Origin of the sequence: Streptomyces sp. NBC_01334 (genome assembly GCF_035983595.1) — a bacterium.
In the GTDB taxonomy this organism is placed as follows: domain Bacteria; phylum Actinomycetota; class Actinomycetes; order Streptomycetales; family Streptomycetaceae; genus Streptomyces; species Streptomyces coriariae.
On record NZ_CP130718.1, the window covers coordinates 8,353,801 to 8,583,170 of the forward strand.

At 71.3% G+C, this 229,370-nt stretch carries 195 protein-coding genes and 13 pseudogenes (1 of these 208 running past the window's edge); 109 read left to right on the plus strand and 99 right to left on the minus strand.

Annotated elements, in window-relative coordinates:
* Positions 1-6: 6 nt before the first annotated feature.
* From OG736_RS37235 to OG736_RS37245, 3 genes are all read right to left on the minus strand, one after another.
* The gene (locus OG736_RS37235; protein ID WP_327186334.1) at positions 7-1,104 is read right to left on the minus strand and encodes a mechanosensitive ion channel family protein; all 1,098 of its coding nucleotides are present in this window, start codon (positions 1,102-1,104) and stop codon (positions 7-9) included.
* A gap of 201 nt (positions 1,105-1,305) precedes the next feature.
* The gene (locus OG736_RS37240; RefSeq protein WP_327186335.1) at positions 1,306-2,856 is read right to left on the minus strand and encodes an amino acid permease; all 1,551 of its coding nucleotides are present in this window, start codon (positions 2,854-2,856) and stop codon (positions 1,306-1,308) included.
* Between the two features lie 113 nt (positions 2,857-2,969).
* Positions 2,970-3,965 (minus strand): hypothetical protein, encoded by a 996-nt coding sequence (locus OG736_RS37245; protein ID WP_327186336.1) that lies wholly within the window; start codon positions 3,963-3,965, stop codon positions 2,970-2,972.
* 308 nt (positions 3,966-4,273) lie between these two features.
* On the opposite strand from OG736_RS37245, the gene OG736_RS37250 reads away from it, so the two are divergent.
* Genes OG736_RS37250 through OG736_RS37260 form a run of 3 tightly spaced genes read left to right on the plus strand, consistent with a single transcriptional unit; the run spans position 4,274 to position 8,354 of the window.
* Positions 4,274-5,713 (plus strand): FGGY family carbohydrate kinase, encoded by a 1,440-nt coding sequence (locus OG736_RS37250; RefSeq protein WP_327186337.1) that lies wholly within the window; start codon positions 4,274-4,276, stop codon positions 5,711-5,713.
* A complete protein-coding gene (locus tag OG736_RS37255; RefSeq protein ID WP_327186338.1) occupies positions 5,710-7,074 on the plus strand; it encodes an FAD-dependent oxidoreductase in 1,365 nt (454 codons plus the stop codon). The genes OG736_RS37250 and OG736_RS37255 overlap by 4 nt, the downstream gene beginning before the upstream one ends.
* 11 nt (positions 7,075-7,085) lie before the next feature.
* On the plus strand, positions 7,086-8,354 hold the full coding sequence (locus tag OG736_RS37260; RefSeq protein ID WP_327187818.1) for an NAD(P)/FAD-dependent oxidoreductase: 1,269 nt from the start codon (positions 7,086-7,088) through the stop codon (positions 8,352-8,354).
* A gap of 24 nt (positions 8,355-8,378) precedes the next feature.
* Here the strand turns inward: OG736_RS37260 and OG736_RS37265 are convergent, their stop codons facing one another.
* Positions 8,379-9,302, minus strand: coding sequence for a lysylphosphatidylglycerol synthase transmembrane domain-containing protein (locus OG736_RS37265; protein WP_327186339.1), 924 nt, complete (start codon positions 9,300-9,302; stop codon positions 8,379-8,381).
* Between the two features lie 264 nt (positions 9,303-9,566).
* On the opposite strand from OG736_RS37265, the gene OG736_RS37270 reads away from it, so the two are divergent.
* Positions 9,567-11,453: an ABC transporter ATP-binding protein gene (locus OG736_RS37270; protein ID WP_327186340.1), complete on the plus strand. Its 1,887-nt coding sequence runs from the start codon at positions 9,567-9,569 to the stop codon at positions 11,451-11,453.
* Positions 11,454-11,511: 58 nt separating this feature from the next.
* Here the strand turns inward: OG736_RS37270 and OG736_RS37275 are convergent, their stop codons facing one another.
* The 3 genes from OG736_RS37275 to OG736_RS37285 form a co-directional block, all read right to left on the minus strand.
* Positions 11,512-12,381 (minus strand): SCO6745 family protein, encoded by an 870-nt coding sequence (locus OG736_RS37275; RefSeq protein ID WP_327186341.1) that lies wholly within the window; start codon positions 12,379-12,381, stop codon positions 11,512-11,514.
* 215 nt (positions 12,382-12,596) lie between these two features.
* The gene (locus tag OG736_RS37280; RefSeq protein WP_327186342.1) at positions 12,597-13,505 is read right to left on the minus strand and encodes a YihY/virulence factor BrkB family protein; all 909 of its coding nucleotides are present in this window, start codon (positions 13,503-13,505) and stop codon (positions 12,597-12,599) included.
* A gap of 209 nt (positions 13,506-13,714) precedes the next feature.
* Positions 13,715-15,136 (minus strand): RICIN domain-containing protein, encoded by a 1,422-nt coding sequence (locus OG736_RS37285; RefSeq protein WP_327186343.1) that lies wholly within the window; start codon positions 15,134-15,136, stop codon positions 13,715-13,717.
* 319 nt (positions 15,137-15,455) lie between these two features.
* On the opposite strand from OG736_RS37285, the gene OG736_RS37290 reads away from it, so the two are divergent.
* The 3 genes from OG736_RS37290 to OG736_RS37300 are packed head-to-tail and all read left to right on the plus strand — an operon-like array spanning position 15,456 to position 18,334.
* Positions 15,456-17,360 (plus strand): SMI1/KNR4 family protein, encoded by a 1,905-nt coding sequence (locus OG736_RS37290; protein WP_327186344.1) that lies wholly within the window; start codon positions 15,456-15,458, stop codon positions 17,358-17,360.
* A 21-nt stretch (positions 17,361-17,381) separates the two neighbouring features.
* Positions 17,382-17,738, plus strand: a complete 357-nt coding sequence (locus tag OG736_RS37295; protein ID WP_327186345.1) for an RraA family protein — start codon at positions 17,382-17,384, stop codon at positions 17,736-17,738.
* Between the two features lie 8 nt (positions 17,739-17,746).
* Entirely contained in the window at positions 17,747-18,334 is a 588-nt protein-coding gene (locus tag OG736_RS37300; RefSeq protein ID WP_327186346.1) for an aminotransferase class I/II-fold pyridoxal phosphate-dependent enzyme, read from the plus strand.
* 5 nt (positions 18,335-18,339) lie between these two features.
* Here OG736_RS37300 and OG736_RS37305 read toward each other — a convergent pair whose 3' ends face one another.
* Together OG736_RS37305 and OG736_RS37310 are read right to left on the minus strand one after the other, a co-directional pair.
* Positions 18,340-20,517: an FUSC family protein gene (locus OG736_RS37305; RefSeq protein ID WP_327186347.1), complete on the minus strand. Its 2,178-nt coding sequence runs from the start codon at positions 20,515-20,517 to the stop codon at positions 18,340-18,342.
* A gap of 188 nt (positions 20,518-20,705) precedes the next feature.
* Complete coding sequence (locus OG736_RS37310; RefSeq protein WP_442817119.1) at positions 20,706-21,827, minus strand: hypothetical protein; 1,122 nt, start codon at positions 21,825-21,827, stop codon at positions 20,706-20,708.
* A 190-nt stretch (positions 21,828-22,017) separates the two neighbouring features.
* On the opposite strand from OG736_RS37310, the gene uvrA reads away from it, so the two are divergent.
* Positions 22,018-24,486: an excinuclease ABC subunit UvrA gene (gene uvrA, locus OG736_RS37315; RefSeq protein WP_327186349.1), complete on the plus strand. Its 2,469-nt coding sequence runs from the start codon at positions 22,018-22,020 to the stop codon at positions 24,484-24,486.
* A gap of 207 nt (positions 24,487-24,693) precedes the next feature.
* On the opposite strand, the gene OG736_RS37320 is transcribed toward uvrA, so the two are convergent.
* The 3 genes from OG736_RS37320 to OG736_RS37330 form a co-directional block, all read right to left on the minus strand.
* Positions 24,694-25,143, minus strand: a complete 450-nt coding sequence (locus OG736_RS37320; RefSeq protein WP_327186350.1) for a DUF1931 family protein — start codon at positions 25,141-25,143, stop codon at positions 24,694-24,696.
* A gap of 477 nt (positions 25,144-25,620) precedes the next feature.
* Complete coding sequence (locus OG736_RS37325) at positions 25,621-25,776, minus strand: hypothetical protein (RefSeq protein WP_327186351.1); 156 nt, start codon at positions 25,774-25,776, stop codon at positions 25,621-25,623.
* Positions 25,777-25,932: 156 nt separating this feature from the next.
* Positions 25,933-27,714 carry a PucR family transcriptional regulator gene (locus OG736_RS37330; RefSeq protein WP_327186352.1) on the minus strand — a complete coding sequence of 594 codons (1,782 nt, stop codon included), beginning with the start codon at positions 27,712-27,714 and terminating at the stop codon, positions 25,933-25,935.
* A 291-nt stretch (positions 27,715-28,005) separates the two neighbouring features.
* On the opposite strand from OG736_RS37330, the gene dnaK reads away from it, so the two are divergent.
* The 10 genes from dnaK (at position 28,006) to OG736_RS37380 (ending at position 38,024) form a co-directional block, all read left to right on the plus strand.
* Positions 28,006-29,907 (plus strand): molecular chaperone DnaK, encoded by a 1,902-nt coding sequence (gene dnaK, locus OG736_RS37335; protein ID WP_327186353.1) that lies wholly within the window; start codon positions 28,006-28,008, stop codon positions 29,905-29,907.
* A gap of 8 nt (positions 29,908-29,915) precedes the next feature.
* Complete coding sequence (gene grpE / locus OG736_RS37340) at positions 29,916-30,524, plus strand: nucleotide exchange factor GrpE (protein WP_327186354.1); 609 nt, start codon at positions 29,916-29,918, stop codon at positions 30,522-30,524.
* A 6-nt stretch (positions 30,525-30,530) separates the two neighbouring features.
* On the plus strand, positions 30,531-31,481 hold the full coding sequence (locus OG736_RS37345) for a DnaJ C-terminal domain-containing protein (RefSeq protein WP_327186355.1): 951 nt from the start codon (positions 30,531-30,533) through the stop codon (positions 31,479-31,481).
* A complete protein-coding gene (locus tag OG736_RS37350; RefSeq protein WP_327186356.1) occupies positions 31,481-31,888 on the plus strand; it encodes a chaperone modulator CbpM in 408 nt (135 codons plus the stop codon). Before OG736_RS37345 ends, OG736_RS37350 begins: the two co-directional genes overlap by 1 nt.
* A complete protein-coding gene (clpB, locus tag OG736_RS37355; protein ID WP_327186357.1) occupies positions 31,879-34,518 on the plus strand; it encodes an ATP-dependent chaperone ClpB in 2,640 nt (879 codons plus the stop codon). Before OG736_RS37350 ends, clpB begins: the two co-directional genes overlap by 10 nt.
* Positions 34,515-34,961, plus strand: a complete 447-nt coding sequence (gene trxA / locus OG736_RS37360; protein WP_327186358.1) for a thioredoxin — start codon at positions 34,515-34,517, stop codon at positions 34,959-34,961. The genes clpB and trxA overlap by 4 nt, the downstream gene beginning before the upstream one ends.
* A 5-nt stretch (positions 34,962-34,966) precedes the next feature.
* Entirely contained in the window at positions 34,967-35,230 is a 264-nt protein-coding gene (locus OG736_RS37365) for a UBP-type zinc finger domain-containing protein (protein ID WP_168499985.1), read from the plus strand.
* Positions 35,230-37,038 (plus strand): FAD-dependent oxidoreductase, encoded by a 1,809-nt coding sequence (locus OG736_RS37370; protein WP_327186359.1) that lies wholly within the window; start codon positions 35,230-35,232, stop codon positions 37,036-37,038. Before OG736_RS37365 ends, OG736_RS37370 begins: the two co-directional genes overlap by 1 nt.
* Before the next feature lie 180 nt (positions 37,039-37,218).
* Positions 37,219-37,638, plus strand: a complete 420-nt coding sequence (panD, locus tag OG736_RS37375) for an aspartate 1-decarboxylase (RefSeq protein ID WP_020127501.1) — start codon at positions 37,219-37,221, stop codon at positions 37,636-37,638.
* A gap of 38 nt (positions 37,639-37,676) precedes the next feature.
* Positions 37,677-38,024, plus strand: coding sequence for a GNAT family N-acetyltransferase (locus OG736_RS37380; protein WP_327186360.1), 348 nt, complete (start codon positions 37,677-37,679; stop codon positions 38,022-38,024).
* Between the two features lie 455 nt (positions 38,025-38,479).
* Here OG736_RS37380 and gndA read toward each other — a convergent pair whose 3' ends face one another.
* Positions 38,480-39,919 (minus strand): NADP-dependent phosphogluconate dehydrogenase, encoded by a 1,440-nt coding sequence (gene gndA / locus OG736_RS37385; protein WP_327186361.1) that lies wholly within the window; start codon positions 39,917-39,919, stop codon positions 38,480-38,482.
* 197 nt (positions 39,920-40,116) lie between these two features.
* Here gndA and OG736_RS37390 point away from each other — a divergent pair, with 197 nt between their 5' ends.
* Positions 40,117-41,349, plus strand: coding sequence for a transglycosylase family protein (locus tag OG736_RS37390; protein WP_327186362.1), 1,233 nt, complete (start codon positions 40,117-40,119; stop codon positions 41,347-41,349).
* On the opposite strand, the gene OG736_RS37395 is transcribed toward OG736_RS37390, so the two are convergent.
* On the minus strand, positions 41,339-42,610 hold the full coding sequence (locus OG736_RS37395) for a DMT family transporter (RefSeq protein WP_327186363.1): 1,272 nt from the start codon (positions 42,608-42,610) through the stop codon (positions 41,339-41,341). The two genes, OG736_RS37390 and OG736_RS37395, sit on opposite strands and share 11 nt — an antisense overlap.
* A gap of 209 nt (positions 42,611-42,819) precedes the next feature.
* Here OG736_RS37395 and OG736_RS37400 point away from each other — a divergent pair, with 209 nt between their 5' ends.
* The 5 genes from OG736_RS37400 (at position 42,820) to OG736_RS37420 (ending at position 49,172) form a co-directional block, all read left to right on the plus strand.
* Positions 42,820-43,635, plus strand: a complete 816-nt coding sequence (locus OG736_RS37400; RefSeq protein WP_327186364.1) for a (2Fe-2S)-binding protein — start codon at positions 42,820-42,822, stop codon at positions 43,633-43,635.
* Between the two features lie 39 nt (positions 43,636-43,674).
* A complete protein-coding gene (gene glgA, locus OG736_RS37405; protein WP_327186365.1) occupies positions 43,675-44,826 on the plus strand; it encodes a glycogen synthase in 1,152 nt (383 codons plus the stop codon).
* Between the two features lie 50 nt (positions 44,827-44,876).
* The gene (glgC, locus tag OG736_RS37410) at positions 44,877-46,097 is read left to right on the plus strand and encodes a glucose-1-phosphate adenylyltransferase (protein ID WP_327186366.1); all 1,221 of its coding nucleotides are present in this window, start codon (positions 44,877-44,879) and stop codon (positions 46,095-46,097) included.
* Positions 46,098-46,201: 104 nt separating this feature from the next.
* Positions 46,202-47,560: a wax ester/triacylglycerol synthase family O-acyltransferase gene (locus tag OG736_RS37415; protein ID WP_327186367.1), complete on the plus strand. Its 1,359-nt coding sequence runs from the start codon at positions 46,202-46,204 to the stop codon at positions 47,558-47,560.
* Positions 47,561-47,663: 103 nt separating this feature from the next.
* Positions 47,664-49,172, plus strand: a complete 1,509-nt coding sequence (locus tag OG736_RS37420; RefSeq protein ID WP_327186368.1) for an SDR family NAD(P)-dependent oxidoreductase — start codon at positions 47,664-47,666, stop codon at positions 49,170-49,172.
* 7 nt (positions 49,173-49,179) lie between these two features.
* On the opposite strand, the gene OG736_RS37425 is transcribed toward OG736_RS37420, so the two are convergent.
* Together OG736_RS37425 and OG736_RS37430 are read right to left on the minus strand one after the other, a co-directional pair.
* Positions 49,180-49,995 (minus strand): SDR family oxidoreductase, encoded by an 816-nt coding sequence (locus OG736_RS37425; protein ID WP_327186369.1) that lies wholly within the window; start codon positions 49,993-49,995, stop codon positions 49,180-49,182.
* A 25-nt stretch (positions 49,996-50,020) separates the two neighbouring features.
* On the minus strand, positions 50,021-50,470 hold the full coding sequence (locus OG736_RS37430; protein WP_327186370.1) for a hypothetical protein: 450 nt from the start codon (positions 50,468-50,470) through the stop codon (positions 50,021-50,023).
* Positions 50,471-50,954: 484 nt separating this feature from the next.
* Here OG736_RS37430 and OG736_RS37435 point away from each other — a divergent pair, with 484 nt between their 5' ends.
* Positions 50,955-51,128 (plus strand): hypothetical protein, encoded by a 174-nt coding sequence (locus tag OG736_RS37435; protein WP_020127513.1) that lies wholly within the window; start codon positions 50,955-50,957, stop codon positions 51,126-51,128.
* A 64-nt stretch (positions 51,129-51,192) separates the two neighbouring features.
* On the opposite strand, the gene OG736_RS37440 is transcribed toward OG736_RS37435, so the two are convergent.
* Together OG736_RS37440 and OG736_RS37445 are read right to left on the minus strand one after the other, a co-directional pair.
* Complete coding sequence (locus OG736_RS37440) at positions 51,193-52,536, minus strand: amidase (protein WP_327186371.1); 1,344 nt, start codon at positions 52,534-52,536, stop codon at positions 51,193-51,195.
* Between the two features lie 90 nt (positions 52,537-52,626).
* Positions 52,627-53,343: a FadR/GntR family transcriptional regulator gene (locus tag OG736_RS37445; protein WP_327186372.1), complete on the minus strand. Its 717-nt coding sequence runs from the start codon at positions 53,341-53,343 to the stop codon at positions 52,627-52,629.
* Positions 53,344-53,528: 185 nt separating this feature from the next.
* Between OG736_RS37445 and OG736_RS37450 the strand changes: the two genes are divergently transcribed.
* Genes OG736_RS37450 through OG736_RS37465 form a run of 4 tightly spaced genes read left to right on the plus strand, consistent with a single transcriptional unit; the run spans position 53,529 to position 56,381 of the window.
* Positions 53,529-54,284 (plus strand): SDR family NAD(P)-dependent oxidoreductase, encoded by a 756-nt coding sequence (locus OG736_RS37450; RefSeq protein WP_327186373.1) that lies wholly within the window; start codon positions 53,529-53,531, stop codon positions 54,282-54,284.
* Positions 54,281-55,249: an aldo/keto reductase gene (locus OG736_RS37455; RefSeq protein WP_327186374.1), complete on the plus strand. Its 969-nt coding sequence runs from the start codon at positions 54,281-54,283 to the stop codon at positions 55,247-55,249. The genes OG736_RS37450 and OG736_RS37455 overlap by 4 nt, the downstream gene beginning before the upstream one ends.
* The gene (locus OG736_RS37460; RefSeq protein WP_327186375.1) at positions 55,246-55,560 is read left to right on the plus strand and encodes an L-rhamnose mutarotase; all 315 of its coding nucleotides are present in this window, start codon (positions 55,246-55,248) and stop codon (positions 55,558-55,560) included. Before OG736_RS37455 ends, OG736_RS37460 begins: the two co-directional genes overlap by 4 nt.
* A complete protein-coding gene (locus OG736_RS37465) occupies positions 55,557-56,381 on the plus strand; it encodes an amidohydrolase family protein (protein ID WP_327186376.1) in 825 nt (274 codons plus the stop codon). Before OG736_RS37460 ends, OG736_RS37465 begins: the two co-directional genes overlap by 4 nt.
* A gap of 85 nt (positions 56,382-56,466) precedes the next feature.
* Here the strand turns inward: OG736_RS37465 and OG736_RS37470 are convergent, their stop codons facing one another.
* From OG736_RS37470 to OG736_RS37480, 3 genes are all read right to left on the minus strand, one after another.
* Positions 56,467-57,750 carry an MFS transporter gene (locus OG736_RS37470; protein WP_327186377.1) on the minus strand — a complete coding sequence of 428 codons (1,284 nt, stop codon included), beginning with the start codon at positions 57,748-57,750 and terminating at the stop codon, positions 56,467-56,469.
* Positions 57,747-58,286 carry an ArsR/SmtB family transcription factor gene (locus OG736_RS37475; RefSeq protein WP_327186378.1) on the minus strand — a complete coding sequence of 180 codons (540 nt, stop codon included), beginning with the start codon at positions 58,284-58,286 and terminating at the stop codon, positions 57,747-57,749. The genes OG736_RS37470 and OG736_RS37475 overlap by 4 nt, the downstream gene beginning before the upstream one ends.
* Before the next feature lie 178 nt (positions 58,287-58,464).
* Positions 58,465-59,871 (minus strand): lipase maturation factor family protein, encoded by a 1,407-nt coding sequence (locus OG736_RS37480; RefSeq protein ID WP_327186379.1) that lies wholly within the window; start codon positions 59,869-59,871, stop codon positions 58,465-58,467.
* A 126-nt stretch (positions 59,872-59,997) separates the two neighbouring features.
* On the opposite strand from OG736_RS37480, the gene OG736_RS37485 reads away from it, so the two are divergent.
* The 3 genes from OG736_RS37485 to OG736_RS37495 all read left to right on the plus strand — a co-directional run bounded on the left by OG736_RS37485 (position 59,998) and on the right by OG736_RS37495 (position 63,522).
* Positions 59,998-60,477: a hypothetical protein gene (locus tag OG736_RS37485; protein WP_327186380.1), complete on the plus strand. Its 480-nt coding sequence runs from the start codon at positions 59,998-60,000 to the stop codon at positions 60,475-60,477.
* Between the two features lie 62 nt (positions 60,478-60,539).
* Positions 60,540-62,627, plus strand: coding sequence for a SpoIIE family protein phosphatase (locus OG736_RS37490; RefSeq protein WP_327186381.1), 2,088 nt, complete (start codon positions 60,540-60,542; stop codon positions 62,625-62,627).
* Between the two features lie 31 nt (positions 62,628-62,658).
* Positions 62,659-63,522, plus strand: a complete 864-nt coding sequence (locus OG736_RS37495) for an Fpg/Nei family DNA glycosylase (RefSeq protein WP_327186382.1) — start codon at positions 62,659-62,661, stop codon at positions 63,520-63,522.
* Between the two features lie 120 nt (positions 63,523-63,642).
* On the opposite strand, the gene OG736_RS37500 is transcribed toward OG736_RS37495, so the two are convergent.
* The 3 genes from OG736_RS37500 to OG736_RS37510 form a co-directional block, all read right to left on the minus strand.
* On the minus strand, positions 63,643-64,305 hold the full coding sequence (locus OG736_RS37500; protein WP_327186383.1) for a zf-HC2 domain-containing protein: 663 nt from the start codon (positions 64,303-64,305) through the stop codon (positions 63,643-63,645).
* A gap of 141 nt (positions 64,306-64,446) precedes the next feature.
* Positions 64,447-64,962 (minus strand): hypothetical protein, encoded by a 516-nt coding sequence (locus OG736_RS37505; RefSeq protein WP_327186384.1) that lies wholly within the window; start codon positions 64,960-64,962, stop codon positions 64,447-64,449.
* A 156-nt stretch (positions 64,963-65,118) separates the two neighbouring features.
* Positions 65,119-65,670 (minus strand): sigma-70 family RNA polymerase sigma factor, encoded by a 552-nt coding sequence (locus OG736_RS37510; protein WP_327186385.1) that lies wholly within the window; start codon positions 65,668-65,670, stop codon positions 65,119-65,121.
* Positions 65,671-65,892: 222 nt separating this feature from the next.
* Here OG736_RS37510 and OG736_RS37515 point away from each other — a divergent pair, with 222 nt between their 5' ends.
* Positions 65,893-67,044: a CapA family protein gene (locus tag OG736_RS37515; RefSeq protein WP_327186386.1), complete on the plus strand. Its 1,152-nt coding sequence runs from the start codon at positions 65,893-65,895 to the stop codon at positions 67,042-67,044.
* A gap of 33 nt (positions 67,045-67,077) precedes the next feature.
* On the opposite strand, the gene OG736_RS37520 is transcribed toward OG736_RS37515, so the two are convergent.
* On the minus strand, positions 67,078-67,551 hold the full coding sequence (locus tag OG736_RS37520) for a universal stress protein (protein WP_327186387.1): 474 nt from the start codon (positions 67,549-67,551) through the stop codon (positions 67,078-67,080).
* 88 nt (positions 67,552-67,639) lie between these two features.
* On the opposite strand from OG736_RS37520, the gene lysX reads away from it, so the two are divergent.
* Both lysX and OG736_RS37530 read left to right on the plus strand, forming a co-directional pair.
* Entirely contained in the window at positions 67,640-70,906 is a 3,267-nt protein-coding gene (gene lysX, locus OG736_RS37525; RefSeq protein ID WP_327186388.1) for a bifunctional lysylphosphatidylglycerol synthetase/lysine--tRNA ligase LysX, read from the plus strand.
* A gap of 115 nt (positions 70,907-71,021) precedes the next feature.
* Positions 71,022-71,861 carry a polysaccharide deacetylase family protein gene (locus OG736_RS37530; protein WP_327186389.1) on the plus strand — a complete coding sequence of 280 codons (840 nt, stop codon included), beginning with the start codon at positions 71,022-71,024 and terminating at the stop codon, positions 71,859-71,861.
* A 33-nt stretch (positions 71,862-71,894) separates the two neighbouring features.
* Here the strand turns inward: OG736_RS37530 and OG736_RS37535 are convergent, their stop codons facing one another.
* On the minus strand, positions 71,895-72,563 hold the full coding sequence (locus tag OG736_RS37535) for a class F sortase (protein ID WP_327186390.1): 669 nt from the start codon (positions 72,561-72,563) through the stop codon (positions 71,895-71,897).
* 332 nt (positions 72,564-72,895) lie between these two features.
* Here OG736_RS37535 and OG736_RS37540 point away from each other — a divergent pair, with 332 nt between their 5' ends.
* Positions 72,896-73,402 (plus strand): hypothetical protein, encoded by a 507-nt coding sequence (locus OG736_RS37540; protein WP_327186391.1) that lies wholly within the window; start codon positions 72,896-72,898, stop codon positions 73,400-73,402.
* A 117-nt stretch (positions 73,403-73,519) separates the two neighbouring features.
* Here OG736_RS37540 and OG736_RS37545 read toward each other — a convergent pair whose 3' ends face one another.
* The 3 genes from OG736_RS37545 to OG736_RS37555 all read right to left on the minus strand — a co-directional run bounded on the left by OG736_RS37545 (position 73,520) and on the right by OG736_RS37555 (position 75,209).
* Positions 73,520-74,056 carry a hypothetical protein gene (locus OG736_RS37545; protein WP_327186392.1) on the minus strand — a complete coding sequence of 179 codons (537 nt, stop codon included), beginning with the start codon at positions 74,054-74,056 and terminating at the stop codon, positions 73,520-73,522.
* A gap of 238 nt (positions 74,057-74,294) precedes the next feature.
* Positions 74,295-75,059 carry a bestrophin-like domain gene (locus tag OG736_RS37550; RefSeq protein ID WP_327186393.1) on the minus strand — a complete coding sequence of 255 codons (765 nt, stop codon included), beginning with the start codon at positions 75,057-75,059 and terminating at the stop codon, positions 74,295-74,297.
* A gap of 21 nt (positions 75,060-75,080) precedes the next feature.
* Positions 75,081-75,209, minus strand: a complete 129-nt coding sequence (locus OG736_RS37555; RefSeq protein ID WP_020127535.1) for a hypothetical protein — start codon at positions 75,207-75,209, stop codon at positions 75,081-75,083.
* Positions 75,210-75,231: 22 nt separating this feature from the next.
* Between OG736_RS37555 and OG736_RS37560 the strand changes: the two genes are divergently transcribed.
* The 5 genes and pseudogenes from OG736_RS37560 to OG736_RS37580 form a co-directional block, all read left to right on the plus strand.
* Positions 75,232-75,555 carry a hypothetical protein gene (locus OG736_RS37560; protein ID WP_327186394.1) on the plus strand — a complete coding sequence of 108 codons (324 nt, stop codon included), beginning with the start codon at positions 75,232-75,234 and terminating at the stop codon, positions 75,553-75,555.
* Positions 75,556-76,006: 451 nt separating this feature from the next.
* A complete protein-coding gene (locus tag OG736_RS37565) occupies positions 76,007-76,984 on the plus strand; it encodes an SCO0930 family lipoprotein (RefSeq protein ID WP_327186395.1) in 978 nt (325 codons plus the stop codon).
* A gap of 361 nt (positions 76,985-77,345) precedes the next feature.
* A complete protein-coding gene (locus OG736_RS37570; protein ID WP_327186396.1) occupies positions 77,346-78,158 on the plus strand; it encodes an SAM-dependent methyltransferase in 813 nt (270 codons plus the stop codon).
* Entirely contained in the window at positions 78,155-80,290 is a 2,136-nt protein-coding gene (locus tag OG736_RS37575) for a putative bifunctional diguanylate cyclase/phosphodiesterase (protein WP_327186397.1), read from the plus strand. Before OG736_RS37570 ends, OG736_RS37575 begins: the two co-directional genes overlap by 4 nt.
* Before the next feature lie 140 nt (positions 80,291-80,430).
* Positions 80,431-80,754 (plus strand): annotated as a pseudogene (locus OG736_RS37580) (nuclear transport factor 2 family protein); the annotation flags it as partial.
* A gap of 11 nt (positions 80,755-80,765) precedes the next feature.
* Here OG736_RS37580 and OG736_RS37585 read toward each other — a convergent pair.
* A complete protein-coding gene (locus OG736_RS37585; RefSeq protein WP_327186398.1) occupies positions 80,766-81,617 on the minus strand; it encodes a LysR family transcriptional regulator in 852 nt (283 codons plus the stop codon).
* 122 nt (positions 81,618-81,739) lie between these two features.
* Here OG736_RS37585 and OG736_RS37590 point away from each other — a divergent pair, with 122 nt between their 5' ends.
* Entirely contained in the window at positions 81,740-82,630 is an 891-nt protein-coding gene (locus tag OG736_RS37590; protein ID WP_327186399.1) for an NAD(P)H-binding protein, read from the plus strand.
* A 70-nt stretch (positions 82,631-82,700) separates the two neighbouring features.
* Here OG736_RS37590 and OG736_RS37595 read toward each other — a convergent pair whose 3' ends face one another.
* Complete coding sequence (locus tag OG736_RS37595) at positions 82,701-83,585, minus strand: LysR family transcriptional regulator (protein WP_327186400.1); 885 nt, start codon at positions 83,583-83,585, stop codon at positions 82,701-82,703.
* Positions 83,586-83,716: 131 nt separating this feature from the next.
* Here OG736_RS37595 and OG736_RS37600 point away from each other — a divergent pair, with 131 nt between their 5' ends.
* From OG736_RS37600 to OG736_RS37625, 6 genes are all read left to right on the plus strand, one after another.
* Positions 83,717-84,388, plus strand: coding sequence for a succinate dehydrogenase (locus OG736_RS37600; protein WP_267023458.1), 672 nt, complete (start codon positions 83,717-83,719; stop codon positions 84,386-84,388).
* 2 nt (positions 84,389-84,390) lie between these two features.
* Positions 84,391-86,349 carry a fumarate reductase/succinate dehydrogenase flavoprotein subunit gene (locus OG736_RS37605; protein WP_327186401.1) on the plus strand — a complete coding sequence of 653 codons (1,959 nt, stop codon included), beginning with the start codon at positions 84,391-84,393 and terminating at the stop codon, positions 86,347-86,349.
* Positions 86,346-87,095 carry a succinate dehydrogenase/fumarate reductase iron-sulfur subunit gene (locus tag OG736_RS37610; protein WP_327186402.1) on the plus strand — a complete coding sequence of 250 codons (750 nt, stop codon included), beginning with the start codon at positions 86,346-86,348 and terminating at the stop codon, positions 87,093-87,095. The genes OG736_RS37605 and OG736_RS37610 overlap by 4 nt, the downstream gene beginning before the upstream one ends.
* 250 nt (positions 87,096-87,345) lie before the next feature.
* Entirely contained in the window at positions 87,346-88,119 is a 774-nt protein-coding gene (locus tag OG736_RS37615) for a GNAT family N-acetyltransferase (protein ID WP_442817120.1), read from the plus strand.
* Positions 88,119-89,210, plus strand: a complete 1,092-nt coding sequence (locus OG736_RS37620) for a lysophospholipid acyltransferase family protein (RefSeq protein ID WP_327186403.1) — start codon at positions 88,119-88,121, stop codon at positions 89,208-89,210. The genes OG736_RS37615 and OG736_RS37620 overlap by 1 nt, the downstream gene beginning before the upstream one ends.
* Positions 89,211-89,302: 92 nt before the next feature.
* Positions 89,303-90,358, plus strand: coding sequence for an NAD-dependent epimerase/dehydratase family protein (locus tag OG736_RS37625; RefSeq protein ID WP_327186404.1), 1,056 nt, complete (start codon positions 89,303-89,305; stop codon positions 90,356-90,358).
* Here OG736_RS37625 and OG736_RS37630 read toward each other — a convergent pair.
* From OG736_RS37630 to rpmF, 3 genes are all read right to left on the minus strand, one after another.
* The gene (locus tag OG736_RS37630; protein WP_327186405.1) at positions 90,355-92,724 is read right to left on the minus strand and encodes an ATP-binding cassette domain-containing protein; all 2,370 of its coding nucleotides are present in this window, start codon (positions 92,722-92,724) and stop codon (positions 90,355-90,357) included. The two genes, OG736_RS37625 and OG736_RS37630, sit on opposite strands and share 4 nt — an antisense overlap.
* 112 nt (positions 92,725-92,836) lie before the next feature.
* On the minus strand, positions 92,837-93,850 hold the full coding sequence (locus tag OG736_RS37635) for an LLM class flavin-dependent oxidoreductase (protein WP_327186406.1): 1,014 nt from the start codon (positions 93,848-93,850) through the stop codon (positions 92,837-92,839).
* Between the two features lie 82 nt (positions 93,851-93,932).
* Positions 93,933-94,103 carry a 50S ribosomal protein L32 gene (gene rpmF / locus OG736_RS37640; RefSeq protein WP_327186407.1) on the minus strand — a complete coding sequence of 57 codons (171 nt, stop codon included), beginning with the start codon at positions 94,101-94,103 and terminating at the stop codon, positions 93,933-93,935.
* 134 nt (positions 94,104-94,237) lie between these two features.
* Here rpmF and OG736_RS37645 point away from each other — a divergent pair, with 134 nt between their 5' ends.
* Positions 94,238-94,729: a phosphatase domain-containing protein gene (locus OG736_RS37645; RefSeq protein ID WP_327186408.1), complete on the plus strand. Its 492-nt coding sequence runs from the start codon at positions 94,238-94,240 to the stop codon at positions 94,727-94,729.
* Positions 94,730-94,795: 66 nt separating this feature from the next.
* Here OG736_RS37645 and OG736_RS37650 read toward each other — a convergent pair whose 3' ends face one another.
* Positions 94,796-95,011 (minus strand): dodecin, encoded by a 216-nt coding sequence (locus OG736_RS37650; RefSeq protein ID WP_020127554.1) that lies wholly within the window; start codon positions 95,009-95,011, stop codon positions 94,796-94,798.
* A 230-nt stretch (positions 95,012-95,241) separates the two neighbouring features.
* On the opposite strand from OG736_RS37650, the gene OG736_RS37655 reads away from it, so the two are divergent.
* Positions 95,242-96,498, plus strand: coding sequence for an extracellular solute-binding protein (locus OG736_RS37655; protein ID WP_327186409.1), 1,257 nt, complete (start codon positions 95,242-95,244; stop codon positions 96,496-96,498).
* A gap of 128 nt (positions 96,499-96,626) precedes the next feature.
* A pseudogene (locus OG736_RS37660) lies at positions 96,627-97,169 on the plus strand (aldo/keto reductase); the annotation flags it as partial.
* 266 nt (positions 97,170-97,435) lie between these two features.
* Here OG736_RS37660 and OG736_RS37665 read toward each other — a convergent pair.
* From OG736_RS37665 to OG736_RS37675, 3 genes and pseudogenes are all read right to left on the minus strand, one after another.
* Positions 97,436-98,113, minus strand: coding sequence for a hypothetical protein (locus OG736_RS37665; protein ID WP_327186410.1), 678 nt, complete (start codon positions 98,111-98,113; stop codon positions 97,436-97,438).
* An 89-nt stretch (positions 98,114-98,202) separates the two neighbouring features.
* Positions 98,203-98,325 (minus strand): annotated as a pseudogene (locus OG736_RS37670) (cupin domain-containing protein); the annotation flags it as partial.
* Positions 98,326-98,430: 105 nt separating this feature from the next.
* The gene (locus OG736_RS37675; RefSeq protein WP_327186411.1) at positions 98,431-99,504 is read right to left on the minus strand and encodes an NAD(+)/NADH kinase; all 1,074 of its coding nucleotides are present in this window, start codon (positions 99,502-99,504) and stop codon (positions 98,431-98,433) included.
* A gap of 320 nt (positions 99,505-99,824) precedes the next feature.
* On the opposite strand from OG736_RS37675, the pseudogene OG736_RS37680 reads away from it, so the two are divergent.
* The 4 genes and pseudogenes from OG736_RS37680 to OG736_RS37695 form a co-directional block, all read left to right on the plus strand.
* Positions 99,825-99,944 (plus strand): annotated as a pseudogene (locus OG736_RS37680) (NAD(P)H-binding protein); the annotation flags it as partial.
* Between the two features lie 104 nt (positions 99,945-100,048).
* The gene (locus OG736_RS37685; RefSeq protein ID WP_327186412.1) at positions 100,049-102,034 is read left to right on the plus strand and encodes an AAA family ATPase; all 1,986 of its coding nucleotides are present in this window, start codon (positions 100,049-100,051) and stop codon (positions 102,032-102,034) included.
* Complete coding sequence (locus OG736_RS37690) at positions 102,031-102,231, plus strand: hypothetical protein (protein ID WP_327186413.1); 201 nt, start codon at positions 102,031-102,033, stop codon at positions 102,229-102,231. The genes OG736_RS37685 and OG736_RS37690 overlap by 4 nt, the downstream gene beginning before the upstream one ends.
* 45 nt (positions 102,232-102,276) lie before the next feature.
* Entirely contained in the window at positions 102,277-103,341 is a 1,065-nt protein-coding gene (locus OG736_RS37695; protein WP_327186414.1) for a DEAD/DEAH box helicase family protein, read from the plus strand.
* A 458-nt stretch (positions 103,342-103,799) separates the two neighbouring features.
* On the opposite strand, the gene OG736_RS37700 is transcribed toward OG736_RS37695, so the two are convergent.
* From OG736_RS37700 to OG736_RS37720, 5 genes are all read right to left on the minus strand, one after another.
* Positions 103,800-104,204, minus strand: a complete 405-nt coding sequence (locus OG736_RS37700) for a DUF302 domain-containing protein (protein WP_327186415.1) — start codon at positions 104,202-104,204, stop codon at positions 103,800-103,802.
* A gap of 126 nt (positions 104,205-104,330) precedes the next feature.
* On the minus strand, positions 104,331-105,209 hold the full coding sequence (locus tag OG736_RS37705) for a potassium channel family protein (protein WP_327186416.1): 879 nt from the start codon (positions 105,207-105,209) through the stop codon (positions 104,331-104,333).
* A gap of 107 nt (positions 105,210-105,316) precedes the next feature.
* Positions 105,317-107,728 (minus strand): glycoside hydrolase family 65 protein, encoded by a 2,412-nt coding sequence (locus tag OG736_RS37710; RefSeq protein ID WP_327186417.1) that lies wholly within the window; start codon positions 107,726-107,728, stop codon positions 105,317-105,319.
* A 52-nt stretch (positions 107,729-107,780) separates the two neighbouring features.
* Complete coding sequence (locus OG736_RS37715) at positions 107,781-108,680, minus strand: universal stress protein (protein ID WP_327186418.1); 900 nt, start codon at positions 108,678-108,680, stop codon at positions 107,781-107,783.
* A 386-nt stretch (positions 108,681-109,066) separates the two neighbouring features.
* A complete protein-coding gene (locus tag OG736_RS37720; protein WP_327186419.1) occupies positions 109,067-109,795 on the minus strand; it encodes a TetR/AcrR family transcriptional regulator in 729 nt (242 codons plus the stop codon).
* 90 nt (positions 109,796-109,885) lie between these two features.
* Here OG736_RS37720 and OG736_RS37725 point away from each other — a divergent pair, with 90 nt between their 5' ends.
* Positions 109,886-110,746: an SDR family oxidoreductase gene (locus OG736_RS37725; protein ID WP_327186420.1), complete on the plus strand. Its 861-nt coding sequence runs from the start codon at positions 109,886-109,888 to the stop codon at positions 110,744-110,746.
* Positions 110,747-110,882: 136 nt separating this feature from the next.
* Positions 110,883-111,719: pseudogene (locus OG736_RS37730) on the plus strand (IS481 family transposase).
* Between the two features lie 257 nt (positions 111,720-111,976).
* Here OG736_RS37730 and OG736_RS37735 read toward each other — a convergent pair.
* From OG736_RS37735 to OG736_RS37760, 6 genes and pseudogenes are all read right to left on the minus strand, one after another.
* On the minus strand, positions 111,977-112,618 hold the full coding sequence (locus OG736_RS37735) for a nitroreductase family protein (RefSeq protein ID WP_327186421.1): 642 nt from the start codon (positions 112,616-112,618) through the stop codon (positions 111,977-111,979).
* Between the two features lie 68 nt (positions 112,619-112,686).
* The gene (locus OG736_RS37740; RefSeq protein ID WP_327186422.1) at positions 112,687-113,595 is read right to left on the minus strand and encodes a pyridoxamine 5'-phosphate oxidase family protein; all 909 of its coding nucleotides are present in this window, start codon (positions 113,593-113,595) and stop codon (positions 112,687-112,689) included.
* A gap of 199 nt (positions 113,596-113,794) precedes the next feature.
* The gene (locus OG736_RS37745) at positions 113,795-114,082 is read right to left on the minus strand and encodes a DUF1876 domain-containing protein (RefSeq protein WP_171395365.1); all 288 of its coding nucleotides are present in this window, start codon (positions 114,080-114,082) and stop codon (positions 113,795-113,797) included.
* Between the two features lie 11 nt (positions 114,083-114,093).
* Positions 114,094-115,494, minus strand: coding sequence for a nicotinate phosphoribosyltransferase (locus OG736_RS37750; protein ID WP_327186423.1), 1,401 nt, complete (start codon positions 115,492-115,494; stop codon positions 114,094-114,096).
* 30 nt (positions 115,495-115,524) lie between these two features.
* Complete coding sequence (locus OG736_RS37755; RefSeq protein ID WP_327186424.1) at positions 115,525-116,124, minus strand: Rv1733c family protein; 600 nt, start codon at positions 116,122-116,124, stop codon at positions 115,525-115,527.
* Positions 116,125-116,264: 140 nt separating this feature from the next.
* A pseudogene (locus OG736_RS37760) lies at positions 116,265-116,411 on the minus strand (universal stress protein); the annotation flags it as partial.
* Positions 116,412-116,460: 49 nt separating this feature from the next.
* Here OG736_RS37760 and OG736_RS37765 point away from each other — a divergent pair.
* A pseudogene (locus tag OG736_RS37765) lies at positions 116,461-118,401 on the plus strand (Tn3 family transposase); the annotation flags it as partial.
* Between the two features lie 85 nt (positions 118,402-118,486).
* Positions 118,487-118,609 (plus strand): hypothetical protein, encoded by a 123-nt coding sequence (locus tag OG736_RS37770; RefSeq protein WP_327186426.1) that lies wholly within the window; start codon positions 118,487-118,489, stop codon positions 118,607-118,609.
* 144 nt (positions 118,610-118,753) lie between these two features.
* Here the strand turns inward: OG736_RS37770 and OG736_RS37775 are convergent, their stop codons facing one another.
* The 4 genes from OG736_RS37775 to OG736_RS37790 form a co-directional block, all read right to left on the minus strand.
* Positions 118,754-119,272: a hemerythrin domain-containing protein gene (locus OG736_RS37775; RefSeq protein ID WP_327186427.1), complete on the minus strand. Its 519-nt coding sequence runs from the start codon at positions 119,270-119,272 to the stop codon at positions 118,754-118,756.
* Between the two features lie 367 nt (positions 119,273-119,639).
* A complete protein-coding gene (locus OG736_RS37780; RefSeq protein WP_327186428.1) occupies positions 119,640-120,293 on the minus strand; it encodes an FMN-dependent NADH-azoreductase in 654 nt (217 codons plus the stop codon).
* A gap of 137 nt (positions 120,294-120,430) precedes the next feature.
* A complete protein-coding gene (locus tag OG736_RS37785; RefSeq protein ID WP_327186429.1) occupies positions 120,431-120,802 on the minus strand; it encodes a DoxX family protein in 372 nt (123 codons plus the stop codon).
* Positions 120,803-121,066: 264 nt separating this feature from the next.
* The gene (locus OG736_RS37790) at positions 121,067-121,678 is read right to left on the minus strand and encodes an NADPH-dependent F420 reductase (RefSeq protein WP_327186430.1); all 612 of its coding nucleotides are present in this window, start codon (positions 121,676-121,678) and stop codon (positions 121,067-121,069) included.
* Positions 121,679-121,862: 184 nt separating this feature from the next.
* On the opposite strand from OG736_RS37790, the gene OG736_RS37795 reads away from it, so the two are divergent.
* From OG736_RS37795 to OG736_RS37815, 5 genes are all read left to right on the plus strand, one after another.
* Positions 121,863-122,336 (plus strand): MarR family winged helix-turn-helix transcriptional regulator, encoded by a 474-nt coding sequence (locus OG736_RS37795; protein WP_057582258.1) that lies wholly within the window; start codon positions 121,863-121,865, stop codon positions 122,334-122,336.
* A 277-nt stretch (positions 122,337-122,613) separates the two neighbouring features.
* Complete coding sequence (locus OG736_RS37800) at positions 122,614-123,285, plus strand: recombinase family protein (protein WP_143606564.1); 672 nt, start codon at positions 122,614-122,616, stop codon at positions 123,283-123,285.
* 646 nt (positions 123,286-123,931) lie between these two features.
* On the plus strand, positions 123,932-125,050 hold the full coding sequence (locus OG736_RS37805; protein WP_327186431.1) for a tyrosine-type recombinase/integrase: 1,119 nt from the start codon (positions 123,932-123,934) through the stop codon (positions 125,048-125,050).
* Positions 125,050-125,376, plus strand: coding sequence for a helix-turn-helix domain-containing protein (locus OG736_RS37810; RefSeq protein WP_327186432.1), 327 nt, complete (start codon positions 125,050-125,052; stop codon positions 125,374-125,376). The genes OG736_RS37805 and OG736_RS37810 overlap by 1 nt, the downstream gene beginning before the upstream one ends.
* A 123-nt stretch (positions 125,377-125,499) precedes the next feature.
* On the plus strand, positions 125,500-126,846 hold the full coding sequence (locus OG736_RS37815) for a site-specific integrase (protein WP_327186433.1): 1,347 nt from the start codon (positions 125,500-125,502) through the stop codon (positions 126,844-126,846).
* 42 nt (positions 126,847-126,888) lie between these two features.
* On the opposite strand, the gene OG736_RS37820 is transcribed toward OG736_RS37815, so the two are convergent.
* Both OG736_RS37820 and OG736_RS37825 read right to left on the minus strand, forming a co-directional pair.
* The gene (locus OG736_RS37820) at positions 126,889-127,275 is read right to left on the minus strand and encodes a hypothetical protein (RefSeq protein ID WP_327187889.1); all 387 of its coding nucleotides are present in this window, start codon (positions 127,273-127,275) and stop codon (positions 126,889-126,891) included.
* Between the two features lie 125 nt (positions 127,276-127,400).
* Positions 127,401-128,072, minus strand: a pseudogene (locus OG736_RS37825) (universal stress protein); the annotation flags it as partial.
* 208 nt (positions 128,073-128,280) lie between these two features.
* Between OG736_RS37825 and OG736_RS37830 the strand changes: the two are divergent.
* The 4 genes and pseudogenes from OG736_RS37830 to OG736_RS37845 form a co-directional block, all read left to right on the plus strand.
* Positions 128,281-129,150 (plus strand): universal stress protein, encoded by an 870-nt coding sequence (locus OG736_RS37830; protein WP_327186434.1) that lies wholly within the window; start codon positions 128,281-128,283, stop codon positions 129,148-129,150.
* A complete protein-coding gene (locus OG736_RS37835) occupies positions 129,143-130,663 on the plus strand; it encodes a bifunctional aminoglycoside phosphotransferase/ATP-binding protein (RefSeq protein ID WP_327186435.1) in 1,521 nt (506 codons plus the stop codon). The genes OG736_RS37830 and OG736_RS37835 overlap by 8 nt, the downstream gene beginning before the upstream one ends.
* Positions 130,664-130,751: 88 nt before the next feature.
* Positions 130,752-130,955 (plus strand): annotated as a pseudogene (locus OG736_RS37840) (alcohol dehydrogenase catalytic domain-containing protein); the annotation flags it as partial.
* Positions 130,956-131,064: 109 nt separating this feature from the next.
* A pseudogene (locus OG736_RS37845) lies at positions 131,065-131,328 on the plus strand (AMP-binding protein); the annotation flags it as partial.
* 84 nt (positions 131,329-131,412) lie between these two features.
* On the opposite strand, the gene OG736_RS37850 reads toward OG736_RS37845, so the two are convergent.
* Both OG736_RS37850 and OG736_RS37855 read right to left on the minus strand, forming a co-directional pair.
* Complete coding sequence (locus tag OG736_RS37850) at positions 131,413-132,984, minus strand: oleate hydratase (RefSeq protein ID WP_327186436.1); 1,572 nt, start codon at positions 132,982-132,984, stop codon at positions 131,413-131,415.
* Between the two features lie 369 nt (positions 132,985-133,353).
* Positions 133,354-133,935, minus strand: a complete 582-nt coding sequence (locus tag OG736_RS37855; RefSeq protein ID WP_327186437.1) for an Rv1733c family protein — start codon at positions 133,933-133,935, stop codon at positions 133,354-133,356.
* 592 nt (positions 133,936-134,527) lie between these two features.
* Between OG736_RS37855 and OG736_RS37860 the strand changes: the two genes are divergently transcribed.
* Entirely contained in the window at positions 134,528-134,659 is a 132-nt protein-coding gene (locus OG736_RS37860; protein WP_442817121.1) for a universal stress protein, read from the plus strand.
* A gap of 537 nt (positions 134,660-135,196) precedes the next feature.
* Here the strand turns inward: OG736_RS37860 and adhE are convergent.
* Both adhE and OG736_RS37870 read right to left on the minus strand, forming a co-directional pair.
* Complete coding sequence (adhE, locus tag OG736_RS37865; RefSeq protein ID WP_327186438.1) at positions 135,197-137,857, minus strand: bifunctional acetaldehyde-CoA/alcohol dehydrogenase; 2,661 nt, start codon at positions 137,855-137,857, stop codon at positions 135,197-135,199.
* A 217-nt stretch (positions 137,858-138,074) separates the two neighbouring features.
* Positions 138,075-138,785: a CBS domain-containing protein gene (locus OG736_RS37870; protein WP_327186439.1), complete on the minus strand. Its 711-nt coding sequence runs from the start codon at positions 138,783-138,785 to the stop codon at positions 138,075-138,077.
* Positions 138,786-139,344: 559 nt separating this feature from the next.
* Between OG736_RS37870 and OG736_RS37875 the strand changes: the two genes are divergently transcribed.
* The 3 genes from OG736_RS37875 to OG736_RS37885 all read left to right on the plus strand — a co-directional run bounded on the left by OG736_RS37875 (position 139,345) and on the right by OG736_RS37885 (position 142,441).
* Positions 139,345-140,037 carry a response regulator gene (locus tag OG736_RS37875; RefSeq protein ID WP_142267582.1) on the plus strand — a complete coding sequence of 231 codons (693 nt, stop codon included), beginning with the start codon at positions 139,345-139,347 and terminating at the stop codon, positions 140,035-140,037.
* A 141-nt stretch (positions 140,038-140,178) separates the two neighbouring features.
* Positions 140,179-141,207, plus strand: a complete 1,029-nt coding sequence (gene gap / locus OG736_RS37880; protein WP_327186440.1) for a type I glyceraldehyde-3-phosphate dehydrogenase — start codon at positions 140,179-140,181, stop codon at positions 141,205-141,207.
* A 244-nt stretch (positions 141,208-141,451) separates the two neighbouring features.
* Complete coding sequence (locus OG736_RS37885) at positions 141,452-142,441, plus strand: Acg family FMN-binding oxidoreductase (RefSeq protein ID WP_327186441.1); 990 nt, start codon at positions 141,452-141,454, stop codon at positions 142,439-142,441.
* Positions 142,442-142,693: 252 nt separating this feature from the next.
* Here OG736_RS37885 and OG736_RS37890 read toward each other — a convergent pair whose 3' ends face one another.
* Complete coding sequence (locus OG736_RS37890; RefSeq protein ID WP_327186442.1) at positions 142,694-143,377, minus strand: CBS domain-containing protein; 684 nt, start codon at positions 143,375-143,377, stop codon at positions 142,694-142,696.
* Between the two features lie 37 nt (positions 143,378-143,414).
* Complete coding sequence (locus OG736_RS37895; protein WP_327186443.1) at positions 143,415-143,879, minus strand: cyclic nucleotide-binding domain-containing protein; 465 nt, start codon at positions 143,877-143,879, stop codon at positions 143,415-143,417.
* Between the two features lie 244 nt (positions 143,880-144,123).
* On the opposite strand from OG736_RS37895, the gene OG736_RS37900 reads away from it, so the two are divergent.
* The 15 genes from OG736_RS37900 (at position 144,124) to OG736_RS37970 (ending at position 163,577) form a co-directional block, all read left to right on the plus strand.
* A complete protein-coding gene (locus OG736_RS37900) occupies positions 144,124-145,605 on the plus strand; it encodes an APC family permease (RefSeq protein WP_327186444.1) in 1,482 nt (493 codons plus the stop codon).
* Between the two features lie 51 nt (positions 145,606-145,656).
* Positions 145,657-146,871 (plus strand): arginine deiminase, encoded by a 1,215-nt coding sequence (locus OG736_RS37905; RefSeq protein WP_327186445.1) that lies wholly within the window; start codon positions 145,657-145,659, stop codon positions 146,869-146,871.
* A gap of 34 nt (positions 146,872-146,905) precedes the next feature.
* On the plus strand, positions 146,906-147,907 hold the full coding sequence (argF, locus tag OG736_RS37910; protein ID WP_327186446.1) for an ornithine carbamoyltransferase: 1,002 nt from the start codon (positions 146,906-146,908) through the stop codon (positions 147,905-147,907).
* 4 nt (positions 147,908-147,911) lie between these two features.
* Positions 147,912-148,835 (plus strand): carbamate kinase, encoded by a 924-nt coding sequence (locus tag OG736_RS37915; RefSeq protein ID WP_171395354.1) that lies wholly within the window; start codon positions 147,912-147,914, stop codon positions 148,833-148,835.
* A gap of 139 nt (positions 148,836-148,974) precedes the next feature.
* Positions 148,975-151,233, plus strand: coding sequence for a formate C-acetyltransferase (gene pflB / locus OG736_RS37920; RefSeq protein ID WP_327186447.1), 2,259 nt, complete (start codon positions 148,975-148,977; stop codon positions 151,231-151,233).
* A 5-nt stretch (positions 151,234-151,238) separates the two neighbouring features.
* Complete coding sequence (gene pflA / locus OG736_RS37925; protein WP_327187820.1) at positions 151,239-151,967, plus strand: pyruvate formate-lyase-activating protein; 729 nt, start codon at positions 151,239-151,241, stop codon at positions 151,965-151,967.
* A 162-nt stretch (positions 151,968-152,129) separates the two neighbouring features.
* On the plus strand, positions 152,130-153,041 hold the full coding sequence (locus OG736_RS37930; protein WP_327186448.1) for a universal stress protein: 912 nt from the start codon (positions 152,130-152,132) through the stop codon (positions 153,039-153,041).
* Between the two features lie 389 nt (positions 153,042-153,430).
* Positions 153,431-154,069, plus strand: coding sequence for a DoxX family membrane protein (locus tag OG736_RS37935; RefSeq protein ID WP_327186449.1), 639 nt, complete (start codon positions 153,431-153,433; stop codon positions 154,067-154,069).
* A gap of 152 nt (positions 154,070-154,221) precedes the next feature.
* The gene (locus OG736_RS37940) at positions 154,222-155,127 is read left to right on the plus strand and encodes a universal stress protein (RefSeq protein WP_327186450.1); all 906 of its coding nucleotides are present in this window, start codon (positions 154,222-154,224) and stop codon (positions 155,125-155,127) included.
* A 23-nt stretch (positions 155,128-155,150) separates the two neighbouring features.
* Positions 155,151-156,173, plus strand: a complete 1,023-nt coding sequence (locus OG736_RS37945) for a zinc-dependent alcohol dehydrogenase (RefSeq protein ID WP_327186451.1) — start codon at positions 155,151-155,153, stop codon at positions 156,171-156,173.
* Complete coding sequence (locus tag OG736_RS37950) at positions 156,170-157,051, plus strand: universal stress protein (RefSeq protein WP_327186452.1); 882 nt, start codon at positions 156,170-156,172, stop codon at positions 157,049-157,051. Before OG736_RS37945 ends, OG736_RS37950 begins: the two co-directional genes overlap by 4 nt.
* 44 nt (positions 157,052-157,095) lie before the next feature.
* Entirely contained in the window at positions 157,096-159,480 is a 2,385-nt protein-coding gene (locus OG736_RS37955; protein ID WP_327186453.1) for a phosphoketolase family protein, read from the plus strand.
* A 144-nt stretch (positions 159,481-159,624) separates the two neighbouring features.
* Entirely contained in the window at positions 159,625-162,318 is a 2,694-nt protein-coding gene (locus OG736_RS37960) for a bifunctional acetate--CoA ligase family protein/GNAT family N-acetyltransferase (RefSeq protein WP_327186454.1), read from the plus strand.
* A 13-nt stretch (positions 162,319-162,331) separates the two neighbouring features.
* Positions 162,332-163,063 carry a CBS domain-containing protein gene (locus tag OG736_RS37965; RefSeq protein WP_327186455.1) on the plus strand — a complete coding sequence of 244 codons (732 nt, stop codon included), beginning with the start codon at positions 162,332-162,334 and terminating at the stop codon, positions 163,061-163,063.
* Positions 163,064-163,079: 16 nt separating this feature from the next.
* Positions 163,080-163,577: a flavodoxin domain-containing protein gene (locus tag OG736_RS37970; protein ID WP_327186456.1), complete on the plus strand. Its 498-nt coding sequence runs from the start codon at positions 163,080-163,082 to the stop codon at positions 163,575-163,577.
* A 379-nt stretch (positions 163,578-163,956) separates the two neighbouring features.
* Here OG736_RS37970 and OG736_RS47355 read toward each other — a convergent pair.
* Both OG736_RS47355 and OG736_RS37975 read right to left on the minus strand, forming a co-directional pair.
* A pseudogene (locus tag OG736_RS47355) lies at positions 163,957-164,262 on the minus strand (hypothetical protein); the annotation flags it as partial.
* A gap of 117 nt (positions 164,263-164,379) precedes the next feature.
* Positions 164,380-164,754: an STAS domain-containing protein gene (locus OG736_RS37975; protein WP_327186457.1), complete on the minus strand. Its 375-nt coding sequence runs from the start codon at positions 164,752-164,754 to the stop codon at positions 164,380-164,382.
* Positions 164,755-165,032: 278 nt separating this feature from the next.
* On the opposite strand from OG736_RS37975, the gene OG736_RS37980 reads away from it, so the two are divergent.
* From OG736_RS37980 to OG736_RS37990, 3 genes are all read left to right on the plus strand, one after another.
* Positions 165,033-166,103, plus strand: a complete 1,071-nt coding sequence (locus OG736_RS37980; RefSeq protein ID WP_327186458.1) for a zinc-dependent alcohol dehydrogenase family protein — start codon at positions 165,033-165,035, stop codon at positions 166,101-166,103.
* A gap of 19 nt (positions 166,104-166,122) precedes the next feature.
* Positions 166,123-166,797 carry a pyridoxamine 5'-phosphate oxidase family protein gene (locus OG736_RS37985; RefSeq protein WP_327186459.1) on the plus strand — a complete coding sequence of 225 codons (675 nt, stop codon included), beginning with the start codon at positions 166,123-166,125 and terminating at the stop codon, positions 166,795-166,797.
* 131 nt (positions 166,798-166,928) lie between these two features.
* Complete coding sequence (locus OG736_RS37990) at positions 166,929-167,369, plus strand: pyridoxamine 5'-phosphate oxidase family protein (RefSeq protein WP_327186460.1); 441 nt, start codon at positions 166,929-166,931, stop codon at positions 167,367-167,369.
* Between the two features lie 40 nt (positions 167,370-167,409).
* Here the strand turns inward: OG736_RS37990 and OG736_RS37995 are convergent.
* A pseudogene (locus OG736_RS37995) lies at positions 167,410-168,143 on the minus strand (glycoside hydrolase family 65 protein); the annotation flags it as partial.
* Positions 168,144-168,755: 612 nt separating this feature from the next.
* Between OG736_RS37995 and OG736_RS38000 the strand changes: the two are divergent.
* Positions 168,756-169,760: a TIGR03885 family FMN-dependent LLM class oxidoreductase gene (locus OG736_RS38000; protein ID WP_327186461.1), complete on the plus strand. Its 1,005-nt coding sequence runs from the start codon at positions 168,756-168,758 to the stop codon at positions 169,758-169,760.
* Positions 169,751-171,469: an alpha-amylase family protein gene (locus OG736_RS38005; protein ID WP_327186462.1), complete on the plus strand. Its 1,719-nt coding sequence runs from the start codon at positions 169,751-169,753 to the stop codon at positions 171,467-171,469. The genes OG736_RS38000 and OG736_RS38005 overlap by 10 nt, the downstream gene beginning before the upstream one ends.
* A gap of 199 nt (positions 171,470-171,668) precedes the next feature.
* Here OG736_RS38005 and OG736_RS38010 read toward each other — a convergent pair whose 3' ends face one another.
* Entirely contained in the window at positions 171,669-171,872 is a 204-nt protein-coding gene (locus OG736_RS38010; protein WP_327186463.1) for a hypothetical protein, read from the minus strand.
* 537 nt (positions 171,873-172,409) lie between these two features.
* Between OG736_RS38010 and OG736_RS38015 the strand changes: the two genes are divergently transcribed.
* Positions 172,410-173,066, plus strand: a complete 657-nt coding sequence (locus tag OG736_RS38015) for a CBS domain-containing protein (RefSeq protein ID WP_327186464.1) — start codon at positions 172,410-172,412, stop codon at positions 173,064-173,066.
* A gap of 71 nt (positions 173,067-173,137) precedes the next feature.
* Here OG736_RS38015 and OG736_RS38020 read toward each other — a convergent pair whose 3' ends face one another.
* Positions 173,138-174,856, minus strand: coding sequence for a sensor histidine kinase (locus tag OG736_RS38020; RefSeq protein ID WP_327186465.1), 1,719 nt, complete (start codon positions 174,854-174,856; stop codon positions 173,138-173,140).
* 260 nt (positions 174,857-175,116) lie between these two features.
* Here OG736_RS38020 and ppdK point away from each other — a divergent pair, with 260 nt between their 5' ends.
* Positions 175,117-177,804, plus strand: a complete 2,688-nt coding sequence (ppdK, locus tag OG736_RS38025) for a pyruvate, phosphate dikinase (protein ID WP_327186466.1) — start codon at positions 175,117-175,119, stop codon at positions 177,802-177,804.
* A 726-nt stretch (positions 177,805-178,530) separates the two neighbouring features.
* On the opposite strand, the gene OG736_RS38030 is transcribed toward ppdK, so the two are convergent.
* A complete protein-coding gene (locus OG736_RS38030; RefSeq protein WP_327186467.1) occupies positions 178,531-179,415 on the minus strand; it encodes a universal stress protein in 885 nt (294 codons plus the stop codon).
* A 311-nt stretch (positions 179,416-179,726) separates the two neighbouring features.
* Here OG736_RS38030 and OG736_RS38035 point away from each other — a divergent pair, with 311 nt between their 5' ends.
* On the plus strand, positions 179,727-180,545 hold the full coding sequence (locus OG736_RS38035; protein WP_327186468.1) for a universal stress protein: 819 nt from the start codon (positions 179,727-179,729) through the stop codon (positions 180,543-180,545).
* 113 nt (positions 180,546-180,658) lie between these two features.
* On the opposite strand, the gene OG736_RS38040 is transcribed toward OG736_RS38035, so the two are convergent.
* Both OG736_RS38040 and OG736_RS38045 read right to left on the minus strand, forming a co-directional pair.
* Positions 180,659-181,336: a CBS domain-containing protein gene (locus OG736_RS38040; RefSeq protein ID WP_327186469.1), complete on the minus strand. Its 678-nt coding sequence runs from the start codon at positions 181,334-181,336 to the stop codon at positions 180,659-180,661.
* Between the two features lie 24 nt (positions 181,337-181,360).
* A complete protein-coding gene (locus OG736_RS38045) occupies positions 181,361-181,789 on the minus strand; it encodes a Crp/Fnr family transcriptional regulator (RefSeq protein WP_327186470.1) in 429 nt (142 codons plus the stop codon).
* Between the two features lie 306 nt (positions 181,790-182,095).
* On the opposite strand from OG736_RS38045, the gene OG736_RS38050 reads away from it, so the two are divergent.
* The 3 genes from OG736_RS38050 to OG736_RS38060 all read left to right on the plus strand — a co-directional run bounded on the left by OG736_RS38050 (position 182,096) and on the right by OG736_RS38060 (position 183,715).
* Complete coding sequence (locus OG736_RS38050) at positions 182,096-182,422, plus strand: universal stress protein (protein ID WP_442817122.1); 327 nt, start codon at positions 182,096-182,098, stop codon at positions 182,420-182,422.
* A 28-nt stretch (positions 182,423-182,450) separates the two neighbouring features.
* Positions 182,451-182,684 (plus strand): cation transporting ATPase C-terminal domain-containing protein, encoded by a 234-nt coding sequence (locus tag OG736_RS38055; protein ID WP_327186471.1) that lies wholly within the window; start codon positions 182,451-182,453, stop codon positions 182,682-182,684.
* A 305-nt stretch (positions 182,685-182,989) separates the two neighbouring features.
* Entirely contained in the window at positions 182,990-183,715 is a 726-nt protein-coding gene (locus tag OG736_RS38060; protein ID WP_327186472.1) for a hypothetical protein, read from the plus strand.
* A gap of 131 nt (positions 183,716-183,846) precedes the next feature.
* Here the strand turns inward: OG736_RS38060 and OG736_RS38065 are convergent, their stop codons facing one another.
* From OG736_RS38065 to OG736_RS38090, 6 genes are all read right to left on the minus strand, one after another.
* Positions 183,847-184,317 (minus strand): ATP-binding protein, encoded by a 471-nt coding sequence (locus tag OG736_RS38065; RefSeq protein ID WP_327186473.1) that lies wholly within the window; start codon positions 184,315-184,317, stop codon positions 183,847-183,849.
* A gap of 99 nt (positions 184,318-184,416) precedes the next feature.
* Positions 184,417-184,890 (minus strand): hypothetical protein, encoded by a 474-nt coding sequence (locus OG736_RS38070; protein WP_327186474.1) that lies wholly within the window; start codon positions 184,888-184,890, stop codon positions 184,417-184,419.
* The gene (gene nhaA, locus OG736_RS38075) at positions 184,881-186,200 is read right to left on the minus strand and encodes a Na+/H+ antiporter NhaA (RefSeq protein ID WP_327186475.1); all 1,320 of its coding nucleotides are present in this window, start codon (positions 186,198-186,200) and stop codon (positions 184,881-184,883) included. The genes OG736_RS38070 and nhaA overlap by 10 nt, the downstream gene beginning before the upstream one ends.
* A gap of 264 nt (positions 186,201-186,464) precedes the next feature.
* Positions 186,465-187,097: a hypothetical protein gene (locus tag OG736_RS38080; RefSeq protein ID WP_327186476.1), complete on the minus strand. Its 633-nt coding sequence runs from the start codon at positions 187,095-187,097 to the stop codon at positions 186,465-186,467.
* A gap of 23 nt (positions 187,098-187,120) precedes the next feature.
* Positions 187,121-190,468, minus strand: a complete 3,348-nt coding sequence (locus tag OG736_RS38085; RefSeq protein WP_327186477.1) for an NACHT domain-containing protein — start codon at positions 190,466-190,468, stop codon at positions 187,121-187,123.
* Positions 190,455-190,901 carry a DUF6375 family protein gene (locus tag OG736_RS38090; RefSeq protein ID WP_327186478.1) on the minus strand — a complete coding sequence of 149 codons (447 nt, stop codon included), beginning with the start codon at positions 190,899-190,901 and terminating at the stop codon, positions 190,455-190,457. The genes OG736_RS38085 and OG736_RS38090 overlap by 14 nt, the downstream gene beginning before the upstream one ends.
* Positions 190,902-191,247: 346 nt before the next feature.
* Between OG736_RS38090 and OG736_RS38095 the strand changes: the two genes are divergently transcribed.
* On the plus strand, positions 191,248-191,604 hold the full coding sequence (locus OG736_RS38095) for a hypothetical protein (RefSeq protein WP_327186479.1): 357 nt from the start codon (positions 191,248-191,250) through the stop codon (positions 191,602-191,604).
* A 933-nt stretch (positions 191,605-192,537) separates the two neighbouring features.
* Here OG736_RS38095 and OG736_RS38100 read toward each other — a convergent pair.
* From OG736_RS38100 to egtA, 6 genes and pseudogenes are all read right to left on the minus strand, one after another.
* Positions 192,538-193,248 (minus strand): hypothetical protein, encoded by a 711-nt coding sequence (locus tag OG736_RS38100; RefSeq protein ID WP_327186480.1) that lies wholly within the window; start codon positions 193,246-193,248, stop codon positions 192,538-192,540.
* An 849-nt stretch (positions 193,249-194,097) separates the two neighbouring features.
* On the minus strand, positions 194,098-195,078 hold the full coding sequence (gene egtD / locus OG736_RS38105) for an L-histidine N(alpha)-methyltransferase (protein WP_327186481.1): 981 nt from the start codon (positions 195,076-195,078) through the stop codon (positions 194,098-194,100).
* A gap of 245 nt (positions 195,079-195,323) precedes the next feature.
* Positions 195,324-195,989, minus strand: a pseudogene (locus OG736_RS38110) (L-histidine N(alpha)-methyltransferase); the annotation flags it as partial.
* Entirely contained in the window at positions 195,959-196,750 is a 792-nt protein-coding gene (egtC, locus tag OG736_RS38115) for an ergothioneine biosynthesis protein EgtC (RefSeq protein WP_327186482.1), read from the minus strand. The gene egtC and the pseudogene OG736_RS38110, both read right to left, overlap by 31 nt.
* Complete coding sequence (gene egtB, locus OG736_RS38120) at positions 196,750-198,120, minus strand: ergothioneine biosynthesis protein EgtB (RefSeq protein WP_327186483.1); 1,371 nt, start codon at positions 198,118-198,120, stop codon at positions 196,750-196,752. The genes egtC and egtB overlap by 1 nt, the downstream gene beginning before the upstream one ends.
* Positions 198,117-199,418, minus strand: a complete 1,302-nt coding sequence (gene egtA, locus OG736_RS38125; RefSeq protein ID WP_327186484.1) for an ergothioneine biosynthesis glutamate--cysteine ligase EgtA — start codon at positions 199,416-199,418, stop codon at positions 198,117-198,119. The genes egtB and egtA overlap by 4 nt, the downstream gene beginning before the upstream one ends.
* A 308-nt stretch (positions 199,419-199,726) precedes the next feature.
* Here egtA and OG736_RS38130 point away from each other — a divergent pair, with 308 nt between their 5' ends.
* Entirely contained in the window at positions 199,727-200,593 is an 867-nt protein-coding gene (locus OG736_RS38130) for a TIGR02452 family protein (protein WP_327186485.1), read from the plus strand.
* On the opposite strand, the gene OG736_RS38135 is transcribed toward OG736_RS38130, so the two are convergent.
* The 4 genes from OG736_RS38135 to OG736_RS38150 form a co-directional block, all read right to left on the minus strand.
* Positions 200,578-201,024, minus strand: coding sequence for a type II toxin-antitoxin system PemK/MazF family toxin (locus tag OG736_RS38135; protein WP_327186486.1), 447 nt, complete (start codon positions 201,022-201,024; stop codon positions 200,578-200,580). The two genes, OG736_RS38130 and OG736_RS38135, sit on opposite strands and share 16 nt — an antisense overlap.
* A 44-nt stretch (positions 201,025-201,068) precedes the next feature.
* Positions 201,069-202,550: an SPFH domain-containing protein gene (locus OG736_RS38140; protein WP_327186487.1), complete on the minus strand. Its 1,482-nt coding sequence runs from the start codon at positions 202,548-202,550 to the stop codon at positions 201,069-201,071.
* A gap of 154 nt (positions 202,551-202,704) precedes the next feature.
* Positions 202,705-202,923 (minus strand): NfeD C-terminal domain-containing protein, encoded by a 219-nt coding sequence (locus OG736_RS38145; protein WP_314219917.1) that lies wholly within the window; start codon positions 202,921-202,923, stop codon positions 202,705-202,707.
* 26 nt (positions 202,924-202,949) lie between these two features.
* On the minus strand, positions 202,950-204,371 hold the full coding sequence (locus tag OG736_RS38150; RefSeq protein ID WP_327186488.1) for an amidase: 1,422 nt from the start codon (positions 204,369-204,371) through the stop codon (positions 202,950-202,952).
* Between the two features lie 248 nt (positions 204,372-204,619).
* On the opposite strand from OG736_RS38150, the gene OG736_RS38155 reads away from it, so the two are divergent.
* Positions 204,620-206,008 carry a glycoside hydrolase family 43 protein gene (locus tag OG736_RS38155; RefSeq protein ID WP_327186489.1) on the plus strand — a complete coding sequence of 463 codons (1,389 nt, stop codon included), beginning with the start codon at positions 204,620-204,622 and terminating at the stop codon, positions 206,006-206,008.
* A gap of 54 nt (positions 206,009-206,062) precedes the next feature.
* Here the strand turns inward: OG736_RS38155 and OG736_RS38160 are convergent, their stop codons facing one another.
* The 4 genes from OG736_RS38160 to OG736_RS38175 form a co-directional block, all read right to left on the minus strand.
* Positions 206,063-207,397 carry a DUF3500 domain-containing protein gene (locus tag OG736_RS38160; protein WP_327186490.1) on the minus strand — a complete coding sequence of 445 codons (1,335 nt, stop codon included), beginning with the start codon at positions 207,395-207,397 and terminating at the stop codon, positions 206,063-206,065.
* A 166-nt stretch (positions 207,398-207,563) separates the two neighbouring features.
* Positions 207,564-209,078 (minus strand): sensor histidine kinase, encoded by a 1,515-nt coding sequence (locus OG736_RS38165; protein WP_327186491.1) that lies wholly within the window; start codon positions 209,076-209,078, stop codon positions 207,564-207,566.
* On the minus strand, positions 209,075-209,800 hold the full coding sequence (locus OG736_RS38170) for a response regulator transcription factor (protein ID WP_327186492.1): 726 nt from the start codon (positions 209,798-209,800) through the stop codon (positions 209,075-209,077). Before OG736_RS38170 ends, OG736_RS38165 begins: the two co-directional genes overlap by 4 nt.
* 95 nt (positions 209,801-209,895) lie before the next feature.
* Positions 209,896-211,017: a PP2C family protein-serine/threonine phosphatase gene (locus OG736_RS38175; RefSeq protein WP_327186493.1), complete on the minus strand. Its 1,122-nt coding sequence runs from the start codon at positions 211,015-211,017 to the stop codon at positions 209,896-209,898.
* A gap of 282 nt (positions 211,018-211,299) precedes the next feature.
* On the opposite strand from OG736_RS38175, the gene OG736_RS38180 reads away from it, so the two are divergent.
* Positions 211,300-211,779 (plus strand): hypothetical protein, encoded by a 480-nt coding sequence (locus OG736_RS38180; protein WP_327186494.1) that lies wholly within the window; start codon positions 211,300-211,302, stop codon positions 211,777-211,779.
* 73 nt (positions 211,780-211,852) lie between these two features.
* Here the strand turns inward: OG736_RS38180 and OG736_RS38185 are convergent, their stop codons facing one another.
* The gene (locus tag OG736_RS38185; RefSeq protein ID WP_020127572.1) at positions 211,853-212,308 is read right to left on the minus strand and encodes a MarR family winged helix-turn-helix transcriptional regulator; all 456 of its coding nucleotides are present in this window, start codon (positions 212,306-212,308) and stop codon (positions 211,853-211,855) included.
* 167 nt (positions 212,309-212,475) lie between these two features.
* Between OG736_RS38185 and OG736_RS38190 the strand changes: the two genes are divergently transcribed.
* Positions 212,476-213,933 carry an MFS transporter gene (locus tag OG736_RS38190; RefSeq protein ID WP_327186495.1) on the plus strand — a complete coding sequence of 486 codons (1,458 nt, stop codon included), beginning with the start codon at positions 212,476-212,478 and terminating at the stop codon, positions 213,931-213,933.
* A gap of 65 nt (positions 213,934-213,998) precedes the next feature.
* Here the strand turns inward: OG736_RS38190 and OG736_RS38195 are convergent, their stop codons facing one another.
* The 5 genes from OG736_RS38195 to OG736_RS38215 form a co-directional block, all read right to left on the minus strand.
* Complete coding sequence (locus OG736_RS38195) at positions 213,999-214,643, minus strand: response regulator transcription factor (RefSeq protein ID WP_327186496.1); 645 nt, start codon at positions 214,641-214,643, stop codon at positions 213,999-214,001.
* A complete protein-coding gene (locus OG736_RS38200; protein WP_327186497.1) occupies positions 214,640-215,890 on the minus strand; it encodes a sensor histidine kinase in 1,251 nt (416 codons plus the stop codon). The genes OG736_RS38195 and OG736_RS38200 overlap by 4 nt, the downstream gene beginning before the upstream one ends.
* Before the next feature lie 90 nt (positions 215,891-215,980).
* Entirely contained in the window at positions 215,981-217,126 is a 1,146-nt protein-coding gene (locus tag OG736_RS38205) for an ABC transporter substrate-binding protein (RefSeq protein WP_327186498.1), read from the minus strand.
* 191 nt (positions 217,127-217,317) lie between these two features.
* Positions 217,318-218,307: a helix-turn-helix domain-containing protein gene (locus tag OG736_RS38210; protein WP_327186499.1), complete on the minus strand. Its 990-nt coding sequence runs from the start codon at positions 218,305-218,307 to the stop codon at positions 217,318-217,320.
* A 164-nt stretch (positions 218,308-218,471) separates the two neighbouring features.
* Positions 218,472-219,446 (minus strand): alpha/beta hydrolase, encoded by a 975-nt coding sequence (locus OG736_RS38215; protein ID WP_327186500.1) that lies wholly within the window; start codon positions 219,444-219,446, stop codon positions 218,472-218,474.
* A 239-nt stretch (positions 219,447-219,685) separates the two neighbouring features.
* Here OG736_RS38215 and OG736_RS38220 point away from each other — a divergent pair, with 239 nt between their 5' ends.
* On the plus strand, positions 219,686-220,720 hold the full coding sequence (locus OG736_RS38220; protein ID WP_327187821.1) for a TerC family protein: 1,035 nt from the start codon (positions 219,686-219,688) through the stop codon (positions 220,718-220,720).
* On the opposite strand, the gene OG736_RS38225 is transcribed toward OG736_RS38220, so the two are convergent.
* Positions 220,710-221,657: an FkbM family methyltransferase gene (locus tag OG736_RS38225; RefSeq protein WP_327186501.1), complete on the minus strand. Its 948-nt coding sequence runs from the start codon at positions 221,655-221,657 to the stop codon at positions 220,710-220,712. The genes OG736_RS38220 and OG736_RS38225 overlap by 11 nt on opposite strands.
* A gap of 192 nt (positions 221,658-221,849) precedes the next feature.
* Here OG736_RS38225 and OG736_RS38230 point away from each other — a divergent pair, with 192 nt between their 5' ends.
* The gene (locus OG736_RS38230) at positions 221,850-222,731 is read left to right on the plus strand and encodes an LLM class F420-dependent oxidoreductase (protein ID WP_327186502.1); all 882 of its coding nucleotides are present in this window, start codon (positions 221,850-221,852) and stop codon (positions 222,729-222,731) included.
* 136 nt (positions 222,732-222,867) lie between these two features.
* Here the strand turns inward: OG736_RS38230 and OG736_RS38235 are convergent, their stop codons facing one another.
* Positions 222,868-223,431, minus strand: coding sequence for an NAD(P)H-dependent oxidoreductase (locus OG736_RS38235; protein WP_327186503.1), 564 nt, complete (start codon positions 223,429-223,431; stop codon positions 222,868-222,870).
* A 100-nt stretch (positions 223,432-223,531) separates the two neighbouring features.
* Here OG736_RS38235 and OG736_RS38240 point away from each other — a divergent pair, with 100 nt between their 5' ends.
* Positions 223,532-224,233 (plus strand): TetR/AcrR family transcriptional regulator, encoded by a 702-nt coding sequence (locus OG736_RS38240; protein ID WP_327186504.1) that lies wholly within the window; start codon positions 223,532-223,534, stop codon positions 224,231-224,233.
* On the opposite strand, the gene OG736_RS38245 is transcribed toward OG736_RS38240, so the two are convergent.
* Both OG736_RS38245 and OG736_RS38250 read right to left on the minus strand, forming a co-directional pair.
* Complete coding sequence (locus tag OG736_RS38245) at positions 224,217-225,344, minus strand: FAD-dependent oxidoreductase (protein ID WP_327186505.1); 1,128 nt, start codon at positions 225,342-225,344, stop codon at positions 224,217-224,219. The two genes, OG736_RS38240 and OG736_RS38245, sit on opposite strands and share 17 nt — an antisense overlap.
* 28 nt (positions 225,345-225,372) lie before the next feature.
* Positions 225,373-226,047 (minus strand): TetR/AcrR family transcriptional regulator, encoded by a 675-nt coding sequence (locus OG736_RS38250; RefSeq protein ID WP_327186506.1) that lies wholly within the window; start codon positions 226,045-226,047, stop codon positions 225,373-225,375.
* A gap of 116 nt (positions 226,048-226,163) precedes the next feature.
* Here OG736_RS38250 and OG736_RS38255 point away from each other — a divergent pair, with 116 nt between their 5' ends.
* The 3 genes in view from OG736_RS38255 to OG736_RS38265 are tightly spaced (at most 39 nt apart) and all read left to right on the plus strand, a layout consistent with a single transcriptional unit that may run on beyond the window.
* Positions 226,164-227,213, plus strand: coding sequence for a LacI family DNA-binding transcriptional regulator (locus OG736_RS38255; RefSeq protein WP_327186507.1), 1,050 nt, complete (start codon positions 226,164-226,166; stop codon positions 227,211-227,213).
* Between the two features lie 25 nt (positions 227,214-227,238).
* Positions 227,239-228,417, plus strand: coding sequence for a 4-hydroxybenzoate 3-monooxygenase (locus OG736_RS38260; protein WP_327186508.1), 1,179 nt, complete (start codon positions 227,239-227,241; stop codon positions 228,415-228,417).
* Positions 228,418-228,456: 39 nt separating this feature from the next.
* Positions 228,457-229,370 carry the 5' portion of an aldehyde dehydrogenase family protein gene (locus OG736_RS38265; RefSeq protein ID WP_327186509.1) on the plus strand. 523 nt of this gene lie beyond the right edge of the window, so 914 of the gene's 1,437 nt are visible here — the first part of the coding sequence; the start codon lies at positions 228,457-228,459; the stop codon falls past the right edge of the window.

Genomic DNA, 229,370 nt, shown 5'->3' on the forward strand with positions numbered 1-229,370 from the left:
CCGCCGTCAGTCGTGCAGGGCGGTCATCCCGCCCTGCACGAAGTCGTCGCCGGTCCGCTGCTGCGGGATGACGACCGTGCCCGACTGCAACGCCACCGTGCGGGCCGGCGCCGGGATCCGGATGCCCTCCTCGCGGTAGCGGCGGTGCAGCCGCTTGATGAACTCGTGCTTGATCCGGTACTGGTCGCTGAACTCGCCGACGCCCAGGATCACCGTGAAGCCGATCCGCGAGTCGCCGAAGGTGTGGAAGCGGATGGCGGGTTCGTGGTCCGGGAGGGCGCCGTCGACGCCCGTCATGACCTCCGCGATGACCTCCGAGGTCACCCGTTCCACCTGCTCCAGGTCACTGTCGTAGGCCACGCCCACCTGCACCAGGATCGTCAACTGCTGCTCGGGACGCATGTAGTTGGTCATGTTCGTCTTGGCGAGCTGCCCGTTGGGGATGACGACGAGGTTGTTGGAGAGGGCGCGGACGGTCGTCTGACGCCAGTTGATGTCCTCGACGTAGCCCTCCTCACCGCTGCTCAGCTTGATGTAGTCACCGCGCTGGACGGTCTTGGAGGCCAGGATGTGGATGCCCGCGAACAGGTTCGCGAGGGTGTCCTGGAGGGCCAGCGCGACGGCCAGACCGCCGACGCCCAGGGCGGTGAGCAGCGGGGCTATGGAGATGCCCAGCGTCTGGAGCACCACCAGGAAGCCGATCGCCAGGACCAGGATCCGGGTGATGTTCACGAAGATCGTGGCCGACCCGGCGACTCCGGAGCGCGAGGAGGTCACCGACTGCACGAGCCCGGCGACGACCCGCGCCGCGGACACGGTCACCACGAAGATCAGCAGCACCGTCAGACACTGGTTGACGGTGTGCTGGACGGCCTTCGTCAGCGGCAGCACCGCGGCCGCGGCCGCCGCGCCACCGGCGATCATGGACCACGGCACCACCGTGCGCAGCGCGTCCACGACGACGTCGTCGCCGCTCCACCTCGTGCGCTTGGCGTGCTTCGCCAGCCAGCGCAGCAGCGTGCGTGACAGGAAGGCGGCCAACAGGCCGGTGGCCAGGGCGATTCCGGCGATGACTGCGTCGTCCAGGGTCAGGGCGCGGTTCACCGGTCACCTCCGGGAAGTCGATCCGCGGCACGGGGGGTCGCCGACGGCCGGATGTGAAGTCTCGTCACGATGTCACCTGTTCGGTTCCGGGATGTGCGGTCGCGCCCGCCGTTCGCGGAGCGGGCGCGACCGCTCATCCTGCCGTATCCGGCACGGGAGTTCGTACCCGAGGATCCGGTCGCGGTGGCGGGATCCCGCAGCTCAGACGATTCCCTCGGCCAGTTCGGCCTGCTCGCGGTCCGATCCGTAGGCCGCTGTGGTGGGCGTCCCGTACGAACGGCGGGCCACGAACCACCACACCGTGGCGAGGAGCAGTACGACGGCCAGCGCCACGGACGCGTAGTTCATCGTGTCCACCGTCACCGGCGACGACTGGGGCAGGCAGAACAGCACCGTCACACAGGCCACCCACACCACGGCGACCCATCCGACCGGACGGCTCCAGCGGCCCAGATGCCATGGACCCGGCCGGAAACGGTCCCCGGCGCGCAGCCGCAGCAGCACCGGGATGGCGTACGCGGGCGTGATGCCGATGACGTTGATGGCGGTGACCGCGCCGTACGCCGTCGCCGAGTACAGGGACGGCAGGGCGAGCACACCCGCGACCGCCACCGACAGCCACACGGCGGCGACCGGCGTCTGGGTACGGCTGCTGACCTTGCGCCACAGATCCGAGCCGGGCAGGGCCCGGTCCCGGCTGAACGCGAAGACCATCCGGCTGGCGGCGGCGACCTCGGCGTTCCCGCAGAACAGCTGGGCGGTGATCACCACGACCAGCAGCGCGCTCGCGCCGTCCGTGCCCAGCCCGTCGAGGAGGATCTGCGCGGGCGGCACGCCGGTGGCGGTGGCGCGGGTGGCGGCGTAGTCCTGGACGGCGAAGGTCAGCCCCGCCAGCAGCGCGAAGCCCGCGAGCCACGACACCCAGATGGAGCGCACGATGCCCTTGGCGGCCGCCACCGAGGCGTTGGAGGTCTCCTCGGAGAGGTGGGCCGAGGCGTCGTAGCCGGAGAACGTGTACTGGGCCAGCAGCAGCCCGATCGCGGCCACGTACACCGGGTTGTGCCAGCCGGTGTCGTTCACGAACTCGGTGAACACGAACGACGGCGACCGGTGGTGGTCCGGGACGATCCACAGCGCGCCGACGATCAGTCCCACACCCGCCAGGTGCCACCAGACGGAGACGGAGTTGAGGACGCTGACCAGGCGGACGCCGAACAGGTTCAGCACGGCGTGCAGCAGCAGGATCGCCACGAAGATCAGCATCGTCTTCTCCGGCGTCGGCTCGAAACCCCAGCGGAGATTGGCGAACGCGCCCACGAAGAGCGCGGCGCCGTAGTCGATGCCGGCGATCGCGCCGAGCAGGCCGAGCAGGTTCAGCCAGCCGGTGTACCAGCCCCAGCGCCGGCCGCCGAGCCGGTCGGCCATGTAGTACAGGGCGCCGGAGGTCGGGTAGGCGCTGGTGACCTCGGCCAGCGCGAGCCCGACGCAGAGCACGAACAGGCCGACGCCCGCCCAGCCCCAGAGCATCACCGCGGGGCCGCCCGCGCCCATGCCGAAGCCGTACAGGGTCATGCAGCCGGACAGGATCGAGATCACGGAGAAGCTGATCGCGAAGTTGCCGAAGCCGCCCATCCGGCGGGCCAGCACCGGCCGGTATCCGAGTTCGCGCAGCCGCTGCTCCTCGTCGGGACCGGGTGCGGCGGGTGCGGCGGGTAAGGCGGGCCGGGCCGCGGGGTCGGGGATGCTGGACATGACAAACCTCCGGAGACGGATGGGCCGCAACTGAGCGCGGGGCAGAAGGGGAGGGAGTGGGGGGAGCGGAAGGTGGGGGAGTGGAAGGTGATGAGCAGGGGACGCGGACGGCGTCAGGAACCAGGCCCCCGCGCCGGAGGCCGACTGCGCGTACGGGCCTGGAGGAACACCTGCACGGCCTCCGCGTGATCCCCCGGGGCCGGGGCGCGGTACGCCCAGGGAAGCGGCGTGCAGTACGGGCCGATCGCGTCGAACACCTCGGCCGCTTCGGCGAAGCGGAGCGCTCCCCACAGGGCGTGCGCCAGGTGGTTGAGGTCGAGCGGCGAGCGTTCGGCGGGACCGGCGCGGTCGAACCACCCCTCCCGTGCCCGCAGCGCCTCCCGGGTCGCGTCTTCCGCCACCCAGTGCAGGTCCAGGGCGGCGCCGCGCCCGCCGCCGCGCCGGTAGCGCTCGGCCCGCACGTAGAGGGGCAGGACGTGCAGCGCGGAACCCGGCGGTGCGGTGTCCGCGACCCGGTGCGCGAAGCCCGCCGCCCCGGCCAGCCGCCCGGAACCCGCCTGCGTGTACAGGAACTGGAGCATGCGGTGGTGCGCCTCGCGGTTGTGCGGGTCACGTCGGACGGCCTCGTCCAGCAGCCCCCACGGGCCCGGCGGAAGGCCCGGCTCGGGCGGCTCCGCCCGGTGCTCCGCCCACAGCAGCTTGCGGTCCAGCTGGGCCAGCGCCAGCAGACACACCCACGGCACCGGGTCCGGCGGCGCCGTCCGGGCCGCCGACTGGCTCAGGTCCCAGGCCTCGATCCACAGTTCGTGCGTACGCAGATGGCGTTCACGATGCGCCCGCAGCGCCCGCTCGACGGCGACCCGGGCCTGCATCACCGTGGCCGGCACACTGTGCGGCTCCTCGGCCAGCCAGGCCCGCACCACGTCCGTCCCGGCCGCCGCGGCGGCCAGCACCTGGGTGCGCCGCGTCCACTGGCACCACGCCGTGGTGCGCTCCAGAAGGACGCGCATCGACAGCCAGCGCCCGGTGCGGACCTCCTGGAGCGCGGCACGCAGATCGGCGTCGTGCCCGGCTGGGTCGTAGGCCGGGCGTGCTCCGTCTCTCGCCATCAGCCACCCGCCCGCGGGCGTGGTACCGGCACGACGGCAGGGTGGAGTAACAACAGCCCTCCTCGGGGCGGCGGATGGAGCGGCGGGTGAGGAGATCGCGTCGGTCGGCGTCACTATAGAGGCGCGGGAAACGCGTCACATGCGTTTCCCGCTGGATCCAACTCTCCTTTTGCACACCGCATTTGACTGGCCATCAGCCAGCGAACGACGGCCGGGTCGCCGCTGGTCGGGGGCCTCTTGACGGGACCCGTGGCCCGACGGCAGGCTGTCGCCCCGTGATCACCCGACGATCACCGAGGGAGGGCACGATGACGGGTCCGGTACTCGCCGTCGACCAGGGCACCTCCGGCACCAAGGCCCTGGTGATCTGCCCCGAACGCGGCGTGATCGGCACCGGGTTCGCCGCCGTGCAGCCCCGCCACACAGCCGGCGGACTGGCCGAGGTCGACCCCGGCGCGCTGTACGACTCGGTCGTCGCCGCGGGCCGCCACGCGCTGGCCGAGGCTCGCGAACCCGTCGTGGCGCTCGGCCTCGCCAACCAGGGGGAGACCGTCCTCGCCTGGGCCCCGGCCACCGGCCGCCCGCTCACCGACGCCCTCGTCTGGCAGGACCGCCGGGCCGCTTCCGTCTGCGCTGAACTGGAGTCGCACGCCGAGGAGTTGCGCCAACTCACCGGCCTGCCCCTGGACCCGTACTTCGCCGCCCCCAAGATGGCCTGGATTCGACGTCACCTCACCGCCGAGGGAGTCGTCACCACCAGCGACGCCTGGCTCGTCCACCGCCTCACCGGCGCCTACGTCACCGACGCCGCCACCGCGGGCCGCACCCAACTGCTCGACCTGGACCGCACGCGGTGGTCGCCGCGCGCCCTCGACCTCTACGGCCTGTCCGGCGAACGGCTCCCGGACATCGTCGACAACGCGCGGCCGGTCGGCACGACCCGCGCGTTCGGCCCGGAGATCCCGCTCACCGGCCTCGCCGTCGACCAGCAGGCCGCTCTGCTCGCCCAACGCGTCACCACACCCGGCGTCGTCAAATGCACCTACGGCACAGGGGCGTTCCTCCTCGCCCCCACCGGCGACACGGCCCTCCGCAGCGCCTCCGGACTGGTCGGCTGCGTCGCCTGGCGGCTCGGCGGACGCACCGCCTACTGTCTCGACGGCCAGGTGTACACCGCCGCCTCCGCCGTGCGCTGGCTCACCGGCCTCGGTGTCATCCAGGGCGCCGCCGACCTCGACACCGTCGGCGCCACCGCGCCCGACAGCGGCGGCGTCACCTTCGTCCCCGCCCTCGCAGGACTCGCCGCCCCCTGGTGGCGCGGCGACCTGCGCGGCTCCCTCACCGGACTCGGCCTGGACACCACCCCGGGGCACCTGGTGCGCGCCCTGTGCGAGGGCCTGGCCGCACAGATCGTGGAGCTGGCCGAGGCCGCGGCGGCCGACCTCGGCGCGCCCGTGTCCACCCTGCGGGTCGACGGCGGCCTGACCCGCTCGGCCCTGCTCATGCAGACCCAGGCCGACCTGGCGCAGTGCCGCGTCGAGGTGTCCCCGCTGCCCGACGCGACCGCCCTCGGCGCGGGCGCCCTGGCCCGCCTCGGCGTCACCCCCGGTCTGAGCATCGCCGACGCGCTGCCCGACAGCAGGCCCTCGGCCGTGTACGAGCCGCGCGTCCCGGCGGCGGAGGCGGCTCGGAGACTGGGCGAATTCCGCGCCGCCGTGGGTGTGTTGCTGGAAAGGGAGCCGGCATGACGGTGACCTACGAGGGGCCGCTGCCCACGGCGCCGTACGACGTCGCGATCGTCGGCGCCGGGGTCGTCGGCTGCGCCGTCGCCCGCGAACTCGCCCGCCGGCCCCGCCTGAAGGTCGCCCTCGTCGAGGCCCAGGACGACATCGGCCAGGGCACGTCCAAGGCCAACACCGCGATCCTGCACACCGGTTTCGACGCGGTCCCCGGCTCGCTGGAGGCCCGCCTGGTCCGCGAGGGCGCCGCCCTGCTCGCCGCGTACGCCGCCGAGTCCGGCATCCCTGTCGAGCCGGTCGGCGCGCTGCTCGTGGCCTGGGACGAGGAGCAGCTCGCCGTCCTGCCCCACCTGGCGGAGAAGGCCGAGCGCAACGAGTACAAGGACGCGCGCCTGATCGGGTCCGCCGAACTGTACGCGCGCGAACCGCACTTGGGACCCGGCGCGCTCGGCGCCCTGCACGTGCCCGGCGAGAGCGTCATCTGCCCCTGGACGACCCCGCTTGCGTACGCCACCCAGGCCGTGCGGCACGGCGTGGACCTGCACCTCGACTCTCCTGTCCGACAGGTGGACCGGCAGGGCGACACGCATGTGATCGACACCGGCCGGGGCACCCTGCGCGCCCGCTTCCTCGTCAACGCGGCCGGTCTGCACGCCGATGCGCTCGACCGGCTGCTCGGCCACGACGACTTCACCGTCACCCCGCGCCGCGGCCAGCTCATCGTCTTCGACACCTTCGCCCGCGATCTCGTCCACCATATCCTGCTGCCCGTTCCCACGGCCCTCGGCAAGGGCGTCCTGGTCGCCCCCACCGTGTACGGCAACGTCCTGCTCGGCCCCACCGCCGAGGACCTGGACGACAAACGGGCCACGCACTCCACGGCCGACGGCCTCGCGGGGCTGCGCGCGCAGGGCCGCCGCATCCTGCCCGGGCTCCTCGACGAGGAGGTCACCGCCGTCTACGCCGGACTGCGCGCCGCCACCGAGCACGACGACTACCGCATCACCGCCCACCCCGGTCGGGCCGTTGTCACCGTCGGCGGGATCCGCTCCACCGGTCTGACCGCGTCCCTCGCCATCGCCGCCCATGTCGTCGGCCTGCTCGAGACCGGGACCGGCCTCGACCCGGGACCGGTGCGCGCCCTGCGACCGATCCGGATGGACCGGCAGCGGACCGGCCCCGAGCACGGCATCCTCGTCTGCCACTGCGAACGCGTCTCCCGGGGCGAGATCCGCGACGCCCTCGCCGACACGATCCCGCCGCGCACCCTCGACGGACTGCGCCGCCGCACCCGGGCCCGCGCGGGCCGCTGCCAGGGCTTCCACTGCGGGGCGGCCGTGCGGGCCCTGCTGGAGGAGGCCCGGACATGACCGGCCCGGATATGACCGGAGCACGCCGGGTCGACGTCCTGGTCGTCGGCGCGGGCCCCGCGGGCCTCGCGACCGCCGCCCGGCTCGCCGCCGCCGGAGCGGGACGCGTCGAGATCGTGGACCGGGAGACACGGGCCGGGGGAGCGCCGCGGCACTGCGCGCACGGCGGCTACGGCACCCTCCTGCATCCCCTCACCGGCCCCGCGTACGCCCGGCTGCTGGTCACCGGCTCCCGGCAGGCCGGGGCGACCGTCCGCACCGGTGTGACGGCCCTCGACTGGGCCGGCCCTCTCACCCTGCACACCCTCGGCGCCGAGGGGCCCGGGACGATCACCGCACGGGCGGTCGTCCTGGCCACCGGCGCCCGCGAACGCCCCCGAGCGGCCCGGCTGGTGCCCGGCACCCGCCCGGCCGGTGTCTACACCACCGGCGAACTCCAGCAGGCCGTACACCTCTACGGGCAGCGGATCGGTACCCGCGCGGTGGTGGTCGGCGCGGAGGACGTCTCGTACGCCGCCGCCGACACCGTACGGGCCGCCGGCGCCACGGTCGTGGCGATGCTCACCGACCTGCCCGGACCGCAGACCACCCGGTCCCGGGCCGCCGACTCCCGGCTGCGCCACGGCACTCCGCTGCTCACCGGCACCACGGTCGCCGAACTGCTGGGCCAGGGCCGCCTGTCGGGCGTGCGGGTACGGCACCGCGACGGCCGTACGGCCGTACTGCCCTGCGACACCGTCGTGTTCACCGGCGACTTCGTCCCCGACCACGAACTGGCCCGGCGCGGTGGCCTCATCCTGGACCCCGGCACCCGTGGCCCGGCCGTCGACGGCGCCCTGCGCACCTCACGCCCCGGCGTCTTCGCCGTCGGCAGCGTGCTGCACGCCGTCGAGAGCGCGGCGACCGCGGTCCGGGAGGGCTCCCACGCCGCCGGTGCCGTCCTCGACCACCTCGCGGCCACCGATCGTCTCGCGGCCACCGGTCGGCCTTCGGGCGCCGACCGCGCCGACCGCGTCGACGCCGTGCCGCTCCTCGTCGACCCGCCCCTGCGCTGGATCGCCCCGAACCGCGTCACTCCGGCCGACCGCCTCCCCTACGTCCTGCGCACCGCGACCCGACTGACCCGCCCCGTCCTGCGCGTCACCCAGAACGGGCGCGTGCTGCACAGGGAACGGCTGTGGACGGCCGCCCTGCCGAACCGCACCCTGCGCCTGCCGGCCGGCTGGACGCACCGGGTCGACCCGCGGGGCGGTGCTGTCCGGGTGAGTGTCCGGCCGTGAGGCGGCCGAGACCTCGCGGGTGCTTCAGATGACCTTCATCCGTACCAGCGCACCGAGCGTCAGCGCCCCCGGCACCAGCGGCAGCCACACCGTGATGATCCGGTAGCCGAGCACCACGGCCGTGGCCGGCGCCACCGGACCGCCCGCCGCCACCAGCGCCACGATCAGCGCCGCCTCCACCGAACCGATCCCGCCCGGCGTGGGGACCAGCGCGACCGCCACCGTCGCCGCCAGGTACGCGACCGCCATGTGCGCCACCGGCACCGGCAGCCCCAACGCCTGCCCCACCGCGGCCAGTCCGGCCGCCTGGAGCACCGGGAACGCCAGCGAGCCGCCCCACAGGGCCAGCGCCCGCACCGGGCGGGAGTGCACCGAGCGCGCCTCGCCCAGCGCGGTGCGCAGGAAGGAGCACACCGCCGACCGCAGCCGCCGTACGAGGGCGAGCGCGCCCGCCGCCACCAGCACGGCCGCCCCGAGGACGCCCAGCAGCGGGCCGAGCGCCCCGCCGGGCAGGAGGGAGCCGAGCCGCAGCGCGTCGGGGAAGACGAGCAGCAGCACGGCCAGCAGGCCCACCCGGGCCACGCCCTCCGCCATCAGATACAGCGCGAGGGCCGCGGAGGAGCGGGCCAGGGGCACTCCGCACACGGTCATGAACCGCAGGTTGACCGCGCTCGCGCCCAGCCCTGTCGGCAGCAGGTGGTTGGCCGCGCCGGCCGCGAACTGCGCGGCCAGCAGCCGCCGTCCGGGCAGCCGCTCCACCACCGCGCCCTGCCGGGTGACGGCCGCCGCCACCCACGTCAGGCAGGTCGCTCCGAGCGCGGCCAGCAGCCAGGGCCACTGCGCGCTCCGCAACTGTGCGAAGCCCTCGACGAGAACGGACCGGTGCCGCACCGCGACCACGGTGACGAGCAGGAGCGGAAGCAGACACAGGATCTGGCGCACCGGCACGCGCCGGGCCGGCCTGCCTGGGGGAAGGGGAACGGGAACCGCTGTCACACTCGGAGAGGTTCTCGGCACGGCGCCAACGGCGGGTTGCGGAAGCGGGGACGGAACATTACGTACGGTCATCGGGTCCTTCGTCTGATCCTGTGCCTGATCCTGTGGCTGATCCGCTGTCCGACCCCTCGGCTGATCCTTTGCCTGATCCCTTGCCGTCGAGGATGCGGGGAGAAGGTTGACCTCAAGGTTGCTTGAGGTCCTACGGTCACTCCCATGAGCATGGAGAGCACCGCCTGGACGCAGCTTTACAGCGTCATGAACGCCCAGCAGGAACGCCGCCCCTTCGACCGGGTGACATTGCGCCGCATCGGCGCATTCGCCCGCCCGCACCGCCGCCGGATCGCGCAGTTCGTCCTGCTGGGGGTGCTGACCGCGCTGCTGGCCGTCGCCACCCCCGTCCTCGCCGGACGGGTCGTCGACGCGATCGTGTCGCACGGCGACCCGGGCACGGTCGTCCGCCTGGCGCTGCTCATCGCGGTCATCGCGGTGCTGGAGGCGGCGCTCGGCATCCTGGGCAGGAGGCTCTCGGCGACGCTGGGAGAGGGGCTCATCCTCGATCTGCGCACGGCCGTGTTCGATCATGTGCAGCGGATGCCGGTCGCGTTCTTCACACGTACCCGTACGGGAGCGCTCGTCTCCCGACTCAACAACGACGTGATCGGCGCCCAGCGCGCCTTCAGCAACACCCTCTCCGGAGTGGTCTCCAACCTGGTCACCCTGGTGCTGACCCTCGTCGTCATGCTCACCCTGTCCTGGCAGATCACCCTGCTCGCGCTGGCCCTGCTGCCGGTCTTCGTGCTCCCGGCCCGGCGGATGGGCAGCCGGATGGCGGGCATGCAGCGCGAGGCGGCCACGCTCAACGCGGCGATGGGCACCCGGATGACCGAGCGCTTCTCCGCGCCAGGCGCCACGCTGATCAAGCTGTTCGGCCGGCCCGAGGAGGAGTCGGCCCAGTTCGCGGCCCGGGCCGCCCACGTCCGGGACATCGGCGTCCGTACGGCCACCGCCCAGTCGGTCTTCATCACCGCCCTGACCCTCGTCTCCGCGCTGGCCCTCGCCCTCGTCTACGGCCTCGGCGGGCATCTCGCGCTGAACGGCACCCTCGAACCCGGCGCCGTCGTCGCCCTCGCCCTGCTCCTGACCCGTCTGTACGCCCCGCTGACCTCCCTCGCCGGGGCCCGGGTGGAGGTGATGAGCGCGCTGGTCAGCTTCGAGCGGGTCTTCGAGGTGCTCGACCTGAAGCCGCTCATCGAGGAGAAGCCCGACGCCCGCGAGGTGCCGCCGGGCCCGGTCTCCGTCGAGTTCGACGAGGTCCGCTTCGGCTACCCGTCCGCCGACAAGGTCTCCCTGGCCTCGCTGGAGGAGGTCGCCTCACTCGACTCCCGCGGCGGCGCCGAGGTCCTGCACGGCGTGTCCTTCCGCGCCGCTCCCGGGCAGACCGTCGCCCTCGTCGGCTCCTCGGGCGCCGGCAAGTCGACCATCGCCCAACTCCTGCCGCGCCTGTACGACGTCGACGCGGGCGCCGTCCGGATCGGCGGGGTCGACGTCCGTGACCTGAGCGCGGGCTCCCTGCGGGCCACTCTCGGCATGGTCACCCAGGACGGCCACCTCTTCCACGACAGCGTCCGCGCGAACCTCCTGCTGGCCCGCCCCGGGGCCACCGAGGACGAGCTGTGGGACGCCCTGCGCCGCTCCCGCCTCGACGACCTCGTCCGCTCCCTTCCCGACGGCCTCGACACGGTCGTCGGGGAACGCGGCTACCGTCTCTCCGGCGGTGAGCGCCAGCGCATGACCATCGCCCGGCTGCTGCTGGCCCGCCAGCGCGTCGTCATCCTCGACGAGGCCACCGCGCACCTCGACAACACGTCCGAGGCGGCCGTCCAGGAAGCCCTCGCCGAGGCCCTCGCGGACCGTACGGCGATCGTCATCGCCCACCGGCTGTCGACCGTGCGCGCCGCCGACCTGATCCTCGTCGTCGAGTCCGGCCGGGTCGTGGAACGCGGCACCCACGACGAACTCCTCGCGACCGGCGGACGGTACGCGGAGCTGCACCGGACGCAGTTCGACCAGCCGGGGATGACGGAGGCGGCCGTGCGCTGAGGCGGTGTGAGCGCGGCGCGCCGACGGGCCGCCCGCTCTCCGCGGCGCGTCCGGAAGGTCAGCGCTTGGCGAGCAGATCCGCCGGGAAGGCGCCGGCGGCGAGCGCGGTGCGTACGAAGCCCGTGCCGAGCTCGGTCAGCCGGGCCACGCCCTCCGCGCCCAGGTGCGCGTACGGGGCGCGGTCCAGCCGGTCCGTCTCCCGCTCGATCTCCTGGCGCAGCGCGCGGCCCTGCTCGGTCAGCTCCCCGTCCTCGTCCAGCAGGCCGCGCTCCCGCAGCCGGCCGGCCGCCGCGTCCCAGTCCTCCCGGCTCCAGCCGCGGGTGTCGCGCACCCACTTCGGCGACATGCCCTTGCCGGTCGCCGTGTGGGTCACCATGGCCTCCAGACCGTCGAGTCCCGCGGCCATCAGCACGGCGAGGTGCCCGTCGCCCCGGTGCTCGCGCAGCAGCGTGGCCGCGTGCCAGTACGCCAGGTGCGGCTCCTCGGGGACTGGCAGGTCGGCGTGGGCCGAGTACAGGGGCCGGGCGCTGCGCGAACAGGCCTCGGTGGCGCGCAGGGCGAGCCGGGCCGCCTCCGCCATCTCCGCGGACGCGACCACGTCCGCGCCCAGCTGGCGGCGCAGCGTCGTGTCGACGGCGCGCGTGCGCGCCGCCAGGACCTGTGCGGGCGTGGCCGACTCCCACACCGCGGGCACGTGCCGGGCGACGAGCGTGTGCTTGTAGTTGTAGAACGTCGCCGTCACCGCGCCGGCTCCCACCGGCCCCAACGCGGCCGCCCGCACGGCGAAGTTGACGGCCCGCGGGTGGCTGACGCCGAGCGCGCCCAGCTCCCGGCCCACGTCGGGGGAGAAGTAGTGCGTCGCGTGCAGCGAGTTGAGTGTGCTGTGACAGTGGCGGCCCGCGCGCGGGTCCGGAGCGACGGTGGTCATGACGGGCACGATACCGACCGGTCGGTAACATTTCCAGGCCGGTGACGCACGCCGCCGGCCTGCCGAGCAGATCGACCCTGGAGCTGCTGCCGGCCGTCGTGGACGGCCCGGGTGCGTCTGCTGCGCTCGTCGCCGCCGGGACGGCCTCGGCGCTGGCGCCGGCCGCGCCGGACGGCTCCTACCCGGCTCCGTCCCCACCCGCCGCGTGCGCAGTGCTACGGCACGCGCGACGGCTTGCCCGTGTCCTGACCGCGCGGCGCGGAGAGCTCCGCGGCGAACTGCGCCCCGGTCAGCAGGGCGAGGTTGGACAACCACAGCCAGACGAGGAAGACGACGACGCCCGCGAGCGAGCCGTAGAGCCTGCTGTACGCGCTCAGGCCGGAGGCGTACCAGGCGAAGCCCGCGGAGACCACGAGCCACAGCGCGGCTGCCAGGACGCCGCCGGGCAGACTGCGCCCGCGCAGACGGGCCGGGGCCGGACCGGTGTGGAAGACGACCACGACCAGGAGGGCGACCAGGCACAGCAACAGCGGCCAGCGCAGCACGCTCCAGGCCCAGGTCGCGGTGGCGTCCACACCGACGACCCGGCCCGCCGCCTCGGCCAGCGGACCGGTGAGCAGCAGGACGAGGGAACCGGCGAGGAGCAGTCCCAGCAGGGCGAGGGCGGTGAGCAGGATGCGGGGCGCCTTGCGCCAGGGTGAGCGCCGGTCCTCGACCCGGTGCATGTGGTTCAGGGCGCGGCGGAAGACGGCGAGATAGCTGGAGGCCGACCACAGCGCACTCGTCGCTCCGGCCACGAGCAGCGGCCAGGCCCCCCGGTCGGCGCCCAGCGCACGGGACAGCACGGCGTGCAGGTCGGCGCCGGACTCCGCCGGGGCGTACATCGTGACGTGGGTGACGAATTCCTCCGCCGTGTCCGGGCTGATCAGCCCGAACGCGAGGACGGTGACCATCATCGCGGGGAGCACGGCCAGGATCGCGTAGTACGTCAGCGCCGCCGCGTAGTCCGTGATGTCGTCGTTCCACAGGGACACCGGTGTACGCCGCAGCGCCGGCCACCAGGCGGCGGGCACCCGGGGCCGGAAGGGGCGGCGCACCTCGCCGGCGTACGGGTCAGCGGACATGGCACCTCCGGTGCGTGCGGGTACTGCGGCGCAGGCGGGTGTGCGCGGTGCACGGCACGGCCGTGTCCTCGGCCATGCCGTCGATCATCCCTGCGAACGGTGTGCTCATGTCCATCCACCTCTCCCCCGGATCCACCCCCGCACACCCCCCGCCGAGCCGCTTGTCGCTCGGCGTCGTCGACGGTGACAGGACCGGGGCGGGCGGTGTCTCAGGAATCCGAGGGACGGATGATCTGCCACTCCTGGTCGTCGGTGTTGGAGCAGGTGAAGAGCGTGAGGTGTTCTCCGTTGCCGCCGGTGCTGTATCCGGCGACGTCCAGACAGGCGTTGTTGCTGGCGTAGTTACGGATCCAGTAGTTGCCGTCGTCCTGTTTGTCGAGCCACCACAGCTGGTTGTCGGCGGTCGTTCCGGCGCAGGCGTACTCCAGGATCGGCGACCTGATGGGCTTGGCGCCGTAGTCCGGCAGATCCACGCACAGCTGGTCCTCGACGTTGCGGATCTGGAAGAGAGCCGAGCCGCCGGGGCCCAGCTTCGGGTACTTCACCTCCAGGTTCCACCGCTGGCTGCCGACGCTCTTCTCGTCGCAGGTGGCCTGCACCACCCGGCCCGCCGAGTCGGCGTCGTCGCCGGCGGGGAGGTCGGCGCACATCTTGGTGGTCGGGTTGCGCAGCATGATGTCCGACGCTGGCAGCACGCTCGGGGTCTTCTTCTTGGCCGGCGGGGACGCCGCGCCTCCGCCTCCGCCGTTCTGCGCCGAGGCCGACGCGGCAGGTGTGTCCGCCGCGGCGGGCGGGGCCGACACGGCAGGTGCCGAGGGCGGCGCCTGAGGCGCCGAAGGGGAGGGCGCCAGTGTGCTCACGGCGGCCTCCTGCAACTCGCGGGCGGTGCTGGTGACCTTGGGCTTGTAGGCGATCCACAGCATCACGAAGGCGATCGTGAGCGCCAGGAGGATCCCGAACAGCCTGGTGAGCCAGCCGGGCAGGAAACTCCGCTGCACATAGGTGCCCTCGACGCTGAGCGGCGTCACCCCCGACCGCTTCACCGCGAGGGTGTACGGCCGCTCCGTCCTGGACCCGAACCAGATGATCTGGCGAGGCTTCAGCGTGGCCTTCACGAACGCGGCACGTCCGGGCTCGATCTGGAAGTTGCTCGGGTGGATCTCGTACGACAGCTGGTCACCGTTGTCGCTGCCGCTCAGCGACCCGGTCACTTTCGTGTTGCCCAGGTTGTCGACAGCCAGCTTCGGCCGTCCCCGGAAACGGCCCTTCACCGTCGGCGGGACGAGCTCGGCCCGCACCTCCGTGAAGGGCGCGATCGTCAGATTTCCCTCGGGAACGGTCGTCGACTCCGGATGTTCGGTCGGGGTGATCCGGATCGCGTACGGGTTCGGGCCGGCCGTCGCGTCGGACGTGCGCGGCGGGGCGAAGGTCAGCTCCACCGTCCCCGTCGTCCCCGGGTACAGCCGCAGGGAAGCAGGCTCCACCGTGGTCCAGGGCGCGAGGTCACCGACGGGCTCGAAGCGGTACTCGTCGACCACGTCACCGGTGTTGCGCAGTCGCAGCCGCACGGTCGTGCTGTCACCGGGATCCACCGTGGCCGAGGAAGGTTCGAGGGAAGTCCAAATACTCACTGCTCGACGCTACGGGGGCGGACGGCATCCGTCAGGAGCCGTCGGGGCAAGCCGAGTTGCCCCGACGGGCACCGACGGTCCCGGAAGTACCCAGGTGAGAGACGTGTTCGAGGTCTGGATGCGTCGGCACGACCTCCTTCCGTCGGCACCTTCTCCTTCCGCCGGCACGCCTGGCACGGGCCGCACCCTCGGGCCGCACCCTCGGGCGGCGGACGCAGGGTGGCGCGGCGCCTGCCGCAGGCCGTGTGCCGTCCGCATGCGAACGGAAGGCCGGGCGCTTCGGGGCGCTGTTGTCAGTGCCGGATGACACCATCCGGCCATGAGCGGAGAGTCTTTCAACTGGCACGATTTCCTCGGGCGTTGGCAGGAGGAGTGGGTCCCGCGCGCGGACGAGGACGAGGAGGACGACGAGGGCGGCGGCGGGCGGACCGCTGTCCACCTGGGCAGGCCCGGGGCACAGGAATCGGCGATCGCCGCGGCCGAGGAGCGGCTGGGGCGGCGGCTGCCGACCTCGTACCGGGAGTTCCTGGCCGTGAGCGACGGGTGGCACGTGGAACAGACGGCCGGGGTCTACCAGCTCGGCGGTGTCGCGGACATCGGCTGGTTCCAGGACCCGCACGGCATGACCCCGCTGTACGAGGAGAGTCTGGGCGACAACCCGCGCGAGGAGGACGTCCTGCTGGCCGGGATGTGGCAACGGGCCCTACGGCTGGAGACCGACTCCGACATGTCGTACGCCCTGCTCGACCCGGGCGACAGCGACCAGGACGGCGAGTGGGCGCTCTACGTCTACAAAGGCTGGAGCGGTGAATTCCCGGACCGCTACCCGTCGTTCCGCGCGTACATGGAGGCCATGTACCGCGGCTTCCACGCCGACCGGGCGGCGAGCCCCGGCTTCGTCAACGCGACCACGCGCGCCCAGGACGCCCGGGTGGAGGACGCCCGCCTGCTGGCCCTGCGCGGACGGTACGAGGAGGCCCTGCCCCTGGTCGAGGAGGCAGGGTCCTTCGGACGGCCGCACAGCGCCGTCCTGCTCAACCAGCTCCGGCATCTGTCGGCGCCGCGCAGCTCCCGGGACTACGGCTTCCTGGTGGCCGACCCGCGCTACCTGCCCGAGATCCTGCCTGTGGCGGCCATGACGCCGGCACGCGGCGAATGGCGGCTGGGCGGGGACGACCACTGGCTCGGGATGATGGCCGCCCGCGGGGTCCCCCGGGAGACCGCCGAGGCCCTGCTGGGCACGATGCGGGACGGCACCCATCGCTACGCGCCTCCCGGCCCGTGGGGCAGGGCCGTCTCCGAGGCCCGGGAGGCGGCCCGCTGGGGGGCGACCGACGCCGCGTGGCGGATCCTGCGGAACGCGCTCCCGCGATGGGAGGCGCCCGGGCCCTCGCTGATCGCCCCGGTCGGCCTGCTCGCCGATCCGGTTCTGGGTCCGCTGATCACCCCGGAGCGCGGACGGGAAATCCTTGCGACGCCGCGGGCCGGGCAAGCGGGACCCGCTCCCGAGCCGGTGCCCGATCTCGACCCGCCGGGCCTCGCCTGGCTGACGGAGCCCGCGGAGACCCGGCAGCCGTCCGACGGCTACCGCTGTGTCTGGGCCGAGGGGATCGACCCCGCCCGCCTGCCCGCTGTGATAGGCGAGGCAGGCGCCGAACTGGGCGCGCCCGCAGATCCGCGCGAGGCGTCCTGGCACGCGCCCAAGCCCCACGAGCGGGAGGGCGTGGAACTCTGGGAGGACCGGGCCGTGGTTGCCGTCGGCCGCACCGCCGAAGCGTGGGCCTTCGCCTTCGACGGCTACTGCCACCACCTCGGCAACCTGTTCTCCTCCCCCGCTCGGGCCGCCTCCTCGTCCGGCCGCGCGGTGGTGGTGTGGCGCGACCCGAGGCACTCGCACCCGGGCGACCGCCCGGCCGCGTTCCACCTGTCCGTGGCCGAACAGGGCGAGGAGCTCTACGCGTTCACCGTTCGCGGTACGGAGATCCGGCGCTCCGGCGCGATTCCCGAGGCCCTGGACCCCGCACGGCTGTTCCGCCCGGAGGACGGTGAACCGGACCGCGAGCTCCGTGTATTGCAGGCCCTGCACACCGAACTCGGGCTGTCGCTTCCCCGCTTCGCGCTGACCCAGGGCAGGCTCCACACCTTCACCACCCGGTCCTGGACCCGGGCGCCACGCGAGGGGGAGGGGTTCGCCTACGTCAGCCTCGGGGGGCGCCGGTCCTGAACCGGGCTGCGGCGAGCCGCCGTGGCTCTTCGGTCCCCTGACGCGGGCCTGCTCATCGACGGCGGCGTCCGCGACACGGCGGAGACCGAGGCGCTCGGCTTCCCGGTCTTCTCGCGCGGCACCTCCATCCTCGGCACCCGCAAGGACTTCCGCGGCGTTCTCGGGCGTCCCGTCGACGTCGGTGGCGCCACGGTCCACACCGGCGACCTCGTCGTCGGGGACGTCGACGGGGTCGTGGCGCTCCCCGCCTCCGGCACCGAGCGGATCCTCGACCGGGCCGACGCGCGCGTGGCGCACGAGAGAGATCTGATGAAGCAGCTCCGGGAAGGCCGCGGCACCCTCGACCTGTACGACGACTTCCAAGCTGCCGGACGGTGACGACACCCATGACGGACAATCCGATCTCCGCCGTGGCCGTCCGGGCCGAAGCGCTGCGTGCGCAGGGCGCGGACGTCATCACGCTCGCCGCCGGTGAACCCCAGGCGGCCAGCAGCGCCGCGGTGGTGGAGGCCGTCGTGGCCGCGGTCCGCGACCCCGCCACCCACCACTACGGGACGGCCCAGGGCGACCCCGCTCTGCGCGCGCTCGTAGCCACCACCGTCGCCGTTGACACCGGGCTCGCCTGGAGCGCGGACGAGGTGCAGATCGCCCTCGGCGCGAAGCACGCCCTCTTCCTCGCCGTCCAGGCTCTGACCGACGCCGGTGGCGAGGTCCTGGTCGCCGCGCCCGGCTGGCCAGGTCACGCCGAAGTGGTCACCGCCGCCGACGGTGTCGCCGTACCGGTCGCCACCGACGAGGAGTTCCGGCTCTCGGCCGAGGCGCTCGACCGCTGTCGTGGCCCACGCACACGGGCGGTGATTCTTTCCAGCCCCGGCAATCCCACCGGCGCCGTCCACCCCGAGGCTCGGCAGAGGGAGATCGCCGACTGGGCGCAGCAGCACGGCCCGTGGGTCATCAGCGACGACGTCTACTGAAGTCGTCACCCACCCTGGTGCGCGGTGCCTGATCCGTCACCTTCCGCCGCCACGGCAGCCCGCACCCGCTGGTCCTCGCGAGCAGAGCCGACGTCCCGTTCCAGGGGTGTGCGGCTCACGGCCGTCGCAAGGTCTTCCAAGGCCCGCTTCTGCAGTTCCGCCTCCCACCGCACGACCGGGCTCCGGTTGCCGGCGGCAGGGTCCTCCCACGCGTGGAGCGCCTCCTCCACGCGCCCCCAGTCCGGATTCCTGTGCTCGCGCACGTCGACTGCCGCCTGCGCGGTGTCCGCCTCCAGAGCCTCGGCGAACCGCTCCGCCTCGGGGACGGAACGGCTGTCGGCCCGCGGGACGTGGCTCTCCATGAGCATCGCCGCCCGGCCGAACCCCTGGAGCGCCTCCTGCGCCTCCTGCGCCTCGCGCGCGGTCAGCCCCCTGGGGCGGACCGGTTCCTGCCTTGCCTGGTCGTATGCCTCCTGCCAGGCGGCCCGTGCCTCCCTGCTTGCCAGGAGTGCCCTGCGCAGGTCGGCGTGATGCTCCCGGGTCGGTTCGGCGTAGTTGCGGAGCACCGCGGCCGCGTAGTGGCCGTTGGCGGCGAGCCAGTCAGCAAGCCGGCCCGCCAGCTTGGGCGTCTCCCATGCGGGGAACAGCACGTACGCCAGCATTGCCAGGGCCCCGCCGAGCAGGGTGAGCACCACGCGCTCCGGGACCGTCTGCTCCCATGCCTGGCCGCCCATGCCGAGCAGGAAGACGACGTACGCGGCAGTGAAGCACTGGGAGTAGGCGTAGCCGGTACGGATCAGCGTGTACGACAGGCCTGCCGAGACCACCGCCAGCGCGCCGAACACATGGGCGTCCGGGCCCAGGGCCCGCACCATCCCGGTGGCAAGCGCGACCCCCGCCAGGGTCCCGGCGAGACGGGCCACCGCCCGCGCGTACGTCCGGTGGAAGTCCGGCCGCATCACCATCACCGAGGCGATGGGCGCCCAGTAGCCGTGGCCCAGGGGGAGCCGGGCGGCGATCAGGTAGCCGAGCGTGGCCACCGCCGCCACGCGGACGGCGTGCCGGAACACGGGCGAGTCCCGCCGGAGCTCACGGCGGACCGCCCGGGCGACGACCGGGACCAGCCGGAACATTGTCGGGCGCACCAGGAACTGGGTGCCCGCGGATCCGGGCGGCGTGGGCGTCCTCCCGCGCGCGCCGCCGCAGCAGGCGATCTCCAACGCCTCGCCGAGCAGTTCCACGAGCCGCTCGGCGGCCTGCCGCGCGGGTCCCTCCAGTACCTCGTGCTCCTCGTCGACGCGCAGGACGTCCGTGCTCCCGGGCCGCACCTCGGCGGGAGTGCCGCGGCGGATCGAACGGGCGGCCGCATCGAGGACGTCGGCGGCCGCGTCGAGCAACTCCCGCGCGCGGTCCCGCCCGGGTCCCTCCGCCGGGGCGCCCACGTCCGGGTCGGCGAGCGCGGCGACGACCGGCCGAATGCGCTCGGCGAGGCCCCGGGGGCCGTGGAGGACGGAGGGACGGGTGCGAGCCTGTGACGGCGTCACTGCGGCCGCGTCCCGGGCCGTCATCAACGGCTCGGGGTCGAACGGGGCGGTCGGGTCGTGCCGCAACCGGCGGGCGTAGTCCGCCACGGCGGCCAGGGCGTCGGCGAGCGCGTCACGATGCGCTCCCCAACGCCGGATCGGGAACAGCAGGATCAGCACGGCCTGCGTCACGCCCCCGAGTGCGATGACCCCGGCGTGCTCCAGGGCTCGCCCGACGCTCGTGGGCAGGGTGATGGTCACCAGCATGCTGCCCACGGTCGTCGCTGCGACGATCCCAGCGGTCGATCCGACGGCCCACGCCATTCCCGCGGCAAAGGCCCATACGGCCAGCAGCGGGAGGAACGTCACGAGTCGCCCCGCCGCCAGGTAGCCCACGAAGGTGCTGAGCGCCAGACCCGCGCCCGCGCCGAGCGCGATCACCTTGCGTGGGCGCCAGGTGCGCTGGAAGGTGGCACCACCGGCGGAGTAGGCGCCGAGGGCGGCGGACGCGGCATACGCAGGGGAGACCAGCCACAGCGCCGGCCCGACGACGATCGCCACCCCAGCGGCCGTGCGCAACGCGAGCAGGGGCTCCAGCCGCGTCTCCTCGATCGTCAGCCCGGATCGCACGACCTCCCCGAAGGCCCGCAGCCACCTCACCCGTGTGAGCCTAGCCGGAACGCCCTGCCGGGGCGCGTCGGCCTGGTTGAGGTGCGGCAGCCGTCGGGCAGGAAAGCCTCCCGCACGGCCCGGGAACATGACGGCGGACGCACGCACCGACCGGTCAGCGGAATCTTCGTACGCGGACGACCACCGACCCCCAACGCATCTCCGGCGCGGGTCACCAGCTAGTCGCCGTCGTCGTCCTGGAGCATGTGGCGGCGTTCCTGTTCGCGCTTGGAGTAGGCGGCTGCCCGGATCGCGTCGTCGCTCTCCAAGCCTGATCCCAGCGCCCCGCCCACCGTGGCGACCGAAGCGACGAACCAGGACAACGTCCAGTATTCCGCGGCGTGAAGCGGGGTTCCTGTCGTGGAGGCGAACACCTGGCCGTTGAGGATGAACAGGGCCCACACCAAGTTGATGACGATCAAACCCACGTAGCAGACGAGCACCCCGATACCCACGGTCATGACCGTCGAGACGTTGTAGAGCCTCGCCCTTTGCCTCGCCTCAGGCGAGTGCTCTGCCGTTCGATGCCACAGCTGCGCGTCCACGATCAGCCAACCGATCATGAGCGCGACCGACCCGACCGTGGCGATCACGAGGCGCGGCGCGCTCAGGGACTCGGCCAGGTTCCAGATGGTGGAGTTCACGGTGGCGACTGCTCCCGTGGCGAGTGCGGCCGCCAGGGCTTTCGACAAGCCCGGCACCAAGCGCCACGGCCGGTTGGCGCGGACCATACCGACGAGTACCCGCAGGTAACCGCGCGGCCCGCTGACGACGTACCGCAGGTCAGCGGTCTCCTCCGCACCGACCTGGCCCGGGTGGATAGGCGCGAAACGACCGACGAACGGAGCCAGCAACGGCTGGCTCTGCGGAGGTCCCTCCACCCCGGTGGCCCGCCGACCCGCCAAACTGAGCACGGCCTCTTCCACGGCCCGCCGGGCCCTCGTCTGCAGCCGCAAGCCCCCCAGCGTGGGAAGAGACAGCAGTGCCAAGCCGTGTTCGTGACTCAGATCCACCACGAGCTTGAGCCCGTGTGAGTGCAGCGGAAGGTCGGTGAGGGCCACGACGATGTCCCAATTCTGCGCACTTCCACGGTCCATGATCCGGTGCATCAAGGTGGGCAGGTCCTCGGTCCCTGCGGTGAAGGGCTCACTGACCACCTCGACGTCGAACCGTCGCCCCTGGCCAGACTTGTCGGCGAGCCGAGCAGGAAGTATCCGGGCCATGCGCTGCGCGATCTCCGTGGGCGCGTCCGGATCCGCCAGGAGAGCCACGACCGTAACGCCCTGAGACGACATCCGCATGGCTCCTTCTCTCGTCGGCTGCCCCCGCGATCGCCCGTGCCCACAGGATGCCCCCGGAGTATCGGCGACGCCGAGTGACACGCTGGCCCCTCCCGGCAGGGGATCCGGGACACTCCCGACGCTCGTGTGAGCGGGGCCCGGTGACGGCGCATGTCGCGCGTTCCCCGGCGCGATCAGGTAATCAGGAACGGTGAACAAGGACGCGACCGACCCCTTCGTGCATGTCCGGGGCGCCAGTGAGAACAACCTGCGGAACATCGATGTCGACGTTCCGCGGGACGCGATGGTCGCCTTCACCGGCGTCTCCGGTTCGGGGAAGTCCTCGCTCGCGTTCGGCACGCTCTACGCGGAGGCCCAGCGGCGCTACTTCGAGTCCGTAGCACCGTACGCCCGAAGGCTGTTGCAGCAGGTCGGCGCGCCGCACGTGCGGGAAATCACCGGACTGCCACCGGCCGTGGCCCTGCAGCAGCGACGCGGGTCGCCCAGCTCGCGCTCGACGGTCGGCACCATCACCACGCTGTCCAATCTGCTGCGCATGCTGTACTCCCGCGCCGGTACCTATCCGCCCCGGTCCGCACGGCTGGAAGCCGAGTCGTTCTCACCCAACACCGCGGCCGGCGCCTGCCCGGAGTGCCACGGACTGGGCGTCGTGCACGACGTCGCCGAGGACCTGCTCGTCCCGGACCCCTCGCTGAGCATCCGCGAGGGGGCGATCGCCGCCTGGCCGGGCGCCTGGCAGGGCGCCAACCTGCGCAGCGTCGTGAACGGCCTGGGGATCGACATCGACCGACCGTGGCGCAGGCTCAGGAAGAAGGACCGGGACTGGCTGCTGTACACGGACGAGCAGCCCTCCGTGTACATCGAGCCGGAGGAGGACCGCGTCGACTACGGCTACCAGGGCAAGTTCTGGAGCGCCCGCAAGCACGTCATGCACGTCCTCGCCGACTCCAAGAGCGAGAGGATGCGAGAACGGGCGCTCCGGTTCGTCAGGAGTGTGCCCTGCCCCGAGTGTCACGGCAGCGGACTGCGGCCCGAGGCGCTCGCCGTGACCTTCGCCGGACGTTCCATCGCCGAGATCAACGCGATGCCGCTCACCGAGGTCGTGGCGCTGCTGCGGCCCGTCGCGGAGCGGTCCGCGGCCGACGCCACCACGTCGACCGCCCGATCCGGGGAGTCGACCGAGGTCGCGGTCAGGATCTGCGGCGATCTGGTCGCGCGGGTCGACGTACTGCTCGACCTGGGCCTCGGATATCTCAGCCTCGGGCGCCGCTCGACGACCCTGTCGCCCGGCGAGGCGCAGCGCCTGCGGATCGCCACCCAGCTGCGCTCGGGGCTGTTCGGCGTCGTCTACGTCCTCGACGAACCCTCCGCGGGCCTGCACCCGGCTGACGCGGAACCGCTGCTGGACGTGCTGGACCGCCTCAAGGCGGCGGGCAACTCGCTGTTCGTCGTGGAGCACGACATGGACGTCGTACGGCGGGCGGACTGGGTGGTCGACATCGGCCCCGGCGCGGGCGAGGGCGGCGGGCGCGTGCTGTACAGCGGCCCGGTCGCCGGCCTTGAGCGGGTCGGGGAGTCGGCCACGAGCCAGTACCTGTTCGGGCGCGCCCAGCCGCTCGATCACCGCCCGCGCACACCGCACGGCTGGCTGCACCTGAGCGGCGTCTCCCGCCACAATCTGCATGACGTGTCCGTCGACGTACCGCTCTGCGTACTGACGGCGGTGACGGGCGTGTCCGGTTCCGGAAAGTCCACGCTGGTGACGCAGGTGCTCGCCGAGGTCGTCCGCGGCCACCTCGGACTCGCACCCGAGGAGCCCGACGAGGCGCAGCTGGAGGTCGACGTCCAGGACGCGTCGGGGGTCGAGTCGTTCGACCGGCTGGTCCGGGTCGACCAACGGCCCATCGGCCGAACTCCCCGGTCCAACCTGGCCACGTACACGGGGATGTTCGACGCGGTGCGCAAGCTGTACGCGGCGACGGACGAGGCCAGGGCGCGCGGCTACTCGGCCGGGCGGTTCTCGTTCAACGTGCCCGAAGGGCGGTGCGAGACCTGCCAGGGCGAAGGATTCGTCGCGGTCGAACTGCTGTTCCTGCCCGGCACCTACGCGCCGTGCCCGACCTGCCAGGGGGCCCGGTACAACGCCGAAACGCTGGAAGTCACCTACCGCGGCAAGAACATCGCGGAAGTGCTGGCGCTGTCCGTCGACGCCGCCGCCGAGTTCCTGTCCGCCGTCCCGGCCGCCTCCCGCAGTCTGGAGACGTTGCGCGAGGTGGGACTGGGGTACCTGCGGCTGGGGCAGCCCGCGACGGAACTCAGCGGTGGTGAGGCGCAACGCATCAAACTGGCCACCGAACTGCAGCGAGCCCGCCGCGGGCACGCGCTCTACCTGCTCGACGAGCCGACGGCGGGGCTCCACCCCTCGGACATCGCGCTGCTGCTGCGACAGCTGCACCGGCTCGTCGACGCCGGCAACACGGTCGTCCTCGTCGAGCACGACCTGGACACGATCGCCACCGCCGACTGGGTCATCGACCTCGGGCCGGGCGGTGGCGACGAGGGCGGGCGGGTGGTCGCGACGGGCCCGCCGGCCAAGGTGGCGAGGGCCCGCCGCGGCGCCACCGCGCCCTATCTCGCGGCTCGGCTTGCGCGCTCCTGACGACGGCGAGGGGCTGAGCACCGGTCGGGCGGGTTCGGGGCGCAGGGTCGCGCGCGTCGCCATGCTGCGTTCCAGCTGGTGGCTGATATCGCTCGCGCGGTGTCCCGTCTGGGCATATTCCACGATGAGTTCGGCGACGTGGCGGCGCGGCAGACCGTGGAGTCGACGCTCAGGTCAGTCCGGCGACATGCACCGGGGCGCGGACCGCTACAGCAGCCGGTCGAACACCGCGGTCGCGCCCTCCCAGTGACTGGTCTGCGGGTTCTTGACATCCGGATACATGATTCTGAACGTCTCGGCGAGGGCGACGCTGAGACCGCCGATGATCTCGGGGTAGCGCTCTTCGGCCTCCTGGGTGGGTGTCCTGTCGAGGGGAGGGTGCGCGGCGAGCTGTTCCAGGATCGGCTTCAGCTCGACCTCCTCGTCGAGCCGCCGGAACCGGTGAATGCTCTCCTGGAGGCCCTTGGTGATCGGCAGGTCCCGCGGTTCGACGGTATCCCTGCCGTTGGCCTTGGCCGACGCCTGGCCGACGACCAGGAGGTCGTAGAGCTTGGCGTCGACGAAGTCGCCGTACCGCTTCAGATCGTTCCTGTCCACGTCGAGGCTTGCGGCGGCGCGGAAGAACCTCTCGAACTTCGACACACCCATCACGGTCATACCTCTCGCCTCCTTACCGCGAACGGACGGCGTCGTTCGCTCCCGCCCGCGCCGCCATCGGCTGTTACCCGGTCGAGATTCGCAGAGCCCCCTGCTGAGCGCCTCCGCACCCCAGGCCGAAAAAGGGCGCTCCTTCTTCCCCTGGCAGAGCAGAGTGCGCAGGCATCCCTCTCGGCCGGCCGTACGGCCGTCCGTCGGTAGGAGGCTGCACGGCGTCGCAACGCCAGAAGGGGCGGCCGAACTGGCGGTGCCCCGCGGACGTGAGCCGGCGTGAGCGTGCGGACCGGTGCGCCCGGGACCCGGGGCGCGAAGGGCGCCGCAGGCGGCTCCTGCGCCGCGCGGCCTCGAGGCCGCGCCGGGAGAAGTTGTACGGCACCCGGTCGACGGCCACGGCGTCGCCGCCGGGGAGGGCGGTCAGCTCGACCATGTCGGGGACGTCCCTGCGGGTGCTGCTCGACCTGGTCGACCTCCACGTCGTCACAGGGCGATGGTGTCCGGCTCCCTGCGTTCGCCTCGCTCCGGCCGCGAGATCTGCCGCAGCATCCGCTGACGCTCACGCTGCCGTCTCCCGTGGACGCCGTCGGACATCTTCTCGGCCCCTTCGGGGCTGGTGCCGAAGGCGCCACCGATCATCGCGACGGCGGTGATGAACCAGGCCCCCCATCTTCTGGCGCGACGCGACCTCCCCGGATCAAACCGAGGAAGGGCCACCCACCCACTGCAGCTCTGCAACAGGGCAGCCCGCCCGACTGCTGCTGACACCGCTCGCGCAAAGTCCTGGCGAGGCAATCAGCCGGGCGCGCCCAGCACGATCTTCCACACTCGGGTCGCCACCTGGAGGTTCAGCCGGTCCTCGACGTTCGCGAGGTCGTTGCCGCTGATGTCGCGGATGCGCTGGAGCCGATAGCGCAGCGTGCTGCGGTGGATCGCGAGGGAGTCCGCGGTCTCGTCGTAGTTGCCGCCGCAATCGAAGTACCGGGACAGGGTCTCCACCATGGTCGCGTGGTGACGGGAGTCGTAGTCGATGAGCTGCCCGAGCCACTCCTGGACGAACGTCTCCAGTTCCCGATAGCCGTTGCCAGGCCCCAGGATGCGGTAGAGGCCGAGCTCGTCGAAGAACGTCGTGCCGTAGTGCTCGCGGGAGTGGCGGCGCACTTCCAGGGCGCGCTGCGCCTCCTGGTAGCGGTGGGGGATGTCGTGCAGAGAGTCGCAAGGGGCGCTCACTCCGATCGTCCCGGACCGTGTCCCGGTCTCCCGCGCGAGCGCCTCGTACAGCGCGCGTGCGTGAGGCCTGTCGTCGGCGACCAGGACCACGTGGTCGGAACGTCGAGTCAGCAGCGAGCGCATGCCCACGGCAGAGGCCGCCCGGCCCACGGTCTGCGCGAAGGAATCGTCCGCAGACCGGTTCGGCCACTGCACCACGACGACGTAGTGGCTGCGGTGCAGGTCGTGTCCGACTGCCTCGGACCGGGCGTAGGCGCTCGCCTCGTCCGTCCCTGCCAGGAGGTCGTCGACCAGCTCGCGGTGCAGCCTCAGCTCCACTTCGGCCAGATTGCGCAGGTGCGTCAGCTCCGGGGCGAGTGACATGGCGGCGTGTTCCAGCGCGAGCACGGTGTGTTCGTCGGCCTCGTTCCGGGCGTCGACCAGTGCCAGCACGCCCAGGATCTCGCCGTGCGGGCGGATCAGGGTGATCAGCCGGTCCTTTATCCGCACCGGCCCGGCCTGACGGGCGACGGCGTGCAGCATCTCGTCCTGGCGTACGGGATCCGGTTCCGGGTAGGGGTCGGGGTGGCCGGGGCCGGTCCAGGACCTCAGTCGACCGAAGCGGTCCTCGACCAGCGCGGGGAGTCCAGTGAGCCCGTGCAGTGCGCGGGTGATGGCTTCCTCGCCGCCGCTCGAGGCAGCGACGTCGGCCATGAGCGCGTGAACGGCCCGCTGGTACCCCAGCTCGGCCACGACGGAGATCAGCTGCCGCTGGAGGGCTGCGCGTTCGTCCCTCAGTCGGTGCAGCTCCAGCGCGTCCTCGCGTGGGCGGTGGTGTGCGAAGGCGACTGACAGTGCAGCAGCGGTGTGCCGGACGAGCGTGGCGAGCAGGGATCGCTCGGCCTCGGTGGGCCGGGAGCGGGACGTCACCACGAGGTAGCCGTGGAGTCCCTCAAGTCCGCGCAGCCCCAGGGCCCGGCCCCAGGGTCGGCCGGGTACGGCCACCGGGCCGTCCTGCCCGGCCAGCTCCCCCACCCTCCGGCCCACGGCCGAGGCATGCGTCTGCCCCTTCCTCGGGCTGGGGACCAGGTCGCCGCCCACCTTGAGGTAGCCGACCTCGACGCGGTATGGCCCCGCGGCGCCTATGTGGTCCATGGCCAGTCGCAGGATCTCGCCTTCGTCGGGGGTGTCGAACAGGGCGCGGGAGAGCGCCATCAGGTCGCGGAGGGCGTGATCGGCCGGGGTGGGAGCGGGTGGCCGGGGGTATCTCCCGGCGGCCGTGGGCTTCCGCCCGGCGCTGCCCCGCGGAAGGCTGCCCTCCCAGTCGGAGCGGCGGTGGTACAGGCTGTGCGTCCGACTGTCGGCCATGGGATCACTCCGTTGTCCCCGAGTCGTCAGGGAGGCGAATGGTATTTCGCGTACCCGCTCCCGGCCGGCTTACCCGAGATGTTCGGAATCTTTCTCTCGTACTCGTGGGGCGACCGGACCCGTGCATTCCTGGCCTGCCAGGCACAGGCGTGGAGCCGCCCGGTTCGTCACCCTGGGGAGTGTTCGGGATCCTCCGTGCGCACCGGCGGGAAACCGGCGGAGGTCCCACCTCTACCTGAACGAACGTGATCCGGAGAGCCGGCGCAGGCGCCGTACCGGGAGGAGTTCCTCATGGCCAAGGCAGTGGGCATCGACCTGGGCACCACCAACTCGGTGATCGCCGTGTGGGAGGGCGGCGAGCCGTCCGTCGTGCCCAACAGCGAGGGCAACCGCACGACACCGTCCGTGGTGGCCTTCACCGACACCGGGGAACGGCTGGTGGGCCAGCTGGCCCGGCGCCAGGCGATCCTCAACCCCAAGGGCACCATCTACTCGGCCAAGCGGTTCATCGGCCGGCACTTCGACGAGATCTCCGACGAGGCCAGGGCGGTGGCGTACGACGTCGTCGAGGGCGACGGCGGGGCCGCCCGCTTCAAGGTGCGCGACAAGTTGTACGCGCCGGAGGAGATCAGCGCGCAGGTGCTGCGCAAACTCGCCGACGACGCCTCCAAGCAGCTCGGGGAGCGGGTCACGGAGGCGGTCATCACGGTGCCCGCCTACTTCAACGACGCTCAGCGCACCGCCACCAAGGACGCCGGGCGGATCGCGGGACTGGAGGTGCTGCGGATCATCAACGAGCCGACGGCGGCCGCCCTCGCGTACGGCATGGACAAGAAGGAGCACGAGACCGTCCTCGTCTTCGACCTGGGCGGCGGCACCTTCGACGTGAGCATCCTCGACGTCGGCGACGGCGTGGTGGAGGTGCGCTCCACCGCCGGCGACAGCCACCTGGGGGGCGACGACTTCGACCGGCGTCTGGTGGATCACCTCGCGGACGACTTCCAGAAGGAGAACGGCATCGACCTGCGCAAGGACCCGCAGGCGCTGCAACGACTGTTCGAGGCCGCGGAGAAGGCCAAGACCGAGCTCAGTTCGGTGACGCAGACGCAGGTCAGCCTGCCGTTCATCACCGCCGACGCCTCGGGCCCCAAGCACCTCACCGACTCGATCATGCGGTCCACGTTCGAGCAGATCACCAGCGACCTGGTGGAGCGTTGCCTGGGACCGGTGCAGCAGGCGATGGCCGACGCCAAGGTCGGCGACAGCGACATCGACGAGGTCATCCTTGTAGGCGGTTCCACCCGTATCCCGGCGGTGCAGGCTCTGGTCCGCCGGCTGACCGGTGGCAAGGACCCCAACATGAGCGTCAACCCCGACGAGGTCGTGGCCCTGGGCGCCGCGATCCAGGCCGGGGTGCTCAAGGGCGAGGTCAAGGACGTCCTGCTGCTCGACGTCACACCCTTGTCGCTGGGCGTGGAGACGCGCGGCGGAGTGATGACGAAGATCATCGAGCGGAACACCACCATCCCGGTGCGCCGCAGCGAGACCTTCTCCACCGCCGAGGACAACCAGCCGGCCGTCGATGTGGTGGTCCTCCAGGGCGAGCGCGAGCTGGCCGCAGACAACCGGGTGCTGGGCCGGTTCCAGCTCACCGACATCCGGCCGGCGCCGCGGGGCGAACCGCAGGTCGAGGTCATCTTCGACATCGACGCCAACGGCATCCTCAACGTCAAGGCCCGCGACCGGGACACCGGCAAGGAACAGGGCATCACCATCAGCGAGAGTTCCAACCTGGACCGCGGTGAGGTCGAACGCATGGTCCAGGAGGCCGAAAGCAACCGGGGCCAGGACCAGGCACTCCGCGAGGCCGTCGACGCCCGCAACGAACTCGACGCCGTCGCGTACCAGGTCGAGAAGCGTCTCGCCGAACTGGGCGACGCAGCGCCCGCGCACGAGAAGGCACGCGCCGAGATGCTCGTGTCCGACGCCCGGGCGGCGGTCAAGGAAGAGGCGGGCGTGGAGCGCACGCGGCCCCTGACCTCCGAACTCCAGCAGGTGCTCGCGGGACTGACGGCTCATCAGGACGCAGGCGCCACGGGCGGCGGTCCCGGCCAGGACGCCGCCGCCGGCGGTCCCACGAGTGGCGGTGGCGGTGACGATGATGTCATCGACGCCGAGTTCGACAAGGGCTGAGGCGCGCCATGCCCACCGACCCCCAGGAACCCGACCGGGCCGCGTCGGATCCGGTCGTACCGGCGCCGGAAGACGCCGGACGCCCTCCGCGCGGGGATTTGCCCCGACCGGGCCCGCCCCGGTCCGAAGCGGCGAACGGCGAACCGGGACCCGACGCCGCCGGCCCCGCGCGTGCCGAGGACGAGTACACGACCGCGATCCAGGAACTGGAGGACCGCTGGCGGCGCGCACTCGCCGACCTCGACAACCTTCGCAAGCGTCACGCCAGGGAACTGGAGCGCGAACGGGCGGTCGAGCGGTCCCGCACGGCGGCCGCCTTCCTGCCCGTCCTCGACAACCTCGAACTCGCCCTGACCCACGCGGGCGCCGATCCGGGCGCGATCGTGGAGGGCATCAGGGCCGTACGCGACCAGGCGGTGAACGTCCTCGAACTGCTCGGCTACCCGCGGCATGCGGAGACCGGCGTCGCCTTCGACCCTGCCCGGCACGAAGTGGTCGGTGTAGTCCAGGACCCCGACGCCCCACCGGGCACCGTCGTCCAGGTGCTGCGCCCCGGCTACGGTGACGGCGAGCGGCAGCTCAGGCCGGCCGCGGTGACCGTCGCGAAGCGGGAGTGACCGGTCATGGCACGGGACTTCTACGAGGTGCTGGGCGTGTCGCGGACCGCGAGCCAGGACGAGATCCAGCAGGCATATCGCAAACTCGCGCGCAGGCACCACCCCGACGTCAACAAGGACCCCGGGGCGGAAGAGCGTTTCAAAAACCTCAACGAGGCGTACAGCGTCCTGTCCGATCCCAAGACCCGAGCCCGCTACGACCGCTTCGGCGAGGATTTCCGCAAGATCCCGGAGGACTTCGACGAACGGGTCGCGGCGGGAGCGGGCGGAGGCTTCCGCGGCCGGAGGACCGCAGGCGGTGGCGGTCCTCGTGTCCGGTACGCCACCGGCTTCGGCGACGACTTCGGCGCGGAGGGCATCGACATCGAGGACCTGTTCGGCTCCATGTTCGGAGCCGGCGCCGCCCGAGGCGGCGTCCCCGGAGCGGACCAGGAGGCGGAACTGCCGCTCACCGTCGAGGAGGCGTACCGAGGCGGCCGTCGCACCGTCACGCTCGCCGGTCCCACCGGGCAGCCGCGGCGGTACGAGGTCGACGTGCCGCCGGGCGTCACCGACGGGCAGCGCATCCGGCTGGCGGGTGAGGGCGGCCAGGGCAGTGGTGACGCCGCCGCGGGCGACCTGTACCTGCGGGTGCGTATCCAGCCCCACCCCCGGTTCCGGCTGGACGGCCGCGATGTACACGTACAAGTCCCGGTCACCCCCTGGGAAGCGGCCCTGGGCGCGACCGTGCCGGTGCCCACGCCCGGCGGCGGCACGGCCAAGGTCACGGTGCCCGCGGGCTCGTCCAGCGGCCGGCGGCTGCGGCTGCGCGGCGAGGGCATGCCGAATCCGCGCGGCGCGAACGGCGACCTGTACGCCGAACTCCGCGTCATGGTGCCGCCCACCCTCGGCGACCGGGAGCGCGAACTGTTCGAGGAGCTCGCCGCCACTTCCCCGTTCGACCCCAGGAGGACGTGATGAAAGACCGACCCGCGGGAGCGGCAGGCATCGGCCGGGCCGGCGTCGGCGCCCGTCCGGTGCGGACGGGCGCCGACCTCACCGCCTCGACGGCTGTCCGGTACGCGCTCGTGCCCGTCCCCAGGCTCTCCCTGGCCGCCGTGGCCCTTCGCTCGGGCCTCCACCCCGATCTGATCCGTCGATTCGTCGCCCTCGGCCTGGTCGACGCCGAACGCGACGCCGCGGGGCGCCTGGTGTTCGACTCCACGGCTCCGGCGGTCCTCGCCCGCATCCAGCGGCTGCGCACCGGCCTCTGCCTCAACTACGCATCCATCGGCCTGGTGCTCGACCTGCTCGACCGCATCAGCCTGCTCGAAGCCGCCCTGCGCGGCCGCGGCACGAGGAGTGACACACCCCCATGGACATGAACCGTCTCACCCAGAAGTCCCAGGAAGCCCTCCAGGAGGCACAGACCGCGGCCGTCGGCATGGGGCACACCGAGGTCGACGGGGAACACCTGCTGCTCGCACTTCTCGATCAGGAGGACGGTCTGATCCCGCGGTTGCTGCAACAGGCCGGCACCGAGCCGCAGGAACTGCGCGCTGCCGTGCGCGAGGAACTCTCCCGCCGCCCGAAGGTCACCGGCCCCGGCGCGGCACCCGGCCAGGTCTTCGTCACCCAGCGCCTCTCCCGCCTGCTCGACGCCGCCGAACGGGAGGCCAAACGCCTCAAGGACGAGTACGTGTCCGTGGAGCACCTCCTGCTCGCGCTGGCTGAGGAGAGCTCTTCGACCGCCGCCGGGCGCCTGCTCAAACAGGCCGGCATCACCAGGGACTCGTTCCTGAGCGCGCTCACCCGGGTCCGCGGCAACCAGCGTGTCACCTCCGCCAACCCCGAAGTGGCCTACGAGGCGCTGGAGAAGTACGGTCGCGACCTGGTCCTCGAGGCTCGGTCCGGGCGGCTGGACCCGGTCATCGGCCGGGACGCGGAGATCCGCCGGGTCACCCAGATCCTCAGCCGCAAGACCAAGAACAACCCCGTCCTCATCGGCGACCCCGGCGTCGGCAAGACCGCCATCGTGGAAGGTCTGGCCCAGCGCATCGTGCGCGGTGACGTGCCCGAAGGGCTCCGCGACAAGATCGTGTTCGCCCTCGACATGGGCTCCCTGGTCGCCGGCGCCAAGTACCGCGGCGAGTTCGAGGAACGCCTCAAGGCCGTGCTCAGCGAGGTCAAGGCCGCCGAGGGACGGATCCTGCTCTTCGTCGACGAGTTGCACACGGTCGTCGGCGCGGGCGCCGCCGAAGGGGCCATGGACGCGGGCAACATGCTCAAGCCGATGCTCGCCCGCGGCGAACTGCACATGATCGGCGCCACCACCCTCGACGAGTACCGCAAACACATCGAGAAGGACGCCGCCCTCGAACGCCGCTTCCAGCAGGTCCTGGTCGACGAGCCGAGCGTGGAGGACACCATCTCCATCCTGCGCGGACTGCGCGAACGCCTGGAGGTCTTCCACGGCGTGAAGATCCAGGACACCTCGCTGGTCTCCGCGGCCACCCTCAGTCACCGCTACATCACCGACCGTTTCCTGCCCGACAAGGCCATCGACCTCGTCGACGAGGCCTGTGCCCGGCTGCGTACGGAGATCGACTCCATGCCCGCCGAACTCGACGAGATCACCCGCCGGGTGACCCGCCTGGAGATCGAGGACGCGGCCCTGTCCAAGGAGACCGATCCCGCCAGCAAGGCCCGCCTGGGGGAGCTGCGCAGGGAACTGGCCGACCTCCGTGGCGAGGCCGACGCCAAACGCGCCCAGTGGGAGGCCGAACGGCAGGCGATCCGCCGCGTGCAGGAACTGCGCCAGGAACTGGAGCAGGTCCGCCACGAGGCGGAGGAGGCCGAACGCGCCTACGACCTCAACCGCGCCGCCGAACTCCGTTACGGCCGACTCCAGGACCTGGAGCGCCGACTCGCCGCAGAGGAGGAGCAACTGGCCGCCAAACAAGGGCAGAACCGGCTGCTGCGCGAGGTCGTCACCGAGGAGGAGATCGCCGAGATCGTCGCCGCCTGGACCGGCATCCCCGTCGCCCGGCTCCAGGAGGGCGAACGCGAGAAACTGCTGCGCCTCGACGAGATCCTGCGCGAGCGCGTCATCGGTCAGGACGAGGCCGTCCAGCTCGTCGCCGACGCCGTCATCCGCGCCCGCTCCGGCATCCGCGACCCTCGACGCCCCATCGGCTCGTTCATCTTCCTCGGCCCCACCGGCGTCGGGAAGACCGAGCTGGCCAAGACCCTCGCCAGGACCCTGTTCGACTCCGAGGAGAACATGGTCCGCCTCGACATGAGCGAGTACCAGGAGCGGCACACCGTCAGCCGGCTCATGGGCGCACCGCCCGGATACGTCGGCTACGAGGAAGGCGGCCAGCTCACCGAGGCCGTACGCCGCAAGCCGTACTCGGTCGTGCTGTTCGACGAGATCGAGAAGGCGCACACCGATGTCTTCAACACCCTGCTGCAGATCCTCGACGACGGCCGCATCACCGACGCTCAGGGCCGCACCGTCGACTTCCGCAACACCGTGATCATCATGACGTCCAACATCGGCTCCGAGCACCTCCTCGACGGCGCCACCGCCGAGGGCGAGATCAAGCCCGACGCCCGTGCCCTGGTGATGGGCGAGCTGCGCGGGCACTTCCGCCCGGAGTTCCTCAACCGCGTCGACGACATCGTGCTGTTCAAGCCGCTCGGCGAGCGGCAGATCGAGCGGATCGTGGAGCTGCAGTTCGACGAACTGCGGCGGCGGCTCGCCGAACGCCGCATCACCGTCGAACTCACCCCCGCTGCCCGGGAAGTGATCGCCCACGAGGGCTACGACCCGGTGTACGGGGCCCGGCCGCTGCGGCGTTACATCTCCCACGAGGTCGAGACGCTGGTCGGACGCGCCCTGCTGCGCGGCGACGTCCAGGACGGCGCGACGGTCCGTGTCGACGCCGAGCACGGAGAGCTGGTGGTCACCTACGACCAGTCCGAGGACGTGAAGGGAGCACGGGCGGCATGAGCACGATGCAGGCGACGACCGTCAGTTGTCCGAACTGCGGGCGCACCAACCGGGTGCCCGTGGCCGCGGAGGGCCGCCCCAGGTGCGGCCACTGCAAGCAGCCCCTGCCGTGGATGGTGGACGCGGGCGACGACGACTTCACCGAGGTCGCCGAGAGGGCCGACGTCCCCGTCGTGGTCGACCTGTGGGCCACCTGGTGCGGCCCCTGCCGCATGGTGAGCCCCGCGCTGGAGAAGGTCGCCACCGATCTCGCCGGCCGCATCAAACTCGTCAAGGTCGACATCGACAAGAACCCGCGGCTGTCGCGGCGTTTCGACGTCCAGGCGGTACCGACACTGCTCGTGCTCGACCAGGGCGAGACGGTCGCCCGGCAGGCGGGGGCGGCGCCCGCCCCCGCTCTGCGCCGGTGGGTGGAACAGTCGATCACGGCCCGGGAAGGGTGATCAGTATGACCCTGCACGCAGACCCCCACCTCGCGCTTGTCCGGCCGGTCCGGCCGCTGACCCCGGAAGGATGTCAGGAGTGTCTGCTGCTCGGCTCCCCGTGGGTCCACCTGAGGCTCTGCCTGACCTGCGGGCACGTCGGCTGCTGTGACTCCTCGCCGAACAAGCACGCGCGTAGGCACGCAGCTGCCGACGCCCATCCGATCGTGCAGTCGTTCCAGCCCGGCGAGGACTGGCGCTGGTGCTACGTTCACGAGGCGTTCGTCTGATGTCCGGCGACCAGCCGCTGCCGGGCGGAGAGCCGGTGCCGGAGGAAGCGGACGAGGCCGTCTTCTGGGAGACCCCGGACGTCTACGGCGCGTATCCGCGCCTTACGGAGGACCAGACGGCACGTCTGGCGGAGCACGGGCAACGCCGGAGCATGGCTCCGAACGAGGTGCTGATCCATGAGGGGGAGCGCTGCGAGACGTTCTTCGTCGTCCTCAGCGGCACCGTCGCCGTCGTCGAGGACCACGGCACTCCCGAGGAGCACGTGCTGCGCGTGCACGGCCCCGGTCGCTTCATCGGCGAACTCGGGCTGCTGCACGGGCAGGTGGCCTTCTACACCGCTGTCGCCAGGGAGCCGGGCGAGGTCCTCGTCGTCTCCTTGGACCGGTTGCGCCACCTGGTGTCCCAGGACTCCACCCTCGGGGACGTCGTGCTGCGCGCCTGTCTGGGCCGTCGTGCGCTGCTCGTCGGACAGGGCGCCGGCTTCCGCATAATCGGTTCGCGCTACTCGCCCGACACCAGGCGGCTGCGCGAGTTCGCCATCCGCAACCGGCTGCCGCACCGGTGGATCGACCTGGAGACCGACGAGGAGGCCGAGGACCTGCTGCGCCGCTTCGGCGTCGGCCCGGAGGAGACACCGCTCGTCATGTGGCGGGACACCACCCTGTTGCGCAACCCCAGCAGCGCGGAACTGGCCCGGCTCATCGGGCTGCCGTCACTGCCCGTCGGAAACCGTCACGGCGACGTCCTTATCGTCGGCTCCGGACCCGCCGGCCTCGCTGCCGCGGTGTACGCCGCCTCCGAGGGCCTGAGCACCACCGTGGTGGAGGCGATGGCCACCGGCGGCCAGGCCGGCACGTCGTCCCGCATCGAGAATCTGCTCGGCTTCCCCGCCGGCATCTCCGGCGCCGAACTCACCGAACGCGCCGTGCTCCAGGCCGACAAGTTCGGCGCCAGGATCAGCATTCCGGCGGAGGCGACCGGTCTCCATCCCCAGGGCGAGGACCACTACGTGGTGGCGTTCGCCGACGGCAGCGAGATCGCCGCCCGCGCCGTCGTCCTGGCCACGGGTGCCCGCTACCGCCGGCTCCAGGTGCCCGGCATCGAACGCCTGGAGGGAACGGGCGTCCACTACTCGGCGACCGTCTACGAGGCCCAGCAGTGCCGCACCGACCCGGTGGCAGTCGTCGGGGGAGGCAACTCGGCGGGCCAGGCGGTGCTGTTCCTCGCCGGGCACGCGCCGAAGGTGCACCTGCTGGTCCGAGGACCCAGTCTTGAGGCCAACATGTCCCGCTACCTGGTCGACCAGGTCGAGCGCCATCCGCGGGTGGAGGTCATGCTGCACACCGAGGTCACCGAGGTCATCGGCCAGGAGGTGCTGGAGGAGCTCGACGTGGTCGACAACCGCACGGGCGGGCACCGCCGACTCGCGGTACGGGGCCTGTTCGTCTTCACCGGCGCCGACCCCCACACCGAGTGGCTCGCCGGCATGATCGCCCTCGACTCCCGCGGCTTCGTCCTCACCGGCCCGGAGGCCCAGGAAGCCTGCGCCTACCCCGAGGTGTGGCGCGGGCGCTCGTGCATGACCCTGGAGACCAGCCTGCCCGGGGTCTTCGCGGTGGGGGACGCCCGTAGCGGCTCGGTGAAGCGGGTGGCCTCGGCGGCCGGTGAGGGCGCGATGGCCATCCACTTCGTGCACCGGCACCTGGGGCACTCGGCCGCACCCGGCACCACGGGCACGTCCGTTGCCGGGGGCGGCTCGGACGTCTCCGCACGCCTACGTCACAAGGAGTCCGCTTGGCTCGCATGACGAATGGCGGGCGATGAGATCACGCGAATTCTCGCGCGGCATCGGAAAGTCAGCAACGGGTCGGTGTGACTCCTCGAACACCTGACGACAGCTGACCGGACATGCGAAACGATGTAGCCTCCGAAGACCGCCCTTGACCTGCAGTAGCAGGCAGGGAGCAGACGATCCGGGAGCTTCTTCATGCTGCGCACCATGTTCAAGTCCAAGATCCACCGCGCCACCGTCACCCAGGCCGACCTGCACTACGTGGGGTCGGTGACCATCGACGCAGATCTGCTGGACGCGGCCGATCTGCTGCCGGGGGAGCTCGTCCACATCGTCGACATCACCAACGGGGCGCGGCTCGAGACGTACGTCATCGAGGGCGAGCGCGGCTCGGGTGTCGTCGGGATCAACGGGGCCGCCGCCCATCTCGTGCACCCCGGTGATCTGGTGATCATCATCAGTTACGCTCAGGTGACCGACGCCGAGGCGCGGGCCCTGGAGCCGCGGGTCGTGCACGTGGACCGTGACAACCGGATCGTGGCCCTCGGCGCGGACCCCTCGGAGCCGGTACCGGGCTCCGACCAGGAGCGCAGCCCGCAGGCGGTGTCGGTCTGACCGCAGCAGCCAGCGTACGTACCGCACCGGGAGTGCCCATGAGCGACATCGAGATCCGCGACGACCGGGCGGCGGGCCGCCTGGAGGCCCTCGGCGAGGGCGGTGAAGTCGTGGGACGCATCGAGTACTTCGTCCTGGAGTCGCCCGCGCCCGCCCTGGTGCCGGTGCACACCGTCGTCGAGCCGGCCCACGAGGGCAAGGGCATCGCCGGGTCGCTGGCGCGGGAGCTGTACGCCGCCTCCGGGCGCGAGGGCATCCCCGTGGCGCCGCTCTGCCCGTACGTCGTGAAGTGGGCCGAGCGGCACCCCGACGAGGCTCCGGCCGCCGACCCCGAGCTGCTGCGCGCCGCGAAGGACTGGCTGCGCGCGCACCCGGGCCGTTTCTGATCCGAGCGACGTGCCCGCGGCGCCTCGCCGACGGGGGCGGCCGGTCGAGCCCACCCGGGTGAGTGGCCGCGGCCGCCCCGGGTACGCGGGGGATGAGTCCAGAGCCAAGCCTCGCATCTGGCCGGAGGGCACCATGACGAACCCGTTCGCCGACCCCGTCCACCCCGATCCCGTCGAGCCCGATCCAGTCCAGCCCGGACCGCCGCCCGGGCCGGTCCCGGGCCCCCCGGAGCCGTTCCCCAGCCCGGTGCCCGTTCCCGAGCCGCCGCCGGGTCCGGACCCGACGCCGCCGCCGCGGCCCGGCCCGCCCCCGGGTCCCTCGCCGTCCCCGGTCCCGCCGGGTCCGGAACCGGTCCCGAGCCCGGAGCCGGGCCCGCCCCTGACCTGACCTGACGGGAGCACGGTGGGCGACGGGAGACCGCCGCCCACCGTGCTGCCCTGACGCCCTCGAAGGACTACGCCTCCGTCTCCGACCGGTCGCCGCCCCAGAGGGTGTGGAACGCGCCTTCGCGGTCGACCCTCCGGTAGGTGTGCGCCCCGAAGAAGTCCCGCTGTCCCTGCGTGAGCGCCGCCGGCAGCCGCTCCGCGCGCAGCGCGTCGTAGTAGGCGAGCGCCGCCGCGAACCCGGGCGTCGGCACGCCCTGAAGCGTCGCGGACACCAGCACCTCACGCCACGGGTCCTGCGCCGCCGCGATCTCCGAGGCGAAGGTCTCGTCGGACAGCAGGCTCGGCAGATCCGCCCGGTTGTCGTACGCGGAGCGGATCCGGTCGAGGAAGGCCGCGCGGATGATGCAGCCACCGCGCCAGATCGAGGAGACGGCGCCGAGATCGATGTCCCAGCCGTACTCCTCGCTGCCCGCGGCGATCTCGTGGAAGCCCTGCGTGTACGACACGATCTTCGAGGCGTACAGCGCCTGCTCCACCCGGTCGGCGAAGGCCTGTGCCTCCGCCTTGCCCAGCGCGGACGCGGTCGGTCCCGCCAGGCCGCGCGAGGCCTCGCGCAGCTTCGCGTGCCCCGACAGCGACCGTGCGAAGACGGCCTCCGCGATGCCCGACACCGGAACGCCCAGGTCGAGCGCGATCTGGACCGTCCAGCGGCCGGTGCCCTTCTGCTCCGCCTGGTCGACCACCACGTCCACGAAGGGCCGGCCCGTCGCCGTGTCCACATGGGACAGCACCTCGGCGGTGATCTCGATCAGGTAGGAGTCGAGGCGGCCGGTGTTCCAGGTGCGGAAGATGTCCGCGATCTGCGCGGGTTCGTACCCGGCGACATCGCGCAGCAACTGGTAGGCCTCGCCGATCAGTTGCATGTCGGCGTACTCGATGCCGTTGTGGACCATCTTCACGAAGTGGCCGGCGCCGTCCGGGCCGATGTGCGTGACGCAGGGCGTCCCGTCCGCCGCCTTCGCCGAGATCTTCTCCAGCATCGGGCCCAGCGACTCGTACGACTCCGGCGAGCCGCCCGGCATGATGCTCGGGCCGTGCAGCGCGCCCTCCTCGCCACCGGAGATCCCCGTGCCGACGAAGTGGATGTCCTGCTCGCGCAGTTCGCGCTCGCGGCGGCGGGTGTCGGCGAAGTGCGCGTTGCCGCCGTCGATGATCATGTCACCGGGTTCGAGCAGCGGGGCGAACTCCCGGATCACCGCGTCGGTCGGCTCACCGGCCTTAACCATGATCACCAGGCGGCGGGGCCGCTCCAGTGCCGCCACGAACTCCTTGGCGGTCTCGGTGGCGACGAACTCGCCCTCGTGGCCGAACTCCTCGACCAGGGCGTGCGTCCGTGCCGCCGTGCGGTTGTGCAGCGCGACCGTGTAGCCGTTGCGTGCGAAGTTGCGGGCGAGATTGCGGCCCATGACCGCGAGTCCCGTGACGCCGATCTGAGCTGAAGTGCTCATACGGTTGGCTCCTCCAGGGGTGTGCCCGTGCATTCGGTCAGTGTCGTCCTGGACCATCTTGACGGGTCCGGCGGCCGGATTCCCGCCCGGGGCGTCCGGCGTTCGCCCGCGCGTCGGAGCGGCCGGTTGTCGCCTTGTCATGGCCTGTTCGCCGCCCTTACTTTTGCCCCTCCTGACGCATGTCGAGGGGGATCTCCATGGCCGTACGCGGCCGGCACCGCCGGTATCAGCCGAACAGGATCAACCGGGCCTCGCTCACCGTCACGGCGGGCGGTGCGGGTATGGCGCTGCCGCTGATCGGCACCGGTGCAGCTCAAGCGGCCGACGTGGACACCTGGAACAAGGTCGCCGCGTGCGAGTCGACCAACGACTGGAACATCAACACCGGCAACGGTTACTACGGCGGACTCCAGTTCACCCGGTCGACCTGGGAGGCGTACGGCGGTACGCGGTACGCGCCCCGTGCGGATCTGGCCACCAAGGACCAGCAGATCGCCGTGGCCGAGAAGGTGCTGGACGGGCAGGGGCCCGGCGCCTGGCCCGTCTGCTCGGTGCGGGCCGGACTGAGCCGGGGCGGCGACACCCCCGACAGCCACCCGAACGGCACCACGACGAAGTCCGCCGAGCCGTCGTCGGCCCAGCCGTCCTCCAAGGCGGCCCCCAAGACGTCGAAGACGTCCCTGGACGACGTACGGCCGCAGAGCACGCCTCAGTCCCGCGCGGGCACCGCGGAGATGTACACCGTGGTCCGCGGCGACACCCTCTCCGGCATCGCGGACACCGAGGAGGTCAAGGGCGGCTGGCGGGGGCTCTGGGCCGCCAACCGGGCCACCATCGGCGGCGACCCCGACCTGATCCTGCCCGGTCAGCGGCTCAGCCTGGACGGCCGGGCGGCCGCCGCGGCCAAGGCCCCGAGCAGCACCAGGCCCCGGACGGAGAAGCCGAAGACCTCCTCGGGCGCCAAGGAGGGCAAGCCGGCCAAGAGCACCAAGGCGAAGGACACCGACCGCAAGGCGACGACCGGCCATTCCCTCGTGTCGCCCGTCAGCGCCTCCACCGGAACGCCGTACCACGCCACGGGTTCGTCCTGGTCGAAGGGCTACCACACCGGCGTCGACTTCCCCGTGCCCACCGGCACCTCCGTGCAGGCGGTCAAGGCCGGCGAGGTGGTGAGCGCGGGCTGGGCCGGTTCCTTCGGGTACCAGGTGGTCATCCGGCACGGCGACGGCCGCTACTCGCAGTACGCCCACCTGTCGGCGATCTCCGTACGGGACGGGCAGTCGGTGAGCGGCGGACAGCGCATCGGCCGGTCCGGCTCCACCGGCAACAGCACGGGCCCGCATCTGCACTTCGAGGTGCGGACCGGGCCCGGTTTCGGGACGGACGTCGACCCGGTGGCGTATCTCCGGGCCGGCGGCGTCAGGATTTGACGCGCTCCCGATGCCGGTCCACGACCGGCATCGGGACGTACAGACCCCCGTACAGCGGGGTGTAGAACGACGGAGGCACGTCCCCGCCGGACGGGTCCTCCTCGTAGCGGTCCTCGCCGTCGGCGGTGGCCGGAGCCAGGACGAGCCGTTCCTTGAATACGTCTGCCTCCCGTACGTCCGCCTCCCGTGCCTCCGCCGACCGTGCCTGGTCCAAGGCCGCAGCCGCTCCGGCGAGCCGCAGGTCCCCCAGTGCCGCTTCCGCCGACCGCAGGTCCTCCGGACGCAGTGCGCGCGGCTGCTCGGGGAACGGGATCCCGTCCGTCGCACCGCCTGTCTTCCTGTCCGCAGGGACGGTGGCCGACACCTCCGCCGTGCCGCTGTCCGCCGGGGTCCGCGCGTCCGGTAGAGCAGCCGCCGCCGTCTCGGGCCGAGTGCCCTGAAGACGCTCCGTCGTGAGCAGGATGAGTCCGCCCGCCGCCACCACACCGCAGCCCAGGGCGAGCACGGTGCCCGTGGTGCCGTAGCGGAAGGTCTCGCCGAACATCGTGATGCCGACCGCGGCCGCCACCACCGGGTTGACCACCGTCAGCGTGGCCAGCGGGGCCGCGAGGCCCGCGCCCCGGTAGGCGGCCTGGGACAGCAGCATGCCCGCCGTGGCGAGCACGCCGATCACGGCCAGGGACGGGACGTCGGCCGTCGAGACACCACCGGTCCAGTCGACCGCGACGGTCTTGGTGAACACCGACGACATGCCGAACGCGATGCCCGACGCGGTCGCCAGCAGCATGCTGCGGACCGCCGGGTGCCGGTGGGCGGCCCGCCCGGCCACCATCAGGGCCACGACCGCGGCCGCGGTGACCACGGCCACGCTGACCCGCTGCGGGGTGCTCAGCGACTGTGCGTCGGCCGCCCCCACCAGGGACAGCAGACCGGCGAGACCGACCGTCGCCATGATCGCGCCACGCCAGGCCGTCGCCCCGGCCCTGCGGCCGACGAACAGCGCGGCCATGGGCAACGCGAACACGATGGTCAGCGCGCCCAGCGGCTGAACCAGACTGAGGGGACCGTAGGCGAGCGCCACCACGTGGAGAACTCCGCCGAGACCGTTCAACGCCACCGCCGCCCACCAGCCCGGACGGCGCAGCGGGGCGTACTCCTCGCCGGGCGAGGACAGCGCGACCTGCTCCTGCACGATCGCCCCGGCCGCGTACGCGACAGCGGAGACGAGCGACAGGACCACGGACAACGCGAGGGCGCTCATCAGCTGATCCTCTGCGTGAGGCGGGGGCGCGGGGCCCGGCGCGGCGAACGGTCGGCTCTCATAACCAACACGATGCCCTGTCGATCTGTTCCCGTCGTCGTACCTGAGCACTCAATAGGTCCTACTACCGATGGAGTACTGAAGGCCCGCTGTCCTCCCTCAGGCGGGTGACGGACCAGGGATCCCCCTGAGCGCGGCCCCTGACGGCCTTGGTACTACTGCACTTCGTGGACCTCGACCCCGATCTCGCCGCGCTGCGCCCGCTCGGCCCCTTCTTCGCCCTGCGCACACGACTGCGCGGCACAGGAGAGCCGGCCGCGCCGCCGCCGACCCTCGCCCGGGCCTACCCGGAGCCGGCCTGCCGGAGGACCTCCGTGAGCGCGGCACCGGACGTCCACGGGGATCCGCTGTCCTTCCGGGTCCGCAAGGTGGCCCGGGCCCTGCGCGCCCCCGAGGACCGGATCGGGGCCTCGGTGGCGCAGCAGGGCCTCGCGGCCCGCCTCTGGTCGGTGGCGCTCGGCTGCGCCGTCCTGTACGGGAGCGTTCCCGACCTCGCTCCGGGGCTGCTGTGCTGGGACCCGGACGCGGCCGCCCCGGACGACCTGTGGCTGACCGAGGTGCGGGCCCGGCCGGGGGACGCGGCGACCGTGGCCGCGGTGGTCCTCGACGGCCACCTCGAACCCCTCTCCGCGGCGCTGCGCGCCCGCCATCCGGTCGCGTCGGGCCTGCTGCGGGGCAACTCCGGATCCGCGCTGGCCGGGGCCGCCCGGCAGCTGGATCTGTGGGCCCGCACGCACGGCCGTCCCGACGTCGCCGCACGCGCGCGTGCCCTCACCGCGGAGCTGTTCACCCACCCCCTCCTCGCGGACACCGGGACGCTCCTCACCGACAACGGGACATCGGCCGGCACCGCCTTCCGCCGCCGCAGCTGCTGCCTGTACTACCGGGTGCCCGGCGGGGGTGTCTGCGGCGACTGTTGCTTCACACGACCCCCGCGCTCTTCCCCACGCGCCCCGTCTGGGTGACCATGAAGGGAGCCGATCGCTGAGAGTGGGGGTTCCGGGGTGCGAGTGGGACTGCTGACCCGGGAGTATCCCCCGGACGTGTACGGCGGCGCGGGCGTCCATGTGGAGTTCCTGGCCCGCGAGTTGAGGCGGCTGGTCGACCTCGACGTGCACTGCTGGGGCGAGGGCCGCACCGAGGGCGTCCAGCGGCATCGCCCCTGGTCCGCGCTGGACGGCGCCAACGACGCGCTGCGCACCTTCTCCGTGGACCTCGCCATGGCGGCCGCCCTCGAAGGCCGCGAGCTCGTCCACTCCCACACCTGGTACGCCAACCTCGCCGGCCACCTCGCCAAGGAGCTGTACGGCGTCCCGCACGTGGTCACCGCGCACTCGCTGGAGCCCCTGCGGCCCTGGAAGGCCGAGCAACTCGGCGGCGGCTACGCCCTGTCGAGCTGGGCCGAGCGGACCGCGGTGGAGGCCGCCGACGCGGTGATCGCCGTCTCCGCAGCGATGCGCGAGGACATCCTCGCCTGCTACCCGACGCTCGCCCCGGACCGGGTCCACGTTGTCCACAACGGCATCGACACCGCCCTGTACCGTCCCGATCACGGCACCGACGCCCTCACCCGGATCGGCCTCGACCCGGACCGCCCGTTCGTGCTGTTCGTCGGCCGTATCACCCGGCAGAAGGGTGTGCCCCATCTGCTGCGCGCGGTCCGGGACATCGACCCCGCGGCGCAGGTCGTGCTGTGCGCGGGAGCGCCCGACACCCCGGAGATCGACCAGGAGTTCCGCGATCTCTTCGCAGGGCTGAGCCGGGCCCGTGACGGCGTGCACTGGATCCCGAAGATGCTGCCGCGCCCCGAGGTGATCCAACTCCTCACGCACGCCGCCGTGTTCGTCTGCCCCTCGGTGTACGAACCGCTCGGCATCGTCAATCTGGAGGCGATGGCCTGCGGCACTCCCGTCGTGGCCTCCCGGGTCGGCGGCATCCCGGAGGTCGTCGAGGACGGGGTGACCGGGACGCTCGTGGAGGTGGACGACGATTTCGAGGCGGGCCTCGCACGGGCGCTGGACGCGGTCCTCGGTGACCCGGCGGCCGGCCGCCGGATGGGCGAGGCCGGGCGGGCGCGCGCGGTGGGGGAGTTCGGCTGGGACGCGGTGGCCCGGCGGACGGTCGGGCTGTACGAGGAGATCGTCAAACAGGCTTAGTTCCCCCGGCCGGGGGCAACCATGGTTCAACCAGGGTGAGGGGAGCGGCCATGCGTCGTGGTGGGCCTTCGGTGCTCGGAATCGTGCTGGCGGGTGGTGAGGGCAAACGCCTGATGCCTCTCACGGCTGACCGCGCCAAACCAGCGGTCACCTTCGGCGGCACGTACCGGCTCGTCGACTTCGTGCTGTCCAACCTGGTCAACGCGGACGTCCTGCGCATCTGTGTGCTGACGCAGTACAAGTCGCACTCGCTGGACCGGCACATCACCACCACCTGGCGGATGTCCAGCCTGCTCGGCAACTACGTCACGCCGGTCCCGGCCCAGCAGCGGCTCGGCCCGCGCTGGTACCTCGGCAGCGCCGACGCCATCCTCCAGTCGCTGAACCTCATCTACGACGAGCGGCCCGAGTACGTGGCCGTGTTCGGCGCCGACCACGTGTACCGCATGGATCCGCGCCAGATGCTCACCCAGCACATCGACAGCGGCGCCGGCGTGACCGTGGCCGGGATCCGGGTCCCGCGCGGCGAGTCCTCCTCCTTCGGGGTGATCACCCCGGGCTCGGACGGGCTGACGGTCGAACGCTTCCTGGAGAAGCCGGCCGACCCGCCGGGGCTCGCCGACGACCCGGAGAGCGTGTTCGCGTCGATGGGCAACTACATCTTCACCACCAAGGCGCTCATCGAGGCGCTCCAGCGGGACGCCGAGGACGAGAGCTCCGTCCACGACATGGGCGGCTCGATCCTGCCCGCGCTCACCCAGCGCGGCGAGGCCCAGCTGTACGACTTCCACGACAACCACGTGCCCGGCGAGACCACCCGGGACCAGGGCTACTGGCGGGACGTCGGCACGCTCGACGCGTACTACGACGCCCATATGGACCTGATCGCCGAGCGCCCCGCCTTCAACCTGTACAACCGCAGCTGGCCCATCTACACCCACTCGGGCCAGCTGTCCCCCGCGCGTTTCAACGCGGGAGGCATCGCCGGCGAGTCGATCATCAGTTCGGGGTGCCTGATCCGCGGACAGGTCACCCGCTCGGTGCTGTCGCCGGGTGTGGTGGTCGACCCGGGAGCGGTCGTGCAGGGCTCGATCCTGCACGACAACGTGCACATCGGACGGGGTGCGGTCGTGCGCGGGGCGGTGCTCGACAAGAACGTGGAGGTTCCTCCGGGTGCGACCATCGGCGTGAACCCGGAGCGGGACGCGGAGCTGTACACGGTGTCGAAGGGCGGCGTGATTGCCCTGGGTAAGGGCCAGCAGGTGTCCTGAACTTAATGCGCTGTTAACTGTGTGTAGCTTGATCGTACTTGACCGTAATCGCCCGGGCGCGCTTGACTGATGGCCTCCACTCTTAGCCGACGCGAGGCAAGCCCTTGACTGCTGACGATCTGCTGGCCCCCCTCGACCTGGCGTTCTGGAACCTCGAGTCGGCCGAGCACCCCATGCACCTGGGAGCGCTCGGCGTCTTCACGGCGCAGTCGCCCACCGCGGGCGCCCACGCCGCCGACCTGCTCGCGGCCCGTGCCGCCGCCGTTCCCGGACTGCGCATGCGGATCCGGGACCTGTGGCGGCCGTTCGACCGCTCGGAACCGTTCGACCTGCGCCGGTCGCTCGCCTTCGGCGGCGCGACCCGGGAGGCGGACCCCGACTTCGACCCCCTGCACCACGTCACGCTGCACGCGCCCACCGCCGACTTCCAGGCCGAGGCCGGGCGGCTCATGGAACGCCCCCTGGAGCGCGGCCGCCCGCCCTGGGAGGCCCACGTCCTGCCCGACGAGGACGGCTGCCGCTTCGCCGTGCTCTTCAAGTTCCACCACGCCCTCGCCGACGGACTGCGCGCCCTGACCCTGGCCGCGGCCGTCCTCGACCCCATGGATCTGCCCGCCCCCCGCCCCCGCCCCGCCGCACCGGCCCGCGGGGCCCTTCCCGACGTGCGCAGACTGCCCGGCCTGCTGCGCGGAGCCGTCTCCGACGTGGGCCGCGCCCTCGACATCGGCGCCTCCGTCGCCGTGCACACCCTGGGCATGTGCCCCACCCCCGCTCTCACCGCCGCGTCCACCGGCACCCGCCGCACCGCCGGCGTCGTCATCGACCTCGACGACGTGCACCGGATCCGCAAGGTCGCCGGCGGCACCGTCAACGACGTGCTGATCGCGGTCGTCGCCGGAGCCCTGCGCCGCTGGCTCGACGAACGCGGCGACGGCAGCGAGGGCGTGGTGCCGCGCGCGCTCATCCCCGTCTCCAAGCGCCGCCCGCGCAGCGCCCACCCCCAGGGCAACCGGCTCTCCGGGTACCTGATGCGGCTTCCCGTCGACGACCCGGACCCGCTGCGACGCCTCGCCACGGTCCGCGCCGCCATGGACCGCAACAAGGACGCGGGCCCCGGCCGGGGCGCCGGCGCCGTCGCCCTGCTCGCCGACCACGTCCCTGCCCTCGGCCACCGTCTCGGCGGCCCGCTGGTCGGCCACGCCGCCCGGCTCTGGTTCGACATCCTCGTCACCAGCGTCCCCCTGCCCGGCTTCGGCCTGAAGCTCGGCGGGAACCCGGTGACCGAGGTCTTCCCGTACGCCCCGCTAGCCCGCGGCCAGGCCCTCGCGGTCGCCGTCTCCACCTACCGCGGCCAGATCCACTACGGGCTCGTCGCCGACGCCGAGGCGGTCCCCGATCTCGACCGGTTCGCCCGCGCCCTGACCGCCGAGGTGGAGACGCTCATCACGGCCTGCGGCTCTTGACGGGAACGGGTTTGGAGGAGCGGCCCGGCGCTCCGTAAAATTCGTCCTTCGAGGGCGGACTCGGTCGGAGCGCCGCACGGGTGATCAGGGAAGCGGCAGCGCGATGACGGTGACAGAGGACGGCTCGACGGCGGTCACGGAGGAGGTCGTGGACGAGGTCGTGTACGGGCCCGGCATCGACCCGGAGCGGCTCGCCGTCTGCCTCGCCGTGCTGGACGAGCTCGACAAGCTGGACGTCGACCACCCCGACGCGATCGCCGTGCGCCGGGCCACCGCCGGCGTCTACCGCACCGTGAAGCAGCGCCGCCGCCAGGACCGCCGGGCCGCCAAGACCGCCCACGACAAGGCGGTCACCGAGGCCACCGCGACCGGCTCCGCCCAGCGCATCGACGACGAGACCGAGGGCATCCTGCCGTCCTCGGTCACCGAGGAGGGCAGGATCGCCGGGATACTCCAGCGCCCGCGCTCCTGCTACACCTGCAAGACCCGGTACGTCGAGGTCGACTACTTCTACCACCAGCTCTGTCCCGAGTGCGCCCGCCTGAACCGCGACAAGCGCGACGTGCGCGCCGACCTCACCGGCAAGCGTGCCCTGCTCACCGGCGGCCGCGCCAAGATCGGCATGTACATCGCGCTGAGGCTGCTGCGGGACGGCGCGCACACGACGATCACGACCCGCTTCCCCAAGGACGCCATCCGCCGCTTCAAGGCCATGGACGACTCGGGGGACTGGATGCACCGCCTGGAGGTCGTCGGCATCGACCTGCGCGACCCGGCGCAGGCCGTGGCCCTCGCCGACCAGGTCGCCGAAGCGGGCCCCCTCGACATCCTCGTCAACAACGCGACGCAGACCGTACGGCGACTGCCCTCCGCGTACGCCGCCCTGGTCGACGGCGAGAGCGCGCCGCTGCCGGCCGGCGAGCTGCCAGCCCACCACGTCATCGGCGCCTTCGGCTCCGGCGCGGTCGACGGGCTGGCCACCCTGCCCGCCGGAATCTCCGGCATCGACGCCCAGCAGGTCGCCGACCTCGCCCTGGTCGCGGGCAACGCCAGCATCGCCCGGCACCTCGACGGCACCGCCATCGACGCGGGCGGTCTGGTCCCCGACGTCGTCGACACCAACACCTGGGTGCAGACGATCGAGCAGATCTCCCCGGTGGAGCTCCTCGAGACCCAGCTGTGCAACTACACGGCGCCGTTCATCCTGATCAGCAAGCTCCGTCCGGCCATGGCCGACGCCGCAAGGAAGGCGACCAGCGGCCGCGCGTACGTCGTCAACGTCTCGGCCATGGAGGGCGTCTTCGGCCGTGGCTACAAGGGCGCGGGACACCCGAACACCAACGCCGCCAAGGCCGCGATGAACATGGTGACGCGGACCAGCGGCCAGGAGATGTTCCAGGCCGACGGCATCCTCATGACCTCGGTCGACACCGGCTGGATCACCGACGAGCGCCCGCACTACGACAAGCTGCGTCTCGCCGAGGAGGGCTTCCACGCCCCGCTCGACCTGGTCGACGGCGCGGCCCGCGTCTACGACCCGATCGTGCGCGGCGAACAGGGTGAGGATCTGTACGGGGTGTTCCTGAAGGACTACGCGCCCGGTAAGTGGTAAGGCCGTTCTACTGCGGTGGTCGGGTGGGGGTCGTGGGGGCTGGTCGCACAGTTCCCCGCGCCCCTCGGGTGGCGGTGTGCGCCCGGCGCACCCTCGTGCCGCCGTCCACCAGCAGATCCGCCCCGGTGATCCACTTCGCCTCTTCGGAGCACAGCCAGACCACCGCTCGCGCCACGTCGTCCGGTTCCCCGATCCGGCCCAGTGGCAGGGCCGCCGCCATCTCCTCCTCTCCCGGCTCCCATACGAACCGGGCCATCTCGGTGCGCACCAGGCCGGGGGAGACGGAGTTCACCCGCACTCCCGGGCCCAGTTCGCCCGCGAGCTGCTGGGTGAGGTGGAGGAGGGCCGCCTTGCTGGTGCCGTAGGCGCCGACGCCGGGGCCGACGTGTCCCGCGCCCTCCGTGCAGATGTTGACGACCGCGCCGCCGTGCTCACGCATCCAGCCCCGCCACGCGCACTGCACCAGCAGCAGCGGCGCCTCGACGTTCACCGTGAACGCCTCCCGCCAGGCGCCGGGATCGGCGTCCATGAGCGGTCCGTAGGGCTGGTTGGTCGCCGCGTTGTTGACCAGCACGTCCAGCCGGCCGAAGGCGTCCAGGCACAGCTCGGTCAGCTTCCGGGGGTGCTCCGGGTCCCCGACGTCACCGGCCAGTCCGACACCGTCCAGCGCCCCGGCCGCGCGGCGCACCCGGTCCGGGTCCCGCGCGCTGACGCACACCCGTGCCCCGGCGTCGGCGAGCGCCCGTGCCACCGCCCAGCCGATCCCGCGCGTGGCCCCCGTGACGACGGCGGCCCTGCCCCGCAACCCGTACGACGACGTCATCGGCGTACCGTCTCATGACGCTCCGTCAGTCGACAGCCCCAAGACGCGAGTTCCGCGCCGCCAGCAGTTCCAGCACCGTGCGCCAGTCCTCCAGCACGCCCGCGTCGAACCCGGGCACCCGGCCGTCCTCGTCGGCCTGGCGCAGGCTGAGCAGATCGTCGTCGGCGGTGGGCCCGTGCCAGGGGTGCAGGTGGACGAGACGGGAGACCCGGGCGCCGAGCAGAGGGCGTACGGCCTCGGCGGCCCGTTCCGGCCGGCCGGTGGCGTCGGTGGGGCACAGCAGGTGACCGATGGGGTGGACGAGCCCGGTGAGCTGGAGCTCCTTGTCGGCGGGGCGACTGCGGCGCAGCAGTGCCGCCGTCTGGAGCGCGTGATCGTGCAGGTCGACGCCGGGCCTGCCGCGGTCGGGGGTGTCCCGCACGCCCCGGCAGGCGTACAGCAGGTCCATCAGCTCCTCGACGCTGCGCAGCTCCATGCGTCAGTCCTTCCGCGAGACCGCCGTTGCCGGACGCCAGCAGACCATGGCCTGCTTGCGACCGGACGAACGGCACTTGAACTGCGCGACGGACTCGCGGGCGAATGCGCGGCCCCTCTGGGCCGCCACGCCCAGCAATATCCCCCGGACGGGTGAATCCAGAAGGTGCATCAGGGTGGAAAAAGGTTCAATTCACCTGCGGTGACATACGGGTGACTTGCCATGGTTACCCCAAATTTTCAGCCCTATCGAGCGGCCACCCGCTCATTTGGTTAATGTGTAGCGGACGGACAGCAGTACGGAGTGCCACCCACACCCACGGTCCGTCATGGGACAGGCCGCTTCACAACGGCTCGCCCTCCAAGAAGTTGCCGGCGCCACCGCGTCCTCGACCGACTTGAGCCAGCCCCGAGGGAGCGTCAGGCGCCGGACCGCAGACTGGCCGGCACGCCCCGAGGGTGACCCGACACATAAGGAGTGCGCGGTGACACCGGAGAAGACGAATCGCGAGCAACGTCCCAAGGAACGCCCGGAGCGGGCCGGCCGTCGGCCCGGCGAGATCGGCAGCCTCGACGTGTGGGCCCGCTCCGCCCCCATCCGCCTGGCGGGCTACGAGGAGGACCTCGCCGAGCCCCACATCCTGCCCAGCGTGGACTGACCGCTCGCGGTCGCCCGGCCTGGGTGTGCGCCAGGCACGCCCACGCCGGGCCCGCTCTCTCCGCTCAGTCGAGCGGAGCCGTCCGTCGCCACGGACGCAGACTCTCCAACTGCTCGGCCAGCCGCAGCAGTTCGCTTTCCCGCCCCGGCAGGCTCACCAGCTGCACCGCGGTGGGAGCACCGGACGGCAGTGTGCCGAAGGGGACCGCCATGGCGGGCCAGCCGGTCAGGTTCCACGGCGGCGTCAGCGGCGAGTAGTTCGTGTTCACCAGGACGTTGCGCAGCCAGCCCCGCTCGTGCCACGGCACCGACTTCGGTGAGCGTCGCGCCAGCGCCGGAGTGAGCAGCACGTCGTACTCCGCGAAGAACGGCTCGAGGCGTCGGCGCAGTGCGTCCCGTGCCGAGCCGCCCCGCACCCCGGACAGGAAGCGCCGGCCGACGGCCGCGTGCACCCGGGTGCGCCGGGTCAGCAGCCGTGGGTCGAGGTTCGCGGCGTCCACCGCCGTGCCCGCGGTCCAGTGCGCGAGCGAGGTGACGCCCAGCGACAGCGGATACGGCGGCTCGGCCCGTTCCACGTGATGTCCCGCCCGGACCAGCACCCCGGCCGCGTCCCGTGCGGCGCCCGTGTACGGCTTGCTCACCGTGACCCCGGCCAGCGGGCTGCGCACGGAGACGGCGATCTTCAGCGCACCGGGCTCACCGGCCGCCGCGACGTCGGTGTCCGCGAGGACCGACAGCATCAGCCGCGTGTCCTCGACCGTCGTCGCCAGCGGACCGTTCTCCGACATCCCGAACCAGTCGCCCTCGCCGATCCCGGCCGGCACCACGCCGTAACCCGGCTTGATGGTCACCAGGCCGCAGTTGGCCGCCGGGATGCGCAGCGAGCCCATGCCGTCGTTGCCGAGGGCGATCGGTACCAGGCCCGCGGCGACCGCGGCCGCGCTGCCGCCCGACGAACCGCCCGCCGTGCGGGAGGTGTCCCAGGGATTGCGTGCGGTGCCGTGCACGCCCTCCGTGGTGCCGAAGACACACAGCTCCGGCACATTGGTCAGGCCGACGACCACCGCACCGGCCGCCCGCAGCCGCGCCACCGTCACATGGTCGGCGTCGGCCGGGGTGTCCGGTGTCGCGGCCGAGCCGACGCGGGTCGACTCGCCCCGCACACCGAGGTTGTCCTTGACCGCCACCGGCACCCCGGCCAGTGGCAGTCCGGTCAGGTCGCCGCGGGCGGCCAGCTCGTCGGCCTCGGCCAGGGCGGCTCGGGCCCGGACCGTGCGGAACGCTCCGATCCGGCCATCCAGCCGCTCGATCCGCGCGAGATGCTCGGCCACCACCTCACGGGGCGTGACCTCCTTCGCGCGTACGGCGGCGGCGATCTCGACGGCGGTCCGGCCGACCCAGCTGGTCACAGGCAGCTCCCTCGGTGTGCGTGCACTACTGGCGAGTACGTAGGAGAACTCTGCCCGGCCGGGAGTCCCGCGTCGAGAGGCGGCCGTGGCTCAGGGCCCCACCTGCCCCCTGAGCCACTCCTCCACCTCGCCCACATGGGCGGCCGCCGCCGCCCGGGCGGCCTCCGGGTCACGGGCGGCCAGCGCGCGGTGGATCGCGGCGTGTTCGCGGCGGGTCCGGGCGAAGGCGCCCTCCTCCTGATAGCCGCGCCAGACGCGGGCCCGGAAGGTGCGTGAGGACAGGCCCTCCAGGATCGCCGCCATCGTCTCGTTGCCGGCGGCCGCCGCGATCACCCGGTGGAACTCCAGGTCGTGCGCGAGGATCTCCTCCGCGTCGTCCGTCGCGTTCATCGCCGCCAGGTGCCCCTCCACGGCGGCCAGCTGCTCCGGGGTGATGCGGGCCGCGGCCAGTGCGGTGGCCGTCGACTCCAGGATCCGGCGTACCTGGAGCAGTTCGACCAGGCGCGGCCCCCGCGACAGATCGGCCACCACCCCGAACGTCTCCAGCAGGTCCCCCGCCTTCAGCGCGGTGACGTAGATCCCGGAGCCGTGCCGGGCCTCCAGCACCCCCAGCACCGTGAGCGCCCGGATCGCCTCGCGCATCGAGCTGCGGGAGATGCCCAGCTCGACCGCGAGATCGCGCTCGGTCGGCAGCCGCTGGCCGGGCTCCAGCGACCCGTCGGTGATCATCGCCTTGATCCGCTCGATGGCGCGCTGTGTCACCGTGCCCTTCGGGACGCCGGTCCCGCTGCGCGGAGTGTCTTCCACGTGGCCTCTCCTGTCGCCGATGCGCCGCGATCCCCAGCGATGTGGTCGGACCACTTGGGCATGCAACTCGCCAAAAAGCTACCCGGGGGGTGTCGGTGAGCGGAAGTGGTCTGATAAATATGCGGCACGTAACCCGCCGGCGACTTCCGGGCCGCCGACCTCGTGATCCGGAAGGAGAAGGCGGCGTGAGCGACTTCGAAGGGCTGACGGCCCTGGTGACGGGGGGCGGCTCCGGTATCGGCCGGGCGACCGCGGAGCTCCTGGCCGAGCGCGGCGCCCGGGTCGCCGTCCTCGACCTGGACCCGTCGGGAGTGCAGAAGCCCCTGCTCGGTTATCTCGCCGACGTCACCGACGACGCCTCCGTGCGGGCGGCGGTCGCGGCCGCCGTCACCGACCTCGGGGGGCTGGACATCCTGGTCAACAACGCGGGTGTCGGCGCCCAGGGCACCGTCGAGGACAACGACGACGCCGAATGGCACCGGGTCCTCGACGTCAACGTCCTCGGCATGGTCCGCGCGGCCCGCGCCGCCCTGCCCCACCTGAGGCGCTCCTCGCACGCGGCGATCGTCAACACCTGTTCCATCGCCGCCACCGCCGGTCTGCCGCAGCGCGCCCTCTACAGCGCGACCAAGGGCGCGGTGTACTCGCTGACCCTCGCCATGGCAGCCGACCACGTACGCGAGGGCATCCGCGTCAACTGCGTCAACCCCGGCACCGCGGACACCCCGTGGATCGGCCGGCTGCTCGACGCGGCCGACGACCCGGCCGCCGAGCGCGCCGCCCTGGAGGCCCGCCAGCCCAGCGGCCGGCTCGTCGGCGCCGACGAGGTCGCGGGCGCCATCGCCTATCTGGCGAGCCCCCTGTCCGGCGCCACCACCGGTACCTCACTCGCCGTCGACGGCGGGATGCAGGGCCTGCGGCTGCGGCCGGTGGGCCGGTGAACACCCTCGGACGCAGCGGCGTCCCGGTAAGTCCGCTCGCCTTCGGCGCCGCCGTCATCGGCAACCTCTTCACCGAGGTCGGCGAGGAGCAGGCGTACGAGGCGGTGGCCGCCGCCTGGCAGCAGGGCATCCGCTACTTCGACACGGCGCCGCACTACGGTCTCGGCCTGTCCGAACGCCGCCTCGGCGCGGCCCTGCGCGAGCACCCGCGCTCGCGGTACACGGTCTCGACCAAGGTGGGCCGCCGCCTGGAGGCCACGGACCGGGGCGGCGACGACCTGGCCGACGGCTTCGCCGTCCCCGCCACGCACCGCCGCGTATGGGACTTCAGCGCCGACGGCGTACGACGCACCCTGGAGGCCAGTCTGGAACGACTCGGCCTCGACCGCGTGGACGTCGTCTATCTGCACGACCCCGACGACCACGCCGAACAGGCCTTCCGGGAGGGTTACCCGGCGCTGGAGAAACTGCGCGCGGAGGGCGTCGTCGGGGCGATCGGCGCCGGCATGAACCAGGCGGAGATGCTCACGCGCTTCGTCCGGGACACGGACGTCGACGTGGTGCTGTGCGCGGGCCGGTACACGCTGCTCGACCAGCGGGCCCGGGCCGAGCTGCTGCCCGCCGCCGTCGAGCGTGGCGTGTCGGTGGTCGTCGGGGGCGCCTTCAACTCCGGTCTGCTGGCCGACCCCCGGCCCGGCGCCACCTTCGACTACGCGCAGGCCCCGGCCGGGCTGCTGGACCGGGCCCTGCGGATGAAGGAGACCGCCGACCGGCACGGCATCACCCTGCGGGCCGCCGCCCTGGCGTTCTGCGCTGCCCACCCGGCCGTGGCGAGCGTCCTGGTCGGCACCCGCTCGGCGGCCGAAGTGCGGGACTGCGCCGAGCAGTTCACGACCCAGGTCCCCGCCGCCTTCTGGCAGGAGCTGCGGGACACGGGTCTGCTTCCCCCCGAGGAGCCGTCATGAGGGTCGCCCTGCACACCAGGGTCCGTGCGGACCGCGTCGCCGCGTACGAGGCCGCGCACCGGGAGGTGCCGAAGGAGCTGACGGACGCCATCCGCGCCGCCGGCGCCACCTCCTGGACGATCTGGCGCAGCGGCACCGATCTGTTCCATGTCCTGGAGTGCGAGGACTACCCGCGCCTCCTCGCCGAGCTGGAGAAGCTTCCGGTCAACGTGGTGTGGCAGGCACGGATGGCCGAGCTGCTCGACGTGGTGCACGACTACTCCGGCGAGGGCGCGGGCGCCGGCCTGCCCGTCGTCTGGGAGCTGCCGTGACCGTCGACGCGCACCACCACCTCTGGGACCTGTCGGTACGGGACCAGGACTGGATCGCCGAAGGCAGCCCGCTCCGGCGGGACTTCACCGTCGACGACCTGGCGCCGGAGGCCCGCGCGGCCGGAGTCGACCGTACGGTCCTCGTCCAGACGGTCACCGTGGCCGAGGAGACCCCCGAGTTCCTGGCCCTCGCGGCCGAGAACGACCTGATCGCGGGTGTCGTCGGCTGGACCGACCTGACCCGCGCGGACGTCGCCGACGAACTGGCCCGGCTGCGGGAACTCCCCGGCGGCCGGTACCTCAAGGGCATCCGCCACCAGGTCCAGGGCGAGCCGGACCCGCGGTGGCTGCTGCGGGCGGACGTGCACCGCGGGCTCACCGCCCTCGCCGCGGCCGGCCTCGTCCACGACCTGGTCGTGCTGCCCCACCAGCTCCCGGCCTGTGTCGAGGCGGCCGCCTCCCTGCCCGGACTCACCTTCGTCCTCGACCACCTGGGCAAGCCGCCGATCGCCTCCGCCGCGCTGGAGCCCTGGGCGTCCCACGTCCGGGCCCTCGCGGCGCTGCCCAACACGGTCTGCAAGCTTTCCGGCATGGTCACCGAGGTCGACCCCGCGTCCTGGACCACCGAGGACCTGCGCCCCTACGCGGACACGGTGCTCGAGGCCTTCGGGCCGGCCCGGCTGATGTTCGGCTCGGACTGGCCGGTGTGCACGCCCACCGCCTCTTACGGTGAAGTCCTGGGCATCGCACGGCAGTTGACCGACCCTGGCACGCACACCGAGATCTTCGGGACCACCGCCGTCCGGGTCTACGACCTCTGAGCCGGCCCCGCGAGCCCGGGCGTGAGCAAGGGGAGGTCGTGGAGAACCCGGCCGCGCAGGTCGGTGATGCCCTCGCGGCAGGGCGTCACACCAAGTCAGGTGCACTCTCCTGGGCGGGATCCTTGGATGCCGGGTGATCCGGGGCGGCGGCACGCAGCGCCTCTTCGACCCGGCGGTTGCTGGTCATGGATGCCGTGACGGCCGTCATCGCCAGGAGGAGGCCGGCGGCGGCGTAGAGCGGGGTGCGGATGTCGTAGGCGGTGGCCAGCCAGCCGCCGAGGAAGGCCCCGACAGGGGCGGCGCACATGGCCAGCATGCGGGAGGTGGAGGCGACCCGGCCCATGAGACGGGCGGGGACGATCGCCTGTCGGAGGGAAGGCGCGAGCACCATCGTGGCGCCCATTCCGGCCCCGCAGACGGCCAGCGCCAGCCCGGCGACGTACGGGTTCGGGGCAGCGGCCAGGCCCAGGACGGCAAGCCCTTCGACGGCGGCTGTGCAGGTCAGTGCGGTGCCGGTGCCGAGTCGTCGGCCGAGGTAGGAGGCGATGCCCGCGCCGAGCAGGCCGCCGGTGGCCTCCGCGGTGAGGAGCAGGCCGAAGCCGTAGGTGTCGATGCCCAGGCGCTCGTGCGCGAAGAGGGCGAGGACGGTCTCCACAGCGAGGAAGGAGACGTTCCCGACCGCCGGGCGGAGCGCCAGCCCGAGCAGCACCCGGTCCCGGAAGACGTACGAGGCCCCCGCCCGCGCCTGCCGAAGCAGCGACTCGCGGACCTCCGGCACCGGCCGGGGCATGGCGGGCAGCGCACGGACGAGCAGCGCGGAGAACAGGAACGACACCGCGTCGGCGAGCAGCGGAACCGCCCGCCCGAGCGCGAGCAGCGCACTGCCCGCAGGCGGCCCCGCGAAACCGGACATGGCGGTCTGGGCGCCGCGCAGGCGGGAGTTGGCGCGCTCCAGGAGCGCGGGGTCGCGGCGGAGCAGATCCGGCAGGTAGGCCGTGGCGGCCGTGTCGAAGAACAGCCCGCCGAGGCCGAGCAGGAAGGCCACGGCCGCGAGCAGCGCGATGCTCAGCACGTCGAGCACGGCCGCCGCCGCGGGTATCACGAGCAGCACCGCACGCGCCGCGTCCGCGACCCACATCGTGCGCCGACGGTCCCAGCGATCCACCAGCGCACCGCCGAGCACCCCGAAGAGCAGCCACGGCAGCGTCCCGGCGGCCGTGACGACGGCGAGCGCCATCGGATCCCGCGTCAACGTCAACGCGATCAGCGGCAGCGCGGCATGCGACACCCCGTCACCGAGCGAGGAGATGGTCTGCGCGGTCCACAGCCGTCCGAACCCGGTCGGCAACTTCCGTATGCCCGAGGTCACTCGGCGCCCCCCTCGGCCTGCTCGCCCCGTGCCGGGTGGAACAGTGCGAAGACGAGTGACGCGTCCGGCAGCGACGGATCGGACAGCTCCCGGTACTCGTCCGCCAGTGCCTGCAGCCGCGCCCCCAGCTCCGCGAACTGCTCCTCGGTGAGCCGCAGATGCGCCATCCGTACGTGCCGCTCGCCGTCCGCCGGGGACGCCTCCAGGTCCGCCACCGCATGGCGCATCAGCACATCCGGCCCTCCTTCGCCAGGGTCCGGCAGCGCGATCGCCCGCGCGGCCATCGCGTAGTACCGCTCGGTGACCCCCCGCACCTTCCGTGTCCGCACCACCTTCACCAGGCCGGCCCGCTCCAGCAGCCGCACGTGATAGCTGGAACTCCCCTTCGCAAGACCCATCCGCTCGGCGATCTGCGTGATCGTCGCCGGCTCGAAGCGGAGCACGGCCATGATCCGGTGGCGCGTGAGACTGGAGACGGCGCGCAGCTGCTCGTCCGTGGTGACGTGAAACGTCTCGGGAAGATCGTCGGTAGGCATGCGAGCAATGGTCAACGATTCTTGACCATTGCGCAAGGGGATTCGCGCGAACCTCGAGAAGCTGCTTTCCGGCGCGCGAGACCTTCTGCCGATGCCCCCCACCCGCTGCCGATCCGGGGAGCTGTCGGGCGGCTCGGACCGAGATCGATCTCGGCGGCACTCTCTGTGCCTCAACCACTCACACCCGGAGCCGCGTCGGCGGCAGGTACTCCCGCACATACGTCCGATGCCAGTACGCGCCCGTCTCCCGCAGTTCCCGCCATGTGGTGCAGCGGTAGCGGAAGAGGCGGGCGCGGATGTGGCGCGGGGGCTCGTCGGGCGGGAACGGGGAGTGGCGCAGCAGCCTGAGCGTGTCGCGGTCGTTCTCCAGCAGCCGTTCCACCAGGGCGGCGAACCACGCCCCGGCATAGGCGGGGGAGAGCGCCGCGAACCACATCATCCAGTCCAGCCGCAGATGGTACGGCGCGAACTGGCGCGGCCAGTGCCGGGGATCGCCGGGCTTGCCCTTGAACTCGTACTCCCGCCAGTCGGAGCCCTCGCGCGGCACGTCGTCGAGCGTGCCCTCGATCACCACCTCGTAGCGGATCCGGCTCACGCTGCCGAACGCGCCGTAGGTGTTGACCAGGTGCAGCGGGTCGAAGGAGCGGTTCATCACCTGGCGGCGGGAGAGCATGTTGACCACCGGGCGGTAGCCGAGGAACAGCAGCAGCGCGGACACGGCGAGGACCACGACCTCGTACCAGAGCGGGGTGGCGGGCTCCGACGGGTGGCCGACGGGCAGTTCGAGCGCGGACACCGCCAGGACGACGGTGATCCAGTTCAGCCAGGCGAAGTTGCCCGACAGCATCAGCCACAGCTGGGTCAGGATCATCAGGCAGCCGGCCGCCGTCGCGATCGGCTGCGGGGCGAACAACAGGAACGGCACCACGAGTTGGGTGAAGTGGTTGGCCGCCGCCTCCACGCGGTGCAGCGGTTTCGGCAGATGGTGGAAGAACCAGCTCAGGGGGCCGGGCATCGGCTGGGTCTCGTGATGGTGGTAGAGACACGTCAGCTTCCGCCAGCACGCGTCGCCCCGCATCTTGATCAGGCCCGCGCCGAACTCGACCCGGAACAGGATCCAGCGCATCAGGAAGAGCACGAGGACCGGCGGGGCCACCTCGTCGTTGCCGAGGAACACGGCGAGGAAGCCCGTCTCCAGCAGCAGGGACTCCCAGCCGAACCCGTACCAGGTCTGGCCCACGTTGACGATCGAGAGATACAGCGCCCAGGGCACCAGCCACAGTGACATCGCCGCCCAGAGGGGCAGCAGACCGTCCAGGCCGGCGAGCAGGGCCGCCGACACCGCGCAGCCCGTCCAGGCGCAGCCCGCGAACAGGCGGTCGGAGTAGCGCCAGTGGAACAGGCTCGGTGCCTGCCGGAAGGGCACCCGCTCGACGAAGCGGGGCACCGGCAGCATCCCCCGTTCGCCGAGCAGCGCCCGGAACTGGAGGGCGGCCGTCAGGAACGCGACCAGGTAGACACCGGCCAGGGCCCGCTGGAATACCAGGCGGCTCAGCCAGTACTCGGGTGCGGTGAACCAGTCCACGGCCGTGCGCTCCTTCTCTCCGGTCGGACCATGTCACTGTCCGTGTTCGCGCCCTCCGGTTGCGTGACCCTGGCGGGTGAAGCAGACAATAGTGGTCGAATCACCTCCGAGTGAGGTACCGGAACGATGCACGAGACGATGCGGGAGAACGTGGTGCGACTACCCACTGCCACTCTCCTCACCGCCTGCGCGCTCTCGGCGGCGCTCCTCGTCGCCGGACGCGGCGGCGCGGGGGAGAAGATCACGATGCCGGGCGCGGACAGCGTCGTCCCGGCGGCCGAGGGGCGCTTCGCCTCCGGCGACCCCTTCGACGACCCCTCGGCGGCCGACCCGGACTCCGTCGCGTCCCTCGCCGACGCGGGCGCCGACGCCGGTCCCGACGAGGGCCTCGGTTCCGGTCCCGACGAAGACCTCGGCTCCGACCAGGGCCTCGGCTCCGACCTCGACCGCGGTGTCGACCCCGGTGAGATCGGCCCCGAGACCGTCCCGGAAGTCCCCGACCTGCCCGACGGCGGCGGGCTGGTCCCCGACGGGCCCGACGAGTCCGGCGCGCAGGACTCGTCCGGCAGCATCTTCGGCAGCCCCCTCGACGTGGTCATGGGCTGAGCGTGGTCCCGGGCCCCGGTTCCCCGGTCGAAGAATCGGGCGAATCCTGGCAAGGTGGCCCCATGGTTGATCGGGGAGCGAGAGCCCTGTCCCTCCCGGACGACTGGCCCGCCCACCCGGATCCGATCCTGGCGCTCAACCGCATGGGCAGTTTCGACTGGGACCTGGACTCGGGGCAGTTCCACATGGACGCCCGGGCCCACGAGATCTTCGACCTGCGGCCCGACGAGTACGACGGCGACCCCGGGACCCTCGCCGTCCGGGTCCCCCCGGCCGAGGGCATCCGCCTGGACGAACTGGTCGCCCAGGCCATCAAGGACGGCAGCGAGAACTACGGCGCCTACTTCCGTATGCGGTTGCGCGACGGCACCCTGCGCTGGACCCACACCCAGGGCTACATCCGGCGCGACGGGACCGGACGGCCGCGTCGCATCGTGGGCATCGTGCGGGACGCGACCGACGAGCTCAGCGATCTCGCCGCCCGCCGCGACGAGGCCGCCCTCGACGACGCGCGCCGCGAGCAGACCAACGTCGTCCAGCTCACCACGGCGGCCCTGGCGCACGCCCGCACCGTGCACGACGTGATCGACGTCCTCAAGGACACCCACGGCCTCACCCACCTCGGCGCCACCAGCCTCGTCATGGGGCTGGTCGAGGCCGGGCGGATCCGGCTGATCGCCGAGGGGCCGGAGGGCAGCTTCGTGCCGGGCACGCTGGTCACCCGCCTCGACGAGCCCTATCCGATGAGCGAGGTGGTGCGCACCCTCACCCCGCGCTTCATCGAGTCGCCGGAGGAGTTCGCGGGCGGCTACCCCGTGCTGTGGCCGCACCTCACCGACCTGAGGATCACCTCGGCGGCCTATCTGCCGCTCATCGTGCAGGCCCGCCCGATCGGCGCGATGGGCCTGCTCTACAGCGACCGCCGGGGCTTCACGCAGGAGGACCGCAACATACTCGTCGCCCTCGGCAGCAGCATCGCGCAGAGCCTGCAGCGCGCGATGTTCTACGAGCAGGAGAAGGACATCGCGCAGGGCCTCCAGCAGGCCATGCTGCCGCGCACCATCCCCAGCGTGCCGGGCGCCGACGTCGCCGTCCGCTACCGCGCCGCCACCATCGGCGGCTCCCTGGGCCGGGACATCGGCGGCGACTGGTACGACCTGATCCCGTTGCCCGGCGGCCGGGTCGGCGCCGTCATCGGCGACGTCCAGGGCCACGACACGCACGCCGCCGCCGTCATGGGCCAGCTGCGCATCGTCCTGAAGGCCTACGCGGCGGAGGGCCACACCCCGGCCACGGTGATGGCCCGTGCCTCGGTCTTCCTGCACGAGCTCGACACCGACCGCTTCGCCACCTGTCTGTACGCGGAGGCCGACCTCTCCACCGGGGTCGTCCAGGTGGTCCGCGCCGGGCACATCGACCCCCTGCTGCGCGGTCTCGACGGGACCTGCCGGCGCGTCCCGGTACCCGGCGGTCTGCCGCTCGGCCTGTCCGCCGAGTTCGGCAGCCTCGATTACCCGGTGGGCACCGTGGAGCTCGACCCCGGCCACACCCTGCTGCTGTGCACCGACGGGCTGGTCGAGCAGCCCGGCGCGGACCTCGACGACGGCATGCGGGCCCTCGCCGCGCTGATCGCCGCGGGCCCCGCGGACGTCCGGAAACTGGCCGACCAGCTCATCGAGGTCGCCGAGGAGCGCGGCGGGGACGACGACGTGGCCCTGCTCCTGCTGCGCCGGCGCGGTCCCGACGGCCCCCAGGCCGGCAGCCGGCTCCAGCAGCATGTGGCCCCCGGTGACCCGGAGGCCCTCAGCGAGGCCCGGCACATGATCCGCGCGGCCGTCCGCACCTGGGGCGCCCGGGACCGCTCCGACGAGATCGAACTGGTCGCCGACGAACTGATCACCAACGCGCTCATGCACACCGAGGGCGCCGCGATCGTCACCCTGCGGGTGCTCACCGGCACCGAACACCGGCTGCGTGTCGAGGTGGAGGACTCCTCCAGCGCCCTCCCGCGCCGCCGTGAGGCGGGCGAGTCGGGGGTCTCGGGGCGGGGCCTGCTGCTGGTGGACCTGCTCACCGACGCATGGGGCGTGGAGGCGCGGGGCGGCGGCAAGTGCGTGTGGTGCGAGTTCGTGGTGGCGGAACGGACCTGAGCGCTCGGGTTCCGGATGGCACTCTGGACGTATGCCGGAACTCCCCGAGGTCGAAGCGCTCAAGGACTTCCTGGCCGAACATCTCGTCGGCCACGAGATCGTCCGTGTGCTGCCCGTCGCGATCAGCGTGCTGAAGACGTACGACCCGCCCGTCACCGCCGTCGAGGGTCGCGAGGTCACCGCCGTGCACCGGCACGGCAAGTTCCTCGACCTGGCGACCGGTGACGGCCCGCACCTCGTCACGCACCTCGCCCGCGCGGGCTGGCTGCACTGGAAGGACAAGCTCCCGGACGGTTTGCCCCGCCCCGGCAAGGGCCCTTTGGCCCTGCGGGTCGCGCTGGAGACGGGGGCGGGCTTCGACCTGACGGAGGCCGGCACCCAGAAGCGGCTCGCGGTGTACGTCGTCCCCGATCCGCAGCAGGTCCCCGGCATCGCCCGGCTCGGCCCCGACCCGCTCGCCGCCGCCTTCGACGAGGCCCGCTTCGCCGCGCTCCTCGCCGGTGAGCGACGCCAGTTGAAGGGCGCCCTGCGTGACCAGAGCCTGATCGCGGGCGTCGGCAACGCCTACAGCGACGAGATCCTGCACGTGGCGAGGATGTCCCCGTTCAAGCTGGCGGCCACCCTGACGCCGGAGGAGACCCACACCCTCTACGAGGCCCTGCGCAGCACGCTCACGGAGGCGGTCGAGCGCTCACGGGGCCTGGCGGCGGGACGTCTGAAGGCCGAGAAGAAGAGCGGTCTGCGTGTCCACGGCCGCACCGGCGAACCCTGCCCGGTCTGCGGCGACACCGTCCGAGAGGTGTCCTTCAGCGACTCCTCGCTCCAGTACTGCCCCACCTGCCAGACGGGCGGCAAACCGCTGGCGGACCGGAGGATGTCCCGGCTGCTGAAGTAGCCCCGACGGCCGGTCGGCAGTCCCGTCGGCCGGCCGGCCTGTCGACACCGGCCCGGACCGTACCGTCCCGCCGAGACCCGCGTCGACACCGAAGTGACCTGAACTCACTCCGTGTCGGCGTCAGTGGGCCTCGAGCGTCACCAGGTGCTCCCCGGCCGACGTGCGCAGCTCGTAGCGGGCGATCTCGTCGGGGTGCCAGGCAGCGGCGCCCTGCATGGTGTTGGGGCGGGCGTCGTGCTTGGGGACGTTCCAGCTGGTGACCGTCTGCTCGGAGCCGTCGAGGCCGATGGCGATCAGCCGGCAGGAGCGGGGGCCCGCCCCGTCCTTGACCTCGAGCTCCACGTGGCTGCCCCACGCCTCGTTCTCGGTGGTGACCTGCGCCCACACCCCGGACTTCTCGTCCGTCGCGGTGACCCGTACGGCGCTCTCGCCCTCGCCGCTCGCGCTGCCCGCCATCATCGCGATCACGGGGCCGGCCAGGGCGACCACCACCGAGGCGGCCACGGCGTACAGCACCCGCCGGCGCACGGCCCGGTGGCGGACCGCCACCTCGGCGAGCAGCCGGTCCAGCAGCTGCGGGCCGGGTCCGGCGAAGGGGTGCACGGCGCGCGGGGTGGCGCGCCGGTAGAGCATCATCTGCCGTGCGGTGGGGCCGAACTCGGTGACCTGCGCCGCACACTGAGGACACTCCATGAGGTGGTCCTCGAAGCGGAAGGCTTCCGCTTCGTCCAGCACGCCGAGCGCGTACGCGCCGACGTCGCGATGCCTTTCCAGGGACCTCATGCCGAAACCTCGTGCCTTTGAGTGCCAGTGGGGTTACTCCTTGCTCCCACCGGTACGCACCCGGCCGCCGAATCACTCAAGCCACGTACCGAATCGTGACCCAGATGTTCGGAGCGGTCCGGCCCGCGGATTGGTGCGAATCTAAAAAAGATGAATCGCCAGGTGGCCGAGGGGCAGTCCGAGCTGCCAGGCGGGTGTCCAGACCTTGGGTCCCTCGTCCTCGCCGACCACCGGCGCACCGCCGGGAACCGCGTTGAGATCGGGAGCGAGCAGCTCCGTCTCCTCCAGCCAGCGCCAGGCGGCGGCCGCCAGGTCGAGATCGGGAGCCGGTCCGTCCGACTTGGCTGCCTCGGCCTTCACTTGAGACATACGTTCGTCGACCCAGTCCTGCCACGGCTGGTCGTACGCCGTGAGCGAAAGCCACGTCTCCAGCTGAGTGACGACCCGGATGCCGGGCAGTTCGCCGTCGGTGTCGGACAGGAAGATGGTGAGCGCCAGGGCGTCGCGCCCGGCGCGGAACTCGAAGGACGTCGGCGGCATGAGATCGCCGGTCCGCAGCAGTTCGTCGGCGATGTACTCGGCATACAACCAGGCCATGGGGACGGCGAGTTCACCGCCGCCGGTGCCGTCCGTGCTCTGGTGACCTCTGTGCAGCATCCCTTCCTGCCTTCCTCCGGTGCTTGCGCTCGCCCGTTGCCGGGACGCTGGGGACCCGGTCACCGGGCTCCATCCGGAACACGGATAAGGACACCCGATTACTCAAAGGGGGTCCTCGGCAAGGCGCTTTACGGAGGCTTGACCCAGTCGTGGGTTTCAGCGCAGGTCGGCCGCGTATCCCGGAAGCACCCGGCGCAGGGCGCGCAGCGCGTAGTACGCGCGGGACTTCACGGTACCGGGCGGAATTCCGAGGGCTTCGGCGGCCTCCGCCACACTGGCCCCGTGGAAATACACCAGCACCAGGACTTCACGGTGCTCCGGAGTGAGTGTCTTCACAGCCTCGCGCACGTCGAGGGTGGCGGCCGCCCGCTCGGCGTGGTCGGCGCAGACGGGTGACGCGTTCTCCAGCACCGCGTCACCGACCTCCGCGGGTCGCGCCTGCCGGGCCCGCCGCGCGTCGATCGCGAGCCGTCGGCCGACGGTGAGCAGCCAGGGGCGTACGGAGTCGAAGGTGTCGGCGCGCAGGGCCTCGGGATGCTGCCAGGCGCGTACCAGGGTCTCCTGGACGAGGTCCTCGGCGCGCTGACGGTCGCCGTCGCACAGCCTCAGCAGCAGCGCGAAGAGCGGCCGGCCGTGCTCGCGCTGGAGTGCGGCGAGCTCGTGCTCGGCGGTCGTCGTCCGGGCGGTGAGGGTGGTTCCGGCGGTCATGGGCGTATGGCACCGCAGTGCGCCGGTTCGGGACAGGGCACGCACACGGATCTGCGGCGGACGGTCGATCGCGTCGACGAACGGTTCGACGAACGGTCCGGGCTACGCCGATCGCGGGCATCGCTCCTGGACGAAGGGAGTGCCTGGGCGGACCACCGTCCCTCATGGATTAGTACTGACACATGGGTAAATATGACAATTCATGGGAAGTGGGGTGAACCGGTGATCGCCCGCAGACACCAGGTGGCCCTGGCCCTGACGGCCCTCCTCGCCTCGGCCGCCGCCTGCCAGGCCAGAGACCACGGGCCGACCGAGCGGCCCGGCCGCCCGGCGCCGGCCGCCGCCCGCGGCTTCACGCTCGTCGCCTCCGGCGACATCCTGCCGCACACCACCGTCATCGACCGCGCCGGCTTCGACGCCGGAGGCACCGGCTACGACTTCCGCCCGATGCTCGCGGGCATCAAACCCGTCGTCTCCGGCGCCGATCTGGCGCTGTGTCACATGGAGACCGTGTACGGCGCGAACGGCGTCTACACCGGCTACCCGGACTTCAAGTCCCCGCCGGAGATCGCCGGGGCCCTGGCCGCCACCGGCTACGACGGCTGCTCCACCGCCTCCAACCACAGCCTCGACGACGGCGCCCCCGGCGTACAACGCACCCTCGACGCACTCGACGCCGCCGGCGTACGGCACGCGGGCACCGCCCGCACCGAGGCCGAGGGCAACTCGGTCACGCTGCTGCGCGCGGGCCCGGCGAAAGTCGCCCACCTCGCCTACACCTACGACACCAACGGTCACCCCGTCCCGCAGGGACAGCCCTGGACCGTCAACCTCCTCGACGAGAACCGGATCCTCGCCGACGCCAAGGCCGCCCGGAAGGCGGGCGCGGACGTGGTCGTCGTCTCCGTGCACTGGGGCACCGAATGGCAGGACGCGCCGGACGACCGCCAGCTCACGCTGGCCCGCACCCTCACCGCCTCCCGCACGGGCGGCCGTCCCGACATCGACCTGATCCTCGGGACGCACGCCCACGTCCCGCAGGCCTACGAGAAGGTCAACGGCACCTGGGTCGTCTACGGCATGGGCGACCAGATCGCGGGCGAGATGTTCAACCACCAGGGAGTCCAGGACGCGCGCGGCAACCAGTCCACCGTCGCCCGTTTCACCTTCGCCCCGCCCGCCGGGCCGGGCGGTCGCTGGGAGGTGCGCAAGGCCGAGTTCGTGCCGCAGCTGTTCGACATCGACGCCGGCCGGGTGGTCGACCTCAACAAGGCCCTCGCCCAGGGCGCGGGCGTCGAAGGGGTACGCGACCGGATCGGAGCGGTCGTCCTCGGCCGAGGTGCGGCGAAGGACGGGCTGGTGATGGGGAAGTGAGCCGCCCGTAGGCCCTCACGGGGTGGCCGGGGGCTACGGCACGACCGTCACCGGCCACCGCCCCGCCTTCACCAGCCGCACCGCGACGGACCCCACGATCCGGTGGCCGGCCTGTTCGGAGGCACCCACCACCACCGCGTCCGCCTTGAGCCGGTCCGCCGCCTTCACCAGGCCGCCGTAGGGGTCGCCGCGGAAGGTGTGGAACTCCCAGCGCACGTCGAATATCCCCCGGGTGCGCTCGGTGGCCTCCCGGATCTGCGCGACCAGGTCCTCGGCGATCTCGTCGGTCGTCTCCGCGACCGGCACCCCGAGCGCCGCGCCCGCCGCCAGCACCGGCTGCACGTACACCACGGCCAGCAGGGCGTGCTGGCGACGGGCCAGGCCGCCGGCGTAGGCCGCGGCCCGTAGGGAGGAGTCGGAGCCGTCCACCCCGACGAGGATGACCTTGGGTCCGTCCGTGCCCCGCTCGAACTGGTGCGCGGGCTGCTGCGAGTGCTGTTCCGTCACGGCCCAGAGGCTATCGGAAGCCGCAGGTCCGGCCGGTGCGCGGGCCGCTCGACGGGCGGTACGGGCCGGGTGTTCCTAGAGTCGGAGCATGAGTGCCACCGTGCGGACCGCCACGGCCGCGGACACCCCGGGCCCGGCACGGCGGCCCGCCGGCCGCGCCCTCGGCCGGGTGCCCGAAGGCTTCGCGACCTTCTTCGGCGCCCTCGGGCTGCTCTGTGTCCTGCTGGCCCTGATCCCGCCGCTGCGCCGCCTGCTGCGCCCGGTCGTCCGCTTCCTGGACCTGCTGATCGTCCCGGTCAGCGCCAACCTCGCCTACGCCGTCTTCCTCTTCCTGCTGGCCGCCGCCACCGCCGCCCGCAAGAAGGTCGCCTGGTGGCTGGTCGTCGTCTACCTCGGCCTGCTCGTCCTCACCGACATCCTCGGCGTGGCCGTCGGCCTGTACGGGCAGTCCGTCCCGTCCCTGGTGGTGTGCGCGCTCGCACTGATCCTCCTAGTCGTCGCCCGCGGCGAGTTCTACGCCGCCTCCCGCCGCGGGGCGGTCCGGCGGGCGCTCGCCGTGCTGCTCGTCGGGCTGGTCCTGGCGATCCTCGCGGGCTGGGGCCTGGTGGAACTGTTCCCCGGCACCCTGCCGGCGAGTCAGCGCTTCGGATGGGCCGCCAACCGGGTCCTGGGCGGCCTGGTCTCCACCCGCTCCTTCGACGGCCGCCCGCCCCGCCCCCTCTTCTTCCTCCTCGGCCTCTTCGGCGCCGTCGCCCTGCTGAACGCCGCCGCCACCCTCTTCCGCTCCCAGCGGATGGAAGCGGCCCTGCACGGCGACGAGGAAGCCCGCATCCGGGCCCTGCTCAGGGCATACGGCGACCAGGACTCCCTGGGCTACTTCGCCACCCGGCGCGACAAGGCCGTCGTCTTCTCACCCAGCGGCAAGGCCGCCGTCACCTACCGCGTCGAGGCCGGTGTCTGCCTCGCCAGCGGCGACCCCGTCGGCGACCGCGAGGCCTGGCCGCACGCGATCGCCGCCTGGCTGGACGCCGCCCGCCTGCACGCCTGGGCGCCCGCGGTCATGGGCGCCTCGGAGGACGGCGCGAAGGCCTTCGCCCGCGCCGGACTCGGCGCCCTGCAACTCGGCGACGAGGCGATCCTGCCGGTCGCCTCCTTCGACCTCGGCGGCCGCGAGATGCGGGTCACCCGGCAGGCCGTGAACCGGGTGCGCCGCACGGGCGCCTCCTGCCGGGTCCGCCGCCACTCCACCCTGACCGACCAGGAGATGGAGGAGGTGCTCGGCCGGGCCGACGCCTGGCGCGACACCGAGACCGAACGCGGCTTCTCCATGGCCCTGGACCGGCTCGGCGACCCCGCCGACGGCGACTGCCTCCTCGTCGAGGCCCTGGACGACGACGGCCGCCTCCTCGCCCTGCTCTCCTTCGTCCCCTGGGGCCGCGACGGCATCTCCCTGGATCTCATGCGCCGCGACCGATCCGCCCCCAACGGCGTCATGGAGTTCATGGTCGCCGACCTGTGCGCCGCCGCCCCGAAGCTCGGCGTGCGCCGGATCTCCCTCAACTTCGCCGTCTTCCGCTCGGCCTTCGAGGAGGGCGCCCGCATCGGCGCCGGACCGGTGCTGCGGCTGTGGCGCAGGCTGCTGCTGTTCTTCTCCAAGTGGTGGCAACTGGAGGCCCTCTACCGCTCCAACGCCAAGTACCACCCCGAGTGGTACCCCCGCTTCCTCTGCTACGCCGACGCCGGCTCCCTCGCCCGGGTGGGCCTCGCCTCCGGTATCGCCGAGGGCTTCGTCTCCGTGCCCTCGCTGCGCAAGCTCTGGGGCAACCGCAATGCCGGGGGCGGGCCGCGTCCCGCCACCACCGAGGGCCTGCCGCCACTGGCGGCGCTCGGCCTCGACGGAGGGGACGAGGCCGGGGACACCGGTCCGGACGCGGGCCTGCCCGAGCAGGTGCGCGTCCGGCACCGCAAGCTCGACCGGCTGCGCGCCGAGGGCATCGACCCCTACCCGGTCGGCGTCCCGCTCCGCACCCACACCCTCGCCGCGATCCCCAGGGGGGAGACGGTCACCGTCGCCGGCCGGGTCATGCGGGTACGCGACTTCGGCGGCATCGTCTTCGTGACGCTGCGCGACTGGTCGGGCGACCACCAGCTCGCCCTCACCCGCGAGGCACTCGGTTCCTTCAGGTCCGACACCGACCTCGGCGACCACATCGTCGTCACGGGCACGGCCGGGACGAGCGACCGGGGCGAGCCCACCGTCTTCGTCACCTCCTGGCAGCTCACCGCCAAGTGTCTGCGGCCCCTGCCCGACAAGCGCCGCGGCCTCACCGACCCCGAGGCCAGGGTCCGCATGCGCTACCTCGACCTGGTCGCGAGCCCGGCCGCCCGCGATGTCGTCCGCGCCCGCTCGCACGCCGTGCAGGCGCTGCGCCAGGGCCTGTTGGAACGCGGCTACCTCGAGGTCGAGACCCCGATGCTCCAGCAGATCCACGGCGGCGCCAACGCCCGCCCCTTCACCACCCACATCAACGCCTACGACCTCGACCTCTATCTGCGCATCGCCCCCGAGCTGTACCTCAAGCGGCTGTGCGTCGGCGGCCTGGAGAAGGTCTTCGAGATGGGCCGCACCTTCCGCAACGAGGGCGTCTCCTACAAGCACAACCCCGAGTTCACGATGCTGGAGGCCTACCAGGCGTACGCCGACTACGACGTGATGCTCGACCTGGTCCGCGAGCTGATCCAGGGTGCGGCCACGGCCGCCTTCGGCTCGCCGGTCGCCCGCAAGGACGGACGGGAGCACGACATCTCGGGCCGGTGGCCGGTGCGGACGGTCCACGGCGCGATCTCCGAGGCGCTCGGCGAGCAGATCGACGCCGACACCCCGCTGGCCGTCCTGCACCGGCACTGCGACCGGGCCGGAGTCCCGTACGCACCGGACGACGGCCGGGGCGACGTCGTGCTGGAGATGTACGAACGCCTGGTCGAGGAGAGGACCCAACTCCCGACCTTCTACAAGGACTTCCCCACCGACGTCTCCCCGCTCACCCGGCAGCACCGCACCGACCCACGGCTCGCCGAGCGCTGGGACCTCGTCGCCTTCGGCACCGAACTAGGCACCGCCTACTCCGAGTTGACCGACCCGGTCGAGCAACGCCGCCGCCTCACCGAGCAGTCCCTGCTCGCCGCCGGCGGAGATCCCGAGGCGATGGAGCTCGACGAGGACTTCCTCGACGCCCTCGAGTACGCGATGCCCCCGACCGGCGGCCTCGGCATCGGCGTCGACCGCCTGGTCATGTTCCTCACCGGCCTCACGATCCGCGAGACCCTGCCGTTCCCGCTGGTACGACACCGCTGACCCGGCACCCTTCAACTGTTCGGACCGATCGTGACTGCGCCGGGCGGGTGGAATCGTGCCGCCGGTCCGGTGTCGGTGTGGTGGGTCGGGGGCCTGCCGGGCGACTGATGACTGCATGAAGAAGGATCAGTTGTTCACGCGCCGCCGGGCGTTGCTCGCCGGCGCCGCCGCCGTCGGAGCGGTCGGCACGGCCGGAGTGTTCCTGTGGGGCGAGGACGGCAAGCCGGTCCGGGCCGCCGCCCCCGCCGCGGGCGCCCCGGCGCGGAGCCTGCCGCTGAAGCCCTCCGCCTACCGCCTCCAGCCGCTGACCGGCTACGGTCCCCCGCGCACCGCCCCCGGACGCACCCCGGTGCGCCACGAACCGCTGCTGAGGATGACCGGCCGCGGCCGCACCATGGTGCTGACCTTCGACGACGGACCCGACCCCCGCTACACCCCCGGCATCCTCGACACCCTGGCCCACTACGACGTGCGCGCGATGTTCTTCGTGTGCGGGGAGATGGCCGCCGACAACCAGGATCTGCTGGGGCGGATGGCCGACGAGGGCCACGTCGTCGGCAACCACACCTGGTCCCACCCCCTGCTGACCGGCCTCACCCGCCGTCAGATCCGCTCCGAGATGTCCCGCACCAGCGACGTCATCGAGGAGGGCTACGGGGAGCCGCCCCGCTGGTTCCGCGCACCCTACGGCGCCTGGAACCGTGCCGCCTTCCAACTCGGCGCCGAACTGGGCATGGAGCCGCTCGCCTGGACGGTCGACACCCTCGACTGGACCGCCCCCGGCACCGGCACCATCGTCCAACGGGTCGAGAAGGGCGCCGCCCCCGGCGTCGTGGTGCTCTCGCACGACGCCGGGGGCGACCGCTCGCAGAGCGTGCGGGCCCTGCGCAGCTATCTGCCGCAGCTGCTGGACTCCGGCTACCAGATCACCGTCCCGCACCGGCGGTACACCTGACGCGAGCCCCCCGCCCGCCCGGCCGGTGTCCGCTCAGCGGACCTCGGCCAGGCGGGCGAAGGCGACCACGTTCCCGTCGTATCCGTTCGCCTTGGAGAAACCGCCGCCGCAGGTGATGACCCGCAATTCGGGGGAGCCCTTGGAGGCGTAGACGCGGTCGCCGGGGAAGTTGTTCTTCGCGAAGACCTCGATGCCGTAGATCTCGAAGACCGCCGTCTTTCCGTCCCCTCGCGACACCTCGACGCGATTTCCCTTCTTCAGGGCCCCGAGACCGTAGAAGACGGCGGGGCCCAGTTTGTTGTCGACATGGCCGACGACGACCGCGGTCCCCTTTTCACCGGGCGAGACGCCACCGGTGAACCAGCCGGCCAGATTCGGGTCCTCCGGCGGCGGCGCGCCGACCCAGCCGTCCGCGTCCAGGCCGACCGACGTGACCGGCGCGTCCACCCGGATGGCGGGGATCCGGACCCGGTCCGGCACGGCGTACGGCAGCGCTGCCGGGGTCCGGCCGAAGGCGCCGGCGGCGCGGCCGTCCGCAGCCGCCGCCGAGGCGGGCTGCGGCGGGCCGATGTCGAACTCTCCCGACCCGTTCCGGATGAGCGCGAGACCGGTCAGCAGAACAAGCGCTATCACGCCCCATGGGGCGCGCTTCCGCCGCCGCTCCTCTTCTTCCGCCACCTCGGACAGCTCGTACGCAGACATTCGCCATCCCCTTTCGACGCGGCCGTCACCGCGTCCCTTCGCGCATACGAGAACGCTAAGTCCCCGGGCGGGAACCGGCGACGGGGCAGCGGCGAACGGGTGGCCGGACGCCTTTCGGTGAGCCATCCGAGTTGCCGACGGAAGGAATTTTCTGACGGTCCGTGACCTGCGGCAATATCCGATTGTGTGCATTTCGCTCGGCGTGTCCTCTCACCAGGACGGACCATTCCCGAAATGCGGGCGCGTGCACGGCATCTGAGGGTCGTTCCGGGAGGTGCTTTCTCGCCGACATGCCGGGGACGGGCCCCGGGGCGCCTTCCGCGGAGGATCACATGCGCATCACTCGTTTTCTGGCGGCCTCGGTGGTCTCGGCCGCCGCGGTCGCCTCTCTCGGCGTCAGCGCCCCGGTCGCCGTCGCACGCGACGGCATGGGCGCCAACCCGAGCAACATCGTGGCCCTGCCCGCCGTCATCGCCCGCGGGGGCCAGATGACGGTCACCGTCGACGGCTGCCCCGGCGGCGGCACCATGACCTCGGCGGCGTTCCCGCAGACCAACCTGACGCCGATCAACGGCGCCAACCAGACCGCCAAGGGGACGGCGACCATCAACGACAACGCCCGGCCCGGCACCTACGACATCACCGTCAACTGCTCCGGCCGGACCCTGACCCGCCCGGCCGCCTTCACCGTCATCGGCGGTGTCCGCGGCGGTCTCGGCGGCAGCACCACCACCGGCGCCACCCCGACCGACATGGCCATCGGCGGCGGTCTCGTCGCGGCGGCCGTGGTCGGGGGTGGTCTGTTCTGGATGCGTCGCCGCGCCGAGCGCCGCGTCTGAGGCCCGCCCCGAAGGGGATCGCACGTCGCACGTGACGCAGACCTTCGCCCCGGTCCCGCTGGGATCCGGGGCGAAGGCCTGCGCGCCGCGCGGCCGTCGGCGGTGAGCCGTCAGCCGTCAGCTGTCGTCCTCGGCGGCGCGGCGCCGCGAGAAGCAGTACGCGGCACCGACCGAGCCCACGACGAGCGCGGCGCCCAGCCCGATCTCCTCGAGGTCGAACCCGGCCACGGTGCCGCCCTCGCCGGCGTGCACGCCCTGCGGGACCGGATAGGGCACCGTGGGATCGACCGGACGGCCGCCGGCGATCGTCAACTCCTTGACGGCGCTGATGCCGCCGCAGGCGAACGTCACCCGGTACGAGGCGCCCGCCCTGGCGTCCCAGTCGACCGTGACCACAGCGGACGACGACCCCCGGGGGATGACGACCGCGTCGAACACGCCCGAGGAGACCGTCACGGAGCTCCGGCAGCCACTTGCGTTGCGGTCCACCTGGACGGTGACCTGCCCGCCCGCCGCGATCGTCGAGGGCAGCACGCTGTAGCCGTTGGACATGACGTAGTGGTTGTCGTCGTCGCTCGCGACGGCGACCGGTGCGGAGAGGGTCAGGGCGGCGACGCCCAACAGTGCGGCCGAAGCGACGCGTATCGCGTGCATGGTGGATCCTCCGGTCCCCGAGGAGCAGCTGCGGACCTATTTCCGCTTTCGTCATCAATGCACCTCGATGACCGAAACGCTAGGAACATGTGTGCGCTCCCGCGATCGCAGTCGCGCGAATGGGGCAAGCGTGTGGGCCGCTCAGGGGACGCCGCTGCGGCAACCGGGGGACGGCGACGGCGTGGCGGCCGTCTTCTGTCGCCGTCCCCCGGTCGCGGGAGCGTGAGGTGAGCGGACGTCAGCCCTCGATGCCGGGGAACAGGTGGAGGAACGGTTCCGCCGACGCGGTGATGCCCCGGCTGTAGGGCGCGTCGAAGTCCCAGATGAGGAAGAGCAGAAAGGCGATCAGCGCGGAGAACAGCCCGGCCAGCACCAGTTCGCGGGTGGTGCGCCGGATCTGCAGCGCGAAGACCATGCCGATGGTGATCGCGGCCCCGGCCAGCAGCCCGAACCACACCACGCCCGGCATGGTCGCCCCGGTCGACTCGGCCCGGGCGTTGCGTGCCTGGTCCGCGGCGGCCATCTGGTCGATCAGCGGCTGGTAGGCCTGCGCCTGGAAGTCGGACGTCGGCTCGTAGTCGGTGACGTCCACCCGGATCCGCTGGAGGAGTTCGTCGCCTCGCTTCGTCACCTCGCCGTCGTCGGCCATCGACTTCCACTCGGTGGTGACGACGTGTCCGACATAGGCGTTGACATCCTCCCGAATACGGTCACGGGCGTCGGCCGGGTAGACGCGTACCCGCTCCGAGATCTCGTGGAGCGCCTGCGCCTCCGCCTGGACGTGGTCCTGGGCCACACTGCGCGCCTCCCAGACGCCGGCGATGGCCAGGCCCAGGACGATGGCGTACACCACGCCGATCCACATCGTCATGTACTCGATGACGTCCGGGGTCTCGGAGGGGTCCTCGTCCTCGGGCGCCCTGCGGTGCCGTAGGAGGGTGATGACGACCACCACCGCGCAGGCGGCGAGCATCGCGAGGGTCAGAACAAGCCATTCCGGCAAGAGATGCCTCCAGGGTGGGCGCTAACGCGGTCGCAGCGCGGCGACGGCGATCACCGCGGGCACGGTGATGAGCAGGACGTAGGTGACCGGCGACTGGCCGCGCCGGACGGGCCGCTGCCGCGGCGAGGCGTGGTACGCCGGGTAACTCACCGGGGTCACGGACGGGCGTGGCGTGGGCTTGGGCTCGGCGGTCGGTGTCGGTACGGGGACCGGAGCCGGTGGTGGCGGGGGTGCGGGGGCCTGCCGCGGAAGCGGTGCCGCGGGGCGGGGCGGCGCGGGCGCCGGTGGCTTCGGCCGCGGCTTCGGCGCCGGCGGCCTGGGCTCGGGAGGCGGTGGCGGCGGGGGCGTCGGCTTCGGGGTGGGGGTCGGCGTGGGTGTCGGCGTGGGGCTCGGCGTCGGCTCGGGCGGTGGCTTCGGCTTCGGCGGGGTGGGGGTCGGGGTGGGCGTCGGCTTCGGCTTCGGTTCCGGGCACACCGGGGGAGTCGGCCATGAGTGACTCCCCGCGACCGCCACCGCCTCGGTGCCGTCCGGGCCGGTCGAGACGTACGCGCACGCGTCGGCCGCGGCCACCCCGGCCGGGGCGGCCGCGAGGATCCAGGCCGCGGTCACCAGGGCCAGGGTCCTGGTGACGAGCGCGGATCGGGTCGGTTCGGGTCCATGCACGACGGAGATCATGCGGCGTCCCGTACCTGCCCACGCCCACGCCCGGTGGGGATTGCCCCGAACGGGGGAAGTTCACGTCCCCAGGTTTGCCGGGCGGTACGTTCGCGCATCCGGCACGCCGTGCGCCTGTGCGATCCGGGGGTCTGCCGGGGCCGGTGTCACAGGTCCCGGAAAGTTTTTTGTGCCGTGTTTGAACACAACGACCGTCACCATGCGTACTCAGTGCCGTGCGGCGGCGCAGCAGGGCGCTGCAACACCTTGTGACGATCGGGGAGTTGTTGACGATGAAGACCACCTGGCGGAGCGCCTCACTTGCGGCGAGTGCTGTGGCCGTGCTGGCGCTGACGACGGCGTGCGGTTCTGAGAGCGGCACGTCGTCGAGCCAGAACGTCGGGGCCACGGCTCCGGCCGGTGGCATCGCGGGCGTCGGCGTGGGCAGCGGCGTCGGCAGTGGGGTCGGTTCCGGTGCGAGCGCCAGTGCGACCGGAGGGGCCGCCGCGCAGGGCAGCGCGGGCGAGCTGGCCGTCTCCGCGAACGGCGAACTCGGCAAGATCCTCACCGACGGCACCGGCAAGACTCTCTACCGCTTCGACGCGGACACCGCGGAACCCCCGAAGTCGAACTGTGACGGCGACTGCGCGACCGCCTGGCCGCCGGTCTCCGCCGATGACGTCGCCGCAGGCGACGGCATCGACAAGTCGCTGCTGGGCGAGGTCACCCGCACCGACGGCACCAAGCAGCTGACCGTGGCCGGCTGGCCCGCCTACTACTACGCCAAGGACGCCAAGGCCGGTGACACCACCGGTCAGGGCGTGGGCAACAAGTGGTTCGCGCTCACCCCCGAGGGCAAGAAGGCCAAGTCCGGCTCGTCCTCCGCCGAGTCCGGCACCGAGCTGGCCGGGCTGTCCGTCCGCAAGGACGCCAACCTCGGTGAGATCGTCGTCGACAAGAACGGCATGACGGTCTACCGCTTCCTGAAGGACAAGGCCTGGCCCGAGCCGGTGTCGAACTGCAACGGTGCCTGCCTCGAGAAGTGGCCGGCAGTCGCTCCGGTCGCGTTCAACGAGACCGAGGGCATCCAGGAGAAGGGCTACATGAACTTCACCCGGTCCGACGGCACCAAGCAGCAGACGATCAACTGCTCGCCGATCTACACCTTCTCCGGTGACAAGTCGCCCGGCGACATCAACGGCCAGGGCGTGGGCGGTACGTGGTACGCCGTCGCGCCGAACGGAAAGCTGGTCGGAGCGCCGGAGCAGTAGAGATCGCCTCCCCAGGGCCGATCCCGCAGCTGCCCCATCGCGCACGACCGTTGGTCCGCCCCCTCCGCGCCGCACGGAGGGGGCGGACCGTTGTGCTTTCCGTTCCGCCGGCCCCTCGTGCTTGTCCGGCCACCGCTTCCTGTGCGTAGACTTTCGCCGCCCCGCGGAGAGTTCCGGAACCCTCCGGAACTCTCCGGAACGAGCCGGGCAGTTCAAGCAGCCCTTCGGGGCGCGTCGAATCGGCACGTGCCGCAGGCAGTGACCGGGAACGGACGGTCAATTTCCGTTTCCACTCGCCCCTTTGGCGGGCGATCAGTAGCCTCAGCTCGAACACCGGATCGCCTACGCCTTGGAGAGATAGATGGAGCGACCCGCCTGGGCCCCTCGGAGCATCGACATCTCGGTGCCCAGCGTCTCGCGGATCTACGACCACTACCTGGGCGGCTCGCACAACTTCGAGGTCGACCGGGAGGCGGCCCGCAAGGCCATGGAGTTCCTGCCGGGACTTCCGAAGATCAGCCAGGCGAACCGGGCGTTCATGCGCCGCGCCGTGCGGTACGCGGCCGACGAGGGCGTCACCCAGTTCCTCGACATCGGCTCCGGCATCCCCACCTTCGGCAATGTGCACGAGGTCGCCCAGGCGGTGAGCCCCGGGGCCCGCGTGGTCTACGTCGACCACGACCCGGTGGCCGTCGCGCACAGCGAGGCGGTGCTGGCCGGCAACGCCGACGCCGATGTCGTGGCCGCCGATCTGCGCAAGCCGCAGGAGATCCTGAGCAGTCCGCAGGTGGCGCAACTGATCGACCTGGACCGGCCGGTGGCACTGCTGCTCGTCGCCGTACTGCATTTCGTGGAGGACGCGGACGACCCGTTCGCGGCGGTGGCCGAGCTCACCGCAGCCCTCGCGCCCGGCAGTCTGCTCCTGCTCACCCATGCCTCGTACGAGGGAATCCCACTGCCACCGGAGCGGGCCGGGGGCGCGGTGGACGTGTACAAGGACATCCGCAACCCGCTGATCATGCGCTCGCGTGACGAGATCGCGCGGTTCTTCGAGGGGTACGACATGGTGGAACCCGGACTGGTGCCGATGCCGCACTGGCGGCCGGACACGGCGCCGGAGGACGAGGACCCCTGGGCCCTCTCCGGTTTCGCCGGCGTGGGGCGTACGGCGTGACCGCCGAGCCGGACGGGCCGGAGGACAGACTGCGGCGGTTCGCGACGATCTGGAGCCGGTCGGTGTTCCCGGTGACCTCGACGTCGCTGACCCGGTCCGAACTGGAGGAGCAACTCCTGCCGCTGGCAAGGCGGTTGCGTGGCGCACTGCTGGAGCGCGCCTTCGACGCCGACACGGGCAAGGAGGTCGGCGCCGCCCTCGTCGACGCGCACTGCACCGACCCCGAGGCGCTCAGCCGCTCCCTCGACTGTGTCGACGCCTATCTGGTGCTCTACTGCGGCGAGAACGGCCCCCAGGAGGATCTGCGGGCCCGCGCCGCCAGGCTCCAGCACGCCATGGCGGCCGGCTACGCGCAGGCGCTGCGTGAGCGCACGCTCGCCGAACAGGAGGCCATCGCCCAGGCCGCGCTGCGGGCCCAGGGCGTGGTCGCGCAGGCGCTGCACGCGAGCGAGGCCCGCTTCCGCGCGGTCTTCGAGGGGGCCGCGATAGGAATCGGCATCGCCGACCTGGAAGGCAACGTCCTCCAGGTCAACGGGGCGCTGCTGCGCATGTTCGGCGGCTCGGAGCAGACCCTGCGCCGCCGTAAGGTCCAGGACCTGACCCATCCCGAGGACGCGCCCCAGACCTGGAAGCTGTACGACGAGCTGGTCCGCGGCGAACGGGAGCACTACCACACCGAGAAGGCGTTCAGCCGCCCCGACGGAACCGCCCTGTGGACCAACCTCACGGTCTCCCTGCTGCGTGACGCGGACGGCGAACCGCAGTACTCGCTGGCCCTGATGGAGGACACCACCGAGCGCCGGCTGCTCAACCTGCGGCTGCGCTACGAGGCCACCCACGACGCGCTCACCGGCCTGCCCAACCGCACCCTGTTCTTCGAACGCCTGGAGAAGGCGCTCGGCGCCGGCCCGGGGCAGCGCTTCGGTCTGTGCTATCTCGACCTGGACGGCTTCAAGACCATCAACGACAGTCTCGGGCACGCGGCCGGCGACCGGCTGCTCGTCGAGGTCGCCGACCGGCTCCAGTCCTGCGCCACCGCGCCCGGCGAGATGGTCGCGCGCCTCGGCGGCGACGAGTTCGTGGCGCTGACCACCGGCCCCGACACCCGTCGTGAGGTCGACGACCTGGCCGCGCGCATCATGAACGCCCTGATCGCGCCGGTGCGCATCGACGGCCGGGAGCTGACCGTGCGCGGCAGCATCGGCATCGTCGAGGGGCCGGCGGGGGAGCGCAGCGCGGCGGAGGTGCTGCGCAGCGCCGACATCACCATGTACCGGGCCAAGTCGGCGGGTGGCAACCGCTTCGAGCTCGCCGACCCGGAGGCCGACGCCCGCGCGATCACCCGCCACGGCCTGACCACCGCGCTGCCGGCGGCCCTCGACCGCGGCGAGTTCTTCATCGAGTACCAGCCGCTCGTCCACCTCGGCGACGGCAGTGTGCGCGGCGCGGAGGCCCTGGTGCGCTGGCTGCATCCGCAGCACGGGGTGCTCGGCCCCGACCGGTTCATCCCGCTCGCCGAGCACACCGGGCTGATCGTGCCGCTGGGCCGCTGGGTCCTGGAGGAGTCGGTCCGCCAGGCCGGCGAGTGGCGGGAGCGGGGCGGCGACACGGATCCCCTCCGGATCAACGTCAACCTCTCCCCGTGCCAGCTCACCCATCCCGGTCTGGTGCAGGACACCGTCGACATCCTGGAACGCGCGGGTGTCGCACCGGAGGCCCTGTGCCTGGAGGTGACGGAGTCGGCGTTGATCGGCGCCGACGACGACCTGCTCAAGCCGCTGCGCCGGCTCGCCGAGATGGGCGTCGACATCGCCCTGGACGACTTCGGCACCGGCTACTCCAACCTGGCCAACCTGCGGCGGCTCCCGGTGAGCGTGCTCAAGCTGGACCGCTCCTTCACCCAGGGCATGCAGCAGTTCCCGGCGGACCCCGTCGACCTCAAGATCGTCGAGGGGATCGTCTCGCTCGCCCACAGCCTGAACCTCGCGGTCACGGTGGAGGGCGTGGAGACCGGCGCGCAGGCCGAGCAACTGCGGATACTGGGCTGCGACACGGCCCAGGGCTGGTACTACGCCCGCCCGGGTCCGCCGGACCGGCTCCACGACCTGGCCCTGGTGGACGCGACGGGGTGAGCGGACAACTCGGTTGCGGGAGCGCGGGGGTCACCCACGATGATGGACGGGTGACCCACGAGGAAGACGACGTGCACCGCGACGCGAGCGACGGCGCGAACGATGACGTGGACGTGGCGATCGCCGGTGAGCTGGCCCTGATGGACCCCGCCGTGCGCGCCTCCCGGGCCCTCTTCGAGCGGCTGCTCGACCCCGAGTTCGTCGAGGTCGGCTCGTCGGGCCGCCGTTACACGTACGAGGACATGCTGGCCTGGCTGCCCGAGCACCCGGGCAGCGCGCAGGGCGGCCCCCGCTACCGGCCGTCGTCGATCGAGGGCGTCTTCCTGGCGCCCGGCCTGATCCACCTCACCTACGAGACGGACTTCGACGGCCGGCACGCCCGGCGCAGCTCACTGTGGCGCAAGCGGAGCGAGGAGACGGGCTGGCGGATGTACTACCACCAGGGGACCCCGGTCCCGCCCGAGGCCGCATGGCGTCAGCCCGCCTCGCGCTCGCGTCCGCGGGCTTCCTCGGCCACGGAGACGGCGGCCCGCACCAGCGCCGCCGTGGCCGGTGAGCGGGACTGCTGGGGCCACGCGACGGCCAGGACGGCAGGAGGCGCGTCCAGGACCGGTCGGTAGACGACGCCCGGCCGGGGATAGCGGTCGGCGACGGACGCGGGCAGCAGGGCGACGACCTCGCCCAGGCCCACCAGCGTGAGGAGCTGCGCGAGGTCCTGGCCCCTGCCGCGGACCTCGTCGATGTAGCGGTGCGCCTCGTCCGGGCGCAGCCCCAGGTCGGCGAGGCACAACGCGGCCCGGGCGGCGAGCGGATGGCTCACGGCGAGGGCGGCGACGCGCGGCTCGGCGGCCAGGTCCTCCGTGTCCAGGCCGGTGCGGTCGTACGGCTCGTAGACCAGGGCCACATCGGCCTCGCCCCGGCACAGCAGCCGGGACTGCTCGTGCCAGGCGCACAGCCGGACGGCGACCGGCACCGCCGCGGGGTCGGCCGCGTACCGGGCGAGGATCCCCTCCAGCAGTCCGGCGTCCCCGTCGGCCTTCACCGCCAGGGCCAGCTTCGGCTCCGGGGCGGCGGCCCGCCGGGCCCGTCGCCCCGCGGCCTCCAGCGCGGCGAGCGCGAACCGGGCCTCCACCAGCAGGACTTCGCCCGCCGGGGTCAGCGACACGCTGTGCGTGGTCCGCTCGAACAGCACCGCCCCCAGCTCCGTCTCCAACTGGCGGATCGCCCGGGACAGCGGCGGCGGCGAGATGCCCAGCCGCTCGGCGGCACGGGCGAAGTTGAGCTCCTCGGCGACGGCGACGAAGTAGCGCAGCGGGCGGGACTCCATGGGCGGCCCTTCGATCGGTATTGCTCTGAGGGTAACAACCGCGATCCGATCGATCCTTCAGTTCCGACGCGCGGGGCAGCAGGCTCGACGCACACCGACCACCGCGATCTCTGGAGCAGTTCATGATCGTCATCACCACTCCGACCGGCCAGATCGGCCGCGAGGTCCTGGCCCGTGTGCTCGACGCCGGCAACGGCGCGCCATCGGTCCGGGTGATCGTCCGCGACCCCGCCAGGCTCCCCCCGGAGACCCGCGAACGCGTCGAGGTCGTCCAGGGGTCCCACGCCGACCCCGCGGTCCTGAAGGAGGCGTGCGAGGGCGCCGACCGGATCTTCTGGCTGGTGCCCCCGACGCCCGGGGCGGACAGCGTCGAGGGTCACTTCCGTGCCTTCACCGATCCGCTGTGCGAGGTGGTCGAGGGCCGGGGCGTCGAGCGGGTCGTGGCCGTCTCGACCCTGGGCCGGGGCGTCGCCGAGAACGCCGGGCAGATCTCGGCGTCGCTGGCCATGGACGAGGCGATCGCCGCCACGGGCGTGCACTACCGGGCGCTGTGTCCGCCGTCGTTGATGGAGAACCTGCTCCGCCAGACGGCCTCGATCCGCGCCGAGGGTGTGTGGGCGGAGGCGCTCGCGCAGGATCGCGTGGTGCGCACCTGCGCCGTCCGGGACGTCGCCGCCGAGGCGGCCCGGCTGCTGCTGGACGACTCCTGGACCGGATACGCGGACGTTCCGCTGGTGGGCCCCGACGCCCTCACCCCCGAGGGCATGGCCCGGGTCGTCTCCGAGGTGCTGGACCGGCCCGTACGGGTCCGGCAGATCACCGTCGCCGAGCTGAGGACGAGGCTGACGGGCTTCGGCGCCACCGAGGCCTGGGCGCAGGGCGTGGCCGACATGATGCACGCCCAGAACACCCAGGGCTTCTACGGCGCCACCCGGCCCAGCACCCCCGACACCGCACCCACGAGCTTCCGCCGGTGGTGCGAGGAGGTGCTCGAGCCCGCCGCACACGGCTGACTCCGCCGGGCGGTGCCTCCCCGGCGGCGCCTCGCCGCCTCGCAGGTGCGGGGTCCGGCGTGGGTGCTGCTCAGCGTTCCAGCAGCATCCGCTGGAGTTCCCGGGCCGCCCTCGGCGGAGCCACATCGCTGCGGTGTGCGAGGGCGATCGCGCGGTGCAGGCCGGGACGGGCGAGCGGGGTGACCCGTAGGCCCCGGCCCGACCGGGCGGCCACCATCCGGGGGACGACGGCCACCCCCAGCCCGGCCCGGACGAACCCGAGCACCGCGTCCATCTCCCCGCCCTCCACCGCGAAGTCGGGCTCGAAGCCCTCGGCCCGGCATGCGGCCACGGTCAGTTCCCGCAGGTCGTAGCCGTGCCGGAACATCACCAGACGCTCGCCCTCCAGGTCGGCGATCCGTACGGTCCGCCGCCCGTTCCCCGGCCGGGAGGCCTCGGGGGAGGACACCACCACCAGGTCCTCGCGCAGCAGCTCCACCGTCGTCAGGGCCGGGGACGGGGTCGGCAGGGGCAGTACGACCAGGGCGAGGTCGAGGGCGCCGCGGGCCAGCTCCCGGACGAGGTCGTGCGAGCCGCCCTCCTCGATCAGCAGCCGGATGCCCGGATAGCGGTCGTGGAAGGCGCGCAGCACGTCCGGGAGCAGGCCCGTGCACAGACTCGGCGTCGCCCCGAGCCGCACCCGCCCGCTGCGCAGCTGCACCAGCTCCTGCACCTCGTACCGCGCGGTCTCCGTGTCCGCGAGGATCCGTCGCGCCAGCGGCAGCAGCGCCTCGCCCGCGTCGGTGAGCGTGATGTTGCCGCGCGCCCGCAGGAACAGTTCCGCCCCCAACTCCCGTTCCAGCGCCTTGATCTGCTGCGACAGCGAGGGCTGCGCGACATGCACGAGCTCGGCGGCCCGGGTGAAGTGCCGGGTCTCGGCGACCGCCACGAAGTACTGGAGCTGCTGGAACTGCATGCCCCCAGCCTACGTCGGCAATAGCCACAGGCTATGGAATCGAGGCGGACCATGTCTTGGACCGATGAGGTGGTCCGGCCCTAGCGTCTTGACCCATGGCTCTGGCAACGCGGACGGACCGACGGCCGTCCATGGCGCGCACCGTGTGGGACTCCTCCGTCGGCAAGAAGACGGTGATGGCGGTCAGCGGCATGATCATGCTGCTGTACCTGGTCGTCCACGTCATCGGCAATCTGAAGATCTTCTTCGGCGCGGAGGAGTTCAACCACTACGCCCACTGGCTGCGCACCGTGGGTGAACCGTTCATGCACTACGAGTGGACGCTCTGGCTCGTGCGCGTCGTGCTGGTCGTCGCGGTGGTCGCCCACGCCGTCTCCGCGTACCAGCTCAGCCGCCGCGACATCAGGGCGCGGCCCAGCAAGTACGTGCACAGGAAGCCGCGGGCGAGCTACGCCACCCGCACCATGCGCTGGGGCGGCATCATCCTGGCCCTGTTCATCGTGTGGCACATCCTCGACCTGACGACCGGCACCGTGCACAGCGGCGGCTTCCAGGAGGGCCACCCGTACCAGAACGTCGTGGACACCTTCTCCACCTGGTACGGCAACGTCATCTACATCGTGGCGATGCTCGCCGTCGGACTGCACGTCCGGCACGGCTTCTGGAGCGCCGCCCAGACCCTCGGCGTCGGCAGCCGCACCCGCGACCGCGCCCTCAAGACCGTCGCCGACGTCCTCGCGCTGCTGCTCACGGCCGGCTTCCTCGCCGTACCCGTGGGCGTCATGACCGGAGTGGTGAGCTGAACATGACTGCCTTCTCCGCCTACGCGGACTACCGGACCGGTGAGCCGGTCGTCGACACCAAGGCCCCTTCCGGCCCCGTCGCCGAGCGCTGGGACAAGCGCCGCTTCGAGGCCAAGCTGGTCAACCCGGCCAACCGGCGCAAGCACACGGTCATCGTCGTGGGCACCGGCCTCGCGGGCGGCTCGGCCGGCGCCACCCTCGCCGAACAGGGCTACCACGTCGTCCAGTTCTGCTACCAGGACTCCCCGCGCCGCGCCCACTCCATCGCCGCGCAGGGCGGCATCAACGCGGCGAAGAACTACCGCAACGACGGCGACTCCATCCACCGCCTGTTCTACGACACCGTCAAGGGCGGCGACTTCCGGGCCCGGGAGTCCAACGTGCACCGGCTCGCGCAGATCTCGGTCGAGATCATCGACCAGTGCGTGGCCCAGGGCGTGCCCTTCGCGCGGGAGTACGGCGGGCTGCTCGACACGCGTTCGTTCGGCGGCGTACAGGTGTCGCGGACCTTCTACGCCCGCGGCCAGACGGGCCAGCAGCTCCTGCTGGGCGCCTACCAGGCCCTCAGCAGGCAGATCGCCGCCGGCAACATCGAGATGCACCCGCGCACCGAGATGCTCGACCTGATCGTCGTGGACGGGCGGGCGCGCGGCATCGTGGCCCGGGACCTGATCACCGGGAAGATCGACACCTACTTCGCGGACGCCGTCGTCCTGGCGAGCGGCGGCTACGGAAACGTCTTCTACCTGTCGACCAACGCCATGAACTCCAACGCCACCGCGATCTGGCGGGCGCACCGGCGAGGCGCCTACTTCGCCAACCCCTGCTTCACGCAGATCCACCCGACCTGCATCCCGCGCACCGGCGACCACCAGTCGAAGCTGACGCTGATGAGCGAGTCGCTGCGCAACGACGGCCGGATCTGGGTGCCGAAGGCCAAGGGCGACGACCGTCCGCCGAACCGCATCCCCGAGGAGGAGCGCGACTACTACCTGGAGCGCATCTACCCCTCCTTCGGCAACCTGGTCCCACGGGACATCGCCTCCCGCGCCGCCAAGAACGTCTGCGACGAGGGCAAGGGCGTCGGCCCCGGCGGACAGGGCGTGTACCTCGACTTCGCCGACGCCATCGCACGCATGGGCCGCAAGGCCGTCGAGGCCAAGTACGGCAACCTCTTCGACATGTACCAGCGGATCACCGACGAGGATCCGTACGAGGTCCCGATGCGGATCTACCCGGCGGTGCACTACACGATGGGCGGGCTGTGGGTCGACTACGACCTGCAGACCACCGTCCCCGGCCTGTTCGCGATCGGCGAGGCCAACTTCTCCGACCACGGGGCCAACCGCCTCGGCGCCTCCGCACTGATGCAGGGGCTGGCCGACGGCTACTTCGTGCTGCCGGCCACCATCAACGACTACCTCGCCCGCAACCCGCACCAGGGCGAGGTGACCCTCGAACACCCCGTCGTCCAGGAGGTGCTGGCGGAGACCCAGGACCGCCTGAACCTGCTGCTCTCGGTCGACGGCGACCGCACCCCGGACTCCTTCCACCGCGAGGTCGGCGAACTCATGTGGGAGTTCTGCGGCATGGCCCGCACCGACGCGGGTCTGCGCAAGGCCCTGAGCCGCATCCCGCAGATCCGCGAGGAGTTCTGGCGGCGCATCAAGGTGCCCGGCACCGGCGAGGAGTTCAACCAGTCCCTGGAGAAGGCCAACCGCGTCGTCGACTACCTGGAACTCGCCGAGCTGATGTGCCTCGACGCGCTGCACCGCGCAGAGTCCTGCGGCGGCCACTTCCGCGAGGAGTCGCAGACCCCGGACGGTGAGGCGGCCCGGCGGGACGAGGAGTTCGGGTACGCGGCCGCCTGGGAGTTCACCGGGACCGGCGAGGCCCCGGCCCTGCACCGGGAAGACCTGGTCTTCGAGTACGTCCACCCCACCCAGCGGAGCTACGCATGAGGCTCAACCTGCGCGTCTGGCGGCAGAAGAACGCGGACGCCGACGGCGCCATGTCCACCTACGAGGTGGACGGCATATCGCCCGACATGTCCTTCCTGGAGATGCTCGACACCCTCAACGAAGAGCTCATCCTGCGCGGCGACGACCCGGTCGCCTTCGACCACGACTGCCGCGAGGGCATCTGCGGCGCGTGCTCGCTCGTCATCAACGGCGACGCGCACGGCCCGGAGCGGACCACCACCTGTCAGCTGCACATGCGGTCCTTCCGGGACGGCGACACGATCGACGTCGAGCCGTGGCGGGCCGCCGCCTTCCCGGTCGTCAAGGACCTGGTGGTCGACCGGAGCGCCTTCGACCGGATCATCCAGGCCGGCGGGTACGTCACCGCCCCGACCGGCGCCGCCCCCGAGGCCCACGCGACGCCCGTGCCCAAGCCCGACGCCGACTTCGCCTTCGAGCACGCCGAGTGCATCGGCTGCGGGGCGTGCGTCGCCGCCTGCCCGAACGGCGCGGCGATGCTGTTCACCTCCGCCAAGGTCAACCACCTCAACGTGCTGCCGCAGGGCGCGCCCGAGCGGGAGACCCGGGTGCTGGACATGGTGGCGCAGATGGACGAGGAGGGGTTCGGCGGCTGCACGCTGGCGGGCGAGTGCGCGACCGCCTGCCCGAAGGGCATCCCGCTGGTGTCCATCACCGGTATGAACAAGGAGTGGCTGCGGGCTGCTCGGAAAGGCACGAAGCGGTAGCGCCGTAGCGCGGACCGTGGGTTGGACGTTCGCCGACAAGGTGCGGACGGGCGGGGCCGGGAGTGGTGCTCATCCCCGGCCCCGCCAGGCATCCGCGGCACGGGCCGGGCGGTGACTCCCGGGATTCAGCAGCCGCACATCCACGGGCCCCGTGCCGGTCACGCCGAGGCCAGCCGGGCGCGGAAGAAAGCAGGTGCAGATTCCCCGTGCACCGCCTCCATGCATCTTCCGCTCGGCGCAGGAGACCTCCATGACCGCCATGCCCGTCGCACCCCCCGCTCTCGCCGTCCCGCCCGGCGGTTCCGGCTATCTCGTCTCGCTCGCCCGCGATCAGGACGACGTCCGGGCCGCGCAACGGCTGCGCCACCAGGTGTTCGCCGGGGAGCTGGGCGCCCGGCTCGACGGCCCGGAACCGGGCCTGGACACGGACGCCTTCGACGCGTACTGCGATCACCTGCTCATCCGCGACAACGCCACCGGCGAGGTGGTCGGCACCTACCGGCTGCTGCCGCCCGAGCGGGCCGCGGTCGCCGGACGGCTCTACTCCGAGGGCGAGTTCGACCTCGGACCGCTCGACGCGATCCGGCCCGGCCTGGTCGAGGTCGGCCGCTCGTGCGTGCACCCCGACCACCGGGACGGCGCCGTCATCGGGCTCATCTGGGCCGGGATAGCCCGCTACATGGTGGATCGCGGCCACGAGTGGCTGGCCGGCTGCTGCTCCGTCCCGCTGGCCGACGGCGGCAAGCTGGCGACGGCGACCTGGGACCGGGTGCGCGACAAGCACCTCGCCCCGCCGGAGTACCGGGTACGGCCGCTGCGGCCCTGGACCCCGAACGGCACCGTCCCGGCCGCCCGCACCGAACTCCCGGCCCTGCTGCGCGGCTACCTCCGCCTCGGCGCCTGGGTGTGCGGGGAGCCCGCCCACGACCCCGACTTCGGCGTCGCCGACCTGTACGTGCTGCTGCCGATGAGCCGGGTCAACCCGCGCTACCTGCGGCACTTCCTCTCCCTCGTCCCGGCCTGATGAGCGTCTGGCTGCCCAGCGCGCCCTGCACCCCGCGGGCGTGCGTGGAGGCGACCGCGACCCTCACGACCGTGCCCCGCGCCGTGCTGCGGCTCACGGCGGTGGTCGTGCTGGTCCTGGTCGGGGTGGTGCTGGCGCCGGTCGGCGGCCGGTTCCCGTCCCGCGTGGTGCGGTACTGGAGCCGGACCGTCGTGCGGGCGGCGGGGGTGCGGGTCCGGGTGACCGGCGCGACCGCGCCCACCGGCACCGGGCTGCTGCTGGTCGCGAACCACATCTCCTGGCTGGACATCCCGCTGCTGGCCGCCGTCCGCCCGGCCGGGATGCTCGCCAAGGACGAGATCCGCAGGTGGCCGGTGGCGGGCACGCTGGTCGCGCGTGGCGGTGTCCTGTTCATCGACCGCGACCGGCTGCGGGCCCTGCCCGCCACGGTCGCCACGATCGCCGACGCCCTGCGCGCCGGGCGGGCGGTGGCGGTGTTCCCGGAGGGGAGCACCTGGTGCGGCCGCGCCCAGGGGCACTTCCGGCGGGCGGTGTTCCAGGCCGCCCTGGACGCCCGGGTGCCGGTGCAGCCCGTACGCATCCGCTACCGGGACCGTGCGGGAGCGGCCAGCACGGTGGCCGCGTTCGTCGGTGACGATCCGCTGCTCGCCTCGCTGTGGCGGGTGGTGTCGGCGCGGGGCCTGGTGGCGGAGGTCGAGGTCCTCCCCGCGCTCGCGCCGGGCAGCCACCCGGACCGCAGGACGCTGGCCGCGGCCGCCGGCGCCCAGGTGCTGGACGGCCCGCCCGAGCGGCAGGTCACGGCCCGGACCGGCCGGCCCGACGCCCTGCCCGGCCCCGCGTGCCACCGCCCCGACCCGCGCGAACCGCGCCCGTCGCGCCGCCGCCTCCGCGGTCCCCGCGAGGTGCTCCGGGGCGCCGGGGAACGCGCCGGATTTCCGGTCCGGCAACCGGTCCGGCAACCGGTCCGGTTCCGGGGGCGGGTACGCGGCGTGGGGGCGGGGCCTACGGCCGAGGGCGAAGGGCGGATCGCCGAGCCCACCGAGTCCGTCGAGTTCGCCGAGTCCGTCGAGTTCGCCGACCGGAGCCGGTGAGGCCGGCCGCCGGACGCATTCCGTTCAAGTCGGGGGTCGACGGCCGACCTTGATGGGATCATGACGCATCCCGACCTCTGAGGGGAGCGCGCGTGAGCGGAAGCCCGGCCGGCCGGACGGTACTCGTGACGGGGGGCAGCGGTTTCGTGGCCGCCCATCTCGTACGGCAGCTCCTGGAGCGCGGCTACCGCGTGCACACCACCGTGCGCGCGACGGCGAACGCGGCCAAGCGCCGGCCGCTGCGCGCCCTGGGGGACGCCCATCCCGGACGCCTCGAACTCTTCGAGGCGGACCTGCTGACGGAGGGCTCCTTCGACGAGGCCATGAAGGGCTGCACGGTGGTCTTCCATGTGGCCTCGCCCTTCCTGATGCCGGAGAGGATCAAGGACGGCCGGCGGGACGTGGTGGAACCGGCCCTGACGGGCACACGCAACGTCGTGGCGTCGATCGAGCGCACCGAGACCGTCGAGCGCCTGGTCCTCACGTCCACGGTCGGGGCGATCTTCGGCGACTACGCCGACGTACGGCAGATGGACGACCAGACCCTGTCGGAGAAGTACTTCAACACCACCAGCACCGTGGAGAACAACCCGTACCACTACGCCAAGACGGTGGCCGAGCGGGCCGCCTGGGAGGCGGAGGCCGCCCAGAGCCGCTGGCGCATGGTCTCCGTCAACCCCGGCCTGATCCTGGGCCCCTCCCTCACCCCCGGCTCGGACTCGGGCAGCCTGTTCCTCCTGGACGAGCTCTTCAAGGGCTACTTCTTCTACGGCGCCCCGGACTTCAGTTTCACCACGGCCGACGTACGCGATGTCGCGGCGGCCCACATCGCGGCGGCCGAACACCCCGAGGCGCACGGCCGCTACATCGTCGCGGCGCAGGAGATGACCTCCTTCCACCAGATGTCGAGAGCCCTGCTGAAACACCACCCGGGAAACCGGCGCCTGCCCCGGACCGCCCTCCCGCACTGGCCGGTGCGGATCCTCGGCCCCGCCTTCGGCCTCTCCCAGGAGTACATCCGTAACCACCTCGGCATCCGCTTCCGGGTCGACAACCGCAGAAGCACCGAGGAACTGGGCCTCACCTACCGGCCGATCGAGGAGACCCTGGTGGACCACCACCGGGCCTGGCGGGAGCAGCGACGCTAGCGGAGCGTGCCCAGCACCCGGCGCAGATACGGCGCTGTCGCGCTCTCCTCGGCCGCCGCCACCTCCTGCGGCGTCCCCGTCGCCACGATCCGTCCGCCCGCGTCGCCGCCGCCGGGCCCGAGGTCGATCACCCGGTCGGCGCCCGCCACCACGGACATGTCGTGCTCGACGACGATCACGGTGTGCCCGGCGTCGACCAGGCCGTGCAGCTGCCGCATGAGGACCTCGACGTCGGCCGGGTGGAGACCGGCCGTCGGTTCGTCGAGGAGGTAGAGCGTGCGGCCGCGACGGCCGCGCTGCAACTCGGCGGCCAGCTTGATGCGTTGGGCCTCGCCGCCGGAGAGTTCCGTCGCCGGCTGGCCGAGCCGCAGATAGCCGAGGCCCACGTCGAGGAGGGTGGCCAGACTGCGTGAGACGGCCGGGACGTCGGCGAAGAAGTCCGCCGCCGACTCGACCGTCAGGTCCAGCACCTGCGCGATGTTCCGGTCCCGGTAGGTCACTTCGAGTGTCCCGGGGTTGTAGCGGGCCCCGCCGCAGTCCGGACAGGGCGCGTAGGTGCTGGGCAGGAAGAGGAGCTCGACGCTCACGAAACCCTCGCCCTGACAGGTCTCGCAGCGCCCTCCTGTCACGTTGAAGGAGAACCGGCCGACGCCGTACTTCCTGGCCCGTGCCGCGTCCGTCGCCGCGAAGACCTTGCGGACCACGTCGAACAGGCCCGTGTACGTCGCCAGGTTCGAGCGCGGGGTGCGGCCGATCGGCTTCTGGTCGACCGCGACCAGCCGGCCCACGCCGGGCAGGTCCTGCGTGATCTCCCCGACGAGCGTCGACTTCCCCGAGCCCGAGACGCCGGTCACCGCCGTGAACACGCCCAGCCCGAACTCCGCGGTCACCCCGCGCAGGTTGTGCCGGGTCACCGGACCCACCGTCAACCGGCCCCGGGCGGCGCGGACTTCACGCACGGGCGCCGGAGAGCGGTCGAACAGGAAGCGTGCCGTCGCCGACTCCGTGACCGACGCCAGGCCGGCCACCGGGCCGCTGTGCAGCACGCGCCCGCCGTGCTCACCCGCGCGCGGGCCCACGTCCACCAGCCAGTCGGCGGCGCGCATCACGTCCAGCCGGTGTTCCACCACGAACACCGAGTTGCCCGCCGCCTTCAGCCGCTCCAGCACCGTGAGCAGGGCCTCCGTGTCCGCCGGGTGCAGTCCCGCCGACGGCTCGTCGAGCACGTACACCACGCCGAACAGCCCGGAGCGCAGCTGGGTCGCGATCCGCAGCCGCTGGAGCTCGCCCGCCGACAGGGTGGGGGTGGCGCGGTCCAGACCGAGATAGCCGAGTCCGAGTTCGAGGACGGGAGCGATACGGGTCCTGAGGTCGTCGGTGAGGACGCGGGCCGTCTCGGAGGTCCCCTCGAGGAGCCGGGCCAGTTCCGCCAGCGGCAGCGCGGCCAGTTCCGCGATCGTCCGGCCCGCGAAGGTCACCGCGAGCGATTCCGGCCGCAGTCGGCCGCCGGCGCACGCCGGGCAGGGGGCGGCCGTCAGGAAGCGTTCCGCCCTGGCCCGCAGGGTCTGGCTCCTGGAGTCCGCGAAGGTCTTCATCACATAGCGGTGGGCGCTCATATAGGTGCCCTGGTAAGGGCGTTGGATGCGGTCCGCGTCCCGCACCGGGTGGACTGTCACCACCGGCTGCTCGTCCGTGAACAGGATCCACTCCCGCTGCTCGGCGGGCAGTTCGCGCCACGGGACGTCGACGTCGTGGCCGAGCGCGTCGAGGATGTCCCGCAGGTTCTTGCCCTGCCAGGCACCCGGCCAGGCGGCGATCGCGCCCTCGCGGACGGACAGCGACGGGTCCGGTACGAGTGACTCCTCGGTGGTGCGGTGGACCTCGCCGAGGCCGTGGCACTCGGGGCAGGCCCCGGCCGCCGTGTTGGGGGAGAAGGCGTCCGAGTCGAGGCGTTCGGCGCCCGGCGGGTAGTCGCCCGCCCGGGAGAAGAGCATCCGCAGCGAGTTCGACAGGTTGGTGACCGTGCCCACCGACGAGCGCGAGGTGGGCGTCGAGCGGCGTTGCTGGAGCGAGACCGCAGGGGGCAGTCCGGTGATCTCGCCGACCTTCGGCGCGCCGACCTGATGGATCAGCCGCCGCGCGTACGGCGCGACCGACTCGAAGTAGCGGCGCTGGGCCTCCGCGTAGATCGTCCCGAACGCCAGCGACGACTTCCCGGAGCCGGACACCCCCGTGAACACGGCCACCACGTCGCGCGGGACGTCGACGTCCACGCCCCGGAGGTTGTGCTCGCGGGCTCCCCGGACCCGGATGTACCCGTCCTTCGTGGACGGCTCGTCGCCGTGCGGCTCGGGTGGGCTCGGCATGGGGGAACTCCGTACGGGTTGTCGGCTGCGCGGCCGGCGCGGGGCGGGACAAACCCCGCAATCCTATGCGCGCGGGGTGCGCGACGCCCGGTGACCGGCTCGGGGCCGGCGGTCAGCCGCCGCTCCGCTCCGCGTGCACGATCCCGGCGAGCCGCCGGTAGGAGTCCAGCAGCGCGGCCCGGTCGTAGGTGCTGGTGGTGACCAGGACCTCCTGCGCTTCCGTCTCCTTCAGCACCGTCTCCAGCTCGTCCGCGACCTGCTCCTCGGTACCGGCGAGATGGCCGCTGAGCCCGGACTCGTAGAAGCCGCGCTCCTTCGTGGTCATCGCGCGGAGTTCGGCCTCCTCGGCCGGTGCCAGGGGCGGGAAGGTGCCGTGGGTGCGGGAGTACGCCATCGACCAGGCCTCCGGGACGAGGAGCCGGCGTGCCTCCTCGGGCGTCCGCGCCACCGCGATCGTGCCGGAGATGACCACATAGGGCTCCGACGCCCAGGGGGAGGGCCGGAAGAGGGCCCGGTAGCGGTCGATGCCGCGCCGCATCTTCTCGCGGCCGCGGAGGTCGCCGATGACCATCGGCAGCCCCGCGCGGGCGGCGATCTCCGCGCCCTCGCCCATGGCCAGCACGAACGGCGGCACGGTCAGTCCTTCCGAGGGCCGGGCGTGCACGCCCGTGGGCGAGCTGCCGAGGAACCAGCCGAGCAGTTCCCGGAGCTGTCCCGCGAAGTCGTCCGCGTCGTCCTTGTCCCGTCCCAGCGCCCTGCGCACCCCGTCGGTGAAGCCCACCGAGCGTCCCAGGCCCATGTCGACGCGGCCCGGGAACAGCGACTCCAGGACACCGAACTGCTCGGCCACGACCAGGGGCCGGTGGTTGGGCAGCATCACCCCGCCGGTGCCGACCCGGATTCGGTCCGTGGCGCCGGCCACGGCCGCGGCCAGCACGGTGGGCGCCGATCCGGCGACCCCGGGCACGCCGTGGTGCTCCGACACCCAGAACCGGTGGTAGCCCAGCGTCTCCGCCTCCCGCGCCAGCCGCACGGTGTCCCGGAGCGCCTCGGCGCCGGTGTGGCCCTCGCGCGTGCGCGAGCGGTCGAGGACGGAGAAGCGGGCCGAGGCGATCGCGGAGCTCATACGGGGTTCAACACCGCGGGGCCCGCTGGATTCCCCGCACGGCGTGACGCCCTGCGCGGGACCGCCCGGGAGTTGACGCGGGTCAGTCCTCGGGGAGCAGCAGGCCGCGCCGGTACGCCGTCACCAGGTGCTGGGGCACGAGATGGCGGACGCCGTCGACGGTGACCGGTACGAGCTGCGGCGTGCTCGCCTTCCACTGGGCGCGGCGGTGCCGGGTGTTGCTGCGGGACATCTTCCGCTTGGGAACGGCCATGGAAACCTCCTCGGTGGGCTCGGGGTGAGCTGCGAGGAAGCTATATGAAAATGGATCCCATTAGCAATTGCCGACCGGCCGGGTCGGGCCGGCCCGGGGCGACCGGCCGGGGCCGGCTGTCTAGGGTGGACGGCGTGACCGACAGCAGCAAGCGACCCGTCGCCGTCTTCGACCTGGACAACACCCTCGCCGACACGGCCCACCGGCAGCGGTTCCTGGAGCGCAGTCCGCGCGACTGGGACGCGTTCTTCGCGGCCGCGCCGCAGGACCCGCCGATCCCGGAGGGCGTCGCGATGGTGCTGGCCCGCGCCGAGGAGTGCGAGGTCGTCTACCTCACCGGCCGGCCCGAGCGCTGCCGGCACGACACGCTGGAGTGGCTCGCCGCGCAGGGGCTGCCGGAGGGCCGCGTCCACATGCGGCGCAACGACGACCGCAGGCCCGCCCGGCGCACCAAGCTGGAGGTGCTGCGCCGACTGGCCCGCGACCGGGAGGTGCGCGTCCTGGTGGACGACGACGAACTGGTGTGCGCCGACGCCCGACGGGCCGGTTTCACCGTCGTCCTGGCGCGCTGGACGGCTCCTTCGGGCGCTCTGAAGCAGGCGCAGGAGGGTGAGGGGCGTACCTGAGGGGCGGCCGTGCGGACGGCGCGGCCGCGCGGGTGGGCGCGGCCCTTCGGGAGGGGTGCCGGGCCGTCAGGCCGACTCGTCCAGTCGGAAGCCGACCTTCAGGCCCACCTGCCAGTGCGCGATGTCGCCGTTCTCGATCTGGCCGCGCACCTGCGTCACCTCGAACCAGTCCAGGTTGCGCAGGGTCTGCGAGGCGCGGGTGATGCCGTTGCGGATGGCGTCGTCGACGCCGTCCGGCGAGGTGCCGACGATCTCCGTGACCCGGTAGGTGTGCTTCGACATCAGGGTGCTCCTCTCGACCGTGACGGCCTCGTCACGTGTGTCACGCGTCACTCCACCGTGCCCCAAGCTGCGGCGGAGCGCGAGGCGTCGGACCGGACGGGACCCTTCCGCCCGGTCCCTCTTGACCCCCCGTATTGGTCCATACCAAAATCCGGGACACCCGTACGAGCGCCGCGCTCGTCCCCCACGTCGGGCCTCTCGCCCTGTCCGCCGGGCAGAACAGGACCCCCGTGAGACGTCGCCTCCTCGCCCTCCTCTGCGTGTCCGCCTGCTTCCTGACCGCCTGTGGCGTGCTGCCGGGGACCGGGCCCGACCGCCGGACGGTCACGGTGTGGCTGATGAAGGACAGCGCGTCGCAGGAGTTCCTGGACCGGTTCACCGAGGACTTCGAACACGACCACCCGGATCTCGACCTCGACATCCGTATCCAGGAGTGGACCGGGATCGGCGGCAAGGTGGAGGCCGCGCTGGAGGCCGACGACGGGACCGGGCCGGACGTCATCGAGGTCGGCAACACCCAGGTCCCGCAGTACGTCGACGGCCGCGGACTGCTCGACCTGACCCTGGAGTCCGCCGCGAAATGGGGCCGGGACGACTGGCTGCCCGGCCTCGCGGAACCGGGGCAGCAGCGCTTCCACCAGTACGGCATCCCCTGGTACGCCGCGAACCGGGTCGTGATCTACCGCAAGGACCTCTTCGAGCAGGCCGGCATCACCGCTCCGCCCCGCACCCGCGCAGAGTGGCTGGCCGCCACCGAGAAGCTGAACGCGGACGGGAACCAGGGCATCTACCTGGCCGGGCAGGACTGGTACACGCTCGCCGGGTTCATCTGGGACGAGGGCGGCGACCTCGCCACCGAGGACGGCGGCCGCTGGGAGGGCGCCCTCGACACCCGGGCCGCCCTGCGCGGCATGGACTTCTACCGGCGGCTCCAGTCCCTCGGCGGCGGCCCCGTGGCGGCGGACGAGGAACACCCGCCCCAGGCAGGGGTGTTCGCCGCGGGCAAGGTGGCGCAGATCGTGGCCGTGCCCGGACTGGCCCGGGCGGTGGTGCAGCAGAATCCCGCCCTGGACGGCGAGTTGGGCTTCTTCCCGGTGCCCGGCAAGAGCGCGGGCAGGCCCGGCGCGGTCTTCACCGGCGGCTCCGACCTCGTCGTCCCGCGCAACACCGACGTCAGACAGGACGCCGTCGCGGTGGTCGCCGCGCTGACCGGCGCGGAGTGGGACACCGAGCTGGCCCGCACCATGAACTACGTGCCGAACAAGGCGAAGCTGGCGAAGTCCGTGGCCGGCGAGGAGGGGGTCGCGGCCATGGCGGCGGGGGCCGCGCAGGGTCGCGCGACCCCCAGCACACCCGAGTGGGCCGCCGTCGAGGCTGACAACCCGATCAAGGACTACATGACGAAGGTGCTCACCGGTGCCGACCCGGCGACCGAGGCCCGCCGCGCCGCCCGCAAGATCACGGAGGCGCTGACGGTGACCTTCTGACGGCCTGGGCCGCCCACCCGGTGCTCACCGGGCAGGGTTCGGAGGGTGCCCGGCGGGCGGTGTTCAGCGGGCGGTGCTCGGTGACAGCGCGAAGCGGCCCGCGCCGTCCGTCCACCAGTGACTCAACTGGCAAGATCCGGCACATCGGCCTGTCCGAGGCCGCGCCCGACACGCTCCGTCGCGCTCACGCCGTACACCCGATCACCGCGCTGCAGACCGAGTACTCCCTGTGGTCCCGTGACCCGGAGGCGGAGATCCTGCCGACCACGCGGGAGCTGGGTATCGGCTTCGTGCCCTGGTCGCCGCTCGGCCACGGGTTCCTGACCGGCGCGAACCGCTCGACCGACTGGTTCGACGAGGACGACTTCCGCAAGAACAACCCGCGGTTCGTCCCCGGCAACTTCGAGCAGAACCTCCGTGTCGCCGCCGAGGTCAGGGCCGTCGCCGACGAGGCCGGCGCCACCCCGGCCCAGGTGGCCCTGGCCTGGCTGCTGGCCCAGGGCGACGACATCGCCCCGATCCCCGGCACCAGGCGCGTGGCGCATCTGGAGGACAACACCGCCGCCGACGGTGTGGAACTGTCCGCCGCGCAGATCGAGAAGCTCGACAACCTCACTCCGGCCTCGGGCGAGCGCCTCGACGAGGCGGCCATGGGGCTGTCCAACCGCTGATTCGAGGCCCCGCCGTCCCGTACCGCCCCGCCTGGCGTGCACGGGAGCGGGGACGGGACGGCTCCGGGCGTCTCACCGGCCGGCCCGCTCGCCGCCGGGCCGTCCACGTCCGCACGGCGCTGCGGGATGCCGGCCGGCCGGGCACGGAGACGGTGCGTTGTGGACGTGCGACCGCGCCGACGTCGTGCCGGCGGTCGACCAGGTCGCACTGCACCCGTACTCCATCCAGCGGGACGTACGGGAGGCCGACGCCCGGCATGGCCTCGTCATCCTCCCGCGGCGGCCGCCAGGCCCGGCTGGAGGCGGCGGGCGGCGTCGAGGTGGTCGGCGGTCCAGATCATGCGGACGGCGGTGTCCGTGGCCTGCCCGTGCTCGTCGCTCAGTTCGCGGCGGAGGGATTCGACCAGCTCCGCTTCGGCCACGGGATTGCGCGGCAACGGATCCCCGACGGGGGTGTCCTGGCGCAGGGCGGCGGCCAGGTCCCGGTACCAGCCGGAGACGCGGCCCACGGCGCCCAGGAGGACGAGGCGGGCACCGGTCCGGTCCGCTGCGGGCCTCGGCGTGCCGGCGCGCTGCCACAGTCCCAGCACCGCGTCCGTCGCCAGGCGCAACCCCGCAATGCCAGTGACCAGAGGGGTCATCTCCGCCAGAGGTACCGGTTTTGGACCACGTTCGGCCAGGTAGCTGCGGAAGGCGTCGTCGAGCCTTCGCGCGGCTGCCGCGGCTTCGATGCGTTCCTGCAGAGCGGCATCGGCGGAGACGGGCTCGGCGCCGCAGCGGCCGACGGCGTACTCCACCGCGCCCGCCAGGTACCGGGCGCTCTCCCGGTACGCCTCGGCCAGCGCACGGTCGACCGCCGCCGTCGCGCCACGCGGCCAGAAGAAGAGCCCCACCAGCAGACTCACCGCACAGCCGATCGCGATGTGCTGGATTCGCAGGAGCACGATGAGGTTCCCAGGAGCACCCAGAACGAGTGCTGGACGCCCGTCACGTTCGCGAGGGCGATCGCGATCCCGAGACCCACCGCTCCGCGCATGCCGGCTACGACATGCAGGGTCTGGCCGACGGCGTGGTGGTGCCAGGCGGTGCGGGCGCCCTGCGCGAAGCGCACCATGTTCGCCCGGATCCGGGAGGGCTGTTGACCTGTGTGGATGACGTTGCGTATGGAGGCGGTGAAGTATCCGGACGATCCACGATTGCGTCTTCATTCCTTCCGGGAGAGGTCGGTGGCAGAGGCGACGGTGTCGAGTCTTCGTCCCGGTCACAGAGCCGGGGAGGGCCCGTCCGGGGCCGTCAGCAAAGCCAGATGGGCGAGGTCTCCGGGTGGAGGTGTGGTCACCGACCACAGCGGAGCGGGAGTTCCGTCGGCGACCGCGGCCGGGGCATCGGTGAGGTTCATCCGCTCGCGCAAACGGCCGTAGAAGTCCATCGGTCCCAGCCGGACCGCTCGAAGGCGGCGCGGAGCGGCGTACACGCCGATCCAGTCCCCCGGATCGAGCACGCCACGCAGCTGGCCGTCGACGCTCACCGCTGCCTGGCCCGACCGCTCCAGCAGGCGCAGCCCGATGGGCTCGTCGGGGGCTGTGACGACCGACCGGTCGAATGCCATGTGCGGGGCGACCGGGGTGAAGACGAGCGCTTCGGCGCGTGGTGAGACAACGGGTCCGCCGGCGGCGAAGCTGTAGGCCGTCGAGCCGGTCGGTGTGGCCACCAGCAGCGCGTCGGCGGAGTAGGACGCCAGGAGCCGGCCGGAGACGTAGACCCCGACCGACACCTGGCGGTCCCTGGAGAGCTTCTCCACCACGATGTCGTTGAGCGCGGTGACGCTCAGCGCGATGCCCCACTCCTCGTCGACCTCGCAGTCGGACCGGACCTGAGGAGGTGGCAGGAGCGGTCCACGACCGTACTCCATCAGGGCTTCCATCCCCGCCGGGACCTCCAGACGACGGGAGGCCCGAAGAGTGAGCAGCATGCGGCTGTCGATCCTGACGCGGTCCTCACGCACCGCGTCCAGCGCAGCATGTACCGCGGACACCGACGTCTCGGTGAGGAAACCGACCCGCCCCAGGTCGACACCCAGCACCAGGGCGTCGTTCTCGGCGGCCAGCCGCGCACCGCGCAGGAAGGTGCCGTCGCCACCCAGCGTCACGATGAGGTCCGGATCGCCCGCGGCGTCCACCTCCTCGCGGGCGGTGCGGCGCCCTCCGTCGTGCCACACGTCGATGTCCGTGCACCGTACGGCGTGCTTCCTGCACCACGCACGGACCACATCCGCCGCTTCCAGGGCCTCCGCGCGCCCGCCGTGCACGACGAGACCAAGCCGGTTCACTGTCACTTCTGCCTCCGGGTACTCGTGGTCACCACCTCGTGGCTGCGGTGCAGGGGTCTCCCGGCATCGGTGACGGTCCGCCCGGCCGGCGGCCCGTGTCGCGTGGTCGGTGTCGCACACAAGGCCGGGGACACGGCCGGAGACAGCTCGCCCGTCAGGCGCACTCCTGCACAGCGGCACCCCGTCGGCGAGGGTCCTCGCTCCCTGGACGAACGCCGCTCGCAGCCAGATCCAGCTCTCTCCTCTTCAGAACTGAGTTCAGCCTCCATCACATGCCCACTCCGCGCGCGCCGGCAGACCGGGCTGTTACGGCCCGCATCGCGCTGATGACCTCCATCGGGGTGACCACCCGCTCCAGTTCCTACGGCCATCTCCTCGAATGGAAACGCCGCGCCGAGCGCCTCGTCCGCGCGAGCGGCCTGCCCTACACCGTCGTGCGGCCCGGCTGGTTCGACATGAACGGTCCCGATGAGCACCGGCTCGTCCTCCTGCAAGGAGACACCCGGCGCTCCGGCAGCCCCGGCGACGGGCCCGGCGCCAGATCGCCGAGGTGCTCGTCGGATCCCTCACCTCCGTTCACGCGGTGCGCCGGACGTTCGAACTCGTCGCCGAAGCCGGCCCCGCCCCCGAGGACCTGGACCCGCTGTTCGCTGCTCTCGACGCGCACCGCCTCTACGTCAGGGGCGAGAAGGAACAGGCACGCGGCCGGATCCCGAAGGTCACCCTGACTCTCCATATCGCATACGACGCGAACTGTGGACAGTACGGCCCTCTGGCCTCCTTCATAGTGGACCTCGATCCCGACTGCTCTGCGGTCGTGATCAGGTTCACCTATGCATTGAAGGACAGCGCCCTGGACGTATTCCTCAGCGACCTGGTCGGCAGTGCGGACGCTGCGCCCCTTGAGCGGCTCGCCAGACGCATTCCGGCCCACTTCGGGCTGTCTGTGACGGCGGTAGACCCCACTGACGAAACGAACGTTCGCGCGGTCGACCTGGCGGACGTCAAGAAGCTCGTAAAGGTGGACTTCCTTGATGCACAGCGGGGACTGGACGACGAGGACCGGGAGGCCGCCCAGCCCATCGGAGCAATCTTCGAGAAGCTCTTCACGTCAGCGAAGGGCAGCAAGCGTGTTGAGTGGCTGGATGATCTCGCCGCGCGTATCGATGTGATGCTCACGAACACCTCCAGCGAGCTGGATATCAGTCTGCAGGAGATCCGCACCCAGGTAGCGCCGGCATTGACGGCCTTCGGATATCCGGGGCTGGGGAACCAGGAGTTCGTCACTGCTGCCCGCCTGGATTCCCGGCGGCTTCTCAGGAACTTCGCACGTATCCACTACCCGGGAGCGGCTGGCGTGCGGTTTCCGGAGTCGTACAGCGGCCTCGGAACGCGCAACCTGGTGATGATGCTCCTCAAGCTCTTCACCTACTATCGCGAACACACCGCTCAGTCCAATGAACTGGGGATTCATCTCGTCTTCCTGGAGGAGCCGGAGGCTCACCTGCATCCGCAGATGCAGGAGGTGTTCATCCAGCAACTCCTTCAATTTCCCTCGCTCTTCCCACGGCTCGATGCCCAGATGCGAGCGAACAGTCCCCAACCGGTCGGTATGACGGAGGCGGCCGGTTCCGGCAGCGAGAATGGATCGCCCTGGAACGCCCAGTTCGTGGTGACTACCCACTCGGCGCATGTAGCCAATCGGACGCGCTTCTCGAACATCAGGTACTTCCGCAAGGAGGAAGAGGCTGCTGAGCCCGGAGACGAGTCGAGGCCGGCCCGTACGGCCATCAAGGACCTTTCCCAGGTTTCGCGCGATGAGAAATTCCTGCTGAAGTACCTGACCCTCACCCGGGCCGACCTCTACTTCGCGGACAAGGCGATTCTCGTTGAGGGCGCCAGCGAGCGTGTCTTCGTCCCAGCCGCGGAGGAAAAGCTCGCAGCGCGAAAGCCAGACCCAGCCCTCTCACATCAGTATGTGACGCTGATGGAGGTAGGCGGCGCGTACGCCCACAAGTTCTACCCCCTGCTGAGAATCCTGGGTATCCCGACCCTGATCATCACCGATCTCGACCCCATCGACGCAAGCGGTCCCAAGACCCGCAAGTGCACTGTGTCCGAAGGAGGACACACGTCCAACCAGTCCATCCGGGCATGGTTCGACGAGACGGGCGAGACCAAGGTGGCCGAACTGCTCAGACGCGCCGAGGCAGATGCCCCAGTAGCCGCCAACCTTTGCCTCGCCTACCAGGTGCCCGAGCAGCCCGGAGATCCATGCGGCCGTACCTTCGAGGACGCCTTCGCACTGGCCAACCCGACTCTCTTCGGTCTCTCCCGGCGTAGAGCCACGACAACGAACGCGAGCCTGGAAAAGAGAGCCCGCGACAAGGTGGACGGCAGGGGAAGCAAGGTCGACTTCGCCCTCGAGCACGTGCTTGGCGAACACGATTGGAAGGTGCCGAAGTACATCAGGCGCGGTCTCGAATGGCTCATGGCACAGGACGGGACGGCGACGAAGACGGACGACGAGCTATGACGGCACGTCACGAAGAGCTGGCACAGGCGAAGCACGTCGTTACCGTGGCCGAGTCGGAAGCGCAGACTGTACGGGAGACGATCCTGACCGCATTGCGGGAGGCCAGCCATTTCAAGTTGGAGGCCGGCGCCGGTGCGGGCAAGACGAGCTCGCTGATCGAGGCACTTCAGAGCATCCTTGCCGACCGAGACCGGTAGCTCCCGCGACGGGACCAGCGCGTCGCCTGCGTCACCTATACCAATGTGGCCCGCGACGAAATCATCAGTCGCACCGACGGCAGCCCGTCCGTCTTCGCTGACACCATCCACGGCTTCCTATGGCAACTACTCTCTCCCTTCCCCAAGTACCTGTTGCGCTACGTCGTCGAACTCGACGCTATGCAGTCCAGATTGGAAGGGCGAACATCACTGGACGGCTACACGGTCGATTACAGCATCGGCTACCGGAAGGTGGACCACGACACACACCACGTGCAACTGGCGCACGACGACCTTCCTGCCCTGGCCTGCAAGTTCTTCACCCTCCCCAAGTTCCGGGCCTTGGCCGCCGACCAGTTCCCAATCGTGTTCGTCGACGAGTACCAGGACACCCCCGCCGGCCTGGTGGAGGCCATGTTGGGCACGCCCAGTGAGGAGACCCCCCTCAGCGGTCCCCTTTGCGGATTCTTCGGCGACCACTGGCAGCAGATCTACGACAAGGTGTGCGGAACCATCGACGACCCGCGCGTGAAACCGATCGACAGGCGGCGCAACCGCCGGCCGCAGCGCGCTGTGGTGGATCTCCTGAACGCGATGCGCCCTGAACTGGAGCAGACCACGAGCCCGGGAGCAGGTGAGGGGAGCATCGCCATCTACCACACCAACGACTGGGCCGGCACGAGGCTCACCCACCACCGGAAGGGACAGATAGGCTGGGATGCTGCGCATGCGGCCCGCAGCTGGGCCCTGGAAGACGCACGCCAACGCCTATGGAACACCAAGGTTTCCAATGGCTTGGACAGAGCGCGGGCGGCAGCACCCAGCACGAAGATCCTGATGCTCACGCACGAGACCATTGCTGGCGAACTGGGCTACCAGCGACTTCACCAAGCCTTCCGGCGCAACGAGTCCTATGTGAAGAAGGAGGACCACATCATGGCCTTCTTCCTGGACGTCCTGGAACCCGCACTGCTTCATCACCGGAACAATCGCTATGGCGCGATGTTCGACGTGCTCGGCCACCGCTCGCTTCTCACCTCACCCGCCGACAAGGGGAATGGGTGGGCGACTCCCGGATCATCTCTCTGCAGTTTGATGGAGACTCCGTGATAAGCGGCCAGCGCGAATTGAACGACGCTGTCTCGCCAGTGCGCGGGTAGGCCGTCGGCCTGGAGCAACGAAGCAGTGCTGCCCAGTACCTCCGCCCTGCCTGGCGGCGGACAGCAGGGCGTGGGTGTGGCCAGGCTGGCTCGGTTGCGCTGCGCTCCGAAATCCTCGATATGCTGAACCGTTACTTCGGGGGCCTACGGAGTGCGAAGTGGTCAGCAAGGCCGTCCCCCGGTCGCTGACGCCTTTTCGCGATGCTCCGCGACAGCACCTTCACCCCAGCCGTTGGCCGCAGTCACCTGAGCAGGGCTCCGCGAGGAGAACGACTCAATCAGCCTCGACGACGAAGCCGAGCACCGGAGACCCCAGTCCCCCTCCCGGTCCATCAACACCGGCTTGCCCACCCGTTTCCCTTGACCGAAGACATACGGGCACCCCCCTGTTGTTGCCGAGCTGGTGAGTCAGTTGCTCGTGGCGGGCGCGGTGAGTGAGGTGAGGGCGGCGTCGAGGCGCCGAGTGGCCTCTTCGGCGACCGGGCGCAGCGCGTCGAGTTCCGTGAGCGCGATCATCGTGTTCGGGTCGAGGACCTGTACGGCGGTGTGGCCGCCGTCGCGGCGGACGACGACGTTGCACGGCAGCAGCAGGCCGATCGAGCGGTCGGTGTCCAGGGCGCGGTGGGCCAGAGACGGGTTGCAAGCACCGAGGATGACGTAGTCCTCCATGTCGTGGTCGAGCTTGGCCTTGAGGGTGGCGGTGACGTCGATCTCGGTGAGGATGCCGAACCCCTGCTCCGCGAGGGCGTCGCGGGTGCGGGCGACCGCGGTGGCGAAATCGGTGTCGAGCTGCACGGTCCGGTCGTAGCGCATGGCGTCGGCCTTTCTCGTCGTCGCGAGGGCCGGACCGGTGTCCGGCCGAGTAAAGGATCTCCCGTCCTGTGGCCGGCCGCCCCGTAGGACGGAACCCAGCTTCTCAGAGTGCCACCCCTTGCTCGCTCAGGGCTGAGCGCCGTCGCGGCCGTGGTCGGCGGCGTATGCGGCGAACACTTCCGTCGGCGGGCCGCCCGTGTGGAGGAAACGTTGGTCGAGGATGCCGGCGAGGTCTTTCAACGCGCCTGCGAGCAGGGCACCCGCCAGTCGCACCTCAGGTCGTACCGCCGCCTGCCCGCGCTGGGCGAGTACGGCGGCGTAGCCGACCATGGCCGCCAGCGACGAGTGGTCCTCCCCGTCGTGGAAGTAGTACGCCTCGGCGTACTGGGTGAAGTCGATGCGGACGCGTGAGACGTCGGTGGCCAGGCTGTCCAGCAGCAGTGCTCCTGCGGTGCAGTCGATCTGCCGTGTTGTGGGCTCGGCGTCGCGCAGCAGAGCCAGTCGGACGGCCAGGACCCTCCTGCGGGTCAGCGCCGGATAGATCTCCAGCACCCAGGAGACGGTGGCCGTCAGGAGGGCGAAACCGATGAGGGCTTCGAGCGGTGAGACCAGACGGAGCCAGCCCTCGTCGGGTGCGATGTCACCCAGCCCCAGGGTGGCCACCGTGACGAGCGACAGATACACGGAGTCGAGTAGCGCCGGTTCCTGCGCCGCCTGGGAACCGGGGGCGAAGGTGAACGCCCCGGGCATGTGGGGCCAGTAGACGATCGCCCAGCCGAGGATGACGGTGACGGCCCACATGCTCACGACCGTGACCATGGCCAGCGGCCCGACGAGCCCGACCACGCGGCCGGGCGCACGGAAACGCCGGGCGAGGCGCCACAGTGCCGTCATCACGAGGCGGCTCAGACCACCGTGGCGCGTGGGGTGCCAGAGGGTGTGGAAAAGGTCCCGCAGGGTCACCATGACGAGTCCGACACCGACCAGCGAGACCAACCACTTCATCCGCGTCTCCCACGGCGCTCTGGCATGAAACGGAAACCCGCTGCGGAGCCCGGGCCAAGCCTAGGCCGTGTGCGGCGCGTGACGGTGCGGATGCGCCGACGCCACGCTCATTCGCTCGGATCATCCGCCGACAGAACGAGCGTGCAGGTCTCCCCAGGTGCCACGGTCACGGCCCGGTCCGCCAGCACCACGCGGATCGCTGACTCCTCCGAGTCGGGCACGCCGATCTCCAGCCGCCCGCTCAGGCGCCGTATGCGCACCCCCCAGTGGCCGCGATAGCGCAGCGAGAATCCGTACTCGGAGAGTGCGGGAAGAGGCACGGGGTCCAGCCACAGCGCGTCCTCGCGCGTCTCCAGTCCGGTCAGGCCGCGCTGGACCAGGTCGAGGGTTCCGGCCATGGCCCCGAGATGAATGCCTTCGCCAGTTGTGCCGCCCTGTATGTCAGCGATGTCTGCCTCCAGGGCCTCCTGGACGTACTGCCATGCCTCGGCTCGTCTGGCCTTGGCGAGGACCAGGCCGTGGACGAGGCCGCTGAGTGTGGAGCCGTGGCTGGTGCGCCGGAGGTAATAGTCGACGGTCCCGCGCCAGACCTCGTCGTCCAGGTCGTAGCCGAGACGCCTGAACAGCTGCCGCAGCTCGCCGGGTGAGAACAGGTAGCCGAGCATGAGGACGTCGGCCTGCTTGGACGCCTTATAGCGGTTGACCGTGTCGCCCTCGGCCTCCAGGATCCGGTCCAGCCGCCGGATGCCGTCGTAGCGCGTTCGGTAGGCGTCCCAGTCCAGCTCGGCCAGATCGTCGTAGCCCTCGAACTGGCTGATCACGCCACGGTGGAACGGCACCCACAACCGTCGGGAGATCTCCTCCCACTTCGGAAGTTCGTCGTCGTCCAGCCGGATGCGATCGCGCAGCTCCTCCCGGCGCCAGACGGGAAGGCGCCACAGTAGATCCAGGGCGCGGCCGAGCACCCAGGCGGCGGTGACGTTGGTGTACGCGTTGTCCTCCAGCCCCGGCAGGTCGGCGCCCGGGTAGGCGTCGTGGTACTCGTCGGGGCCGACGACTCCGCGGATGTGGTAGCGCTCCGTCGCGGGGTCGAAGACCGCGAGGTCCGCCCAGAAGCGGGCTATCTGCAGCAGCATGTCCGCACCTCTGGTGTGCAGGAACTCGGTGTCACCGGTGGCCTCGCAGTACTGCCACACGTTGTACGCGATCGCCGAGCCCACGTGGTGCTGGAGATGGGAGTGGTCCGGCAGCCAGCGACCCGAGCGGGGGTTGAGATGCCACTCCTGGGTCTCCTCGCGGCCGTCGCTGCCGCTCTGCCAGGGGTACATCGCCCCAGCCCGGCCGATCGCGGCGGCGGCCCGGCAGGCCCGTGGGAGGCGTCGGTACCGGTAGTTCAGCAGGGCCCGGGAGACCTCCGGGAAGTGCAGGTTGAGGTAGGGCAGGACGAACAGCTCGTCCCAGAACACGTGGCCGCGGTACGCCTCGCCGTGCAGCCCCCGGGCCGGGACGCCCACGTCCAGATCCGTAGTGTGCGGGGACAGTGTCTGCAGGAGGTGGAAGAGGTGGAAGCGCAGGACTCGCCCGGACTGACCGGGCACCTGGATCTCCGCGCGCCGCCACAACCGCTCCCAGGCCGCGACGTGGGAGTTCAGCAGGGCCGCGAAGTCCGCGGCCGAGGACACACGGTCGACCGCCGCGCTGAGAGGATCGCTGATCGCCGTGTCGCGTGAGGTGTGGACCGCCACGGTCTTCTCCACGGCGACGGGACGGCCGGGAGCGAGCGGGACCACCAGGCGGTGGACGGCACGGTGGCGGCCTGGGCGGAGCTCCGACGAGGCCGGTGGCAGGTCGGTGACGACCGTCCGGGCGGCCATGGCGACACCGATGTCGGAGGCGCTGGTCCGGCATGTCAGCCAGACCGTGCTGGGTTCCCGCGCCCCGGTCCGCACCTGGGTCAGCTGGTGGTGGTTGAGGGCACGGTAACGGTGCACATTGCCGTTGTGTACCTCACCGTCGAGGCAGGACTCGATTTCGACATCTCCCGACCAGCCCTCGGCGGTGAAGACCGTCCGCAGCGCGGCCAGATGAGGATCTTCCATGTGCACCAGGCGGGTCTGCTCGACAGCGACCACGCCTGCCTTCTCGTCCCGGTGGCGGAAGGCGCGGGTGAGCGTGGCGTGGCGCAGATCCAGGGTGTGCCGGTGGTCCAGGAGGGTGCGCGGATGAGGGGAGAACCAGGGGCCCCACGCACCCTCGGCGCGGCGCAGGCGGAACCGCAGGGGCAGCCAGTTCGGCAGGTTGACCAGGTCCTCGTTCACCACCTGTCGTCCCGCAACCGTCGACTCCGGGCGGTTGTAGCATCCGGCCGCGTAGGTTCCCGGGTAGTGCACCAGGCCTGCCCGGCACTCGGGCACCGCACCTCGTGTGGCGAAGTAGCCGTTGCCGAGCGTGCAGAGCGACTCCCGCAGCTGTTCGGCAGCGGGGTCGTACCCCTTCCACTCCCACGTCCACTCCGCCATCCGTGGCCCTCCTCAGTTCGGAAGTCGGGGGAGCCGAGCCCGCACGGCGACCTCAGACCAGGTGAGGGACGACGGCGACCGGGCAGGCGGAGTGGTGCAGCAGCGCGTGGGCGACGCTGCCGAGTTGCAGACCGAAGTGCCCGTGCCGGCGCTGAGCGCCGACGACGATCAGGTCGGCATCGGCCGATGCCTCCAGCAGGACACGGTGGGCGGGGCCCTCGACCGCGCGCCGGCTGACCTCAACCTCGGGGTGCTCCCGTACGACCTCGCGCAGCGCGTCGTCGAGGTGAGCCGAGACTTGCTCCTCGGGCGTCCCCGCGGCGTCCATCGCGAGCCGGGGGTCCCCCGGGACGGACTCCGCGGGAGGGGAGCCCGGCGCGTGGTCCGGACTGCGCCAGGCCCGTACGGCGGTCAGGGCGCAGCCCCGCGCCTCGGCCTCGCGGGCGGCGAACCGTACGGCACCCGTGCCGCCGGTCACATCGCCTACTCCCACCACGACCCGGCCGAGGAACCCCCGGAGGTTGCGCTCCTCGCCTCGGACGACGACGACCGGGCACATGGCATGAGCCGCCACCGTGAGGCTGACCGACCCCAGCAGCAGCCCGGCGACCTCGCCGCGCCCACGTGCGCCCGTGACCAGGGCGAACGCCTCGGACCCGGCCCGCAGCAGCGTGGAGACCGCGTCGGCGGCCACTACGTCGGCGGACACCTTCACCTCGGGGTCGCGAAGCCGGGCGCGTTCCGCGCAGGAGGCGACGATGTCCTGCGCCATGACCTCTCCGGCGGGGCGATCGGTGCTGAAGGAGGGCCTGACTCTTTCGTAACGCTCCCAGAGGGAGGCATGGACGAGCCGCAGCGACAGTCCGTGGCGTGCGGCTTCGTCCGCCGCCCAGTCGACCGCCAGCAGGCTGGATTCCGATCCGTCGACGCCCACGACCAGCGGGAGTTCCATCGGGGCCACCGCCTTCCGTCCCGTTGCTGACAGACCCCCTGTGAATACCGTCGCACCCCCCGCGCGCCGCCGCGACATACGGGCGGGCGCTCGGATCGGGTGGCCGTTGGCGGGTTGCGGTGCGCCGGGCCGCGACAACGCTGGAGACGTACGGCCCGACCAACCACCCGACGCGCTCCTCAAGGACCTGGACATGTGATGTGTCTTGACCACGAGCGTTGTCAACAGTGGGCGGCAAAGACGTGATCAAGGTTGGCGGCACGTTATGGGCAAGGGAAAGCCAGCCGGAGTCGCGTGGTCGCCCACCGTCTCATCCCGTAGACGCCGCTTCATCGCACGATCTCTCCTCGGGAGGTTCAACCTGCAGGAGGGCGCCTGACGCGTGATCAGGCATGTGGCGCGCCACCGTCCGCCGCCAGGCGCGTGAGCCACTCACGCAGCAGGCGCTGCTCGGCGTCGCTCAGGACATCGGCACCGTCGGGGAGGGCGGCGCGCAGCGCGCGGGCCGCCGCGGGGGGACCGGACTCCGAGGCGGGGACCACCGGCTCGGCGCGAGTAACAGCCGCGACCATGGACTCGCGCAGGACGGTCAACAGCGCCGGATTGCGGCGGTCCGCAGGGGTGGAGTGCCAGGTGGTGACCGCGCCCTGGCCGGTTGCCTGGATGATCTGGGCGGCCAGCTCCTCGTCGACCCGCAACCACCCCCCGGCCGCCAGCCGACGCACCCGCCCATGGAGGATCTCCAAGCCCGCGCGGTGTGCTGCGTCCGGTCCCCGGCCGACGGCCCGGTTCATCACCGCGAACAGCTCGGGGCTGGAGACCCCGAACTCGACCACCATGTCCCAGCCCCGGCGAAGCTCCTCCACCGGGTCCTGTGGAGCGGGGTCGAGCTGCGCGCGCTTTCTCTCCAGGAACTGCGCGTAGCCGTGCTCGACGACGGCCTCAAGAAGCCCCTCCTTATCGCCGAAGAGGCGGTAGATCGCCGGCGGCTGCATTCCGGCCGCGGCCGCCACCGCGCGGGTGCTCACCGCGTCAGGGCCGCCGTTCTCCAGCAGCTCGACGGCGGCCTCGACGATGCGGCGCCGAGGGCTGCCGGTTGAGTCGCGCGTAGCCATGAACCGATGATACCGAGAATCTGGTTCCATCGGAAATTTCCAGTGTTACCGTTACGGTGATTCCATCGGAAACAGCGGACGGAGAACTCAATGATCATCGTCACCGGAGCCACCGGAAAGCTCGGCCGCCGCACCGTCGAGCGCCTCCTGGAGCGCGTCCCCGCCGACCGCGTCGGCATCAGCGTCCGCGACCCCCGCAAGGCCCAGGACCTCGCCGACCGCGGCGTCCGCGTCCGTCAGGGCAGCTTCGACGACCCCACCTCGCTCGCACACTCCTTCGAGGGCGCCGAGCAACTGCTCCTCGTCTCCCTCGACCGCATAGGCCAGGAATGCGTCAGCGGCCACCGCGCCGCCATCGACGCCGCCGTGCAGGCCGGCGTCGGCCGCATCCTCTACACCAGCCAGATGGGCGCCGCCCACGACGCCCGCTTCCAGGCATGCCGCGACCACGCCCAGACCGAGGACCTGCTGCACGCCACCGGCCTGCCCTGGACCGCGCTGCGCAACGGCTTCTACGCCTCCAGCGCCCTGCAGTTCCTGGAGCCCGCCCGCCACACCGGCGACATCGCCCTCCCTGCCGACGGCCCCGTCGCCTGGACCGCCCACGACGACCTCGCCGAGGCCACTGCGGTGATCCTCGCCGAGGAGGCCCGCTTCGAGGGGCCCACCCCGCCGCTCACAGGCCCGGCGGCGCTCGACTTCGACACCATCGCCGAGATCGCGTCCGAGGCCACCAAACGGCCCTTCACCCGCACCGTCGTCCCCGACGACGTCTTCCGAGAGCAGGTCCTGGCGCACGGCGCCCCGGTCCCGATCGCCGACCTGATGCTGAGCATCTTCGCCGCGTCGCGGAATGGCGAGTTCACCGCTGTCGACTCGACGCTGGCCGAGCTGATCGGGCGAAAGCCCGCCACCTTCCGTACCCAGCTGGAGCGTGCCTGGGCCGAATAGATCCAGTGGGGCGCGCAGACAGCCCGGCCTGACTCGCCGCCCACAAAGCCTCGTCCGCTGTCGCCCGAGGACGTCGATCACCAGATCGGCGGCCTCGGGCACAAGCCCAGACTCCACACCATCCCAGAGGTTTCCCATGCCCCATCCCCATGCCCGGCTGAGCATCCACGGCAGACGGCTCCTGGTCGATGGGGTCCGCGCTGGCAGCCCCATCGCCCACGTCGCCGAAGAAATGGGCGTCTCCCGCACCACAGCCCACAAATGGGTACGGCGCTGGCGAGCCGAAGGCGATCCGGGGTTGTATGACCGCGCGCTGGATGGACCGGCGTCGTCAGGGGTCGACTGGACCCACCGGTCAGATCGTCCGACGCTACGAACGATCACGTCCCGGCGAACTGGTCCACGTCGACATCAAGAAGCTCGGCAACATTCCCGACGGCGGCGGACATCGGATCATGCCCCGCCAGCAGGCCGCCGGCAATCGGCAGGCCACAACCGACGCGCGTAGGGGCGGCAGTCCCGTGATCGGCTACAGGTTCGTCCACACAGCCGGCGACGATCACTCCCGGCTCGCGTGCAGCGAGGTTCTGACCGACGAACGCAAAGAGACCGCGGCCTCTTTCCAGCAGCGTGCGAATACCTTCTTCGCCGAGCATGGCATCACCGTCGAGCGCGTCCTTACCGACAACGGCTCCTGCTACAGATCCCGCTGTTCGGCCAGACTCTCAGCGCCGCCGACATCGTCCATAAGGGCACGCGCCCCTATCGCCCGCAGACGAACGGCAAGGTGGAGCGCCTAAATCGCACCCTGCTCGACGAATGGGCATACGTGCGCCCGTACGCCAGCAACGCCGAACGCACCGAAGCCCTGGCGGACTTCCTCCACACCTACAACTACCACCGGTGCCACACCGCACTCGACGGCCAACCACCCATCAGCCGCGTCAACAACCCTGCGGGTCAATACAGCTAGCCGAGGAGAGGGCGGTGAGCGCCCAGGAGCACATGACCACTCCCTGGGTCACGGTCCGCCCCCACGTCCGGGTGTGAACCCCGGACGTGGACAGTCCAGGGTCACGCTTCGATGTCGAGTACCTTCCGACACAGGGCGGCGCGGCGTGCCGGGACCGTTGGGGCCGCAGCCCAGGCGCAGCAGGACCTGTGTGTAGCCCGTCCCGGCCATCGGGTCGCGCACTGGCCAGCGCGGGTCCGTCCATTCGAGAGACTGGGTCACGAAGGAGCTGGCGAGGACGTCGTGGGTGGCCAGCAGCAGGAGCGTTCCATCGCCTGGCCGGCGCGGAGCCAGTCCTCCGGGCGGTCGTGATCCGTGCTGATGAGCGCCAGCTGAGGGTTCTGCTCGAAGTCCGCCGTGTCACGTCCCGCCACCTGTCGGGGGCCCGCGAAGTCACGCATGGGCGCCTTGCCGCCGCGCTTGCGCGGCCCGAAGGCGTAGTGCGGGACTCCGTCGTCGGCGGTGCTCACCGACGGGGCGTCGATACGCGTCCACCGGGCCAGGTCCTGCTCGCTGCGGCGGTCGGTGATGTTGCGGGCCTCGGCTTCCTGAACCAGTTCCAGCACTTCCCACAGATGCCATGAGTCGGGAAACGTCAGTGCCGCTCCTTCGACGCGAGCACTCGCGGCGAGCGCCGCCCGCACGGCCTCGGGGATCTGTCTCACCTCGAACGGGTATCGGCTGCTGTGCCGTTGGCGGATCGCCGGATACAGCGCGCCGAGGCCGCTCACATCCTTCGTACGGCCGGCCAACCGTACGCTCGCGAGGAGTGCCCGGTCGGTGAGGTCGGGCAGTAACCGGGTTTCCGGGTGCCAGCCCGCGTGGGCGATGGCGGCCCTCAGGTTCAACAGGGAAAGCACGGCTCTGCCAGAGATAGCAGCAGTCGGGACGGAAGCGCTCTTCACTGGCCCGGCCCGCGACTGCCTGGTCATCCATCGGCTGGAGTGATGCGGCGGCCCGTGAGGTGCGCGGGCCGGATCGACACCCACATCTCGCGTTCACCGCCCGGCCATGGCGTGGTGTGGGCGTGTTCGGTGAGCCTGCGCACGGAGTCAGGCTCCGTCACGACGCTCGCGGGGCCGACGGCGAGGACACTCCAGCCCTGACTCAGGGCCTCGTCCATGTGATCGACCTCGAAGGCGACCTCGGTTCCGACGGCTGCCGCGGGCGTGGAGTCCGGCGCGGTCCGGAAGACGATCGCGTCATCGACGACCTCGTAGTTGACCGGCACGACCGCCGGGCGGCCGTCGGACGCCGACACCGCGATGCGCCCCACGCCGTGGGTGGAGAGCAACGTGCGGCATTCCTCCGGGCCGAGGTCCCGCAGTTCAGGATGCAGCAGTGCCTGTCCTTGGCCGGGTGGCAGATCCATTCCTCCGCCGCGCAGCGTGGTGACCGTGGTGCCCAGTGCGTCGGCCAGCCTGATGAGGGTCGCCACACTCGGGTCGGCAGGCCGCTCCTCCAGGTACTCCAGGTAACCGGGGGACATCCGGGCGCGGCGGGCCGTCTCCTCGCGGCTGAGCCGCTGTCGGTGGCGTTCGACGGCCACGCGTCGGCCGATGTCACCGGGGCCGGGGGCCCCGGCCGGCATGGCCTCCGCCTCGGCCGTGTCGGGGCCGGAGGGGGTGCCGGTGCTCTCGGGCCGGCCGTGCTCGAGATGGCGGATGTGTGCGTCGGGCCCGGGGAACACGAGCGTCACTTCGTCCGTGTCCGACCAGCGCACGTCGTAAGGAGGCGTTCCGTCCTCGTGATGGAGTCCGACGATCTCGCCGTCGCGCTTGGCGGCGCCGGTCGTCGTGCGTTCGATGACGAGTTGGTCGCCGAGGTGAGCTCGCATGACGTCCGCCCTCTCTGCAGAACGGTGCTGTATCCAACGTGCCACGCGCGACGGGCAGCCGCACGGGACCGATCAGCCTGGGAGGCTGCGCCGACTGGCTACAGTTCCCGCAGGGCTGCCGGAAGCCCACCTCTGCTGTGCCGTGCGCGGGAGGTGTCATGGCTGGTCCCTCGACTTCTGATTTGGGGCTCGCCGTCGGTCACGTGGGCCACCCGGCGACCTCCCCGCCGTGTGGCTGCGGTGCGCCCATGCCCTTGATGTCGCGCTCTGCGGTCTTCAGTAGTTGCCTGGCCAGGTCGTTCATGGCCCGGCCCGTTGCCAGTTCGTCACCGATCTCCGGCACGTTCGAGTCCGCCGGATGGCAGTGCGCGGTCCCGTGACCGGTGAGTTCTGTGGTGCCGGTGTCCAGGGTCAGATGTGCCTTCGTCGTTCCCGCGTCGTCCTCGAACAGATGAAGACGAACCGTCCATTCCAACGTATGTGGCATCGCTTTCCTCCTCACCTCGGTACGGACCGATGCGATCCGGACGGGGTTCGTTCTGGGGCTTCAGGCCGTGCGGAGGCGGCCGGCATCTGGTCCTCGATGCGTTGCCGGACGCGGGCCGTGAGTACGCTCAGTCGCTCGGAGGTCGTCGCCCGAGGTGCGACGGGCGCTCGGATCCGGCGGGCGGCCGAGGGCAGCTCACCCATGTCCGCGGCGAGTCTCTCCCGGCACTCGTCGAGCGTGGGCTTCCTGCCGGTGCGCCGCCCGTTCCGCATCACCGTCTCCAGCAGCGGAACGCTGTCGTCGGGGGGCTGCTCGTCGGCGAGAGCGATCTCGTCGGCGCAGCCGGGGCGGCGGAAGACCTGTTTGCGGCCGGGTGCCGTCACCTTCGCCGATGAGAGCTTCATCACCGGGTGGCCGTCGGACTCGACCAGCTTGTACGCGGAGTCCAGGTACGGTGCGTCGGCCGACACACCGACACGGGTGCCCACGGCGTACGTGTCGATCGGTGCCCCGGAGCGCACGAGGTCGTCCACGGCGTACTCGTCGAGACCACCACTGGCGACGATCCGCACGTCCGGCAGCCCCGCGTCGTCAAGGATCGACCGGGCCCGTACCGCCAGTTCCCCGAGGTCGCCGCTGTCCAGCCGCACGGCGGAGCCGGGCCCGCGGTCCAGGTCCCGCAGGACGCGTGCCGCGACACGGACGCCTTCCTCCGTGTCGTAGGTGTCCACCAGCAGGGTCACCGGGCCGGGATGGCACCGGGCGAAGGCGCGGAACGCCTCCTCCTCCGAGGCGAACGCCTCCACGAAGGAGTGAGCCATGGTGCCGACGGCGGGTATGCCCTCCGCGGTGGCCGCCGCCACGTTGCTGGTCCCGGCGAAGCCGACGATCGCCCCCAGCCGAGCGGCCTGGAACCCCGCCTGCGGACCGTGGGTGCGCCGCAGGGAGAAGTCGACGACCGGGTGACCAGCGGCCGCGAGCACGCAGCGTGCGGCCTTCGAAGCGATCGCCGTCTGATGGCTGAGTCGGTTGAGCACATACGACTCGACCCACTGTGCCTGCGGAAGTGGTGCGGTCACCTCCAGCAGCGGCTCACCCGCGAACACGATCCGCCCCTCCGGGACCGCCCGCACCTGGCCGGTGAACGTCAGGCCGAGCAGCGGCTCCAGGTCCCCTGGCGGCCGGTGGAGCGCGGAAGCGCAGGCGTCGACGTCCTCGGGGCCGACATGAAAGCCGGCCAGGTAGTCGAGTGCTGATTCGAGCCCCGCCGCCACCAGGAAGCCGCGTTCAGGGGGCAGGTTGCGGACGAAGAGGCTGAACGTCGCCGGGCCGGTCATCCCCTCCCGCAGGTAGGACATGGCCATCGTGACTTCGTACAGATCGGTGGTCGTTGCATCCGACATCGGTGTCACCTCCTGGGCTTCCGTCCGGGCTCCTGCTCGTCACCGGCGGAAGCGCGCGGACCACTGCGGTTCCACCAGGTCCCACTCGGCGTCCCACCGCGCATACCTTCTCCGGTCCAGGACCAGGCGCATCCCCGCCCAGGCCGCGTAGGACCCGGCGGCCACGCCGAACGCCGCCATACCGCCCACGATCCAGCCACTGGTCGTCGCATTGAGCGTGCTCACCGGCGGACTGGTGACGATTCCGTCCCGGGTCACCCACACACGCACGGTGGCGCCCTTGGGAGTTCCCGGCTTCACGAGGGCCGTTCCCGTTCGCACGACACCGCTGGTGTCGGTCCAGCTCACCTGCGCCGGTCGCTTCGCCCAGTCGTCTTCGCTCCTGACGCCCACTGTCAGTCGGGCGGTGACCTGGTGCCGTTCCGCCGCCTGGACCCGTACGGTGCGCATCGACGCCTCGTACGCCGTCAGTCCCGTGCTGACCGCGGCTGCCGGCAGCCCGACGACGAGTACGACCATCAGGACGCGGCGGAGCCAGCGCTCGAGCCTGTCGGACGTACGGCTCAGGGAGCCCTGGGCCGCGTGATCGCCGCGCTTGGGCGGCGGACCGGATGCGTACGGCGAACCTTGTGCGCTCATGAGTCGGCCTCCAGCAACTCGCCGGCCGTCCCCCACCTGCTCCCACCGTCGAACGGCAGCGGGCTCGGGGCACAGGGCCGAAAGTCCCTGTCCAACCGATTTCCGGCCTGGTCCGCTTCCGCAGACCGCGGTCACGTCGGTCATATCTGGGGAACGACCGCGACGGGACACGGCGCGTGATGCAGTAGTGCGTGATTGATCAGTCCCAGCTGCGGGCCCGCGTGCCCGTGGCGCCTGCGGGCGCCGACGACCAGCAGGTCCGCTTCCGACGCCGCGTCCAGCGCGGCGGCCACGGTGGTGAGCCTGGTGCCGGAGGACGACGGCACGGCGGAGACCGCGCTGCGTGGGGCGCTGGCGCTGCGCTACAACACCGTCAGGCCGTTCCTGTCGCTGCTGGGTGAGTCGAAGGCGCTGGACGCGGCGCCCGCCGGCAGACGGATCCTCACCGGGGTGCAGCGGCTCCCGGCTCTCTCCCGGCGGAAGGTGGGCGAGAAGCCGCTGCTGCCGCGCGAGGTCGACGACAAGCTGGTGCCGGCGCACTGGCGCAAGGCCGTGTACGCGAACGCGGAGCTGCCGCAGGGGGCGGTGGACCGTGATGCGTACGTGGTGTGTGTGCTGGAGCAGCTGTTCGGCGCGCTGAGGCGCCGCGACATCTTCGCCTCGCCCTCGCGCCGCTGGTCCGACCCGCGAGCCCGGCTGCTTCAGGGCAAGGGGTGGGAGGCGGTGCGTGAGGACGTCCTGGCGGGCCTGAGCCTGGACGAGGACGCCGAACAGCACCTTCGGGAACTCGTCGCCGTGCTGGACGCGACGTGGAAGCAGATGGCCGAGCGCCTTCAGGAGGCGGGCGCCGACGCGAAGATCAGCATCGAGGTGCAGCCCAACGGCCGGGCGAAGCTGAACGTGGAGAAGCTCCATGCGCTGGGTGAGCCGAAGTCGCTGAAGTGGCTGCGCGAGCGTGTCGAGAAGATGCTTCCGAAGATCGACCTGCCGGACCTGTTGTTCGAGGTCTACTCATGGACCGGGTTCCTGGACGCTTTCGTGCATCTGGGCGACGGCAGAACCCGGATGAAGGACCTGACCACCTCGGTCGTCGCCCTGCTGGTGAGCGAGGCGTGCAACATCGGGATGACTCCGGTCATCAACCCCAACCACGAGGCTCTGACCCGCTCCCGGCTGGTCCACGTCGACCAGTACTATCTGCGCGCCGACACCATCGCCGCGGCGAACGCGGCCCTGATCGCCGCCCAGGCCCAGGTGCCCATCGTCGAGCACTGGGGAAAGGGGCTGCTGGCCTCCGTCGACGGCCTGCGGTTCGTCGTCCCCGTCCGCACCATCAACGCCGCCCCCTCACCCAAGTACTTCGCGAAGAAGACCGGCATCACATGGTTGAACGCCATCAACGACCAGGTCATCGGCATCGGGCAGATGGTGGTGCCCGGCACCCCGCGTGACTCCCTGTTCATCCTGGACGCCTTGTTGAACCTGGACGGCGGAGTGAAGCCGGAGATGGTCGCCACCGACAACGCCTCCTACTCCGACATGGTCTTCGGCATCTTCAAGCTGCTCGGCTACCGCTTCTCCCCGCGCTTCAAGGACCTTCAAGACCAGCGGTTCTGGAAGGCCCAGATGCCCGGCGCCGAGACGGCCGGCGAGTACGGGCCGCTGGAGGCGATCGCGCGGAACAAGGTGAACGTGAAGAAGGTGATCACGCACTGGCCGGACATGCTGCGGGTCGCCGGCTCCCTGGTCACCAACCAGGTCCGCGCCTACGACCTGCTGAGGATGTTCGGCAGAGAGGGGCATCCCGCCCCGCTGGGGCAGGCGTTCGCCGAGTACGGGCGCATCGCCAAAACCCTGCACCTGCTCGCCGTCGTCGACCCGGTCGACGACACCTACCGCCGCCAGATGCACAAACAGCTCACCGTCCAGGAATCCCGCCACAAGCTCGCCCGCGACATCTGCCACGGCAAGAAGGGCACCATCCACCAGGCGTACCGGGACGGGATGGAGGACCAGCTCGGGGCGCTGGGGCTCGTGCTGAACGCCGTGGTCCTGTGGACGACGCGCTACATCGACGCCGCCGTCGCCCAGCTCCGCGCGGAGGGCCACGAGATCCGCGACGAGGACGTCGCCCGGCTCTCCCCGCTCAAGCACAAGAATCTGAACGTCCTGGGCCGGTACAACTTCACCGCCTCCCAGCCGGTGAAGGGGCTGCGGCCCCTGCGCGACCCGGATGCCATCGACCTCGACGATGACGACGACGGCCAGGAGGAGTGAGCGCCGCATCCGCCGTCCGGGGCGGGTCGTTGTACTTCGAGAAGACCACCGCCGACCGGCGGGGCAGTGAGAAGGGGGCGCCGGTATGACCGTGACCGACTCGCACGACGAGATTAGGGAGCACCTGCGGGAGGCCAACGAGCGGTTCGCCGCCGACCGCAGGGACGCGCCGATGGCCGTCCGCTTCGACCCCATCGAGGCCCCCTGAACACAGCCCACCAGTCACCTCACTGACCTGGGATCAGCCTTCATTTTCGGACCAGAGTCAAGCTCAGCGTCCAGCTTCAAAGCCTCCATGGCGCAGCGGCACCGCCGTCCGCGGCTCCAAACTCACCCTCCCGGCCAGAACAGCTCAGGCGTGCCAGTCGTGGTCCATCCGCAGGAAGTACGGGAAGAGGGTGCGCTCCTCGAAGTCGAGATGGGCCTGGAGGTGGTCGGCAAGCGCGACGATCTGTTCCAGCACCACGCGGACGGAGCGCTCGTCCTTGGGGTTCAGCTGCCGCGCGTCGGCGCGGATGCTCACGATCATCTGTTTGACCTCCTCATGCTCGCGCCGGAGCCGCCCGATCTGACCGCTGAGCTCGGGGAACCGGTGCTGCATGACCGGCAGCATCCGAGCGTCCTCGATCGTGTGGTGGGCGTCCAGGTGGGCGCAGAAATGCTGGCAGCCCACCTTGAGCTGCCAGGTGAGGTCCGCGACAGTCAGACCGCCGAGCAGCTCCTCGATGTCCTCTGCGCGTGTGGTCGCCGCATCGAGCACCTCAAGCCCCTTGCGCAGGGCGGCGACGTCGCTGCGCAGCGGCGCATGCGCCATCAGCAGCTGCTGCACCATCTGGCGGCCGGCGACAGTTCCCGCCTGCGGCTGTGTCATCGTCGATGCTCCTTTGCGACTGCCTCGCGCACGGCGGGCGCGACCTTCTCGATGATGGGGCGCAGCGCGGACTCGTCGACCGGGCCGCTGAAGATGTAGCCGTTCATGCCGTGCTCGACCGGCCAGCTCGTCAGCAGGTCGACCCGCTGCGTAGTCGAACGGTCACCGACCAGGTTGTAGACCCGGTTGGTCCGGCTCGGGTCCCGCCCGGCAGCGCCGGCCGCCTCGTCGATTCGCCGGTTCGCGTCGTCCAGCTCCTCCGGGGCGAGAAATTCCTTCGAGGGCAGCCAGCCGCCTGTCCCCGCTGGAGTTCGCCCACGGCGGCCGTGAAGCGTGCTTCACGGCCGCCGTCCGGAGGGCGCTGTTTCTAGGCGGCGATGCGGTGGGCTATCGCCTTGGCCGTGGAGGCTGCGTCATCCAGTGCCTGCTGGCGGGAGGCTTCGAAGAGGTGGATCAGCTGGGACATCGCCGGATTGTGTACGGCCATCGTGAGCTCCGGGACGATGAAGTTCACGTCCAGGGCGAGCGCGTCGGCCAGAACGGCCGTGAGGTAGTTCTGCACGTATTCGTAGCCCTCGCGGGGCGTGCCCGGGGCGTAGGAGCCGCCGCGGCTGGCGACGACGGTGACGGAGGTGCCCTTGAGCCTGGAGCTTTCCACGCCGGCGGTGCGGCCGACGAGGACGATGTTGTCGAGCCACGCCTTGAGGGTCGAAGGAATCGAGTAGTTGTACATCGGAGCGCCGATCAGTATGGCGTCGGCGTTCTCCAGCTCGTCGATCAGCGTCAGCCGGTGGGCGAGGGCGGCGGCCTGGGCGGGGGTGTGCGTGGCCGGGTCGGTCTGGCCGGCGGTGTGGGCGTCGGCGGTGAGGTGCGGTACGGGGTTCGTGGCGAGGTCACGGTAGATGACCGTGCCCTCGGGGTGGTGCTCCTGCCAGGTCCGGCGGAAGGCGGCGGTCACGGCGCGGGAGGAGGAGGCGTCGCCGGAAAACAGCGAGGAATCGAGATGCAGAAGAGTGGCCATGGGATGTTCCTCAGGTGTAGCAGTGGTCGGGAATGCGGATGATCGGTGACGGTCCGCGTGGCGAGGGCGTCTCGCGATCACCCGGCCGGGTTTGCCGGGCGGAAGGTGAGCTGTGGCGCCTCGGATTCAGGCGCTGGTCAGGAGGCGAGGACGAGCGTGGCGGCGGCAGCGATCGCGATTACGGTGAGGATGATGGGTGCCATCGCGTTGCCGCGGCTCTCGGGGTTGGCGTAGTCGCCGGACTTGGCGTGGAAGCCGACGGCTCCGACGAGCAGGACTGCGAATCCCAGGGCGGCGGCAACGCCGATGGGCTGCCAGAAGAGACCGGCGATGAGCCCTGCGGCTGCGGCCAGCTCGGCCAGCCCGATGAACCGGACCAGCGGGGCGCTGAAGCCTCCGGGAGACTGCAACTGGGCTGGAATGCTGCCCCTGAGCAGGGCTTTCGGTAGTCCGGCGGCCAGCCCGACAACGGCGAGCAGAACGCTCAGTACGGCGGCGAAGACAAACACGGGTCATGCCTTTCTGGAGAGTGATTCGGACCGCCCGAGCTGTGAGGGACCGGCATCCGTGGAGGATGGGTGTGCCGGCGGGTTTTGCTGCTCACGCGTGAGCGTTGCTGAAGTGCGGTCTCATCGCTGGAGAGCGCTGCTGCGCGGCAACCCGGCCGCGGGCCGGGCGCCGGCCGCCGCGGTGCGGCCGGTGACGGCAGACGCTGAGGCGGGACGGCTCGTCGGCGCCGGCCGCACCGCCTGTGGAAGGCGGAACGCGGCCGATCAGGTGAGGGGCTGTTCGGTGAAGTTCCTGAGCACCAGTGCGCCGGGAACCTCGATGAGGCGTCCGCCTTCGTCGATCCTGCCGAGTTCCACCGGCGACAGGCCGAGCGTGCGGGCGAACTCGGCGATCTGGGAGCTGGCCTCCCCGGAGTCGCTGGAGACGAAGACCACGCGCTTGCCCTGGCCGGAGGGCACTTCGGCGGCGAGCGTCTGGGCGGGAAGGTGGTTGAAGCCCTTCACGATCTTGGCGCCGGGCAGGACCTCGGCCGCGTACTGCGAGGAGAGCCGACCCTTGAGGATGTCGCCCGCGTTGGGCGCGTAGTGCGCGTTGGTGGTGTCGACGACGATCTTCCCGTTCCAGTCGGGCAGGGCGTTGCCGAACGTCTCGACTGCGCCGAACGGGATGGCCATGAAGATGACGTCGCTCGCCAGTGCCTCGGTGAGCGTCACGGCCCGGACCGTGGAACCCCAGGAGGCGGCGAGTTCGCTGATCGAGCCCGGTCCGCGGGTGTTGGCGATGCTGACCTCGACTCCGGCCCGGGCGAAGAGACGCGCCAGCGCCGAACCGATGTTTCCGGTGCCCACGATGGCGTAGCGGGTGTCTGCAGACATGAGTGCTCCCTGTTCCAGTAATTGCTGAAGGCTGTCGAGGCGGCGGAGCGGCTTCGTCGTCCGGCCTGTCGTCGCCGCGTTTCTGTAGGCGGCTCCGACCTCCGCAAGTCCATTTGGTTGAGGTGTTAACCAAACCGTACGACGGACTGGTTAACATGTCAACCAAAGCGGTAGGATGGGCTTCATGGACGAACCGCGATGGCTGGACGAGCGTGAACAGCGGGCTTGGCGCAGCCTCATGAAGATGCAGGCCGGCCTGTCCGAATACATCGAGCGGCAGCTGCGCACCCACAGCGGGCTGTCCACCGCCGACTACCAGGTGCTGGCGCACCTGTCTGAGGCGCCCGAGGGACGCCTGCGGTCGTTCGCACTCGGAGATGCGCTGCAATGGGAGAAGAGCCGTCTGTCGCAGCATCTGACCCGCATGCAGAACCGCAACCTCATCCGCCGCGAGCGATGCGCGACCGACCAGCGAGGGGCCGTCGTGGTCATCACCGAACAGGGCCGCACCCTCGTCGAGGCAGCCGCCCCGCTCCACCTGGCTGACGTGCGCAATGTGCTGATCGACCACGTGACCCCTGCGCAGATGGACCTGCTGATCGAATTGGGAGACCAGGTGGAGGCGCAACTCGCCGAGATCGATCAGAAACCGGGATGACCCCTTGCGTCCCCGCCGGGCTGCCGCCGACCGTGCCGTCAGAGTCTCGCCCGGGGTGCTGATGAGGGCCCGGCATCGCACCAACCGCCCTTACTGCGACACTCCCATCCAACAAAGAAGACGATGCGGGTCGACGAGCCTCGCCTTCAAAAAACGAACGTTTTCTGAAGATCACCGTGCGGGGGTCCGCACACCCCGCAGCCCCTTCAAAAAACCCTTCAAAAACCTGGGTCATTCAAGAACCCTCGACCACCGTTTTCTGACATGATCCGGGGTCATGAGTGACACTCCGGAGCCGTCCGGCCACCCCGAACTCCTCGTTGCCGAACCGCTTGTCTGCACCGAGATCAAGATCGGGTACGCGCGGGTGTCCAGCGGCGGACAGAAGCTCGACCGGCAGATCGACGCCCTCACCACCGCCGGATGCCGGAAGATCTTCTCGGACAAGAAGTCCGGAAAGAACGCCCTCCGCCCGGAATTGAAGGCGTGCCACGCCTTCCTCGACGCTGGCGACACCCTCGTCGTCCCGTCGCTCGACCGCTACGGCCGCAGCCTCCAGGACCTCATCAACATGGTCGCCGAACTCCGGACGCGCGGGATCGGCTTCACCTCGCTGCACGAGAACCTCGACACCACCACCCCCGGCGGCCGACTCGTCTTCCACGTCTTCGCCGCTCTGGCGGAGTTCATCCGCGAACTCATCGTCCAGGGCACCCGCGAGGGCCTGGCCGCCGCCCGCGCCCGCGGCCGGGTCGGCGGGCGCCCCACCGTCGCTACCGAGGAAGTCATCCGCGCCGCCCGCGACCTGCTGCCCGACCCCGGCCGCTCCATCACCTCGATCGCCAAAATGCTGGGCATCTCCCCGGGCACCCTCTACAACCACATCCCCGACCTCCAAGACCTGCGCGCCTCCGCCGTCCCCCACCAGCTCGACGCTGCGGAACGGTGACCCCACGTGCCGATCCGTCCCTAGGACCGCGAGCGTTGTCCCGCCGACTGGCCGGACATCTCCAACGCCATCAACGAACGCGCCGGCTGGCGGTGCGAGTGTGAAGGCGAGTGCGGACGCGGCAGTCACCCGGCCGGTGTCCCAACCGGCACGGACAGCCCGTGTACGGCACCGGTTCGCGGGTCATCCTGACGACGAGAGCGCGCACCTCGACCACACGCCGGAGAACTGTCACCCGGCCAACCTCAAAGCCATGCCAGGGCTGCCACCTGCACTACGACCGTAACCACCACGCCCGTACCCGGGCCCAGACCCGGCATACCGCGCTCGAAACCGGCGGGCAGCTGACGTTTGAGTTGTAGGCGAACGTAGCAAGATCAAGTGCTTAGCGTTACTGGCTGTTCCGCTAGTCCTACCGACGCCAATTGCATCGGATGCGAATACGCGACACCCGGTCTGGAGGCGGGCCCGGGACCGCGCGGAAACGACCCCATCAGGGACGTTGGCCTCGGAAGCACGCTAGCGGTTACAGCGCTGAGTGTCCGCGGGCCTCACTCCATCGAGCGATTGAACTGCGAAGACGCCCCCGAGTCGCAGCTGATGCGAAATTCTCGCGTTAGATGCGATAGACGGAGAGTGATTGCGGATGGGTGGGGACGGCCTCGTTCCAGGGTCTGCTCGGCTGCACCTGATCGACGGTCTGCCGCTGCTGCGGCCGGACGAGCAAGTCTTCGAGGCGATGATCAAGGGCTGGCGCAACCAACAGCTCGCCCGCAATCTCTCGCCGGGATACGTCAACGACCAGGAACGCACAGTCCGGGCCTTCACCCGGCATGCCGACGCGATGCCGTGGCAGTGGACGCCGCAGCACATCGACGAATGGTCGGCCGATCTACGGGCCGTGCACGGCTGCGTCCGCTCTACCCTGCGCAACTACCAGGGCTCCGTACGCCAGTTCTGCGACTTCCTGACCAGCCCCGCCTACGGCTGGAGCGAAGAGTGCCTACGGCACTTCGGGACCCACCCCGTCCAGGTGGTCTACGACTGGAACGCTGCAACGCACGCCGATGAAGCCGAGGGCGAGCCGGAACGCCGGGCCTTCACCAGGCCCGAACTGGAAGCGTTCTTCGACCACGCCGACGAGGAGGTCCTGCGCGTCCGCGGCAAGGGCCGCAAGGGCTGGCTGCCGGCCTTCCGGGACGCCGCCTTGTTCAAGACCGCGTACGCCTACGGTCTGCGCCGCAACGAGACCCGGATGCTCGACCTCACTGACTTCGGCCGCAACCCGCAGGGGCGGGAGTTTGGCGAGTACGGCACCCTGCTGGTCCGCTACGGCAAGGCCAAGAAGGGCTCGCCGCCCAAGCGCCGCAGCGTGCTGACCGTCTGGACCTGGACGCCCGGCACGATCGAGGAATGGATCAGCGAGGTGCGTCCCGGGATGCGGCACTCGACCAGCCGGGCCCTCTGGCCATCCGAGCGAGGCCCGCGAGTCGGGCTCCAGCGGCTGGACTCCCGTTTCGCCGCCTACAGGGACTCCCTCGGCCTGGATTCCGCGCTGGAGTTCCACTCGCTGCGCCGGTCCTACATCACCCACTTGATCGAGGACGGCCACGACCCCCTGTTCGTCCAGCAGCAGGTCGGCCACGACCACGCCTCCACCACCGCGATCTACACGTGCGTCTCTTCCGACTTTCGTACCCGCTCCCTGCGTCGCGTCCTGGACGCCACGATCGAGGCCGCTCTGCGGCCGGGAAGGACCTCCTGATGCCACGACAGATCAGCTATCGATGGCGCCTCCGCGAGCTGATGGCCGCCCGCGGAATGTTCACCGTCGCCGAACTGATGCCACACCTGACCGAACGTGGCATCACGCTGTCCTCCTCCCAGGTCCACCGCCTGGTCTCCGGCACGCCGGAACGGCTGTCCCTGCCGGTGCTGGCCACCCTCTGCGACATCCTTGACTGCACGCCAACCGACCTGATCACCACCTCCGCTCAGAACTTCCCGGCCCGCCGGGCGGCCGGAGAGGAAGCGCCGATCAACCTGGCCGCCCGGCGACCCACGCGGGTCCGGCTGACGCAGGAGGGGTGAACGGTGACGCCGGAGGAGTACGAGCGGTGGATGATCCGCGACTGCGCACGCTGCGGCCGTCGAGCCTCGAAGTCCGCCGAGTGGTCGGACGGTCCGATCTGCCGAACCTGCTACGACCGCGCAATGCGCGTCCGCGGCCGCTGCCCCGGCTGCCGAGCCGACCGACTGCTGCCCGGACGGGACTGCGATGGCACGCCGATCTGCCGCGACTGCGCGGGCATCGCCCGCGACTTCTTCTGCGTCCGCTGTGGCTTCGAAGGGCTGCTCCTCGGCGGACACCTCTGCGAACGCTGCACCCTCGCCGACACCCTCGGCCGACTCCTCGACGACGGCACAGGGCACGTTGCCGCTTCGCTGCAACCCCTGGTCACCTCCCTGCTAGAGATGGACCGGCCCAAGAGCCGCCTGATCTGGCTCCGCAACCCCAATGTCATCCGTCTCCTCCGGGGCCTGGCCACCGGCAGCATCCCGCTCACCCACGACGGGCTGCACCAGGAAACACCCTGGCGAACCATCGTGCACCTGCGTGACTTGCTGATGGACAGTGGTGCCCTGCCACGCGTCGACCGGCAGCTTCTGCTCTATCAGCGCTGGCTGGCCGAGCGGCTCGCCACCATCGAGGACCCCGAACACCGGCGGCTTCTTCAGCACTTCGCCACCTGGCACCAGATGCGGCGCCTGCGGAGCAAGGCGGAGAAGGGACCGCTGGGACGCTCCCAGACCAATCAGACGAAACAAGAAATCACCCAGGCCGGCGCCTTCCTCGCTCAGCTCGCCGACAGAGGCCGCACCATCGAACACTGCCAGCAGGCTGACCTCGACGCCTGGCACACGGAGAAGCCGGCCACCCGTCGCCCGGCCCAGACGTTCCTGCGCTGGTGCATAAAGACGGGCCGGATGCCCCGCCTCGCCCTGCCACCCCAGGTCGTCAACCAGGACCAAACACCCCTGCACCAGCACCACCGACTCGCCGTTCTCCGGCGGGTCCTCAACGACGACTCCGTGCCCCTACGGGCCCGGATCGCCGCCGCACTCGTTCTCCTCTACGCGCAACCCGTCACCCGCATCGTCCGCCTCACTGCCAACGACGTCATCGACGACGGGACCACCGTCACCGTCCGGCTGGGAGACCCACCCTCCCCACTTCCAGAGCCCGTCGCTGACCTCATGCGGGCATACGTCCAGTCCTGCCAGCATCTGCCCTATGCCAGCAGCAGGAGCTCACAGTGGCTCTTCCCCGGACGCCAGCCCGGCCAGCCGATGAACCCGGTCAGCCTTCAAGTGCACTTGCGCGAGATCGGCGTCCAGCCGCAGCGCGGCAGGACCTCCGCAATCCGACAGCTGGTCCTCCAAGCCCCGGCTCCCGTCATCGCGAAGGCCCTCGGTTACCACGACAAGACAGCCACTCGCCTGGTCACCGAAGCTGGAGGAACCTGGAGCCGATACGCTCCCGGCGACCACACACGGTGATTTGCGCCTGAGCTCGGTTCGCCGCTCCACACGGTTGCGAGATCAGTCGTCTGGCGGAAACTCCTGGTCCAGAAGCTGTAGTACCTCCTGCTGCCGCCTATGAAATCCGGGCAGCAGGGGCTGCACGAGGGCGAGATGCTCCGTAATCGACAAGCCCCGGTGAGCGGGCGGCTGCGCCGGGTGATTCCGATCAAGGGCCTTGTTCATCGAAGCACAGAACAGGTACGCCGTTCCCATGGCCTTCGAGTCGAAAACGATCTGTCCGACCGCCACTGAATCGACCGGACCACATACGCCTTCGACCAAGGCGCCCAGCACATCAACGGCGACCGCCGGATCACCGTCCGGGTCCCACCGAGCATGCATGAGCGCAGCGCGCATGCCCTCAGCCAACTCCGAAGCTGACGGCTCCGCCAGATCGCTCGCCATCCCCGCATCGTCCCAGCCTGGCTCGCGGAAAACCACCCTGAATCAGCTACTCGCCGTGACCGAAGTCGTGGATGCCCAGCGAATACACGACACCTCAACATGCGAGCCCACCAGTCCCAAGGCCGTGCTCGGCGGGCCGGGCCCTCGATCACCCTGGAGCTCACCCGGGCGTCGCGATACCGCTCCGCAAGGCCGCGCAGGGCCTCGTCGAGGACCTGGGACGGCGGGCGCCGATGGGCCTCCATGGCGTACCACGACGGAGCCGGCCGCGTGGTGAGAGCTCTGGGTGACGGATTCCAGGCGTGCACCGCCGTCAGCCGGCAGCTCCGCACCTGAGCCTCCCGCAGAGCGAACTGCAAAGCCGTGCCGCTGCCCTCCCCCTCCTCGACACCGACGTTCCCGAACTGGCCGTCCCTGTGCTCAGCGGCACCTCGCACCACGACCACCGGGCAGTCCGCTCGTGCCGCCACGGCCAGGCTGACCGCGCCCAGGAGCATTTCGGCGAGGTCTCCCAGACCTCTGGACCCGAGCACCAGCGCGAACGCGTTGCGTCCCTTGTCGACGAGGGCAGCGGCGGCGTCCTCGTGCAGCACCTCGCTCGACCGCTGCGCCCTGGGAGCTCTTCCCCTGGCGCGTTCCGAGGCGGCACTGATCACGTCGGACGGCTCGCGGTCACCGGCCGCCGCGTGCACGAGGTGGAGCGGCACGCTGTACCGGACTGCCTCGTCGGCGGCCCAGTCCATCGCCTCCAGACTGGCTTCGGACCCGTCGATGCCGACCACCAGGGGAATCGCCACCGCACCTGTCTCCTCTCGTGGCGGGTGCCACGTGACCGGCCTCCCCCTCCACGGCTCCACATGCGCCGGAGAGGGGATTGGGGTACTCCTCGAAGGAGAGAAGCACCGCGCCTCGGCATGTCGGCGACGTCCGGAGCATGCACCCATCGGACTCGTTCACCGTCACCCACCGTCGTATCCAGCTTCGTACGAGACGGAGGCCGCCGCCATGCAGCCAGTCATCACCGTGGGCCTCGACGGCTCACCCGAAAGCCTCGCCGCCGCCCGCTGGGCCGCCGAAGAGGCCGAGAAGCGTCGGCTCACGCTGCGCCTGCTGCACGCGTGGCCCCTGCTCGCGCCGGAACCCGCCCATGCCCACTCCGAGGTCGATCAGAACTATTGGGCGAAGCGTCTCGTGCACACCGCGCGGGCCGAACTCCAAGCCCGCCACCCGGGCCTGACCATTGTCGGGAGCCTGGTGGCCGACGACGCGCAAAAGGCGCTGCTCCAGGCAGCGTCGGAGTCGGAGCTGATGGTGCTCGGCTCGCGGGGGCTGGAGCCCGTCGAGAGCTACTTCCTGGGCGACGTCAGCATGCCCGTCGTGGCCCGGGCGGAGCGGCCGGTGGTACTGGTCCGCGCCGAAACCCGGGTGGAGGGAACACCTCCGGCCCCTGCGGGCCGCGTGGCCGTGGCCCTGAAACTGAACGGATCCTCCGACGACCTGCTCGACTTCGCGTTCCACACCGCCGCGGCCAGGGACGTTCCGCTGGTGGCCGTGCACGGCCGGAGCGTGCCGCTTCACGCGCGCGTGCCCTGGGGGGTGGACCACGCCGCCACCGACGAGATGACGCGGGACGCGCAGAGGGAGTTGAGCAAGGCGCTCGGCCCCTGGCGCGAGAAGTACCCGCAGGTCGACGTGGCCGACAGCATCCGTCTCGCAAGCCCCGCCAAGGCCGTCCTGCAGGCCGCCGAAGGCGCCGCGCTGCTGGTCGTCGGCCGGCGGGCACACCGGCACGGTGTGGCACCCCACCTGGGTCCGATCGCCCACGCGGCCATCCATCACGGGCGCTGCCCCGTCGCCGTCGTCCCTCATGACTGAGCCCGGCCACCACGGGCCACCGCCCCCGCGCGCGGAGGTGTGCGAGACCCATACCGCGATCGTGTTCTTCGCCGGGGACCGCGCCTACAAGGTCAAGAAGCCGGTGGACCTGGGTTTCCTGGACTACACCACGCGGACGGCGCGCCGGCACGCGTGCGAACGCGAGATCGCTCTCAACCGCCGCTTCGCCCCCGACGTTTATCTGGGCCTGGGCGAGTTCAGCAGTCCCGACACGGAGGCGCCCGAACCACTTGTGGTGATGCGCCGCATGCCCGCGGACCGGCGTCTCTCCCGCTTGGTCCGAGAGGGCGTCGCCCTGGACGACGTCCTGCGGGCCGTAGCCCGGCACCTCGCCGCGTGGCACGCGGACGCGCCCCGTGGCCGGGATGTGGACGAGCAGGGCACGCGGGACGCCCTGTCGTCGCGCTGGGAGGCCAGCTTCGCGCAGATCCACGTGATGGCCGACGACGGCTCCGTGCCCGAGGGGATGACGGAGACGGAGCAACTGGTGCGCCGCTATCTCGCAGGCCGCGAGCGGTTGTTCGCCTCCCGCATCCAGCAGGGGCGGGTGGTCGACGGCCACGGTGACCTGCTCGCCGAGGACGTCTTCTGCCTCGACGACGGCCCTCGCATCCTCGACTGCCTGGAGTTCGACGACCGGCTGCGCTACGTCGACGGCCTGGACGACGCCGCCTTCCTCGCCATGGACCTGGAACACCTGGGGGCCCCGGAGGCCGCCGCCTACTTCCTCGCGCGGTACGGCGAATACTCCGGCGACCGCGCTCCCGCGTCGCTGTGGCACCACTACGTCGCCTACCGCGCGTTCGTCCGCGCCAAGGTCTCTCTGATCCAGGCCCGCCAGGGTGCGCCGGGCGCGGAGGTGGCGTCACGACGGCTGGTCTCGACGACGCTGCGTCACCTGCGCACCTCCGCTGTCGGCCTGACCGTCGTCGGCGGGCTGCCGGGCAGCGGGAAGTCCACCCTCTCCGGTGCGCTGGCCGACCGGCTGGGGGTCACCCTGCTCAGCAGTGACCGCGTCCGCAAGGAACTGGCGGGCATTCCCGCGGAGCAGTCCGCGGCGGCCGGCTACGGCGAAGGGCTGTACACACCGGAATGGACCGCCAGGACCTACGCCACCCTCCTCGACCGGGCGGCCGCCCTGCTGTCCGCCGGCGAGTCCGTCGTTCTGGACGCCACCTGGTCCGACACGGCACAGCGTGAAGCGGCACAGCGCGTGGCCGAACGCACCAGCGCCGACCTGGTCGCCCTGCACTGCCACGTCCCGGACGACGTGTCAGCGGCCCGCCTGAGCACGCGCGCCCCCGGCCCCTCCGACGCCGACCTCGACATCGCCACCGCCATGGCGGCCGGGGAACCCGCGTGGCCCGAGGCCGTCGCCGTCGACACCAGCGGCCCGTTGGAGTCCGCGGTCGCCAGGGCGCTGGCAGCCGTACGCCCCTGGGGCACCGGCCAGGCCCCGGTCTTCCGCCGCCCCTACATGGAACCGGACTGACGGGACACGCACCACGACGCGGCGGTCCGTGTTGCCAGGGTGTTCCGCCGGGGTGACCGTGGAGGTGGGGGAGCGAGGAGTGAGTACCGTGCGAGCGGTCGTCTATCACGGCCCGGGGCACATCTCCTGGGACACCGCCCCGGACCCCGCGATTCAGGAGGCGACCGACGCGATTGTGCGCGTCGACGCCACCACCGTCTGCGGCAGTGATCTGCACATCCTGCGCGGAGACCTCCCCGAGGTGAAACCGGGGACGGTCCTTGGCCACGAGGCCGTGGGTGAGATCTTGGATCACATCGGTCGTCCCACCCCGTCTCGACGACTACGACCGAGCCTGCTCGGACTTCACCTGGGCACAGGCGCGCACCGAGCTGGCTGGGCTGCCCGGCGGCGGCCTCAACATGGCCCACGAAGAGGTCGACCTGCACGCGGCGTCCGCCCACGCGGACAAGGTCGCCCTGCGCTGCGTCGCTCGGGACGACTCCGTCTCCACCGTCACGTACGCGGAACTGGCCCGACCTACGGCGCGTTTCGCGAACGTTCTGCGGTCACTCGGCGTCGGCCGCGGAGACCGGGTGTTCACCCTGCTCGGCCGCTGCCCCGAGTTGTACACAGCGGTGCTCGGCACTTTGAAGAACACCAGCGTGCTGTGCCCGCTCTTCTCCGCCTTCGGCCCCGGAATCCCCGCCTCGACTTCGTCAGCCGGTCGAGCGGCTCACCGTCCGGTGGCGGTCGGACCGCGCTCCTGGCTACCGGCGGTGCATGGTCTCCAGAGCTCCGGCGAGGACGTGGGGATCGTGGTGGCCCTTGTAGACCGCGGGTGGTTGCTTTTCGAGGCCGAGGAGTCGGGACACCGCCGTCCAGGCGGTGCGTACGGAGTACTCGACGGTGAAGACGACGTCGTCGGGCACCTCGGCGAACTGCCCGATGAAGGCGAGGTTGACCGATCCCTCGGGAACGACCTTGGGACGGTCGTCGCGCCGACGGGCCAGGAACTGGCTGGTGATGTACGGCATCACGCAGGGCACGACGGTGGAGGTGGCCAGGACGCGGGCCGTGAGTGCCTCGTCGAACCGCAGGTGGCACAACACTTCTTCCAGGATCTCCCGGCCGGAGCACATCGTCATCGGTTTGGGCGTGTGGTTGCCCGCGCGGCCGGGGAAGAGGCCGTAACCCCACCAGACCGAGACCCCGTCGGGCTGGTCGCGGTAGACGGGCTGGCGCTGGGCGACGATGGTGAGCAGCCAGTTGGAATCGGTGAACGTCATCAAGCCGGCCTTGCCCGTGTCCCGGCCCGTGAACTCCTCCAACGCCTGGAGGAAAGCGGGATCCTTGGTCGTGACGGTGAACGACTCCCAGCGGGACTCCTTGACGTGCTTGTCGAAGGCGGCGGGGTTGCCGAAGTCCTCACGCCCCCGGGCAAGCCGGTGCCACAGCAGCCAGGCATCGGAGCGATGGGGCGCCGGTGGGGGCGCCGCGCTGTGTGAGCCGAGGCTGGAGGCATCGGTCATGGAGCCGTTGGTGACCAGGACCAGGTCCCCGGGAGCGACGGTGATCTTCTCGTCGTGGCCGCCACGGGTGAGGTGGACGGTCTGCACGGTGCCACTCCGAGGACCGGGTGTGAACCCGAGGTCGGTGACACTGCAGCCGGTGTGGAAGGTGACGCCGCGCTCGCGCAGCCAGGTCGTCAGCGGCAGCACGATGGAGTCGTACTGGTTGTAACGGGTCCGCTGGATCCCTGACATGGAGGCGAACTCGGGGAAGAGGTGGACGAAGCGCCTGAGGTAGCGGCGGAACTCGATCGCGCTGTGCCAGGGCTGGAAGGCGAACGTGGTGCACCACATGAACCAGAAGTTCGTGGTGAAGAAGTGTTCGCCGAAGCAGTCGGTGATCCGCTTGCCGTCCAGGTGTCCTTCAGGGGTCGCCAGACACCTGACCAGGTCTATCCGGTCCCGCTCGGAGAACCCCATCGAGCGGACGTCGACGATCTTTCCCTCTCCGTCGACGAGGCGGCTGATGTCGTCCCAGGCGAAGTCCTCGTGCCCGGCCAGGGTCTCCTGGGTCACCGACACCGAGGGGTCGTCGAGGGAGGGGATGCCGGACAGCAGGTCGTACGTGCAGCGGAACTCGGCCTCGAACATCCGCCCGCCGCGCATCGTGTAGCCCGTCTCCGCCGTGCCACCCGCGTCCAGGCTCCCGCCGATGTTCCGCTGCTCCTCGTAGAGGTGGATGTCGGATCCGTCGAAACCGCCGTCGCGGATGAGGAACGTCGCCGCGGCGAGCGCGGCGATGCCGCTGCCCACCAGATACGCCTTGGCCACCGCACAACTCCTTGTTCTGTCCAGCTGATCGGGAACCGCACGGCCACTCTCGTCCGTGCCGCGACGGCGGTCAGTGGGCCGATGGTCACCGGCTGGGTCCGTATGGCCCATGCGGCGGGGCCGGCCGGCCGTTCGAGGACGAGGGCAGAGGGCAGACGAGGCCCGGCCGGTGGACCGTCACCGACCGGGCCCGTCGTTGCCTCGGACTCACGCCGGGCGGGGGTCCGCCCTCAGCGTCGGCAGCCGGTGGACGGCGGTAGCTCCGGGAGCTCCCGCCCGGGAGACGGGACCGGGATCCTGTGGGGCAGAGGAAGGCCGTCCGGCCGATGACGAACCGCCCTCCCGGGCGTCCCGGCAGCCGAGTGCGCATCAGCCGGTCTTGTGACCCCACTCAGGGCCGACCAGGTCCCACTCGCTGCCCCATTGAGCGATCCGCCGCCGGTCGAGCCGCCACCGCGCGACGGCTCCGGCGCCGAAGGTCATGCCCGTGAGGACGAGCGCCGCCGCGACGGCCAGGACGCCGCCTTCGATGGCTGCCTCCGTGGGACTCGGCGGCTCGGCGGTGATCTCTCCTCGGCCGTCTGTCCAGACGACGACCTCGGTTCCGGCCTTCAGACCGTCCTCCACCAAGGTCTCGTCGGTGTGGACGGAGCCGTCAGGGTCCGTCCAGCGGACGCGCGCTGCGGTCTGTCCGCTGGTCGTCCCGATCCCCGCCACGTTTCGCGGTACGTCGGTGAGGAGCGTGGCGTGTACCGAGGAGCGTTCGGCGCGCTGGCGGGCGAACATCTCATCGGATGCGTGGACCGTCACCAGGCCGACCATGGTGCCGCCCACCGCGGCCACCACCCATACGGCAAGCACGATCCAGGCCTCGACGATGTCGTCGCGCCGGCGCAGCGGATTGCCTCGCCACCGCCAGAGCCTCTTCCGCGTACGCGTGATGCCCTTCATGGCCCGCCCCTCCTCCTCGTCGTGACACCCACGAAAGTGACAGCCGGGAGCGATCCTTGGGATGGGCCGAGGGGGCAGCACATGAGGGCCGGTCGGCGCCGATTCGCGGAGGAGCCTGGTTCGTTCGGCCCATGACCGAGGTGATCGGAGGAGGAGAGCTGCGGCGATGTCGCGGTGCCCCGGTCGCTGGGTCGGGTGTGGCCTCTTCGGGTCCGGCGCGAGGGTCAACGGCCTCTGACGGGGCCGTGGCCGGGCGCACACGCTGGTGGGACCGAACCCCCGTCCTACGCCCACGCGTTAGAAGGGCATCATGCACAACACTCGCCTGGACGCCATGAATCCCGAGACCTGTGTGTCGGCTGCGGTCGCCGCACGTCGATCCACAACACCCAGCCATGGCGTTTCGGCCTGGACACTGGAGACCAAGGCCGTGGAGGGCGGCGTCGTGCCGGCGCTGACGAAGGAGAGCGAGGAAGCGGACCACCGTCGTGGGCGCCCGGGGGTTCGGCGGTGTCGTCGGCGTTCTGGCACGCTCGGTGAGCCGGCGCCTGGCCGCGCACGTGCGAGGCCCGCTGTTGGTCGTCGGAGGGATATGCGGGAGGCCGGTGTCGTGGTCGTCGGCGCGCGCCGCCGTGCGGGTCGGTTCGGCCTTCAGCTGGGCCCGGTCGCGCACGTCCTGCTGCACAACTCCCACTGTCCCGTGGTGCTGGTGCCGACGACGTGAGCGTGTCGTCCGACTGTCCGGCCGCCCGCCTCCAGGTGCGTTCCCGTCTCCGGGACACGTCGCGTGTCCGACGTTCGCGTCGGGCACGCGACGCACCGACCAAGATGTGTCGGCGGCCTGCCGGCCCGCGAGCCGCGACAGGACACCCGTCGCCCCGTGCCGCCCGCGTGAGAACTCGCGGGCGGCACGGGGCGTGATCGCGGGGTTCGGCTGCCCCGCCGTGCTCGACCGGTTCCTCAGGGCCGGTTCCCGGGAGGGGCGGTCAAGAGGGGCGCTGTCCTCCGGAGCGCGGTCATGCGCGAGATGAGGGGCGCGGCGGCCATGGCGGACGCCCTCCCGAGATGCCGGGACTGACCGGGATCATCGTGTCGGCCCCTGTCTGCATCCGCAGGGACTGCGAGGCGGAGGCGGGGGACCGGCGGACGAGCTGCGAGGGTGCCGTGCCGGGAGCTGGGCATGCCGAATGGACTTGTCCCCGGGCTCCCGGCACGGCACGGCGGAACGGCACGGCACCTCGCGTGGCAGGCACCGCCGGATCTACTGTTCGGGTGTGCCTGTCGGCCCGTAGAAGGCGGCTCGCATGATCCCCTGCATGTCGTCGAGCATGGGCATCCGCGGGTTGGCGGGCGCGCACTGGTCTTCGTAGGCGTTCATGGCCTGTTGGGGCAGTGCGTCGAGGAAGGTCCGCTCGTCGATGCCGAGGGACTTGAACGACGGTTCGATGCCCACGGCGTCACGCAGTCGCTCCACGGCGCGGGCAAGGGAGTCGACGCCCTCGGCCGGGGTGCCGGCCGGCAGGCCCAGGGTGCGGGCGATGTCCTGGAGGCGTTCGGGAGCGCGGTAGCTCTCGTACTTGGGCCAGCCCGTGAGCTTGGTCGGAACGGTGCCGTTGTAGCGGATGACGAGGGGGAGCAGGACGGCGTTGGTCCTGCCGTGCGCGATGTGGAACGTGGCGCCGAGGGTGTGGGACATGGCGTGGACGATGCCGAGGAAGGCGTTTCCGAAGGCCATGCCCGCGATGGTGCCGGCGTTGTGCATCTTCTCGCGCGCCTGCGGGCTGTCCGTCCGGTCGTTCACGGCGGCCTCGATGTGGCCGAAGATCAGCCGAATCGCGTGCAGGGCGAGGCCGTCGGTGAAGTCGTTGGCGTAGACGGACACGTACGCCTCGATGGCGTGGGTGAGGGCGTCGAAGCCGCTGTCCGCCGCCAGCGCCGGGGGCAGCCCGGTGGTGAGCAGGGGGTCGACGATGGCCACGCTCGGCGTGAGCGCGTAATCGGCGAGCGGGTACTTCTTGCCGGTCGCCGGGTCGGAGATGACGGCGAAGGGGGTGACCTCGGCGCCGGTGCCGGAAGTGGTGGGCACGCACACGAGACGGGCCAGACGACCGAGGACGGGGAAGCGGAAGGCCCGCTTGCGGATGTCGGAGAACTTCTGCCGCATGTCCGCGAAATCGATGTCCGGCTGCTCGTACAGCAACCACATCACCTTGGCCGCGTCCATCGGCGAGCCGCCGCCCAGCGCGATGATCGTGTCCGGCCGGAAGTCACGCATCAGCCGGGCGCCGCGCTGCACGGAGTCGATGCTCGGCTCGGGCTCGACGTTGTCGATGATCTGGACGGTCACCGGCTCGTGGCGCCGCTGGAGCACGCGCGTGACGCGGTCGACGAAGCCGAGGCGGGTCATCGTCGCGTCGGTGACGACCGTGACCCGGTGCACGTCCGGCATGGACGCCAGGTACCGGATCGCCTGCGGCTCGAAGTAGATCTTCGGCGGCACCTTGAACCACTGCAGGTTGTTGCGGCGGGTGCCGACCCGCTTGACGTTCAACAGTTGCGCGGCGGACACGTTGTTGGACACCGACGTGCTGCCCCAGGAGCCGCAGCCCAGCGTCAGCGACGGCAGCAGGCCGTTGTAGATGCCGCCGATCGCGCCCTGCGAGGACGGCGCGTTCACGATGATCCGCACGGTCTTCATCCGCTTCCCGTACGCCTCCGCCAGCGCGCGGTCCTCGGTGTGGATGACGGCGCTGTGGCCCTGGCCGTGGAAGGCGACCATGTCCGCGGCCAGGTCGAAGCCCTGCTGTTCCGAACGCGCGCGCAGCACGGCGAGCACCGGGCAGAGCTTCTCCCGGGTCAGCGGCTCCTCCGGGCCGACCCGGTCCGTCTCGACCAGGATGAGCGACGTGTCGGCGGGCACCCGGAAACCCGCGCGCTCCGCGATCCACTCGGGACTCCGGCCCACGGCGGCGGCGTTGACCTTGGGCTCACAGCCCGCACCCGCGGTGCCCGCAGGGAACAGGAAGGTCTCCAGCTTCGCCTTCTCCTCGGCGGTCGCCAGGTGGGCGTGCAGCGTGCGGAACTCGGCGAGCGCCGGGTCGTAGATCTCGTCGTCCAGGATGACGGCCTGCTCGGAGGCGCAGATCATGCCGTTGTCGAAGGACTTGGACAGCACCAGGTCGTTGACGGCGCGGCGCAGCCTGGCGCTCTTGTGGACGTACGCGGGGACGTTGCCGGCGCCGACCCCCAGGGCGGGCTTGCCCGCCGAGTAGGCCGCCCTGACCATGGCGTTGCCGCCCGTGGCGAGTATCAGCGAGACGCCCGGGTGGCGCATCAGAGTGCCGGTCGCCTCGACGGACGGAGCCTCGATCCACTGGATGCAGTGCTCGGGCGCTCCCGCGGCGAGGGCGGCGTCGCGCACGACGCGGGCCGCCTGCGCGCTGCAGCGCTGGGCGGAGGGATGGAAGGCGAACACGACGGGGTTGCGGGTCTTCAGCGCCATCAGCGCCTTGAAGATCGTGGTGGAGGTCGGGTTGGTGACGGGAGTGACCGCGCACACCACGCCGACCGGTTCCGCCACCTCGACCATGTCCTCGATGTCGTCGCGGGCGATGACGCCCACGGTCTTCATGGGAGCCATGCTGTGGGTGACGTGCTCGCAGGCGAACATGTTCTTGGCCGCCTTGTCCTCGAAGACGCCCCGTCCGGTCTCCTCCACCGCGAGGCGGGCCAGCGCGGTGTGCTGGTCCAGAGCGGCGACCGACGCCTTCTTGACGATGTGGTCGACCTGCTCCTGGTCCAGGGCCTCGTAGTCGGCCAAGGCCTTGAGTCCGTTGGTGACGAGCTGGTCAACGGCGATGACGGTGTCCGACGGCGCCTCGGCGGTGGCCCTGGTCGCGGTGCGGTCGTCGTGGCGGGTCATGGGTGTGCCTCCGTCGTCGAGAGGTGAGGCCGCACGTTCCGGCGGCCGTACGAGAGCGGCGCTGTGGATGACCGGTGCCGCTCCGTCAGCAGCGTCTCGTCGGCAGCGCTGCCCCGAGCAGGTCCTCCCGGTTCCCAGCAGGTGCCTGACCGGCCCCGAATGCGCGGGCCGAGTGGCCCTTACTCCCTGTGGAACGCTGCGCGGTGCGAGCCGCTTGTCAGAGCGGCCAGGGGTGCGCGATCCCGCCCGTGTGCCGCTCGGGCGGACGAGTGTCGTCGACGCGGGACGTGAGGTTGTTCACGACGCCCACCACTCCGTCCACCCGCCACGTCAGCTGGATGGCCAGGGGGATGCCGCTGCGCTGCTCCAGCCGACCCTGCAAGGTGACCATGCCGTCCCGGACCGAGACGTTCACCGTGTGGGGCGGCACGCACATGGCCCGCGTCAGCACGTCCTCGAGTACTTCCCGGCCGATCTCCTCGTCCGTGCGCAGGAAGACGCGCAGCAGGTCCCGTCGGGTAGCGATGCCGATCAGCCGGTCTTCCTCGTCCACCACGGGAAGCCGGTCCACGTGGCGGCGTTCCATGATGCGTGCGGCGTCCGCGACGCGCTGTTCGGGGTGCACGGTGATGGCCGGCGTCGACATCAGCTCTCCGGCGGTCGTGGCCCGGGCCGCGGCCGTCGCGTCAGGGGTGGCGCCGCGCGCGGACTTGCGGCCACGCCGGACGCGGCCGTGAGGGGGCCGAGCCGCCTGATGGCGGATCAGGTCGGCTTCGGAGATGACCCCGAGGACCTTGTCGTCGTCGTCCACCACGGGCACGCCGCTGATGCGGTGCCGGTCCAGCAGGCGTGCCACGTCCTTGAAGGGTGTTTCCCGGCGCGCTTCGACGACCTCGCTGGTCATCACCTCGCCGACGATGCGGGTCATCACGCCACTCCTTCCCTCGACCATCCGCGAGACAAGCGCGGCGGACGGTGTTGTGCCCGGGCGCCCACAGGCCGGAAGCCCTGTGCGGCAGGTCGTCCGTGAACGCACCGAGGCCGGAGCGCACGGGCTGTGTCGGCCGTCGGCTGTCGATGTCCCTACGGACCGTCCCGGGGAACCGGCCCCCGGTACGAATTCAGCGTCCGGCACGACGAGCCGCCGGGGCAGGGGCCAACCGTCCCGAAGCCGGGACCGAATGCCCCGACTCCAGGAGTCCGGCCCTGTCACCTGCGCAATCCGCCGCTTCGGGATGCGCGCGATTGGGCGCAGGGGCGCGCAGGAAGGGGGATCGTCGACGATCTCCCGCCGCCGACGGGTGGTCCGAGGAACGCGGCGAGGGCCTTGCTCGACACCGGAGTTCGACGGTCCGCAGCAGTGTAGGGCCGACCGGCCCTGGCCCTTCGGCCCTGGAACGCGCACGATCTACGGTAGGCAGGGACCGGGGCACGCGGTGGGCGTCTTCCGGCGCAGGTACGAGACGGCGCAGAACGAGGAGCATTCGATGGCGGACGGCAAGCGGCCCGGACCCGACGATCCGATCCAGGTCTTCCTGCTGGACGACCACGAGGTGGTACGCCGCGGGGTGCGCGACCTGCTGAACGACGAGCCGGACATCGACGTGGTCGGTGAGGCTGGCACCGTGGAACAGGCGCTGGTGCGTGTCCCCGCGCTGCGCCCGCAGGTGGCGGTGCTCGACGTCCGCCTGCCGGACGGCGACGGTGTGACCGTCTGCCGGGAGCTGCGGTCGCGCATGCCGGAGCTGGCCTGTCTGATGCTGACCTCGTTCGACGACGAGGAGGCACTGCTCGACTCCATCATGGCCGGCGCCTCCGGATACGTCCTGAAGCAGATCCAGGGATCGGACCTGGTTTCGGCCGTCCGTACCGTGGCCGCCGGCCAGTCCCTGCTCGACCCCAGCGCCACCGCCAGGCTGATGGCCCGCTTGCGCCAGGGCCCGGAGCCGGAGCCGGAGCCCGACGCCCTCCCGGGCCTGACGGACCGGGAGCGGGAGATCCTGGCCCTCATCGGTGAGGGACTCACCAACCGGCAGATCGGTCAGCGGCTCTACCTCGCGGAGAAGACGGTCAAGAACCACATCTCACGGCTGTTGGCCAAACTCGGTGTGGAGCGCCGCATCCAGGCGGCAGTCATCGCCACCCAGGCCCAGGACCGGCTCAGGCAGCAAGGCCGTTGAGCCCGCCCGCACGTCAGGCCCACCGGGCCGAACGGCCCTCCTCCCAGCCCCGTGCGGCCCAAGCCGGATCCCTTTCCGGGCCGTCAGGCTGGCAGCGCACCCGGACATCACCGGACGGCACTCATCGGGAGGATGACGGACATGAGCGTGCGCGTCGGCATCAACGGCTTCGGCCGCATCGGACGCAACTACCTGCGCTGTGTGCTGGAGCGTGCGGAGACCTCGGCCGGCACACCGGTCGAGGTCGTCGCGGTCAACGACCTCACCTCGCCGGCGGCGCTGGCCCATCTGCTGGAGTTCGACTCCACGTACGGCCGGCTGCACCGCGTGGTCGAGCACGACGACAGCTCGCTCACGGTCGACGGGCACCGGATCGTCGTGACCGCCGAGCGCGATCCGGCAGCTCTGGCCTGGCGTGACGCCGGGGTCGATGTCGTCATCGAGTCCACCGGTCGATTCCGCACCCGCGAGCAGGCAGGGCTGCACCTGAAGGCCGGCGCCAGCAAGGTGCTGCTGTCGGTGCCGGGCAAGGACGTCGACGCCACCGTGGTGATGGGCGTCAACGAAGGCACGTACGACCCGGAGCGGCACCACGTGGTCTCCAACGCCTCCTGCACCACCAACTGCGTGGCGCCCATGGTGAAGGTCCTCGACGAGCACTTCGGCCTGGTCAAGGGCCTGATGACCACCATCCATGGCTATACCAACGACCAGGTGGTCCTGGACGGCCCGCACAAGGACCTGCGCCGTGGCCGCAGTGCCGCCGTCAACATCATCCCCACCAGCACGGGGGCCGCGCGTGCCGTCGGACTGGTGCTGCCGGAGCTGGCCGGGACCCTGGACGGCATCGCCGTGCGGGTGCCGGTCGAGGACGGCTCGCTGACCGACCTGAGCGTGGTCCTGGAGCGGCCCGTGACCACGGACGAGGTCACTGCCGCCTTCCGTGAGGCCGCCGACGGACCGCTCAAGGGCATCCTGCGGGTGTCCGACGCCCCGATCGTCTCCCGGGACGTCGTGGGCGATCCCGCCTCGTGCGTCCTGGACGCCCCGCTGACCCAGGCACACGGTGACCTGGTCAAGATCTTCGGCTGGTACGACAACGAGTGGGGTTACACCAACCGGCTGCTGGACCTCACGGAGTACGTCGCGGCCCGGCTTTCGCAGAGCTGACGAGCCTGGTCGCACGCGATGACCTCTCCGGACATGCGGGGGCCAGGGGCGACCTGGCCTTGCGTCCTGTGTTCGGACGTGGTGAATGGAGGTAGGGCACACCTGTACAGAGCTACGCGTTCCCGCCGGGCGTCGGCCGGCGGGAACGCACACCGCTTCGAAGAAGCCCGCGTGTGCGGCGCCCCGCCCGTCACGACCGACGGGCGGGACTCGCCGCGTATCCCGAGCGTGTGAGGAGGATGCCATGGCATCCCGACTCGACGACAAGACGGTGGCGAAGCTGGTGGCCGAGGCCACGGCGGCGCCGTCCATGCACAACGCGCAGCCGTGGCGGTTCCGCTTCGTGACCGGTGAACGCCTCATGCTGTTGTACGCGGATCTCGAGCGGGCCATGCCCCGCTCGGACCCCGGCAACCGGGCGTTGCACATCGGCTGCGGGGCGGCGCTGTTCAACCTCCGCGTCGCCGCCGCGCATGCGGACCTCGTCGCGGAGACAGCACTGTCGCCCGATCCGCAGGACCCGACGCTGCTTGCGGCCGTACGTCTGCTCGACCCTGTCGGGCGTCTTGGGGACGACGACCTGGTGCGGCTGCACCCGGGGATCCAGCAACGGCACACGAGCCGCCACCCGTTCGCGGACAAGGCCGTCCCGGAAGACGTGCAGGCCACCCTGTGCGAGGCCGCGGCACGCGAAGGCGCCGAGCTGTTGTTCCCCGGCCCCTGGCACACCGAGACCGTTCTCGATCTCGTCCGCGACGCCGAGAGCCGCGACGTCATGGACCCCGGCTCCGACGAGGACCTGGTGCGCTGGACGCGGCTCGGGCCGGAAGCGGACATCGCCGTCGACGGCGTCCCGGAGTACGCCTTCGGTCCCCGCAAGCGGGACGGCAAGGCTCCCGTACGGGACTTCGCCGGCCGTCGGCGCGTGGCCGACCGTGGCACCACCACCTTCGAACACACCCCGCACCTGGCCCTGCTCAGCACCCCCGGCGACGGCTCCGACGACTGGCTGCGCGCGGGGCAGGCACTGGAACGCGTCCTGTTGGAGGCCACCCTGGCCGACCTGGCCACCTCCCTGACCTCTCACGCGCTGGAGACCCGCGACCTGCGCCTGCTGGCCCGAGACCCCGGAGAGGGCACAGGCCAGGTACAGATGGTGCTGCGACTCGGCTACGGCCCGCGCGGGCCGGTCACGCCTCGGCGCGCGGTGGGGGAGGTCCTCGACGTCGCGTGACCTCGGCACGACGGATTCCCTGGCGGGGCGTGGCGCGGTCCCCCGCGTCTGGTGGCGAGCGAAGCCTGCGCCGACGGCAGCCCGTTCCTTGCGGGTCGCGGGCACAGTGGGGGTGTCGCTCTCGGGCGCGGTCAGGTCGCCCTGATCACGGCGGCAGTCATGAGGCGCCTCCTCGCTGTGGTGCAGGAAGGGGGACGGCGAGCCACCGATCGCGCCCAGATGGGCGAGGGCAGTGGACTCCGCCGGTGAGCGTCATCGCGGCGCGGCGGCTTTCTCCAGTTCGGGCGGCCCTCCGTGGGGAGCGAGGTCGAATTCCACGTCCACCACGCCCTCGACGGCACGGGCCAGACGTGCTGCCACCGGCACCAGTGCGGTGTCCCGGACGCGGCCGGTGAGCTGTACGACCCCGTCCCGCACGCTCACGAGCACGGCCGACTTCGGCGGGGGGAAGAGGTAGGACACGACCTCGCGCCGTACCTCCTCGGCAATCTCCTCGTCGTCGCGCAGGAAGACCTTGAGCAGGTCGGCGCGGCTGACGACGCCCTCGAGCATGCCCAGGGCGTCGACCACGGGCAGCCGCTTGACCTTCGCGCGCGCCATGGTGCGAGCCGCCTGTGCGAGGGTGGCGTCCGCGTGGACGGTGAGGGCAGGGGATGTCATCAGCTGCTCAGCGGTGAGCGCACCCGCCTTCTCCAGGTCCTTGAGACGCCGCAGCTGCGTATAGCGGTCGGGATCGCCGTCGCGGAACTCTTCCTTGGGCAGCAGATCCGCCTCGGAGACCACGCCGACGACCCGGCCCTCGCCCTCGATCACGGGCAGGGCGCTGATCTTCCACTCCTGCATCAGCTGGACGATCTCCTTGAAGGCCGCCCCGCGGCCTACCGCGGCGACCGTGTGGGGCATGACATCGCTGACGATGTGCGGGGTGCCGTGCATGGTCACTCCTTCGTTCTTCGTCCGGGAGCCGGCGGGGTCAGACGGAGCTGCCGGCGCCGTACGGGGCGTACAGGTCCAGCAGATGCGTCCTGGCCGAACGGAGCCGGTGGGCAAGGACCTGCCCCACCCACTGGGAGACGTCCCGGCCCAGGCCGGCGTCGTCCTGGCACAGGGAACGGACCGCCGCGCCGTCGAACTCGTAGGCCCTGACCGGTGTTGTCGCCTCGGCGCCCAGGTGCCACGCGTGCGGCGGGAAGAGCCAGGACCAGCCGACCAGTTCGTTGTGGCCGAGGTTCTCGATCACGGCGGGGCGTCGGCCGGGGACGCGCATGTCGAGGTCGATCCTGCCGGTGCGGATGATCCAGAACCGATCGGCGCGCGATCCCTCCTCGAACAGGCGGGTTCCCTGAGGAATGGACACCTCCTGGGCGAACCGCATCAACCGCTCGCGGTGTTCTGCGGTCAGGGAGCGAAGCATGGTGGGGGTGGGGGAAGGGCTCATGGCGTGCCTCCGCGAGGGCTGTACGACGTTCCACGGCCAGCGTGTGCGATAGGCCGCTGAGCAGGGCAGGGGCCACCCGGTCCCTTGGCCGGGACCTTCGGGGCACCCCGGGCCGGTCGGCCCTCGCGGCCCGGGACTCTCGGCACCGCCTCGGGCCGTGTGGCCGCTGCCTGCGCCCGGCACGGCGCAGAAAGATCGTTCACGGATCGACCCATCCGCACCGAACCGCACAAGGAGCACAGCCATGCCCAGGACCACCAGGACAGGGGAGCGAGCGGCGCCGAGACCGTCACTCGGTCTGCCCGCCGCGTCCTCGCTCGTGATCGGCACCATCATCGGCACGGGGATCTTCGCTCTGCCTGCCGCCCTGGCACCGTACGGACCGATCTCCCTGGTGGCGTTCGTCGTCGTGACGCTGGGCGCGCTGGCGCTGGCACTGACCTTCGGAGCCCTGTCGAAGAGGGCGCCGGCGAGTGGCGGGCCGTACGTCTACGCCCGCGAGGCGTTCGGGGAGTTCGCCGGATTCCTCAACGCGTGGTCGTACTGGATCACCGCCTGGGCCGGGAACGCGGCCATCGCCGTGGCATGGGTCGGTTACGTCGAGGTGTTCGTCAACACGGGCCACAAGACGTGGATCTCCATGGGGCTCGCCCTCGGCGGACTCTGGACCGCGGCCGCGATCAACCTCACCGGCGTCCGCAACATGGGCGCGTTCCAGGTGGTCACGACCGTGCTGAAGTTCGTCCCGCTCGTCTTCATGGCCACTGTCGGGCTGCTGTTCATCGACCCGGACAACTTCGGGACCTTCAACGCCAGTGGTCGGTCCGCCGTCGGTGCGATCTCGGCAGCGGCCGCCATCGCCCTGTTCAGCTACCTCGGCCTGGAGGCCGCCTCCGTGGTCGCCGGCCGGGTGCGCGATCCGGAGCGGAACGTGCCCCGTGCCACCGTGTACGGCACCCTCCTGTGCGCCGTCCTCTACATCCTCGGCACCCTCGCCGTGTTCGGCACCGTCTCGCACGGTGAGCTCGGCGCCACCTCCGCGCCGTTCACCGACTCCGCGAACAACATCTTCGGCGGTACCTGGGCCGGGGACGTCGTGGCTGTCGCCGCCGTCATCTCCGGCATCGGCGCCCTGAACGGCTGGACCATGCTGTGCGCCGAGATGCCGTACGCCGCCGCCCGCGACGGTCTCTTTCCCGGCTCCTTCGCCAGGCTTCGCGGGCAGAGCGGTGTCCCGGCGTTCGGTATCGTCGCCTCGACCGTGCTGGCCTCGTTGATCACGGTGTTCAGCTACTCGCGCTTCGAGGACGTCTTCACGAAGATCGTGCTGCTGAGCGTGCTGACTGCGGTGATCCCGTACCTGTTCTCCGCCGCCGCCCAGCTGTACTGGCTCCTGGTGCGCGGCCGGGAGAGCGTCGGCCCCCGGAGTCTGGCTCGCGATGTCACCGTCGCCGGTCTGGCACTCGTCTTCTCCTACTGGTCGATCCAGGGCAGCGGCTACCAGACCGTCTACTACGGGCTGTTCGTGCTGCTGCTCGGAGTTCCGGTCTACGTCTGGCTGAAGCGGGGCGAGGGCGTCTACGGCGGTACCGACCTGCCGATTCCCGCCGCCCGCGTTCCCCGGGAGGAGCGGGCGCCCAAGACGCCGACACCGCCCCGGGCGCGCCCGCGCGGCAGCGGCACCGGTTCCCTGCGTAAGCGCAACGTCCAGCCTCACCACGAGTGATCACCCTCACCAGGAATGACCACCCCACCTCCCGACAGAGGACCCCACGCCATGAACACGTTCCACGTCGACTCCGAGGTCGGCTCGCTGCGCCAGGTGATCCTGCACCGCCCCGGCATCGAACTCTCCCGACTGACCCCGCGCAATGTCGACGCTCTCCTCTTCGACGACATCCTGTGGGCCAAGCGAGCCCGCGAGGAGCACGACGCCTTCGCCCAGGTGCTGCGCGACCACGGAACGAAGGTCCACTACTTCGCCGACCTGCTCGCCCGGACCCTCGACCTTCCCGAGGCCCGCGACTGGCTGCTCGACCGAGTGATCACCCCCGCCGCCGTCGGACCGGCCCTGATCGACCCGGTCCGCGAGTTGTGCGCCGCACTCGACGGCGACACCCTCGCCGGACACCTCATCGGCGGGCTGTTCAAGAGCGATCTGCCGCTGGCCAGCCCGCACAGCCTGGTCTGGAACGCGCTCGATGCCGAGGACTTCGCGCTCGCCCCGCTGCCCAACCACCTCTTTCCGCGCGACAACTCCTGCTGGGTCTACGACCGGCTCTCGGTCAATCCCATGGCCAAGCCCGCCCGCCGTCGCGAGAGCCTGCACGCCGAAGCCATCTACCGGTTCCACCCGATGTTCGCCGACGCAGCGCCCGTACCGCTTCTCGACGGCCCCGTGGGCACGCTGGAAGGCGGTGACGTCCATGTCCTCGGGGGCGGGGCGGTCATGGTCGGCATGGGAGAGCGGACCACCGCCCAGGCCGTGGAGAACCTCGCCGCCCGGCTTTTCGCCGACGGCACGGCAAACCGGCTGGTCGCCGTCCAACTCCCCGCCACACGGGCGTACATGCACCTCGACACCGTGCTGACGATGGTCGACCGCGACACCTTCGTTGTCTATCCGGGCCTCGCCGACTCGCTGCGCTCCTGGACGCTCACCCCGAGCGACACGCGGGAGTGCGGCTTCGAGGTCGCGCCGAACTCGGACCTCGCCACCGCACTCGCCGAGGCACTCGACCTCGACAAGGTCCGGATGTTCTCCGCCCCGCAGGACATCCGCAACGCCGAACGCGAGCAGTGGGACGACGGCAGCAACTTCCTCGCCCTCGCTCCCGGCGTGATCGTCGGCTACGAGCGCAACGTCACCACCAACACCTACCTACGCAAGCAGGGCATCGAGATCGTCACGATCGCCGGCGCCGAACTCGGCCGCGGACGCGGTGGCCCGCGCTGCATGAGCTGCCCCATCGAGCGCGACCCGGTCGCCTGACCCGCGACCGACCGCCCCAGGGAGGGATTCCACCATGACCGTCGACCTCCGAGGCCGCTCCTGCCTGAGCGAACTCGACTTCACCGCCCGCGAGATCCACCATCTCCTCGACCTCGCAGCCGACCTCAAGGCGGCCAGGCGTGCCGGTACCGAGCGGCCCCGGCTCACCGGCAGGCACCTTGCGCTGATCTTCGAGAAGACCTCCACCCGCACCCGCTGTGCCTTCGAGGTCGCCGCCGCCGATCAGGGCGTCGCCACCACCTACCTGGGCCCCCGCGACACCCATGTCGGCGTCAAGGAGTCCATCGCCGACACCGCCCGTGTGCTCGGTCGTATGTTCGACGCCATCGAGTACCGGGGCTCGGCCCACTCGCTGGTCACCGAGTTGGCCGCCCACTCCGGGGTCCCGGTCTACAACGGCCTGACCGACACCGCGCACCCCACCCAGAGCCTGTGCGACGTCCTCACCATGCGCGAACACAGCCTCAAGCCGGTGCCTGACATCGGCTACTGCTACCTCGGCGACGCCCGCAACAACATGGGCAACTCCCTGCTGTCCATGGGCGCCCTGCTCGGCATGGATGTACGGATCGCCGCGCCCGCCCGCCTCTGGCCGGACCCGGCGCTGGTGACCAGGTGCCGAGAACTCGCCGAGCACAGCGGCGCCCGGATCACCCTCACCGAGGACGTCGAGACGGGCGTTCGCGGCGCCGACTTCCTGCACACCGACGTCTGGGTCTCCATGGGCGAGCCCGCCGAGACCTGGCGGGAGCGGATCAAGCTGCTGCTGCCGTACCAGGTCAACGACAAGACGCTGGCCGCCACCGGCAACCCGGACGTGAAGTTCATGCACTGCCTGCCGGCCCTGCACGACCGCCGTACCCGCCTCGGGCAGGACCTCTTCGACGCCTACGGCCTGGACGGACTGGAAGTCACCGACGATGTCTTCTCCTCGCCCGCGTCGATCGTCTTCGACCAGGCCGAGAACCGGCTGCACACCATCAAGGCCGTGCTTGTGGCCACCCTGGAGGGCTGAAGCCATGCGTATCGTCGTCGCCCTCGGCGGCAACGCCCTGCTCCACCGCGGCGAGCGCCCCGACGCCGCCGTCCAGCAGGCGAACATCGACCGGGTGGCCACCGCCCTTGCGGCTCTGGCACACGAGCACGAGGTCGTCCTCACCCACGGCAACGGCCCCCAGATCGGCCTGCTCGCCATGGAAAGCGCGTCCGACCCCGCCCTCAGCGCCCCCTATCCGCTGCACCTGCTCGGCGCCCAGACCCAGGGGATGATCGGCTCCCTGCTGGCCTGCACCCTGCACGACGCCCTGCCCGGCCGCCGGATCGCCACGCTCGTCACCCACACTCTCGTACGGGCCGACGATCCGGCCTTCGCACGACCCACGAAATTCGTGGGACAGACCTACTCCCGGGAGGCGGCTCGGTCCCTGGCGCGCAAGCGGGGCTGGCACATCGCCCGGGACACCGGCGGCTGGCGCCGCGTGGTGCCCTCCCCGGTACCGGAACGGATCCTGGAGACCGACACGGTCCACGAACTGCTGAACGGCGGAGCTCTGGTGATCTGCGCCGGCGGGGGAGGCGTTCCCGTCACCGCCGACAAGGTCACCGGGGCGCTGACCGGGGTCGAGGCCGTCGTGGACAAGGACCTCACGGCCGCGCTGCTCGCCGAGGACCTCAAGGCCGACTTCCTGCTCGTCCTCACCGACGTCCCCTGCGTGTACGAGGACTACGGCACACCGGCCCAGCAGCCCGTACTCGACGCCACCCCCGCCGAGCTGCGGCGAAGGAGCCTTCCCGAAGGCTCGATGGGCCCCAAGGCCGAGGCGTGCGCCCGGTTCGTGGAACGCACGGGGGGACTGGCCGCGATCGGCGCCCTGGACGCGGCGTACGAGATCGTCCACGGCCGATCGGGCACGCTCGTCCGCCCCGAGATGGCGGCGGGCTGAGACGAAGGGCCGATCGGCCCGGGCGTGAGGGCCGGTGGCCGCCCGCAGGTGTGCCGACGGACCCTCCCGGCAGCCGGGGCCGACGAGAAGGATCGGCAGTACAGAAGGAGCAACCGTGCGGACCGAGGAGAGACCGGCGATGACGGTAACGGTGACGGCTGGACCCCGGACGCCGCAGGCGTGGCGGGACTTCGCCGGCGCAGGCTGGCGCGAGCGGATGGACGTCCGCGACTTCATCCAGGCGAACTACACGCCGTACGAGGGTGACGCGGCCTTCCTGGCCGGCCACACCGAGCGCACGCGCGCGGTGTGGGAGAAGGTGAGCTCCTTGTTTCCCGAGGAGCGGCGCCGGGGCATCCTCGATGCCGACCCGGGTAATCCGTCCACGATCACCTCGCACCGGCCGGGCTTCATCGACCGTGACCGCGAGCTGATCGTCGGCCTCCAGACCGATGCCCCGCTGCGGCGGGCCATCATGCCCAACGGCGGCCTGCGGATGGTCGAGAACGGGCTGAAGGCGTACGGCTACCAGGCAGATCCCTTTGTCACCCGGGTCTTCGGAACCTACCGCAAGACCCACAACGACGGTGTCTTCGACGCCTACACTCCCGAAATGCGCACCGCACGCAAGGTGGGCATCATCACCGGCCTGCCGGACGCCTACGGCCGTGGCCGGATCATCGGCGACTACCGGCGGGTCGCCCTGTACGGCACCGACCGGCTGATCGAGGCCAAGCAGGCCGAGAAGGCCCTGCTGGACACACAGCCCTCCACCTCGGACGTCATCCGTGATCGCGAGGAACTCGCCGAGCAGATGAGGGCGTTGAGGGAACTGGCGGAGATGGCGACCACCTACGGCTGCGACGTCTCCCGGCCCGCCGCCACCGCCCACGAGGCCGTGCAATGGCTCTACCTCGGCTTCCTGGCCGCGGTGAAGGAGCAGAACGGCGCCGCCATGTCGCTGGGCCGCACCTCCACCTTCCTGGACGTCTACCTCCAGCGGGACCTGGTCGCGGGGCTCATCGACGAGACGCGTGCCCAGGAACTGATCGACGACTTCGTGATCAAGCTGCGGATCGTGCGGTTCCTGCGCACCCCCGAGTACGACGCGCTGTTCTCCGGCGACCCCACCTGGGTGACGGAGTCCATCGGCGGCATCGGCGACGACGGCCGCACGCTGGTCACCCGCACCTCCTTCCGTTTCCTTCAGACCCTGTACAACCTCGGTCCGGCCCCCGAGCCCAATCTGACCGTGCTGTGGTCGCCGCGACTCCCCGCCGGCTTCAAGAAGTTCTGCGCCCAGGTCTCCATCGACACCAGCGCGATCCAGTACGAGTCCGACGACCTCATGCGCCCGCGCACGGGCGACGACACCGCGATCGCCTGCTGTGTCTCGGCGATGGCCGTCGGCAAGCAGATGCAGTTCTTCGGGGCGCGGGTCAACCTCGCCAAGGCACTGCTGTACGCCGTCAACGGCGGCCGGGACGAGATGACCGGCGAACAGGTCGCCCCCGAGGCACCTGCGCTGACGGGTGAGTACCTGGACTTCGCCGAGCTGTCGGCGGCGTACGACCGCGTCCTGGACTGGCTGGCGGAGACATACGTCAACACCCTCAACGTCATCCACTTCATGCACGACAAGTACGCCTATGAGCGCATCGAGATGGCCCTGCACGATCATCCGGTGCACCGGTTCATGGCCTGCGGGATCGCCGGACTCTCGGTCGCCGCCGACAGCCTGTCCGCCGTCAAGCACGCGCGGGTGAAGGTGTTCCGCGACGCCACCGGTCTCGCCGTCGATTTCCGCACCGAGGGGGAGTTCCCGGCCTACGGCAACAACGACGACCGCGCCGACAGCATCGCCGTCGGCCTCGTGGAGTCCTTCATGGCCAAGGTCCGCAAGCACCCCACCTACCGGGACGCCGAACACACCCAGTCGGTACTGACCATCACCTCGAACGTCGTCTACGGCAAGCACACCGGCAACACCCCCGACGGCCGGAGGGCCGGCGCGCCCTTCGCGCCCGGCGCCAACCCGATGAACGGGCGCGACCGCCACGGCGTGGCCGCCTCCGCCCTCTCCGTCGCCAAGCTGCCGTACGAACAGGCGCGGGACGGGATCTCGCTGACCACGACGATCACTCCGGAAGGCCTGGGTCACGACCCGGACGAGCGCGCGGATCACCTGGCCGGGATCCTGGACGCGTACATGTCCTCTGGCGGCTTCCACATGAACGTCAACGTCCTGGACCGGGCGACCCTGGAGGACGCCATGGAGCACCCGGAGAAGTATCCGGAGCTGACGGTCCGGGTCTCCGGATACGCCGTCAACTTCGTCCGGCTGACCCGTGAACAGCAGCTCGACGTGATCAGCCGCACCTTCCACGGTTCGCTGTGAGCACGATGATCAAGGGCCGGATCCACTCCTGGGACCTCTCCACCGGCGTGGACGGTCCCGGGACCCGGTTCGTGCTCTTCGTCAGCGGCTGCTCGTTGCGCTGCCTGTACTGCGCCAACCCCGACACCTGGCACATGCGCGACGGCCGGGAGACCACGGTGGAGGAGGTGATGGCCGAGATCGAGAAGTACCGGGCCTTCGTCACGACGGCAGGCGGCGGAGTCACTCTCACCGGTGGCGAGCCCCTTCTCCAGTCCGCCTTCACCGCTGCCGTGCTCCATCGCTGCAAGGAACTCGGGCTGCACACCGCCCTCGACACCTCCGGCTTTCTCGGCGTCCGTGCCGACGACACGCTCCTCGCCGACACCGACCTGGTGCTCCTGGACATCAAGTCCTTCGACATCGGCACGTATCGCAAGCTGACCGGCGGTGAGCTGGCCCCCACCCTCAACTTCGCCACTCGCCTGGACCGGCTCGGCGTCCCCGTGTGGATCCGTTACGTCCTGGTCCCCGGCTGGACCGACGACGAGACCGCCGTCGACGGCCTGGGCGCGTTTCTGGGCGGGCTGGGCAACGTCGACCGGGTCGACGTCCTGCCCTTCCACAATCTCGGCAGCCACAAGTACGAGGCCCTCGGGATCCCCTTCCCGCTCAAGGACACCCCGACGCCCGACCGGGACCTCGTCCAGCGGGTCCGTGCACAGTTCCGCGAGCACGGGGTGCGGGCGGTGTGAGCCGGCACCCGCCTCTCCGCGCGACCCCGCCGCCACCCTGTGGACGCGGGGCGTTCGCCCCTCTCGTGGGCCGGTCGGCCCTCAGGAGGGCCCCTCCGGCCTCTTCTGCCTCGGATCACGGGGCTCGGAGACTTACGGTGCATCCCCCAAGGAGGTCCGCACATGCCCACCATCACCGTCGGTCTCGACGGCTCGCTCGCAAGTCTCGCCGCCGCAGACTGGGCGGCTCGGGAAGCGGTACAGCGAGAGGCGCTCCTGCACCTCGTTCATGCCGAGGACCCGCCCCCTCCCTACGCGCCGTTCGGTGGCGTTCCGTCGCTCGGCGCGATCGACGGGCAACACGAGTGGGCCGCGGATCTGCTGCGCAAGGCCGAGTCCCGGCTCGCGCGGCGCCACCCCGGTCTGCTGATCACCAGCCGGCTCACCGGAGACCAGGCCGTCCCCGCACTGCTGGCCGCCGCCGCGGACAGCGATCTGCTGGTCCTGGGGTCCCGGGGCCTGGGTACCGTCGCCGGGTTCCTGGTCGGCTCCGTGGCACAGGCCGTCGTGGCGCGTACCGTACGACCCGTCGTCCTCGTTCGGGCCACTGAGCACGCAGCGGACGAGCACCTGCCGGACGCCGCGGGCGCCGGGGTGACCACCACTCCGTACCGTGACGTGGTGCTGGGGCTGGACCTGGAACAGCCGAGCGATACCGTCATCGAGTTCGCCTTCAGGGCCGCTCAGCAGCGCGCGGCCGGCCTGCGCGTGGTCCATGGCTGGAACCCGGCCGCCGTCTACGGCTACGCCGCCGCCGTGGACGCGGGACTCAACGAAGAGCTGGCCGAGGAAACACGGAACGGGCTGAGCGACGTCCTACGGCCGTGGAAGGACAGGTTCCCCGGGGTCAAACTGCATGAGCAGGCCGTGATCGGTGGCGCCGGCCGTCATCTCGTGCACGCCTCGCGGGACGCGGCGCTCGTCGTCGTCGGCCGCAAGAACCGCCGTGCGGCGGTCGGCGGCCGCGTCGGCCCGGTGACACACGCCGTGCTGCAACACGCCTCCGCACCGGTCGCGGTGGTGCCGCACGACTGACCCCGGGGCCGGGTGTCCACCGCTCGCCGCACCACCTCCGGTACGCGTCCACGGCAGTGGGCGGGGCAGGGAAGATCAGTCCCCGCCCGCTGACTCCGTCAGGCAGGCCGTGTGCGTCCGAGTCGTCCCGCAGGCGCTGCGTCACACGGGTGAGGGCGAACACGACTTCGTGCCGGGCGAGTTCGCGGCACGGTTCGTCGAGGAGAGGTGCCCGAGGCCCCGGCGCACTCCGTGTGTCGGGCGTGCCGTGTCGATGCCCAACAGCCCCTCAAGACAGGGCCGTTCAGCCCCATGGTCGCGGACCTTCGGCATCCGGCGCCGTCCGGTGCACAGGGCCAGAGTGAGTCACGTCAGACAACGACCCGACCGTCTTCGAAGGGAAACCCACCATGTCCGTGCACGAGCACCCGCACCGGAGCACCGGCTTCCACCTGCCGTCACTGCGCAGCAACCGGACCGCCACCGCATCCGAGTCCGCCGAGTCGGCAGTGTCGTCAGACACCGGCACGCACACCGTGCGGGCCTACGTCCTCGCCTCCCTGCGCCTGCTCACCGGGTTCGTCTTCCTGTGGGCCTTCCTCGACAAGACCTTCGGCCTCGGCTACGCGACTCCGTCCGGCAAGGGCTGGATCGACGGCGGATCGCCGACGAAGGGCTTCCTCGGCTCCGTCGCCGTCGGGCCGATGGAGTCCACCTTCCACTCCTGGGCCGGCGACCCGTGGGCGAACTGGCTGTTCATGCTCGGTCTGCTCGGGATCGGCCTCGCGCTTGTCCTCGGTGTCGCGCTGCGGATCGCCGCCGTCGCCGGGACCGCGATGATGATCCTGATGTGGGTCGCCGAGTGGCCGCCCGCGCGGCACATCTCGGACGGCTCGCTGAGCATGTCGACGAACCCGTTCGCCGACTACCACCTGATCTACGCCGTCGCCCTGATCGTCCTGGCCGCCACCGCGGCAGGCGACACCCTCGGCGCGGGTCGGCTCTGGGCCCGGCTGCCGATGGTGCGCGACCACGGCTGGCTGCGCTGAACACCGGCGGCGCGGTGGGCCCGTCACCCGGCCCACCGCGCCGAGCCCTCTCCTGGGCCGTCCGGTCCCGATCCGGGACCAGTGGCCCCTGCACAACGAACCCCCCTAAGACGATGCTGGAATCGGATCCCTCGCCCCAGGAGGTGGAGATCATGCTCCGCACCATCACCGTAGGTCTCGACGGCTCGCAGGAGAGCCGGGCAGCCGCCGAATGGGCGGCTCGCGAAGCAAAGCTGCGCGACCTGCCCCTGAAGATCGTCCACGTCTGGGAGCCGGTGCCGGAGCCCATGGCCGAGGCCCCGCTCCTCGGAGCCGAGACCCAGCAGCACTGGACCGAGCGGATTCCCCGCGAGGCCGCCGAGGGCATCGGTCTGCGGCACCCGGGCGTCGAGGTGATCAGGGAGCAGCTCTCCGGACACCCGGGCCATGCGCTGGCCGAGGTGGCGAAGAGTGCCGAACTGCTGGTCCTGGGCTCTCGTGGTTTCGGCGGGATCGGCGGGTTCATGGTCGGCTCGGTCGGCTTGTCCGTCGTCGCCCACACGGACCGCCCCGTGGTGCTGGTACGGGCGCTGGAGCAGGCCGCCGACGAGCACGAGCCGGACCCGGCAGGCGTTCCGTCCGCCGCGACCCCGTTCCGGCCGGTGGTGCTCGGACTCGACGTCGAGCACCCGGACGAGACGCTGATCGAGTTCGCCTTCGACGCCGCCAGGCGCCGCGCGACGTCCCTGAGGGTCGTCCACGGCTGGAACCCGCCGCCCTACTACGCGTACGGCACACCAGCCAACCCCGCACTGCACGAGGCACTGGCCCTGAGTGATGCCGAGGCGCTGGCCGAGGCCGTGGCCCCCTGGCGGAAGAAGTTCCCGGACGTGGAGGTCGTCGAGCAGTCCCGCTACGGCAGCCCCGCGATCCACGTCGTGGAGGCCTCCCGTCACGCATCCCTGGTCGTCGTGGGCCGGCGCATCCGCCGCAGCTCCTTCGGCGCCCACGTCGGGCACGTCACCCACGCGGTCCTGCACCACTCCACCGCCCCCGTCGCCGTCGTCCCGCACAGCTGATTCACCCTGAGGAGAAGAGACCCATGAAGGCAGCGGTCGTACGCGCGTTCGGCGAGCCCCTGGTCATCGAGGAGCGACCCGACCCGGAGCCCGGCCCCGGCCAGGTCCGCGTCCGGGTGGAGGCGTCCGGGCTGTGCCACACCGACATCCACGCGGCCCACGGCGACTGGCCGGTCAAGCCGAACCCGCCGTTCGTTCCCGGGCACGAGGGTGTCGGCCTGGTGGAGGCGCTCGGCGAAGGCGTCACCCATCTCACCGTCGGGCAGCGCGTCGCCGTGCCGTGGCTCGGCAGGGCGTGCGGGCGGTGCGAGCACTGCCTGTCCGGCTGGGAGACCCTGTGCGAGCAGCAGATCAACACCGGCTACGGCTGCGACGGCGGTTACGCCGAGAAGATGCTCGCCTGGGCCGACTTCGCCCAGCCCGTACCCGACGGGATCAGCGCCCTGGAAGCCGCCCCGCTGACCTGTGCGGGCGTGACGACGTACAAGGCGCTGAAGGTCGCCGACGTCAGGCCCGCTCAGCTCGTCGCGATCTCCGGGATCGGCGGGCTCGGCCATCTGGCCGTGCAGTACGCGAAGATCGCGGGCGCCACGGTCGCCGCGATCGACGTCACCGACGAGAAGCTCCGGCTGGCCGCGGAACTCGGCGCGGACATCGTCATCGACGCCCGCAAGGAGAACGTCGGCGAGGTGCTCAAGCGGCACGGCGGCGCCCACACCGCCATCGCGCTCGCGGTGAACGACGCGGCCTTCGAAGCCGTCAACTCCGGGCTGCGGCGCGGCGGCAAGCTGGTCATGGTGGCCCTGCCCGCGCACGGCACGGTCCGCGTGCCCATCTTCGACACCGTTCTCAACGGCACCTCGGTGATCGGCTCGATCGTCGGCACCCGGCAGGACCTCGCCGAGGTCTTCCAACTGCACGCGGCCGGCCGCACCAAGGTCGTCTACGAGACCCGACCCCTGGCCTCGGTGAACGAGTCCATCGACGAGGTACTGCGCGGCCACGTCAAGGCACGCATCGTCTTCGACCTCGGAGCGCAGCGGTGAAGGCGGCGGGACTGCCCTTGGTCGTCGGCGTGGACGGCTCCGAGCCGAGCCTGCGCGCCGTCGACTGGGCGGCCGACGAAGCAGCTCTGCGCGGAGTGGCGCTGAAGGTGGTGTACGCCTCCCTCTGGGAGCGCTACGAGGGCAGCGCGCTCGCCGCGGACGTCGCCAAGCCGCCGGAGGAGGTGAGGGCGGACGACATCGTGGAGGCCGCCGCACGGCGTGCCCTCCACCGTCGACCGGACCTGAAGGTTTCCGCGGACGTGCTGCCCGAGGAGCCGGAATACGCGCTGGTGCGGGAAGGGCGCCATGCCTGCGCGCTGGTGCTCGGCAGCCGGGGCCGCAGCGGCCTCGTCGAGATGCTGCTCGGGTCCGTCAGCCTCACCGTGGCCGCACACGCGGACTGTCCGGTGATCGTGCTGCGCGGCAGCCACGACAACCGGGTGGGCGCGGAGTCGCGAGGGCGCGTGGTGCTCGGCGTGGGGGAGACGGGGAAGGACTCCGCGGCGACGGGCTTCGCCTTCCAGGAGGCGAGGCTGCGCGCCGCACCCCTGGACGCCGTGCGCGCGTGGCGGTGCCCCGCACACGAGGGCGTGGACCACCCTCTCCTCGCCGGCGAGCCGGCGCGACTGCACGAGGAACACGCCGCCGAAGCTCTGGAAGAGGCCCTGAAGGACGCCCCGACGGACGTCGAACTGCACCGACGCACCGTCGAGGGACCCGCCCGCAGAGTCCTGCTCGACGCCTCGCACGACGCCGGCCTGCTGGTGGTCGGCGCCCGGCGCAACCCCGGACACCTCGGGCTACAGCTCGGCCGTGTCGCCCACGGAGTCCTGCATCACGCCGCCTGCCCTGTCGCGATTGTGCCCGAGCAGGCGTGAGCGCCGAACGACCCGACCGACCACTCGACGCCTCGGGAGTCACCATGCCCACCGTCCGGCACCAGGACGCCACCGCACCCACCGACGAAGAGCTGCGCACTCTGGACGCACACTGGCGCGCCGCCAACTACCTGGCCGCCGGACAGATCTACCTGATGGCGAACCCTCTGCTGCGGGAGCCGCTGCGGCCCGAGCACATCAAGCCGCGGCTGCTCGGGCACTGGGGCACCTCGCCCGGTCTCAACCTCGTCCACACGCACCTCAACCGGGTGATCAAGGCCCGAGGGCTCGACGCGCTGTGCGTATGGGGTCCGGGCCACGGCGGTCCCTCGATCCTCGCCAACTCCTGGCTGGAGGGCAGCTACACCGAGACCTACCCGGACGTGACGCGCGACGAGGACGGCATGGCCCGGCTGTTCCGCCAGTTCTCGTTCCCCGGTGGCGTGCCCAGTCACGTCGCCCCGGAGACGCCCGGTTCGATCCACGAGGGCGGCGAGCTCGGCTACTCGCTGGCCCACGCCTACGGCGCCGCCTTCGACAACCCGGACCTCCTCGTCGCCTGCGTGATCGGCGACGGCGAGGCGGAGACCGGGCCGCTGGCCGCCGCCTGGCACTCCAACAAGTTCCTCGACCCCGTCCACGACGGCGCGGTCCTGCCCATCCTGCACCTCAACGGCTACAAGATCGCCAACCCGACGGTGCTCTCCCGCATCCCGGAGGCCGAACTCGACGAGCTGCTGCGCGGCTACGGCCACGACCCGATCCACGTCACCGGCGACGACCCCGCCAAGGTCCACCGGGCCATGGCCGCGGCGATGGACGACGCACTCGACCGCATCGCCGTCATGCAGGGCACCGCCCGCGAGGGCGGTGTCACCGAGCGCGTGCACTGGCCCATGATCGTGCTGCGCACCCCGAAGGGCTGGACGGGACCGGCCGTGGTGGACGGCGAACCCGTCGAGGGCACCTGGCGCGCCCACCAGGTGCCTCTGTCCGGGGTCCGTGAGAATCCGGAGCACCTGCGGCAGCTGGAGGCGTGGCTGCGCTCGTACCGGCCCCGGGAACTCTTCGGGCCCGACGGCCGTCCCACTGCCGACGTCCTCGCCTGTGTCCCCGACGGCGCCCAGCGGCTCGGCGCCACGCCGCACGCCAACGGCGGCCTGCTCGTGCGCGACCTGCCCGTCCCCCCGATCGACGACTTCGCCGTACCCGTCGACAAGCCGGGCACCACCCTGCACGAACCGACCCGCGTTCTCGGCGACCTCCTCGCCCGGGTGATGAAGGACACCGGTGAGCGACGGGACTTCCGTCTCGTCGGCCCGGACGAGACCGCGTCCAACCGGCTTCAGGCCGTCTTCGACGTCAGCGGAAAGGCGTGGCAGGCCGAACACCTGCCGGTCGACGAGCACCTCGAGCACCACGGCCGGGTGATGGAGATCCTGTCCGAACACACCTGCCAGGGCTGGCTGGAGGGCTATCTCCTGACCGGCCGGCACGGCTTGTTCTCCTGCTACGAGGCGTTCGTGCACATCGTCGACTCGATGGTCAACCAGCACATCAAGTGGCTCAAGACGTCGAGGGAGCTGCCCTGGCGCGCGCCCATCGCCTCCCTCAACTACCTGCTCACCTCGCACGTCTGGCGCCAGGACCACAACGGCTTCTCCCACCAGGATCCCGGCTTCGTCGACCACGTCCTCAACAAGAGCCCCGAGGTCGTCCGCGTCTACCTCCCGCCGGACGCCAACACGCTCCTGTCGGTCGCGGACCACGCCCTGCGCAGCCGCGACTACGTCAACGTCATCGTGGCGGGCAAGCAGCCCTGCTTCGACTGGCTCTCCATGGACGCCGCCCGGGCCCACTGCGCCCGCGGGGCCGGCATCTGGGAGTGGGCCGGCACCGACAACGGCACCCGCGAACCCGACGTGGTCCTCGCCTGCGCGGGCGACGTGCCCACCCTGGAGGTGCTGGCCGCCGCGCAGCTGCTCCGCCGGCATCTGCCCGACCTGGCCGTGCGCGTGGTCAACGTCGTCGACATGACCCGGCTGCTGCCGCGCGAGGAACACCCGCACGGGATGAGCGACTTCGAGTACGACGGACTGTTCACCACCGACAAGCCGGTGATCTTCGCCTACCACGGGTACCCGTGGCTGATCCACCGCCTCGCCTACCGCCGCACCGGGCACAGGAACCTTCACGTGCGCGGCTACAAGGAGTCCGGCACGACGACGACGCCGTTCGACATGGTCGTCCGCAACGACCTGGACCGCTACCGCCTGGTCATGGACGTCATCGACCGGGTCCCCGGCCTCGCCGTGCGGGCCGCCGCGGTACGCCAGCGGATGGCCGACGCCCGCACCCGTCACCAGGCCTGGATCCGGGAGCACGGCACCGACCTGCCCGAGGTCGCCGACTGGACATGGACGGCCTGACGGGCCTGACGACGCCGACCGCCCCGGGACCATCAGCGGAACGGGGGGGCCGATCGGCCCCCCGTTCCGCCCCGGACAGCCCATGGGACCGCCCTCCGGTCTGCCGGACGATCGAAGTGTCGAGAGCCATGGAGGAGACCTGCGATGACGGACGACCTGATCGACCGGCCCACGGTTCACGCCCTGCTCGCCGACGGCACCACCGTGTGCATACGGCCCGTGCGGCCGAGTGACCACGGCCAGCTGCAAGGGTTCTACGAGGAGATGTCGGCGGACAACCTCCGCCTGCGGTTCTTCTCGGCGAGCCGACGGTCGGCCGCCATGGCCGCCGACCGGGCCTGCGCCCCGACCCGTCCGGGCTACCGGGCCCTGATGGCCGAGGCGGACGGCCGGGTGATCGGCCTCGCCGAGTACGACACCGCCGGGGAGAAGGACGACGCGGAGGTCTCCATCGCCGTTGCCGACGGTCTGCACCACCGGGGTGTGGGCACCCTGCTCGTCGAGCACCTGGTCTCGGCGGCGCACGCGGACGGCATCACCACCTTCACGGCCGACGCGCTGAGCGAGAACCACGAGGTGCTCCGTCTCTTCGCCGACCTCGGCCTGCGCACCTCCCGCCGCTTCGAGGGACCGGAGGTGCGCTGCACCGTCCACCTCGACCAGGACGACACCTACCTGTCGGCCGTCGAGGCCAGGGGCCGTGCCGCCGACGTGGCCAGCCTCCTGCCGTTGCTGCGCCCGGACGCCGTCGCGGTCGTCGGCGCCGGACACACGCCGGGGTCGGTGGGCCGGGCGATCCTCCACCATCTGCACCAGGGTGGCTTCACCCGGCGGCTCTTCGCCGTGAACCCCCGCGTCACCTCGGTGCTCGGTGTGCCGTCCCACCCGTCCGTCGCGGCCCTGCCCAAGACCCCCGACCTCGTGATCGTGGCAGTGCCGGCCAGCGCGGTCCCGGCAGTCGCCGACGAGTGCGGCCGGGCCGGGGTGCGTGCGCTCGTCGTCGTCACCGCCGGACTCGACCACACCCAGGCGCGGTCCCTGCTGGACGCCTGCCGCACCTACGGCATGCGGCTCGTCGGACCCAACTGCCTCGGCGTCGCCAACACGGACCCCGAGCTGAACCTCGACGCCACCTTCGCCGCCGAACACCCCCGACCCGGGACGGCCGGTGTCGCCGTGCAGTCCGGAGGCGTCGGCATCGCCCTGCTCGACGGGCTCTCCCGGCTGGGCATCGGAGTCTCGTCCTTCGTCTCGCTCGGCGACAAGTTCGACGTCAGCGGCAACGATCTGCTGCAGTGGTGGGAGAGCGACGGCCGCACCGACCTCGCGCTGCTGCACCTGGAGTCATTCGGCAACCCGCGCGCCTTCTCCCGGACCGCTCGCCGCGTCACGCGTCGCATCCCGGTGCTCACCGTCGACACCGGACGCACGGACGCGGGGCGTCGCGCGGCCGCCTCGCACACCGCTGCCGCCGCCACCCGCACCATGACCCGCGGCGCGCTGTTCACCCAGGCCGGCATCACCGCGACCCGCTCGGTCGGCGAGCTCCTCGAAACCGCGGCCCTGCTGCACTCCCAGCCGCTGCCGGAAGGCACCCGCGTCGCGATCGTCACCAACGCGGGCGGCGCGGGAGTGCTGGCAGCCGACGCCTGCGTGGAGGCGGGGCTGGCCGTTCCCCCGTTCACCCCCGCCATGGTCGAGGAACTGCTCGGCGTGCTGCCGGACGGCGCCGCCATCGGCAACCCCGTCGACGCCACCGCCGCCGTGTCCGAGCAGCAGCTGACCGAATGCGTCGACCGTCTGACCCGGTGCACCGGTATCGACGCCGTCGTCGTGGCCCTCGTCCCGACGGCGGTCGCGGTGGCCACCGGTGACGACCTGGTGCGGGCCGTCACCGCCGCTCCCGGCCGGCGGGCGATGCCCGTGCTCGCCGTACGCCTGGAGCAGGACCGGTCTATCAGACTGCTGCCCGCAGCCGACGGCGGCACGATCCCCTCCTACGCCGAACCGCAGGCCGCGGCCCGTGCCCTCGCCCGCGCCGCCGACCGGGCCTCCTGGCTGGCCAGGCCCGCCGGTGTGGTCCCGGTCCTCGACGACGTCGAGACCGTGCGGGCCCGAACGGTCGTCGAGGAGTTCCTCGCGCTGACACCCGACGGCGGCTGGCTCGACCCCCGCGCCTGCGCCGACCTGCTCGCCTGCTACTGCATTCCGCAGATCCCCTGGGCATGGGCCGAGACCGAGGACGAGGCCGTCCTGGCCGCCGAGCGGCTGCACGGACTCGACGGCCGGGTGGTCATGAAGGCCCAGTGGCCCGGACTCGTTCACAAGAGCGCACAGCACGCCGTCCACCTCGACCTGCGCGGCGACTCCCAGGTGCGAGCGGCCTTCCGTGACCTGGCGACCCGCTTCGACGGATTGATGACCGGAGTGGTCCTACAGCCGCTCGCCGCGCGCGGCACAGAGCTGTTCGCGGGCGTCGTCCAGGACGAGGTCTTCGGCCCGCTCGTCCTGTTCGGGCTCGGCGGTACCGCGACGCAGGTGCTCGCCGATCACGCGGCCCGCCTCGCCCCGCTCACCGACCGCGACGTGCACGAACTGATCACCTCGCCACGGTGTGCCCCGCTGCTGCTGGGCGCGAACGGCAGCGCCCCCGTCGACCTGGAGGAGCTGGAACAGCTGCTCCAGCGGTTGTCCCGGATGGCCTCCGACCTCCCGCAGCTCGCCGAGGTCGACTTCAACCCGGTTCTGGCGGCGCCCGGCGGTGTCACCGTGCTCGACGCGCGGGTGCGACTTCTGCCGCGGCGCCCCCAGGACCCCTACCTGCGCCGACTGCGCTGAGGAGGAAACGGCCATGAGGCACGACAAGGTCGGCTCCGTGATGACCACGGATGTCGTCCGCGCCGGGTACGCCACACCGTTCAAGGAGGTGGCGCGCCGGCTCGCGGACCACCGGATCAGCGGACTGCCGGTGGTGGACGAGCAGGACAAGGTCATCGGCGTCCTGTCCGAAACGGACCTGATGCTGCACCAGGCGGCCTCACCCGACCCCTACGAGCCACAGCGCCGCACCGCGTTCCACGTGCTGATGCCCGGCGCCAGGCGGCGGGCCGCGAAGGCGAACGCCCGCACAGCCGGCCGGCTCATGACCGAACCGCCCGTCACCGTCCATGCCGACGACACCATCGCCGAGGCAGCCCGGACCATGACCCGGCGTCGGGTGGAGAGACTTCCCGTCGTGGACGAGCAGGGGCGGCTCCTCGGCATCGTCACCCGGCGCGACTTGCTCCGGGGCTTCCTGCGGCCGGACGCGGAGATCCGAGGCGAGGTGATCGAGGACGTACTGATACATGCGCTGTGGCTGCCGCCCAGAAGCGTCGACGTCACCGTCACCGACGGTGTCGTCACTCTCACGGGACACATGGAGCGCAAGACCGAGACGGAGATCGCCCTCGCCATGACCCGACGCACGGTCGGCGTCGTCGACGTGGTCGACCACCTCACCTACCGACTGGACGACGCGGCCCTGCGTGCCGAGGCGCAGGCGCCGCACGGCGCGGCCGACGACCGGCCGGGCCGGCTGTGAGAGGAGGCGCACCGCCATGACCGACACCGTGCTGGTCACCTACGGATCCACGAACGGGTCGACAGCGCAGATCGCCGAAGCGGTCGCCGAGGTACTGCGCAAGGACGGGCTGACGGTCGACGCACTGCCGGCAGACGCCGTGACGAGCGTGGCGTCGTACGACGCCGTGGTGGTCGGCGGCGGGCTGTACGCCGGGCGCTGGCAGAAGAACGCGCGCCGCTTCGTCCGCCGCCACCGCCATCTCCTCGCGGAGCGACCGGTCTGGTTCTTCAGCAGTGGCCCGCTGGACGCATCGGCATCGGAACGGGACATCCCGCCCGTGCGCGGTGTGAGGCGGGCGATGACACGCCTGTCCGTCCGGGAGCACGTCACCTTCGGTGGCTGCCTCGAGGAAGGCGCGAAGGGGCGTGTGGCCGGGATGATCCTCCGCTCCGGCAAGGGCGGCGACTTCCGGAACTTCGACGCGATCGAAACGTGGGCAGCGGGCGTGGCCCGCGAGCTGACGCGGGCGTAGGAGCGTGATGCAAGGCAGCAGGCGTGCACGACGTGCAGGCGCACGCCTCGCGAGGACCAACCGACGACCGGTTCCGCGATCTGGCACGGACGCCGGAATCGCGTGGTTCCGTCGAGGTCCGTCCAGGTCCCGCTCCCGGCCCCACGCATCGATGCGCCGCCGGTCGAGCGGCCGCCGTGCGGCCGCGCCCGCTCCGCACGCCAGTCCGGCGAGAGCGAGGGCCGCCGCGGCGCCGAGCAGGCCCGCCTCGATGGCGGCCGTCGCGGGATCGGTCGGCTCGGAGATCAGGTGGCCCTGGCCGTCCTGCCAGACCGTGACCGGATCCGGCCTTGTGACCGGTACTCACCGAAGTCCTGCCGGTCCGGGAGACGCCGTCGGGCGACGTCCAGCGCACGGACGCCGTCGTGCGATCGGCCGAGCGCACAGTCGCGGTCATCGTTCGAGGAACGTCGGTCAGGAGCACGGCTTGGACCGCGTGCCGTTCGGCCCCCTGTTCCGTGAACACCTCGTTCGCGGCCTGGGCCGTCGTCAGGCCTGCGACGGTGCCGCCCCCGATGACGGCCGTCCAGACAGCGAGCACGATCCAGGCTTCGATGATGTCGTCGCGCCGCCGCAGCGGGCTGTTCCGCCAGCGCCACAGCCGCTCCTCGCGTACGCGCTGCCGTGCATGGGTCCGCGCCTCCACCTCTTCGTCGTCATCGTGACTCCTTCGAAGGCGACAGCGGGGTTCGTGCCGAGGGATGGGCCGAACCGGGGGCGCATGGGGGGCGTTCGGCCCCGACGCGCCGGCAGACGGAGGCCTTCAGCCCGGCAGCGGCACGAGGGCACCCGAGGAATCCGGCATCTCGGGCCGAATGTCGAAGACGCCGGACAGCCCGGTGGATCGAAGTATCCGGAGGAAGGAGGACTTGTCGGCGATCAGCCGCAGCCGACCCCGTCGCGCTCTGACGCGGTTGCGCGTTCGGCACAGGACGCTCAGCCCGACGCAGTCGATGAAGGACACGCCACGCAGGTCGATCACCAGATCGGGGTGCGGGCCGGCGGTGAGCGCGTCAAGGCGCGTCCTGAGCGGCTGTACGACCAGGAGGTCTATCTCACCGTGCAGTGTCACGACGGTCGCGCCTGCGGCACGGCGATCCGCTTGGTACGGCGCTGGCCTCGTGTGGATTTCGGCCATGGAATCAACAAAGCCGTCCGACAGGGTGGAGGGAAGGGCCGTTCGGTCCCTGTCGCGTGGGGCCGACAGGACCGCGCCGATCCTGCCGGCCGCCGACCGCTGGTGGACCCGTTCGGCAGGCCATGGGGGCCGGACGGCCCAAGCGTCGCACCTCCGCACCGGACAGGCTGGACCCGCGGGGCGATCCCGGCGCTCAAGTCGACGCCGGGTCCGCAGGGGGCGGCGACCACCACCGCTCCTCCCGGCTCCGCACCAGACCGACGAGGGTGAGGAAGGTCATGAAAGGCTTTGTCTTCCACGGTCCCGGGCAGTCCGCCTGGCAGGACGTCCCGGACCCGGCCGTCAAGGAGCCCACCGACGCCATCGTGCGGGTCGACGCCGTCACCATCTGCGGCACGGACCTGCACATCCTCAAAGGCGACGTCCCCGAGGTGCGCCCGGGCACGGTCCTGGGGCATGAGGCCGTCGGCGAGATCGTGGAGGTCGGCGGCGACGTCCGGACCGTCCGTCCGGGCGACCGTGTGCTGGTCTCCTGCATCAGTGCCTGCGGGCGCTGCCGCTTCTGCCGCGAGAGCGCCTACGGTCAGTGCCGGGGCGGCGGGGGCTGGATCCTCGGCCACCTGATCGACGGCACCCAGGCCGAGTACGTCCGCGTCCCCTACGCCGACCTGTCCGTGCACGCCCTGCCCAGTGCGGTGGAGAGCAAGGACGCCGTCCTGTTGGCGGACATCTTCCCGACGTCGTACGAGGTGGGCGTCCTGAACGGCCACGTACGCCCGGGCGACACCGTCGCCGTCGTCGGAGCGGGCCCCATCGGCCTCGCGGCGATCACCACGGCGCGACTGTTCGCGCCCGAGCGGATCGTCGCCGTCGACCTGGCCGCGTCCCGGCTGGAAGCGGCCCGGCGGCTCGGCGCCGACGCCGTGGCCGACGCGCGCGAGGACCCCGAGCAGCTGATCGCCGACCTCACCGACGGGCTCGGCGCCGACGTCGTCATCGAGGCGGTCGGCGTGCCGGAGAGCTTCGAGCTCTGCACGCGGATGGTGCGCCCCGGCGGCCACGTGGCCAACGTCGGAGTCCACGGCAAGCCCGCCACGCTCCACCTGGAAGACCTGTGGATCAAGAACGTCACGATCACCACCGGCCTGGTGGACACCCACTCCACCCCGACCCTGCTGCGCATGGCCGCCGCCGGCCGACTGCCCACGGCACAGCTGGTCACCCACACCTTCCCGCTGGACCACATGGAGGAGGCGTACGACGTCTTCGCCCGGGCCGCCGACACCGGCGCGCTCAAGGTGGTGCTCGGCGAACAGCCGCACGAGGAGGTCGCCATCCCGGCGGCCTGACGAGAGGACGTGACGAGTCATGGCCGAACAGACCCACATGAGTGCGACGGAGAGCCTCCCTTCGGGTGACCTGGGCCGCCGACTCGCCGCACGTCGACTCCAACTCGGATTGACACACGGGGAGACGGCCGCCCGAGCGGACATGGACCCCGGCTATCTGCGGCACCTGGAGCAGCATTCCGACGCCGCCCCGAGCCGAGCCGCACTGCTCAAGCTGGCGGCTGCTCTGGAGACCACGCTCTCGGCGCTCACCGGAGGCGACGCCGATCTGCCCCCCGGGCCCGGACAGGCCGGGCATGATCCTCGGTTCACCGAGCTGAGCAGGACCGAGTGCGGTGACCTGCTCTCGACCCACGGTGTGGGAAGGCTCGCGGTGCCCACGGCATCCGGGCCGGTGATCGTCCCCGTCAACTACAGCGTCATCGACGGCACGATCGTCTTCAGGACCGCCCGCGATGCGACGCCGGCGCTGGCGGCCGGTTGCTCGGTGGCCTTCGAGATCGACCGCATCGACGCGGCGTTCAGCGAGGGCTGGAGCGTGCTGGTGCGGGGACACGCGCGCATGGTGACGGACGTCGGCGAGGCGAACCGCCTCGCGGCACGGGCGCACAGCACACCCTGGGCCGGGGGCCGGCGCGACATGTGGGTGCGGATCGATCCGTACTCCGTCACCGGACGCCGGATCACGGTCTGAACCGGGCCCTTCTCAGGGCGGCCCGGGACCGATGGCCCCTGGCCGCGGCGTGCCGTGCGGTCCGACCATGGACGCTGCGGCGCGCCCCCTCATCGGGTGCGAGTCATCAGGTGCGAGAGAAGAGAAGGCAGATGTACGCCAACGACGGATTCCGCGAACTCGACCGACAGGAGTGCGTACGCCTGCTGGGCACGGTCCCCGTGGGGCGTATCGTCCACACCCGGCAGGCGCTGCCCGCAGTGCTGCCCGTCAACTTCTGTCTGGACGGCGACGACGCGATCCTGCTGCGCACCTCCGCGACTTCGGAGCTGGTGGGTGCGATCGACGGGGCGGTGGTCGCCTTCGAGGCCGACTCGGTCGATGCCGCCGCCCACTCCGGCTGGAGCGTCGTGGTCACCGGCACGGCCACCCTGATCACCGACCCGGCCGAACACACGCGCCTCCTGAGCGCGGGGCCGCGGTCCTGGGTGCCCGCGCCGCGGGAGGTCTTCGTCCGCATCGACCCGGAGCTGGTCCGGGGACGTGAACTCGTCGGCGGACACACGCTGTACGGAGTGGACCTCGGCCCCTGAGCGCTCAGGGCCGGGCCCGGTGCCTCACCGACGGTGAGGCATGGCCGCGGTACGCCTCGCCGTGCAGACCGCGGGCCGGGACGCCGACGTCGAGGTCCGCCGTATGCGGGGAGATGGTCTGCAGTACGTGGAAGAGGTGCAGCCGCAGGACGCGGCCCGCCTCGCCGGGGAGGTCCAGCTCCGTCCTCCGCCACAGCTGGTCCCAGGCGGTCAGGTGTGCTTCGAGCAACTCGTCGAAGGCGGGTGCCGCGCCCACCCGTTGGATCGCGGCGTCCAGCGGGTCACTGATCGCGGCGTCCCGGGAGGTGTGCAGAGCAACGGTCTTGACGACGGTGACCGTACGGGTCCGGCAGCAGACTCACGCGCACTCGCTGACCGGCGCGCGGTCCCTCGTGCCGGGCGGTGACGACGGGCGCTTCGGCGGTCAGCCGGGCCGCCATGCCGATCCGGACGTCGGAGGTGCGGGTCCGGCAGCGCAACCACACGGTGTCCGGCGCGGCGGTACCCGTGTGCACGTGGGTCAGGTGGTGGCCGTCCAGTTCCCGGTAGCGCGGTACACCCCGCGTTGGCGACTCCGCCGTCCAGAGCCGCCTCGACCTCGAGGTCTCCGGAGAAGCCCTCGGCCCTGAAGTCGGTGCGCAGACAGGCCAGATGGGGGTCTGCCATGTGTACGAGACGTTGCTGCCGGACGGTGAGCGACCGGCCCTCGCCGAACGTGTACCGCGTACTGCGCTCCAGCAGTCCGGAGTCCAGATGCAGCACCTGCCGGGGATCCTGGCCGGCGACGCCCTCGGCGCCGTCACAGGCATCCGCGCACAAGCCGACCGGCTGGGCCTGTCCGCAGACCAGCGGGCCGCAGCGCACCGGGCCTGCCACTACCTGGAGAACAACGCCGCCCATCTCCACTACGACAAGGCACTCGCGGCCGGATGGCCGATCGCCAGCGGCATCGTCGAAGGCGCCGCACGTCATCTGGTGGCCGACCGGTTCGACATCACTGGCGGCCGGTGAAGCGTCCCCGGAGCCGAAGCCGTCCTGACCCTCCGGGCCCTCATCAGCAACGGCGACTTCCCGCAGTACTGGACCTTCCACACCCACAGAGAGCGCGAACGCCTCTACCCCCGGCCCGACCAGCACAACAACGAACTCCTGGCCTGACAGACGAGCTCACACCAGAAGACCCGCACCCATCCAGGTCCGGGTCGCCCTCGCTGAACAGGCCCTTGCCGGCCAGGTCGGCGCCGATCGTCAGCAAGGTGACAGGAAACTCGTCGGGACGTACTCCGGGCAGCGAGTGTGCGGAGCAACTCCGTTGCCGCGCACGCGGTTTCGGGGGCGTCCGGCCACTTCTCCGCTGAGGGTCCCTCCCGGGGGTACTCGCGCGGCATGACTGTCTATGGATTACACGCCTCGCACGAACAGGTCCCGCCCGCGGATCTGCTCGACGCCGTGGTGCACGCGGAACGCGCGGGCTTCACCGCCGCCATGTGCTCCGACCACTTCTCGCCGTGGAGCGTCCGTCAGGGGGAGTCCGGGTTCGCCTGGTCGTGGCTCGGCGCCGCCCTCCAGGCCACCGACCAGGTGCCGTTCGGCGTGGTGAACGCGCCCGGCCAGCGCTACCACCCCGCGATCGTCGCGCAAGCGGTCGCCAGCCTCGCGGCCATGTATCCGGCCAGGTTCTGGGTGGCGCTCGGCACCGGTGAGGCCTCCAACGAGCACATCACAGGGGCGGGTTGGCCCCGCAAGGCCGTCCGCACCGCGCGGCTGCGCGAGTGCGTCGACGTCATCCGGGCACTGCTGCAGGGCGAGGAGGTCAGCCACGACGGCCTGGTGACCGTGGACCGGGCTCGGCTGTGGACGCTGCCACCCGACGTACCGCCGCTGATCGGAGCCGCGTGCAGCACGGCGACCGCGGCCTGGTGCGCCGAGTGGGCGGACGGCCTGATCACGGTCAACGCTCCACGCGCGCGGCTGCGCGAGATCGTGGACGCGTACCGTGACGCCGGCGGCCGTGGGCCGCTGCACCTCCAGGCGCACCTGAGCTGGGCACCCGGCGAGGACGAGGCCCGGGCGCTGGCGTACGACCAATGGCGCACCAACGTGCACGCGCCCCCGGCAAGTTGGGACCTCGACTCCGCGGAACTGTTCGACGTCGTCAGTGAACACGTCACCCCCGAGCAGGTGGCGCGCTCGGTCAACATCTCGTCCGACCTGGGCCGGCACACCGCATGGCTGCAGGAGTACACCGAACTCGGCTTCGACGCGGTGATGCTGCATCACGTGGGCCGCGAACAGGGCCCGTTCATCGACGCGTTCGGGGCCGAGGTACTGCCGCGACTCGACGTCACCCGCCCGCTTCCCGCCACGGTGAAGGAGTACCGATGCGTCTGACCCGTACGTCCGACCTGTGGTGGAAGAACGCGGTGGTGTACTGCCTGGACGTCGAGACGTACCAGGACGGCAACGGCGACGGGATCGGCGACTTCGCGGGCCTCACGCAGCGCATCGACCATCTGGAGCGTCTCGGCGTGACCTGCGTGTGGCTGATGCCCTTCTATCCGACGCGGGAGCGCGACGACGGGTACGACATCACGGACTTCTACGGTGTCGACCCCCGCCTGGGCACCCTCGGTGACTTCACCGAGTTCGCCCGCACCGCCAAGGACCGCGGCATCCGTGTGATCGCCGACCTCGTCGTCAATCACACCTCCGAGGACCACCCCTGGTTCAAGGACGCCCGATCCGGCCGGGACTCCGCCCACCGCGACTGGTACGTCTGGGCGGACAAGCCCCCCGAGGACGGTCCCAAGGGTGTGGTCTTCCCCGATGCGGAGGACAGCCTGTGGGAGTACGACAAGGGCAGCGGCCAGTACTACCTGCACCGCTTCTACAAGCAGCAGCCCGACCTCAACGTCGCCAACCCCGAGGTCCGCGACGAGATAGCCCGCGTCATGGGGTTCTGGACACAGCTCGGGCTGTCCGGTTTCCGGGTCGACGCCGTGCCCTTCCTGCTGGAGACGGACGGGCAGGCCGACTCCGGGGCACTGCCGGACCCGCACGAGTACCTCGCCGACCTGCGCGCCTTCCTCGGCCGCCGCAACGGCGAGGCAGTGCTGCTCGGCGAGGTCAATCTGCCCTACGACGACACCGCCCGCTTCTTCGGCGACCCCGCCTCGGGCCGCGGCGACGAGCTCACCATGTGCTTCGACTTCATCGCCATGCAACAGATGTACTTGTCGATGGCGCGCGAGGACGCCGGGCCGCTGGCCGCCGCGCTACGGGACCGCCCCGCAGCCCCGCGAGACGCCCACTGGGCCACGTTCGTGCGCAACCACGACGAACTCACCCTCGACAAGCTGAGCGACGCCGAACGGGCCGAGGTGGTCGCGTCCTTCGGCCCGGACAAGAACATGCAACTCTACGACCGGGGACTGCGCCGCAGGCTGCCGCCCATGGTCGAGGGCGACCGGCGCCGCATCGAACTCGCCTACAGCCTGCTGTTCACCCTGCCGGGTACCCCCGTGCTCTTCTACGGCGAGGAACTCGGCATGGGGGAGAACCTGGCCGCCGAGGGACGCCAAGCCGTACGGACGCCCATGCAATGGACCCCGGAGGCGGGCGCCGGCTTCTCCCATGCCGGCCCGGACGCCTTTCCCAACCCGCTGACCGACGGCGCGTTCGGACCCCAGAAGGTCAACGTGTACGAGCAGAGTCGCGACCCGGGCTCGCTGCTCAGCCGCATGCGGCTGTTCATCGAGCGCTACCGGGAGGCTCCCGAGCTGGCCTGGGGCGACTACCACCTCGTGGACACCGGGGAGCGAGCGGTCCTGGCGCACATCGCCTGCACCACCGACGGGACCGACGGGACCGACGGGACTGTCCTGGCGATGCACAACTTCGCGGGCGGGCCGGTCACCGTACGGCTGCGGCTGCCCGAGGCCGGGCCCGGCGGGAGGCTCATGGATCTGCTCGACGAAGGGCACGCCGGTCTCACGGTGGACGACGACGGCCTGCTCCGCGTCGAACTGCCCGCCTACGGCTTCCGGTGGCTGCGCGTCGGCACCCCGGCCGACGACCCCGTAAGGGTCGCCGCCGACTGACATCACGTCCGCCGGGAGAGCCTCCGGGTGCGGCTCTCCTCCGGGGAAGCCCTGAGCTGGTAGAACGCTGGTTGACGGGGTGGGTGTCCTTCTGCTGTGGCGTCCCTGCAGAAGAGCTACACCCATCGACGAATCAGGCCCCGGCGGTGCGGCGGTGACCGTCTCCGGCCTTTCGAGATGACCGGCGAGCGATCGGCGTTCAGCAGTGCGTCGACATACGGTGGTCGCTTCGCTGCTCGAGATGCGTCGTTCGCGGCGGCGTCCGCTGCGTTCGGCTACGCAGCAGGCGGACAGCCAGGGCGTCGAAGGTCGCCGCGAGCACGAACGTCACGCCCGTCGCCAGCACGAACAGGAGCGCGAACCGCTCCCAGAACTCCGGCGTGAGACTCGTACCCACTGTCATCACCCTCCCTGATCGGTGTGTTCTCTCTGCTTCCAGCCAACCGCGAAGGAGGCGAGGGCGCATGAGCCGACCGGTCCGCGCGAAGGTCCGCAAGGTACCTGCACGCAAGCCCGTATGGACCCTCCCCATCGGCCGGTTCACGACCGGATGAGTGCCCCGGATGCGCCCACGCCGGGGCCGATCGGGGCCGATCGGCCCTGGTGGCCGGGCGGTCCTCCGTGGTGGGGTGGAGACGACGGGAGGGGCGCGACACAGACGCGGAGAAGCGATCGACGGCGGTCGTGCACCGCGCAATCAGGATCCGCGAGAAGCGGGTGACGCCCTTCCCGTCCTGTGTTCGCGGCGCCTTCTGGACCTGGCGCGGACATCCGGCGCCGGAGACCGAGCGCCGGAGACCGGGCCTGCCGATGGTCCTCAACACCGAACAGCAGCCGGATCGTCCCAAGGGTCGGGGCCATCCTCGAGGACGCGGGGCGCAGATCCGGCTCGGCCCGCGTCTCCTGGCCCCGCCGTGGACGACCCTTCGAGGAGGAGACCATGAACAGCAGCCCGCACGTCGTGAGCGACGTGATGACACGCGCCGTCATCGGCGTCGGCCGCGACGCGTTGTTCAAGGACATCGTCCAGCTCATGGAGCGTTGGAAGGTCAGCGCCCTCCCCGTGCTCGAGGGCGAGGGCCGGGTGATCGGCGTCGTCTCGGAGGCGGATCTGCTGCCGAAGGAAGAGTTCCGGGACAGCGATCCGGACCGGTTCACCCAGCAGCGGAGGCTGTCCGACCTGGCCAAGGCCGGCGCGGTGACTGCCGAGGAACTGATGAGCAGCCCGGCGATCACCGTGCACGGCACCACCACTCTGGCCGAGGCGGCCCGCATCATGGCCCGGCGCGGCGTCAAGCGGCTGCCGGTGATCGACGACGAGGGCATGCTCCAGGGCGTCGTCAGCCGCTCGGATCTGCTCAAGGTGTTCCTGCGGAATGACGAGGAGCTCACCGAGGAGGTGCGCCATGAGGTCGTCGACCGCCTGTTCCCGCTGTCCGCCGACCACATCCGGGTCGAGGTGGCCGAGGGCGTCGTGACCCTCACGGGATGGGTGGACGGCCCGCGGTTGGTACCGGTGGCCGAACGCCTGGCGCGGGCCGTCGAGGGCGTCGTCGACGTCCGCTGCCACCTCTCCGCACGCCTCGGAGCGGAGTGACCTGCTGTGACGTACCTCGACGAATGATCGGCGCCCTACGGCGTCGCGCCGCAGCGGTGTGGGACGGACGCCTAACCTTCCTGCACCGGTGCCCGCCACATCAGCGAGGTGCCACCGCCGGAAGGTTTCGCCAGTTCGAGGCGACCACCCAGCTGCTCGGCCCGCTCTGCCATGTTCCGCAGTCCGCTGCGGCGGCCCTCGGGCGGAATACCGACGCCGTTGTCCGTGATCGACAACCGCACCTCGCGCCCATCGGTCGTGAGGACCACCTCGGCCCGGTCGGCACGGGCGTGACGTGCGATGTTGGTCAGAGCCTCGGAGAGGACCGCCACGACGTGATCGGCGACCTCCTTCGGCACATCGGTGTCCAGCAGGCCCTCCATCCGCACACTGGGGGCGAAGGCCAGGACCGGCGCCGCCTCCCCCACGACCCGCATCGCGCGGGCCCGCAGTCCGGTGCCGTCGGCTCCCTCGCGGGTGCGCAGGCCGAAGATCGTCGATCGGATGATCTTGATGGTCTCGTCGAGGTCGTCGACAGCTCGCGCCACGCGCTCGGAAGCCTCGGGATGCTCGATGAAGCGGCCCGCGCTCTGCAGCGTCATGCCGGTGGCGAAAAGCCGCTGGATCGCGAGGTCGTGCAGGTCGCGTGCGATGCGGTCGCGGTCCGTGAGCACGGCGATCTGCTCGGCGTCCTGACGGCGCTCCGCCAGCTCCATCGCGACGGCGGCCTGCGCGGCGAAGACCTGCAAGGTCTCGGTCTCCGTCGTGGTGAACACCGGCCGGCCGGCTTCCCGCGCCAGCAGCACCACACCACGCACACCCGCGTCGCCGGTACCGATGGGCACGGCCACGGCGGGGCCCAGCCCCCCGAAGCGCGGAGGCTCCAAAGAGATCCGCTCGTCGTGGGCGACGTCCTCGCTGGTGACCGGGGCTGCTCCGGAGAAGGCAAGTCCCATCAGGCTCCTGTCCATCGACAGGACGAGCCCCCGGTGCGCGTCGGCGTCCAGTCCGACGGCGATCTCGACGCCGAGCGACCCGGTGTCCTCCATGGGCAGGGCGACCGCCGCCAGCGCCGCCTCGGTGATCTCGCCCGCCCGCTCGGCGATCAGACGAAGGACCTCGGTGCGCCCACCACCCGACATCAGGCTGTGGGTGATCTCGGCGTTCGCCCGCAGCCAGCGCTCGCGCAGCCGGGACTCGGCGTACAGCCGGGCGTTGTCGATGGCGACGCTGGCCGCGACGGCCAGGGTGAGCGTGACGGAGATGTCCTCCTCGTCGAACTGCCCACCGCCGCGCTTCTCGGTCAGGTACAGGTTGCCGAACACCTGGTCGCGGACCCGGATCGGGACGCCGAGGAAGGTGTTCATCGGCGGATGGTGGGGCGGGAAGCCGTACGAGGCCGGGTGCTCGGAGATCTTCGCGAGCCGAAGGGGCTCCGGGTGGCGGATCAGCTCTCCGAGAATGCCGTGCCCCTCGGGGTAGGGGCCGATCGCGGCGATCTGCTCCTCGGTGACCCCGATGGTGTGGAAGGCCGACAACCGCTTGCCGTCAGGACCGATCACGCCCAGCGCGGCGTACTCCGCGTCGACGAGCACCGCAGCCGCTTCGACAATGCTGTGGAGGGCCTGCTCAAGGTTTAGCTCCCGGCCGACCGAGAGCACGGCCTCCAGCAGGCTGTGCACCCGGTCCCGAGTGCCTCGCGCGGCGTCCAGCCGTGCTTGCAACTCCTCCAGCAGCTCGTCCAGCCTGAGCTGAGGCAGCCGTACACGGGCTTCCCCGGGGCTTCCCACCTGTGTTCCTCCAAGTCCGCTCACCGAACGGACACCCACTGGTCCGACCATGTGCCACGGTAACGGTCGCCAGTCCGGGGCGTAAGCGGAACCGGCCGAGTCGACACGCCCGTCGGCGTGCCCGCCACAGGCCGGACCCTGTCGTGCAAAGGGGGCCGGTCGGCCCACCGCACGGGACGGACAGCACCTGTCCCCGCCGCCGCCGCCGCCGGACGCTGTAGTCGTACCGAGTCCGCAGACACAGCGAGGAGACCGGCGTCATGGTCCGTTACGTGTACGAGTTCACAGACGGCGGCCGTGACATGGCCGACCTGCTCGGCGGCAAGGGGGCCAACCTGGCCGAGATGACCCGGCTGGGCCTGCCGGTCCCGTCGGGCTTCACCGTGACCACCGAGGCGTGTCGGGCCTTCCTGGCGAGCGGCTCGGAACCGGAGGGCATGCTGCAGGAGGTGTCCCGGCACCTCTCCGTCCTGGAGAAGTCCGCCGGGCGCCTGCTGGGCCAGCGTGACGATCCGCTGCTGGTGTCCGTCCGGTCCGGAGCACGGTTCTCCATGCCCGGCATGATGGAGACCGTCCTGGACATCGGCCTCAACGACGAATCCGTCCTCGGACTGGCCAAGGCGTCCGGCAGCGACCGCTTCGCCTGGGACTCCTACCGCCGACTCGTTCAGATGTTCGGCAGCACGGTCATGGGGGTCGACTCGGCCCTGTTCGACGAGGCGATGACCCTGCTCAAGGAAACCCGCGAAGCCCCTGACGACCTGCACCTCGACGCGAACGACCTCGCCTGGCTCGTCGAGACGTACAAGCGGCTGATCCACGACCAGACGGGACAGGAGTTCCCCCAGTCCCCCGCCGAGCAACTGCGCCTGGCGATCCTCGCGGTCTTCCGTTCCTGGAACGGCGAACGGGCCCGGCTGTACCGCCGGCGCGAGCACATCCCCGACGACCTGGGCACCGCCGTCACCGTACAGCGCATGGTGTATGGCAACCGGGGCACCGACTCCGGCAGCGGTGTCGCCTTCACCCGCGACCCCGCCACCGGGCGGCCCGGCCTCTACGGCGACTACCTCTCCAACGCCCAGGGCGAGGACGTCGTCGCCGGTATCCGCAACACCGTGCCGCTGGCCGATCTCGAGCGGCTGGACGCGAACTCGTACCGGCGGCTGCTCGACCACATGGGGACCCTGGAGCGCCACTACCGCGACCTCTGCGACATCGAGTTCACGATCGAGCGCGGCACGCTGTGGATGCTCCAGACCCGGGTCGGCAAGCGGACCGCCGAAGCCGCGTTCGCCATCGCCGCCGAACTGGTGGACGAAGGGCAGATCACGCCGGAGGAAGCACTGGCCCGGGTCGGCGGGGACGGCCTCGCCCGGCTGATGTTCCCCCGCTTCGACACCTCCGTCACCGGCGACGCGCTCGCCCACGGGCTTCCGGCCTCCCCGGGTGCGGCGGTCGGCGCGGCGGTGTTCGACTCCGACGAGGCCGTACGGCGTGCCGCGGCCGGCGAGAAGGTGGTGCTCGTCCGCCAGGAGACCACCCCGGACGACCTGCCCGGCATGGTGGCCGCCGAAGCCGTGCTGACCAGCCGGGGCGGCAAGACGAGCCACGCGGCCGTCGTCGCCCGCGGCATGGGCAAGGTGTGCGTCTGCGGCGCGGAGGAACTCACCGTGCACACCGAGGCCCGGCGGTTCACCACCCCCGACGGCACCGTCGTCGAGCAGGGCACGGTCATCTCGGTGGACGGCTCCGTCGGCGCCGTGTACGCGGGTGAAGTCCCGCTGGTCGCCTCCGCCGCCATGCGCTACCTGGAGACCGGCGAAGAGTCCGACAGCGTGGTGGCCGGGGTGGCCCGCGCCCTCCAGCACGCCGACTCCGTACGGCGGCTGGAGGTCCGGGCGAACGCCGACACCCCCGAGGACGCGGCCCGCGCCCGCCGCTTCGGCGCGCAGGGCATCGGTCTGTGCCGTACCGAGCACATGTTCCTCGGCGAGCGGCGCAAGCTGGTCGAGCGGATGATCCTGGCCCGCACCGACGCCGAACGCGACCGGGCGCTGAACGCTCTTCTCCCACTTCAGCGGCAGGACTTCGCCGGCATCCTGGAGGCCATGGACGGCCTGCCCGTGACCATCCGCCTGCTCGACCCGCCGCTGCACGAGTTCCTCCCCGACCACACCGAACTCGCCGTACGGATCGCCGCAGCCGAGGCCCGCGGCGGGCAACCGGACCCGCACGACGTCGAGTTGCTCGACGCGGTGAACCGCATGCACGAGGAGAACCCGATGCTCGGTCTGCGGGGCGTGCGGCTGGGCCTGGTGGTGCCTGGACTGGTCGCCATGCAGGTGCGGGCGATCGCCGAGGCGGTCGTGGCACGAATGAGGGCAGGGGGCTCTCCCGAGGCCGAGATCATGGTGCCGCTGGTCGGCGCGGTCGAGGAACTCAGGCTCGCCCGCGAGGAGGTGGAGCGGGTGCTCGCCGAGGTCACCGCCGAGACGGGCGTGCCCCTGCACTGCCCCGTCGGCACCATGATCGAACTTCCCCGGGCGGCGCTCACCGCGGGCCAGATCGCCGAGGAGGCCGAGTTCTTCTCCTTCGGCACGAACGACCTGACGCAGACCACGTGGGGCTTCTCCCGCGACGACGTCGAGGCCGCGTTCTTCTCCGCCTACCTCGACAAGGGCATCTTCGCCACCTCCCCCTTCGAGACCCTCGACCGCGACGGAGTGGGCCGACTCATCCGGATCGCGGTCGACGAGGGCCGCGCCGCACGCCCCGACCTGAAGATCGGAGTCTGCGGCGAACACGGCGGCGACCCCGAGTCCGTGCACTTCTTCCATGCGGCGGGCCTGGACTACGTCTCCTGCTCCCCGTTCCGTGTCCCGGTGGCGCGGCTGGAGGCCGGCAGGGCCGCCCTGCCCGCGACGGAAGGGAGCGACAGCCGCTGACATGCTCGGGGGCGTTCGGCCCCAGGAGGTGGGGCCATCACCGCCGTCAGCCGCATGGACGATTCATCGCACCGGGTGAGCAGGAGCGGCACTGATCCCCCGCGGTGTCGCTCCGCCTGTCTCCGCACGCGGCAGCCCAACAACGTGCGTCTGCCAGGCCGGGACGAAGCGACATGGTGGTGTCGGGTTGGCGAGGTCGACGGGGCGAGGGTGGTGATGCGGCTGAGCGGCACCGGCTCGTGCTCGCGGCCCGGCGCTTCAAGGGGCCGACTCGATCACCGGCGTCGTCATCGCCGTTGACGGCGCAACGGGCGGCGACGGCCACCGGCAGAGAGCCCCCACGGCTGACACCTGGCGCTCGGCGTTGCCAGAGGTCCCGACAGCGGGGTCGTTCGGCTGTTGCGCAGGCGCGGGCGCTGGCCGCGCAGGGGGCGAGAACCGGCGATCTCGTCTGCCCGTCGTCACGGTCCTGGCCACTCCTGCCACGCGGGCTCACCTAAGAGCACACTACCGAGCAGGTCGGGTCACCGGTGTCAGCGGCTACGGGAATGTCGGGTGCTCGCGGTGGCTCCCGCCCGGGCAGCGGGCGAGAGTTGGACCTGTGCAGGTGGTGTCGCCGCCGGGTGCCGCAGGTCCCGCGTAGCGATTGCCCAGAAGGCGAACGGCAGCAGTGCGTCCGTGACGCCGAGTGGGTCTGACACCACCGGCTTCCCGTAGCGGCTCGGTTCACTCATGAGGGATGACGGCGACTGGGCAGCGCGCGTGGTGGACGGCGGCCTGGGCCACGGAGCCCAGGCGTGGTGCCGGGGCGTGGTGGCTGCGCCGGCCCACGATCAGGAGTTCGGCGCGCTCGGCGGCTGCTACGACGACCCTGGCGGGACTTTCGAGGCGGATGTCGTCCGTCACGGCCACGCCTGGAAACTTCTCGCACCAGGGGCGGAGGGTCTGCCTCAGGTGCTTCTGCGCGTCCTGGATGATCTCCTGGGTCACGGTGTGGTCCACGCCCCACGGGGCGTACGCGTGGATCGGGATGGCGCGGCCGTGAACGGCGCGGAGGGGCACGCCCCGAGCTGCTGCGGTGGTGAAGGCGAATTCGAGCAGGTCGTTGCACGGGCCGTGCAGTTTCAGCCCCACCACCACTCCGCCTGCCGCACCTGACTCAGACGCCGAGGACCCTTCCGCACGCTTCGCACGCTTGTCGGCGCGGACGAGGACCACGGGCCCCTCGGCGCTTGCCACGACGGACATGCTGATGTCACCGAGGAAGTAGCTCTCCACAGGAGTCAGGCCGCGCGAGCCGAGTACGAGCATCTCCGACTCGGACGCCGCTTGGATCAGTGCGTCCTGCGCGTCGTCGGCGACCAGGTTGCCGACGACGGTGAGGCCCGGATGGTGCGCCTGGAGTTCCGTCTGGGCGTTGTGCACGAGCCGCTTCGCCCAGTAGTTCTGGTCGACTTCCGAGGGGACGGCGGTCGGTTCCGGCGCCAGTAGCGGCCACGCGTGCAGCAGGCGCAGGGTGAGTTTGCGCCGCTGGGCTTCGTCGGCGGCCCAGTGGGCAGCGGCGAGGCTCTCGGGTGAGCCGTCGAGGCCCACGGTGAGGACTCGTTCCATGGCGACTGCCTCCGTCTCGTACGAAGCTGGAAAGGACGGTGAGTGTGGCCGCTGTCCGGACTGCTGCGGTCTCGGTGATTCTTTGGCCGTGTGGGCCGGCGGTGGGACGTAGTCGGCGCACGCATGAGCATTTGTGCCGGCGCGTTTGACCACGGCGCTTCTCCCTTGAGGAGTACCCCAGATCTCCTCACGGCGCATGCGGTCCCCGCAGTGCCCGCAGCGGCGCTCCCCGCCGCTGCGGAGGAGTGCGGCAGAGCGAACGGCGGCGAACGGACGGACGTGAAGTCCGGCATGAGGAGGAGGCGGAGGCAATGGCGGTTCCCCTGGTGGTCGGCGTAGACGGGTCCGAGGCGAGCCTTGAGGCGGTGGACTGGGCCGCGGACGAGGCAGCCCGCCACGAGGTGCCGCTCCGTCTCCTGCACGCGGCCGCAGCGGGCCCTGACGCGTCAGACCTGGTCGCCGCAGCCTCGGAGCGAGCCGGCAAGAGTGCTCCTGCGGTACGGATGTCGAGTGAGGTGCTGTCCGAGGACGCGGCGTCCGCGCTGGTCGGCGAGGGACGCAACGCCCTCGCTCTGGTACTCGGGTCCAGAGGGCTCGGAGGTCTCGCCGGGCTGCTCCTCGGATCGGTCAGCCTGGCTGTGGCGGCCCGTGCCGACTGCCCGGTCGTCGTCGTGCGCGGCGGTGTGGAGCACCGGCACGGCCGGTTCGGGTGCGTCGTTGTCGGAGTCGAGGACGGGGAGGGCAGCGGTACGGCCGTGGACTTCGCGTTCCGCGAGGCCCAGGTGCGGCGCAGTCGGCTCCTGGCGGTGCACACCTGGAGTGTCCCGGTTGGGAACCCTGGGCCTCCGGGACTGTCCGGCTACGCTCTCCAAGCCCTCGATCGCCCGCCTGCCCAGGTGCTCGCCGACGCCTTGCGTGGCCCGGAACAGCGGTATCCGGACGTGCCGGTGAGCAGCGAGGTGGTCGAGGGTCCGGCACGACAGGCGCTCCTGAATGCCGCGTCCGCTGCTGATCTGCTCGTCGTCGGAGCCCGCAGACGACATGGGCACGTCGGTCTGCAGCTGGGCCTGGTCAACCATGCGGTGCTGCATCACGCGCCGTGTCCGATCGCGGTCGTTCCGCAGATATGACCAGGTAGGGCCCGGCTGGGGCTCAGTGTTACTTCGGTGTGCCCGACCACCTCGTGACCAGCGCCGACGCGGACACCTGTCCACCCTGGTGGTGGGGCCGCACCGCCTGACCGCTATCGCGCGCCCCCCGGTCCAGATGGAGTGGCGGACTCGCCGGTGAGTTGGGGTTCGACGTCCACGACGCCCTCCACGGCGCGCACGAGGCGCACGGCGACCGAGATGAGTGAGGTGTCGCGGATGTGTCCGCGGAGGGTGACGACTCCCTCGTGCACGTTCACGTGGATGGCGTGGCTGAAGGCCGGGAAGAGGTAGGACACCACGGTGCGGCGGACTTCCTCCTCGATGTCCTCGTCCGACCGAAGGAAGACCTTCAGCAGGTCGGCACGGCTGACGATGCCCTGGAGCATGCCGATGTCGTCGACCACCGGCAGACGCTTGACGTGCCGGACGGCCATGATCCGGGCAGCCTGGGCCAGGGTGACGCCGGGGTGGACGGTGATAGCGGGGGTGCTCATGAGTTCTTCCGCCGTTGCTGCCCCCGCTTTGGCGACGTCGGACAGACGCCGGCGTTGCTCCAAGAGGCTCGGGTCGCTGTCATGGAACTCCTCCTTGGGCAGCAGATCTGCCTCGGAGACGACACCGATGACGCGACCTTCGCCCTCAAGGACGGGCATGGCACTGACCTTCCACTGCTCCATGGTCCGCACGATCTCTTTGAAGGGCGCGTCGCGTCCGACAGCCACGACCGTCTGAGTCATCACATCGCTCACGATGTGCGGGGTCTGCGGCACTTCGAAGCACCTCGTCTCGCCTTGTCAGGGAACCTCGCCCGAACCGTGGGGCGCGTACAGGTCGAGCAGCCGCACCCGAGCGGACCTGAGCCGGCGCGCGAGCACGCCGGAGACATACGTACACAGCTCGTGATCCAGCCCCGGGTCCTTCGCGCACATCTCACGAACCGCCGCCGCGTCGAACTCGTAGGCGCGGACCGGGCTGCCGGCCTCGGCCCCCAGATGCCATTGATGGGGAGGGACCAGCCAGGACCAGCCCAGCAGCTTTCCGGCACCGAGGGTCTCGACGACCGCCGCCCGTCGGCCGGGCACTTGCAGGTCGAGCGCGACCGTGCCCGTGTGGATGATCCAGAAGCGGTCGGCCTTGCCGCCCTCGTCGAAGATGCGCTCGCCTGCCTCGAACGACACCTCACGAGCGTGTGACATGAGCTGCTCGCGATGCTCGTGGGTCATGGCGCCGAATACGCCGGTCCTCGCAACCACGATGGCCGTCCCTTCTCCGCGACCTCGAGGTGGAGACTGGCTCCTGTCCGGTCACGGACGTCTCAGCACGCGGCCGATGCGGAAGCCGTGGCGGGAGGTGGGACCCAGCGGCGTCTTGCTGCCGGCCGCATGACTCCACCATCGCCGCAAACCGGCGTGGCGCAACCCGGGCGGAGGCACTCCGAGAGCCGAAGCGCGTGTCGCGGGGGGTTCAGGCCGGTGCGACGGTATTCACAGGGGACTCTCACAGCGGCTGGGCGGAAGGGCGGTGGGACGATGGAGCGCCCGCTGGTCGTGGGGGTCGACGGATCGGATTCCAGCCTGGAGGCCGTGGACTGGGCCGTGGACGAGGCGGCGCGCCACAGACTGGCAGTGCGGCTTGTCCATGGCTCGCGATGGGAGCGGTGCGAGCGACGCCTTCCCGCCCTCGGCGCCTACCGCCCGTTCGGAGTGATCATGGCGGAGAGCATCGCCGCGTCGTGCGCGGAACATGCGCGGCTGCGAAACCCGGAGCTGAAGGTCTCCGGCGAGGCGTGGCTCGAGGACGCTGCGACCAGCCCCTGGTGCGGGGCCTTGGGTGGCCGGATGCTCAAGTCCAGATAGGCATTGAGGCCCGGCACAGCTCGGAGTCGTGCTCGGCCTGCGGGACCGCCTACTGACCTGGGAGAACCCGTTCCTGCCGGCGGCGGTCGCCGTCTCGGCCGGGCTCGCGGCCGCTGCCCTGTATGTGGCCTTCCTCCGCGCGGTGCTCAGCACGGTCGCGCTCGACTGGACAGAGATCGCCCTGGCGGCCGCGGCAGGTGGACTCGGATATCTTGCCGCGCGTGTAGGCGCGCGCGGTCAAGGGCGGTGGTCGTCGACGTGAGGGCGACGTGCGGTGAGGTGCTGCGAGCCAGCGGTGAGGGATTGACGTCGATCGGATCCTTGAGGTCACAGGTCAGGGGGCCGGACTCGCTCGGGACGGTTGGGGCGCCGACGGAGTCGTGTCCGGTGGGCGCTGGGACCGGACGTTCCTGCCGACCATTCCACCCTGCTCCAGCTGAACGCGGTGGGCGGTGGTGGCGTCGCGGGCGAGGCACGTGATCTCGTTTCCACCGAACGGGTGTTGGTGTTTGTCTTGGAGGGCGTGCCCCGCTGCCTTTGGTGTGAGACGAGGTGCAAGCTGCCGGCATGCCCGATGACGAGGCGCACCTCACCCCTCCGGAGTCACTGCTGCAGGTGATCGACAACCTCTCGAAGTTCCATCGAGAGCATGAGGAGTACTACTCGCAAGCGCCTTTGCAGCAGGCTGGAGAGCTCCAGGCGCGGGCTCGGGCGCTGAAGTCACTGGCCGACAGGTGGACCGTGGTCGAGGTCGGTGAGCAGACGTCGCCGATTGCGTTCGCCGGCACGGAGGACCTGAATGCGCCAGGGCTCGTAGCGGAGTCGGGAATCCTCTTCATGGAAGGGGAGGGCGAGCCTGCCGAACTCCAGAGGCTGAAGAGTGAAGTCGCCCTGCTCGCCGATGAGACCCAGCAGGGCGGTGACTGGCTGGCCCAGGCGATGGAGCATGCTTGGAGCATGGCGGGAAACTTGGCTGCCTATCCGGCCCTTGCCGACCTGCTGGGAGAGCGCCACCGGATCATCGCCAATGACTGGCAGTCGGCGGGTTTGCAGGCTCTGATCGCGCGACTGCTGCGCCGGGCCCTGGACCTGCTGGCCCAGGTCGACTTCTCGCCGACAGCACTTCGGGCCGACCTGCGAGGCGAGCGGACGGCTCCTGCCTACCTCTATTCGGCTTCCGAGCTGCTCGACAGGGCTGCCGACCTGATGGCGGAATCAGCAATTCTTGTGCATGAGAACGAGAGGCGCTGGCGCGTGTTCCGTGCCCGAGTTCGTGAGCTGCAATCCGAGTAGGCCGTGGCGACCGCGGTAATCCCATTCCCCAGTTTGGGACCGCGACTGTCCCGCAAGCTGAGCCGAAGCGCGACAGCTGTCACATAGGCAGGCGGTTTGGCCACAGCACGCCGGCCGGGTCCGGACGCGCTTCATCGGCCTGCGACGTCGGCGTCCTTGTCGTCGGCCAGCATGATGGAGGCTGTGATGCGCTTGCCGACGGGCTCGCGGTGGATCTGAAAGGTCAGGGCTGCGGCCATGATGATCTCCAGACCGTGCTGTCCCACTCGGGCGGGGTCAGGAGGCAGGATTGTCGGTGGATCCGGGTTGCTGTCCCAGACGGCTACGTCCACGGAGCCGTCACGGACTTGGAGAGTGAGCAGGGCGGGGCCGGGCGCGTATTTGCGGGTGTTGGTGACCAGCTCGCTGACGACCAGCTCCACCAGGCCCTGGGCGCGGTCGGAGACCGGCAGGCCATGGACGTTCTGTATGTCGGCTAGGAAGCACCGGGCAAGTTTCCGGGCCTCGGCGATCGACTCATTCCCTTCGAACTCGGCAGATAGCGATATGGCGTGGGGGAACGGCGTCGCGTGGGGTTCGGTCCCCTCTGGCGTTTCGTTCATGAGGGGCCGTCGTGTTGCCGGGCGGCCATGCCTCCCGGTCCACTCCCAGGTCATCGTCGTCGGGTCCTGTCGGTTGCCGGGCGGGTCGGAAGTGTGGTGTCACCGGCGGCCGGCGGTCATGGCGAGGCCGGTGATGAGGAGGGTGAGGCCGATGATGAGTACGGGGAAGCCGGGACCGGGCAGGAAGTACATCGCCACTCCGGCCAGGGTGAGCGGCGCGCCGATGGCGGCCAGCACCTTGCCGGTCCGTCGTTCCGACACGGGCTGCTCCTTGCTCGGTGCTGCGGGAGATGTGGCGGTCGGGGTGTCGCGGCCGGTGAGGAACGCGGTGAGTGCCCCGATGAGCAGGGCCCAGGCCGCCACCGCCCATCCGAAGCGGGCACCACTGATTAAGACCATGGCCGCGGCGACCGTCGCGCCGGCTGCCGTGGCCCAGGGGTGGGTGGCGAACGCCCACTGCCGTCGGGCACTGCCCGGGTGTCGGAGCTCGGTGATCGCAGTGCGGATGCCCAGGGCGGCGATGACGGTCACGGGTGCCAGCAGTGAGGAGTCGCCGCCGGTCATCAGGTGCACTGCCCGTCCGCGCGGGCGGCGGCGCCCTCGGTAGCCGTGTCGTGCTGATAGATGTCGGGGATTCCGTCGTTGTCGGCGTCGATGTTCTCCGCCTCGTACAGGCGGCGGTAGACGGTGTTGCGCCGCCGCAGCAGGACGGCGGCGAGAACCGCTGCGATGAGGGAGGCGACGAGGACGGCGGCCTTGGCGTGCTCGCCGGTCTGGCCGCCGGGGAAGGCGAGTTCGCCGATCAGGAGGGCGACGGTGAAGCCGATACCGGCCAGCACCGACAGGCCGAGGACGTCGGCCCAGGCGAGGTCGGGGTTGAGCTGGGCGCGGGTGAAGCGGGCGGCCAGGTAGGTCCCGGCGAAGATCCCCAACGTCTTGCCGATCACCAGGCCGATCACCACGCCGAGGGGTTCGGGGCTGGTGAACACCGCGCCCAGGGCAGAGCCGGAGATGCTCACCCCCGCGGCGAACAGCGCGAACAGCGGCACCGCGACACCGGCGGAGAGCGGGTGGACCAGGTGTGCGACCCGCGAGGCCGACGAGACCTTCTCGCCCGGGTCGCGGGTGGTGCGCAAAATCAGGCCCATGGCGACGCCGGCGACGGTGGCGTGGACGCCGCCGTTGTACATCAGCGCCCAGATCGTCACCCCGAGGGGCGCATACCACCACCAGCCGCGCACCCGCAGCCGCTGGAGCAGGTAGAAGAGCACCAGGCCCGCGAAGGCTCCGGCGAGCGCCCACGGGTTCAGGTCGGAGGTGAAGAACACCGCGATGATCAGGATCGCGCCCAGGTCGTCGACCACGGCCAGGGTGAGGAGGAAGGCGCGCAGCGCGGCCGGCAGGTGCGTGGACAGCACCGCCAGGACCGCCAACGCGAAGGCGATGTCTGTGGCCATCGGGACCGCCCAGCCCGAACTGCTGCCGCCGCCCGCCCAGACCGTGGCCAGGTAGAGGGCGGCGGGCACGGCCATACCGCACACCGCGGCGACGACGGGCAGCGCGGCGGTGGCCGGGGTGCGCAGTTCACCGACGACGAGCTCGCGTTTCAGCTCGATCCCGGCGACGAGGAAGAACACGGCCAGCAGCCCGTCGGCCGTCCAGTGCCCCACGGAGAGGTCCAGGCCGAGAGCCGGTATCCCGAAATGGAAGTCGCGTATGGACGCGTACGCCGCGCTCCAGGGACTGTTCGCCCAGATCAGCGCGAGGACGGCTGCGCCGAGGAGGACCAGGCCGCCGACGGTCTCAGTGCGCAGGGCTCGGGTGATTGCCTGCCGTTCGGGCAGCGGTAGCAAACCGAGGAAGGGGGAGCGGGTGCCGGCCATGGCAGGGGCCTCCGGGTGTGTCAGCGAAAGAGGGCACACTGCCCCCAGGACGCCGACCAGACTTCCCGGCACACCGCGCGCCAGCTCTTGACGCGTTCTTTACACCATATCCAGCGGACGGGTAGCTGTCTGCCCCGCACCGCTCCCCATGATCACATCGGCGTCAGGTTGTGATCAGCCCTGGCGGGAGATGCACCACCAGGCGGCGGCTGCCGCGAGCACCAGTGCGGCGCCCGCGATCAGGTCGGAGCAGCGTACGGCCCGTCAGCTTTCGGGGTTGCGCTGAGCCGCCCCGAGCATCCGGATGTGCCGCCACACGTTCGCGTGGCTGCGCTGAGCCTCGCGTACCCAGGAAGGAACAGAGCGCCAGTCGACGGTCACTTCGCGTTCGCCCCAGGCCGCCTGCATTATCCGTTGATCGCCGGCGAAGTCCTCGACGAGATCGCGACGCAGGAAGAGCAGGTGGCCGCGCCAGGGCTCATCCGCGCGGAAAGCCGCGGAGGCGCGCCGGCCGTCTAGGCCCACGAGGTCCAAGGTGCCAGGCAGTTGGCGCAGGCCGAACCGGGCGGCGAACTCGTACGACGGCACGTCATAAGCCCCGCCGAGCCCGGTCTCCGAAGTGTTTTCGGAGGAGAAATCTATAGCGACCTGGTGGAGCTTGATGCCGTTGTCCTGCCAGTGGCAGCGCAGCGCCGGGGGCGGGACCGCGTCTGGCACGTCGTAGCCGAAGGTCAGCTTGAACCTGGGGCTCCACGGCATCTCCGCGGCCAGCACGTCACGGACCGACGGCAGCGAGGGGAAGAAGTCGTTACCCAGGTAGGGGCGCTCGCTGGCGAGCTGGTGTGCGGATTCCGCATCCTTCGGGTCCAGGAGGAGGGTGCGGAAGAACCCGAACACCGTCCGGCCCTCGCGGCGGTGACTCAGATACCCCTCGACCAGAAGCCAGCCGCCGTCGACTCCGTGGATTTCCTCGGGTGACCACAGTTGGTCCGGGATGGTGACTGTCCCGGACGTGACCCACGTCCGATCGTCCGTGGCCTCCGCGGGCGCCCAGGCGGAAGGGGCATGGGCACCACCGGGGGCGTGTCGGGGAAGGTTGGGTCGATGTCGGGCATCAAACGTTCCGCGGTCCCGAACCGAGCTGGTGCACGGCCGGCGTCCACGAGGCGGCCGACCATTTCGTGATACCCGATCCAGCCGTACTTCTTCCCGTAGCGCTCCACGTTCTCGTGGGTGCTGGCAGGCCGGTCGGTACTCGTTGCGATGGCCTGGTCGACACTGCCGAACTCTGCCTCGCGCCAGCCTAGTTGCCAGACGCGGGCCATGACCTCGGCGCGGGCCCTGCGGTAGCCGGGATGGTCGAAGTCGTAGTTGTCCCGGCCGTTGATGGCAGTTCCGATGACGTAGTTCTCGAAGTCCATGCCGAAGGTGCGGTCGCACTCCTCGGCGTTGGGGTCGTCATCCTCCATCACTTCGGCGGGCGTCACGGCGGCGAACCTCGGTGCAAAGGCGTCGACACCGTCGGGGACGGCAGCGGGGTGGAGGGTGCCGGCGAACTCGTAGACGGCCCGTACGTAGCCGCGCAGCTGCTCGTGGGAGGTGGGAGTGGTCCCACCGTCGAGGAAGCTGTCACGCAGTCGCACCAGCCAGTCCCGCAGCGCTTGTTCCAGCGGTCCGCCGGGATCGGGCATCTGGTGGGTGCTGACGGCGCCGAACGCGGCGGCGACGAGCCGTTCGACGACGTACGGGTCGTCGACATCGAGCATCCGGGCAGCGAGGTCGAACAGCCGCTTGGGCTCCGGCCGGCCGTAACGCTGGAGGGCTTTCGTCGCCAGGTCCCGCATGCCCGTGTTCGTGGAGGTCAGCAGCCAGGCGATGGCCAGGGCGTCCAGGTCGTCGCTCTCGGCGTGACTGCTGCTCTCGGTCCACCTGTCGATCGCTCGGTTCAGGTCTGTGGTGAGCCGGCGAGTCCGGCCTCGAGCCCATTCGGTCCAGCGCAGGTCGCGTTGGGAAAGGGGCAGTTGGCGCAGGACCTGGTCGAGGAAGGTGGCGTTCAGGCGGTGCGAGGCGGACCTGCGGATCTCCCACAGACGGTCGAATGCGGGCCGGCCCTTCCTGTTGCTTGGGCGCGCGGTGACAAGCGCGGTTGCGAGCGCTTCGACAGTATCGTCGTCGAGAAAGCCCGACTCGGTGGTGAGTTCCTGGGCGAGCGCGGTCGAACGGTGCTCATCTGGGGCGACGCGCCACAGGTGGTGCCCGGTGAAGCGGCGCGGCAATAGTGAGATCAGACCGATGAGGGTGTCCTCGCCGAGGGGGTGCGCGTCGTTCCCCACGAGGGACTGCCAGAGAGTTGTCTCCGCGAGCTGCTCATTGACGTCCGCGTAGGGCATGCGCACCAGGATCGCGTCGGCGATGAGGTATCCGGCGAGGCGGTCAAAAACGAAGCCGCACTCGGTGTCGTCGGAATCCCTGATCTCCTCGCGGAAGATCACTCCTTCCTCTACGAGGCGCCGGAGCAGGCTTTCGTCCCAGTTCGGCTGGTCGGCGTCGAGGATTCTTCGCGCTTCGTCGAACGGGAGCCGGCGGACGTTGTGCTCCCAAAGGTGTCTCGCCATGGTGGCGAGGCGGCGCTTGATCTGGTCGGCCGGCAACGAAATGCGGGCCGGGTCCAGGGCCAGCCTCTCGGTCACACCATCGCGGTACAGCTCGAAGACGCCGATGAGGGACTGCGGGAGCGCCTCCGCGCCCACCGGCACCAGGCGGTCGTGGTTCGCGGCCTCGCAGTACATGCGGACGAACAAGGGGTTGTGGAAAGTGTCGACCGGAAGCCACGCGTCGGCCGGGTTGATGAGGTAGTGGTCGAAGTAGACGCGCAGGATGTCGTTGACTTCCGCGTGCTGCCACTCCAATTCCAGGGTCACGGTGTCTTGCGGGAGGGTCTGGTCGGCGAGCACCTCGCGGAGGGTGACGATCACCGCGACGTGGGGATAGCTGCCCAGGGCCGGTACCAGTCCGGCGAGCAGGGTCCGCCACCGCAGGGGCCGCTCGGCCTCGTTCAGACCGTCGATGATCAGCGGTATCCGGCAGCCGGCACGAGCTCCGGCCGAGTTGAGGGCTTCCAGGAGGTCCTCGAAGCGGTCGACCCTGAGTCCGGGGATCCGTCGCGCGAGGTCGTCGAGGGTGTCGCTGGTGTGCAGGCTTGCCCCCTGGATGAACACCCCGGCTGTCGGCCGGTCCTTCGGCGAGGTCATCTGCGCGGCGAGGTGGGTTTTGCCTTGCCCGGCAGCGGCGACAACCGCGAGCAGCGGGGCTTCGGCGTCCGCTCGTGTCTCGGTCAGCCACTGAACGATGTCGCGGATCTCCGCTCCGAGACCGGTGACGAGCGGCGCCTCGGGAAGGCGACGCTGCCTGAGCTTCAGCACCAGGCGTCGCAGCGTTCGGGGAGAGGTTCCCGGAGGCTGATGGTCGGCGAGGCGCTCGCGCACTTCCCAGGGCCGAAGGCTCCTCCCGGCGTCAATGATGGCGCGCAGACCGTCGACGAACCCCTCCAGATCGTCGGCAATCTCCTCGGCACCGGCACGGGTATCGGTGTCGAGGCCGCACAGGGCTGCGCGCAGTGCCTCGAGCCGTGCTGTGACGTCGTCGGTGCGCTGCTGCAGCCACTCGAACGACGCCGGACGCAACAAGGCCCGGTCGATGCGGTGCTCCACGTGGTGGGCGGTGTGCAGCTGCGGGGCCCACCGGGCCGTAACCGGTGCCACAGATTGCTCGTGGGTTCGCGCCAGCTTCTCCGGGGTGAGGGCGAGTTCGCCGAAGAAGGTGGAGCGGAGCTCGTCGTGTCCGGCTAGTTCGGCGTCGTAATTCTCGGTGGACCACAGTTTGACGCGGACATCTGGCCGCCTGAGACCGTTGATCCACTCCTCGTCACCCTTGGCGGGCCTCTGTGGCAGGCAGAGCACGAAGTCGGTCAGTCCTACGACGTGTTTGATGGCCTTGGTGAGGGAGTCCTCGATCTGCGTGCGCTGGCCTGCGCTGAGCTCGTTCTTGCTGTTGAGGATGAACCATTTGCACGACCACCCCCAGATCCGGTCGGGATCGCCCAGGTCGCCGGCGTGGTCAACGTGCATGTAGAACTCGACGCCGGGCTGGTTGCGGCGCTCTCGCATCGTGCCCAGCGCGCCGTAGCGGCGGGAGACGATGGCCCGCGTGAGCGCTTCGAAGTTCTGGTCGGCCGCGCCGGGTAGGCGTGCCAGCTCAGTCAGATCCACCGTCGCTCCGGCTGTTGCTCGCGTCCGTCGCATCGGACCGGGTGACAGCGTCCTCGTCCCACGTGTGGCGCGAGAACACCTCGACTTTCGCACCGTGGTGGAGGAGCACCTTCAGGAATCCCTGGACGTCGGACTCGTCGGTCCAGATCCGGACCGTCTGCGCCTCACGGGTGACATTGTGATCAAGAGCGAAAGCATCGACGTCGGATCGCCCCATGTCATACAGCTTCATCTGGCTCAGCGCTTCGCCGAGTTCGCGAGGCATGCGTTCCTCGGGACTCCGCCAGTCGTCGTCGGACCACGCCGCCTCAGCGAGGGCCTGCAGTGCCTCCATCCGCTCCTCTGCTGCTTGCGCACCGGCGACCGTCTCGAAACGGCCGATCAGAACGAGGTTCATCGAGTACTCCGAGCCGTAGCCGTTCCAGATCCTCATCCCGTCTCCTTCAGCGTCTGCACGACGTCCATGATGGAGCCCTCGACTGGCAGTCCCGTGCTTGCGTAGGCGTGAGGGCGCAGGACGCCGGTCGCGTCGAGATGCATGTGCGCGTCGAGGGGAAGTTCGCCGGGGATGGCCTCTGCGGTGGGCAGTGCTGCTTCGAGGCCGGTACGGGAAATCGCGAGTCGGACCTCGGTTCGTGCGGTTGCGGCCCATTCGACGAGGCGCTGTGCGTCGGCGTCGCTGATGCCGGGGGTAGCCGTGGTGGGCTGCTCCGGCAGGAGCAGCAGTTCGGACGCACCGACCTCGTCATGGGCGCCAGGTCGTCCTGGGTGAGGTAGAGATGCCGCGCGAGGGCGACGCGCGCGAAGCGGTGCTGCACCCGCTGTGTGAGGCGGGTGGTCCAGGTAACGTCGGGGATACGGCCGGTTTGGTCCATCTCGTCGAGATGGGCAGCCAAGATGCGGTCCTCGGGGCCGAGGTCTTCAGGGGCATTCCGGAAGGTCTGCAAGAGGTCTTCGCCGACCCGAATACGTTCCCGGATGCCCACCACGTCGCTGCGAGCGGCTGTGACCAGTGCTCGGAACTCTCGGTCCGAGTAGCCGGACCTGCCGACGGCCTTGGCACCGTTTCGCTGGTGACCGGGTTGCCGCAGGAACTCGCGGAGTTGAGGCGACAACTCTGTGTCAGGGGTGACTGACGCAAGCACCATGCGCAGGAGGGCCAACTCGATGCCCACGGGGCCGACCTTCACGGTTTTCAAGCGCTCGAGGCGATAGCGCTCCAGGTGTCGGGGCGTGAGTTCCCCGAGGGTAGTGGGCCGTGTATGGAAGGACTCGAGGAAGGCGAGTAGCCGGCGGATTCCCAGATAGGCGCTGTTGGCGCTGGACTTGGTCCGAAGAGTGCCAGTCGGCCCGGTCCGGGCCGCGAACGCGATCGCGAGGTCCCTGTGCATACGCGGCAATGGCAGCCGAGTGAAGTCGTACTCCTTTGTGCGACCATCCTCGCCGGTGAACGGCACCGTCAGCGCACCCTGCTCGCTGTGCTTGACTGGTACGGATTCGTACGGCCCCGAGGGCATCGCGGAGCTACGGCCAGGCCCAGTAGGGGCGAGGCGGGGCTGTCGGGAGACTTGCTCTTTCATGCCGCGCCCCCGGAGTCTGCCGTGTTCTCGGAGGCGGGCTGGGCAGCCGCAGCGGCGACGGGTTCCCAACTGTCAGGGATCAGGGCCATGCGGGTTTGCATCTCCAGTTCCTGGAGGGTGTGCAGATATTTCACGGTCGTGGTGACCGACCGCTGGCCGAGTCTGATGCGAACCCAGTTCAGGGGGTCACCGAAGACCATCCGGTAGGTCTGGCGGTGCCCGGGGTTGGACTCGGCGAGGTCATGGAAATGTGGTTGAGCTGGATGTCGTACCGGCCGTCGGGGCTGATCAAGTACGGTTGCCGGTCCAGGATGTCGTGGTTGTCAAGCCACTCGTCCAGGTCCCACAGCGTGTCGAGCAGCGGGTCCCCGCTTTGGGGGCGGGGCAGGCCGCGGAGGGTGTGAAAGACCCGCCATCGTGTGTCACTCATGATGCCTGTCGCAGCGGTTGGGAAGGATCGGTGGATCGGGCTGCTGCTGAAACCGGGGATCAGACGCCGCTGGCCAGTAGCGAAGCGTACGCGCGCCGCACCTGGAGCAGGGTCGGTTCCAGCGGCAGACCGGCGTCGTCGGACAGGCGGTGGCGGTGGGCCCACTCCTTCAACAGCGGGGCTACCGAACGCGGTGGCATGGTGCCGGGACCTGTGAGGGACCACAGGCACCACAGCCGGTCAGAGCCCGACGCCCGGCGTGCGCGTTCGGTGAGCCGGTGCACCATCAGGTAGAGGTCCCCGGGGCCCAAGGGCTGATCGTCGGACGCCCGAAGCTCCCATCGAAGGTTGGCGTGGCCTCCGTGTCGGTGGTCCGGAACTCTGATGGTTACGGTGCCCCGGACGGTGTCATGCTGGTGTGAGGCGGGAAGATTCAGGAGCTCGGAGGGGCGGAGCCCGGACAGCCCGGTTCCCAGTACAAGCAGTGGTGCCAAGTCTTCCCTGGTCAGGAACAGACCTCGGGCGACGTCGGCTCTCTTGGCCGGGCTGTCGGTCCGGTCGAAGAGATCGAGGACGTGGAGGTCGAGACTTTCGATCTCCACGTCGGTGCAGGCCGAACTGGGCGGGTCGGCCCGGTACGCCGCCAGCAGGCTGTCGCCTCGGTCAATTCGGTCGCGCACGGCGACAGCGTCACCTGCGGCCGCGCCCATGAGTTGCTCGAACTCGTTGCGAGTGAGGTAAGAAACGGGTTGTTCCAGGGCTGGCCGCAAGAGGTGCGTAGGCAGTCTCGAGCCCGGTCGAGTGAAGGGAAGGCGACCCCGGGTGGTAATTAGAGTTCCGACCTCCGGAGACAGGCTGCCGTATGGTGCGTTCCGCAGGAGCCTGCACAGCGAAGTCATGTCTTGGTAGCAGGCGCCCGCGGAAGTCATTGTCCTCCGGATGGTTACGTATTGCCCAAGATGCCGTTCGCGCAGGGACGACAGCGAATCCAGTGGTTCGCCCAATGAGTCCAGGAAAGCCAGGAAGCGCCGTACGGTGGAGAAGTACGCCTGAGCCGTGGGCAGTGCGCCTACCGACTTCAGTACCCCGGCCAGGCCCTTAGCCATCTCCAAGTGCAGGGCGGGGCACGGTAGTTCGGCCAGCCTGAAGGTGTGCGTCCGGCCGTCAGCGGCCCGGAAGGCAACCGCCGTCGGTGACACGGTGGGAGGCTGGGGTGGTTCACTGCCGTCAGAGAAGAGTGCAGGCATGGGCAACACCTTTCGTGCGGCAATCACGCACAGCGGAGCCCCCGCCGTAAACCAGGGGGCCGGGCAAGGATCGGATCCGATTTAAGGATCATCCGAAGACCTGCTCCGTTGTCCCGGGAATCCCCATACGGGTGATCCCCTGACGCCGCGTTCGAAGATGAATTCGAACGACGGGTTGCCGCACTCGTGCGTAGTTGGCGGTGAGAGACCGCGCCGTGCGCCGATCATCAGCCACCGAATGGCAGGATCCTGCCGGTCGATGTGGCCGTTGAAGTTGGGGTCGCGAGCACGCGTCTTACCAGCAGTCGCTGCTCTGCTGTCCCGTCAGCAGAGCAGCGATCTGGGTTCATAGAGAATCGTGCACCAGCTTGTTCAGCGAGCGGTGGCGAGAATGAGTGCAAAGCCGGCGTTGGTGTCGGCCCAGAGCTGATTCGTACGGAGACCCGCTCCAGTCATTTCTTCCTGGAGTCCGTCCTGCGTGAATTTCGCGCTCCGCTCGGTGATCCATTCTTCTCCGCGTGCGAAGTGCACTGCCAGGTCGAGGTCTCGAATCTTGACGAGCTGTTCTGTTCGGCTGCGCAGCCTCATTTCGATGTGGCTTTCCGTGCCGTTCCACACCGATACGTGGTCGAAGGCGTCCGGGTCGAAGTCGGCGTTCAGTTCGCGGTTCAAGACGTGCAACAGATTCTTGTCGAACGCAGCCGTGACGCCTTGAGCGTCATCGTAGGCGGCAGTCATTTCCTGCTCGGTCTTGACCAGGTCGGCGCCGATCAGAAGGAAGTCCTCGGGACGCATGATGTCTCGGAGCCCGCGGAGGAACGGGCCACGGGCGGGTCGCCGGAAATTCCCAAGCGTGCTGCCGAGGAAGGCAATGAGTCGTGGGCCGTTCTCGGGCAGCGCCGGCAGGACGAGGGGAGTCGTGAAGTCGGCGCGCAGGGCGTGCAGACGGATCCCCGGGTAGTCCTGGACGAGTTGGGCGCTGGCCTGATGGAGCGCGTCCGCGCTGACGTCGACAGGGACGTAGTGCAGACTGCTCGGCCCCAGTGCCTCGATGATCAGCTTGGACTTCGTTGAGCTCCCGGACCCGAGCTCGACAAGGCTGCGGGCTCCCGTCCGCACGCCGATGTCCTGGGCATGGAGTTGGAGCAATCCCAGTTCCGCTCGCCACAAGGGGTATTCCGGGAGCTGGGTGATCTCCTCGAAGAGTTCGCTGCCCCGGGCGTCGTAGAACCACGTGGGCGCCGTGGACTTCGGGGTGCGGGTCAGCCCGTCGCTGATGTCGGCGCGCAGTGCCTTGGCGTAGTGCTCGGCCTCGAGAGTGTCGGTGTAGCCATAGGCCCGGTTCTCGTTCATGCGTGCCTCTCTTCGGTCGACGCCACATCGGCGGAGTGCCGGGATCGCAGTTTCCTTGTCGAGCGCGCAACGCCGGCAGCAGCAGGCACCCTCCCCATCACCGGGCCGCTGGCTGCCCGGGATGACCGACGGGGCCGGGAAGGAGGCCGAGTTCTTCCCCTACTGATCCGGCTGCTCTGCCTGGGTTTGGGCACGCGAGTGGGCCTTGCGGTGCGGACAACGGACAGGATGAACGACCCACATAGCGCGGCCGTCACGCCGGCCGCGTCGTCGTACGCCCGCACCAGCACCCGCTCGTCCTTGACGAGGTCGGTGCCCAGCAGCAGTGCGTCGCCCGGCGCGAGCAGCGCGCGCACCGAGGCGAGGAACAGCGCGCGCTCGGCCGGCAGCAGATTGCCGATCGTGCCGCCGAGGAACGCCACCAGGCGCGGCCCCGGGGTGGCGGGCAGTGCCAGTGCCGCCGTGAAGTCGGCGATCAGGGCGTGCACGTTCAGTCCCGGCCGCTCGGCGATCAGGGCCTGCCCGGCCTGGGTGAGGGCGCTCTCGCTGACGTCGACGGGCACATACGTGTCCAGGCCGGTCAGCGCGTCGATCAGATAGCGGGTCTTCTCCGAGGAGCCCGAGCCGAGTTCGACGAGCGTGCGGGCACGGGCCGCCGCGGCGATCTCGCCGGCCCGGTCCACCAGGATCTCGCGCTCGGCGCGCGTCGGGTAGTACTCGGGCAGTTCGGTGATCTGCTCGAACAGCTCACTGCCGTGCGCGTCGTAGAACCACTTCGGCGGCAGCGTCTTCGGGGTGTCGGTGAGGCCGCGCTGGACGTCGGCGCGCAGCGCGGCGTCCGTGGCGTCCTCGGGGAGGGTGCGGGTGATGTGGAACGGGCTCACGTGCCGGTCTCCTCGGTTGGTGCGGATGCCGTGTCGGTGCTCGGTTCCTTGAGCGGGGTGAGCAGGACGTCGGCGCGGCTCGCCGCGAGCAGGGTGCGGTCGGGGACCTCCTGCCAGCGCGGATCGTCGTCGTACGGTTCGGAGGCCACGACCGTGCCCCGGCCGGGCTCCGCCAGATACCAGAGGGTGTCGCCCCAGGCGGTGGCGGTGATGGACTCCCCGTCGGTGAGGAGCAGGTTGAGGCGCGAGCCGGGAGCCGACGCGGCGACCTCGAGCACCGTGTCCGCCAGCGCCTGGCTTCCGGTGTCCCCGGCGCGCAGCCGGGCGAGGACCAGCGCCCAGACGAACGCGGAGTCGTTGCGCGCCTCCATCGACAGCAGGTCCGCGGCGGGCAGCGAACCGGTCAGCGACTCCAGTGAGCCCGGCCAGCCCGCGACCGCCCCGTTGTGGCTGAACAGCCAGGTCCCGGCCGCGTACGGCGCCGCCGCGGCCTCCGCGTCGGCGCCGGCCAGCGTCGCGTCCCGTACGGCGGCCAGCAGCGCCCGGCTGCGGACGACCCGGGCCAGGTCGGCGAAGGACAGGTCCGCCCAGATGGGCCCGGCCCGGCGGTAGCGGGCCGGCACCGGATCCCCTTCGGCGTACCAACCCACCCCGAAACCATCGGCGTTGACGGTCCCGTACCGATGCCGGCGGGGCGCCCACGACTGTCGGCACAGACTGTGCTCGGGCTCCACGAGAAGCCGCCCGAGCGGCTCCGCGTACCCCAGGTACGCGAGGTGACGGCACATCAGACTGCCCCTGAGCGGGCCGTGCGGAACCCGGAGAAGATCTGCCGCCGGATCGGGTAGTCCCAGTTGCGGAACGTACCCCGGCAGGCCACCGGGTCCACCGCGAACGAACCGCCGCGCAGCACCTTGTACTCGGGGCCGAAGAAGACCTCCGAGTACTCCTTGTACGGGAACATGCGGAAGCCGGGGTAGGGAAGGAAGTCACTGGACGTCCACTCCCAGACGTCACCGATCAACTGCCGCACCCCGAGCGGGGACGCACCGGCCGGGTAGCTGCCCGCCGGGGCCGGCCGCAGGTGGCGCTGGCCCAGGTTGGCGTGTTCGGGGGCGGGGTCGGCGTCGCCCCACGGGTAGCGCGTCGAGCCGCCGGTCGCCGGGTCGAAGCGGGCCGCCTTCTCCCACTCCGCCTCGGTGGGCAGTCGGCGTCCGGCCCAGCGGGCATAGGCGTCGGCCTCGTACCAGCACACGTGCAGTACCGGCTCGTCGGGCGGTACGACCTCGGTGACCCCGAAGCGCCGGCGCAGCCACTGTCCGCCGTCCCGGTGCCAGAAGAGCGGCGCGTGGATCTTGCTGCGGCGGACGTGCGACCAGCCCTCCTTCGTCCACCAGCGCTCGTCGTCGTAGCCGCCGTCCTCGATGAACGCCTGGTACGCGCCGTTCGTCACCGGGGTGGTGTCGATGTGGAAGGGGGCCACCTCGCGCCGGTGCGCCGGCCGTTCGTTGTCCAGCGCCCAGGGCTCACCGGAGGTGCCCATGGTGAACGGGCCACCGGGCACGAGGACCTCGGCCGGGCCGGTGAACAGCGGCACCGGATCCGGGTCGGGCGCGGTGAGGGCCTGCGGGCCGGCGCGGAGCTGATGGGTGATCAGCATGGTCTCGTCGTGCTGCTGTTCGTGCTGCGCGATCATCCCGAAGGCGAATCCGGCCTCCGTCAGCCGGGTGCCGCCGAAGTCGGCGGACTCCAGCACGTCCATCACCCGGCCGCGTACCTCCGCTGCGTACCGGCGGGCCTCGCCCGGCGGCAGCAGCGGCAGGGAGGGCCGTTCGGCACGCGAGTGCTCGAAGGCGTCGTACAGGCCGTCGATCTCGGGGCGCATCGCCTCACGGCCGGCCACCGTGCGCAGCAGCCACAACTCCTCCTGGTTCCCGATGTGCGCGAGGTCCCACACCAGGGGGGACATCAGGGGGGAGTGCTGGGCGGTGAGGTCGGGCTCCTCGACGCAGCTCGTCAGGAGCGTGGTGCGCTCCCGGGCCGTGGTGAGGGAGGCCAGCACCCGGGTGCGGAGGGTGTCCGCGTCCAGGCCGGGGCCGTCGTCCAGGTCGGGAACGGCGTCCAGCGCCTGCCCGGTGTCCAGGGCGGGGTCGGTCATGTGCGGAGGTCCTTCCCGTACGCGCGGGTGTCCGTGCCGCGCAGGCGGTCGAGCAGGTCGTCGGCGGGGGTGCGGCCCTGGAGGACGTACCGCTCGAGGTAGTCCGACACGGCGTCCGTCACCGCCTCGGTGGCGCCGAGGCGGGGCAGCGCCCGCAGTGCCGTGGTGAAGCAGGTGACCGCGACCTCGTGCAGTTCCGGGTCGGTCAGTCCGTACCGGGCCGCGTCGATCCACAGCGGATTGTGCGGGGCCGGCAGCGGCTGGGCCCGCTCGGCCAGCGGCTTCACCGCGCGATAGACGTTCTCGGCGGCCTCCGGATCGTCGAAGAGCGCCGTCGTCACGGCGAGCGGCACGATCCAGCCGTCGTCGCCGGGCTGCGCGTCGATCATGCGCAGTTCCAGATGGCCGCGGGGTCTGACCGGCGGGAACAGTGTGGTGAGGTGGTAGTCGAGGTCCTCCCGGGTCGCTGCTCCCGTCCGGGTCCACTGCCGGAAGGTGAGCCGGTCGGGTACCTCCCACGGCCCGCTGTCGCGCCGGACGCACATCACCGGCGCGTCCAGCACGTGCCGGGCCCAGGCCGTGCGCGGATCGCCGTCGAGCGGCGGTCCGCCCGCGCGGCCGGCGCCGATCTCCGTCCACAGCAGCTGCCGGGTGGAACGCCAGCCGGTGGGGGCGCCGCCGAGCAGCGGGGAGTTGGCGAAGGCCGCCACCAGTACGGCGCCCAGGGTGTGCGACAACAACCAGCGCCGCCCGTGCCCCAGGGGGCCGGGCTCCTCGTACCCGGCGTCCAGGCAGACCTGCACGGAGGCCGAGGTGCACATCATGGCGCGGCCGGCCGGGCCTGTGCGGTCGAGGCATGCCTCCATGGCGTCGTAACGGGGCTCGTGGAGGAACCGGCGGGGTGTGCGCCAGGGGTCCGTGCCGTGGCCGGAGAGGGCGAGACCCTGCTCGGCCAGGACCGCGCGGACGGCGGTCAGATCGGCGGAGACGGTGCCCACGCACTCCATCAGGGAGGCGGCGGGCGGCGAGCTCAGTTCCAGCTGGCCGCCGGGTTCGACGGTGAGCGGTGAGCTCAACGGCAGGGTGCGCAGTGCGGCGTAGGCCGCTTCGAGTCGTTCGGGTGTGACGGGGAGCCGCGGCTCGCGCAGCTCGTGAACGAGCCATTCCACCTCGACCCCGACGGTGCGAGGTGGTCCGGTCTTGAAACAGATGCCCCTGACCAGGGCCTCCACCTCGGCTTCGGTGAGGGCGCTGCGGGTCGGGGTCTCGTCGGTACAGTCGCTGACTGAGTCGGACATGTCGGGATCCTCCTGAGATTCCACCATGCCACCGGTCCGGCCTCGGTGCGGCCGGACAGGCATCGCTCGTCCCACCCAAAACCCTCGAACGGATCCGCACAAGGGTACACAACCGTACATTCGGGACCGAGTTCGAGCTGTTCTCCAGGCGTTCCCGACCGGTCCGCGGAGCGCTTCCCGGCCCGGAAAACCCTGTTGCACGCGATGTCCAGGATCGCTCACGATGCGTGTATGAGCACGACGGGGGAGGCGGGCGGGGCGCGGGAGACCGTGCGGCGCACGGCCATGGAGTCCACGGGGGTGGCGCCATGAGCGCGCGGTTGCGCGGCATCGCGCGGGAGACGGAGGAGATCGTCGCGGCGGGGCGCTACCGCGCTTCCGACGGGCGGGAGGTGTCCCTCTCCACGGCGATCGAGGCCGCTCGGGCGGGGACACGGATGGCGGGACCGGGACCGGTCGAGGTGCCGGAGGGGCCGGCCGTGGACTCGCCGGCGCGGGCGAACCACGTCGGTGACACGTCGGTCGAGGTCACCGGCGAGAGCAGCCTGGAGGCGGCCCGCAGGCTGGCCGGCGCCGGTCCGGTCGCCGTGCTGAACTTCGCCTCCGCCCGCAACCCCGGCGGCGGCTACCTCAACGGGGCCCAGGCGCAGGAGGAGGCCCTGTGCCGGGCCTCCGCGCTGTACACGTGCCTGCTCGAGGCCCGGGAGTTCTACGACCACCACCGCGCCCACCGCGACCCGTTCTACACGGACCGCGTCATCCACTCACCGGCCGTGCCCGTCTTCCGTGACGACCGGGGCCGTCTGCTCGACGAGCCCTACGGCGCCGGCTTCCTGACGGCCGCCGCCCCGAACGCGGGAGTGGTGCTGCGGACCGCCCCGGAGCGCGTGTCGGAGTTGCCGGGCGCGCTGGCCGTCCGTGCCGGGAGGGTCCTGGAGACGGCCGCCGCGCACGGCTACCGGCGCCTGGTGCTGGGCGCGTGGGGCTGCGGGGTGTTCCGCAACGACCCCGCGCAGGTGGCGGGGGCGTTCCGGGCGCTGCTCGGTCCCGGGGGGCGGTTCGAGCGCAGGTTCGAGCATGTGGTGTTCGGGGTGCTGGACCGGACGCCGGGAAACGTGGTGCTGGCCGCTTTCGAGCGGGTGTTCGATCGGAAGAGCCCTCAGGTCCAGCCGTAGCGCTCGTGCAGGCGGTGCCGGACCAGGTTGAACCGCATCCGGTCCAGCGCGCAGGCCTCACGGCGCATGCCGTCCTCGTGCAGCCGCAGCACGCGGTCGACGTCCACCCAGGAGTCCCGCCCGGACCGGTCCCAGGGCCCGCTGCCGATCGGCACCCACTCGCGGTCGCCGTCGTGCCGCTTGCTCGACAGCTGTACGGCGAGGAAGGTCCCGCCCGCCTCCCGGGCGACGACGAGCACCGGGCGGTCCTTGCCCCGGCCGTCGTTCTCCTCGAAGGGCACCCAGGTCCACACGATCTCGCCGGGGTCCGGGTCGCCGTCGTGCGCGGGGGAGTACTCGGTGCGCACCGGGCCGACCTCGCGGGGGTCGGCCTCGGTGGTGGCGGAGGGGCCGGAGCGGCCCGGGACGTCTTCATCGGTAAACGCGGTCACGGGGGCACCCTAAGGGAAGCCCCCGTGACCAGGTCGTCAGCGGGTCACTTCTCCTCGACCGGCACCCGCTGCGCAGGCGGGTTCGCCACGCCGTTGAGTGGCGAAGTCCCGTTCGCGGCAGGCCCGTTCTGGTTCATCGAGGCGAGCAGCTGACGGGCCAGACCGAGTCCCGTCCCGCCCATGGTGAGCGCCTTGGCGAACACGTCCGCCATTCCGTCGGCGCCGTTGAGCAACACCATGTTGTCCACGTTGCCGAACGCGGACGCTCCCGCCTTCACGATCTCCGGCCAGTTCTCGGCGAGTTGCTGGGCGACGACCGCCTCCTGGTTCTCGGCCAGCGCGGCGGCCCGCGCCTTGATGGCCTCCGCCTCCGCGAGGCCCTGCGCCTTCGCCGCCTCGGCCGCCGCCAGACCCCTGGCCTGTGCGGAGGCGGCCTCGGCCTCACCGGTGGCCCGGGTGGCGGCCGCGGTGGCCTCGCCCCGGGTCCTGGTCGCCTCGGCCTCGGCGCCGGCGGCGGCCTTGACCCGGGTCGCCTCGGCGGCGGCCGCGAGTTCCGTCTCCTTCGCCTTGGCCTGCGCCGCCGAGATCCGCGCGTCGCGCTCCGCCTCGGCCAGCGTGCGCTTCTCGTAGGCCTGGGCGTCCGCGGGCTTGCGGACGTCCGCCTGGAGCTGCTGTTCGCGCCGCTGCGCCTCGAGTTCGGCGACCCGCGTCTCCTGGACGACGACCTCCTGCCGGGAGGCGGCGTCGGCGAGGGGTCCCGCCTGACGGGCCCGCGCGCCCGCCTTGTCGCGCTCGGCCTGGTAACCGGCCTGGAGGATCTCGCTGTCCCGGGTGGCCTCCGCCATCCGGGCGAACGAGGCCTGCTCCGCCTCCGTGGCGAGACGGTTCGCCTCCGCCTGCGCGATCCGCGCGTCCCGCTGCACGGCCGCCGCGTGCGGCATCGCCATGTTCTTGATGTAGCCGGTCGGGTCCTCGATCTCGTGGATCTGCAGCGAGTCCACGATCAGGCCCAGCTTCTCCATCTCCGTACCGCAGGCGGCACGCGTCTGCCCGGTGAGCTTCTCCCGGTCGCGGATCATGTCCTCGACCGTCAACCCGCCCACGATGGACCGCAGATGACCGGCGAAGACGTTGTGCACCCGCTCCGACATCAGCTTCTGCTGGTCGAGGAAACGCCGGGCCGCGTTGGCGATCGACACGAAGTCGTCGCCGACCTTGAAGATGACCACGCCCCGCACCTTGAGCGGGATGCCCTGGTGCGTCACGCAGTCCACATGCAGTTCGGTCTCGTTCAGGTCGAGCGACAGCTTGCGCACCACCTGCACCCCGGGCATCACCATCGTCCCGCGCCCCGTGACGATGCGGAAACCCATGCCCGCTTCGAGGCCCTCCGTGCGGTGGTTGGAGCCGGAGATGACGAGTGCCTCGTTGGGTTCCGCGACGCGCCACATCATCTTGAACAGACCGATCAGACCGAGGACGGCGACAACCGCCACCCCCGCAACGACGCCGACAACCATCGGCATACGCCCCCTTTGGATGGTGCCCTTTCGGCACCGAACGAAGGGAGTCTGCGCCTGCCCGGGTCAGGGTTGAAGACGTCGGCGAATCCTTGTTGCAATCTTGACGCTTACGTTCCCGAAGACGTACAGAACGGCTCTCACCTGCGTCGGGACGGGCTCAACTGTCGTATGCCCGGGTGACGTAGACCGTCCTGGGGGGCAGGTGCTCCACCACCATCACCACCGTGCCGGACTCGATGCGGGCGGTGCCGTCCGCCGGGTGCGCGAGGAAGTGTTCGGCCCCGCCGCGCACCCGGACGATCACCTCGCCGACGAGTCCGGGCCCGATCGTCCCGGTGACCCGCCCCATGAGCCCGACCATCGACGCATCGTCCATGGTCACAGGGTACGGGCGGAACCCGCTCATCCGGCCGGCGAGTCCGCGACCGCTTCCCGCGGCCAGTGCTCGTGCCAGCGCAGCTCCGCCTCCAGTTGGGCGGCGAGCGAGATCAGCAGCGGCTCGCTGTTCGCCGGGCCGAGCAGCTGCGCCCCGACCGGCAGCCCGCCGGGCGCGAAGCCCGCGGGGACGTTGACGCCGGGCCAGCCCAGCACGTTCCACGGCCAGGCGTAGGGGCAGGCGGCGATCATCGCGCGGTCGGTGGCGAATCCGCTCAGGTGCAGCATGGCCCCGATGCGGGGCGGGGGAGCGGCCGTCGTCGGCGCGAGGATCACGTCGTACCTCTCGAAGAAGCCGCCGATACGCCGGTGCAGGACGGCCTCCGCGCGCCGGGCCGCCCGCAGCGGGACCCCGCCCAGCAGCCGGCCCAGCCGGGCGGCGCCCCGGGTGCGCCGGTCGAGCAGCGCGGGGAACGGGGCCTCGGCGACCCGCTCGGCGATGCCCGCGGTCGCCCGGGGTACGAAGGTGAGGCCGATCTGCCCGTACGGCGGGTCGGCCTCCTCGACGGTGTGCCCGAGGCCCGCCAGCCGCTCGGCGACTTCGAGGACGCGGGCGCGCACCTCGGGCCGCAGCCGGGCGGGTACGGCGGTGAACGGAGGCTTCAGCGACAGCGCGATCCGCAGCCGGCCGGGGTCGCGCCCCACCGCCGCCGAGGCGTCGACGGCGGGCGGCCGGTGCGGGTCGTGCGCGTGGTTGCCGCTCGCCGCGTCGAGCAGCAGCGCCGCGTCCGCGACCGTACGGGCCAGCGTGCCGTTGACCGTGATGCCGTGGAAGGACTCGCCGCGCGGCCAGGTCGAGACCCGGCCGCGCTGCGGCTTGATGCCGACCAGATGGGTCCAGGAGGCGGGGATGCGGACCGAGCCGGCCCCGTCCGAGCCGAGCGCGGCCGGCACCAGACCCGCCGCCACCGCGGCCGCCGAACCGCCGGAGGAGCCGCCCGGGGTGTGCTCGGTGCTCCACGGGTTACGGGTCGCGCCGAAGGCCGGGCCCTCGGTGAACGGCCACTGACCCAGCTCGCAGGTGTTGGTCTTGCCGACGATCACGGCCCCGGCCGCGCGCAGCCGGCGGACCGCCTCGCCGTCCTCGGTGACCGCGGGGTGCACGCCCTGACAACCGAAGGCGGTCGGCTCGCCCGCCACGTCCATGTCGTCCTTGACGGCGACGGGGACGCCGAGCAGCGGCCGTCGGCCCCCGGCCGCCAACTCCCTGTCGGCCGCCTCGGCTTCGGCGAGCGCGGCCTCGGCCCGGACGATCCGGAAGGCGTTGAGGGTGCCCTGGCTCGCCTCGATCCGGGCGAGGGTGTGCTCGACGAGCGTGCGGGAGGACACCTCGCCCTCGGCCAGCGCGCGGGCGGTGGACGTCAGGCCTGCGGCACGGTCGGGTGTCATGCGGGCACCTCCGGGACGACGATGTCTACCGCACGGTAACGTCTGGCGGCCCGGCGGTGGAACGGCACGCGGGCGGAGGGGGCAGGCCCGTCCGCCACAAGGGCGTCGGCCCGACCCGACACAGACGTCCCACAGGCATCGTCCGTTCCTGCGCAAAGGATTGACGTGTTCCTGCCTCGCCCCTACCTTCTGATCGACTTTCCGAACTGCGTTCGGAATTTCGAACCTTGAGCCGTAGGAGAGCCGCCATGACGACCCGTCCCCCCGCCCCGTCCCGCCGTGCCCTGCTGCGCGCGATGGCCGTCCTGCCTGCCACGGCACTCGTGCTCGGCGAGGCGCCCGGCCTGCTCGGCACGGCCCTGGCCGCCGCGCCGGCCGCCGGTTCGGCCACCCGCTACACGATCGTGCCGTTCCTCAACAGCAACGACGGAACGGTGAACGTCTACCAGTCCGACGACGCCACCGACTTCCGGCTGCTGCAGTCCTCCGCCTACACCCCGCCGAGCAACCGCATCCGCGACGCGAGCGTCTTCAAGCACACCAACGGCTACTACTACGTCACCTACACGACCCACACCTGGCAGGACGCCAGCACCACCATCGGCTTCGCCCGCAGCTCCGACCGGGTCAACTGGACGTTCCTGTACGACTACACGGTCCCGATCGCCAACCTCTCCCGCGCCTGGGCGCCGGAGTGGTTCGTCGACAGCGACGGCAGCGTCAACATCATCGTGTCCTGCTCCGTGACCAGCGATGAGTGGATCTTCACCCCGTATCTGCTGAAGGCCACCAACTCCGCGCTCACCGCCTGGAGTTCACCGGTCGCTCTGTCCGGCATCGGGTCGAACCACATCGACACCTACATCGTGAAGGTCGGCTCGACCTACCACGCGTTCACGAAGAACGAGACGGCGAAGTACATCGAGTACGGCACGGCGTCGAGCCTGGCCGGCCCCTACACGATCACCAGGACCGGCGACTGGGCGGGCTGGGGCAGCTACCGCGAGGGCCCGTCCGTCATCCAGCTCGACAACGGTGCCTGGCGGATCTTCTTCGACGGCTACGGCGACGGCAACTACTACTACAGCGACAGCTACGACTCCTTCGCCACCTGGAGCGCGCCCAAGGCGCTGCCCGGCATCTCCGGTACGGCACGCCACTTCACGGTCATCAAGGAGACGGTGACCGGTGGCCCCACGCTCACGAAGAACGCCACCCGTTCCTTCCGGTCCGGCAACTACACCACGCGCTACTGGCAGGAGCAGTCCGCCCTGCTCAACCTGCCCGTGGTGACCAGCTCCAGCACCACAGCCGAGAAGCAGGCGTCGACCTTCACCGTGGTGGCGGGCCTCGCCGACGCGAACGCGTACTCCTTCCGCGACGCCGCCGGGAACTACCTGCGCCACTACTCCTTCCGGGGCCGCTTCGACGCCAACGACGGCACGGCGTCCTTCGCGAAGGACGCCACCTTCATCGCCCGGACGGGCTCGGTGAGCGGTTCGGTCCGCTTCGAGTCGTACAACTACCCCGGCTACTACCTGCGCCACTACAACTACCAGCTCCGGGTGGAACAGCCCGACGGCACGGACCTGTTCCGCCAGGACAGCTCCTTCGTGGCGGCGACCGCCTGGGCCTGAGCCAGTGGACCGGGCCGGGATGACGGGGCCCCGGTCCGGTCCACCGGCATCACCTCACCGGTGGTGCGGCGACGTCAGGTAGTGCTGCCGCAGGAGCTCCTTGCCGTAGTCGTTGCCGTTGGGGGTGCGCACCACGGAGTGGACGTGCTTCTGGGTGGCGCCGCTGCCCTGGGTGGCGCCGTAGGCGCCCGCGAGGGGGCCCGGGGCCTGGCAGTCGACCTCGATCCAGACGACGGGGCTGTGGACGCGGACGTAGAAGGCGTCGTCGTCGCCGGTGCCGCCGGCCCAGGTGACGTAGGTGTCGTCGACGTGCTTGCGGACCTCGGCCAGCGTCACCTTCGCCACGTCGGCCTTGGCCCGCCCGGTGAAGGCCTGCACGATGCCGAGGAGCTTGGTCTTCTGGGCGGCGGTCAGGGCGTTGCCGCGGATGCCGGTGTACTCCTGGACCGCGTTGTCGGAGAACGCGCCCGCCTTCATCGACTCGTTCGACTTGGTGGACGACTCGATGGCGACCGCCTGCTGCGCCGCGCTGAGGGAGTTGATGAAGGCGAGGCCGGCGACGACCTCCTCGTGGCAGACCGTCACCGTCTCGCCGTCGATCTCCATCGAGGTCGGTTCCGAACCCCAGAAGCAGGGGCTCATCACCACCTGGTCGCCGAGGACGAAGTAGTTGATGACCAGGTGGTGGCCGTCGAACTGGAAGCCCCAGGGCCCGGTCGCCGACGGGGTGCCCATCACGGTCCAGTAGTAGGCGTCCTCGTTGAAGGAGTTCGTGTTGCCGATGGCCTCGCCGGCCGCCTGGTTGATCTTCCGGATCTTCTCGGTGGTCTCGAGGCCGTCGGCGCTGAGCGCCGACTTCAACAGGGCGGTACCCAGGGCCTTCTGGTCGTCGCTCAGGTCGGCGAGGGACACGCCCTGGCGGGCGTAGGAGTCGATGTTGCTCCACAGCCGCCACTCGGTGGAGTGGACCGTGAACTGCGTCGAGGTCTTCTGGGTGTCGCTGAGCCCGGCCAGGAAGGCGTTCGCGGCGGCGATCACCGGGGCGGTCCTCACGCCCGTGGAGTGGATCGTGAACAGGTCGTCGACCCGCTTGCCGTCGGTGGTGAGGCCGAAGAAGTCCTCGGTGATCGACTGGTTGCCGGGGCCCCCGGCACCGCCGCCCGGACCCCCGCTGGGCGCGCCGCTCGGCACCGCGCTCGGATCGGCGGTGGCGGTGGCGTCGTCGGCCAGCGCGGCCCAGGCGCCGGCCCCGCCCATGGTCGCGACGGCCGTGGCACCGCTGGCGAAGAAGACCTTGCGCATGAAGTTGCGGCGGCTCGCGTGAGCACGGCGGCCGGCTTCGGACTGTGTCTCGTGGGCCGTCGGTTCACCGGAGTCGAGCTCGGTCATCGTCGCTGATTCCCTTCGTCAGGGGCACGTTCCCGCTGAACGGCCGCCGGGTGATCACTCTGGAGGAGCCGGCTGAGGCAGGCCTGAAGCGGTGACCGGACGACCGTCGCCATCGGTGCGTACGGGGCCTGCGCACCCCCTCCGAACTGCGGTTCTGTGAGAGCGCTCAGAGTTGCGGGGAAGACGGGACGGCAGCCCGACCGGCCGTGGGAAGGGTCACCGAGAACTCGGTCAGCCCCGGTTCGCTCCGTACGCCGATCCGGCCGCCGTGCGCCTCCGTGAGGGCCGCCGCGATGGCCAGGCCCAGGCCCGTGCCGCCCTCCTCGCCGGGAGTGCGGGAGCGGGAGCCGTCGGCCCGGGTGAACCGCTCGAAGATCGAGGGGAGCAGGCCGGGCGGAATGCCGGGACCGTCGTCCCGTACGCGAATCACGCATCGGGAGGTCTCCAGCGACTCCACGACGACGGTGACCTTGGTGCCGGCCGGCGTGTGCACACGGGCGTTGGCCAACAGGTTGGCCACCACCTGATGGAGCCGGGACGGGTCGGCGACGACCGTCACGGGGCCGTCGAGGCGCAGCGCGAGCTGCCAGTCGTGCTCGCCTCCCGCGGCCTGCGCGTCCCAGACGGCCTCCGCGACCAGCGTCGCGAGGTTCACCTCGGTCCGCTGGAGCGGCCGTCCCTCGTCGAGGCGGGCGAGCAGCAGCAGATCCTCCACCAGGCCGGTCATCCGGGCCGACTGGGCGGAGACGCGATGCCAGGCCAGCTCCGGCGCGATCGTCCGGTTGCCGCCGTTCATGTACTCGGCGTACCCCGCGATCGAGGCGAGCGGGGTGCGCAGCTCATGGCTGGCGTCGGCGAGGAACCGGCGCATGCGTTCCTCGGTGCGCCGGCGCTCGGCGAGCGAGGACTCCACGTGGTCGATCAGCTGGTTGAGCACGACACAGACCTGGCCGGCCTCGGTGCCGGGGTCGGTGTCACGCGCGGCGACCCGGGCGAGGACGGCGACCTCGCCGCGGTCCAGCGGCACCCGGGCGACCTCGGCGGCGGTGGCCGCGACCCGGCCCAGCGGGCGCAGCTGCCGCCGTATGACGACGGCGGAGGCGCAGGCCGCGGTGGCCAGTCCGACGGCGGCGATCGCCGCCTCGACGACGACGAGACGGTCGATCACCTGCTGTACGTCGGCCATCGGGAGCCCGGCCAGAACGGGGACCCCGTCGCCGCCGAGGGCGGTCAGCCGGTACGTGCCGAGGCCGGGGAGGTCGCGGGTGTGCCGGGACCCGTCCGCGATGATCCCCTTCAGGGCGGCGCGCTGAGCGGCGGTGAGGACCCGCTGACGGCCGTCCTCGGTCACCACCTCGGCGGCGATGATCTCCCCGTCGGCGAACCGGGCCGCCAGGGTGCCGGCCGGCTGCCCGCGCTCGTTGAGGAACCCCAGATCCGTCGCGCCGCCCGTCCGGCGCTGCAACCCGCCCTGGCTGCGCTCGGCGGCGTCGGTGACGCGCTGGTCCAGGTCCCCGAGCAGATAGACGCGTTGGACCAGGACGGTGCTGAGCGCCATGACCGCGCACACGGCGACCAGGGTCACGGAGACGAAGAGCACGAGGCGCACGCGCAGGGACCGCCGGCCCAGACCGGTGCCGGACGGGCTCGCCCCGCGCAGCCGGCCCGACCAGGCCGTCATGCCCATTCGTCCGCGGCCCTGATCGCGTACCCCGCGCCGCGCACGGTACGGATCATCGGCGCCCGCCCTTTGTCGATCTTGGCGCGCAGTCCGTAGATGTAGACCTCGACCAGGTTCCCCTCGCCGTCGAAGGAGGCGTTCCAGACGTGGTCGAGGATCTGGGCCTTGCTGAGCACCTGGTGCGGGTGGCTCATGAGGAACCGGAGGAGGTCGAACTCCTTGGTGGTCAGCGGGACCGGCACTCCGCCGCGCCGCACCTCGCGGGTGCTCTCGGCCAGCACGAGATCGCCCAGCACCCGCACGGGACCCTGGTCGGCGCTCTCGCCGGGGCCGGCCCTGCGCAGCAGGCCGCGCAGCCGCAACACGACCTCCTCCAGGGAGAACGGCTTGGTCACATAGTCGTCCGCGCCGGCCGACAGCCCGTCGATGCGGTGCTCCAGGGCGTCCCGTGCGGTGAGCATCAGCACGGGCAGCCGGGTGTTCTCGCTGCGCAGCCTGCGCATCACCTCGACCCCGTCGACGTCGGGCAGCATGCCGTCGAGGACGACGACGTGCGGGGCGCAGTCCCGCGCGATGCGCAGCGCGCTGCGCCCGTCGGCCGCCGCGAAGGACCGCCACCCCGCCTCGGTCACGGCCGCGGCCAGCAGCTCGGTGAGCTCGGGCTCGTCGTCGACTATCAGCACGCGAACCGTGCCTGTACGGGTACCGGGGACGCCAGACATGGCCCGACCCTCTCTCCGTTCACCATGAGGAGCATGTGCGCGAGCTGAGCGCGCGCCATGGGGCGGACGCGCCATGGGACGGCCGGCGGCCGTGTTCAGAGACGCGGTGACCGGCGGACGGTCAGCACGGCGACGTCGTCGTGCCGGCGGTCGTACCCGGCGTACGCGCGGGCGTCCTCGTGCAGGGCCAGGGGCAGCTCGGTGGGGGAGAGGTCGAGGTGCTTCATCAGACGCTCGTCGACCGGGTAGAAGGTGCCGTCGTCGGCGCGGGTCTCGGTGAGGCCGTCGGTGGTCAGCACCAGCGTGGAACCGGCCGGGAACGCGAACCACCCGACCGTGGTGGGTTCGGCGGCCAGGTCGGCGAGACCTAGCGGGACGCCGGTGTCCACCGCCGGTGTGGTGACGGCGCCGTCGTGCACCAACCGGGGCGGAATGTGCCCGCAGTTGACGACCTGCGCCTCCGTGCCCGCGTCGACGCCGATGATCAGGGCGGTGACGAACCGCTCGTCGTCGCCGGTCTGCTCGGCGTAGGAGTTGTGCCGGACGACCGCGGCGTCGAGGGCGTCGACGAGCGCGGTGAGCGTGGGCTCCCGGTGGGCCGCCTCACGGAAGGCGCCGATGACGGCGAACGCGGCGCCCACCGCGGCCAGCCCCTTGCCCTGCACGTCCCCGATCAGTACGCGCGTGCCGAAGGGCGAGGCCACGACGTCGTAGATGTCGCCGCCGACGAGCCGGTCCTCCTGCACGGGTTCGTAGACGCCGTTGACCAGCACGTCGTCGGTGAGCAGGGGCAGGGGGTGCAGGATGTGCCGCTGCATGGCGGCGGCGGTGGAGCGCAGCCGCAGCATCTCGTGCTCGCGCGCGATGCGCCGGTGGCAGGCGTAGACGGAGGCGGCTCCCAGGGCGAGGGTGAGCAGCACCAGCAGCGCCCGGTCGAGCCACCCGCCGTTGTCGTCGGCCCGTACGAGCAGCGTGAGGGTGACGAACAGGGTGGTCCAGGCGGCGACGAACTTCGTCTGCTGGACGGTGCACAGCGCCGACGCCGTGCCCGGCAGGAAGACCAGCAGCCCGAGGAGCCACACCTCGGATCCGGACAGGACGCCGAGCACCTCCACGAGGACCGTCACCGACAGCACACCGACGACCGTCTCGGCGTTGCCCGGGGGCTCGATGGCTTCGAGGGCGTCGGCGGGGCGCGTCCGACGGGGACCGGTCATGGGAACTCCCGCGCAGGTGGTGATCTCTCTGTACTTTAGACAGGTCGTCGGCCCGGGCGGGTGGTGATGCCGGCCGGGGTTCACTGCGGTCCCGGACACGAGGCGGCCCTCGGCCACCGCATCCCGGTCCCGCGCGGCGCCGGGCCGGTTCCGCGCACGGTAGACGGCGTCTGAACGGGCGCCGGTGTCCACCCGTACCCCTTGCCGAACGCCCGTCCACGGGCCCGTCGGCAGGCGCGTCCACGGCAGGTGACGGGAAGAGCGCCGACCACGGAGTTGTACGTGCTTCAGCAGTCCACGGCCCGCCTCGTGCGCGGTGCCGCACTGGCAGGCAGCCTGGCCCTGCTCTCCTTCGCCACCGCGTGCAGCGGCGCCGGGAGCGACGCGACCGCCGAGAAGGGCACACCCGCGCCGACCGCGGTCACCGCCGCTCCCGCGGCTGGCGTCGTGGCACCGGCGAAGGTCGAGGTGATCGCCGGTCTGACCGGCTGCACGGCCAAGATCCGCATCGACGCGGACGAGCTGCGCCAGGGCGTCTGCCACACCGAGGAATCGGACTACCTCATCACGACCTTCCCCGAGGAGCAGTACAAGGAGGCGTGGCTCGAGTCCGCGAGCATCTACGGGGGCCAGTACCTCGTGGGTTCCCGCTGGGTCGTCAGCGCGCAGCCGAAGATGCTGACGCGGTTCCGGCCCATGCTCGGCGGGACCATCCGGCAGCTGGGCTCCACGGGCCCGAGCGCGGCGCCCGGCGCGTCGTGACACCGCCGCCGCCTGCGGCCATGGCCGGCTCGGCGGCGGCGACGAGGTCATCCGGCCAGCAACGGCCACGCCGTCACGGGCGTGGCCAGGGGCGGCCGCCGATGGCCTCGATGCCGTAGTTGAAGCGCCGTAGATAGCCCGCGAAGGCGGCGATGTCCTCGTCCGGCCAGTCGGTCATCACCTGGTCCAGGATGTCCACGATCCCCTCGCGCTCCGAGTCCAGCAGGCGCGTGCCCTCGTCGGTGAGCCGGAACTTGCGGGCCATCCCGCCCTCCGGGTCGGGGATCCGCTCGATGAGCCCCGCCCGCATCGCCGCCGCGGTCTGCCGGTTCAGGGTGGAGGCGTCCAGTCCGAAGGCCTCGCTGAGTTCCCCGATCGACATGGGTCCCTGGACCCGGATCCGGCTGAGCAGGATGTAGGCGCTGCGCTCCATGAGGCTGTTCTTGCGGCGACCGCCCCGCTGGTTCAGGAACGTGTGGCGGCTGAGCAGCATCTGCTCGTACTCGACCTCGTGTGTCGGCGTGTCCATGTGCCCGACCTCCTGCTTCCGTGCGCCCGCACCATCCTGGCACACCGCTGTGCACGGGCCACAGCATGTGCTTGATACACACGACATGTACGATGCACATCCTTCGCGTGCTGCGCGCAGACCCTTCCCGCGGACCTTCACCGCACATCCCAAGTCGAGGAGTCCCCATGGGCGCCCCCGCTCTCCAGCCCACGGCCCGCCCAGGTGCCGTGATCGCCACGCTGGCCTTCGCCGGCACCACCGCGGCGATCATGCAGACGCTGGTCACCCCCCTCATCGCCGAGCTGCCGCAGATCCTGGACACCTCGTCCTCGAACGCGGCCTGGGTGATCACGGTCACCCTGCTGGTGGCCGCCGTGTGCGTGCCCGTCGTCGGCCGCCTCGGCGACCTGCTGGGCAAGCGCCGGATGCTGCTCGCCTGTTCCGTGCCGCTGATCGTGGGTTCGGTGGTGTGCGCGTTCGCCTCCGACGTCGTGACGATGATCGTGGGGCGCGGTCTCCAGGGCATGGGCATGGGCATGGTGCCCCTCGGCATCGCGCTGCTGCGGGACGTCGTACCGGCCGAGAAGCTCAGCGGCTCCATCGCGCTGGTCAGCGCCTCCATGGGCATCGGCGGCGCCATCGGCCTGCCGCTCGCAGCCGCGGTCGCCCAGTACGCGAACTGGCGCGTGCTGTTCTGGGGCTCCGCCGCCCTGGCCGCCGCCGTCGCCGTCCTGATCTTCGTACTCGTCCCGGACGTCCCGGCCGGCGCCAAGGGCCAGCGGTTCGACCTGCCCGGCGCGATCGGCCTCGGCGTCGGTCTCGTCTCGCTGCTGCTCGCGGTCTCCAAGGGCGCCGACTGGGGCTGGGCCTCGGGCACCACGCTCGCTCTGTTCGCCGCCGCCGTCGTGGCCCTCGTCGGGTGGGGCGTGTGGGAGATGCGCACCACCGACCCGCTGATCGACCTGCGCACCACGGCCCGTCCCCGGGTGCTCCTCACCAACCTCGCCTCGGTCTTCATCGGCTTCGGCATGTACGCGAGCATGCTGGTGATGCCGCAGCTGCTCCAGTTCCCTGAGGCCACCGGCTACGGCCTCGGCCAGTCGATGCTGGCGGCCGGTCTGTGGATGGCGCCCGGCGGCCTGATGATGATGCTGATCTCCCCGCTCGGCGGAAAGCTCACCAACGCCCGCGGTCCGAAGTTCACGCTGGTCTGCGGCGCCCTGGTGCTGGCCGCCGGCTACTTCGTCTCCCTGGCGCTGATGGGGTCCGCCTGGGGCGTCATGGTGGTCACGCTCATCACCAGCGGTGGTGTGGGCCTCGCCTACGGCGCCATGCCCGCCCTGATCATGAGCTCGGTCCCGCTCACGGAGACCGCCGCCGCCAACGGCTTCAACACCCTCATGCGGTCGCTCGGCACCTCGATCGGCTCCGCCGTCATCGGCGTGATCCTCTCCCAGATGACCACGACCATGGGCGGCCACACCTTCGCCTCCGAGGACGGCTTCCGCACCGCGCTCCTGGTCGGCGGCGCGCTCGCCCTGATCTCCGCGGCCATCGCCGCCGTCATCCCCGCCGCCCGCGCCGCGGCGGCCGGCGAGGACGCGACCGACCAGAGCGCCGCGCCCGAGCAGGCCAAGGTCTGAGACACCGGAGGGGGCGACCGCGGCAGGCCGCCCCCTCCGTGCCGCCTCCGCTGCGGGCCGCCGCGCTACGCCAGGTCCAGCAGTCCCCTGCGTACCGCCTCCGACACCGCCGCCGCCCGGTTGTCCGCACCCAGCTTGCGGTAGACCCGCACCAGGTGCGTCTTGACGGTCGCCTCGCTCAGGAAGAGCGCCTCGGCGATCGCCCGGTTGCTCAGCCCCTCCGCGAGCAGCCGCACCACCTCCACCTCCCGCCCGCTCAACTCCCGCTCCGGAGCCGGGTTCTGGGCGACCAGCTCGCCCACCACCTCCGACGCCAGCCCGAGCGCACCGGCCGCGGCACCCCGTACCGCCCGGAACAGCTCCTCCGGCGGCCCCGCCTTCAGCACATAGCCCCGGGCGCCCGCCTCCAGCGCGCGCACCACATCGGCCCGGCCCGAATAGCTCGTCAGCATCACCACCGGGATCCCCGGCGCCTCGGCCGCGAGCCTGCGCACCGCCTCGATCCCGTCGATGCCGGCGCCGCTCCCGAACCGCAGGTCCATCAGCACCAGGTCCGGCAGCAGTCGCGCCGCGAGCCGCACGGCGTCCTCCCCGGACCCCGCCTCCGCGGCCACCTCGAGATCCGGCTCGCCCTCCAGCAGCGCGCGCAGCCCCGCCCTGACGACGGCGTGGTCGTCCGCCACCAGCAGACGCAACGGCGCACCGCTCACCGGGCGGCCACCTGAACCGCCGGGCGGCTCTTCGCCAGGGCCGGCACCGTCGCCCGGACGCATGTGCCGCGCCCCGGCACGCTGCCCACGACGAGATCCCCGCCGCACTCCCGCAGCCGCGCCCGGGCGGCCGGGATGCCGAGCCCCCGGACGGCCTGGGCGGGGACGCCGACCCGGCCGGTCTCGAACCCCGCGCCGTCGTCACGCACTTCGAGCTCCGTCCGGTCCGCGTACCCGTGCAGCGTGACCAGGACGTCCGCCGCGCGCGCGTGTTCGCGGACATTGGCCAGCGTGCTCTGTGCCACCCGGAACAGGGTCGCCGCCGTGGGCCCGTCCAGGACCGGCCGACGCTCGCCCACCGAGAGGAACCGCACCCGCGCCGCCGCGCCCTCCGCCTCCGCCCGCGCGCACAGCAGCCGCAGCGCGCCCTCCAGACCGGCCTCGTCCACGGCGGACGGCGTCAGATCGCGGATGATCCTGCGGGTCTCGGCGAGATTGGCGTGCAGTCCGTCGGCGACCGCCCGCATCCGGGTCCGGGCCACCTCCGGCGTCGCGTCCCAGTCGCGGTCGGCTGCCTGAAGCAGCATCACCCCGCCGGAGAGCTCCTGGGCCAGCGTGTCGTGCAGGTCCCGGGCGATCCGGGCCCGCTCGGCCAGCACCCCGGCCTGCCGCTGCTGCCGAGCCAGTACGTCCCGGGTGCCCCGCAACTCCTCCACCAGCCGCAGCCGTTCGGCCGCGTCGCGCTGCTGGGCGCGGTAGAGGGCGACGGTGCCCCACACGGCCGCCACCGGGATCAGCACCAGCTCGGCATCGAACTGCCCCGCGCTGCGCACGAGTTGACCGGCGAGGACGACCGAGAGGGCGCCGACCGCCGCCCCGGCCGCCCGCCGGCCGAGCACCCGCAGGGCCGCGCAGGCCAGCGGCAGCGCGCACCACACATAGGCGGCGGTGAGCGACGCGGGCGCGAGGAGGACCAGCGTGGTCCACAGCGCCAGCAGCGCCACGACCCACAGGTGCCGGCCGATCCGGCCCAGCCGCTCACCGGCCGCGAGCCCGCCCGCGTACACCAGCGCCAGCAGCCCGCTGACGCTCACGATGTCCCAGCACAGCCCGATCCTCAGCTGCACCAGCCGGAACAGGCCGGCGCCCACGACGACGAAGAAGGTGAGATGGGCGAGGAGGTCGGCGGTCGGCCGGCTTCCGCGGGCCGCCCTCGCGGCGGTGTGGACGGGAGCGCGGTCGGACACGGCAGATCCCCTTGGACGATGATCCGTTCGAACAGGGGGCCCGAGTCTATCCGGCAGCTGTAGGGACCGTGTGAGGACGGCCGGGTCGCGTCAGGCGCCCGGACGCAGCCCGAGGAAGCCCGGTGTCGGGTCGCCCTCGACCTCGCCGAAGTACAGCGCGAACGTCTGCTTCAGCCGCTCCACCCCGGCCCGGTCGGACATGAATCGGGGGAAGCCGTCGAGGTTGGCGTTGCGGTACTCCCAGACCGGCTTCAGGCCGGCCGGGGGAGTGATGTCGGTGCGCACCGACCAGCCGTTGAAGGAAGCCTGCTGGGTGGCCGTGGACAGTTGCCAGTTGAGGTAGAGCTTGGCGGCCGTGCTGTGGGCGGCCTGCTTGAGGATCGCCGCCCGCTGCCCCCACGCCATGAACGGGGCGCTGTCCGGGAGGACCCACTTCACCGGGCCGGTGCCGAGCGGTGCGCCGGAGCCGCCGACGCCGATCGCGTACTGCCCGGCGCGTACGGCGTCACCGGGGGAGTTGCTGCCGCGCGCGAACCGGACGTCCTGCGCGGCCAGCCGGGCCGCCCAGTCCCAGCCGTAGTGCTCGACGTAGAGCGAGTACAGGTAGAGCACCGCGTCGTCGTCGTGCGGGAACGACGACGCGATCCTTCCCTTCCACTTCGGGTCGAGCAGGTCCAGCGGGGTGCGCGGCGCGTCCGTGCCCACCGCGTCCGTCCCGTACATGAAGCCGAAGCCGATCGCCGCGATCGCCACCCAGGCGCCCTGCGGGTCCTTGAACCTGTCGTGCACCTTCGAGAACCCGGCCGGCCGGTACGACAGCAGGCGGCCCTGGGCCTTCCAGCGGTCGAAGTCCTGGAGGGTCTGGAGCTGGACGACGTCGGGCACGAGGGTGCCGGTGGCGAGCTGGTTGTCGACGCGTACGTCGTGGTACTTGCTGTAGTCGACGATCAGCTTCAGGTCGATGTCCGGGAAGCGTTGCAGGAACGCGGCCTTGGTGCCGTCCTGCTGGGTCGGCGTGTCGCCGCCGGCGTAGACGACGAGCCTGCCGCCCTCCGCGAGCGCGGCCCGGTACAGCTCGTCGAGGGACCGGGTCTCCTCGGAGCCCGAGCCCCGCGGGGGAGCGGTCGGCGCCGAGGACGCGGATGCCGGGGTGGAGGCGGCGCCGAGCGCGCCGAGGCCGAGGGCGGCACCGGCACCGGTGGTGAGCAGGCGCCTTCTGCTGGGGAAGCTGGGCATGGCGGAGAGACCTCTTTCGAACGCTGAGGGGGGTGTGGGACCGGGCGCCACGGTCGAGGTCGATTCTGCTGCGCCCGGCGGTCCGCCCGCGTCGTCCGGACGGAGCGGACGACGCGCGTGCGGTGGAATCCCCGTTCAACCGATCGGTTGAACGCCCCCTCCCCGAGAAGCGCCGCCAAGCGGGAGTGCCGTCACGGCCGTGCCAGCCGCCGCATCGTCAGCGCGAGGTGCAGCCGCAGCCGGCCCTGGGGCGTGCGCACCGGCCACCCCAGCAGATGCTCCGCGTGGGCCAGCCGGTCCTGGAGGGTGGAGTGGTGGACGTTCGCCTCGGCCGCAGCCGACCGCAGGCTCGCGGTGGCGGTGACGGCGTGCAGGGTGGTGAGCAGCCAGGGGGCGTCCGCGGCGGCCGATTCGACCGCGAGGACGTCCGCCGGGGGTTCGGCCCCCGGCGCGACGAGGTCGGCCAGCAGGGCGATGCCGCCCAGTTCGTCGGCGTACACGACCCGGGGGCCCGGGTCCTGCGCGGTGCCGTCCGCGGTGAAGCGGAGCGCGGTGCGGGCCGCGGCCCAGGAGCGCGGCAGGTCGGTCACGGGCACGGCGGGCCCGACCCCCACCCGGCCGGCCGGAACCGCGTCCCGGGCGTCGGCGGGCAGCACCCTGGGCCGGCCGCCGGGCGTGGCCAGGGCGCGGGCCGGGGCGGCGGGGCCCAGGCCGAGGCGGCGGGCCGCGTGCAGCCGGGCCGGTTCGGCGGCCGTGGCGTCGAGGAGCGTCTCGACCAGGGCGGGGTCGTCGAGCGGGGCTCGCCCGCGGGTGCGGTCGAGCACGACACGGGCCGCGCGGGCCGCCCGTTCCAGGATCACGGCGTCCACGACGCTGGGTGTCGCACCGGCGCGTTCCAGCCACAGCGCGGGCGGCCCGTCGGGCGTCAGCGCCGTGCACGGCCAGTCCGGGTCGGGTGGCAGCTCCGTGTCCCGGCGGGTGCCGTCGGGCTCCACCCGGACCCGCACCCGCCGGTCCGCGTCGACGATCCGCGCGGGCACCCCGGCGAGCACCGCGGCCCCGCGCATCAGCGCCTCCACCCCGGCCCGGGACTCGGCCAGCCGGTCGAAGTAGGCGATGACCCGCACGGCGGCGCCGGCGTCCGGGTCCAGCGCGGTCAGGCGCCCGGCCAGCTCTTTCATATGGCCATGATGCGCCACGCGAGCGCCGACGAGGGAGGGGTGCGGCCACCGCTTCCGCTCACGCGGACGGGACCGGCGAGAGGAACGCGGGCCCCGTGGACTTCAAGCGCCGCTGAGCCGCCCCGCGGCCGGGGCCGCCCGCCGCTGGACCGCCGCCCGCGGGGTCACTCGGCGAGCAGCCGTCGCAGCCAGTCCAGGTGGGCCGCGCGGGCCGACCTGGAGAGCGCGGCCTGCGGCGCGAAGCCGTCGAAGCCGTGGAATCCGCCCGGCCAGACATGCAGCTCGGCGATCCCGCCGGCCTGCCAGATCCGGGAGGCGTAGGCGACCACCTCGTCCCGGAACGTCTCGGCGGAGCCCACGTCGAGAAAGGCCGGCGGCAGCCCGGACAGGTCCTCGGCCCGGGCGGGCGCCGCGTACGGGGAGACGTCCGGACCGCCGCGCCGCTCGCCGAGCAGGGCCGTCCACCCGGTCTCGTTGGCCGTGCGGTCCCAGACGCCCAGGCCCGCCATCTGGTGGCTGGAGGGGGTGTCGTTGCGGTCGTCCAGCATCGGGCACATCAGCAACTGGCCGAGCGGCCGGGGCCCTTGACGGTCGCGCAGCAGCAGGGCGAGCGCGGCACCGAGACCGCCGCCCGCGCTGGCCCCGGCGAGCACGATCCGCTCGGGGTCCGCGCCCAGTTCCGCGGCGTGCTCCGCCGTCCACAGCAGACCGGCGTACACGTCCTCGACCGGGGCCGGATGCGGGTGCTCGGGCGCCAGCCGGTACTCCACGGACACCACGACCATGTCCAGTTCCCGCGCCCAGTCCAGGGCCACGTCCACGCCGACCCGGTTGTTGCCGAGGACCATGCCGCCGCCGTGCACGTGATAGACGACCGGACGCGGGCGTGCCGGAGCCGGTGCGGTGGGCCGGCAGATCAGCAGCGAGATCCCGGGGGCGCCCCGGGGGCCCGGCACCGTCCGGTCCTCGACCTCGAAGGCCCCGTCCAGCGTCAGGTCCAGCTCGGCCAGCAGGGCGATCCCCGGCCCCTGGCGGACGGTTTCGATGTCCTCTGCGGTCAGCCCCGGCTGGATCATCTCCCGGATGAGTTCCAGGGCGGCGCCGAGTTCGGGGTCGAAGGGCGGCGGTGCGGACGTCATGGGCTTCTCCTCACGCGGAGCGCGGTTGCGCGGCGGCTCGTGCGGCCCATGATCGGCGCACCCGCCGCCCGTCCGGGCGCCGCCGTACGGCGGGAGCTGCCCGCCGTTCGGCGGGTGACAGCCCTGCCCCGCTCCGCAGCTTGCCAGGTCATGACCTTCTGTTCACCAGAGTGGGGTGGAAAGAAGCAGCCGTGACGACAACGATTTTCACCCCCGCACAGGTACCAGGAGTGACCCCGGTGAATGTCTCGCTCTTCGTCTGGCTGCTGACCGTCGCGGCGCTGTGCGCGCTCGTCGCCGTCGACTTCTTCATCGGCCGCAAACCGCACGACGTCTCGGTCCGCGAGGCCGGGACCTGGACCGTCGTCTGGGTCGTCCTGGCCTGTCTGTTCGGCCTCGGCGTGTTCCTCTTCGGGGGCGGCGGGCCGACGGGGGAGTTCTTCGCGGGCTACATCACCGAGAAGTCGCTGAGCGTGGACAACCTGTTCGTGTTCGTCCTGATCATGGGCAAGTTCGCGGTGCCCTCGCAGTACCAGCAACGGGTGCTGATGGTGGGCGTGCTGGTGGCCCTCGTGCTGCGCGCGCTGTTCATCGCGGCGGGCGCGGCGATCATCTCGACGTTCTCCTGGGTGTTCTACCTCTTCGGAGCCTTCCTGATCTGGACGGCGTGGAAGCTGATCCAGGATGCCAAGAAAGGCGGGCACGAGGAGGAGTTCGAGGAGAACAAGCTGCTCAAGGCCGTGGAGAAGCGGTTCGGCGTGGCCGACCGCTACCACGGGACGAAGCTGTGGATCGAGCAGAACGGCAAGCGGGTCATGACCCCGATGCTGGTCGTGATGCTCGCGATCGGCTCCACCGACGTGCTGTTCGCGCTCGACTCGATCCCCGCCATCTACGGGCTGACCGAGGACCCGTACATCGTCTTCACCGCCAACGCCTTCGCGCTGATGGGTCTCAGGCAGCTGTACTTCCTCATCGGCGGCCTGCTGAAGAAGCTCGTCCACCTCAGCTACGGCCTGTCGGTCATCCTCGGTTTCATCGGCGTGAAGCTGGTGCTGCACGCGCTGCACGAGTCCGGGGTGCACGTGCCCGAGATCGGCATCCCCTTCTCGCTCGGCTTCATCGTGCTCGTCCTGGCGGTCACCACCGTCACCAGCCTGCGGGCCTCCGCCCGACAGGAGCGACAGGAGCGACAGGAGCGACAGGAGCGGCAAGAGCGAGAGGAGCGAGAGGGGCGGCCGGGGGGGACGGCGCGGGACGGCTCTACGGCGTAGGCGCGGCGTCCGCGCGCATCATCACGCAGTCGAACTCGATCACCCGCCCCGTGGTCGCCTCGCGCGTCACGGGGTACATGCCGGTGATGCCGAACCCGGCGGCCTCGTACACCGCGACGGCCTCGCCCATGCCGGGACTGCCCTCGTACAGCTTCAGCACCGCGACCTCGGACTGCATCCCCACGAACTCCGCGATCCGCTCCCCGGCCCCGGCGAACACCTCGAGGTCGTAACCCTGGGTGTCCATCTTCAGGTAGGGACGCGGATCGGCGAGGCCGTCCAGTGCCTCGGCCATGACCTCGTCCAGCCGGCGGACCCGGATCTCCTCGGTGTCGGCCTTCGCGAACCTGCTGTAGCGGCCCTTGCCGTAGTCGCTGGCCGGCAGCAGGGAGTTCATCGTCTTCCAGCCGACGTGGATCTCGGCCGTCGTCTCCTCACGGCCCAGTCCGCACCGGTACACCTGCCAGTCGGGGTCGTCCGCCGCGGCCTTCTCGAGCCGGGCGAACGTCTCCGACGTGGGCTCGAAGGACACGATCCGGCCGGTGTAGCCGAGTGTGCGCAGCCGCCTGGCGTACTGGCCGTTGTTGGCGCCGACGTCGAAGACGCAGTTCACGCCGTAGAGCTCCAGCATCGCGGCGACGTGCTGGGTGCAGAGGTACTCGGCGGCCGCCAGCTGGAGTCTGCGCTCGTCCTGGCCGCCCGGGTTCTCCATCAGGAGCAGCGCGCCGGTGTCGCCCAGCCGCACGGCGCCGCCCGCGGCGACCTCGGAACGGGCCTTGTCCCGGGTCCGCCGCAGCACCCAGGTGTCCTTGTCCGCGCCGGTCACCCGGTACGCGCCGCCGCGCCGTGAGACCACCGCCGTCCCCGGTCCGAGGTCGGTCACCTGGACGCCGATACGGGGCATCAGGCCGAGCAGTCGTCGATAGAGGGTCTGCATCTGCCCAGCCCTATCAGACGCGACGGGAGGCGGTCCTCGGGTTGAACGAGATTCGCCGATCGGATGACCGGACAAAGACGCGCGGGCCGGTCCGGCCGGTCTCCCTTGACTTCGAGAGCGCTTCAAGGTCTAGCGTCGCCGGGGCCGGTGAACGGCGAGGAAGACCGCGGGACCGGACGATCGGAGACGGACATGCGTGTGGGCGTGCACATCAATCGGTTCGGCGAGGCGGGGGACGCGTCCGCGCTGGGCGCCGAGCTGGCCGCGGCGGGTGCCGCCGCGGAGGCGGCCGGGGTGAGCCGGCTGTCGGTGATGGACCACTACTTCCAGATGGAGTTCAACGGCGGCGCCGAGGCCCCCATGCTGGAGGCCTACACGACGCTGGCGTTCCTCGCGGCCCACACCTCCACGGTCAGACTCGGCACCCTGGTCACCGGTGTGACCTACCGGCATCCCGGACTGCTCGCCAAGATCGCCACCACGCTCGACGTGCTGTCCGGCGGACGGGCCTCGCTGGGTATCGGGGCGGCCTGGTACGACCGTGAGCACGAAGGGCTCGGGGTGGCGTTCCCGTCGACGGCGGAGCGGTTCGAGCGGCTGGAGGAGACCCTGCGCATCTGCCTGCGGATGTGGGACCCGGACGACAACGGGCCGTTCGAGGGCGAGCACTACCGGCTGGCCGAGACCCTGTGCGTGCCCGCGCCGGTCAGCTCGCCGCGCCCGGAGATCCTGATCGGCGGCGGAGGCGAGCGCAAGACGCTGCGGCTGGTCGCCCGGTACGCGGACGCGTGCAATCTGTTCACCTCGACCCCGGAGGAGGTCCGGCACAAGCTGGACGTCCTGCGCGGGCACTGCGAGGCGGAGCGGCGCGACTACGACACCGTGCTGAAGACGGTCACCTACTCCGGCGACGCCGCCGACAAGGGCGATCTGGACGGCCTCCTGCGTGACCTCACCGGCTACACCGAGCTCGGCATCGACACGGTGATCCTCGCGCCGCGCCTGGGCGAGACGGCCGGCTGGATCGAGCGGTTCGTGGCCCCGGCCGTGGTGCGGCTGGCCGAGCTGGACTGACCGGACCGGGGCGCGTGGAGCGGGGGCGTCCGGAGCGGGGCCGCGTACGAGGAAAGGGGCCGCGTACGACGAAGGGGGCCCGGAAAGCGTTCCGGACCCCCTGCGCCCCGCGTCCTGCTATGTCACCGTGCTGCCGTCAGGCGGCAGCGACCTCGCCCGCGTGGCCGTGCAGACGGGCCACGACCTCGGTCAGCTGGGCGGCGACCTCGGCGTCGTCCACCGGGTGGGTCTCGGCGAAGCGGGTCAGCGAGCCCGGGATGGAGAGCTTGAGGTCCTCGATGACCTTGCCGCCGGCGATGCCCACGGCCTTGCGGGCCTCGTCCTGCGCCCACACGCCACCGAACTGGCCGAACGCGGTGCCGACCACGGCGACGGGCTTGCCGCCGAAGGCGCCGGCGCCGTACGGACGGGAAAGCCAGTCGATGGCGTTCTTCAGGACGGCCGGGATCGTGCCGTTGTACTCGGGGGAGAAGAGCAGGAAGGCGTCGGCGGCCTGGGCGGCCGCACGCAGCTTGGCGGCGGTGGCCGGGACGCTGCCCTCGACGTCGAGGTCCTCGTTGTAGAAGGGGATCTCGGCCAGGCCCTCGAAGAGGTCGACGGTGGCGCCCTCGGGAGCGACCTTGACGGCCGCCTCGGCGAGCTGGCGGTTGGTCGAACCGGCGCGAAGGCTGCCGACGAGCGCGAGGATGCGGACAGACATGGGTACTCCCAGAGGCTGAAACATTGCCGTTACAAATCCGGACCGAGGTCCGTTTATTGTTCTAGCATCCTAACCGGACCGCGGTCCAGTTTCATTCCCGATGCTTTACGCTGAGTTCATGTCCGCCGTTCTGCCTCCCTGTCCGGAGCCCGAGGAGAGCCTGACCGAGCCCGAGCTGCTGCACCTGGGGCCGGCCGGGGACGAGCCGTGCCTGCGCGCCGACGCGGCCCGCAACCGGGCCAGGCTGCTGGACGCCGCCGCCCGGCTGATCGCCGAGCACGGCGCGGCCGGGGTCACGATGGAGGCGGTGGCGAGCGCGGCGAACGTGGGCAAGGGCACGGTGTTCCGGCGCTTCGGCGACCGCACCGGGCTGCTGACCGCGCTCCTGGACCACTCGGAGCGGAACTTCCAGGCCGCGTTCCTGAGCGGTCCCCCGCCGCTGGGGCCGGGCGCGGAGCCCGTGGAGCGACTGCGGGCGTTCGGCGTCGCCATGCTCCGGCGTGCCGTGGACGAACTGGACCTTCAGCTGGCGGCCGAGCCGGGACCGGACCGCAGGTACTCCGTGCCGCCGCGCCGCGTCCACCACAGCCATCTGGTCCTGCTGCTGCGCCAGGCCCTGCCCGACGCGGACGTCGAACTGCTGGCCCACACGCTGATGGGGTACCTCAACCCGGTCCTCGTCCATCACCTCACCCGGCAGTGCGGCATGCCGGCGGCGCGCCTGGAGGCGGGCTGGAGCGAACTGGTCGACCGGGTGGCCGGCGGGGTGCCGAACGCGACGCCGGTCAGGGTCCCGCGGTGAAGAGGTCGACGACGGCCCGCGGGGCGTCCTCGGCGAACAGGGCCACGCTGCTGTGGGCGGAGGCGGCCGCGGCCGCCTCGCTGCGCGGGAACAGCTTCTCCTCGTAGGCGGCCAGCGCGGCCTCGCGCTCGCCCGGGTGCGCGGCCAGGGACAGGCCCAGTTCGGCGCCGTCCAGCATCGCGAGGTTGGCGCCCTCGCCCGCGAACGGCGACATCAGATGGGCGGCGTCGCCGAGCAGGGTGACACCGGGGACCCGGTCCCAGCGGTGGCCGACCGGCAGGGCGTGGATCAGGCGCGGCACCAGTGGCCCGTCGGCGTCGGCGACCAGCGCCCGCAGGCTCTTGTCCCAGTCCGCGAAGTGCTCCAGGACGTGCCCCCTGGCCGCCTCGGCGTCGCCGAAGTCGACACGGTCCGCCCAGTCCTCGGCGACCCGCAGGGCGGTGTAGACGTGCAGGCTGCCGTCGGGTTCGCGGTGCGCGAGGAAGCCCCTGCCGGCGCCGAGCGCGAGGAGGAACCCGCCGCCGACCACGCCGGCGCTCACCGGATGGCGTACGTCCGCCTCCAGCAGGTCCGTCTCGACGAACGACACGCCCGTGTACGCGGGCCGGGCGTCGGAGAGCAGCGGCCGGATCCGTGACCAGGCTCCGTCGGCGCCGACCAGCAGGTCCGTGGTGAAGGCGGAGCCGTCCCCGAGACGCACCTCGTGCCGCCCGTCGCCCAGCGGACGCGCGCCGGTGACCTTCGCGCCCCAGCGGACCGTTCCCTCGGGCAACGCGTTCAGCAGCAGGTCGCGCAGGGCCCCGCGGTCGACCTCGGGGCGCTCGCCGGTCCCGTCGTCGGCCCCCTCGAAGCGGACCACCGCGTCCTTGTCGAGGACCCGGGTGGCCTGGCCGCCGGGCAGGACCAGCGTCCGGAACTCCTCGTGCAGTCCGGCGGCGCGCAGTGCCTCCTGGCCGGAGTCCAGATGGATGTCGAGCATGCCGCCCTGGGTGCGGGCGCCGGGCGAGGCGTCCAGGTCGAGGACGGCCGCCTCGATGCCGTGCACGTGCAGCACACGGGCGAGGGTGAGGCCGCCGAGTCCGGCGCCGATGATCGCTACGGGGTGGTGCATGGGTCCTCCTGCGGTCGTCCTGTGGTCGTCATTCGGGTACGGCGGTCCGCTCGATGCCGCTGATCAGTGCCTGGAGCCCCCAGGAGAGGCGGGTCTCGGGCGATCCCGAGAGCAGCGGTCCGGCGAGGCCGGCGATGTGCGGATGGGTCCGCTCCGACGCCTCGCGCACGGCGTGCAGCAGGGCGTCCCAGTCCTGCGGGGAGGCCTCGTCCGTGTGCTCGGCGGCTGTCGCGGTGGCGTGCTGCAGCAGCAGGTCGACGCCCCACGCGGCCTGTGTGGGCGGCACCCCGCCCTCGTCGAGCAGGGCGAGCAGGGTCTCGATCAGGTTCAGGTAGTGCGGGCCGCTGGGCCGGGCGGTGAGCGCGGAGCGGGCCAGGTCCGGGTAGGCGAAGAGCATCGCGGTGTACGAGGTGAGCACCCCTTCCAGCCGCTCCCGCCAGGAGGTCCCCTCGGTCGGCGCAGGCCCGACCGTGCCCAGCAGTTCGTCGAGCACGGCCGCGTGCAGCTCCGCCGTGTTGCGGACGTAGACGTACAGGGAGGCCGGGCCGGTGTCGAGCTCCTCGGCCAGGCGTCGCATGGTCAGCTTCCGCAGGCCTTCGGCGCGCAGCACCGCCAGGGCGGCAGCCACGATGCCCTCCCTGGTCAGGGCGGGCTTGGCCGGGCGCTCACGGCGACTGCGGGGGGTGTCGGGGCGTGCTGTCATGCCTTCACCGTATCGAACATGTTCGTTGCGAACAAGTACGTCACGAACATGTTCGTTGACGGCTCATCGGATTTCGGTGTCCCCCGCCCGGAGCCTCGCTCACAGCTTCTGCCAAGATGCCGTACGTCATGGTGCAGATACCGAACACGCCCGCGCCGACGATGTCGCCGGCGCCGCGCCCCGTGCCCACGAGCGCTGACGTGGCCCGCCTGGCCGGCGTCTCGCGCGCGACCGTCTCCTACGTCCTGAACAACGCCAGCGCCGTACGCATCAGCGAGCCCACCCGCCGCCGCGTGCACGAGGCCGCCAAGGAACTCGGGTATGTGCCGCACGCGGCCGCCCGTACCCTGCGCGCCGGCCACAGCCGCATGGTCCTGATGCCCACCCTGCCCGTCCCGGCGGGCCCCCTCTACTCCCAGTTCGTGCACGACTTCCAGGGGGCGCTGAGCCGCCTCGACTACACCGTCGTCCAGTACGGCGCCACCGGCCTGCGCGGTGACGACGCCGCCCGGGCCTGGGCCGAACTGCGGCCCGTCGCCGTGCTGGTGCCCAGCCCCGGCGTCGGCCCGGAGGGGGTCGCCGTACTGAAGAGGTCCGGCGCCCGGGCCGTGGTGACCCTCGGTCCCGAGGCGGTCGAGGGCGCCCGCGCGCTGCTGCTGGACCACGCCGACGTCGGCCGCAGCGCCGCCGCGCACCTGTACGCCCGCGGCCGCCGCCGGATCGGGGTGGTCGTCCCGGCCGAGCGCGGCATGGAGATGTTCTCCGCGCCCCGCCTGGCCGGCTCCCGCGAGGTGCTGCACGGCACGGACGCCACCGTCACCGAGCTGTCCCTGGCCTACACGGAGGAGTCCGCGGCCGCCCTCGCCGCCCGCTGGCCCGCCCTCGGTCTCGACGCCGTCTTCGCCTACAACGACGAGTACGCCATGCTGCTGATGCGCGCCCTTCAGGACGCGGGGGTGCGCGTCCCCGAGGACGTCGCCGTCATCGGCGCCGACGACCTGATGCTCGGGCGGCTGCTGCGGCCCCGTCTCAGCACCGTGCGGATCGCGCTGCCCTCCGGCCGGGACCTCGCCTCGCTGGTCGACCGGGCGGTGCGCAGCCCCGCGGCCGCCCCCGAGGCACACGAACCGTTCGGAGCCACCGTGGTGCAGCGCGACTCCAGCTGAACTACGGTCTCAGGGGAGGCCTGCCATGCGCGCGACGGTCGGCATCATCGGCGGCGGCCCCGCGGGGCTGCTGCTCGCCCGTCTGCTGCACCGCGCGGGCGTCGACTGCGTGGTCCTGGAGAGCAGGACGCGGCAGTACGTGGAACAACGCCAGCGTGCCGGAATGCTGGAGCAGGGCACGGTCGACGCCCTGCGCGCGGCGGGAGCCGCCGACCGGCTCGACACCGAGGGCCTGGTGCACCACGGCATCGAGCTGCGTTTCGACCGCGAACGCCACCGCCTCGACTTCCCCGTTCTCACCGGCGGTCGCACGGTCACGATCTACGCCCAGACGGAGATCGTGAAGGATCTCGTCGCGCTCCAAGTCGCCGACGGGCCGCCCCTGTTGTTCGAGGCGGCGGCGCTCGCCGTGGAGAAGCCGCTGAGCGGGTCGCCCGTCGTGCGGTTCCTGCACGAGGGCCGTGAACAGACCCTCTCCTGCGACTGGGTCGTCGGCTGCGACGGCTCGCACGGCGTCGCCCGCGGGGCCTTCCCGGCCGCCGCGGGCCGGACGTACACCCACGACTACCCGTACTCCTGGCTGGGTGTGCTTGCCGAAGTGCCGCCCTCCTGCGAGGAGTTGATCTACGCACGCCATGAACGAGGCTTCGCCCTGCACAGCATGCGTTCGCCGCGGATCTCCCGGCTCTACCTCCAAGTCCCCAACGGCACCCGCCTGCTCGAGTGGCCCGACGACCGGATCTGGGACGAACTCGCCGCCCGCTTCGCCGTCGACGCCGACTGGACGCTGCGCCCCGGCCCGATCATCAGCAAGTCCGTGACGCCGATGCGCAGCCTCGTCCACGAGCCGATGCGCCACGGCCGGCTGCTGCTCGCCGGGGACGCCGCCCACATCGTCCCGCCGACCGGCGCCAAGGGGCTCAACCTCGCCGTCTCGGACGTACGGCTGCTCGCCGGCGCCTTCGCCGAACTGCGCGCCACCGGGTCCACGAGGCTGCTGGACGGGTACTCGGACCTTTGCCTGCGACGTGTGTGGCAGGCGACCCGCTTTTCCGACGACATGACTAGGATGTTGCACGCTCAACCAGATGGAGATGCGTTCGACCATCGGATGCAGCTCGCCCGGCTGCGCCGGATCACCGCATCCCGCCACGCCGCCGCCGAACTGGCGGCCAACTACACGGGACTTCCCCTCCCCCTGTGAGGGCCGTGAGTCCCGCGGGTCACCGATCGGAGAGCCTTCATGCCGCTGCTCGACCCCAAGAACTGGCAGTCCCGCACCTTGTCGGGCCCCCGGTACACCGTCACCGAGCCCGCCACCGGCGACCCGCTGGGCACCGTCGACCTGGCGGGCGCCGCGGACGTCGGTCCGGCCGCCGAGGCCGCCCGCGCCGCGCAGACCGAGTGGGCCCGGCTGCCCCACTTCGTGCGCGCCGGTGTGCTGCGCAAGGCCGGTGACCTGTTCACCGCGCACGCCGACGAACTGCGTGAGTGGATCGTCCGCGAGTCCGGATCCATACCCGGCAAGGCCGACTTCGAGCTGCATGTCGCCGCCCAGGAGTGCTACGAGGCCGCCGCACTCGCCTCCCGCCCGGCCGGGCAGGTCCTGCCCAGCGAGGCGCCCCGGCTGTCGTACACCCGGCGCGTGCCCGTCGGCGTCGTGGGCGTGATCTCCCCGTTCAACGCCCCGCTGATCCTGTCGATCCGGTCCGTCGCGCCCGCCCTCGCGCTCGGCAACGCGGTCGTCCTCAAGCCGGACCCGCGGACGGCGGTGTGCGGCGGACTGGCCCTGGCCGCGGTCTTCGCGGAGGCGGGGCTGCCCGAGAACCTCCTGCACGTCCTCCCGGGCGGCGCCGAGACCGGTGCGGCCCTGGTCGCCGACCCGCGCGTGCCCGTGATCTCCTTCACCGGCTCCACCGGGGCCGGCCGGGCGGTCGGCGAGGCCGCGGGCCGCCACCTCAAGCGGGCCCACCTGGAACTCGGCGGCAACTCCGCCCTGATCGTGCTGGAGGACGCCGACCTGGACGCAGTGATCTCCACGGCGGCCTGGGGCTCCTTCTTCCACCAGGGCCAGATCTGCATGACCACCGGCCGCCACCTGGTGCACGCCTCCCTCTACGAGGAGTACGTGGAGCGGCTCGCGGCGAAGGCCGACGC

Excerpts from the sequence above, each read along its gene's own strand:
- OG736_RS37775 (WP_327186427.1), bottom strand. The coding sequence starts at position 119,272 with ATGACACAGCCGCAGGCGGGAACTGTCGCCGGCCGCCAGATGGTGCAG.
- OG736_RS37860 (WP_442817121.1), top strand. The coding sequence starts at position 134,528 with ATGCGGGAGGCCGGTGTCGTGGTCGTCGGCGCGCGCCGCCGTGCGGGT.
- OG736_RS37240 (WP_327186335.1), bottom strand. The coding sequence starts at position 2,856 with ATGTCCAGCATCCCCGACCCCGCGGCCCGGCCCGCCTTACCCGCCGCA.
- OG736_RS37930 (WP_327186448.1), top strand. The coding sequence starts at position 152,130 with ATGCCCACCATCACCGTCGGTCTCGACGGCTCGCTCGCAAGTCTCGCC.
- OG736_RS37330 (WP_327186352.1), bottom strand. The coding sequence starts at position 27,714 with ATGGCCGACAGTCGGACGCACAGCCTGTACCACCGCCGCTCCGACTGG.
- OG736_RS38245 (WP_327186505.1), bottom strand. The coding sequence starts at position 225,344 with ATGCACCACCCCGTAGCGATCATCGGCGCCGGACTCGGCGGCCTCACC.
- OG736_RS37940 (WP_327186450.1), top strand. The coding sequence starts at position 154,222 with ATGCTCCGCACCATCACCGTAGGTCTCGACGGCTCGCAGGAGAGCCGG.
- OG736_RS38190 (WP_327186495.1), top strand. The coding sequence starts at position 212,476 with ATGGGCGCCCCCGCTCTCCAGCCCACGGCCCGCCCAGGTGCCGTGATC.
- OG736_RS37715 (WP_327186418.1), bottom strand. The coding sequence starts at position 108,680 with ATGGAACTCCCGCTGGTCGTGGGCGTCGACGGATCGGAATCCAGCCTG.
- OG736_RS37795 (WP_057582258.1), top strand. The coding sequence starts at position 121,863 with ATGGACGAACCGCGATGGCTGGACGAGCGTGAACAGCGGGCTTGGCGC.
- OG736_RS37300 (WP_327186346.1), top strand. The coding sequence starts at position 17,747 with ATGACGGACAATCCGATCTCCGCCGTGGCCGTCCGGGCCGAAGCGCTG.
- OG736_RS37740 (WP_327186422.1), bottom strand. The coding sequence starts at position 113,595 with ATGCGAGCTCACCTCGGCGACCAACTCGTCATCGAACGCACGACGACC.
- OG736_RS38095 (WP_327186479.1), top strand. The coding sequence starts at position 191,248 with ATGCCGCGCGAGGGCGACGCGCGCGAAGCGGTGCTGCACCCGCTGTGT.
- OG736_RS37755 (WP_327186424.1), bottom strand. The coding sequence starts at position 116,124 with ATGAGCGCACAAGGTTCGCCGTACGCATCCGGTCCGCCGCCCAAGCGC.
- OG736_RS37600 (WP_267023458.1), top strand. The coding sequence starts at position 83,717 with ATGGCGCGCACCGTGTGGGACTCCTCCGTCGGCAAGAAGACGGTGATG.
- OG736_RS37970 (WP_327186456.1), top strand. The coding sequence starts at position 163,080 with ATGACCGACACCGTGCTGGTCACCTACGGATCCACGAACGGGTCGACA.
- OG736_RS37900 (WP_327186444.1), top strand. The coding sequence starts at position 144,124 with ATGCCCAGGACCACCAGGACAGGGGAGCGAGCGGCGCCGAGACCGTCA.
- OG736_RS37475 (WP_327186378.1), bottom strand. The coding sequence starts at position 58,286 with ATGCCTACCGACGATCTTCCCGAGACGTTTCACGTCACCACGGACGAG.
- OG736_RS37945 (WP_327186451.1), top strand. The coding sequence starts at position 155,151 with ATGAAGGCAGCGGTCGTACGCGCGTTCGGCGAGCCCCTGGTCATCGAG.
- OG736_RS38045 (WP_327186470.1), bottom strand. The coding sequence starts at position 181,789 with ATGACCCACGAGCATCGCGAGCAGCTCATGTCACACGCTCGTGAGGTG.
- OG736_RS37615 (WP_442817120.1), top strand. The coding sequence starts at position 87,346 with ATGACCGCCATGCCCGTCGCACCCCCCGCTCTCGCCGTCCCGCCCGGC.
- OG736_RS37700 (WP_327186415.1), bottom strand. The coding sequence starts at position 104,204 with ATGCGCTACGACCGGACCGTGCAGCTCGACACCGATTTCGCCACCGCG.
- OG736_RS37365 (WP_168499985.1), top strand. The coding sequence starts at position 34,967 with ATGACCCTGCACGCAGACCCCCACCTCGCGCTTGTCCGGCCGGTCCGG.
- OG736_RS38185 (WP_020127572.1), bottom strand. The coding sequence starts at position 212,308 with ATGGACACGCCGACACACGAGGTCGAGTACGAGCAGATGCTGCTCAGC.
- clpB (WP_327186357.1), top strand. The coding sequence starts at position 31,879 with ATGGACATGAACCGTCTCACCCAGAAGTCCCAGGAAGCCCTCCAGGAG.
- OG736_RS37955 (WP_327186453.1), top strand. The coding sequence starts at position 157,096 with ATGCCCACCGTCCGGCACCAGGACGCCACCGCACCCACCGACGAAGAG.
- OG736_RS38240 (WP_327186504.1), top strand. The coding sequence starts at position 223,532 with ATGCTTTACGCTGAGTTCATGTCCGCCGTTCTGCCTCCCTGTCCGGAG.
- glgC (WP_327186366.1), top strand. The coding sequence starts at position 44,877 with ATGCGTCGTGGTGGGCCTTCGGTGCTCGGAATCGTGCTGGCGGGTGGT.
- OG736_RS38030 (WP_327186467.1), bottom strand. The coding sequence starts at position 179,415 with ATGGAACGAGTCCTCACCGTGGGCCTCGACGGCTCACCCGAGAGCCTC.
- OG736_RS37745 (WP_171395365.1), bottom strand. The coding sequence starts at position 114,082 with ATGCCACATACGTTGGAATGGACGGTTCGTCTTCATCTGTTCGAGGAC.
- OG736_RS37320 (WP_327186350.1), bottom strand. The coding sequence starts at position 25,143 with ATGACCGTGATGGGTGTGTCGAAGTTCGAGAGGTTCTTCCGCGCCGCC.
- OG736_RS38205 (WP_327186498.1), bottom strand. The coding sequence starts at position 217,126 with ATGCCCAGCTTCCCCAGCAGAAGGCGCCTGCTCACCACCGGTGCCGGT.
- OG736_RS37975 (WP_327186457.1), bottom strand. The coding sequence starts at position 164,754 with ATGGCCGAAATCCACACGAGGCCAGCGCCGTACCAAGCGGATCGCCGT.
- OG736_RS37495 (WP_327186382.1), top strand. The coding sequence starts at position 62,659 with ATGCCGGAACTCCCCGAGGTCGAAGCGCTCAAGGACTTCCTGGCCGAA.
- OG736_RS37430 (WP_327186370.1), bottom strand. The coding sequence starts at position 50,470 with ATGGAGCTGCGCAGCGTCGAGGAGCTGATGGACCTGCTGTACGCCTGC.
- egtA (WP_327186484.1), bottom strand. The coding sequence starts at position 199,418 with ATGTCCGACTCAGTCAGCGACTGTACCGACGAGACCCCGACCCGCAGC.
- OG736_RS37690 (WP_327186413.1), top strand. The coding sequence starts at position 102,031 with ATGACGGCACGTCACGAAGAGCTGGCACAGGCGAAGCACGTCGTTACC.
- OG736_RS37890 (WP_327186442.1), bottom strand. The coding sequence starts at position 143,377 with ATGCACGGCACCCCGCACATCGTCAGCGATGTCATGCCCCACACGGTC.
- OG736_RS37275 (WP_327186341.1), bottom strand. The coding sequence starts at position 12,381 with ATGACCACCGTCGCTCCGGACCCGCGCGCGGGCCGCCACTGTCACAGC.
- OG736_RS37255 (WP_327186338.1), top strand. The coding sequence starts at position 5,710 with ATGACGGTGACCTACGAGGGGCCGCTGCCCACGGCGCCGTACGACGTC.
- OG736_RS38140 (WP_327186487.1), bottom strand. The coding sequence starts at position 202,550 with ATGCCGATGGTTGTCGGCGTCGTTGCGGGGGTGGCGGTTGTCGCCGTC.
- OG736_RS37345 (WP_327186355.1), top strand. The coding sequence starts at position 30,531 with ATGGCACGGGACTTCTACGAGGTGCTGGGCGTGTCGCGGACCGCGAGC.
- lysX (WP_327186388.1), top strand. The coding sequence starts at position 67,640 with ATGAGTGCCACCGTGCGGACCGCCACGGCCGCGGACACCCCGGGCCCG.
- OG736_RS37630 (WP_327186405.1), bottom strand. The coding sequence starts at position 92,724 with ATGCCGAGCCCACCCGAGCCGCACGGCGACGAGCCGTCCACGAAGGAC.
- OG736_RS38230 (WP_327186502.1), top strand. The coding sequence starts at position 221,850 with ATGCGTGTGGGCGTGCACATCAATCGGTTCGGCGAGGCGGGGGACGCG.
- OG736_RS37635 (WP_327186406.1), bottom strand. The coding sequence starts at position 93,850 with ATGAGCTCCGCGATCGCCTCGGCCCGCTTCTCCGTCCTCGACCGCTCG.
- OG736_RS37535 (WP_327186390.1), bottom strand. The coding sequence starts at position 72,563 with ATGTCTGCGTACGAGCTGTCCGAGGTGGCGGAAGAAGAGGAGCGGCGG.
- OG736_RS38090 (WP_327186478.1), bottom strand. The coding sequence starts at position 190,901 with ATGAGGATCTGGAACGGCTACGGCTCGGAGTACTCGATGAACCTCGTT.
- OG736_RS37725 (WP_327186420.1), top strand. The coding sequence starts at position 109,886 with ATGATCATCGTCACCGGAGCCACCGGAAAGCTCGGCCGCCGCACCGTC.
- OG736_RS37820 (WP_327187889.1), bottom strand. The coding sequence starts at position 127,275 with ATGGCGAGCGATCTGGCGGAGCCGTCAGCTTCGGAGTTGGCTGAGGGC.
- OG736_RS38175 (WP_327186493.1), bottom strand. The coding sequence starts at position 211,017 with ATGACCGGTCCCCGTCGGACGCGCCCCGCCGACGCCCTCGAAGCCATC.
- OG736_RS38035 (WP_327186468.1), top strand. The coding sequence starts at position 179,727 with ATGGCGGTTCCCCTGGTGGTCGGCGTAGACGGGTCCGAGGCGAGCCTT.
- OG736_RS37855 (WP_327186437.1), bottom strand. The coding sequence starts at position 133,935 with ATGAAGGGCATCACGCGTACGCGGAAGAGGCTCTGGCGGTGGCGAGGC.
- grpE (WP_327186354.1), top strand. The coding sequence starts at position 29,916 with ATGCCCACCGACCCCCAGGAACCCGACCGGGCCGCGTCGGATCCGGTC.
- OG736_RS37815 (WP_327186433.1), top strand. The coding sequence starts at position 125,500 with ATGCGCGTCCGCGGCCGCTGCCCCGGCTGCCGAGCCGACCGACTGCTG.
- OG736_RS37805 (WP_327186431.1), top strand. The coding sequence starts at position 123,932 with ATGGGTGGGGACGGCCTCGTTCCAGGGTCTGCTCGGCTGCACCTGATC.
- dnaK (WP_327186353.1), top strand. The coding sequence starts at position 28,006 with ATGGCCAAGGCAGTGGGCATCGACCTGGGCACCACCAACTCGGTGATC.
- nhaA (WP_327186475.1), bottom strand. The coding sequence starts at position 186,200 with ATGGCCGGCACCCGCTCCCCCTTCCTCGGTTTGCTACCGCTGCCCGAA.
- adhE (WP_327186438.1), bottom strand. The coding sequence starts at position 137,857 with ATGACCCGCCACGACGACCGCACCGCGACCAGGGCCACCGCCGAGGCG.
- OG736_RS37500 (WP_327186383.1), bottom strand. The coding sequence starts at position 64,305 with ATGAGGTCCCTGGAAAGGCATCGCGACGTCGGCGCGTACGCGCTCGGC.
- panD (WP_020127501.1), top strand. The coding sequence starts at position 37,219 with ATGCTGCGCACCATGTTCAAGTCCAAGATCCACCGCGCCACCGTCACC.
- OG736_RS37870 (WP_327186439.1), bottom strand. The coding sequence starts at position 138,785 with ATGACCCGCATCGTCGGCGAGGTGATGACCAGCGAGGTCGTCGAAGCG.
- OG736_RS37895 (WP_327186443.1), bottom strand. The coding sequence starts at position 143,879 with ATGAGCCCTTCCCCCACCCCCACCATGCTTCGCTCCCTGACCGCAGAA.
- OG736_RS37650 (WP_020127554.1), bottom strand. The coding sequence starts at position 95,011 with ATGTCGAAGCACACCTACCGGGTCACGGAGATCGTCGGCACCTCGCCG.
- OG736_RS37530 (WP_327186389.1), top strand. The coding sequence starts at position 71,022 with ATGAAGAAGGATCAGTTGTTCACGCGCCGCCGGGCGTTGCTCGCCGGC.
- OG736_RS37810 (WP_327186432.1), top strand. The coding sequence starts at position 125,050 with ATGCCACGACAGATCAGCTATCGATGGCGCCTCCGCGAGCTGATGGCC.
- OG736_RS37960 (WP_327186454.1), top strand. The coding sequence starts at position 159,625 with ATGACGGACGACCTGATCGACCGGCCCACGGTTCACGCCCTGCTCGCC.
- OG736_RS38015 (WP_327186464.1), top strand. The coding sequence starts at position 172,410 with ATGAACAGCAGCCCGCACGTCGTGAGCGACGTGATGACACGCGCCGTC.
- OG736_RS37610 (WP_327186402.1), top strand. The coding sequence starts at position 86,346 with ATGAGGCTCAACCTGCGCGTCTGGCGGCAGAAGAACGCGGACGCCGAC.
- OG736_RS38235 (WP_327186503.1), bottom strand. The coding sequence starts at position 223,431 with ATGTCTGTCCGCATCCTCGCGCTCGTCGGCAGCCTTCGCGCCGGTTCG.
- OG736_RS37905 (WP_327186445.1), top strand. The coding sequence starts at position 145,657 with ATGAACACGTTCCACGTCGACTCCGAGGTCGGCTCGCTGCGCCAGGTG.
- OG736_RS37325 (WP_327186351.1), bottom strand. The coding sequence starts at position 25,776 with ATGATCGGTGGCGCCTTCGGCACCAGCCCCGAAGGGGCCGAGAAGATG.
- OG736_RS38000 (WP_327186461.1), top strand. The coding sequence starts at position 168,756 with ATGACTGTCTATGGATTACACGCCTCGCACGAACAGGTCCCGCCCGCG.
- OG736_RS38225 (WP_327186501.1), bottom strand. The coding sequence starts at position 221,657 with ATGCAGACCCTCTATCGACGACTGCTCGGCCTGATGCCCCGTATCGGC.
- OG736_RS37250 (WP_327186337.1), top strand. The coding sequence starts at position 4,274 with ATGACGGGTCCGGTACTCGCCGTCGACCAGGGCACCTCCGGCACCAAG.
- OG736_RS37420 (WP_327186368.1), top strand. The coding sequence starts at position 47,664 with ATGACGGTGACAGAGGACGGCTCGACGGCGGTCACGGAGGAGGTCGTG.
- argF (WP_327186446.1), top strand. The coding sequence starts at position 146,906 with ATGACCGTCGACCTCCGAGGCCGCTCCTGCCTGAGCGAACTCGACTTC.
- OG736_RS37310 (WP_442817119.1), bottom strand. The coding sequence starts at position 21,827 with ATGCGGATGTCGTCTCAGGGCGTTACGGTCGTGGCTCTCCTGGCGGAT.
- trxA (WP_327186358.1), top strand. The coding sequence starts at position 34,515 with ATGAGCACGATGCAGGCGACGACCGTCAGTTGTCCGAACTGCGGGCGC.
- OG736_RS37510 (WP_327186385.1), bottom strand. The coding sequence starts at position 65,670 with ATGACCGCCGGAACCACCCTCACCGCCCGGACGACGACCGCCGAGCAC.
- OG736_RS37800 (WP_143606564.1), top strand. The coding sequence starts at position 122,614 with ATGAGTGACACTCCGGAGCCGTCCGGCCACCCCGAACTCCTCGTTGCC.
- OG736_RS38150 (WP_327186488.1), bottom strand. The coding sequence starts at position 204,371 with ATGACACCCGACCGTGCCGCAGGCCTGACGTCCACCGCCCGCGCGCTG.
- OG736_RS38215 (WP_327186500.1), bottom strand. The coding sequence starts at position 219,446 with ATGACGTCCGCACCGCCGCCCTTCGACCCCGAACTCGGCGCCGCCCTG.
- OG736_RS37490 (WP_327186381.1), top strand. The coding sequence starts at position 60,540 with ATGGTTGATCGGGGAGCGAGAGCCCTGTCCCTCCCGGACGACTGGCCC.
- egtC (WP_327186482.1), bottom strand. The coding sequence starts at position 196,750 with ATGTGCCGTCACCTCGCGTACCTGGGGTACGCGGAGCCGCTCGGGCGG.
- OG736_RS37585 (WP_327186398.1), bottom strand. The coding sequence starts at position 81,617 with ATGGAGTCCCGCCCGCTGCGCTACTTCGTCGCCGTCGCCGAGGAGCTC.
- OG736_RS37245 (WP_327186336.1), bottom strand. The coding sequence starts at position 3,965 with ATGGCGAGAGACGGAGCACGCCCGGCCTACGACCCAGCCGGGCACGAC.
- gndA (WP_327186361.1), bottom strand. The coding sequence starts at position 39,919 with ATGAGCACTTCAGCTCAGATCGGCGTCACGGGACTCGCGGTCATGGGC.
- OG736_RS38250 (WP_327186506.1), bottom strand. The coding sequence starts at position 226,047 with ATGACAGCACGCCCCGACACCCCCCGCAGTCGCCGTGAGCGCCCGGCC.
- OG736_RS37935 (WP_327186449.1), top strand. The coding sequence starts at position 153,431 with ATGTCCGTGCACGAGCACCCGCACCGGAGCACCGGCTTCCACCTGCCG.
- OG736_RS37370 (WP_327186359.1), top strand. The coding sequence starts at position 35,230 with ATGTCCGGCGACCAGCCGCTGCCGGGCGGAGAGCCGGTGCCGGAGGAA.
- OG736_RS37595 (WP_327186400.1), bottom strand. The coding sequence starts at position 83,585 with ATGCAGTTCCAGCAGCTCCAGTACTTCGTGGCGGTCGCCGAGACCCGG.
- OG736_RS37395 (WP_327186363.1), bottom strand. The coding sequence starts at position 42,610 with ATGAGCGCCCTCGCGTTGTCCGTGGTCCTGTCGCTCGTCTCCGCTGTC.
- OG736_RS38050 (WP_442817122.1), top strand. The coding sequence starts at position 182,096 with ATGGAGCGCCCGCTGGTCGTGGGGGTCGACGGATCGGATTCCAGCCTG.
- OG736_RS37260 (WP_327187818.1), top strand. The coding sequence starts at position 7,086 with ATGACCGGAGCACGCCGGGTCGACGTCCTGGTCGTCGGCGCGGGCCCC.
- OG736_RS37605 (WP_327186401.1), top strand. The coding sequence starts at position 84,391 with ATGACTGCCTTCTCCGCCTACGCGGACTACCGGACCGGTGAGCCGGTC.
- OG736_RS37390 (WP_327186362.1), top strand. The coding sequence starts at position 40,117 with ATGGCCGTACGCGGCCGGCACCGCCGGTATCAGCCGAACAGGATCAAC.
- egtD (WP_327186481.1), bottom strand. The coding sequence starts at position 195,078 with ATGAACGAGAACCGGGCCTATGGCTACACCGACACTCTCGAGGCCGAG.
- OG736_RS38065 (WP_327186473.1), bottom strand. The coding sequence starts at position 184,317 with ATGAACGAAACGCCAGAGGGGACCGAACCCCACGCGACGCCGTTCCCC.
- OG736_RS37720 (WP_327186419.1), bottom strand. The coding sequence starts at position 109,795 with ATGGCTACGCGCGACTCAACCGGCAGCCCTCGGCGCCGCATCGTCGAG.
- OG736_RS37290 (WP_327186344.1), top strand. The coding sequence starts at position 15,456 with ATGAGCGGAGAGTCTTTCAACTGGCACGATTTCCTCGGGCGTTGGCAG.
- OG736_RS38145 (WP_314219917.1), bottom strand. The coding sequence starts at position 202,923 with ATGGACGATGCGTCGATGGTCGGGCTCATGGGGCGGGTCACCGGGACG.
- OG736_RS37565 (WP_327186395.1), top strand. The coding sequence starts at position 76,007 with ATGAAGACCACCTGGCGGAGCGCCTCACTTGCGGCGAGTGCTGTGGCC.
- OG736_RS37980 (WP_327186458.1), top strand. The coding sequence starts at position 165,033 with ATGAAAGGCTTTGTCTTCCACGGTCCCGGGCAGTCCGCCTGGCAGGAC.
- OG736_RS37710 (WP_327186417.1), bottom strand. The coding sequence starts at position 107,728 with ATGGCGGAGTGGACGTGGGAGTGGAAGGGGTACGACCCCGCTGCCGAA.
- OG736_RS37830 (WP_327186434.1), top strand. The coding sequence starts at position 128,281 with ATGCAGCCAGTCATCACCGTGGGCCTCGACGGCTCACCCGAAAGCCTC.
- OG736_RS37790 (WP_327186430.1), bottom strand. The coding sequence starts at position 121,678 with ATGTCTGCAGACACCCGCTACGCCATCGTGGGCACCGGAAACATCGGT.
- OG736_RS37885 (WP_327186441.1), top strand. The coding sequence starts at position 141,452 with ATGGCATCCCGACTCGACGACAAGACGGTGGCGAAGCTGGTGGCCGAG.
- OG736_RS37875 (WP_142267582.1), top strand. The coding sequence starts at position 139,345 with ATGGCGGACGGCAAGCGGCCCGGACCCGACGATCCGATCCAGGTCTTC.
- rpmF (WP_327186407.1), bottom strand. The coding sequence starts at position 94,103 with ATGGCCGTTCCCAAGCGGAAGATGTCCCGCAGCAACACCCGGCACCGC.
- pflA (WP_327187820.1), top strand. The coding sequence starts at position 151,239 with ATGATCAAGGGCCGGATCCACTCCTGGGACCTCTCCACCGGCGTGGAC.
- egtB (WP_327186483.1), bottom strand. The coding sequence starts at position 198,120 with ATGACCGACCCCGCCCTGGACACCGGGCAGGCGCTGGACGCCGTTCCC.
- OG736_RS38060 (WP_327186472.1), top strand. The coding sequence starts at position 182,990 with ATGCCCGATGACGAGGCGCACCTCACCCCTCCGGAGTCACTGCTGCAG.
- OG736_RS38160 (WP_327186490.1), bottom strand. The coding sequence starts at position 207,397 with ATGACCGAGCTCGACTCCGGTGAACCGACGGCCCACGAGACACAGTCC.
- OG736_RS37280 (WP_327186342.1), bottom strand. The coding sequence starts at position 13,505 with ATGTCCGCTGACCCGTACGCCGGCGAGGTGCGCCGCCCCTTCCGGCCC.
- OG736_RS37705 (WP_327186416.1), bottom strand. The coding sequence starts at position 105,209 with ATGAAGTGGTTGGTCTCGCTGGTCGGTGTCGGACTCGTCATGGTGACC.
- OG736_RS38170 (WP_327186492.1), bottom strand. The coding sequence starts at position 209,800 with ATGTCTGGCGTCCCCGGTACCCGTACAGGCACGGTTCGCGTGCTGATA.
- OG736_RS38210 (WP_327186499.1), bottom strand. The coding sequence starts at position 218,307 with ATGAAAGAGCTGGCCGGGCGCCTGACCGCGCTGGACCCGGACGCCGGC.
- OG736_RS37380 (WP_327186360.1), top strand. The coding sequence starts at position 37,677 with ATGAGCGACATCGAGATCCGCGACGACCGGGCGGCGGGCCGCCTGGAG.
- OG736_RS37425 (WP_327186369.1), bottom strand. The coding sequence starts at position 49,995 with ATGACGTCGTCGTACGGGTTGCGGGGCAGGGCCGCCGTCGTCACGGGG.
- ppdK (WP_327186466.1), top strand. The coding sequence starts at position 175,117 with ATGGTCCGTTACGTGTACGAGTTCACAGACGGCGGCCGTGACATGGCC.
- OG736_RS37590 (WP_327186399.1), top strand. The coding sequence starts at position 81,740 with ATGATCGTCATCACCACTCCGACCGGCCAGATCGGCCGCGAGGTCCTG.
- OG736_RS37485 (WP_327186380.1), top strand. The coding sequence starts at position 59,998 with ATGCACGAGACGATGCGGGAGAACGTGGTGCGACTACCCACTGCCACT.
- OG736_RS37570 (WP_327186396.1), top strand. The coding sequence starts at position 77,346 with ATGGAGCGACCCGCCTGGGCCCCTCGGAGCATCGACATCTCGGTGCCC.
- gap (WP_327186440.1), top strand. The coding sequence starts at position 140,179 with ATGAGCGTGCGCGTCGGCATCAACGGCTTCGGCCGCATCGGACGCAAC.
- OG736_RS37350 (WP_327186356.1), top strand. The coding sequence starts at position 31,481 with ATGAAAGACCGACCCGCGGGAGCGGCAGGCATCGGCCGGGCCGGCGTC.
- OG736_RS37915 (WP_171395354.1), top strand. The coding sequence starts at position 147,912 with ATGCGTATCGTCGTCGCCCTCGGCGGCAACGCCCTGCTCCACCGCGGC.
- OG736_RS37505 (WP_327186384.1), bottom strand. The coding sequence starts at position 64,962 with ATGCTGCACAGAGGTCACCAGAGCACGGACGGCACCGGCGGCGGTGAA.
- OG736_RS37270 (WP_327186340.1), top strand. The coding sequence starts at position 9,567 with ATGAGCATGGAGAGCACCGCCTGGACGCAGCTTTACAGCGTCATGAAC.
- OG736_RS38260 (WP_327186508.1), top strand. The coding sequence starts at position 227,239 with ATGCGCGCGACGGTCGGCATCATCGGCGGCGGCCCCGCGGGGCTGCTG.
- OG736_RS37540 (WP_327186391.1), top strand. The coding sequence starts at position 72,896 with ATGCGCATCACTCGTTTTCTGGCGGCCTCGGTGGTCTCGGCCGCCGCG.
- OG736_RS37460 (WP_327186375.1), top strand. The coding sequence starts at position 55,246 with ATGAGGGTCGCCCTGCACACCAGGGTCCGTGCGGACCGCGTCGCCGCG.
- OG736_RS37835 (WP_327186435.1), top strand. The coding sequence starts at position 129,143 with ATGACTGAGCCCGGCCACCACGGGCCACCGCCCCCGCGCGCGGAGGTG.
- OG736_RS38130 (WP_327186485.1), top strand. The coding sequence starts at position 199,727 with ATGAGCGCGCGGTTGCGCGGCATCGCGCGGGAGACGGAGGAGATCGTC.
- OG736_RS38255 (WP_327186507.1), top strand. The coding sequence starts at position 226,164 with ATGCCGTACGTCATGGTGCAGATACCGAACACGCCCGCGCCGACGATG.
- OG736_RS37985 (WP_327186459.1), top strand. The coding sequence starts at position 166,123 with ATGGCCGAACAGACCCACATGAGTGCGACGGAGAGCCTCCCTTCGGGT.
- OG736_RS38165 (WP_327186491.1), bottom strand. The coding sequence starts at position 209,078 with ATGACGGCCTGGTCGGGCCGGCTGCGCGGGGCGAGCCCGTCCGGCACC.
- OG736_RS37545 (WP_327186392.1), bottom strand. The coding sequence starts at position 74,056 with ATGCACGCGATACGCGTCGCTTCGGCCGCACTGTTGGGCGTCGCCGCC.
- OG736_RS38005 (WP_327186462.1), top strand. The coding sequence starts at position 169,751 with ATGCGTCTGACCCGTACGTCCGACCTGTGGTGGAAGAACGCGGTGGTG.
- OG736_RS37965 (WP_327186455.1), top strand. The coding sequence starts at position 162,332 with ATGAGGCACGACAAGGTCGGCTCCGTGATGACCACGGATGTCGTCCGC.
- pflB (WP_327186447.1), top strand. The coding sequence starts at position 148,975 with ATGACGGTAACGGTGACGGCTGGACCCCGGACGCCGCAGGCGTGGCGG.
- OG736_RS37770 (WP_327186426.1), top strand. The coding sequence starts at position 118,487 with ATGACCGTGACCGACTCGCACGACGAGATTAGGGAGCACCTGCGGGAG.
- OG736_RS38155 (WP_327186489.1), top strand. The coding sequence starts at position 204,620 with ATGACGACCCGTCCCCCCGCCCCGTCCCGCCGTGCCCTGCTGCGCGCG.
- OG736_RS38010 (WP_327186463.1), bottom strand. The coding sequence starts at position 171,872 with ATGACAGTGGGTACGAGTCTCACGCCGGAGTTCTGGGAGCGGTTCGCG.
- OG736_RS37990 (WP_327186460.1), top strand. The coding sequence starts at position 166,929 with ATGTACGCCAACGACGGATTCCGCGAACTCGACCGACAGGAGTGCGTA.
- OG736_RS37620 (WP_327186403.1), top strand. The coding sequence starts at position 88,119 with ATGAGCGTCTGGCTGCCCAGCGCGCCCTGCACCCCGCGGGCGTGCGTG.
- OG736_RS37780 (WP_327186428.1), bottom strand. The coding sequence starts at position 120,293 with ATGGCCACTCTTCTGCATCTCGATTCCTCGCTGTTTTCCGGCGACGCC.